Below are 221262 nucleotides of genomic sequence, written 5' to 3' on the forward strand. Positions count from 1 at the left end.
TGATCTGCTCCATCAGCCCGACAATGAGCATGAAGCCGAGCGCGATCAGCGCGAACAACAGGCCGAGCGTCAGGCCGTTGAGGAGATGCGGAAGAAGGTCGAACAAGGTTTTGGCTCTCGCAACTGGCATTGCTCACCCAGGCGTCGATGGCCCGGGCCTGCGGCGCGCGACATGCGCGCCGCTCGTTCCATGACGCGACGCACCGTCTCTAGGAGTCGACGGTCGGCACCTGTTCGTAGGGCGTGAGCTTGCACTTGCCGGGAGCAGCGTCATCGGCTGCCGATTTCGGCTCGGTCCAGCTGATGATCTCGAACAGATCTGTGTTGTCGGCCGGCTTGGCGTTGCGCCGCGCCAGATAGATCGTCTGCTGCATCTGATGCGTCACGGGATCCATGTACGCGTCGAAATGCTGCATGCGGTCGGTCGCCGAGACCTTGAGGTTCTCGATCTCCTTGATGATCTTGACGTTGTTGGTCGACCCTGCCCGCTCGATCGCACGGAGCAATTCGCGCGTCGACATGTAGCCGTTGTAGGAGACGTTGCCCGGCACCGGGATCGGGCCGTCCTTGTTGGCCGCCTGCCATTTCTTGACGAATTCGGCAACGCCGGGCAGTTGCAGCTTGTGATACCAGGTGGTGCCGAACACGCCGAACAGGCTGTCGGGCGCGCCCCACACGTCGGGCCAGTCCTGCTGGTTGTTGATCCAGGCCGGCTTGCCGTCGAGCTTGAGCTGCGCGACCTGCTCGCGCAGTGCCTTGATGTCGTCGCCGCCGATCGCAGTCGCCACCACGTCGGGTTTTGCCTGCTGGATCTTGAGGAGGTAGGCGGTGAAGTCGCGGGTGTTCTGCGGCACCAGCAGATTGTCGATGATCTTGCCGCCGGCAGCCTCGACCTGCGTCTTGGTTGCGGCAGACGTCGTGTGGCCCCAGACGTAGTCGTTGGTCAGCAGCATCCAGTTCTTGCCGATGGAATCGACCGCGTTCTTGACCGATGCCTTGGAAAAATTGGTGCCGTTGCCGTCCCAAACGAATTTCACACGCGAGCAATTCTCCCCGGCCTCGCTCGGCGCGGAGGAATTGGTGTTCATGTAGATCACGCCGTATTTGCTGGCGACCTGCGTGATGGCGTTGGCGACGCCGGAATGCAGCGCGCCGATCAGGATGGTGCAGTCCTCGCGGGTGATGAACCGCTCGGCGACGCGGCTGCCGGTGGCCGGCGTCGTCTCGGTATCCGCGGTGATGAACGAGATCTGGCGCCCGAGCACGCCGCCTTTGGCGTTGAACTCGTCGACCGCCATCTTGATGCCGCGGAAATCATCCTGGCCGCTGTTGCCGTATTGGCCGCTGGCGTCGCAGGTCAGGCCGAGCTTGATCGGCTTCGCGCCTTGCGCCCACGCGTGATTCTCTTTCCACGGCCCGAAGAAGCTGCCGGTGCCGCCGATGACGCTCGCCATCAAGCTGCCCTTCAGAACGCTTCGCCGTGAGATCTGACGCCCTCTCATCGTTTCCTCCCGTTTTCGAAGTCTTTTGCTTTTTTGTGCAATTAGAATATTCATTCCATTTATTATGTAAAGTGGAATATTTGGTCCAAACGGTGAAATGCCGTTAAACAGGCGACCGATCTGGAGACCCGAGACGATGAACAAGGCACAAGGCGCGATGAGCTACGACGAGCTGCGCGGCGCCATTGCGCAGCGGCACCGGGCGCTGTCCGGCCGGCTGCAGCAGATCGCGGAGTTCGTGCTCGATCACCCGACCGATGTCGCGCTCGGCACCGTCGCGGAGGTGGCGCAGCGCTCGGGCGTGCCGCCCTCGGCGATCGTTCGCTTCGCCCATGCGCTCGGCTTCGGCGGCTTCACCGAGATGCAGCAGGTATTCCGCTCACGCCTCGTTGCCGGCGTAGCACCAAGCTACAAGGCGCGGCTCGCCCGCATGAAGAGCGAGGAGAAATCGGTACTCGGCCGCCAGCCGGCCGCGGTGCTGTCCCGCTTCGTCTCGGAGGCGCAATCGTCGCTGGTGACGCTGAGCCAGTCCGTGCATGCGCGCGAGCTCGACGCGGCAACTGCGATCCTTGCGAAAGCGCGCGACATCTATCTGCTCGGCCTCGGCGGCTCGTTTCCGGTTGCGACCCACCTCGCCTACGTGCTGCGCAAGCTCGGACGCCGCGTCGTCCTGCTCGACGGCACGGGCGGCAGCATCCACGAGCAGTCGCATGCCGCAACCACGGAGGACGCGCTGGTCGCGATCAGCTTCCGGAACTACTATCCGGATACGGCGCGGCTGTTTCCCGAACTCGTTGCGCGAGGCGTGCCTACGATTTCCATCACCGACAGCCTCTTGAGCCCGATCGTCGAAGGCGCGAGCGTCGTGTTCGAGATCCAGGACATGCCCGAGCCGGCGCTGCGCACGCTGGTCGCACCGATGTGCCTCGTGCAGGCGATGGCGATCGGGCTCGATCTCGCGGCGGACTAACGTTTCATAACAGGAGAAGATCATGGCTGCACATGACGGGAAAGTATTGTCAGGACAGGTGGCGCTGGTGACCGGCGCGGGACGCGGGCTCGGACGCGCCTTTGCAGAGAAGCTCGCCGCGCTCGGCGCCGATGTCGCCATCCACGGCATGCGCGAGAACGGGCCGGCGGAATATGGCGAGGGCACCACCCTCACCGCGGTCGCCGCAGAGATCGGCCAGCAATTCGGCGTCCGCAGCCAGCGCGTGCTCGGCGATCTCACCAGGGGCGATCACATCGCGCGCGTGATTGCCGAGACGGAAGCAGCCCTCGGCCCGATCGGCATTCTCGTGCACAATGCCGGCGGCGACATCGCAGCCGCCGGCGGAAAGCCGGACCCGAACGACGCGGTGAACATCAAGGAGGCCGATGTGCGCGCGGTGCTGGAGCGCAATCTGCTCTCGACCATTCTGACCTGCCAGGCGGTCGCGAAGGGAATGATGGAGCGGCGCCGCGGCCGCATCGTCACGCTCGGTTCGGTCGCCGCGTTCAAGGGCCGCACCCAGGGCTCGATCTATGCGGTGTCGAAGGCCGGCGTGACCCACTACACGCGATGCCTGGCCGACCAGCTCCGCGCCTACGACATCGCCGTCAACTGCATCGCGCCCGGCGATACCCGCACCGGCCGTTTCCTCGGCACGCGCGCGGTGGATCCCGACAGGATGGTCGAGACCGGCACGCTCGACCGCATCGCGACCGTCGACGAGGTCGCGCGCGTCGTCGAGTTCTTTGCAGGTCCCATGGGCGCCTTCGTCTCCGGCCAGGTGCTCAGGATCGACGGCGGCGGACAATGCTGGCCGGGCTAAATCAGAAAAGAAAAAGGGCCGCTGCAAGCGGCCCTTTGAGATCATCGCGAATTGACTGAGATCACTCGACCCGCGCCAGCACCGCGAGCTTGCGGATGCCCTTGTTACGGTAGGCGTCGAGGAACGCGTAATAGTCCTTGAACGACACGCAGCCGTTGGAATCGCCGTTCGGCCCGAGCATGAAGGTGTGGGCGAGCAGGCCGTCGCGGCCGTAGATCGCGCTCTCGCCGCCGATCGGGGTCAGGCGCAGCGCCGGCACGCCATGGAACAGCGCTTCGCGCGGCTTCAGCGTGTAGATGTGCGGTGGCGTCACGCCGCGCATGCGGACGCGCGAGGAGCGCGGATCGTCGAGATTGGAGCCGAGGCCGGAATGCGCCTCGAGCTTGGTGCCGTCGGGCAGGTAAACCATCTTGGCGGTGATGTCGTAGACCGCCGTGTCGCGCTCATAGGGCGCCGAACCGCCGAGCATGGGGTTCTGCTCCCTCGGCGCGATGGACGCGGTCACGCTGGCATCAGCCGAGGCATAGGCCAGCAGCCCGCCGGACGGCTCGCGCTTGCCCCAGAGCTTCTCGACCATCGACTGGCGCGGACCGGTGATCGACATCACCGCGGCCTTGGCGCGATCGGCAAACGATTTCGGCTTCGCCTCAGGCGCCGGCACGATCTCGGCCGGATCGGCCGAAGCCAGTTGCATCTGCGCATCCGGCGCGCGCTTGGCCTTGTCCGCAGACTTGTCGGCAATCTTGGCCGGTGCCGCCGGCTTCAGCGCGTCCGCGACCTTCGCGATCACGCTCTGCTTGGGTGCGTCTTTGACGACGGCGACCTGGGTTGCGGGCGCGGCGCTCGCCACATTCGACGCCACGCCCTGGGTCGCGGCCGCGGCAAAGCGCTCGTTGAACATCTCGCGCGAGATCGGGGCTGCGACCTGGAGCCGGTCGGGCAGCAGCGCAAAGGTGTCCCTGATGGCCTCGCCGGCCTCACGCAGCGCCACCCTGGGCGCGCGCTTGATCACGGGCTCGTCGTAGCCAATGCTGCCGACGGTCGGATAGACGCTGGCGCCGAGGACGTTGCTGTAGATGGTCCAGCCGGCGCCCATCACGACGCAGCCGATCGCCGCGGCGCCCAGCCAATTGGTGGTGGTCATTTTCCGGGAAGGCTTCCGAAGAGAATTCTTGGACTTCCGTGCCGCGTTACTCTGCGCAGCGATACTCGTACTCATTCGCCTTGCGTCCAGGACGGTGTCACTCAGTCCCCCTTCGAAGTGCCGCTGGTCACGATCCGGGAACAGCATCTCGCAGGAGGTCGGAGCGTCATTAAGGCGACTTTTAGTTAAATGCAGATTAAGTTCGGGCAGATGTGAGGCACCGCGTTAACGCTGTCCCATTTCGAGAAAAAAGTCCGCAGAACTACGGACTTAGCAGCATCTGTTAACTATAATTCTCGGCCGGTTCGGCGCGTTCGACGGACGTCACAGGCCGCCCCTCTAAGGCCATCCAACCAAGTCGTTTTCGTGGTCTTCAATACCCGGACAATAGCGGGGAAGCGTTGCGCGAGGCTGGTGCGCGCTGCCCTCTCCAGCGGGTGTCAGCAGGGTGGCGGCAGAGCCCGTCCCACATCACACATCGCGCACAGAGTGCTCACGCGGCACGGCGCCCTGACTGAAAGTTGATCGCGTCGGACTGGAAAAGACCGCACCGAGGAAATAGGTGCGAGAGCGGCACTTTTCAGCAGCCTCTGCGTGTGATACGGTACCGTATCAACATCGCTTTGAACTGTGCCAAGCACGCAAACGGAGGCTGGCATGAGAGGGATCGCGGGCGCCGGTATTTTCGCTCTGGCGTGGTTGTTTCAGTTGATCGGGTCTGCGAATGCACAGCCGGCTGCCAATGTCGGCTGCACGGCATCGCCATCGGCTGCGGGCACGCAGGTCTGGCGCTGCGACAACGGCATCACCATCGTTGCGGAAAACGGCGCCAGATTTGAACTTAAGGACGCCAACCGCGACGGACATATTGACTCCGTGGAGTTGAGCAGCAAGGCGCTGCTGATCGAGGTGCCCAAGAAGCCCGGCGGCAATCCCTTCAAGGTGCTGACGCCGCAGGCGATCGCCGCAGTGCGCGGGACCAAATGGGCCGTCGATGTCGCTGAGGCCAAGACCGCGGTCTTCGTTGCTGACGGCCGTGTCGGTGTGAGCCGCAGGGCTCGTGGACGCGGCGTTGTGCTCGGACCGGGCCAAGGCGTCGATGTCGAGGCAACGGGCCCGTTGACCGTCAAGACCTGGGGCCAGCCGCGCGTCGACGCGCTGATGGCAAGACTGGGTCAATAAGGCCTGGACAATTAAGGCCCGCGCAGCAACGCCCGGGCGACAAAGAAGATTGCAGTACGTAATGACTAGACGCGTTCAGATCCTGGTGGCACTCGTCCTCACCGCGCTGTGGGGTGCCGGCATCTATGCCGGCCACGCCAACGGTCATCTGCGCTTTCTTGATCGGCTCGAGGCGACGCTGACGGATTGGCGGACCCAGGTCCGCGGCGTGCAGGCTCCGCCCGATCTCGTCACTATCGTTGCGATCGACGACACCGTCGTGAAGCGCGGCGGCAGCTATCCGCTGCCGCGCGCCGATCTCGCGCGCGTCGTCGACACCATCGTGCAGTTCAAGCCGAAGGTCGTCGCGATCGACCTGCTGCTGGTCGACCGCAGCGCTGCGATCGGCGACGCGACGCTGGCCAACACGCTCGCCACCGGTCCCATGGTGCTCGCCGCCGCGGCGATCTTCCCGACCGCCAGCGAGACTGTGGAGCCGGGCACTCAAGGTCCCCTCGCCGCGCTGCCACAGGCCGAGCGGTTCCTGCTGCCGCTGCCCGCCTTCGCCGATCACGCCGAGGTCGGAGTCGTCAACGTCGCGACGGGGCAGTCGGGCTCGCCGCTTTCGGTGCCGATGCTGTTCCGGACCCGCGACAAGGTCGAGCTGTCGTTTCCCTTGCGCGTCGCGACGCGCGCGCTCGACAAGCCGCTGACGATCGCGCCGGATCATCTCATGCTCGGCGATCGCGCGGTGTCGACTGACAGCGATTTCGCGCTGCCGATCACCTATTACGGCCCGCGCCGCACCATCCGCACCGTCAGCGCGCAGAGCATCTTCGACGGTACGCTCAATCGCGCGGCGATCGAGAACCGCATCGTCGTGATCGGCGCCGCGGTCGCCGGCGGCGGCGACTTCTATCCGACACCGTTCGATTCCCTGATGCCCGGCGTCGAGGTGATCTCGACCGCGATCACCCATCTCGTCGCCGGTGACGGCATCGTGCGCGACCGCAAGGTCCACATCGCCGACGCGCTTTTCGCGATCCTTTTGCCGATGCTGCTGGTCGGCCTGCTCGCCTGGCGGCGTAGCGCGCCCGGCATCGTCGCGGCCGCCGCGGTGATGATCGCCTGGGCCGGGCTCAATCTGTTCGCCTTCACGCACGGCGTTTGGCTGAACGCCGCGACGACACTTGCCGCCGCGGTGCCGCCGGTCGCGGTCTTTGCCGGCGTGCAGCTGTGGGCCGGCGGCCGCCGCACGCAATATTTTGCCGCCAAGAGCAGGTCGCTGGCGCAATTCCAGGCGCCCGCCGTGCAGGAATGGCTGACGCGCGATCCGAATTTCCTGTCCAGGCCGGTCCGGCAGGATGCGGCCGTCGTCTTCATCGATCTCTCCGGTTTCACGACGCTCAGCGAACGGATCGATCCGGACGAGCTGCAGCATCTGCTGAGGGCATTTCACGCGCTGATCGACAAGGCCGCGGTCGATTGCGGCGGCCTGATCACCGGCTTTCTCGGCGACGGCGCCATGATCCTGTTCGGACTGCCACACGCGATGCCCGACGACGCGGCGCGCGCGCTGCAATGCTCGATCGACCTGTATCGCAGCGTCGATCGCTGGATCGCTTCGCTGCCGCCTGCCCTTCGCGGCCAGCTCGGTTTCAAGATCGGCGCGCATTTCGGCCCGATCGTCGCCTCCCGCCTCGGCGAAAGCCACCAGCACATCACGGCGACGGGCGACACGGTCAACGTCGCGAACCGCTTGATGGAGGTTGCCGCCCAGAACTGTGCGCGGCTCGCGCTGACCGATACGCTGCTGGATGCGGCCGACTTCCACGGCGCTCCCGACGGCATTCTGTCAGGTCCCCTGCTCACGCAGGTCCGCGGCCGCTCCGGCGTCGTGACCGTCTGGTTCTGGCGCGACCAGAACGGGCCCAGCCAAGCTGCCGCCAGGGCCGAGATGATCGACTGATTTTGGGGCCGCCTACCGCGCTTCCGGCGGCGGCGAGCGGTCGAGCACGTCGCCCTTGGCGCCTTCGAGCAGATCAATGCCGTAGGTCTCGACCACGAGCGGCCCGCGCTTGCGCTGCAATTGCGCAATTTGCGTCACCTTCGCGAAGAGCTCGTCGAGGGTGGGATGGCCGTCCGGGCGCAGCTCGTCGACAGAGATCAGCTTGCCGGCAAGCAGCTTTGGATCGGGCTCGGGCATGTTGACCCAGCGGATGCGCTGGTTCTGCTGCAGCACGCAGGTGCCGCGCGGCAGATAGAAGGCGAGCCAGCCCGTGGTGCCGTAGTCCTGCGCGAGCACGCAGGTCGCGCCACTGCGCGCGCGCACCGCTTCGATCTCGGCGGCGAGCTCGCGCCAGCCGACGCCGACGCTGCGCACCGTCGCGTCGCGGCGATAGCCCGACAGCCAGCCGGTGTTGGCCTGCACGATCAGCGCCGCAAACATCACGATGCCCACGGGCGCGGCCCAGCGCAGGCAGAAATCCACCAAGCGGCGCGCGCGTGGTTGCCACGGCACGAGATTGGCGGCGGCGGCCGCGGCAACGATGAAGGGCGGATAGACCGGCGCGAACCAGTTGGCCTCGACGCGGGCATGCAGCGAATGCCAGACGAAATAGACGACGATGGTCCAGAACAGCGTCTCGATCAGCAAACGCGAGGCCAGCGCGCCGGCCCGACGCCAGGTCAGCGCGTGCAGGCCCATCGCGCCGAGGATGAAGACCAGCGGCGTCGCGAAGGCGATCTGGGTCGGGATCAGCTCGGCGATGAAGACGGGACGGAAGTCCTCGATTTTCGCGCGGCCGAGCTGCTTTACGAACGAGACCCATTGATGATCCGCATTCCACAGGATCACCGGTGAGAACAGCGCGAACGCAACGAGACCGCCGAGATAGGGCCAGGGCGAGAGGAACCAGCGCCGCAGTTTCGGCACGGCCGCAAGCCAGATCAGGATCGCGGCGCCAAAGAACATCGCGGTGTATTTCGACAGCAGCGCCGCGCCGACCGCCGCGCCGACGGCGAGCCACCAGACGCCGCGGCCGGTCTCCAGCACCTTGGCGAGGAAGAACAGCACGAAGCTGGAGGCAACCAGCAGCGGCGCATCCGGCGTGACGATCAGCGTGCCGACCGAGGCCATCATCGTCACGTTGAGCAGGATGGCGCTGGTCGCTGCCACCCGCACGCCGCCGAACAGGATGGCGGCGGAGCGGTAGATCGCATAGCTCATCGGCAGTGCGAGCAGGATCGAGAACACGCGGACGCCGAGCTCGGTGTCGCCGGCGATCATGGTGCCGGCGCGGATCACATAGGCGACCATCGGCGGGTGGTCGTAATACCCCCCGGCGAGGTTCTTCGACCACATCCAGTAATAGGCTTCGTCGAAGGTGATCGGCGTGAACGCGGCCGCAACCAGCCGCAAGCCGACCAGCGCAACGATCACCAGCGCGGTATTGCGGACAATCCGCGCGTCAGCCCCGCCCATGTCGAGCTATTTCTTGCGCCAGACGAACAGTCCGGACATCGCGTAGTTCCACACCACGCCCATCAGCGCGCCGGCCATGCCGGCCAGCCACCAGATCGGCTCCTGGTCGTAGACCGAGAAGGCGACGCCGACATTGGCGAGCAGGCCCACGCTGCACACGATGTAGAAGGCGATCAGGCCGCGCAGCAGCGCAAAGCCCTTCAGCCGCTGGTCGCGGTAGGTGAGGAAGTTGTTGAGGACGAAGTTGCTGGTCATGGCGACGACGGCGCCCGCGGCCTGCGCCTCCGCGAACGGCGCCTTGAATAGCTGAAGGGCGATGAACAGCGTGGTCAGATGCACCACGAGGCCGATGCCGCCGACCATCGCGAACAGGATGAAGCGCAGCGAGACAGCATCGTTGGTGAATTTGGCCAGCACCAGGCCGAGAAAATCCAGCGCGACCATGGAATCGAGCTTGCTCTCGCCGTGCTGGCGCTCGCCGAACGTGTAGGGAATTTCAACGGCTCGCAAGCTACCGTTCGCGCTCGCGACGAGGTCGAGCAGGATCTTGAAGCCGTGCACCGACAGCTTCGGCGCCAACTCCTCGAAACGGTCGCGCCGAACCATGAAGAAGCCGCTCATGGGATCGGCGATCTCGACCCGCAACGCCTTCCTGGCGAGTTCGGTCGCAAGCGCGCTGGCGCCGGCGCGCTGCTTGTTGAAGCCTTCGCTCTTGTAGCCCTCGATGTACCGGCTGCCGACGACGAGATCGGCCTGGTCGCTTGCGAGCAGCAACAGCATCTTCGGCAGTTGCGTCTCGTCGTGCTGGAGGTCGGCATCGATCACGGCCACATAGGGCGCGCTGGAGGCCAGGATGCCCTCGATGCAAGCGCCCGACAGGCCACGGCGGCCGATGCGGCGAACGCAGCGCACGCGGTTGTCGCGCTGCGCCAGCGCGCGCACGACGTCCCAAGTGCCGTCGGGCGAATTATCGTCGACGAACACGACTTCCCAGGCGACGTTGGCGAGCGTCGCCTCCAGCCGCCGGTACAGCACCGTGACGTTGTCGCGCTCGTTGAACGTCGGGACGATGACCGACAGTTCCGGCGCCTCTTGAGCCTGCGGGGGAGTGCCGGAGCCCGGTCTGATCGCTTCATTCATGACGGCAGCGTATATCCGCCGCGTCCTGCGCTGCCAAGACGTTGCGCTGCCAAGATCTACCGAGCTGGGGTCTGTGGGGAAAGGCCCAAAAAGGGCCCAAAAATGCCAACGACCCCGGAACGGCGGACCGCGCGTACATCCGGCGCAAGCCCAAGCTATTCCAAGGTCGTTCCAGCGCCGGAGGTTTCGCTCAACGTCGCCGTTACAGACTAGATAGGAACGGTAAAACCGCTTTGCAAGGGGGCATAGCGGCCCTTTTTCAGACCCTTGCTAGTTCGGGACTTCCTTGATCACCGGCCCACGCGGCACGGGGGCGGCCGGGACAGCGGGTGCTGCGGCCGAAGCCGGCTCGGCCTTTGCCGGCCTGGGCGGCTTGCCGTACTGGCCGATCGGCCCCAATACGACGGCGACCGCAAGCACGACCGCGGCGACGATCGCGCCCAGAATGCCACCCACCGACTCAGACGACATGGAAGCCCATCCCTGTTCCAGATGCCTCCAGTGATACCATGGATGCGCGCGGAGCTGGAAGAGCCCCCCGCGGAGGGGCGAGTAGCGAATGGCTCGTCGCGAATGAAGAGCGCCGGCTTACGTGCCCTCTTCGCGATTGGCCATTCGCCACTGCCCTACTTTGCGGGCGGCCTGTGCTTGACGAAGGCCGTCACGATGTCCTTCTGCGCCGACTCGACCGCCCTGTTCGCGGTGGCGAGATGGGCGCCGGCATCGATGTTCGGATATTGCGCGGTGAGATAGTCGAGCAACGCCACCCGGTAATATTGCCGCTCCGACGGACAGGCGCCCGCGACCGAGCGGCCGAAATCCTGTTCCGACATTCCCTGATTGGAGTCGCGCGAATATTCCCGCGCCAGGCAATGCCAGTAATCGTCTCGGCCCTGCATGGCGAGCTTCTGCGCACCCTTGGCATCGTCGTCATCGTCGGCCATGGCACCAAACGTCATGGCAGCAGATGTCATCATGACGAGCGCCGCTCCCACCATCAGCATCCGCATTCTTGTTCTCCTTTTGCGCGGGTCCCGTTGCGACCTTAGACGGGACGGCGCAACTGGCCAATCACATCTGGTTTGATTAGGATGAGGTCCCTCCCCGTCGATGCGAGACCCTCCCGTGGCCAAAGCAAAAACCGCGTCCAAAAAATCCGGCAACATCTTCATCGGCGTCGGCGGCTGGACCTTCGAGCCCTGGCGCGGCGTGTTCTACCCGGAGAAGCTCACGCAGGCCAAGGAGCTGTCCTATGCCGCCTCGAAGCTGACCTCGATCGAGATCAACGGCACCTATTACGGCTCGCAGAAGCCGGAGAGCTTTCGCAAATGGGCCAGCGAAGTGCCCGATGGTTTCGTGTTCTCGGTGAAGGGACCCCGCTTCGCCACCAACCGCCGCGTGCTCGCCGAGGCCGGCGATTCCATCAAGCGGTTCTATGATTCCGGCGTGCTGGAACTCGGCGACCATCTCGGACCGGTGCTGTGGCAGTTCGCGCCGACGAAAAAGTTCGACGGCGCCGATTTCGGCAAGTTCCTGGAGCTGCTGCCGCGCAAGCTCGATGGGCGCGCGCTGCGCCATGTCGTCGAGGTCCGCCACGACAGTTTTTGCGCGCCGGACTTCGTCGCGCTGATCCGCGAGTTCGAGACGCCTGTCGTGTTCGCCGAGCACGGCAAATATCCGGCGATCGCCGACGTCGCCGGCGACTTCGTCTATGCACGGCTCCAGAAGGGCAATGACGAGATCAAGACCTGCTATCCGCCGAAGCAGCTCGATGCCTGGGCCAAGCGCTTTCAGGACTGGGCCGAGGGGAGTGAACCCGACGATCTACCGAAGGTCGACAAGGCCAAGCCGAAGAAAGAGCCGCGCGACGTGTTCGCCTATGTCATCCACGAGGGCAAGGTGCGCGCACCGGCCGGCGCCATGGAACTGATCGCGCGGGTCAGCTGAGGATGGTTCATGGCAAAGGCGAAAAAGCTCTTCACCATCGGTTATGAACAGACGCCGCCCAAGGCGGTGCTCGACGAGCTGGAAGGGGCCGGCGTCAAGCTCGTGGTCGACGTGCGCGCGGTGACCTCATCGCGCCGGCCCGGCTTTTCGAAGAAGCAGCTTGCCGCGGGCCTCGACGAGCGCGGCATCGCCTATGTCCATCTCGCCGCGCTCGGCACGCCGAAGGAAGGCCGCCTCGCCGCGCGCAGCGGCCAATACGATGTGCTGGAGAGGATCTATTCAAAGCACCTGAAGACGCCGCAGGCCAGGGAAGAGATGGACGAGCTCTCGGCGCTGGTGATGAAGGCCGGCCCGGTCTGCCTGCTCTGCTACGAGCGCGATCACACCCATTGCCACCGCCAGATGATCGCGGAGATCATCGAGGAGCGCGATGGCGTGGCGGTGAGGAATTTGGCCGGACGACAGGTGTAGCCAGCTCCATCCGGGCTACAGATCCCCCGCCAGCCTAAGCGTCCCCTCCATCATCTGCACACAGCTGCCGCCGACATGAGCGGACGTGATCTTACCATCCTGCTTGCGCACGCGCGTCCGGAGGATGCTTGGCCGGCCCATGTCAAAGCCCTGGCCGACGGTGAGCTTCAACTCGCCATCACGCATGGGATCGAGATCGGCAAACAGCGCGGCCGCGGCGACCGTCGCGCTGCCGGTGGCGGGATCCTCGACGAGGCCGCTGGCGCCGCGCATGAACATCCGCGCCTGCCGATCGCAAGGCGCCTCCGCTGGCGGCACGTCGCGCGTGTAGAACCATACCGAGCGGGCGCCGTCCCGCGGCAAGACCTTGCCGTAGGCGGCCGCATCGGGCCGGGCGCGCTTGAGCGCCTCGCGCGAATGCAGCTCCATCACCAGAAACGCGTTTCCAACGCTGACGATCTGCGGCGCGTGGCTGTCGACCTTGATGTCATCCGCACCGAGCGAGACGCAGCTTGCAGCTTCAGCGGCAGACAATTGCGACAGCCGCGCCAAAGGCTGGGGCGCGGTGAGCTCGGTTCTGACCACCCGGCCCTGTTCTCTCACGATCTCGACCGGCACGAGCCCGGCCTTCTCCTCAAACAGCAGGCGCGGTTTCAGCTCTTTTGCCATCGAGGCCAGCACGAAGGCGGTGCCGACATTGGGATGGCCGGCAAAGGCAATCTCCAGCACCGGCGTGAAGATGCGCACCTCGGCGTCATTGGCCCTGTCGCGCGGTGGCAGCACGAAGGTCGTCTCGGAATAGTTGAACTCGGTCGCGATCGCCTGCATCTGCTGCGTCGTGAGCCCGCCGGCATCGAGCACCACGGCGAGCTGGTTGCCGCCGAAGGCGCGGTCGGTGAACACGTCGACGGTGATGTAGCGGCGCTGCATCTTCACTTCCTCATGAAAATCGCGGCCTCAACCGGCCGCATCGCCGGCAGTCTACAGGCCGGCGACATCGCTCGTCATGCCCCAAAATTCGGAGCATTCGGAGCAATCGCGCGAGGAGATCAGGAGGGAGAATCAGAAGCGGAACAGCTGATGCGGCGATGCGAGCACCCGCGCGCGCTCGCTGTCGTCGACGATCAGCGCATCGAGAAACTGCCGGTTTTTCGCGTAAGCCTGCGACGCCTCGAACTGCGTGTGCGGCCAGTCGCTGCCCCACAGCAGGCGGTCGAGGCCGTAAGCCTTGCGCAGCAGCGGATAGGCCTCCTTCGCAAAACTCTCGCCGCTCGCGCCGTTGCGGTACGGCGCCGAGATCTTGACCCAGACATTTCGCGTCGCGCCGAGCTTCAGCACCGACTGGAAGCCGGGATCGGCGACGCCGAGTTTCGGATCCGGCAACGCATAGTGATCGAGCACGACGGTGACACCATGGTCGAGCAGCTGCGGCGCCAGCAGTGCGAGGTCGGACGCGTTGCGCTGGAGCTCGACTTGCCAGCCCATCGATTTCACGTTTCCGAGCAGCGCCTTCCATTCGCCGGCAGCGAGATCGGGCAAGGGCTGACCGACCAGATTGAGGCGGATGCCGACGACGCCGGCGCGATCGAGCGCGCGCAGTTCGTCCGCGGTCACGGAAGGATCGACCACCGCGATACCACGCAGGCGTCCGCCGGAAGTCTTCAGGCTCTCGACCAGATAGGAATTGTCGGCGCCGAGAAAGCTCGGCTGCACCAGCACGCCGTTGCTCATGCCATTGCGGTCGAGCTGCTCCAGATAGAGCGCCAGCGGCGCATCGTAATCTGGGGCATAGCGCCGGCCGGGCGCGAGCTTGAGGCCGCGGTGGAAGACATGGGCATGGGTATCGATTGTCGGCAAGCTCGTCTCACTCTTCGCTCGGCTCGCGACGGCCGTGGCCGACACGAGGGATACAAGGCCTGTGCCGAATTGGCGGCGCGTCAGGCCACGCTCGCGGGATATCATGGTGACTGCTCCCCATCCGGCGTCAGGCGCGCGTCGCCGCGGCTTGTTCGAAAACCTTGCCGCGGGTTTCGGGCAGCAGCACCACCGCGATCAGCACCAGCGAATAGGCGAAGGCCGCATCGATGCCGATCGCCGGTCCGAGCCCGATATGGTCGCTGAGATAGCCCACGAGGAAGGGGAACGCGGCGGAGACGATGCGGCCGAAATTGTAGCAGAAGCCGACACCGGTGCCGCGCACGCCGGCCGGATAGAGCTCGCTGAACAGCGCCGCCATGCTGGCGGGAATGCCGGCCGAGAAGAAGCCGAGCGGAAAGCCGAGCACCAGCATCTCGCCGTTGGTCAGCGGCGCGAAGATGTAGATCAGCACGGTGACGATGCAGGCGCTGGCGAAGAAGGTGACATTGGCCCTGCGGCCGATGCGGTCGCTGATGATGCCGCTCGCGATGCAGCCGCAGAAGAAGGCAACGATGATGACTGCGAGATAGCCGCTGGAGCCCAGCACCGACAGATGCCGCACTTCGCGCAAGTATGTCGGCAGGAACGTAGTCAGGGCCGCGTAACCGCCATGGGCGCCGATGCCAAACAGACCTCCGATCAGCGTCGAGCGCAGCACGTCACGATGGAAGATGCCCGAGAGCGTGGCGAAGAATGGCGTCTTGTCGGCTGCGACCGCGCGCGGCGGCTCCTTCAAGCCGCGGCGGATGAAGATGATGAGGAGCGCGGGCAACAGCCCCAGCGCAAACAGCAGCCGCCAGGCGATGTCGGCGGGTGCATAAGTGAACACGAGGGCCGAGAGCAGCACAGCTGCGCCCCACCCCACGGCCCAGGCGCTCTGCACCGAGCCCAGCGCCTTGCCGCGATGCTCGGGGCGAATGATCTCGGCCATCAGCACCGCGCCGCAAGCCCATTCGGCGCCGAAGCCGAGGCCCTGAATCGCCTTCAGGATCAGGAGCTGGTTGTAAGTCATCGCGAACGCGCAGGCGAAGGTCGCGAGCGCAAAGGTCGCAACGGTAATCTGAAGCGCCTTGACGCGGCCAAAACGGTCGCCGAGCGCGCCGCCGAGCCAGCCGCCGAACGCGCCGAAGAACAGCGTGACCGAGCCGAGCAGGCCCGCATCGGCCTTGCTGATGCCGAAGGCGGCGATCAGCGCGGGAATGGCAAGGCCGAACATCTGGACGTCGAGCGCATCCAGCGCCCAGCCGCCAAAGCTTGCCCAGAACGTGCGCCGCTCCAGCGGCGAGCTTTCGCTGTACCAGTTTGACATTGTTTCTCCCTTGAATTCGTTATTGCTTGATGTCGTTGAAAGGTCGCTCTCACCTGATCTCGGCGTGGTAGCGGAACCGGTCGGCCGGCCCCCTCGACCTGCGCCATTCGATCGGCTGCCGCTCCAGATCGAGCGCGAGGCGCTCGATCACGATCAATGGTGCGTGCGCTTCGAGGCGCAGCAGCCGCGCCTGCATCTCGTTGGCCATTTCGACCGTCAGAATTTCCTCGGCCGACACCACCACCTCCCCGCAACGCTCCTCGTAGAGCGGATAAAGCAGGTCGCCGAATTCGGCGGTGTCGATCTCCAGGATCGGCGCGAAGCGCGATTGCTGGAGCCAGATCTCCTCGGCGAGCAGCGGTACATCGTCGATCAGGCGCAGACGCGACAGGCTGATCACGGGCTCGCCGACAGGGATGCGCAGCGCCGACGCAACCGCCGAATTCGCCAAAACGCTCTTGCGCCGGATGATGCGGCTCTTCGGCACGCGCCGCTCGCCGCTCTCGGACTGGAATCGGAAGAAGCGGAATAGCGAGGAGTTGAAGCGCGCCCGGCGCACGAAGGTGCCGCGGCCCTGCTGGCGCTCCAGCACGGTATCGGCAACGAGCTGATCGATCGCTTTGCGCACGGTGCCGATGGCGACGCCGTAATGCGCCGCGAGCTCGGCCTCCGACGGGATCGGCTCGCCCGGCCGCCATTCATTGCGGTTGATCCGCGCGGCGAGGTCGTCGCGCAGGCGCTGGTAGCGTGGCAGGCGGTCGTCGTGCGGAGCTGCATTCATATAGTCATATAGATGACTAGATGAGATAGGAGTCAAGAACTACCAAGGTACCGCAATTGCGAGGCCGGCGACGCGAGGTCGGGCCGGCGGACGTTGCCAACCCGACCTCGCCTTGCGCGTTAGTTCGCTGCCCTCGGCGTGCAGGGAGGCTGCTTGTAGGGCGCAGAGGCAAACGCGCCCTGTGCCGGAGCCCTTACGCAATCCGCGGCCGCCTGAGGCGAGGCGCGCCGCGGGGCGACGTCGCGGGCGGCTGCGGCCTGGGTTTGATAGACGGCGGCGGCGATCAGGGCGGCCGAGACAAGGGTCAATCGGGTCATGGGTTCTCTCCGCGTGGCAAACGGAAGCCGAGAGGTTTCGGCGTCCTGACAACATGAGCGGAAATCGCCGCGAGATATTTCATCACGCGCCTTCAACGAAACGCGAGCCCCCTCACCCCAGTTGAAACACCGCCACCTTGTGCTCGTAGCCGCGAATCGTGACCTCGCCGAGCGCGACGGCGTCCTCACCGTCGTCGCCGAGCGCCTCGCGGACGGACGCGGAGATCAGCAGGTGCGAGCCGAACTCCTTGTTGAGTGCCTCCAGCCGCGAAGCGAAGTTCACGGTGTCGCCGATCACCGTGTACTCCTTGCGCCGGGGCGAGCCGATATTGCCGGCAACGACCTCGCCGAAATGGATGCCGATGCCGATCCGCAGCGGCCAGCTCGTTTGCGCGTTGATGCGGTCCATCGCGGCCAGCATCTCGCGGCCTGCGGCAACTGCGCGGTGCGCGGCGTCGGAGGCCTCCAGCGGCGCGCCGAACAGGGCGAGGAAGCCATCGCCCAAAAACTTGTTCACGATGCCGCCCTGACGATCGAGGATGTCGACCAGCACGGCGAACGCACCGTCGAGCCGGTCAACCACCTCCTGCGGGGTGCGCAACCGCGCGCTGGCGGTGAAGCCGCGGAAATCGACGAACATCACCGCGACGCGGCGAAGGTCGCCGCCCGCGCTGGGCCCCGCCGCCATCAGCCGTTCCACCACCTGCGGCGAGACGTGCTGGCCGAACAGGTTGGTGACGCGATCACGCGCGGTGGCGGCCGCGATGCTCGCGGCAAATTGCCGCCGCAGCCGCGCGCCGACGGAGCCGGCGAGCACGCCGCAGATCAGGATGATGGTGCTGCGCACAGCGTGAAAGTAGATCAGCGGTTCGCCAGCGTCGCTGGCCGAATTGTAGTACAGCGCGACGGCCAGGAGTTCGGCAGCGGCCACAAATCCCGTGAAGGTGGACAGCCAGAAATCGAGCCGCAGCGTCGAAAGAATGATGAAGATGAAATAGGCCAGTGGCAGCACGAAACCGAGCGCGGGCCCAGCGCCCATGCTGCGAATCTGCAGAATCAGGATGATCGTCGGCAGCGACGTTTCGATGAGAGCGCCGATATAGCGCCTGATCACCGGCAGGTCGCGATCGAGCTTGAGGTTTCGCCTGATCTGGCTGTGGACCCAGACCTCGAAGAGGATGAAGCCCCCCAAGAGCATGTATTCGCGGACCAAGCCCTCCGTCCCGCGCCAGACCCGGTTCACGATGGCAGGGTCGATCAGGTAGGTTGCGGTGAGGAACAGGATCATGACGCAGCCCGTCGTGATCAGCGCCCTCACCCGCAACAGCTCGGTCCGCAGCACTTCTCGCGTCAGCTCGCGCTCGAACTCCTCCGACATCACGGCATGTTGCCGGGTCTTCCTGCTGGCAAACCTGACCATTCCACCCCTCGATTCCGGGGCATTGTGCCTCAATCCAGCGTGCGGCGGAAGCGCGTCACCGCGATGGTCATGGCGACCAGCATCAGGATCGCCAGCGCCAGCGCGTCGAAGTGCAAATTCTGCATGGTCGCGCCCTTCAGCATGATGGCGCGGACGATCCGCAAGTAGTGGGTCAGCGGCAGGCATTCACCGAGATATTGCGCCCAGACCGGCATGCCGGCGAACGGGAACATGAATCCGGAGAGCAGAATGCTCGGCAGGAAGAACATCATCGCCATCTGCATGGCCTGGAGCTGGTTCTGCACCACGGTCGAGATGGTGTAGCCAATCGACAGATTTGTAGCGATGAACAAGGTCGACAGCAGCGCGAGCAGGAACAGATTGCCGAGCAAGGGCACGCCGAACAAGCCGACACCGATGCCGATGATGAGGAAGGCCTGAAGGAAGCCAACCAGCACATAAGGAACGATCTTGCCGAACATCACCTCGACCGGCTTGATCGGCATCGACAGCAGGCTCTCCATGGTACCGCGCTCGACCTCGCGGGTGACCGAGAGCGCGGTGAAGATCAGCATGGTCATGGTGAGGATGGTGCCGACGAGGCCCGGCACGATATTGAGGCTGGACGACGCGGCCGGATTGTAGCGCGCATGCGCGCGGATCTCGAACGGCATCTCGGGCGGATTGCCGATATAGAGATCGTGCGCAAGCGCGGTCTGCACGACCATGCCGAGCGAGCCGAGCGCGGCGCTGGCCGCAACGGGATCGGTGGCGTCGGCCGCAACCAGCAGCGCCGGCCTGTCGCCGCGCCGCACCGCCCGCTCGAAGCCGCGCGGAATCTCGACGCCGAACAGCACCTTGCCCGATTTCAGCAGGTTGTCGAAATCGTCGACGTCGTGGACCTCGTAGATGAAGCGGAAATAGGCGGTGTTCTCCAGCGCCTTCAACACCGAGCGGGCAAGATCCGAATCCTCCTGGAGCAGCACCGCACTCGGCAGATGGTGCGGTGTGGTGTTGATGGCATAGCCGAACAGCAGAAGCTGCATCACCGGCAGCATCACGATCATCGCGAACGACACGCGGTCGCGCTTGAGCTGGATGAACTCCTTGACCAGCATCGCATAGGAGCGCTTCCAGAAGCCGAAGCGCTCGCGGATCTCGTGCGCGGGTGCGGGGTGATCGGCGGCGCTCATTGGAAATTGTCCTTGGAACGGCTCATCAATTCGATGAACACGTCTTCGAGCGAGGGCGATGATTTGTGCCAGTGCAGGCCGCCCTTCTCGCGCCACGGCGCGATGCTGGCCTCGAGCGCGGCGACGTCGCGCCCGGAAACGTGGAGCGAAGTACCGAACGGCGCCACCATGTCCACGCCGGGCTTGCCGGTGAGCGCGGCCGTGAGCCCGTTGAGGTCCTCGCCCGTCACGGTGTAGGTCGTCAGGGCGGACTTCGCGATCACCTCCTCGACCGTGCCGTGCGCCAGCAGATGGCCGTAGGCGATATAGGCGATCTCGTGGCAGCGCTCGGCCTCGTCCATGTAGTGGGTCGAGACCAGGACGGTGAGGCCGTCGGCCGCGAGCGCATGGATCTCGTTCCAGAAATCGCGCCGCGCCTTGGGATCGACGCCGGCGGTGGGCTCGTCCAGCAGCAGCAGTTTCGGACTGGGCAGCGTGCAGGCCCCAAGCGCGAGCCGCTGCTTCCAGCCGCCGGAGAGCTCGCCCGCAAGCTGCTCCTCGCGCCCCGACAGCCCGAGCCGCTTGATCATGTCGCGCGCGGCGCCGCGAGCATCGGCGAGGCCATAGAGCCGCGCGACGAATTCGAGGTTCTCGCGCACCGAGAGGTCCTGGTACAGGCTGAAGCGCTGGGTCATGTAGCCGACCTGGCGCTTGATCTTTTCGGCATCGCGCCGGATGTCGTAGCCGAGGCAGGTGCCCTCGCCGCTGTCGGGCGTGAGCAGGCCGCAGAGGATGCGGATGGTGGTGGTCTTGCCCGAGCCGTTCGGCCCGAGGAAGCCGTAGATCGAGCCGCGCTTCACCTGCATCGACAGATCGTGCACGACCTCGCGGCCGCCAAACGACTTGGTCAGGCCCTTGACGTCGATCGCGATGCCGTTGCCGCCGTTCATCGCTTGTCCGCCACCGGCGTTTTTGGATGGAGATAGACGTCGATCGGCTGTCCGACCCGCAGGGCATCGGGCCGCGAGGGGCGCGCCTGGATCAAATAGACCAGCTTGTTGCGCTCATCGAGGCTGTAGATGACAGGCGGAGTGTATTCGGCCGAGGTCGCGATGAAATAGATCTTTGCAGTGAGATCCGCCGCGCAATTGTCGCAAGAGATGCGCACCGTGTCGCCGATCGCAAGCTTCGGCAACTCGGTCTCGGGCACGAAGAAGCGCAGCTTCATGTTGCCGGGCGGCATGATCGAGAGCACCGGCCGCTGCGCCGCCACCATCTCGCCCTCGCGGAAATAGATCTGCTGGATGGTGCCGGCAACGGGGGCAAAGCCCCTGCGCCGCGCCATTCGCGTCTCCGACGTCGCGACCCGCGCTTCGGCGACACGCAAGGACGACACCGCGGAATCGAGATTGGCCTGCGTACCGGAGCCGGTCTTGTTCAGCGAGGCCGCGCGATCATAGGTCTGCTGCGCATTAGCTAATGTCGCCTTGTTCTGGTTGAGGTCGGCAAGCTGGAGATCGTCGTCGACGGAATAGAGGGCATCGCCGACCTTCACCTCGTCGCCCTCGCGGACATTGAGCTTCGTCACCCGGCCCGCTTCGTCCGGGCTGACGAAGATCATGTCGGCCTCGACCCAACCCTGAAATCCGGGATCGCGCTTGTCCTTGCAGCCGGCAAGGCCGGTTGCAAGCACCAGAACCGCGATCGAACAAAGCCGCGACAGACGCACCGAAAACAGGGTCGTTTGCCGCGGCAGATGCTGCTGTCGACCCCTCACCCTGAGGAGCCGCGAAGCGGCGTCTCGAAGGGCGAGGAGCCACAGCGGAGCCTGCATCCTTCGAGACGCGCGTTCCGCGCTCCTCAGGATGAGGTGAGAGATGCTTCGTGACGACCTCATGTCGTCCTCCGTTCGCCAAAAATCAGATCGAGATGGACGCGCAGCATGTCCTGGGCGTCGAGCGGCGCGTGCCGTGCAAACAGGCTCTGCCAGATCACCGCGATCATCGCGGGTGCGACCAGGATCTGCGGATAGCGCGCGAGGTTCTTCTCGCGGATCTCGCCGCGGGCAATGCCGAGCTCGATCAGCGCGCGCATGCCGGCGATCCCGCGCGAGACGACCTCGCGATAGTAGAAATCGGCGACGGACGGAAAGCGCGGCCCTTCCGCCACGATCAATCGCACGAGATCGCCGCGCCTCGTGCCGATGACCTCCTTGAGGAAGTTACCGGCAAAGGCCTCGACGAGATCGCGCACCGAGCCCGTCGGCGGCGGCAGCGCATTCAGCTTGGCCACCACAGGCACGATCACAGTGCGCACCAGCTCCTCGAACATCGATTCCTTGTCCTTGAAGTGCAGGTAGATCGTGCCCTTGGCCACGCCCGCCCGCTTGGCGATGTCGTCGAGCCGCGTCGCGGCAAAGCCGCGCGCAATGAACTCCTCCATCGCCGCTTCCACGATGGCCGACCGACGCTCGGCCGCACGCGTGGCACGGTTCGAAGTGGGCGCAGCGTCGGCGGGCGCACGGCCCTTCGCATCGGCGCGAGCTGCGGTTGGCGTGGCTGCTTTGGTTGGCTTCTTGGTCATTCCTCATTTATGACTGACCGGTCAGTCATAGTCAAGACAGCGATCCAGCCTTACGCAAACAAACAAATTAGCATTGACTAATGCATTAGCGTTTGCTAATTGAATGCTCATGATCGAAGCCGCTCCAAATCCCGTCACATCCGTGATGCGCGCCCTCGCCGATCCGACCCGTCGTGCCGTGTTCGAGCGCGTGTTCGAGAGCAAGGAGATCAGCGTCGCCGAACTCACCCGCGGCAGCGGCGTGACGCAGGGCGCGATCTCGCAGCATTTGAAGTCGCTGAAGCAGGCCGGCCTCGTCGCCGAGCGCGCCGAGGGCCGCAACGTCTATTACCGAGCCGCGCCGCAAGGACTCGAGCCGCTGGTCACCTGGATGGACCATTACGGCGTGTTCTGGCGCGAGCGCTTCCAGAATCTGCGTGACCTCTTGAAGGAGATCGATTCGTGAGTGCAGCCGAGTTCAGAGCCGAAACAAAAGACATCGTCCAAGACATTGTTTTGGAGGAGGTCTTCCCTCACGCGCCCGAGACGATCTGGAAGACGCTGACCAGCGCCCAGTTGATCGCGCGCTGGCTGATGCAGCCGACCGGCTTCGAAGCCGTCGAAGGCAAGGCCTTCACCTTCCAGACAACGCCGGGCGGCAACTGGGACGGCGTTATCCATTGCCGGGTTCTGGAAGTCGTACCGAACCGGAGCCTCGTCTACGCCTGGAAGGGCGGCGACGAACGCAACACCGGCTACGGCGCGCCGCTCGATACCGTCGTGACGTGGTCCCTCACCCCGGTCGAAGCCGGCACGCGGATCCGCCTGGTGCATGCGGGCTTCGTCATGCCGAGGAACGAGTCCGCCTACACGGTCATGAGCGGCGGCTGGAAGAAGGTCGTGCGTCAGCTCGACGAGATCAGTGGCGAGAAGTGAGTGGGAGATCTTTCGATGACCAGGCCTTTTACCGGCGGCTGCGCCTGCGGCGCGATCCGCTATTCGATTCTGGGTGAGCCGCTGTTCAGCAATCACTGCCAGTGCCGGGACTGCCAGCGCGAAAGCGGCGGCGGCCACGGCTCGTACATGACCTTCGCGCGTGCCGGCGTCACGGTGACGGGCGAGGCGAAGCACTGGGACATGGTCGGCGACAGCGGCAACGTGAAGACGCGCGGTTTCTGCACGCAGTGCGGCTTGCCGGTCTACATGACCTTCGCCGCAATGCCCGACATCTTCACCATCCGCGCCGCAAGCCTCGACGAGCCCGCCCGCTACAAGCCGCAGGTGGTCACTTACGCGGCGCGCGGGTACGATTGGGATCGTCTCGATCCCGACCTGCCGAAATTCGCAGGCATGCCGCCAGCGTGAGGCACTAGAGCCACTTCCGTTCCGATGGAAGTTCCGATGGAATCGGAACGGGGCTCTAGATTCTTGTCTTGACGCGTTTTCCTTACGCGAACCGGTATCCACTTCGCTCGAAAACGCTCTAGCCAAAGTCGAGCACCATGCGGCCGTCGATCTTGCCGGCCTTCATCCGGTCGAAGACGTTATTGATCTCCGCGAGCGGCACCTTGGCTACTTCGGCCTTGACCTTGCCGTCCGCGGCGAATGCGATGGCCTCGTCGAGATCCCTGCGGGTGCCGACGATGGAGCCACGCACGGTGATACGCTTGAGCACGACATCGAAGATCGGCGTCGGGAATTCGCCCGGCGGCAGGCCGACCAAGCTGACGGTGCCCTTGCGACGCACCATCTTCAGCGCCTGCGCGAACGCCGAGGTCGAGACCGCCGTCACCAGCACACCGTGGGCCCCGCCCCCGGTTGCTGCCACAACCTTGTCCACCGCATCGGCCTCCAGCGCGTTGACCGCGAGATCGGCGCCGGTCTCGCGTGCGAGCTTGAGCTTGTCCTCGGCGATGTCGACGGCTGCGACCTTGAACCCCATCGCCTTGGCGTACTGGATCGCGACATGGCCGAGCCCGCCGACGCCGGAAATCGCGACCCACTCGCCGGGCCGAGCGTCGGTCTCCTTCAATCCCTTGTAGGTGGTGACGCCGGCACACAGGATCGGCGCGACGGCGGCGAAATCGATCGTTGCCGGGAGCTTTGCGGCGAAGGCGGCCGAGGCGATGACATATTCGGCAAAGCCGCCGTTCACGCTGTAGCCGGTGTTGTGCTGGTGCTCGCACAGCGTTTCCCAGCCGGTCTCGCAATATTCGCAAGCCATGCACGCGTCGTGCAGCCAGGCGACGCCGACGGCATCGCCGACCTTCAGATTTTTCACACCTGGCCCGAGTGCAGCGACGGTTCCCGCCACCTCATGCCCGGGAATGAAGGGCGGAACCGGCTTCACCGGCCAGTCGCCGGAAGCTGCGTGCAGATCGGTGTGGCAGACGCCGCACGCTTTCACCTTGACCAAAACCTCGCCGGGACCGGGCTGCGGCACCGGCACGTCCTCGATCACCAGCGGCTTGCCGAATTGTTTGACGATGGCGGCTTTCATGGTCGGCATGTGTCTGCTCCATTGCAATACAGAGAGCAGACTAGCGATGCCGGGCGGCGCACCCTTGATTGGAGTCAAAGAACGCAAGTTTATCCGTCGTAGGAACCATCACGACACCGCGAAGACGAGGCTGCTTGAAGTACCGCTAGCTATGGAACTTCAGACCGTCGACGATCTTGTCGATCACCTTGCGCTCGGCGCGCATCGCGATGCCGACGAGATTGAGATCGGTGCGCTCAACCGCCCTCACCGCTTCGCGGTTGGCGGCATCGCGCGTGGTCTTGAACATGTCCTCGGTGTAAAGGGCCGCCGTCACATTGCGCGAGAGCGCACGGTCGAGCGCGCGTGACAGCGCGGCACCATCGGCACCGTAGATCAGGATCGGCTGGCCGATCAGCGCGTGGTACTTCGTGCCCGAACCGTCCTCATAGGGCTCGCCGATACAGTCCGGAAAGGCCGCGGCAATTCCGCTGGTGAGAAACGACGCGACGTTGAGCTTCTGCCAGGCCTGAAGATCGGTGCGGATCACGACCGCGATCTTGGTGTCGAGCTGCATGCATACCTCGAACTGTCATTCCGGGGCGCGCCGAAGGCGCGAGCCCGGAATCCATCGGGCCACAGAGTCGGTGGACGAATGGATTCCCGGTTCGATGCGCATCGCCCCGGAATGACAGCAAGAGAAATTCAACCCTTGGCGTCGCAGGCCCAGGCGCGGATCACGCATTCCTTGCCGCCGTATTTGTAGCATTCGCGCGTGGCGGCGTTGAGCGAGGCGGAGATCTTCGGCTTGACGGCATAGCCATACGCGCCGCACGGGTTGGCCATATCGACCGACATCGCCGCGCAGGCACGCTTCATGGTCACGGTCGTGCAGTCGCCCTTGCACTGCTTCTGTGCCGCTGCACGGGCCTCGCGCTCGGCTCCGTAATCAAAAGCCTGGCCATAGGCCCCGCACTTGCCGACCGCAAACGCACCGGCAGCATGCGCATCCGTGATGTAGCGAGCGCCGGCGACACAAACCGACAGCGCAAAGAAAAACATCGCGCAACGGCGCGCGACGACATTCGAAGCCATGGAAAAGCCCCTCCCCCCAAGGCAGGTGGAGAGGACTCTAGGCGGTGGACGTTTCCAGATGGTGAACGAGGGGTGAAATCGAACGAATGAGAGTGCCGTAGGGTGGGCAAAGGCGCAAAGCGCCGTGCCCACCATCCATCCACACCATCATTCAAAATTGGTGGGCACGCTTCCGCCTTCGCTCTACGAGCTACGGCGGACAAGTCGCTTTGCCCACCCTACGGCACTATCCCCGCCGTGCCGCTTCCAGCGCCTGCGGCGTGTCGATGTCGAGGAAGGCGCTCTCGCCATCCACGGGGACTTCGGCCACCGCTTCGGTGTGCTTGGCGATCAGATGGCGCGCGCCGACGTCGCCGTCGAGCGTCATCAATTCCTTGAAGAAGCGGCGCGACCACAGCACGGGATTGCCGCGACGCCCATCACTGACGGGCACGACGATGAGGTTGCCCCGGTCCGGCGCAAAGCCGTCGATGAGACGGTCGATCAGGCCGGCATCGATCAACGGCATGTCGCCCAAACAGACCACGGCGCCGTCGCAAGCCTCGGGCACGGCCGCGATGCCGGCCTTGACCGAGCTCGCGATGCCGCCGGCGAAATCCGGATTGCGGACGAATTTCACCTTCAAGCCTTGCAGCGCCTGCTCGACCAGCTCGGTCTGATGGCCGGTGACGACGATCACCTCGGAGGCCTTGGAGGCCAGCGCCTGCTCGGTCGCGATCCGCACCAGCTTCTTGCCGTCGAGCTCGGCGAGCAGCTTGTTCGGTCCGCCCATCCGGGTCGAGCGGCCCGCCGCGAGCACGATGGCCGCGACCTGGCTGTTGCCCTCGATCGCGGGTTCTGCGCGCGGCTGCGGCCGCGTGACGATCTCCATCAGGAGGCCGCCGACGCCCATGCCCATCAACTCGGAACGCGTCACCTTGATGCCCGCGAGCAGCCGCATCAGCACCCAGTCAAAACCGTTCTCGACCGGCGAGCGTGCGCAGCCCGGCGCGCCCAGCACCGGCACCCCGCCGGCCCGCGCGATCAGCAGCAAATTGCCGGGATCGACCGGCATGCCGAAATGCTCGATCTCGCCGCCGATCCCGGTGACGGCCGCCGGAATCACGTCGCGGCGGTCGGCGATCGCGGACGCCCCGAACACGATGACGAGCTCCGCACCAAGCCCGAGCAATTCCTTGATCGCGGCCGACAGCGCCAGCTCCTCATGCTGCACGCGCCGCTCGGCAATGATGCTGGCGCCGGCCGGCGCGAGCCGCTCGGCGGTGACGCGCAGCGTCTTGTCGATCACCTTCGACGAGAGGCCCGGCAGCAGCGTCGAGACGACGCCGACGCGCTTGATGACGTAGGGCGCGATCTTCAGCACGTCCCTGCCCGCCGCCTTCACCGCGGCATCGCGCAAATTGCCTTCGACGCCGAACGGGATGATCTTGACGGTGCCGACCATCTCGCCCTCGACCACCGGCTTGTAGGCGGAGAGCGTCGCAAAGGTGATGGCCTCGTCGATATTGTTGATGCGGTCGACCGCGGCGCGGTCGATCACCAGCACGCCCGGGCGCGCGGCGAACAGATTGGCGCGGCCGGTGAAGGCGCGCTCGACATGAATGCCCTCGCCGCCGACGGCCAGCGCGATGCTGGCGGCGGCGACATCCTCGGAGACGTCGCCCTCCTCCATGCGCACCACCACGACGTCCTTGATGCCGGCGCGCGTTAGCGCCTCGACCTCGGCCGGGCCGATCGTCGTGCCTTTCTTCAGCACCAGCGGACCCTGGCGCAGGGTGTGGACTGTCACCCCGCCGATCGCATCCTTGGGGCTCGCCGGTCCGAATTTCATGCCGCTTCTTCTTTTTCTTTGGGAGGCAGGCGCAGCACCGCCGTGATCTCGGCCATGATCGACACCGCGATCTCGGACGGCGAGACAGCGCCGATCGCCAGCCCAATGGGCGCGTGGATGCGCGCGATGTCGCTGTCCTTGGCGCCCTGCGCGCGCAGCCGGTCGCCGCGCTTGGCATGCGTCTTTCGCGAGCCGAGCGCGCCGATATAGAAGCAGTTGCGCTCGAAGGCGTGCAATAACGCGGGATCGTCGATCTTCGGATCGTGCGTCACCGCGACGAAAGCCGTGTAGGCATCGACATTGAGCGGCGGCAGCGCCGTGTCGGGCCATTCGGCGACCAGGGGAATGTCAGGGAAGCGCTCCGCGCTCGCAAACGCCGTGCGGGGATCGACCACGGTGACGTCGTAGCCGAGCGAGCGCGCCAGCGGCGCCAAGGCCTGGCTGATATGGACCGCGCCGACGATGACGAGCTTTGCGGTCGGCGCGTAGACGTTGAGGAACAGCTTTTTGCCGCCGGCTTCGACACTGGCGCTCTTGCCCATGCGAAGCTGCTTGTCCAGTTCGGCACGCAACGGGTCCTTGGCGAAATCCGCGGATTTCACCAGACGCTGCTCGCCGCTCTCGGTGTCGGTCACCAAAATCGCCGGCCGGCGCGCGGCGCGCTCGGCATTGAGTTCGTGCAGGATTGCGAGCTTCACGGCTAACCGACCTTCTCGACGAAGACGCGAATGGTGCCGCCGCAGGACAGCCCGACATTCCAGGCCGTCTCATCGGCAACGCCGAACTCCAGCATCCTGGGCTTGCCGCTCTGGATCACGTCCATGGCCTCGGTGACCACGGCGCCTTCGACGCAGCCGCCGGAGACCGACCCCAGAAACGTGCCCTCATCGTTGATGACGAGGCTCGAGCCCGCCGGGCGCGGCGCCGAGCCCCAGGTCTCGACAACGGTGGCCAGCGCGACGCCCCGGCCGGCCTTCTGCCAATCCTCCGCCGCCTTCAGAATATCCTCGTCGCGATCGAGCATGGCTTAACCTCTCAAGCTGCGGAACGGATCAGGCTGCGGTGATGCGGCGGCAGCGGCCGGGAGAGCGTCGTGATCAGCTCCTGGATCGAACTCAAATTATGTACCGGGCGGAATTCGTCAACGTGCGGGAGCATCATTTTGATGCCCTGGGCCTTGGCCTCGAAGCCGCCGAACCGCAGAAGCGGGTTGAGCCAGATCAGTCGCCGGCAGGACCGGTGCAGCCGGTCCATCTCGAAGGCGAGCCTGGAATCGGCCTCCCGCTCCAGCCCGTCGGAGATCAGCAGCACGATGGCGCCCTGGCTCAGCACCCGCCGCGCCCACAATTTGTTGAAGTTGTGCAGCGAGGCCGAAATCCGGGTGCCGCCGGCCCAGTCCTCGACCGAGGCCGAGCAGCTCGCCAGCGCCTCATCGGGGTCGCGCTGGCGCAGCGCACGGGTGACGTTGGTCAGCCGGGTGCCAAACAGGAACACCGAGACGCGCTTTCGCGCGTCCCCGATGGCATGCAGGAAATGCAGGAACAGGCGAGTGTACTCGCTCATCGAGCCCGAGATATCGAGCAGCGCGACGATCGGCGCCGGCTTCTCGATGCGCCCGAGGCGATGGATGTCGATGATGTCACCGCCGGTGCGCAAGGACGCGCGCAGCGTGCGGCGCAAATCGAGACGAAGCCCGCGGGGATCGGGCCGGTGCCGGCGCGTCAGAAGCTCGGCCTGCGGCAGCCGCATCCGCTCGACGGCGTGGAGCGCTTCGGTGATCTCGGCCGCGCTCATCTGCGCAAAATCCTTCTTCTGAAGGATCTCCTTGTCGGAGACCGACAGGCGCAAATCCCGCTCCTGGTGCTGCGGCGTCTCCGTCATCCGCGGCTGCGACATCGCCTCCTGCACGCGGCGGGCGCCGGCCTGCGGCTTCTTCTTGGCCTGCTCCGGCAACGGCACCGAATCCAGCATGTGCTTCCATTCTTCTGAGGCGCGGAAGAACAGGTTGAAGGCCTGCCTGAAGATCAGCGCATGCTCGTGGCGCTTGACGAAGATCGCCTCCAGCGTGGTGAAGACGTCAGCGCGGTTGCCGATGTCGATCACCTGCAGCGCGCTCATGGCATCGATGACGGCCCCCGGCCCGACCGGCATGCTGGCTGCACGCAACGCGCGGGCGAAGCCGACGATGTTGTCGGCGAACTGCTCGGTCTGGTCGGGCGCAAGGTGGTTGATGGCCATGGTCTCGTATCCATCCCCTCGTCATTCCGGGGCGCGCCGCTTGGCGCGAGCCCGGAATCCATACTCCCGATCGTGGTTATGGATTCCGGGCTCGACGCTGCGCGTCGCCCCGGAATGACCGGAGTACTAGTGGCGCAAGATCAATTCTCGCTCGTCGCTTCCTTCAGGACCTTCTGCAAGGTATCGCCCTGCATCCGGGTGATGTCGTCCTGGTACTTGAGCAGCGCGCCCAGCGTGTCGCCGACCACTTGCGGGGTCAGCGAGCGGGCGTCGAGCTCCGACAGCGCGGTGGCCCAGTCGATGGTCTCGGCGACGCCCGGCGACTTGTAGAAATCCTGATTGCGGAGCGCCTGGACGAAACGCACGACCTGCTGCGACAGCTTTGCGGAGATGCCGGGCACGCGCGTCTTGACGATCGCGAGCTCGCGCTCGGCTCCGGGATAGTCGACCCAGTGATAGAGACAGCGCCGCTTCAGCGCGTCATGGATCTCGCGGGTGCGGTTGGAGGTGATGATGACGATCGGCGGATGCGGCGCCTTCACGGTGCCGAATTCGGGAATGGTCACCTGGAAGTCGCTGAGGATTTCGAGCAGGTATGCCTCGAACGCCTCGTCGGCGCGGTCGAGCTCGTCGATCAGCAGCACCGGCGGTCCCGCAACGTCAGGCTCCAACGCCTGGAGCAGAGGCCGCTTGATCATGTAGCGGTCGGCGAAGATATCGGACGAGAGCTGATCGCGGTCGGTGTCGCCGGCGGCTTCCGCCATCCGGATCGCAATCATCTGTGCGGCGCTGTTCCACTCGTAGACGGCGGACGAGACGTCGAGGCCCTCGTAGCACTGCAGGCGGATCAGCTTCCGCCCCAGCGCCGCCGACAGCACCTTGGCGATCTCGGTCTTGCCGACGCCGGCTTCGCCCTCGAGGAACAGCGGCCGGCCCATGCGCAGCGACAGATAGGTCACCGTCGCCAGCGATCGCTCCGCGAGATAACCGCGCGAAGTCAAGAGTTCGAGCATCGCATCGACCGATGCCGGCAGGGCCGTGAGAGTCATGAAAAAGCCAGTCTCGCTACGCCCTCACCGGGGACAAGTTTGGGCCGAGGCGTGAGGTTCACTCACTCCTTGGCGTTGGCGGCATCGAGGGCACGCCGCGTCAGCACCCCGATGAGATGCGCACGGTATTCGGCGCTGCCGTGGATGTCGCTGTTGAGGCCTTCCGCCGGCACCTCGATGCCGTCGAGCGCCTTCGCGGCGAAGCGCTTCTTCAGGGCTTCCTCGAACGCGGTGACGCGGAACACGCCTTCGGAGCCGGCGCCGGTGACGGCGACGCGCACGTCCGAAGGACGCCGCGCCACGAACACGCCGACCAGCGCATAGCGCGAAGCCTGGTTGCGGAACTTGATGTAGGCCGCCTTCTTCGGCAGCGGGAACATCACCTTGGTGATGATCTCGTCGGCTTCGAGCGCCGTCGTGAACAGGCCCTGGAAATACTCTTCCGCCTTGAGGCGGCGCTTGTTGGTGACGATGGTGGCGCCGAGCGCGAGCACCGCGGCCGGATAGTCCGCGGTCGGATCGTTGTTGGCGAGCGAGCCGCCGATCGTGCCCTTGTGGCGTACGGCCGGGTCGCCGATCTGGCTGGCAAGATTGGCCAGTGCCGGGATCGCCTCACCGACGATCGCGGAGCTTGCGACCTCGGCATGCCTGGCGGTGGCGCCGATCACGAGCGCGCGGCCCTTCATCTCGATCGTGTTGAGCCCCTCGATGTGGGAGAGGTCGACCAGATGCGGGGGGCTGGCGAGGCGCTGCTTCATGACGGGAATCAGCGTGTGGCCGCCGGCGATCACCTTGGCGTCTTCGTTCTTCACCAGGAGGTTGGCCGCCTGGCGAACGGTCCCAGGGCGATGGTATTTGAATTCGTACATCTGAATGTCCTGATCGCAGAATGCGCGCGCGGTTAGGCGAGATCGGATTTCGCCATCGCCTTGGCGCCGGCGGAGATCGAAGCGACGATGTTCTGGTAGCCGGTGCAACGGCAGAGATTGCCTTCCAGCTCCTCGCGGATGGTGTGGTCGTCGAGCTCGTGGCCCTTGCGATGGACGATGTCGATCGCCGTCATGATCATGCCCGGCGTGCAGAAGCCGCACTGCAGGCCATGGTGCTCGCGGAAGGCCTCCTGCATCGGATGCAGCGGAGCGCCGTCGGCGGCCAGTCCCTCGATCGTCTTGACCTCGTGGCCGTCGGCCATCACGGCCAGCGTGGTGCAGGACTTCACGGCCTTGCCGTCGAGATGCACGACACAGGCGCCGCACTGCGAGGTGTCGCAGCCGACATGGGTGCCGGTCAGGCGCAGATTCTCGCGCAGGAACTGCACCAGAAGGGTGCGGGGATCGACGTTGGCCGTGACAGGATTGCCGTTCACGATGAGGGAGATTTTTGCCATAAGCACTCTCTATCAGCGCCTCGACGGGTCCCGTCGAAGCGGTTCTTATAATTATTCCAACCCATCATATGGGCCATTATGCCCGGGGGCAACATCGCCCCGGACGCAAGGCGCCATGCCGAAAGGCGATAGCCTTCAGCCCTGTACCGCTAGCCCTGTACCGCTTTGGCGAAGTTCGCGAAAAATTCGTCGGCCAGTTTCTTGGCGGCGCCGTTGATGAGGCGCTGGCCGAGCTGCGCCAACTTGCCGCCGATCTGCGCCTCGACCTCGTAGGAGAGCAGCGTACCGCCGTCCTTCTCCGCAAGCTTGACCACAGCGCCGCCCTTGGCGAAGCCGGCCACCCCGCCCTCGCCTTCGCCGGAGATCTTGTAGCCGTTCGGCGGGTCGAGATCGGAGAGTGTGACCTTGCCCTTGAAGCGCGCCGACACCGGCCCGACCTTCATTTTCGCCGTCGCGCGAAAGCCGCCGTCGTCGGTCTTCTCCAGCTCCTCGCAGCCGGGGATGCAGGCCTTCAGCACCTCGGGATTGTTGAGCTTCTCCCACACGGCCTCGCGCGGCGCCGCAAGCTGGACTTCGCCGTTCATCGTCATGGCCATGGGGTACCTCCCGGATGCTTCGCTATAATGTGCTCAAGTAACGCACGGAGGCCGCAAAGGAAAGGGCAGCCCCCGGCCACGTGCAATGCATATTCGCAACTGCAAAAAGCTTTCCGCCGATGGTTTGGGATTGGCAGAGCCGGGGCATGGTGATTAGGTCCCGCGCAACATGAGCACAGCCCTCTCCCCCCTGCTCGCGCCGATGCTGTCGAGCGCAGCCATGCGCGCGGTCTGCGACGACCGGTCGACCCTCCAGAACATGCTCGATTTCGAGGCAGCCCTGGCACGCTCCGAGGCCGCCACGGATGTGATTCCCGCATCCGCGGTCGGCCCGATCGAAGCGGCGTGCAAGGCTGATAGCTTTGACATGGCCGCTCTGGGCGAGGCCGCGACGCGATCCGGCAATCTCGCGATTCCCCTGGTCAAGGCGCTCACGGCCAATGTCGGCAAGGCCGATGCGGAGGCCGCGCGCTACGTCCATTGGGGCGCGACGAGCCAGGATGTCATCGACACCGCGACCATGCTCACGCTTCGCGCCGGCATCGATGCACTCGATGCCGATCTCAGCCGCGCCATCAAGGGCTTTGCCGCCCTGGCACGGAGCCATCGCAACACCGCCATGGTGGCACGGACCTGGCTCCAGCACGCTCTGCCGATGCCGTTCGGGCTCAAGGCCGCGGAATACGCATCAAGCCTCGCCCGCGCCCGCTGCCGCCTGCGGCGGCTCTCCCGCGAGGGTCTTGCGCTGCAATTCGGCGGCGCGGCCGGCACGCTCGCGGCCCTCGGCGACAAGGGGCTCGTCGTTGCAGAGCGATTGGCGCAGGAGCTCAACCTGCCGCTGCCGGAAGCGCCCTGGCACACCCATCGCGACCGGATCGCGGAAGCCGCATCAAGCTTTGCGATTCTCGCCGGAAGCTGCGGCAAGATCGCGCGCGACGTCTCGCTGATGATGCAGACCGATGTTGGCGAGGCGTTCGAGCCCGCCGGCGAAGGCCGCGGCGGCTCCTCGACCATGCCGCACAAGCGCAACCCGGTTGCGGCCGCGAGCGCGCTGGGCTGCGCAACCATGGCGCCGCAGCTCGCCGCGACGATCTTTGCAGCCCAGGTGCAGGACCACGAGCGCAGCGCAGGCCCTTGGCACGCGGAATGGCCGACGCTGCCGCAATTGATGCTGGTCGCCTCGGGCGCGCTCGCCGCCATCGTCGATATCGCGGAGGGCCTCGACGTCGATGCCGCGCGCATGCGCAGCAATCTCGATGCGACGCATGGGCTCATCATGGCGGAAGCCGTTACGTTTGCGCTGGCCGACAAGATCGGCAAGAGCGATGCGCATCATCTGATCGAGGCCGCGAGCAAGCGCGCGGTCGCCGAGAAGAAGCATCTGCGCGATGTGCTGTCGGCCGATTCGCAGGTCACGGCGCATCTTTCGCCGGAAAAAATTGCGGCATTGTTCGAGCCGATGGCCTATCAAGGGGCTTCCCAAGCCCTGATCGACCGGCTGCTCGACAGCCTCGAGCGAGATTAATTGTTTGAGCATGATCTTTTTCGGAAAACCGCTCCACACTTTTCCGGATCATGCTCCAGAACGGAGACGCCCAGCATGCCCATGATCGATGCCGACGGTTGCCTGATCAACGTCTCCGTCGAGGGCCGCGACGGCGGGCCGACGCTGATGCTGTCCAATTCGCTCGGCTGCACGCTTCAGATGTGGGAGCCGCAGATGAAGGCGTTGACGCAGGTGTTCCGCGTCATCCGCTACGACCGCCGCGGGCACGGCAAGTCCAACGTTCCGCCCGCCCCCTATACGATGGAGCGCTTCGGCCGCGACGTGCTGGCGATCCTCGACGACCTCAACATCGAGAAGGTGCATTGGTGCGGCCTGTCGATGGGCGGCATGGTCGGGCAGTGGTTAGGGGCCAATGCGCCGGAGCGCTTCGGCAAGCTCATCCTCGCCAACACCTCCTGCTACTACGCCGAGCCGACCAAATGGCTGGAGCGCATCGACGCGGTGAAGAAGGGCGGCATCGCGGCGGTGGCCGATGCCGTCATCGCGGGCTGGCTGACCCAGGATTTCCGCGAGCGCGAGCCGCAGATCACGGCGAAGATGAAGTCGATGCTGCTCGCCTCCCCCGTCGAGGGCTATCTCGCCTGCTGCGAGGCGCTGTCGACGCTCGACCAGCGCGAGATGCTCGCCAAGATCAAGAGCCCGACACTGGTCATCGCCGGCCGCCACGACATGGCGACGCCGATCTCGGCGGGTGAATTGATCCGCTCCAACATTCCCGGCGCCAGCATGACCATCATCGACGCCGCGCACATTTCCAACGTCGAGCAGCCGCACGCGTTCACCGACGCGGTGGTGGGTTTCCTGACGCAGCGCTAGCCGGAGAAAAAAACATGGACGACCAGAAGCGCCGCGATGCCGGCATGAATGTGCGCCGGAAGGTTTTGGGCAATGCCTGGGTCGACAAGTCGATCGCGGGCCGCAACGCCTTCAACACCGACTTCCAGGACATGATCACGCGCTACGCCTGGGGCGAGATCTGGACGCGGCCGCATTTCGACGAGCGTACGCGGCGCGTGCTCGTGATCGGCACCATGGTCGCGCTGGGGCAATGGGACGAATTCCGCCTGCATGTGCGCGCAGCGCTCGCCGAGGGCGGCTTCACCCCCGACGACATCAAGGAAATCCTGCTTCAGCAGGCAATCTATTGCGGCGTGCCCGCGGCGAACCACGCCGTCAAGGAAGCCTCAGCGATTGTGCAGGAGCTCGGCCTGCTCAAGAGCTAGCGGCGCGGCGGTCTCGACGATCTCCCGAACGTTCTTGGGCGCCGGCGCGGGCCGTTCGATCACCACCACGATGGCAGCGCCGAGCAGCAGCAGGAGCTCGGTGGCATGCAGCCGGAGCGCGGCCATCTCGCCGACCTTCGAGGCCATCAACATGCTCGTAAACGAAATGAGGCTGCCGATCGCAAGCGCAATGCCGAGCGCCTCGTCGCTGCCGCCATTCTTGCGGACGCGGGGAATGCACAGAAGCGCGAGATAGATGGCAAAGAACGCCACCACCGTCAGCCGGCCCAGCGCCAGCAGCCAGGCGGCACGCACCGTGCTCATCCCCGCCATCTGAAGATGATCGCTGAGGAACAGCGCCACCGCGACACTCGGCCGCTCGTAGAGGCCGTGCACCGGTGCCACCATGATGTTGAAGGCCACGAGCGTCCAGGCCGGGATGAAATAGGCCGCCAGCAGGGCGCCGTTGACCGAACCGATCCGCCAATTCCTGAACATGCCGCTTCCCGCTTCGCTCGCTGCGCGCCTTCCATGGAAAGGCTTTGCCGGGGAGCTAACTCGCATCAGACCATGGCGGCAATTTAAACCCTTTGTTTACCTTAACCGGCCCGCCGGACGGCGCGCCCAAGGAAAAAGGCCCCGCCTCCCGGCGGGGCCCTCTTCACGTCTAGGCTCCGAAACTACTTGTCCTGACCGTGCTGGCCGCCCTGTTGCTGGCCGGGCTTCTCGCCCTCGCGCTGCGGATCCTGCTGCTGCTGTCCGGGTTTCTGCCCGCCACCCTGCTGCTGCCCGGGTTTCTGAGTCTGCTGGCCCGGATTCTGATCTTGCTGCTTCGACATTTGGGGGAACTCCCTAGTTGGACCTCAGAGGAGAGACAACGGCCGGGATTCAGTTTGGTTGCTTTGCGGAACCCGGTTCCTCGCACCTGCGGAACCGAAATGACATCCGTAGCGAAATGACCTCTGTACAAGCCTTTGTGTCGAGGCATGGCCAGTTGCAGCCACCAGTTCCCTCCTGTTACAAAACGAGAAGAATGCTTAGGGGCTGCCGGGGCCCGAGAAGAAACTCAATCACACTTTCTCTCGAAGAGCTCCCTTTGAGCCGCGTCAGGTTTGGTAACGGCAGCCCATGGATTATTTCGCCCAGCAGCTCATCAACGGTCTCGTTCTGGGCTCGATCTACGGCCTGATCGCCATCGGCTATACGATGGTCTACGGCATCGTCGGCATGATCAATTTCGCCCATGGCGATGTCTTCATGATCGGCGGCTTCATCGCCCTGATCACCTTCCTGATCCTGATCTCACTCGGCTTGACCGCGATCCCGGTGATCCTGCTGGTGGTGCTGCTGGTGTCGATGGCGATCACCGCGCTCTATGGCTGGACCATCGAACGCATCGCCTACCGGCCCCTGCGTCATTCCTTCCGCCTCGCCCCGATGCTGTCGGCGATCGGCATGTCCTTCGTGCTGACCAATTACTCGCAGGTCGCGCAGGGCGCCCGCGTCAAGCCGATCCCGCCCTTCATCACCGGCGGCTATACGCTGCACGAAAGCGCGGACGGCTTTGTGATCCAGCTCTCCAACATCCAGATCATGGTGGTTCTCACCACCATCGTGCTGCTTGGGATCTTCACCTGGCTGGTGTCGCGCACCCGGCTCGGCCGCGACATGCGGGCCTGCGAGCAGGACCAGACCATGGCGGCGCTGCTCGGCGTCAACGTCGACCGCACCATCTCCATGACCTTCGTGATCGGCGCAGCACTCGCCGCAGTCGCGGGCCTGATGTACCTGCTCTATTACGGCCTGGTGGATTTCTTCATGGGCTTCGTCGCCGGCATCAAGGCGTTCACCGCGGCCGTGCTCGGCGGCATCGGCTCGCTGCCTGGCGCCATGCTGGGCGGTCTCGCGATCGGCCTGATCGAGACGTTCTGGTCGGCCTATTTCTCGGTCGAGTACAAGGACGTCGCGGCGTTCTCGATCCTGATCGTCGTGCTGATCTTCATGCCGACCGGCCTGCTTGGCCGTCCCGAAGTCGAAAAAGTCTGACGGTCGCCGCGTGACAGTTCTCTCGAGCAATACGACCAAACCTGCAACGGACATCCCCGCTCTGCTGAAGACGGCCTTCGTCAACGCCCTGATCGCGCTGGTGCTGTTCTCGCTGATGGTCGGCGTCCGCACCGAAGCGGGTTCCGACGGCCAGCTCACCTATTGGACCCGCTTCGGCGAGGTCGCCTCCCTCGTTGCCGCCGTGTTCGGCGGCTCGATCGTGCTCGGGCTGTTGCGACAGTGGATCGGTTCCAGCGGCACCGACAAGCTGGTGCCGCCGGCTGTACGCGGCGGCATGTCGTTTCTGGGCCGCTACCTGGCGCCCGCACTTCTGATCTTCACGGTGCTTGTGCCGGTGATCTTCTATGACCAGCGCTACATCCTCGATCTCGCGATCCTCGTGCTCACCTATGTCATGCTCGGCTGGGGGCTGAACGTCGTGGTCGGGCTCGCCGGCCTGCTCGATCTCGGCTACGTCGCCTTCTACGCGGTGGGCGCCTATTCCTACGCGCTGCTCGCCACCAATTTCGGCTGGTCGTTCTGGGTCTGCCTGCCGCTTGCCGGCATCCTCGCCGCGTTCTGGGGCGTGCTGCTCGGCTTCCCCGTGCTGCGGCTGCGCGGCGACTATCTCGCCATCGTGACGCTCGCCTTCGGCGAGATCATCCGCCTCGTCATCATCAACTGGCAGAGCCTCACCGGCGGCCCCAATGGCGTCTCCAGCATTCCCCGCCCCTCGTTCTTCGGCATCCCGCTGGACAACAGCGACAACGGGCTCGCCGCCAGGCTCGGCATCGAATATTCGCCGACCCAGCGCATCGTCTTCCTGTTCTACCTGATCCTGGCGCTTGCGCTGCTCACCAACTGGGTGACGATCCGGCTGCGTCGCCTGCCGATCGGCCGCGCCTGGGAGGCCTTGCGCGAGGACGAGGTCGCCTGCCGCGCGCTCGGCATCAACACCACGACCACCAAGCTCACGGCGTTCGCGACCGGCGCCATGTTCGGCGGCTTTGCCGGTGCGTTCTTCGCGACGCGCCAGGGCTTCATCAGTCCGGAATCCTTCACCTTCCAGGAATCGGCGCTGGTGCTCGCCATCGTCGTGCTCGGCGGCATGGGCTCGCAGCTCGGCGTCGCGCTCGCTGCGCTCGCCATGATCGGCGGCTTCGAGCTGTTCCGCAGCCTCGAGACCTACCGCATGCTGGTGTTCGGCATGGCCATGGTGCTGATCATGATCTGGCGGCCGCGCGGCCTGATCGGCCATCGCGCGCCGACCGTGTATCTGACCAAGGCGCAGGCGATCTCTTCCGACCTCGTCAAGGAAGGGCACGGATGAGCGCCGACAAGATTAGCGACAAGATTCTTGGCGTCGATCGGCTGACCATGCGCTTCGGTGGCATCGTCGCCGTGCAGGACCTGTCGTTTGCGGCCGAACGGAAGAAGATCACCGCGCTGATCGGACCGAACGGTGCCGGCAAGACCACCGTGTTCAACTGCATCACCGGCTTCTACAAGCCGAGCGGCGGCGCCATTCGCCTCACCCATGACGACGGCAAGGTGATTGCGCTGGAGCGGCTCAACGATTTCCGCATCGCCAAGCAGGCCAAGGTGGCGCGCACCTTCCAGAACATCCGCCTGTTTCCCGGCATGACCGCGCTGGAAAACCTGATGGTGGCACAGCACAACGCGTTGATGCGCGCCTCCGGCTTCACTTTTCTGGGCCTCATCGGCGCGCCCGGCTACCGCGACGCCGAAAAGCGCGCGATCGACCTCGCCACCGACTGGCTGAAGCGGGTCAATTTGCTCGACCGCGCCGACGACGCCGCCGGCAATTTCGCCTATGGCGACCAGCGCCGGCTCGAGATTGCGCGCGCGATGTGCACCGAGCCCGCGCTGCTGTGCCTGGACGAACCCGCCGCGGGTCTCAACGCGCGCGAGAGCGCAGCCTTGAGCGAGCTCCTGCTCTCGATCCGCAACGAGCTCGGCACCTCGATCCTGCTGATCGAGCACGACATGTCGGTCGTGATGGAGATATCCGACCACATCGTGGTGATGGACCATGGCGTCAAGATCGCGGAAGGCTCTCCGCGCGAGATCCGCGACGATCCCAAGGTGATCGCCGCCTATCTCGGCACCGACGAGGAAGAGGCCGTCGCCGTGATGGAGAGCGGGTCGTGACGTCGGCGTCCACTCCCCTGCTCTCGATCCGGGGCCTTCGCGCCGCCTACGGCAAGATCGAGGCGCTGAAGGGCGTCGATGTCGAGATCAGCGCCGGCGAGATCGTCGCGCTGATCGGCGCCAACGGCGCCGGCAAGTCGACGCTGATGATGACGATCTTCGGCAAGCCGCGCGCCCGCGCCGGCCAGATCCTGTACGAAGGCCGTGACATCACCGACGTTCCCACCCATGAGATCGCCCATTTGCGCATCGCGCAATCGCCGGAAGGCCGCCGCATCTTCCCGCGCATGAGCGTGGCGGAAAACCTCCAGATGGGGGCGGACGCCACCGGATGCACCGACGCCGAACGCGAGGCCACGCTGCAACGCGTGTTCACGCTGTTCCCACGGCTGAAGGAGCGCTACGCCCAGCGCGGCGGAACGCTGTCCGGCGGCGAGCAGCAGATGCTGGCAATCGGCCGCGCCCTGATGAGCCGCCCCCGCCTGCTTCTGCTCGACGAGCCCTCGCTCGGGCTGGCGCCGCTGATCGCGCGCCAGATTTTCGATGCGATCCGCACCCTGAACCGCCAGGACGGCCTGACGGTCCTGATCGTCGAGCAGAACGCCAACCATGCGCTGAAGCTCGCCCATCGCGGTTACGTCATGGTCAACGGCCTGATCACGCTGGCCGGGACCGGCGCCGAGTTGTTGCAGCGCCCCGAGATTCGCGCCGCCTACCTGGAGGGCGGCCGGCACGGCTGAGGTTGCCGACGGGGAGCGCGTGCGGCCGAATGTGGCGAGATATCTCCGCCAATGCCCGTATTTTGCCGGTGACTTCTCCCGAGATTCATTCAAGAATGGCGCCGGTTTAGACCGGGCGTACCCGGCAACTTCCACAGTCGACCACCCGCGAGGTATCTCATGAAATCACTGAAGCTCATCGGTCTGGCATTCGGCGCGTCGATCGCGCTATCGAGCGCGGCTTTCGCGCAGGATGTCACCGTCGCAGTCGCAGGCCCGATGACCGGCGGAGAGTCCGCCTTCGGCCGCCAGATGAAGAACGGCGCCGAGATGGCCGTGGCTGACATCAACGCCGCCGGCGGCGTCAACGGCAAGAAGCTCGCGCTCAACGTCGAGGACGACGCCTGCGACCCGAAGCAGGCGCGCTCGATCGCCGAGAAGATCGCCGGCGCGAAAATCCCGTTCGTGGCCGGGCACTATTGCTCGTCGTCGTCGATCCCCGCCTCCGAAGCCTATGCCGACGGCAACGTGCTCCAGATTACCCCCGCCTCGACCAATCCGAAGTTCACCGATAGCGGACTCTGGAACGTGGCGCGCGTCTGCGGCCGTGACGACCAGCAGGGCCTGGTCGCGGCGCAGTACATCGCCAAGAACTACAAGGGCAAGAACATCGCGATCCTCAACGACAAGACCACCTACGGCAAGGGTCTCGCCGACGAGACCAAGAAGGCGCTCAACAAGGCCGGCATCACCGAGAAGATGTACGAGTCCTACAACAAGGGCGACAAGGACTTCAACGCGATCGTCTCGCGCCTGAAGCGCGACAACATCGACCTCGTCTATGTCGGCGGCTATCATCAGGAGAGCGGCCTGATCCTGCGCCAGATGCGTGACCAGGGCCTCAAGACGATCCTGATGGCCGGCGACGCGCTCGCCGACAAGGAGTACGCCTCCATCACCGGTCCGGCCGGCGAAGGCACGCTGTTCACCTTCGGCCCCGATCCGCGCAACAAGCCGACCGCGAAGAAGATCGTCGACGCCTTCAAGGCCAAGAACATCGACCCCGAGGGCTATACGCTCTACACCTACGCGGCGATGCAGGTCTGGTCGCAGGCGGCAAAGAAGGCCGGCACCACGGACGCCAAGAAGGTCATGGCGGCGATCAAGGCCGGCAAGTGGGACACCGTGATCGGCCCGATCGAGTATGACGCCAAGGGCGACATCAAGCAGCTCGACTATGTCGTCTACAAATGGGACGCCAAGGGCGGCTACGCCGAGATCAAGGGCAACGGCACCTAAGACAGGATGCCTGACCTTTTAACCGGATCAATCCAACGCCCCGGTTCGCCGGGGCGTTTTCTTTCGCCGTGCGGTCACACGGCTGCGGAGAGTTCGCCGCCCGCCGCAGCCTGGGCCTTGTGGAGCGCTTGCAGGAGATCGTTCGGCCGAAATGGCTTTTGCAGGCATACCACGTCGGCCAGACCAGGCGCCTCGCCCATGAAATCCAGCGCGGTCATGCCGGAGACCGCGACGATCGGGAACCCGGGAACTCGCTCGCGAATGGCCGCCATGACGTCAACGCCGCTGGTGTCGGCCAGGAAAATATCGACGATCGCGGCATCGAAAGCGCCCTCGCTGAAGGCTTTCAGGCCCGCTGCGCCGCTCTCGGCTTCGACGACGTCAAAGCGGTTGACCCGAAGCACGATCGCGACCATGGCGCGGACCTCCTTCTGGTCGTCGACAACGAGAACACGGCGCATGGGAACAACTCCCGGATACGTATCATTATTTGGTTCAATTCACCGCAAGTGCCCGGCAAGGCAGTATGGGTCTGTCCCGGTAAATCACCTCTTACCAGCGACCTGTTCCAAGTCCCACCCCAAGTTAAATAAGCTGTAACCTTCGGTTGAGTCGCATGCGCTTTCTGTCAGGATGCGCGCCCGGAGCGGGCTACCATGCGGGTAGCGGCTTCCCGGCCGGAAGAGATTGACGTAGGAGGTCATCATGCCGGCTTACGAGAGATCGACGTGCTAGCGCCTAACGACCGAAGCACATTCCTGTCGACCTTGCCGGCTACGCGAAGCGATCGCAGGGCTGCGTTGGCGATCGTCGGCATCTCCGCGATCCTGTTCGCACTGGCGGTACCGTTTGCGGGCTTGCCGCTCGCACAGGTGCCGGCCTTCGTGGCGAGCTACCAGTCGGCGCTCGCGGTCAGCGACATCATCACCGCCGTTTTGCTGCTGTCGCAGTTCGCCGTGCTGCGCAGCCGCGCGCTGCTGCTGCTGTCGATCGGTTATCTGTTCACGGCGGGCGCCGCGGTGACCCACGCCCTCACCTTCCCCGGGCTGTTCGCCCCGGCCGGATTGTTCGGTGCAGGCTCACAGACCACCGTCTGGCTCTACATGATCTGGCACGCCGGTTTCCCGCTGTTCGTGCTGGCCTATGCCTGGCTCAAGGACGGCAACGGCGGCAACAGGGTTGCGGGCGCGACGGCTCCCGCGATCGCACTTTCCGTCGCCGGCGTGGTCGTCGCGTTGACCCTCTTCGCCTGGCTGGTGACTGCGCAGCACGGCCTGCTGCCGGTCCTGCTTAAGGACGGCCACTACACCCCCACCATGATCGGCGTGGTGTCGTTCGTGTGGTCCCTGAGCTTCGCGGCGCTGGTCACGCTGTGGTTTCGCAAGCCGCACACGGTGATCGACATCTGGCTCATGGTCACGATGTGCGCCTGGCTGTTCGACATCGCGCTGTCGGCGATCGTCAACGTCGCGCGTTTCGACCTCGGCTTCTATGCCGGCCGGCTCTACGGCCTCTTTGCGTCGAGTTTCGTGCTCGCGGTGCTGCTCATCGAGAACGTGCGGCTCCAGGCCAACACGGCAGGCATGGTCGGCGCGCTGCAGCGGCAGTCGAGCTCGGAGCGGAACTATTATGCCGAGCGCGAGCGGCTGTTCAGCGCCGTCGTCGAGTCCTCCAACGACGCCATCATCACGAAGTCGCTCGACGGCACCATCACGTCCTGGAACAAGGCGGCAGAGCACGTCTTCGGCTACTCCGCCAGCGAGGCGATCGGCCGCCAGGTCGATATCATCATGCCCGAGGGGCAGCGTGAGGAAGTCGCCGAAATGCTGGCCCGCACCCGCAACGGCGAGGTCATCGACCAGCACGAGACCGTGCGGCTGCACAAGAGTGGCCAGCCGATCGACGTCCTGCTGAGCCAGGTCCCGCTGCGATCGACCGACGGCAAGATCATCGGCGCCTCCAAGGTCGCTCGCGACATCACCGAGCGGAAGCGGGCGGAATCCGCCCTCAACCGCGAGATCGAGGAGCGCCAGCGCATCTTCGAGACCTCGCAGGACCTGATCCTCGTGACGGACGGTTACGGCAATTTCATCCAGATCAGCCCGAGCGTGAAGGACATCCTCGGGTACAAGCCGGAGGACATGATCGGGCACAGCGCCATCGAGTTCATTCACCCCGATGACCTCGACAACACCCGCAGCGAGATGCGCGCGGCGCGGCGTGGCGCGGTCAAGCGCAGCTTCGAGGCGCGCTACTACCACTACGACGGTCACGAGGTGACGCTGAACTGGATGGGCACCTGGTCGGAGCCGGTGAAGCGCCATTTCTTCATCGGCCGCGACCTCACCGAGAAGCAGGCCGCGGAGGCCCAGCTCAGGCAGGTCCAGAAAATGGACTCCATCGGCCAGCTGACCGGCGGCGTCGCCCACGATTTCAACAACGTGCTGACCGTCATCACCGGCACGATCGGCATCCTCGCGGATGCGGTGGCCGACCGTCCCGAGCTCGCCGCCATCACCAAGCTGATCGACGACGCCGCCGAGCGCGGCGCGCAACTGACCAAGCACCTGCTCGCCTTTGCCCGCAAGCAGCCGCTCCAGCCGCGCGAGATCGACGTCAATGCGTTGGCGCTCGAGGCCGCCAAGCTGCTGCACCCGACCCTCGGCGAGCAGATCACCATCATGCCGCAGCTCACCGAGGATGCCTGGCCGGCGCTGGTCGACCCGGGCCAGCTTTCCACCGCGATCCTCAATCTCGCGCTGAACGCGCGCGACGCCATGCCGGACGGCGGCACGCTGGTGCTGGAGACCCGCAACATCTTCCTCGACGACGGCTATGCCAGCATGAATCCCGACGTCGTCGCCGGCAGCTATGTGATGATCGCGGTCAGCGACACCGGCACCGGCATTCCACCGGACCTGATGGAGCGGGTGTTCGACCCGTTCTTCACCACCAAGGAGGTCGGCAAGGGCACCGGGCTCGGGCTCAGCATGGTGTTCGGCTTCGTCAAGCAGTCCGACGGCCACATCAAGATCTACAGCGAGGAAGGCCACGGCACGAGCGTGAAGATCTACCTGCCGCGCTCGAGCGGCGTGCAGGAGAGCGAGTACGAGTCGCTCCAGAACGTGCCCATCGCCGGCGGCGACGAGAAGATCCTGATCGTCGAGGACGACGCGCTGGTACGGCAATATGTCGTGACCCAGATCAAGAGCCTCGGCTATGCCGCGCTCGAGGCCGCCAACGCGGCCGAAGCCCTCACCATCATCGATGCCGACAAGGGCATCGACCTGCTCTTCACCGACATCATCATGCCGGGCCACATGAACGGCCGCCAGCTCGCGGACGAGGCGGTGCGGCGGCGTCCCGACCTGAAGACGCTGTTCACCTCGGGCTACACCGAGAACGCCATCGTCCATCACGGCCGGCTCGATTCCGGCGTGCTGCTGCTGGCCAAGCCCTACCGCAAATCCGAGCTCGCCAAGATGCTCAGGACGGCGCTGGCGAGTTGAGCGCGCGGCATCGGTGCGCTATCGCTGATGCCTGAAGCGCATGGAGTGCCGGCCTTGAATAATCTGCTTACCGATATCGCCGGCGTCCGCGTCGGCCATGCCGAGGATGCGAAAGTCGCCTCCGGCACGACAGCGATCATCTTCGATGCCCCGGCGGTCGCGGCGATCGACGTGCGCGGCGGCGGGCCCGGCACGCGCGAGGATGCGCTGCTCGACCTTGCCAGCACAGTCGAGCGCGTCGATGCGATTGCGCTGTCCGGCGGCTCCGCCTTCGGCATCGAGGCCGGCGGCGGCGTCCAGGCCTGGCTTGCCGAACAGGGCCGCGGCTTCCGGATTCGCGAGGCGGTGATCCCGATCGTGCCGGGCGCCATCGTGTTCGACCTGCTCAACGGCGGTGACAAGGCCTGGGGTCGCTTCGCGCCCTATCGCGATCTCGGTTACGCGGCAGCTGTGGCCGCGGGCCACGATTTCGCGCTGGGCAGCGTCGGCGCGGGCCTCGGCTGCACCACTGCGACCTTCAAGGGCGGGCTCGGCTCGGCTTCAGCGGTCCTGCCCAACGGCATCAAGGTCGCCGCCATCGTGGTCGTCAACGCGGTCGGCAGCGCAACCGTCGGCGAGGGACCGTGGTTCTGGGCGGCGCCGTTCGAGGAGAACGGCGAGTTCGGCGGGCGCGGCCTGCCAGCCAAGTTCACGCCTGACATGCTGGCGATGCGCATCAAGGGCGGCCCCGCCGCGAGCGCGCGCGAGAACACCACGATCGGCGCCGTCGTCACCGATGCCACGCTGACCAAGGCCCAGGCCAAGCGGCTGGCGATGATCGCGCACACCGGATTTGCCCGCGCCATCTATCCCGTGCATGCCCCGACCGACGGCGACGTGCTGTTTGCGGCTGCGACCTGTGAGAAGCCGATCGAGCCGCTGGTCGGCCTCACCGAGCTCGGCACGGTCGCCGCCAACGTGGTCGCGCGCGCGATCGCGCGCGGCGTGTACAGCGCAACTGCGCTGCCGTTTGCGGGAACATTACCGGCGTGGAAGGACTGCTTCGGCGCGTAAGGGGCACGCACCTCTCACCACATATCGCGCGTCATCGCCCGGCGAAGACCGGGCGATCCAGTATTCCAGAGACAGTTGTGATTGAACCGAGAAGCCGCGGCGTACTGGATGCCCCGGTCCCGGCTCCGCCAGGGCTACGCCGGGGCCACAAGGGTGCTCGGCCGCCGAAGCTTTAGCGAAGGCGGCAAGCCGGGGCATGACAGCACGTGGGTGTCAAACGCTCATCGACATCGACGAGCCGGCGGTCGCTGAGGCCCCTTGCCCCTGCCCGCCTTGCCGCTGCATCAACTGCGCGAACAGATCGTAGGCCGAATTGCGAGAGGCGCTGGAGGCGCCCGGGACCGTCGTCGACATCTTGAAGCCGTCGGCATAGGTGACGGTGGTGGTGGTCGAGCCGTCGGCAGCGGTCGTCGTGGTCGAGGTCGATCCGCCGCTCGCCTTCGAGGCGGAATCCGATCCATCGCCGGAGCCGCTGGCACCGTGGGCATGGCCGTGATGGCCGCTCTTCAGCGCCTTCGACATCTCATCCAGGCTGACGCTGCCGTCGGAATTCGTATCCATCTTCGAGAACACGTCGTCGGCCTGCGCGAGGTTGGTGCCGCCGGCCCCGAGCGCGTTCTCGAATTCGGACTTGGTGATCTTGCCGTCGCCGTCCCCGTCGATCTGAGAGAACAGGTCCTTCAGCGCAGCATCCCGACTCGTCGAGGTCGAAGACGTCGAGCTCGAGCTGGCCGCGCTGCCGGTGCTGTCCGTCGACTGGCTTTGCGCGGCGAACAGCGCGTTCATGGTCTCCGGCGAGATTTGCGGAGTTTTGCCGGCATTGACCGGCGAGGTCGCGCCGCTGGTCGTGCTGCTGCCGCTGTCGATCGCGAACGGATTGATCGGCGCGTTCTGCGAAGACCCCGTGTTCTGGGTCGACGAGGACGATTTCGACTTCGTCAGCGACTGGATCGCGTCGAGCGCGCTCGATACGGCACCAAGGGCAAACAACATTGCACAACTCCAACCGATGCGGCACGCCGCAGCCAATGTTCTGGCGGTGATGTCAGCAAGCGTCGTGCCAGCGCAAAAAGCTCAATGAAATCCGCCTTCGCGACGCCTGGCGCGGCTCCGGAACACCGGCAATTCATGCCGGTCGCGGCAGAAATTTCCGCCCACAGGAAGCACGCCACCCCTGCATTGCCCGGCTGAGAGGCCCATGTTAGGCGAGCATCATCTTTCACGGCCGCCACGGGACACCGCGCCATGACCCAAGCCTTCACTCCCCGCCCCCTGGCCATCGCGCCCTCGATCCTGGCCTCGGACTTCTCCAGGCTCGGCGAAGAGGTGCGCGCGGTGGACGCGGCCGGCGCCGATTGGATCCATCTCGACGTGATGGACGGTCATTTCGTTCCCAACATCTCCTACGGCCCCGACGTCATCAAGGCGATGCGCCCGCACACCAAGAAGATCTTCGACGCGCATCTGATGATCTCGCCCTGCGACCCCTATCTCGAGGCCTTCGCCAAAGCCGGCTGTGACCACATCACCGTGCATGCGGAAGCAGGTCCCCATCTGCACCGCTCGCTCCAGGCGATCCGCGCGCTCGGCAAGAAGGCCGGCGTCTCGCTCAACCCGGGCACGCCGATCAGCGTGCTCGAATACGTCATCGACCTCGTCGACCTCGTGCTGGTGATGTCGGTCAATCCCGGCTTCGGCGGCCAGGCCTTCATCCCCTCTGCGATCGGCAAGATCCGCGACATCCGCGCGATGACGGCGGGACGTCCGATCGACATCGAGGTCGATGGCGGCGTCGGTCCCGATGTCGCGGGTCCCCTGGCCGCGGCGGGCGCCAACGCCTTCGTCGCCGGCACCTCCGTGTTCAAGGGCGGCACGCAGGAAGCGTACAAGACCAACATCGCCGCGATCCGTAACGCCGCCGCAGGCGCACGCGGCGAAGCGATCTGAAGCACAAGCAACATATTTGCTGAAAAGCTGCGGGTCTTACGGGCGTTGCGACGCGCAATGCCTAAATTGCACCTTGATCCGTACTCCTCCGGGCTTCCCTGATTCGTGCAAATCACCGCTAGTGATTCTTGCCTGTTTTCGCGGGAGCACATCATGACGACGACCCTGGTTTGGACTGGCGTGGCGTTGTGGCTTGGTTTCAGTGCGTTTGTTGTGTTTGGCCCATCGGCCGGACCGGCGAGGGTGCCGGCACGTTCGGCCCGCATCGTCCGTCGCGACTGGTATCGGGCCTGAGCCCATGCAGATCGCGCTCGTGAAGCGTCAAGCGAAGCGCAGGTGCCGCATCCCGCGGCGCCCGCATCCTGACCTCGACTATTTCTTCGGTCGGCTCGAACGCACCGAAGGCGAGAGGCGCGACGACACCGGGCCCGAGATGGCGGACCCGGATCACCCGCTCCGGTCACCGCGCCGGCATTGAATTCTGTTCTGGACCACGCCCGATGAAACCGCACTGCCCGAACTGCCTGAAGGAAATGACCAAGGCATCCGCGTCGCGTAACCTCTTCAATTGCGAGCCCTGCCGCGAGATCATCCAGTATTTCGGCGGCGGCGCGGATCACGGCGAGCCCGGCCCGCAATTCTGCTGGCCGATCCGCCGCAAGCGCTCCGTCCACGCCGCCCACGCGGCGTGATCTTTCCTAGCCCCACACGACGCCGGCGTCCGGTTTCGCCGCAGCCATCCGCGGCGGCCGCACCACGGTGACGGTGCAGGCCGCCTCCGAGGCCACCTTGGCCGAGACGCTGCCGAGCAGCGTGCGGCGGAACGAGCTCTGCCGTGCGCCGATGATGACGTGGTCGACCTGATTGATCTCGGCGAATTCCAACAGCGCCGCGGCGGGGTCGACGGCCTCCAGCACGTGAACCGACAGCCGGCTCTCGTCCAGCTTGAGCGGCGTCGCCCAATGCCGGAGCGCGACCAGGCGGTCGATATGCTTGTTGGAGCCCTGCTCGTCGAGCGTCCGGTCGATCGCGATGCGGTTGAGCTTGAGCACGTTGACGCAGGCAAGCCGCGCCGACGGCAGCGTCGCGAGAATGCGCTCGGTGGTCACGCGCAGCGCCTCGTTCAGCTCGCCCGCGCCTTCCACCGTGTCGAGCGCGACCGCGAGGATCGGGCTGGAGGCGATTTGCGCGGCGACGTCCGATTTCGCGCGCGGCGCCATGACGCCCAGGTTGAAGCGCCGCCGCCAGGCGACGCTCAAGGGGTCGCGCTTCAGCCGTTCCGAACGCGCGGTGAGCCTGACCTGGTCCGGATGAGCGAGATCGAAGGCGAGCTGGGACGCGGTCGGATAGCGCCGCACCGGCTCGATCTCGAGACAGCGCAGCACCACCTCCTGAAGCCAGGGCGGATAGTCCGCGCGCAATTCGCGCGGCGGATGCGGATCGCGCCACAGCCGGCGACGCATCGCGCGCAGCGTCTCGCCCTCTCCGAAGGGACGCTCGCCGGTGGTGAAGAAATAGAGCAGCACGCCCAGCGAAAACAGATCGCTGCGCGGATCGTCGCGTACCCCCAACAGCCGCTCGGGCGCCATGTAGGGCGCGGTGCCGTAAGGCAGGCGGAATTCTTCCTGCAACAGGTCCGGCAGATGGTTGTGGTGCGACAGGCCGTAATCGATCAGGACCGCCTCGCCGCTATCGCGGAACATGATGCTGCTCGGCTTGATGTCGTGATGAATCACGTTCTGCCGGTGCAGATCGGCCAGCGCGGCGGCGATCTTCGCGACGAGCTGCCGCGCCTCCTCATATGGGAGCGGCAGGTCGGGCAGCCGTTTGTAGAGCGTGGTCCCGGGAATGCGCTCGATCACGGCGTAGGCCTGGTGCGCGAAGTCGCCGGTGCCGAAACCTGAGGGCACGTGCGGCCCGGCGAGCCGCGGCAAGATCATCATCTCCATCTCGAACGAGACGATCGCGGCGGGGTCCTCGCCCTCCGACACGCGCGGAATCTTCATCAGCAGCGGCACGTCGATGCCGGGATGGGTGACGGTCCACAGCGTCGCCATGCCGCCGGCATGGACGCATTCACCGATGGTGTAGCCGTCGATCTCGGCGCCTGATTTGACCAGGGATTGCGGCATCGGCCTCTAGCGTCCCTGCGACAGCCGGTCGGCGAGCCAGGGCGGCAGGCCGTTCTCGCGAATCTTGTTCGCCGCGCTCGCGATGTCATAGGGCGCGCGGCAATAGGTGATCTGGCACGACACGGTGTCGAACAGCACGAAGGCTGCGGATGGATCGCCATCGCGAGGCTGGCCCACCGAGCCGAGCACGGCCAGCCATTGCCGCCCGCGCAGCAGCGGCACGGAAACGTCGGTCTTGGGCACGAGGCTCGTCATCTTCGCCGTCACCGACATCGAATAGAGCGCCGGGCGATGGATGTGGCCGCAGAAGGTGACATGGGCGGGCGTCGATATCAGGCTCTTGGCGGCATCCGCCGTCGAACGGACATAGTGCCAGCGCTGCGGGCTCGAGGCCTCCGAGTGGACGTAAAGGCGCTCCTTCTCATCCACCAGCATCGGCAGCTCGGCGAGGAACCGCCGCTGCGCGACGTCGAGCCGCCCGCGCGTCCATTCGATCGCGATCTGCGCCTCCGCATTCATGGCTTCGGTCGTGGTGTTGACCGCCTCGTCATGATTGCCGCGGACGACGATGGCGCCCTCCCGGACCAGACCCATCACGGTATCCACGACCCATTCCGGATCGGCGCCATAGCCGACGAAGTCGCCGAGCAGGACGAACCGCTCCGCGCCCTTCGCGCGGGCAACCTTCAGGCAGGCCTCGAACGCCTGCCGGTTGCCGTGGATATCCGAGAAGACAGCGAGAAGCACGCACCCTCCACCCCAAAGGCCTTATCGGAAGCCGATAAGGCCAAATTGAGGGACGTCAAGAAGATGCGCCAGTGCGGGTGCGTTTTCCAGCGTGCCCCTGTCGCGATGGTGAAGAGCCTATTGCTCGTCCTTCGGCGGCATCCGGGGCGGCGGAATCGGGGTGAACACCGCGCCTTGCGCGCCGGCGGGTGGTGCCAGGAATTCGCCGGTCGAGGAATCGCCGCCGCTGGTCTCCAGAATGGTCTTGGGCGTCACATATTCCCGGACCATGTCGATGAGGCTGCCATCGCCGCCGCCGAAATCGGCCGCGCGGCCGCCTTGCGGATGTCCCAGCGCGATCTCATTCTCCGCCGCATGGGTCTTGTCGGCCAGCCTGTCATTGTAGGGCACACGAAAGGCGCGCGGGATACCGCTCGGTCGATTGTCCTCATCGAGCTGCTCGACCCAGAGATAGATCGAGCCGGGATCGCCTTCCAGCGAATGCGGCTCGACGATGCGGGCCTTCAGCAGCTTGAAGGTCGCCGGCAGCCGTTCGGAACTGGCCCAGCCCAGCAGCCCGCGCATCTCGGTGAAGCTGACGACATAGAAGGCGCTGGTCACGACCACCGCGACGGCCTTCAACGACCAGTGCAGCCGCGCATAGACCAGCACGACAAGCAACAACGCGCCGATGACGGCGTAGGCGACCGACAGCGTGAGGATGACCGTCTGCAGGCTAGTCACGGCGCACCCTCACGGCGTTCTTGCTCACACCGGTCCTCGGGTCGAGATCGGCGCCGTTGCGCCAACTGCTGCGGAACGTCTCCAGCAGCGATTTCGGCCGCTGGTCCACATTGACGACCTTTCCCTCCGCATCGAGCCGGAACCGCACCGCGGTCTTCTCGTCGCCGGTGTGATCGAGCGTGAACTTGTTGTCGAAGACCACCTGCGCGGTCGGATTGAGCTTCTGCACCTTCACATTGGCCTGGACCGGTTCGCCGGTCGTCGCCACGAAATGCGAGACGTTGACGGTGTATTCGCCGGCGAGGATGCCGCGCACCGTGACGATCTCCTCGCGGATCGGCGAGGCGATCTTCTTGCCGTTGACCATGATGAAGTCGTTGGCCCCGCCCCGGTCGTCGCGATCGAGCGTGAGGAAGCCGGCTTCGCGGTGGCGATACCAGGCGATGTTGCCGGCGGGATCCTGCACGAACAGGTCGAGATCGTCTGGATGGCTGTCCGGCCAGTCCAGCGTGATCATGAACTCGGCCTTGGAATCGATCTTGCCGTCCTTGGCATCGGGCGACACCGCGAGCAGCGCGAGGAAGAACAGGAAGGCGATCACCTGGAGCGCCTTGAACAGCATCACGCCCAGCGGATCGAACGGCTCCTCGCGCGGATAGAGACCAAAGTCATCCATCATGACGCGGTTCCAGCGCCTTTGCGCTCCAGTACCGGCGTCACATAGGTCTCGGTCAGCACCACCGCGTCCGAGAACACCCGCTGGGTCGCGGCATCCAGCATGTAATACTGGATGCGCACCAGGATCGAGCCGACGAGGCCCGCCAGCGTAGTGTACATCGCGACCGCCATGCCGTCGCTCATCAGCCCCATCGAGGAACGCATCGCGACCTTGTCGGCGGCATCCAGCCCCGCGATCGGCGCCAGCATGATGATGAAGCCGATGATGGTGCCGAGCAGGCCGAGCTTCATCAGCGTGTCCGAGACGAAGGCACCGAACCCGTTGGAGCCGCGCAGCCGGTCGGCCAGCGTCCGCAGCAGCAGCGTCTGGTCGACCGCCCGGTAGTCCTGCGCGGACGCTTTCGTCACGAGGCTCTCGATGTGGTCCCGCACCAGCCCGCGTGGCAGCGCGGCCGCGCTGCCGTCGAGCACCTTGCTGCCCCCGGGCGCCGCGAGCACCGCCCGGCACCGCCGCGCCGCCGCGCCTTCACGGGCGATCGCCCGTGTCCGCAGGAAGCAGTGGCCGCAGGTAAGGACATAGAGCAGCGCGATCACGCTGGAAATGTAGGTGCGGTCCGAGGTCAGCATCAGGCGGATCAGGCCGAAGCGCCACAGCAGCACCACGGCGAAAATCGACAACCCGGTGAAGATCATCCAGAACAGCAGCGCGCTGCGCTCGGATGGGTCGGCAGCAGACCCCGCGATCGGTCCAATCGTCATCGAACTCATGCTGCACTGCTCCTGGCTTGCAGGCATTGGCCTGCAACGATTCCACCCCGATTAGATCAAAGCCGCCGCGCGCGGTCCAAAGAGCCATGCCCAATCCGGCTTGGGAAATTTGCCCGAGCTGCAATCCGGCCCAAACCCCGCAATTGGCAAGGCGCGGCGGCGTTGTTAGGCTGACCTTACCAAACGTTGAGGGTGATCGCATGCGCCTCGTGCTTCAGCTTGTCGCCCGTCTGCTTCTCATCGTCGCGCTCTGCCTTGGCGCTGCGACCGTCTGGGCCACGTTCGACGCCTATCGCAGCGTCGACCGGGCGACCGCGGCCTCGGCGCAGCGGGTCGCGCAGGCGCTTCAGGCGCTGTACTGGCACGAGTTCTTGTTGCGCAGCAGCAGAACGCGCGAGCAGCTCTTGCCGGTTCCGGAGTGGCGCACCCTGGAGACGATGAAGCTGATCTCGCCCGGCGTCTGCGTCGAGTTCCAGCCGGCCATCGCATTCGAACGGCCGCTCTGCGGCCAGAGCGTGGGGCTAGGCAAGACGCCGCCGCACTGGTTCACCGCGATCGTACCCATCTTCCTCGGCAGCCACGCCGAAGTGATAAGGCCCGTCAGTCCCCGCGCGGCAGCCGCCGGAACGGTCGTCGCGACGCCGGATGCCGCAGCGGCCATCTCGCTTGCCTGGGAGTATCTCCTCAACGTGGTCGACGTCGCGCTTCTGATGGCGGCGGCGATCGCGCTCTTGGCGTCGCTCGCCATCGCGCACGCGCTGGCGCCGGCGCGCACCATCGTCGCCGCGCTCCAGCGCATGGCGCGGGGCCAGTATCGCACGAAACTGCCGCGCTTCCGCTCCATGGAGCTGGCGATGATCGGCAGCGCCGTCGGCGAGCTCGGCGGCCGGCTCGAGGAAGCCACCGAACAGCGCGCGGCGCTGACAAGGCGGCTGATCGAGATCCGTGACGACGAACGCCGCGCGCTCGCCCGCGAGCTGCACGACGAGTTCGGCCAAAATCTCTCCGCCATCCTCGCCTTCGCCAACACGATCGAGACCGCAAGCGCGAAGGAGAGCAAGGATAACGCAATCGCGCAGGACGCGCGCATGATCTCGCAGGCCACCCATCATCTGATGGCCTCGCTGCGCGATGCGCTCAAACGCCTGCGCAATCCCCTGCCCGAGGAGCTCGGGCTCGAGGCCAGCCTGGTCAATTTGGTGGACAGCTGGCGCTCGCAAAGCGCAGCGCAGCCGACCATCCGGCTCGATCTCAGGGGCGACCTCACCGACATCAGCGGCCCGGCCGCCACCACCGCCTATCGCGTGGCGCAGGAATGCCTGACCAACGCACTGCGCCACAGCTCGGCGCGCGAAATCTCCTTGCGCATCGAGCGGCGCGCCGGTGACGACGACGCGCTGCTGATCCGTGTCGAGGACGACGGCGGCGGCGACGCGGCACGCGTGGCGCAGTCGACCGGCTTCGGTCTCACCGGCATCCGCGAGCGGGTCGCGGCGGCCGGCGGATCGCTGTCGATCCTGCCTGCGCGAGGAGGCCTCAGCGTCGCCGCCACCATCCCGCTCGCAGCGTGAGGCCGACATGAGCGAGGTCGCGGCAACAGGCATCTCCGTGCTGCTGGTCGACGATCATCCGATCGTGCGGCAAGGCTACCGGCGCGTGCTGGAGAGCCAGGGCGATCTCCATGTCGTGGCGGAAGCCGACAACGCGGCCGACGCCTACGGCGCCTTCAAGGCGCACGACCCTGATGTCGTCCTGCTGGATATCTCGATGCCCGGCGCGAGCGGGCTGGAGGCGATCCGCAACATCCGCGCGCGCAGCCCGCGGGCGCGCATCCTCGTCTTCACCATGCACAACGAGGCCGTGCTGGTGAAAGCCGCCTTCAGCGCCGGAGCCAGCGGCTTCGTCACCAAGAGCAGCGAACCCTCCGCGGTCGTCACCGCCATCCGCAGCGTTGCGCGCGGCGAGCGCGCCATGAGCGACGACATCGCACATATCCTGGCCGAGGACAGCCTGTCGGCGGGCTCGGCGCTGGACCAACTGGGTGAGCGCGAGATCGAGATCCTGCGCCAATTCGCCGGCGGCGCGACGACCGAGCAGATTGCTGCGCATCTCAATCTCAGCGTCAAGACGGTGCAGAACTATCATTATTTGATCAAGACCAAGACCGGTGCGCGCACCGATGCACAGCTTGTGCGGTTGGCGGCGAGCTGCGGGCTGACGAGGATCTAGGGCTTCGCGGCTGGACGCCTATCCGGTTCCGGCCGGCCGCTCCAACGAAGGTCTCCAGTCGCTCTCGGATTGTGCTAGGCTCGATCGCAGCCACGGCATCCGGCGCGAGACCGCCGGTGGATGTCTGTTGGGCTCCGATCTTGACGCGAGCCTTTTGGCCCGGCTCTTTCGAAGCCGCCCTCGTTCCCGTTGTATGTTTCGCACGACAACAGGAGACGCTTCCATGAAGATCAGGGACAGTCTTCTTGCCGTACTGATCGCCTTCAACGTTTTCGCGATCGGAACCACCGAGAGCGCAGCAGCCGACGCGAAAGACCAGATCACCATTCTTTATGACGCCTTCGGCACAAATGACGCGATGACAAAGGACTGGGGTTTTTCCGCCCTTGTCGAAGTCGCGGGAAAACGCATCCTGTTCGACACCGGTAACGACCCCGAGATCTTCGCGGCAAACGTGAAGGCCAGGGGCGTCAACCTCTCGGACCTCGACTTTGTTGTTCTTTCGCACCGCCACTCCGATCATATGGCGGGTTTGTCCTACGTCCTGAGCGTCAATCCGACCGTCAAGATCTACGCGCCGAAAGAAGGATTTGGCATCTACGGCTCTTCGCTGCCTTCCGGCTTCTTCCGGAAAGACGAGGCCTTGCCGCCGGAGATGCGGTACTACGGAGGCAAGCCCCCAGCGGTGATGAAGTTCGGCTCGGCATGGGCCACCGCAAACTTCGAACTGATCGATCAGACGACCGAGATTGCTCCTGGGATCACGCTGATTTCGCTGATCTCCGACGCGCCCGGGACAAGAGAGCTCAAGGAGCTGTCTCTGGCCGTCAACACCGCAGAAGGCGTAGTCCTTCTGGTCGGTTGTTCGCACCCCGGGATCGAGCGCATTGTCGAAGCGGCGACCGGGATCAATCCCAGGATTCATCTCATCGTGGGCGGATTTCATCTGGTCGTGGCGCCTGACGATGCAATCGCGAAAGTCGTTACCGCTCTCAAGGACAGGTTCAAGGTCGACGCCGTAGCACCGGGGCATTGCACCGGTGAGCCGACTTTTGCCGCGCTCAAGAAGGCGTTCGGCGACAGCTATCTCTATGCCGGCCTCGGCACGTCGATTCCGGTTGGAACGAGTGGGAATGTCCGACGCGGAGAAGGTCCGACGCTTGACGACCTTGCGACATATCGGAAACTGGCCGGGCGTGAAGACCCGTTCGGCATCTTGCGGTCGCGCGGCCTGCGGTCGGGATCCGCGCTCTAGCGCGCGCAGTTCGCGCCTTTATCCAGCGCGTGAGGCGAGCGGAATGGAACCGACACCGTCGCGCTTTGGTTAGCAGCAGAGTGAAGGAGTTGCGCCATGAGTAAGGCCATGCACCGAACGGTCGTCGATCCTCCGCTCCTCACCGTGGGCGAGCTCATCGACGAACTCTGCCGCTTGCCGGATACGGCCGTCGTCCACTTCCGCTGCCCCGCACTCGATCAGGAGCTTACATTCTACCGCATTCGGAAGCGGTCAAAGGACGCCGTCGAAATCGCGGTGAACACATATCCGGAGAGCCCGCCGGTTGTCCCATCCTCCAACGGAAGGCAATCGACCCGCTCGCCTGCCCTTCGCGAGGAGGCCCTTTTGCACAAGGCGAAAGGCTGAATCGACAGTTACACGCTTTGGCGGGACCGTGTCGGTCTAGGCCGCCTTCAACCCGCGCAGCACCAGCGCCAGGGTCGCATCGACACGAGCGGGCAGATCGGCGTCCTTCCACTCGTCGGCATGTGCCGGGTGGTGGAAGCGGACGGTGGCATCGAAGATGGCGCGGGCGGTGACCTTGACGTCGCCCACCTCGAACACGCCCTGCTTCACGCCGTCGGTCAGGATCGACGCGATCTGGTCGATCATGGTGTCCTTGTGGCACTTGACGGCGGCGCAAGCCTCGCGCGCCAGCGTCAGATAGGTGTCGAACATCTCGGGATCGTCGAGCACACGCGAGCGCTTGGCGGCGAACAGCGTACGCAGCCAGCGGTCGAGTCGCGCCGGCGCCGGCCCCTGCTCCTCTGCGATCGCCAGCAACGGCGCGTCGATGCGATCCAGCCAGCGTTTGGCGACGGCCTCGCGCAGCGAGGCCTTGCTCGGGAAATGGCGATAGACGCTGCCGTGGCTCACATCGAGCGCACGGGCAACGTCAACCACGGTGGCCTTGGCGAGTCCGTAGCGCCGCAGAACGTCCTCGGTGACTTCGAGTATCCGCTCCGGCGTCAAGATCACGGCTTCATTCATGCCAGCACCATGTTCCCGTTGAGGGCTCAGTTACCCGGCGATGGAGCTGCTTCCGAAGCGCCCGTGCCGGTCGTTTCGGAAAGCTCTCGCCTTAATGAGGCAGTTTTGCAGCCTGCGCCGCGATCTGGCGCGCAACCAGTAAATTGAGCCAATGCCCAATCGTTCCGGTGAAGTTGATGATTTCGGTCGTCATTGTCTTAAGTCTCCATTCGTCCGCGGTCCCCACCTCCTTGTGTCCCGCGATCCGCAAGTGTTTCGGACCTGGGCTCCCTGGGCGGGTCACCGCGGGACGCCCAATCGGAGCGTCCGGGAACGGATATACACGTCTCGCTGACAGATTTCAATATCTGTCAGTCAATGATCCGTGATTGACAGTTAATTTTTGCGGGCGGCGTCGCCTCTGCCTGGGCTAGTTCCGGGGGCGGTGGATAGCTCGCCGATCCCCCTCGCCCGGGGTCCAGATCGTTTGTTTCGCCCTGCCCGCTCTGCTAAATCACGGCGTAAAAAGCATTTTGGCCGGTCGCCGCCCCCTTGGGCCGCCCGCTCACCTTCCTGGAGCAGTCTGATGATCCCCCGCTATACCCGCCCGGAAATGGCCTCGATCTGGGAGCCGCAGACCCGGTTCAAGATCTGGTTCGAGATCGAGGCGCACGCGGCGGACGCCCTCGCCGAGCTCGGAACGATCCCCAAGGAAGCCGCCAAGACGGTCTGGGCCAAGGCCAAGGACGCCACTTTCGACGTCGCCCGCATCGATGAGATCGAGCGCGAGACCAAGCACGACGTCATCGCCTTCCTGACCCACCTTGCCGAAATCGTCGGCCCCGAAGCGCGCTTCGTGCACCAGGGCATGACCTCCTCCGACGTGCTCGACACCTGCCTCAACGTCCAGCTCACCCGCGCCGCCGACCTCCTGCTCGCCGATCTCGACAAGGTGCTGGCCGCGCTGAAGAAGCGTGCCTTCGAGCACAAGATGACGCCGACTATCGGCCGCAGCCACGGCATCCACGCCGAGCCTGTGACCTTCGGCCTCAAGCTTGCTTATGCCTATGCCGAATTCTCACGTGCCAAGGAGCGCCTGATCGCGGCGCGCAAGGAAGTCGCGACCTGCGCCATCTCCGGCGCCGTCGGCACCTTCGCGCAGATCGACCCGCGCGTCGAAGAGCACGTCGCCAAGGCGATGGGCCTCGTCCCCGAGCCGATCTCCACGCAGGTCATCCCGCGCGACCGCCACGCGATGTATTTCTCGACGCTTGGCGTGATCGCCTCCTCGGTCGAGCGCATTGCGGTGGAGATCCGCCACATGCAGCGCACCGAGGTGCTGGAGGCCGAAGAGTTCTTCTCCGAAGGGCAGAAGGGCTCGTCCGCGATGCCGCACAAGCGCAACCCGGTGCTGTCGGAAAACCTCACCGGCCTCTCCCGCATGGTCCGCGCCTATGTGACGCCGGCCCTGGAAAACGTCGTGCTCTGGCACGAGCGCGACATCTCGCACTCCTCCGCAGAGCGCATGATGGGCCCGGATGCCACCGTGACGCTCGACTTTGCGCTGGTGCGCCTCGCCGGCCTGATCGACAAGCTGCTGGTGTATCCCGCCAACATGCAGAAGAACCTCGACCGCCTCGGCGGCCTCGTGCATTCGCAGCGCGTGCTGCTGGCGCTGACCCAGAAGGGCGCAAGCCGCGAGGATGCCTACAAGCTGGTGCAGCGCAACGCGATGCCGGTCTGGCGCGGCGAAGGCGACTTCCTCCAGCTCCTGAAGAAGGACACTGAAGTGAAGAAGTATCTCACCGACGCCGAGATCGAGGAGCAGTTCGACCTCGGCTATCACCTCAAGCATGTCGACACGATCTTCAAGCGCGTGTTCGGCGAGAGCTGAGCGCGCGTCCGTAGAAACTGCCGGGTGGTTAGCCGCAGGCATCACCCACCATTCCTCGTGACACGGCGGTGGGTTACGCTACGCTAACCTACCCCACGAACAAGAAACGGATCCCCTCATGCCCATCGTCAACCGCGTTGCCGCCCTCTCCGACGAAATGGCCGCCTGGCGCCATGACTTCCATGAGAACCCGGAGCTGCTCTACGAGGTCCATCGCACCGCCGGCATCGTCGCCGATCGCTTGCGCGAATTCGGCTGCGACGAGGTGGTGACGGGCATCGGCCGGACCGGTGTCGTCGGCGTGATCCGCGGCCGCAAGTCGGCCTCCGGCAAGACCATCGGGCTGCGTGCCGACATGGACGCGCTGCCGATCATGGAGACGTCGGGCGTCGCCTACGCCTCCAAGGTTCCCGGCAAGATGCACGCCTGCGGCCATGACGGCCACACCGCCATGCTGCTCGGTGCCGCCAAATATCTCGCCGAGACGCGCAATTTCGACGGCACCGCGATCATGATCTTCCAGCCTGCGGAGGAAGGCGGCGGCGGCGGCAAGGCGATGGTCGAGGACGGCTTGATGACGCGCTGGAACATCCAGGAGGTCTACGGCATGCACAACATGCCGGGCCTGCCCGAGGGCCATTTCGCGACCACGCCCGGCGCGATGCTGGCCTCCTCCGACAACATCCAGATCACCGTCCACGGCAAGGGCGGCCACGCCGGCGCCGGTCCGCACAAATCCGTCGACAGCGTGCTGATCGGCTCGCAGATCGTCAACGCGCTGCAGTCGATCGTCGCGCGCAACGTCGATCCGCTGAAGTCCGCCGTCATTTCGATCACGCAATTCCACTCCGGCACGGCCTTCAACATCATCCCTGAAGTCGCCGAGCTCGGCGGCACCGTCCGCACGCTCGATCCTGAAGTGCGCGATCTCGTCGAGCGCCGCATCGGCGAGGTCGCCGAAAGCGTCGCCCGCGCCTATGGCGGCTCGGCCGAGACCAAGTACACGCGGATGTATCCGGTGACGATGAACCATGCGCGCGAGGCCGGCCTTGCCGCCGACGTCGCCCGCGACATCGTCGGTGCCGAGCGCGTCAACGACAAGTTCATCCCGATGATGGGCGCCGAGGACTTCTCGTTCATGCTGGAAGCGCGTCCCGGCGCGATGATCCTGGTCGGCATGGGCGACGGCAACGAGTGCCACCACCCGGCCTATGTCTTCAACGACAACATCCTCGGCCACGGCGCCTCCTACTGGGCGCGCCTGGTGGAGACGCGGATGCCGGCGGGCTAGCGTCGCTTCGCGGCAGCCGTGGCCCGGGCGACATTGCCGCCAAAGGGCCACGCAACGCGGAGCCCGTCATCGAGCCGCAGAGCGTTGCCCCGTTGGCTCTTCCGTCTCCAGCGGGCTGGATGCGGTCTCGTCTGAGGCGAGAGGCAGGGTGAACTGAAAGAAGGCGCCCCGCGGCTCGTTTGCGCCGGCCCACATCCGCCCGCCATGCGCCTCGATGATCGAGCGGCAGATGGCGAGACCCATCCCCATGCCTGTGGGCTTGGTGGTGTAGAAGGCTTCGAACAGGCGATCCACGTTCTTCGGATCCAGCCCCGGACCGGAATCCCGCAAGGTGACGTGGACGCCGTCGGATGCATCCCGACCGGTGCTGATCAGCAACTCCCGTCCCCCCTCGCCGACCGCGGCCATCGCCTCGATCGCGTTGACGATCAGGTTGAGCACCACTTGCTGAACTTGAACCCGGTCGGCCTGAATCGGCGGCAAGCCCTCCGCAAATTGCATTCGCACCGAGACGCCGTTCTTGAACGCTTCGCTGCGTGTCAGCGCGATGACCTCAAGCACCGCCGGGTTGATCTCCAGGGTCTCTTTTTGCGGGGGCGCGTTCCTGATGAGCGCCCGGATCCGGCCGATGATGTCGCCGGCTCGCATACCATCACCGGTGATCCAGTCGAGGGTCTGTCGAACCCGCTCCAGGTTTGGCGGTCGCGCCTCCAGCCAATTCAGCCCGGCCTCGGCGTTCGCCACGATCGCGGCGATCGGCTGATTGACTTCATGGGCGATCGAAGCGGTTAGCTGTCCCATCGTGGTGACGCGATTGGCGTGCGCGAGCTCCATCAGCGCTTCACGGTAGCGCCGCTCGTGTTCGCGGCCTTCGGCTTCCGCCCGCTTGAGAGCCGTCAGATCGAGGACGAAGCCGACGCCATGATCCGTACCTTCTCCGAACATGGTCCCACCGATCAGCACCGGAACGCGGCTTCCGTCCTTCCGCACATACTCCTTCTCGAATGGCTGGGCCGTCCCGACCCGCTTCAGTTCCGTCACGGTCTGCAAGTCGCGGTCGCGCCATTCCGGCGGCGTGAGGTCGGTCCGATGCAGGCGCCCTGCGGCGAGATCTTCCCGGTCGTATCCCACGATGCGCAGGAAGGCATCGTTGGCCTCGAGAATGCGCCCCTCGACTTCCCAGATGATGATGCCGATGATGTTGGCATCGAACAGGCGCCTGATCTTGATATCCCGTGCTGCAAGATCACTCTGGAGCTGGATGTTCTCCTCGGTCGCCTCCCGCCGCCGTTTCGCTTCGAGCCGCGCGAGCGCCAGCGCCGCTGCGGCCAGCGCGACGACGAGGACAACGGCGCCGGCGATCAGCCAGGTCCAGCGTTGCTCGAATGCTTCTGCGCGCGCCTCCCGGCCGGCGAGCCGAAAGCGCTCGTGATCCACCATCTGGTCGATTTGCGAGCGGATCTCGTCCATGCTGCGGATCATTGCCAGCGCGGCCAGCCCGGACGTGCCGGCCGTCTTCAGCAGCTCGTCGATCTCGCGCAGCGTGGCTGTAACGGTCAGCGCCAGATGTCCGGCCCGAAGGCCCTGCAACGGATCATCCGCCACCAACATCTGCAGCGCCTGAGCCTCGCGCCGTACGCTTTCGTCAGAGACGCCGTAGGCCTTGAGATAGGCGGGGTCGAGGGTCATGAGATACCCGCGCCTTTCAGTCTCCAGTTCCGCGACGATCGCCCGCAGCCGATCAAGCGTTTCGAGGACCTGGCGGCTATGCTCGATGAAGTGATGAGCTGCTTGCCGCTCCTGCCAATATTGCAGGCCGAGGAAGCTGGTCGCGGCAAACAGGGTCACAAGCACTGCGACCGCAAGGATCAGCGGACGAGCAAACCATCGCAGAGGCAGGGCCCGAACAGGAACGGACATTGGCCGTGGGTCTTCGATGCTCGTGTGACCGCGCGTGTTCTGGTGCCGACGCCAGAGCATGATGGGACAATAGCACGGATAAGGAGGTCGGGAACCCGACATTCATCGGATACGCCAGAGGTCGGGCCGTGATGTCGCAGGACTGCGGCACCGTGCGTGTGCTATGGATGAATGCCCTTGGTTAATTCAAGGAGCATCATCATGGCACAGGGTGAAAACTCATTGAGCCATCCGGCGAGCCGCCGCAGTTTCATCAAGGGACTGGGGGCGGCTGGCGCGGGCCTGACCGCGCTGCCGCGATGGGGCTTTGCCGAGGATTCCGCTGCGGCTAACGCCAACGCCGCGATCGACTGGAAGCAATTTGCGGGACAGACGATCGCACTTTCGGGTGCGATCCATCCGTGGTCGAACGCGATCGCGCCGCTGTTGCCGGAGTTCACCATCCTCACCGGCATCAACGTCACCATCGATTTCCAGCTGGAAACCACCTACCTCGGCGCGCTGCCGATCAGGCTCGCTCGCGGCAGTAGCACGCCCGACGTCTTCATGTTCACGACCTATGGCCAGGGCATCACGAACGGATGGGCGGAGCCACTGAACGGCTATTATTCCATGAAGTCGCTGACCGACCCCGCCTGGTATGACGAGAGCGACCTGCTCAAGACGGCCCGCGCCTTCCCGCTGTGGTCGGACGGCGAACGGTACGCGGTCCCGATTACCTCAGAGGCGACGACCCTGTTCATCAACAGCGATGCGCTGGCAGCCAAGGACCAGCCGGTACCCCAGACTTTCGACGAGCTGCTTGTCACCGCCAAGGCGGTCAAGAGCAACGGGATGTCAGGGATCGCGATGCGGGCCCAGGCGAGCGGCAATTCCTCCCCGCCAGCCATGGGCTTCCTGTTCTCCTACGGTGGGGCCATGGTCGAGCACAACAGGGTCGTTTTCGCGAGCCCGGAGGGGATCGCGGCCGTCGAGATGTACGGACAGTTGCTCGGTCAGGCCGGGCCTGCCGGCGTCGGCAGCTACGAATGGTACCACGTGCTGGACGACTTCCTGCAGGGGCGGACGGCCATGGCGATCGACAGCAGCAACTTCGCGACCGACATTTCCAATCCAGCGAAAAGCCGTGTCGCCAAGCAGGCCGGGTTTGCAACCTTTCCGCATCTCGCCGGTCGCGGCCCCGTCCCCTTCATGTCGCACTGGCAGGCGTGCATCAATTCCAAATCGCGAAACAAGCGCGCGGCTTTCCTGTTCCTGCTCTGGGCGACGAGCAAGGCGACCTCGCTGCAGACTGCTGCAGCAGGGCTGGCGACGACACGCGTGTCGGCCTGGTCGAGCGAGGGCTTCAGGAAGGCGTTCGGTTCGCAGGCCGCCGAGGCGGCGCTGATCAATTTGCAGAATGCCGACGTCGACCGCGCCAAGGCGATTCTTTTCCATCCGCAATCGAGACTGATCCTGGACGCCTTCATGATCGGCGTGAATGAAGTGGTCAACGGGGCGAAATCGGCCAAGGATGCGATGACGGGCGCGGCCGAAAGGGCCAATGCGGCGATCCGCGGGTAACGGCGAGGCGTCGCCCGATCGGAAGAGGTGGCCACGGTGGACAAGTCGCCGACTCCCGCTGCGCGGCGATTACCCCTGATATTGCAGCACGTGCATTCCGGCATTCCAGTCCGACACGAACATCAGCCCGTCAGGCCGGACATAGGAATCGCAGGTCTTGGCTGCGAGCGCGACGTTCGGCCGGGGATCGATCAGCTTCTTCGGTACCGGCGGCACCCAATACGCGATCTCCTTCGGCGCAAACTGATCCCTGACGTCAAACACCCTGACGCCGGCATTGTTGTAGGTCGCGAAAATCGTCTCCTCGCTCTGGAAGGAGCCGGGGCGGTTCTCATGCAGATTATGCGGACCGAAGGTGCCCTTCGCACAGAAGTCGCGATCGCGTGGCGTCGGCAGCGTCGCGATCGGCACCGGATTTTGCGGCGCGCGCACGTCAAGCACGAATGTATGAAACAGGCCCTTGGCGCATTGATCCGCATTGGCTTCATCCGCGACGATGGCGAGCTGACGCTTCGGCAGCGGCAGCGGCGTATGCGTGCCGCCGGCGAAGGGCGGCGACCAGTTGATGTGCGAGAGCAGCTTCGGATTGGCGGGATCGCCGATGTCGTGGATGGTGAAGCCGCCGTCGCGCCAGGCGGCATAGCCGCGATCGCCCGCCGTGATCATGTGATGCAGCGCAAAGCGCTTGCCCTTGGGCGTCGCCGGCTCGCCGGCCGCGCGGTTCATGCCCGGCAGCCACCATTTCGCGACGATCTCCGGCTTGGTGATGGTCTTGAGATCGACCACGCAAAGGATGTGGTCGGTGAAGCCGTCGAAATGCGCCGACACATAGGCATAGCGGCCGCCGGGCCACCACAGCCGGTTGATGCCGAAGCCCGGCATTTCGAGGAACGCGACCTCGCGCATCTCGCCCGGTTTCGAGATGTCGTGGATCGACAGGCCGGAGCGGAATTTCTTGGCCTTGGTGATGCTGTCGGCGAGCGAATTCTCGAAATAGCCGCGCATGCTGTCGTAGGACTGCATCGCGACGATGTTGGCGCCGTTCGCAAGCAGCAGCAGGTCTTCCGCCACCTGCAGATGGTGGGTGCGGGTGTATTGCCCGGCAGTGAAGAAATTGACCGGTTTCAGTGCGCGCGGATCGGACGCGTCCAGGATCGTCACGCCGTCGCTGAACATGTGTCCGACATAGACGTGCTGCCGGTTGAACATCACCTGCACGGTGTCGGGCCGGCCGCCGACGTCGCTGTACGAGATATGCTTGATGCCCTTGCCGATGCCCTCCGGCGGAATGTCCGGCTCTGACGCCCATACCGGCCGTGACAATCCGGACAGCGCAGCGGATCCGAACACGGCCGACAATTGTTGAAGGTGATGGCGGCGAGAGAGTTCAGGCATCGGCTTCCCCCCATTTTTTGAGAGGATGATGCGCGCTCGCGGCGAGGCGCGCAAGCCTCGCGTGCCCTTACCTACGCCTGCACCACCTCGTGCCGCATCACGAACGGATCGAGCAGCGTGTGCACCTCGCCAGCGACGAGTTCGCGCTGGTCTGCCGGCAGGCCCGCGAGCGTCACAGTGGCGATCGAGCCGTGGCTGCCATGCGCGCCGACCTTCACCTTGCAGTCGATGCCGCGCGCGATGATCGGCGACAGCACCTTGGTGAACACCCGCTGCGCGGCGTCCCAGCGCAGCTGCGGCTTGAACACCTTGCCGACGCCCGTGACCGGCATCGGGTCGATCGGAATGACCTGCACTGGAACGGCGGCGCGCTCCGGCGTCCGCTCGCGCACCCACGACTCGAGCTCGCCCGGCTGAATGGTCGCGCCCGGCTTCAGTTGCACGTAACCGACCGGCAGCTCGCCCGCATAGGCGTCGGGCTGGCCAACCACGGCGGCGAAGCCGACGGCGGGATGGCGAAACATGATCTCTTCGATCGGCGCCGGATCGATATTGTGGCCGCCGCGGATCACGAGATCCTTGGCGCGGCCGGTGATCCAGAGGTAGCCGTCGGCATCGAGACGTCCGAGGTCGCCGGAGTTGACCCAGACCTCGTCGACGAACGCGCCCTTGTTGTGCTCGTCGTTGAGATAGCCGCCGAACACGCCGGGCCCGGCCATGATGACGACGCCGATCTCGTCGGCTGCGCAGTCGCGGATCAGGCGACCGTCGGCATCGAGCTGCACGATGCGCACGCGCGCGTAAGGCATGGGAAGACCGACCGAGCCGAGCCGGATCGGCCGGCTGGGATAAGCGAGCGTGTGCACGCTCGAGGTCTCGGTCATGCCGTAGACCTCGACCACCGGCAGCTTCAGCTTCTCCTGGATCGCCGAGCCGACGGCGACGGGAATCGCCGAGCCGCCGCCGGCGGCATATTTCAGGCTGGAGATGTCCGCATTGCCTGGCGGCACCGCAAGCGTCGCCGCCAGCACCGTCGGCACGCTCGACAGCGCCTCGGGCTTGAAGCGCTCCACCAGCCCCCAGATGTTCTTCACCGAATTCGGGTTGCGCCAGCCGCTCGGCGACAGCACGACCAATGAGCCGCCGGCGGACAGCGTCAGCAGCACCTGCGTCAGCGATCCCCCGACATGGAATAGCGGCATGCCGAACAGCATGTTGGCGCCGGGCTTCGACTTCAGCAGCAGATTGAGCGCCCAGGCCTGATAGACCTGATTGGCGTGGGTGTGCCGCACGAGCTTCGGCGTGCCGGTGGTGCCGCCGGTGTGGAAATAGGCCGCGATGTCGCCACCCTGAATCTTGCGCCCGCTGATAAGCCGGTCGGACGGCTGCTGCTTGATCAGGTCGTTGAAGGCGAAGATGCCCTTGTCCGGATCGCCTCCGCCGAACACCTGCACGACCGCCTTGAGGTGTTTCAGCTGCGGACGGATCTGCTCGACCTTTTGCCAGATGTCGGTGCCCGGCATCGGCCCGAGCGCCACCAGGATCTTGGTGTTCGCGGCCTCAAGGATCTCCGCGATCTGGTGCGGCTCGAGCAGCGGATTGACGGGATTGGCGATGCCCGCGGCCTCAGCGCCGAACAGCGTCACGAAGGCATCGGGCACCAGCGGCAGCATGAAGCTGACGACGTCGCCCTTCTCGACGCCGAGCGCGTGAAACATGTTGGCGGCCTGCGTGACGCGCGCGACGAAATCGCGATAGGTGACCATCACAGGCGTATCGGCCGGATCGGCGTTTTGCAGGAACTGGATCGCGGCCCCGTCGGGATTGCGCGCCGCACCGAGCCTGATGGCGTCATAAGTGCTCTCGGCCGCGACGCGATCGGCGTAAGGGACCTGCTCGAACGCCCGGACCTCTGCGTCCGTCGCGAAGTCCGGATAGTCGTTGCCGATGAACCGATCGAGCGCGTGGATGCCCGCCATGGAATTCCGTCCTCCCTCAGATGCATTTCCCCGCCCCCTGTCTTTTGACATTTTGGTCGGCGAGGCCTCGGCCGATGGCCGGTCGAGCGCTGACAGAATGATGGATGATTGAGCGTTCGTCCATGGCCGAACGGCTACGGCCGTAGCACGCGTCTTCGAGGCCATTGAACCTCCCCGCCCGATCCGGGGACCAAGAACATGCATCGGACTCCCCTGCCAGCGTCCTGCCGCAAGACTTGAGGAAATCATGACCACGCCCCCGCGGGATCGCGTCACACGGCTGATTGTCGCGCTCGCCGTGACTTCGGCGATCATGACTTCAGCGATTATGACTTCGGCGATCGTCCTGCCCCGCGCGGCGCGCGCCGAGGACGGCCAGTTCGACAAGATGCGTGCCAGGATCGCCGCCTTCGTCGCCGACAAGATGGAGAAGCTGGGCGGCTCGCGCATCGTCTACAAGGTCGATACCGACGGCTTGCGCGAGAGCGTCGTCACGGATTTGCGCGACGATGTCTACAAGACCCTGCGCGAGGGCAAGATCGCCTTCTCCGGTCTTGCGATCCGCGACGCCGGCGTGGAGGTGAAGATCGCGGATGCCAAGGGCCGCGAACAGCTCGCACGCAAGCTCGCGTCGGCCGCGGAGGGATTGCCATCGCATGCACTCACAGTGACCGACGGCGGCGACGGACTGGTCAGGCTCGCGCCGACCGATGCCGCATCCGCGGCCCGGCTGCGCGATCTCGTCGAAGATTCCATCGCCATGATCGAGCAGCGCCTCAAGGATGCCGGCATCAACCTCGCCAGCGTCCTGCCGGATGGCACGGATCGCATCCGCATTTTCATCCCGGGCATGATGGAGCCCGCCCGCGTGACCGCGGTCTTCGCCAGGAAGGTCAAGGTCAGCTTCCGCCTGATCGACCTCTCGATGCCCGCGGAGCAGGCGCAATCCGGCACGCCGCCCACGGGCACCGAAGTCCTGCCCGGCTTCAAGGACGAGCGCCATTACCTGGTCGCCAGGGACAGCGCACTCGACGGCGACGACATCAGCTATGCCGGCCCGGGATTTGCCAGCGGCACGAAAGACCCGATCGCCTCGTTCCGTTTCAATGGCCGCGGCACGCGGCGCTTTGCCCACGTCACCGAGGAGAACATCGGAAGGCCCTTCGCCATCGTGCTCGACGGCAAGGTGATCTCCGCCCCCGTGATCCGCGAGCCGATCACCGGCGGCTCGGGCCAGATCTCCGGCAATTTCACCCTGGAGGAAGCCAATAGCGTCGCGATGTTGCTGCGCGCCGGTTCGCTGCCGGGGCACCTCGACCTCGTCGAGCAGCAGGTCGTGCAACCCGCCGCCAAGCCGTAAGGGCCGGTCGCGCTCCGCCCCCGCCCCGTCGGGGCGCCACGGCCACGACGCGGAAGCCCGCGCCCCCCGGGGCCCCGAATCACGGGCGCGCCATGGCCATGCGCACAACCAACGGGCAATTGCCGAAACGCCCGATCAGGCTAAAATTTGCCTCTTGCGGCATGGCGGCCGAAGGCTTCATTTCAAGCGGTCGTCATTCGATTTCGGCTATACGTGTCGAGCATACCGACCAGGACTGAAGGCCTTACGCGGGGTTAGTACATGCCGTCCGGCAGCGCAGACATTTCCTCGATCCTCGACCGCATTCTGGATGCGGCGACGGACAACCTCAGGATCGCAAAGATCCTGGTCCAGATGGGCCTCGATCCCAACAACGTCACCTACGACGCGATCTTCAACCGGTTGCTGGAGATCTTTGTCCAAAACATTACGCTGGCCAATCTATTCGCCGCGGTCGGCGCCGGCTTCTTCGTCGCCACCCTCCTGATGCGGACGATGGTGCCGCTGCGCGTCGCCAACATGGTCGGCTGTGCGTTCTTCGCCGTTTTCGGCGCGCTCTCGGCCAACGTCTCGACCTTCCTCCTCTATCTGCTGCTGCTTCCGATCAACGCCCTGCGCCTGCGGCAGATGCTCAAGCTGGTCAAGAAGGCGCGCCATGCGGCCGAAGGCGACATGTCGATCGAGTGGCTCAAGCCGTTCATGACCGAGCGCAGATATCGCAGTGGCGATACGCTCTTCAAACTGGGCGATCCCGCCAAGGAGATGCTCCTCACGGTCACCGGCAAGTTCCTGGTCAAGGAGATCAATGTGGAGATCGGGCCCGGAGCTCTCATGGGAGAGCTCGGCTTCCTCACGCCGGACAACCGGCGCACCGGGACGATCGAATGCGTCGAGGACGGACAGGTGCTGACGATCACCTATGACCGCTTGCTCGAGATCTATTTTCAGGACCCGCAGTTCGGCTATTACTTCCTGGTGCTGACCAGCCAGCGCCTGCTGCAAAACATCGATCGCTTGCAGAAGCAGCTGGCGAGCGAGCGGTCAACGACCACGAACCGGATCGCGTGAACGGCGCCGCGGCTCAGCTCAGCAGCAGCGCCATTCCCGGATCGCCCTTCTCCATCGCGCGCCGGTAGGCCGGGCGGGCACCGACGCGGCCGAGATAGTTCACCACGTTCGGGCAGCGCGACAGGTCATAGGGCTGGAAGTAGCGCATCGTAGTGAGCGAGAAGCCCATCATGATGTCGGCGGTGGTGAAGGTGTCGCCCGCCAGATATTCGGCGTCGCGAACACGCGCATCGACCAGGTCGAAGGCGCGGTCGGTACGCCCTCTGCGCGCGACCAGCATCGGATTGTCCTCGGCAAGCTTGAGCCGGTTCAGGATCATCAGCCGGCCCATGCCGGCCTGCAGCGTGCCGTTGGCGAAGTGAAACCAGTACAGGAACTGCGCGAAATCAGGATGATCAGGGCGGAGCGCAAGGCGCCCATCGCCGAATTTGGCCATGATGTAATCGACGATGGCGCCGGACTCGGCGAGCACGAGATCGCCGTCGGTGATGACGGGCGCACTCCCGATCGGATGCAGCGCCTTGTAGTCGGGCGGCGCCAGCATGGTGACGGAATCGCGCGCGTAGCGCTTCAGTTCGTAGGGAATTCCCAGTTCCTCGCAGAGCCAGACGATGCGCTCGGATTGCGACTTGCCGAGATGGTGGACGGTGAGCATGGCGTCTCCTGCGACCGTGAGTTGGACCTGCCGTGACGCCGCATCTTAACCCGTCATTGCGAGCGCAGCGAAGCAATCCAGACTGCCACCGCGGAAAGACTCTGGATTGCTTCGCTGCGCTCGCAATGACGACGTGGAGGGACCGTCCTACCCCGCCTCGTCCGCCACCATCCGCGCCACGACGCGGTCGCGGCGGATGAAGTGGTGCCAGAGCGCAGCGACCACGTGAATCGCGATCAGCGCCAGCAGCACATAGGCAAAGAGGATGTGGCGGTCCTCATAGGCGCCCGCCGCCGCACGGTCGGGAGAGGTGAATTGCGGCACGTGAAACAGGCCGAAGAAATCGGAATAATCCGGCGTACGCGCCCCGGAATGCGCCCAGCCCAGCATCGCGACCAGGATGACCACGAGATAGAGCGCGCCGTGGCTGACATGGGCCGCGATCTTCTGCCAGCGCGAGGTTTCAGGCGGCATCGCGGGCGTCGGGTTGACGGCGCGCCAGACCAGGCGCAGCACGGTCAGCAGCAGGATCACATAGCCGATATCGGCGTGGATCGAGCGGTAAAAGAAGCGGTCGGGACGCGCCGGGATGTGGTTCATCCACCAGCCGAAGCCGATCATGGCGAGGATGGCCAGCGCCAAAATCCAGTGCAGCCACCGGGAAACGCTGCCCCAGCCGTTACTGGTATTTCTGATCATGTCGGCTCTCCGGAGTTTTGCGGATATGTCCCCGTCCGCAGCGCAGCTGCTGATAGCGGGAACTTGCGGCAACCGTGAAATTGAATCGTTCCAAATTGGTCCCAAGCGGGCCCCGCCGCAAAACCGCCCCAAAAACCGAATGGTAACCATGGTGCCCTTAAGGTAGCGACGTGACCTATTCCCCGACGATCCTGGTGTTCGATTCCGGCCTTGGCGGACTCACGGTGCTCCGCGAGGTCGTAGCTGCGCGCCCGGACGCGCATTTCGTCTATGTCGCCGACGATGCCTTCTTCCCCTATGGCCACCACAGCGAGGACGAGATCATCGCCCGCGTCGTGCCACTGATGGGCGAACTGATTGGCACCCACGATCCTGACCTCGTCGTCATCGCCTGCAACACGGCGTCCACCCTGGTCCTATCTCACTTACGCGCCGCTTATTCCCTGCCCTTCGTCGGCACCGTGCCGGCGATCAAGCCCGCCTGCGCGCAGTCGAAGAGCCGCCGCGTCTCGGTGCTCGGCACCAAGGGCACGGTGAAGCGCGAATACACCAAGGCGCTGATCCGCGATTTCGCGCTGGGTTGCGAGGTGACATTGGTCGGCTCGCCCGAGCTCGCCTCGCTGGCGGAAGCCGCGCTCAGCGGCCATCCGATCAGCGACGGCGACATCCTCGCCGAACTCGCCCCCTGCTTCGTCGGTGATCCCGCGGACGCGACATCGCGCACCGACACCGTGGTGCTCGCCTGCACGCACTATCCGCTGCTGCTCGACCGGATGAAGACGCTCGCGCCCTGGCCGGTCGAATGGATTGACCCCGCGCCCGCCATCGCCCGCCGCGTCTCCGACCTGCTCGGCGCGCAAATCGGCGGCATCGCGCAGTCCGGCGCCGAGATGATCTTCACCTCGAACCGCGTGCACGGGCTTTCGGCCACGCTGACGCCGTTCTTCGGCGGCCGCGCGCTGGCCTGACTTTTCGCAGACACGGCGCGCTGCTAGGCTTCATCGTCGTCACTTTTGCGCAAGGTCATTCCATGTCGGTCCCCGCAGCGCCGCTCAACCGTCTCCGCCAGCTCTGGAGCGAGGGGCGCCCCGCCTTTGGCGCGATCGCGACGATCCCGAGCGTGCAGACCGTACAGATCATGGCGCGCTCGCTCGACTGGATCATCGTCGACCTCGAGCATGGCCCGATTGGCTTGACCGAAGCGCATGCGATGATTGCGGCCACGACAGGCACGCCATGCACGCCCCTGGTGCGGATCGCGGCGAACGAGCCGTGGCTTGCGAAAGCGCCGATGGACATCGGCGCCTTCGGCATCAATTTCCCGATGATCACCAATCGCGCCGAAGCCGAGAAGGCGGTGCGCAGCGTGCGCTATCCGCCGCGCGGCGATCGTCTCTGGGGTCCGTTCCACGCGCCGTTCCGCTGGGGCCAGTCGATGCCGGACTACATGGCCAGCGCCGACGACGAGATGATCTGCATGATCACCATCGAGCATGTCGAGGCCGTCAATCGCATCGACGAGATCATGGCGACGCCGGGCATCGACGTCGCGGTGATCGGCCCCGGCGATCTCGCGACGTCCATCAACAAGCGCGGGCAGATGGACGATCCGGAATTGCTGGAGCTGGTCGCCCGCGCCGAGGCCGGCATCCTCAAAAGCGGCGTGCCGATCGGTGGCGTCGCCCGCACCGCAGACCAGGCCAACGCCTTGGTCGATCGCGGCTATCGCGCGATCGCGCTGGGTTTCGACTGGTCGCTGTTCCAGCGCGGCATCATGGCGGCGTTCGAGGGAATCAAGCGCTGAACGAGCCGATCGCGGCCTTGCCGGGAACTGCGGCGCTGCTAGGGTCGGCGGTTCCAGGGAGGAAGAACCATGCTCAAAAAGACTTTGCTCGCTCTCGCCTTTACCAGCCTTGCCCTCGCAGCCTTCGCCCAGCAGACCGGCATCAAGCGGACCCCACTGCAGAAGGTCGAATTTCCCGACGGCTACAACACCGTCACCGCCATCGCAGAGGTCCCGGCGGGCGGCGCGGCCGGACGCCATACCCATCCTGGGGTCGAAACCGGCTACGTGCTCGAAGGCGAGCTGAATCTCCTCATCGACGGCCAGCCGGAGAAAACCCTGAAAGTCGGGGATTCCTACCAGATCCCGGCAGGCGTCGTGCACGACGCCAAGGCTCATGGCGACAAGGCCATGAAAGTGCTTGGGGTTTACATCGTCGACAAAACCAAGCCGCTGGCCTCGCCGGCGCCCTGATGCGGCAAACCGACCGGCCCCAGGCGGGTTGGTTCGTGCTAGAGCACGCGGCGAGCGGGCCACCCGCTCGCTGCACATACTTTAGTCCGCAGGAACCGAAAGACCCATGCGCGGGACGTCCAAGACCATTTCGCTGCCGCGCCGCCTGATTTGCGACCTCATGCGGGCGTCGATGGACGTGCCATTCGTCTCGCTCTCCCGCCCCCTCAATATCCGCCCCCTGCTGGAGGCGCGTGCCGGAACGATGGCGCCCGCCGGCTGGGCCGCGATGTTCGTCAAAGCCTTTGCCCTGGTCGCCAGGGACGAGCCGGTCCTGCGCACCGTCTACGCCAAATGGCCCTGGCCGTCGCTCTACGAGCTGCCCAATAGCGTGGCGTCGGTGGCGATCGCCCGGGTCCAAGACGGCGAGGAATGCGTGATGCCGCAGCGAATCGCGGCTCCCGAAGCCATGGCGCTGGCCGCGGTGGACGCCGAAATCCGGCGTGCCAAGACGGCCCCGGTCGACGATATCCCGATGTTCCGCAAGATCATGCGGGCCACCCGCCTGCCGCTGCCGCTGCGGCGGCTGTGCTGGGCGGTCGGGCTGAATTTCGGCCGACAGCGCGGCAACTGGTTCGGCAGTTTTGCGGTGAGCTCAGTGGCCGCCTATGGCGGTGGCGAGCTCCATCCCATCACGCCGGGCCCGTTCATCGTCAGCTATGGGGTGGTCGAGCCCGACCAAACCATCCATGTCGTGATCCGCTGGGACCACCGGGTGACCGACGCCGCCCCCATAGCCCGGGTCCTGACCCGGCTGGAACAGGTCCTGAACACTGAAATCGCTGCCGAATTGCGCGCGGCCGGGCCGAAGCCGATCCGGGCGGTCCGGACATGATTTCGGGGCTATTCGCATTGACAGAACGGCCCAAACTCACCTAAAAGCCGCCTGCTCGCGGGCCGATTTCGGCCCGCGAAGCGTTTCGCGACCCGTGGTCCTCTCCCTTAAGCTTTGGGGATCGGACCTGTCAGTGCCGGGCCTAGCCCGTCACACAGGAGGGCGCGTTTCCTCAAACCATGTACCTGAAGAGGACGCGATGACTAAGCGCAGTGAGGCGAAGTACAAACTCGATCGCCGTATGGGCCAGAACATCTGGGGCCGCCCGAAGAGCCCCGTCAACCGCCGCGAGTACGGCCCCGGCCAGCACGGCCAGCGCCGCAAGGGCAAGCTCTCCGACTTCGGCGTGCAGCTGCGCGCCAAGCAGAAGCTGAAGGGCTACTACGCCAACATTTCCGAGCGCCAGTTCCACGGCATCTATGTCGAGGCGAGCCGCCTCAAGGGTGACACCGGCGAGAACCTGATCGGTCTCCTGGAGCGTCGTCTCGACGCGGTCGTGTACCGCGCCAAGTTCGTCTCCACGATCTTCGCCGCGCGCCAGTTCATCAACCACGGCCACATCAAGGTGAACGGCCGCAAGGTCAACATCTCGAGCTACCAGCTCAAGATCGGCGACGTGATCGAGGTCAAGGAAGCCTCCAAGCAGCTCGCCCACGTGCTCGAAGCCAGCCAGCTCCCCGAGCGCGACACCCCCGACTATCTCGAAGTCGACCACGGCAAGATGACCGCCAAGTACGTGCGCATCCCCGGCCTCTCCGACGTGCCGTTCCCGGTGCAGATGGAGCCGCATCTGGTCGTCGAATTCTATTCGCGCTAATAGTTCGGCAGAACGACATTCAAAGGCCCCGGTTCACCGGGGCCTTTTTGTTTGAGCCGGCGATTCCCATGTCTCAGGCCATCTGTGCTATGATTGCACATCGCGGAGTTGAGCATGACTCGTCTTCTGGAAGAGGCCTTCAGCAAAGTTTCCGGCCTGCCCGATTCAGAGCAGGACGAACTGGCGCGGACCCTGCTTGAGCTTGCCGGGGTCGATCAGCCACCAATCCAGCTGACGGCGGCGGAAGAGGCAGATCTCGCCGAGGCCGAAGCCGAAATCGCCCGCGGCGAGCTGGCCAGCGCCGACGAAGTCCGCGCGATGTGGGCGAAGCACGGCCTGTGAAGGTCCGCTATACGAAGCGGGCGCTCGCCCAAATCGACCAAATTCTGACCTACATCGAGGCGCACTCGCCCCAAGGCGCAGGCCACGTGCGCGGCCGCATTGTCGCTCTCATAGCATTGCTAGAGACCTACCCCCACGCAGGGCGAACGACTACGCGTGCATACGTCCGTCGCTTGCCGGTCAACCCTTATCCCTATCTGATCGATTATCGTGTGACCGAGACAGAAATCGTTATTATGCGGTTTCGTCACGCCGCCCGGCGTCCACCCAGAGCTCGCTGACCGCGAGCGAGTGCCATTCCCCTCAGGGAGCAAGTTGATGCTCTATACCCCTCCCCCGATCGATCCCAAGGCGCCGCCGGTGCGCATCAATCTGCTTTCGGACACGCAGACCAAGCCGACGGCTGCGATGCGCGAGGCGATGGCGCGGGCAGAGGTCGGCGACGAGCAGGTCGGCGACGATCCGACCGTGAATGCGCTGTGCGAGCGCGTCGCCACGCTGATGGGCAAGGAAGCCGCGGTCTACATGCCTTCAGGCACGATGTGCAACGTCACCGCGACGCTGGTGCATTGCCGTCCCGGCGACGAGATCCTCGCCCACGAGAGCGCGCACATCATCGCCCGCGAGGGCGGCGCGCATGCCGCGATCGGCGGCTTCCAGGTGACCCAGCTCAAGGGACCCGACGGCCAGTTCACGCCGGAGACCTTTCGCAAGGCACTGCATCCGCGGACGCGCTACCAGCCGCCGCAGACCGTCGTCAGCGTCGAGCAGACCGCCAATATCGGCGGCGGCACGATCTGGAAGAAGGCAGCGCTCGACGAGATCGTCGCGATCGCCAAGCAGCACGGCCTCGTCACCCACATGGACGGTGCGCGCCTGCTCAACGCCACCGTCGCAAGCGGCATCTCCCCGCGCGACATGACGGCGGGGTGGGATTCGGCGTGGATCGATTTCTCCAAAGGCCTGGGCGCGCCGATCGGCGGCGTGCTCGCGGGCACCCGCGCCTTCATCGACGCGGTGTGGCAGTGGAAGCAGCGCCTCGGCGGCTCGATGCGGCAGGCCGGCGTCTGCGCGGCCGCCTGCATCTACGCACTCGATCATCACGTCGATCGCCTCGCCGACGACCACGCCAACGCGCGCGCGCTCGCCCGCGGCCTGTCGCAGATCGCAGGCGTCGAGGTGCAGGAGCCCGAGACCAATCTCGTGTTCTTCAAGCCTGATGGCGCCGGAATTGCCGGCGACAAGATGGTCGCCGCACTGCGCCAGCGCGGCGTGACGCTCGCGATGATGGACGGCCGCATCCGCGCCTGCACCCATCTCGACGTCAATGCGGCCCAGGTCGAGGAAACGATCGGATACGTCAGAGAGATCGTGCGCGGGGCGTAAGTCCGTAGCCCGGATGGAGCGCAGCGAAATCCGGGGTCTTCGCCTCGCGGAAAGATTTTCCCGGATTGCGCGGAGCCTGTCATCGGGCGGCGCTTCGCGCCGACCCGTTGGCTCCATCCGGGCTACGAAGGCGGCTAGCTACCGCCCCATCGCCTGATAGATCAGCGTCTTCAGCGCCAGCTGAATGCGCCCGCGCTGCGAGGGGGTCTGCACCATGAAGATCCCGAACAGATCGTCTTCGGGATCGATGAAGAAGAAGGTGCCGCCGACGCCGTCCCAGCGATATTCGCCAAGCGGCCACGATGTCCCTGATGGCACCGAGGTGCGCACCGCGAAACCGAGGCCGAAGCCGGAGCTTCCGCCCGGATAGTAATTCTGATCGCGCGCGATCTTCGTCGCGGGGCCGATATGATCCGACGCCATCAGCGCGATGGTCTCGGGCTTGAGATAGCGCCGGCCTTCATAGCTGCCGCCGTTGAGCAGCATCTGCGAGAAGCGCGCGTAGTCACCGACCGTACCAACAAGGCCGCCGCCGCCCGACTCCCACCTCAGCGGTTTCCGGGGATCGCGGACCTGTGTCATCGGGCTGATCGCGCGATCCTGCGGCATCGGCTCGGCGATGCGCGGCCACTTGGCAGGATCGGCGACATAGTATGCAGTGTCCGTCATCCCGAGCGGATTGAGCAGCCGCTCCTTCTCGAACTCGAACAGCGATTTCCCCGATATGACCTCGACGATGCGGCCGAGCACGTCCGTGGAGTGGCCATAGTCCCAGTTCGTGCCGGGCTGTTCGGCGAGCGGAAGCGTGGTGATCTTCGCGACGAGTTCGGCGTTGGTCAAAGCCTTGTTGTCGAAGAGACCGGCGTCGGCATAGAGCTTGTTCACCAAGCCCCCGCCATAATAGCCGTAGGGCAGCCCGGCAGTGTGGCGCATCAAATCCTTGATCGTCACGGAGCGACTGAGCGGCTCCAGCGCCAGCGCAACCTTGCCGTCCTCGGCCTTCGTCTCGACACCGACCTTCATCTTGCCAAAGGCCGGAATGTATTTTGCGACGGGATCGTCGAGCGAGAGCTTGCCCTCCTCGACCAGCATCATCGCCATGACTGTCGTGACCGGCTTCGACATCGAATAGAGCCGGAAGATCGTGTCCGCGCTCATCGAGATCTCGGTGGTGACATCGCGGACGCCGAAATTCTCGTAGTAGACCGGCTTGCCGTGCTGCTGGAGCAGCAGGATCGCGCCCGGAAACGTACCGGCTGCGACCTCGCTCCTGATGTAGTCGGAAACCTTTGCCAGACCTTCTGGCGAGAAAGTGTGGGCGCGCCCCTCGGAGCCCGCCTGCGCACCACCTGCACCGAACAAAAGAACGAGCGCCGCGATCAGCGCGCGGCGCCCGAACATGTCACTTCTCCATCGCTTCATAAACCAACTGCTTCAATGTCCGCTGCACGCGCTGGCGCTCGGTCGGGGTCTGTTCCAGCAGCACGAAGAACATGTCCTGCTTGGGGTCGATGACGAAATAGCAACCGGAGGCGCCGTCCCACTTCAATTCCCCGAGATCGCCGGGCGGCGGTGGCTTGGCGTTGCCGGGATCGGTGCGGACCGCAAGGCCGAGGCCGAAGCCGAACCCGTCGCCGGGGAAATAGAAATAGTCGCGACTGACCCCCGAGGTCGGGCCGACCTGGTCGGTCACCATCAGCTTGAACGTCTCGGGCTTGAGGATGGTCTTGCCGTCGAGGCTGCCGCCATTGAGCAGCATCTGCGCAAAGCGCTCATAGTCCGCCATGGTCGTAACCATGCCGCCGCTGGCGAATTGAATTTTTTTGACAACCGTCGGATCATTGATCCGGCCGACACGAAAATCGGCGTCATTCGGCACCGACTGCGCCAGAAGCTTCTGCTTCTCGGGCGCGGTGACGAAGAAGCCGGTGTCGACCATGCCGAGCGGATCGAGCAGCTTCTCCCGCTCGATCTCGAGCAGCGGCTTGCCGGTTGCGACCTCCATGACTCGCGCCAGAATGTCGGTGGAATGGCCGTATTGCCACAGCGCGCCCGGCTGGTTGTGCAGCGGCAGTTTTGCGATGCGCTCGGCGAACTCGGCGAGATCGAAATCGCCGTCGTAGATCTTGGCGTCGCGATAGGCCTTGCGGACCAGGCTGTCGCCGTAGAAGCCATAGGTGACGCCAGACGTGTGCGTCATCAGATCCTTCACCGTCATCGGCCGGCTCAGAGGCACGAGTTCGAGCGACTTGGTGCCGTCGTCGGCCTTCTTCTCGACGCCGACCTTCACATTGGCGAAGGACGGAATGTATTTCGAGACGGGATCGTCGAGCTTGATCTTGCCGTCCTCGATCAACTGCACCGCAACGACGGAGGTGATCGCCTTGCTCATCGAGAACAGGCGGAAGATGGTCTGGTCCGTAATCGGCGCCTTGCTCACCACGTCCTGCACGCCGAAGGCTTCGCGGAAGACGGGCTTGCCGTGCTGCTTGATCAGCACTGTCGCGCCGGCGATCTTGCCGGTCGCGACCTCGTTCTTGAAGAACTCGCTGACCTTGGCGAGCTTGTCCTGATTGAAATGCGCGCCGGCCGGAATCTCGTAGGTGCCTTCGGCGCGCGCGAGCGACATCGCACCCAGCGACACCAGTGCGCCGCAAATCAACGCACGCAGTCCGAAATGTGAATTCATATCCCCTCCCCGGAAGGTGGCCGAGCGGAGTGTACTGACCACGTCATCAGGCACAAGGGCTGCTGTACCGCGCCAGAACGTCCGTGTGGAGCGCGGCGCTTGTCTCCGAGAAACAACAGAATATGACGTGGGTGACCAGCGGCGTAGCCGGCAGGGCTTCAATGGTCGTGTGGACCGCAATCTTCGCGGCCTGGTCGGCCGGAAAGCGATATACCCCGGTCGAGATCGCGGAGAAGGCTAGAGAGTTCAGTCTATTGGCCTGGGAGAGCTCAAGCGCACGGCGATAACAGGAACGCAGCGAATCCGCCTCGCCGCGGCTGCCGCCGTGCCAGACGGGGCCGACTGCGTGGATCACATGTCGCGCGCGCAGACGGTAGCCCTTCGTGATCTTGGCATCGCCGGTCGGACATCCCCCGAGCGTCCGGCACTCGGCCAGAAGCTCGGGACCGGCAGCGTCGTGGATTGCGCCATCAACGCCGCCTCCGCCAAGGAGAGACGAATTTGCGGCGTTGACGATGGCGTCAACGCCGAGTGTCGTGATGTCAGCGACGATAACCTCGAGCTCGGCGCCGCCAATGCGGCGCGTCAGCTGGGTCACGTGTCAGGCCGCGACGGCGACGCCCTTCTCGGAGAGCAGCTGCTGCAGTTCGCCGGCCTGGAACATCTCACGGATGATGTCGCAGCCGCCGACGAACTCGCCCTTCACATAGAGCTGCGGAATGGTCGGCCAGTTCGAATATTCCTTGATGCCGTTACGCAGTTCGGCGGATTCGAGGACGTTGAGGCCCTTATAACCAACGCCGATGTGGTCGAGGATCTGGACGACCTGGCCGGAGAAACCGCACTGCGGAAATTGCGGCGTACCCTTCATAAACAGAACCACGTCGTTCGACTTCACTTCGTTGGCGATGAATTCCTCGATGCTCATATCCATGTCCTTCCGGGGCGGAGCCCTCAACGATTCCCTCGGGCCGGCCCAGCCGATTTAACCCGATACCTGCCTATATATGTAGCCCAAACCGTTGTGCATCCAAAGTAAAATGGCGGCGAACAGCCCCTTGGGGCCGGTCCAGGCCACGCCGGCCCCATTACATGATGCCACGAATATCATCGCCGGGGAGGACTTTCATACCGTAACGGAGCCCCTATCTAGGACGAACCCAGGTTTTGGAACCGGGCAACGCCAACAACGTTCTCTTGTCCTGTCTGGAGAAAAACGTGACGAAACAAGCCTCCGCTACGGCCACCCCGCCGCTTTCGTCACCGTCGGCCGACCCGCGCGGCCTCGCCCAGGGGCTGGAAGAGGCGTTTCTCGCCGTCCGCAACGAGACCGAGCGCCGGGCCGCGCCGCTGTCGCCTGAAGACCAGCAGATTCAATCCATGCCGGATGCGAGCCCCACGAAATGGCATCGGGCCCATACCACCTGGTTCTGGGAGCAATTTCTGCTCGGCGAGCACTGTCCCGGCTACCGGCCCTTCCACCCTGATTTCGCTTTCCTGTTCAATTCTTATTACGTCAGCGCCGGCCCGCGTCATTCCCGCAATCACCGCGGCGACATCACCCGCCCCAGCGCCGATCAGGTCGGCGCTTATCGAACATATGTCGATGCGGCCGTCGTCAAATTCTTCCGCGAGGTCGGCCCGGACAAGCTTCGCGAGATCGCGCCGCTGGTCGAGGTCGGGCTCAATCACGAGCAGCAGCATCAGGAATTGATGTTCACCGACATCCTGCATGCCTTCGCGCAGAACCCGATCCCGCCGGCCTATGATCCGGACTGGCGCTTCCCGGCTTCGACACGCGCGGGGGAGGATTGGCTGACGCTGAACGAGGGTATCCACACCGTCGGTCATGTCGACGACAGTTTTCATTTCGACAACGAGAAGCCGGCACATCGCGCCCTCGTCGGTCCGGTCAGGGTCGCACGCAACCTCGTCACCAACGCCGAGTGGCTCGCCTTCATGCGCGACGGTGGCTACCGGACCGCAACGCTGTGGCTGATGGACGGCTTTGCCACCGTCAACAACGAAGGCTGGGACGCCCCCGGCCATTGGCGCGAGATCGACGGCCAGTGGCACACGATGACGCTCGCCGGCCTCAAGCCGGTCGATCCGGACGCGCCGGTCTGCCACGTCAGCTATTACGAGGCCGATGCGTTTGCGCGCTGGGCCGGAAAGCATCTGCCGACCGAGATGGAATGGGAGGTTGCTGCGCGTGCCGGCCAGCTCAACGACGCCTTCGGCATCGTCTGGCAGTGGACGCGTTCTTCATATTCGCCCTACCCCGGCTACCGCGCCATCGAAGGCGCGCTCGGGGAGTACAACGGCAAGTTCATGATCAACCAACTGGTGCTGCGCGGCTCCTCGCTTGCAACTCCCGAGGGCCACAGCCGTATTACCTATCGCAATTTCTTCTATCCGCACCATCGCTGGCAGTTCACCGGACTGCGGCTCGCCGATTACGTCTAGTTTTCATCCGACGATAAATGCGCGCCGGACAGCGCGTTCAGGAGAGTATCATGAATGTGCACGCCAGCGCTTTGGCCGAAGCCCATCTCCCCGACGAGCAGACCACCGCTTTCGCCCGCGAGGCCATCGAGGACCTCTCGCAGCAGCCGAAAAAGCTGTCGCCGAAATATTTCTACGACGCGACCGGCTCGGAGCTGTTCGAGGCAATCACGCGCCTGCCGGAATATTACCCGACGCGCACCGAGCTTGCGATCCTGAAGGAGCGCGGCAGCGAGATCGCGAAGATCATTCCGCAGCATGCGGCGCTGGTCGAGTTTGGCGCCGGAGCAACCACAAAAGTCCGCCTGCTGCTCGATCACTGCAAGTTCGCGGCCTATGTGCCCGTCGATATCTCCGGCGACTTCCTGAAGGCGCAGGCGAACGGCCTGAAGCGAGACTTCCCGACGCTCGGCATCTATCCGGTGGCGGCCGACTTCACCACGCCGTTCGAGTTGCCCAAGGCAGTCGCATCGATGCCCAAGGTCGGCTTCTTCCCCGGCTCGACCATCGGAAATTTCGAGCCGCATGAGGCGCAGGCCTTCCTGAAGAGCGCCCGCAAGATCCTGGGCAAGGGCGCGCAGATGATCATCGGCGCCGACCTCGAGAAGGAAGAGCGCGTCCTCCACGACGCCTACAACGATGCCGCCGGCGTCACCGCCCGCTTCAACCTCAATGTGCTCGTGCGCATCAACCGCGAGCTCGGCGGCAATTTCGACCTGTCCGCGTTCACCCATCGCGCGATCTACAACCGCGAGCGGCACCGGATCGAGATGCACCTGATCAGCAAGAAGAGCCAGACCGTGCGCCTGCTCGGCACCAGCTTCTCGTTCCGCCCCGGCGAGAGCATCCACACCGAGAACAGCTACAAATACAGCCTCGAGCGTTTTGCTGCGCTGGCGCAGGGCGCGGGCTGGCGGGTGCGCGAAAGCTGGACGGACGCGGCGAAGATGTTTTCGGTGCACGCGCTGGAGGCGGCGGAGTAAGTGCTCCGTTGAATCTGAGAGCGGTTTCCTGCGGCACATCCTTCGAGACGCCCGCCTTCGGCGGGCTCCTCAGGATGAGGACGGAGCGCGCGGCAACAGTTTCAACGGGTGCCTATGCCGATTAGCCTCATCCTGAGGAGACCGCGCAGCGGTCGTCTCGAAGGACGAGGCGCTCGCTCAGACCGCTCCAAATTCAATGCTGCTCTGCCTCCTCCGGCTTCGACCCCAGCGACATCGACTCCCACATTGCGACCACGATCATGATCACGGTCGACGCGACCGACAGCCAGAGCGGCGAGAGATCGGCGGCGAACCACCACAGCACCAGTAGCAGGATGATGCCGATGCCGTGGGAGAGCTGGAGGAAGCCGCGGATCGCGTGCTTGAACAGGATGGTGCCGACCAGGAACACCAGGGGACCACCGACCGTGCTCACGATGATCCTGATATCGGAATGGCCGGTCGGATGCTTCAGCACCAGCTCGTCCGACACCGCGGTCAGGATGATGCCGGCGACGATCGGCATGTGCAGATAGGTGTAGGCGAGCCGCGCCAGCCGGCCGGATTCCGCGGACTTCGAGATGCGCTCGGAGCCGGCCTCGGCGCCCTTGTGGAAATAGACCCACCACATCGCGATGGCCCCGGCCAGCGCTGAGACGAAGGCCAAAATATTATCTGCGGTCCACTCCAGCTCGGCAAAGGTGGCACCGTTGACGACGACGGCCTCACCGAGTGCGATGATGATGAAGCCGGCGCAGCGCTCCGCCATGTGGCCGCCCTCGACGGCCCAGGCCTCGACCGACGAGAAGCCGAGCTTCGGGACCCAGAAACGCACCGCGGGCGAGATGTATTCGATCGCGAGCGCCGCGATCCAGAACCACAGCCGCGCCTCGTCATGGGCGAGACCGCCGAGGATCCAGAAGATCGCGGAGCCGCAGAGCCAGACCAGAATGCGGATCGCGTTGTGCCGGACGGCCGTTCGATGGCGCGGGGTCGCGAACAGCCAGAAGGCGGTGCGTCCGACCTGCATGGTCGCGTAGGCGATCGCAAACCACAGGCCTCGCCCCTCGAACGCGGTCGGGATCGTCGTCGACAGCACGAGGCCGCCCAGCATCATCAGGAAGATCAGGATGCGGACCGGGGTCAGCTCGGGATTGAGCCAGTTGGTGACCCAGGCGGTGTAGACCCACACCCACCACACCGCGAGGAACAGCACCGTGACGTGCACCGCGCCGAGCGGGGTGAAATGGTGCAGCAGCGTGTGCGAGACCTGCGTGACGGCGAAGACGAAGACGAGGTCGAAGAACAGCTCGGCATTGGTGACGCGGCTGTGCTGGTTCGGAGCGATGACGCGAAACATCGCGCCGCGAGGATTGTCCGCAGCCATCGTCATCCCCCCGTCACGCGATCAGATCAGGCCCCGGGTACCCCGGTTTGCAGCGCCAGCGCATGCAGCACGCCGCCCATCTGGCCTTGCAGGGACTGATAGACGATCTGGTGCTGCTGAACGCGGGACTTGCCGCGGAAGGATTCCGAGATCACGGTCGCGGCATAGTGGTCGCCATCGCCGGCGAGGTCACGGATCGTCACCTCGGCATCGGGGATCGCTGCCTTGATCATCGCCTCGATATCGTGGGCGTCCATGGGCATTCGGGTCTTGCTCCTGTCTCGGCTTCGAATCGCTTGCCGGGGTCCCCGGACCGGCAGGGCCAAACTTAGCGTGAACGGCCTTCTACGTCACGCATTCCGGCACTATATCCCTGATCCCATCCGGATAAAGGCACGACAAAGTGCCGCGCGCGCAAGATTGATCGAAAAGGCGTGAAATCATGAAGCTTCCAGGGCCCGACCACCCCATCACCATTACCCAAAATCCCCGACGCGTCCGCGTCACGGCCGGCGACATCGTGATCGCCGAGACCAGCAAGGCACTGATCTTGAAGGAGGCCAAATATCCGGCGGTGCAATATGTGCCGCGGGAGGACGCCAACATGGCGGTGCTGGAGCGCACCGACCGCGTCACCCATTGCCCCTACAAAGGGGACGCGAGCTATTACAGCGTCAAGGCCGACGGCAAGACGCTAGACAACGCGATCTGGACCTATGAGACGCCCTTCCCCGCGATGACGGAGATTTCCGGCCATCTGGCCTTCTATCCGGACAAGGTGAAGATCGAGGAAGTGGGGTAGGCTCGTCGCGCCGGAGGCGATCGCAGGTCGCTTCCTCTCAGTCGACACAAGGCTCAAGATGCCGCGCAAAGCCGCAAGACTGATTGAGGTCTGGTTGCTGGGCGTGGCCGGTATCCTCATCGTGGTGGCCGCCGCCGGACTGGGTTTTCGCGCCTATCGCCAGCATCTTGCTGCCGAAACCCTCGCGATCCGCTCACCAAAGGGCGTGCAGGAGGGAGGGTTCGTCGACATCGGCGGAATCAAGCAATGGATTCAAATCCGCGGCGAGGATCGGGATAACCCGGTCCTCCTGTTCGTCCACGGCGGGCCCGGAGGGTCCAGCTGGCCAATGTCGTCGGGTTGGCGCCCCTGGGAAAAGCACTTCACCATCGTGCAATGGGACCAGCGCGGCACCGGCCGCACGTATGGCGCCGCCGGAGACACGCTGGCGCCAACCATGACACTGGAGCGCATGACGCAGGATGGCGTCGAGCTGGCCGAGCATCTGCGCACGCATCTGCACAAGGACAGGATCGTCCTGGTCGGGCATTCGTGGGGCTCGTTCCTGGGAATTCACATGGTGAAGCAACGCCCGGACCTGTTCTCGGCCTATGTCGGCACGGGCCAGGTGGTTGGCAGGACGACCTTCGAGAAGGCATTCGAGCTCACGATCGCGCGCCTGCAACGGCTTGCGGCATCCGCCAACAATCCCGAAGCCCTGGCGGAATTGGCGCCGATCGCTTCACAGCCGGCCCTCACCCCGGAAAATCGCCTGATTGCGGACAAATGGAGCAACGCGCTGGGTCTGCCGCCCGCCGGTGGCTTCCAGTTCGCCGGCCCCATCCCGCCGCTCTTCATGCCGGATGTCTCGCTGCTCGACTTGTACAACTGGCGCAAGGGCGTCGCCTTCTCGGCCAAATATCTGACCGGACGGAACGGGCCGATGTTTCAGAGCGACATGGCCTCGATGGGATTCAGATCTTCGATCCCCATGTTCTTCATCGAGGGCGACGCGGACGGCGTGACGCCGGGCGAACCCGCCGAGCAATATTTCAAGGAGATCACGGCCCCGCATAAGGAATTTGTGTGGGTTCGCGGCGGCGATCATTTCATTCCGTTCGATCGTCCTGATGAGTTCCTGGCCGAGCTGATGGCCCGCGTCATGCCATTCGCAGGCAATTGAGGGCCGGCCCCCGCGATTCGACCGGCAGCCCGGCTACGCCCTGAAGATCGTGAGCCCCAGTACCAGCAGCACCAGGAAGATCACGACGAATATATAGAACAGGAAGCGAGCGACATCGGCCGAGGCGGCCGAGAGGCCGGTGAAGCCGAGCACGCCGGCCACGATCGAGACCAGGAGAAAGATCAGCGCCCATTTCAGGATCGTCATAACCAACTCCGACTAAAATGCCGCACGTGCGGCCCTCAACCTATTCGCGAACGCTAACTTCGCTGCGCGGAACTGGTTCCTGAGGGCGCTCCGCGGGCAAGGCGCGGCACAAACGGCGCTTGCTGAATCCGGTTCCCGGCGGCACAGTCCGGCCAGGGCAGGAGCGCAATCGGGGCGACCATGATGACGATGTCACATTCCGCGACGATCGGCGCGGAGGCGCACGCCGCGCCGAAAGCCAAGACGCGCAATCTGTCGCTCGATCGGACCCGCACCTTCCTCACGCTGGTGGTGCTGCTGCACCACGCCGTCATTCCCTACACCTATTTCGGTCACACCGACCCGGCGTCCTGGATCGGCTTCGACGTCGTCGTGCTCTGCACCGACAGCTTCTTCATGGCGATGTTCTTCTTCCTGTCGGGACTGTTCACGTGGTCCGGCATCGCGCGCAAGGCGCCACAGGTTTTCCTGCGCGACCGCCTGTTGCGGCTCGGGCTGCCGTTCGTGATCGCGGCCTTCACGGTCATCCCGATCGCCTATTACGCGATCGCGCTGCGGCACGATCCCGAGCTGACCTTCGCTTCGTTCTGGTGGAAGACGATCACCGTCGGGCCGTGGCCGAGCGGGCCGATCTGGTTCGTGTGGGTGCTGCTGGCGTTCGACCTGACCGCGAGCCTGCTCTACCGGGTCTCAGCCCACCTGGTCGATCCGGTCAACCGCGTTTCGCTGCGCGGTTTTGACCAGCCGGCCGTGTTCTGGCTGCTGCTCGCCGTCGTCACTGCCGTCGTCTACGTGCCCGCGCTGGTCCATTTCGGGGCCAACAAATGGTTCGAGTTCGGACCGTTTTCGGTGCAGGCGAGCCGCGTCCTGCTCTACTTCGCCTATTTCTTCATTGGCGTCAGCGTCGGTGCCGCCAACTTCGATCGCGGTATCCTCAGCGCCGAGGGCCAGTTGCCGAAGAACCGATGGATATGGGTGATCGCCACGCTGGTCCCCTACTGCCTGATGTGGTGCATGATCTACATCAAGCGCGCAATCCTCGGGAATCCCAACGTGCTGCCGGACTGGTATCAGGCGATCTACGGCACGTTCGTCGTGCTGTTCTCGGCCGCGATCCTGCTCGCGATCCTCGCCTTCTTCCTGCACCAGAAGTCGCCGGGGCCGAACCTGCTCGACCGCATGCAGGCGGACGCCTACGGCATGTTCCTGGTGCACTACCCGATCGCGCTGTGGATCCAGTATGTGCTGTTCGACTATTCGTGGCCTGCGATCTTCAAGGCCGCGATCGGCTTCGTGCTCACGGTGATGCTGAGCTGGGGACTGACGGCAATGTTGCGGAGGATTCCGGGCGCGTCACACGTTTTGTGAAGCCGAGGTCTCTCCACCCGTCATTGCGAGGAGCTCTTGCGACGAAGCAATCCAGACTGCCTCAACGGTGAGACTCTGGATTGCTTCGCTGCGCTCGCAATGACGGAGTGTGTGGCGGCGCCTTACGCCGCCTTCCCGCTCATATATTCCGGCAGCCAGCGCTCGAACGATTTCCGCAGGCTATCGATCGACACTGGCGCCTCGCCCGCGATCGCGATCGCATCGCCGCCGGTGGTGCCGATGCGCACGCAGGGCACCTCGCAGCCACGCATCTTGGCCAGCACGCGGCCGGCTTCCGTTTCCGGCACGGTGACGAGATAGCGCGCCTGGTCCTCGCCGAACCAATAGGCCTGCGGCACGAGCGCCGCCGGCGCCGCGAGCAGTTTTGCGCCGATGCCGTTCGCCATTGCCATCTCGGCGAGCGCGATCAGGAGGCCACCGTCGGAGAGATCGTGCACCGCGGTCGCGGTGCCGGCATGGATCATGCCGCGCACGCAGTCGCCGTTGCGCTTCTCGGCGGCGAGATCGACCGGCGGCGGCGCGCCCTCCTCGCGACCGCAGATGTCGCGCAGGTAGACCGACTGGCCGAGCCAGCCGTGGGTTTCGCCGACCAGGAGGATCGCCTCGCCCTCGGCCTTGAAGGCCAGTGAAGCGGACTTGGTGAAATCGTCGAGCAGGCCAACGCCGCCGATCGAAGGTGTCGGCAGGATCGCGCGGCCGTTGGTCTCGTTGTAGAGCGAGACGTTGCCGGACACGACCGGGAAGTCCAGCGTGCGGCAGGCTTCCGAGATGCCCTTCAGGCAGCCGACGAACTGGCCCATGATCTCGGGCCGTTCAGGGTTGCCGAAATTGAGATTGTCGGTGATCGCGAGCGGCTTGCCGCCGACCGCGGTGATGTTGCGCCAGGCTTCCGCCACCGCCTGCTTGCCGCCCTCGAGCGGATCGGCCTCGCAATAGCGCGGCGTGACGTCGACGGTCAGCGCCAGCCCCTTTGGTCCGTCCTCAATGCGCACGACGGCGGCGTCGCCGCCGGGACGCTGCAAGGTGTTGCCGAGGATGACGTGGTCGTATTGCTCCCAGACCCAGCGCTTGCTGCACATGTCGGGCGTGCCGATCAGCTTCTCCAGCGCGGCACCGACGCCCATCGGCGCCGGCACCTCGCGCGCGTGCACGACCGGCAGCGCGGCAGAGGGACTATGCGGGCGGTCATAGAGCGGCGCCTCGTCGCCGAGCTCCTTGATCGGCAGATCGGCCATGACGTCGCCGCCATGCTTGACGACAAAGCGCTTGCTCGGCGTGGTGTAGCCGACCACGGCGAAGTCGAGGCCCCACTTCTTGAAGATCGCCTCGGCTTCCTTTTCCTTCTCGGGCTTGAGCACCATGAGCATGCGCTCCTGGCTCTCCGAGAGCATCATCTCGTAGGCGCTCATGCCGGTCTCGCGCGTCGGCACCGCGTCGAGATCGAGGTCGACGCCGAGGTCGCCCTTGGCGCCCATCTCGACCGCCGAGCAGGTCAGGCCCGCCGCGCCCATGTCCTGGATGGCGATGACGCAGCCCTTCTCCATAATCTCGAGGCAGGCCTCGAGCAGCAGTTTTTCGGCGAAGGGATCGCCGACCTGCACGGTCGGGCGCTTCTCCTCGGACTTGTCGTCGAACTCCGCCGAGGCCATCGAGGCACCGTGAATGCCATCGCGGCCGGTCTTGGAGCCGAGATAGACGATCGGCATGTTCACGCCGGAGGCGGCAGCATAGAAAATCTTGTCGGCATCGGCGAGGCCGACCGCCATTGCGTTGACGAGGATGTTGCCGTCATAGCGGGTGTGAAAGCGCACCTGGCCGCCGACCGTCGGCACGCCGAAGGAATTGCCATAGCCGCCGACGCCGGCGACGACGCCGGAGACGAGATGCCGCGTCCTGGCATGCTCGGGCGCGCCGAAGCTCAGCGCATTGAGGCAGGCGATAGGACGCGCGCCCATGGTGAAGACGTCGCGCAGAATGCCGCCGACGCCGGTGGTCGCGCCCTGATAGGGCTCGATGTAGCTCGGGTGGTTGTGGCTCTCCATCTTGAAGACCACGGCCTGGCCGTCGCCGATGTCGATCACGCCGGCATTCTCGCCGGGGCCCTGGATCACCCAGGGCGCCTTGGTCGGCAGGCCGCGCAGATGGATGCGCGAGGATTTGTACGAGCAGTGCTCGTTCCACATCGCCGAGAAGATGCCGAGCTCGGTGAAGGTCGGCTCCCGCCCGATCAGCTTCAGGATGCGCTCGTACTCGTCGGGCTTGAGCCCGTGGGCGGCAACCAGTTCGGGGGTGATCTTGGGTTCGTTCTTCATGGATTCGGGGCTTTCGGCGGCGTTTTGCCGTTCTTAGGAAGATCGGGGGCCTACGAAAAGCCCTTTATGGCGCATTTTCCCACTGTCCCACGTTTTGCGGGCAGGCGGTCGGCGGGAACGGGAATTGCAAGGCGCTGACGGATCGGATTTAAGGACTAAAGACCCGTAATTGAAGGCCCATTTCCTTGCACGAATTGACCAAAGTCCCCTCCACCCGCCGCCCGGACCTGCACGTCGCCACCGATGGCGAGTTCACGGGCTGGCGGACCTGGGTTCGCGACAGTTTTGAGAGCCATATCGGCCCGTTCTGGCACAAAATCGAGGACGACGGCAGCGTCCGCTCGGCGTTCCGGGTCGAGAAAAAGCACCTCAACGGCTCCGGGAACGTCCATGGCGGCTGCTTCATGGCCTTCGCCGACTATTGCCTGTTCGCGATCGCCACCCATGAGCTGGATGGCCCGGCCGTGACGACGAATTTCGCCTGTGATTTCCTCGACGCGGCCCGCGAGGGCGAGCTGGTCGAATGCGTCGGCGAAGTGTCCCGCGCCGGCGGCTCGCTGATCTTCCTGCGGGGCAAGCTGACCTCGGCCGGGCGGCCGCTGTTTACCTTCTCCGGCACGATCAAGCGGGTGAAGCGGAAGCCCGCACTCCAGCCAAACGCATAGCTCGACGCCTTCACTTTTCGCGCCCCCTCGCCCAGACTTGCGACAAGCGCGTTGGCGCGGGGGAGCAGGAACAAGGTGCCGCAGAGCACATCGTCGGGCCGCACGGCGGCCGCCGCATCATCGTCGCCATCCATCATCGCCACCGGTGCGCGCAACTGGCGCGACTATGCGCTGCTGTTCGCGCTCGCCTGCTGCTGGAGCTCGACCTATCCGCTGGCGAAGCTCGCGCTTCCCACGATCCCGCCCATCACCTTCATCTCGGCGCGCTCGCTGATCGCGTTCGCCTTCCTGTTTGCCATCCTGTGGATGCGCGGCCTCAAACTCCCGACGGATGCGAAGGCCTGGAAGCTGTTCGCGACCCAGCAGCTGATCAACTCGACCTTTCCGTTCCTGGTCATCACCTGGTCGCAGCAATATGTCCCGGCCTCGAACACGGTGGTGCTGGCCTCGACGACGCCGATTTTCGCCTTCCTGATCACGTCGCTGATCACACGGCACGAGCCGGCGACACTGCTGAAGTTCGCGGGCGCAATTCTCGGCCTCGCCGGCACCATCGCCATCGTCGGTCTCGACGCGCTACGCGGCTTCGGCAGCGAGATCATTGCCGAGATCGCGATCCTGCTCGCCACCATCTCCTTTGCCTGCGCGACGATCTTTGGCCTGCGGCTCTCCGAATACGATCCGATGGTGGTGGCGACCGGCTCGCTGCTGTTCGGCGGCCTCGTGCTGCTGCCGCCCTCGCTGATCATCGACCAGCCCTGGACGCTGCACCCGACGCCGACGGCGATCGTCGCCACCATCGTCATGGGCATCGTCTCCAGCGCGCTGGGATTGATGCTGTTCTACGTCTGCCTCGGCCGGCTCGGCACGCTGACCACGAACGCACAAGGCTATCTGCGCATTCCGATCGGCGTCGGATTGTCCGTGCTGCTGCTCGGCGAGAGCGTGCCGTCGAACCTCGCGCTGGGACTGCTGCTGGTCATGGCCGGCGTCGCTGCGATGACGGTGCCGGCGGAACGGCTGAAGCTGCGCAAGGCATGATCCGGAAAAGTGCGCAGCAGTTTTCCGATAAGATCATGCTCAAACAATAAGACCGCTCAGGTCGAAATCTGCTTCTCGGCGATCGAGAGCCAATCGGCCTGGGCGTCGCGCAGATATTTGGGCGCGCGCCGCATCTGGATCAGGAGCTCGTTGAAGACCACGCGCGCCTCGGCGCTGCGGCCGACCATCTGGAGCAGCATGCCGTAGCGCACCCGCGCCTCGGCGCCGGGGAAATAGCCGGCGACGGCGTGATATTCCTCCAGCGCCTCGTCGAGCCGGCCGACCTCGGCGAGCGCGCGGGCGTAGAGCAGATGCGCGTCGGCGGAATCGAAGTCCGGCCATTGCTTCTGAAGATCGTCCAGCGTCGCCAGCGCATCGGCCGGACGCTTGGCGGAAAACTCGGCCTGCGCCTTGCCGAAGGCATAAGCGGGGTCGTGGCCCATCGGCAGGCTCAGGATGTGACCGTAATGCTGCTCGGCCTCGCTGAAGCGGCCGACCTTCGCGCATTCCTCGGCCAGCGCCGCACGGTTGGCGATGGTGTCGGTGGCCGCCAGCCGGTCGCACAGCTCGCGATAACGCTTCTCCGGATCGAGCCGATTGGCAACGCGCTGACGCGCCTGTCGCGCACCGGGGCTGGAAAACCATTCGGGGACGAGCTCGACCGCGATGTAGGCGAGCGCGCCGATCAGCGGCACCATCAGGATGATGAAGGCCCAGGGCTGCAACCGCCCGGTTCGCGACGCGTGATAAATCAGTGTGATATCGAGCAGCAGAACGACCAAAGCGACGGGCATGTGACATCCGGGAGCACAACGACAGCGCACGCTTCCTGATATCGCAACTCGCGCGGCGAAACAACTTTGAGTTGCTTCCATCCGCGCGGAAATCAGCGACCCCGGACTCACGCGCCTTGATGGCGACGAGGAGTCAGTCGTCTCAAACGCGATGCAGGTTCATGAGACAGCAAGCCCAAAACCGCTATGGTTTGGGCGGCTGCTACTTGGCGTCGTCGGCCAGCATCTTGCGGTACTTCTCGACGTCGCGCGTCACGAGCTTCTGCAGCACCTCGGGCGTGTGCTCGTCGGGGTCGGGCGCGACGGTCGAGAGCTCGGCAAAACGCTTCTTCACCGCGTCGGTTTCCACGGCGGTGCGCGCGGCTGCATTCAGCTTGGCGATGACGGCCTGCGGCGTGCCCTTGGGTGCGAACAGGCCATTCCAGCCCTGCGCCTCGAAGTCCGGCAGGCCCGCCTCGGCAGACGTCGGCAGATCGGGCAGCGTGGCCAGCCGCACGGTCGAGCCGACCACGAGGCCCCGCACCAGCTTCTCGTTGATCGACTGCGAGACGGAGGCCGCAGCATCGCAGACGCCGTCGATCTGGCTGCCGATCGCATCCGTCAGCGCGGGCGATGCGCCGCGATAGCCGACCAGCGTCGCGTCGATGCCGGCGGCCGTCACGAAGCTCTTGCAAATGAGGTAATTCGACGAGCCGACACCGGCGTGGCCGAGATTGATCTTGCCCGGGTTGGCCTTGGCGTAGGCGATGAACTCTTTCAGGTCCTTCGCCGGGAAATCCTTGCGCAGCGCGATGATGCCGAACGTCTTCGCGACCATGGCGATCGGGACGAAGGATTCAGGCGTGAACGGCAGTTTTGGATAGATCGTGTAGGTCGCGGCGTTGGTGCCGGCGTTGCCGATAGCGATGGTGTAGCCGTCAGGCTCGGCGCGGGAGGCGCGCGCCAGCGCGGTCGAGCCGCCGGCGCCGGCGACGTTCTCGATCACGATGGTCTGGCCGAGCGCGATGCCCATCTGCTCGGCGACCGTGCGCGCGATCACGTCCGACGTGCCGCCGGCCGCGAACGGCACGATCATCGTGATCGGGCGCTTGGGGAAATCCTGCGCGAAGGCTGCGGTCGCGAGTGAAAATGTCGCGAGCGACAGCGCCGCGATCGCGGCGAGAGCCCGCTTCGCCACGAACGAGATCACGCGGCCTTTTCCAGATGGGCAGTGAGACCGGCGAACAGGCCGCGGCCGTCGGTGCAGCCCATGATGTCTTCGACGTGGTTCTCCGGGTGCGGCATCATGCCGAGCACGTTGCCCCTGTCATTGACGATTCCGGCGATGGATTCCGCCGCGCCGTTGATGTTGTGGGCCTCGTCGACCACGCCGTCGGCGGAGCAGTAGCGATAGAGCACCCGCCCCTCGCCTTCGAGCCGCTTGATGGTCTCTTCATCCGCCTCGTAATTGCCCTCACCATGGGCGACGGGCACGCGGATCACCTGGCCGGCATTGTAGCCGCGGGTGAACGGCGTGTCGGAGCGCTCGACGCGCAGATGCACGTCGTGACAGATGAACTTCAGCCGCGCGTTGCGCATCAGGACGCCGGGCAGCAGGCCGGACTCGCAGAGGATCTGAAAACCATTGCAGACGCCGAGCACGAGACCGCCCTTGGCCGCATAGTCGCGCACCGCGTCCATCACCGGCGACCGCGCCGCAATCGCGCCGCAGCGCAGATAGTCGCCGTAGGAGAAGCCGCCGGGCACCACGACGAGGTCGGTGCCCGCGGGCAGCGACGTCTCGGCGTGCCAGACCATCGCGGGCTCGCTGCCGGAGATCAGCCTCAATGCGCGCGCCATGTCGCGCTCGCGGTTGATTCCGGGAAAGACGAGGATGGCGGCTTTCATGGTTCGGGTTCCGACGGTGATGGGAATCGGGCTGGCCAAAGGGCCAATTCGTCAGGAGACATAGCCATTTGACGGGGATTTTACCAGTGCTAGCCTCGCCGGGCGGCCTTGTACACAGGCCATAGCCACGGCACTTTTGCCTGACGATCTTGCCCGGGATTGAAGCCATGAACGTCCCGTCGCTGCCCGCCTCCCTCTCCGAACCGGTGTCCACTCAGGGCGTCATCGCTGCCGGCGCCTATGTCGACGGCCGGCGTGTCGCCAATATCGCCATCAGCGAGGCTTCGAGCTGGCGGGCCAAGCCCGGCCACGTGGTATGGATCGGGCTCCACGAACCTGACATGGCGCTGCTCGGCGCCGTGCAGAAGCAGTTCGACCTGCACGACCTTGCCATCGAGGACGCCAACAACGCCCATCAGCGACCGAAGATCGAGCAATATGGCGAGGCCCTGTTCATCGTGGCGCGGACGGCGCAACTGCTCGAGGGCCGGATCGCCTTCGGCGAGACGCACATCTTCGTCGGCGAAGGCTATCTGGTCTCGGTGCGCCATGGCGCCTCGACGTCCTACACGCCGGTGCGCGAACGCTGCGAAAGCTGCCCACGGGCGCTCGCGCGCGGCGAGGACTACATCCTCTACGCCATCCTCGATTTCATCGTCGACAACTACTCGCCCGTGCTGGAGAGCATCCACGACGAGGTCGAGGGCATCGAGGACGACGTGCTCTCCAAGCCGATCAGCAAGGCGCAGATCGAGCGGCTCTACATGCTGCGCCGCGACCTGTTGCGGCTCAGGACCGCGATCGGCCCGCTGGTGGAAGTCTGCCGCCGCCTTGAGCATGACGAGCTTGCGATGGTGCGCGCGACGATGCAGCCGCTGTTCCGCGACGTCACCGACCACGTCAGGAACATCCAGGAGCGCATCGATTCCATGCGCGAGGTGCTGGCCTTCGCCTTCGAAGCGAGCCTGCTGGTCGGACAGGCGCAGGAGACCGCGGTGTCGAAGAAGCTTGCCTCGTGGCTGGCGATCCTCGCCGTGCCCACCGCAGTCGCAGGCATCTACGGGATGAACTTCAAGTACATCCCCGAGCTGCAATGGGAGTACAGCTATTTCGTCGTCATGGGGATGATGGCGCTCGCCTGCCTCGCATTGTACTGGCGCTTCCACCGCGTCGGATGGCTGTGAAGCGCCGCGCGGGTTAGACGATCTCGACGCGATAGTTCTCGATCACGGTGTTCGCCAAGAGCTTGTCGGCGGCCTCCTTCAGCGCCGCTTCGGCCTTGGCCTTGTCGGCGCCGGCAAGCTCGATGTCGAACACCTTGCCCTGGCGGACGCTGGCGACGCCGTCGACGCCGAGCGACTTCAGCGCGCCTTCGATGGCCTTGCCCTGCGGATCGAGGATGCCCGTTTTCAGGGTAACGGTAACACGTGCCTTCACGTCAAATCCCTCTTAGCTCTTCACCAGCACCGGGCCAGAGCCCTGCGGACGCTCATTCTCCATGAGGATGCCGAGGCGTTTTGCGACTTCGGTGTAGGCCTCGAGCAGGCCGCCGAGGTCCCTGCGGAAACGGTCCTTGTCGAGCTTCTCGTTCGACTTGATGTCCCACAGACGGCAGCTGTCCGGCGAGATCTCGTCGGCGACGATGATCCGCATCATCTCGTTCTCGAACAGCCGGCCGCACTCCATCTTGAAGTCGACGAGGCGGATGCCGATGCCGAGGAAGAGGCCGGTGAGGAAGTCGTTGACACGGATGGCGAGCGCCATGATGTCGTCGATCTCCTGCGGGGTGGCCCAGCCGAACGCGGTAATGTGCTCTTCCGACACCATGGGGTCGTTGAGCTGGTCGTTCTTGTAGTAGAATTCGATGATCGAACGGGGCAGCTGCGTGCCCTCCTCGATGCCGAGGCGCTGCGACAGCGAGCCGGCGGCAACGTTCCGCACCACCACTTCCAGCGGCACGATCTCGACCTCGCGAATCAACTGCTCGCGCATGTTGAGGCGGCGGATGAAATGGGTCGGCACCCCGATGTCGTTGAGGTGCTGAAACAGGTACTCCGAGATCCGGTTGTTGAGGACACCCTTGCCCTCGATCACCTGATGCTTTTTCGCATTGAACGCGGTGGCGTCATCCTTGAAGTGCTGGATCAGGGTACCGGGCTCCGGGCCTTCGTAAAGAACCTTTGCCTTGCCTTCATAAATACGACGCCGACGGCTCATGGGGATGTACCGTGTTTTGTTGAAATCCATGTATTTGGTGTGCTCCGGTTACCAGGTTACGACCCACAGCGGAGCTGCCGTGAACGGCTGGGAACCCGTCTATAACCCCTTGGAAACAGAACGGGAACCAAGCCTTCAGGCAACCTATCCGATTGGCCGTCCCAGCACAATCGATCCGGCCGCCCGGCATCAACTTATACCGTCTTGCCTGCGGCTTAACGGCTCGTTGTTTTGCCGATTCGTGCCCCCTATCTAGGCATGCGCCGGGGCCGTCGCAACGATGGCCACCGGATCCAGTCAGCAGGGAATTGGAAAAAGGCATGAGCAGTTTGGACAAGCGCGAGGAAGGCTTCGAGAAGAAGTTCGCCCTCGACGAGGAGCAGAAATTCAAGGCGGAAGCCCGCCGCAACCGGCTGCTCGGCCTGTGGGCCGCCGAGAAGCTCGGCATCACCGGCGAGGCCGCCACCGCCTACGCCAAGGAAGTGGTCGCGGCCGATTTCGAGGAGGCCGGCGATGCCGACGTCCTGCGCAAGGTCATGGCCGATTTCGCCGCCAAGAACGTCGCCATCACCGAACAGGCGATTCGCGCCAAGATGAGCGAATTGATCGCCGTGGCCGCGGCCGAGGTGAAGGCGGGCAAATAGGCGAATAGGGAGCGGCGAGTAGCGAATGAACCCCATTCGCTACTCGCTCGCCATTCGCGTCCCTCACCCCTCCTTGAAGCCGTATTCCGGCACATTGCCGCTGGCGCCGTAATATTTGTACGGCAGAAACTTGCCGCTCATGGTGATCTTGACGCGGTCGCCCTTCGGGTTGGCAACGCGTTCCATGGCCATGTCGAAGTCGATCGCCGACATGATGCCGTCGCCGAATTCCTCCTCGATCAGCGCCTTCCACGCTGGACCGTTGACCATCACCATCTCGTAGAAGCGATAGATCAGCGGATCGGTCGGTGGCATCGGCGTGCCGGTGCCGCGCATCGGCACCTCGTTGAGCATCGCGGTCTCGGCCTTCGACAGGCCGAACAGCTCGCCGGCATTGGCGGCCTGCGGTTTCGTCAGCTTCATCTGGCCGAGAATCGCACCGACGATCAGCACCTCGGAATAGCCGCCGACCTTGTCGCAGATGTGTTTCCAGCTCCAGCCGTTCTCGCGCTTGATGTCGAGCAGCTTTTCGGTGAGGTCTTCGCGTTTCATGTCGGGGTCTCCCTTCGCCAGGCATCGTGTCACGTCGTTTGTGCCGCTTTGGGAGGCACGAAACGTGCCAATAAATGAGGCTTGAGGCGTCACCGCCTCGACCTCCCCTCACGCGGTAAAGCCTCCGTGAACCGCTTGATCGCCTCGAGCACCGGCTGCTGGTCGCCGGCAAAGAACCAATGGTCATTGCCGTCGAGCTCGACGAATTCCGCACCGGTGATCCGGCTCGCGATGTCGCGCCCGGCCGCGATCCGCACGGCCTTGTCGTCCCGCCGATGCAGCACCAGCGTCGGCACCGCAATCCGCGCCAGAAGGTGTCGCACGTCGGCGTCGCGAAAGGCCTCGAGCACGGCGGAGATTCCGCCCGGACTGGACGCCGCGCGCAACAGCCCGGCCCACCAGGCGCGCGCCTGCGGATCATTGGCCAGGCTCGGCGCGAAGGCTTCGATCCCGACCGGGCCGCCCCATTGCGCAATCAGGTGCTTGCTCCAGGCGTCATACTGGCTGGCGCGCAGCGCGTGCGGATAGTCCTCCGACCAGCAGCCCTTGGCCAGTGCGCCGAACAGGATGAGCCCGGCCACATGGCGGGATTGCTCGACCGCAAATTTGATGCAGGCCGGCCCGCATTCGGATGCGCCGAACAGCACGACGCGGCGCGAGTCCGCCGCCCGTAGCACGGTGCCGATATCTTCCGCGGTGACGTCGATGCCAGGGGCCGATCCCACCCGGTCGGACAGCCCGATGCCACGGCGGTCGAAAACGATCAGCCGCCCAAGCCTCATCAATGAGGCCAGAAACGTCCGGCTCGCAGGGTTCTCCCAGGCGCGCTCCACATGCGACACGAAGCCGGGCATGACCAGGATGTCGAGCGAACCACTGCCATAGGTCTGATAGGCCAGATGCACGCCGGCGCCCTTCACGTAGCGTGTCGCTGGAAGAGCATCGCGCAGCGGCGCGGCCGCGCGGCTCATGAGCGCTTCGGTCTCGGCTTCCGGCGCGACGCCAAGCTCGTCGCGCAGCCGCTGCGCCAGTGCGGCGTGATGCCGTTCCGCCGCGCTTCGGTCGCCGGCCAGCAGCAGGCTGCGGATCAGATGCCGGCCATACACCTCGCTGAGCGGATCGAGCTCGACCAGACGGCCCGCATGCAGTGTCGCCGCGAGATGATCGCCGGCAGAATTCCTGTCCTGCACCAGACGCTCGAGCGCCTGCACGAGCCGCCCACGCAGCGCCTCGCCGCGAAAGAACGACCAATCGTCGAACTCAGGACAGTCGTCCGGAGAAAAGCCCGCCAGGAAGTCTCCGCGATAAATCCGGCAGGCCTTTTCAAAGTCGCCGCGATCGCAGGCGCGCTCGAACTGATGCGAGTCGATCTTCAACTCGACCTCCGGAGACCAACGCAAGCTTGTGCGGTCGGTCTCGAAAACCGCCTGGCCGAGCGTGAGCTCGACGCGGTGAAGCAGACGCCGCAATCGTGCAAGGCCCGTCTCGCGGGAAGTCTCGGGCCACAGCAGCGTGGCAATGACGTCGCGCGCGACGGGGCCTTTGGCTTCCGCGAGATAGACCAGCAGCGCAAGCCCCTTGCGTAAGGCCAGCTTGATCGGGCGGTCGTCGGCATGGACCTCGGGGAACCCGAACGTGACAAGCGAAAAGGCCGTCATGGAGATCCTCCCTCCCCGGTCGGCGCCGCCGGGGGACGCGCAGGGGACGGTCCAGCGATAGCAGTCAGGCCAGATCGAGCCCGCCCGCCAGCGAGCGGTTCAAGCTCCTGAATGCGGCACCGCCGCCATCGGCACAATAGGAAAAACCATGTTCGCGCGCCTCGCAATCCTGCTCTACGCCATCGTGAGCTACGCCGTCTTCACGGCTTCATTCCTCTACGCGCTCGGTTTCGTCGGCAATTATGTCGTGCCCAGGTCAATCGACACGTCGATCGACGTCGGCGCGCCTGCGAATTTGGGTGAGGCCATCGTCGTCAACCTGCTGCTGATGAGCCTGTTTGCCATCCAGCACAGCGTCATGGCACGCCCGGCCTTCAAGCGATGGTGGGCGGGAAGCCTTCCCATCGCCTGCCAGCGCAGCACCTATGTGCTGCTCTCCAGCCTGATCCTCCTGCTGCTGTTCTGGCAGTGGCGTCCGATCCCGACGCCGATCTGGCAGGCCAGCGGAATTACAGCGTGGCTCCTGATCGGCGTACATTGGCTCGGCTGGCTGATCGCGTTCGCCTCGACCTACATGATCGATCATTTCGATCTGTTCGGCCTGCGCCAGGCTCTCGTCGCGTTACGCGGAGCCGAGATATCAGGTCAATCCTTCCGGACGCCGCTGCTCTACAAGATCGTGCGGCATCCGCTCATGCTGGGCTTTCTGCTCGCGTTCTGGGCGACGCCCGAGATGACCGCCGGCCATCTGCTGTTCGCGATCGCGAACACGGCCTACATCCTGGTCGCCCTGCAGTTCGAGGAGCGGGACCTGATCGCCGAGTTCGGCGCGACCTATCAGGACTATCGCCGGCGCGTTCCGATGCTGTTGCCGCGCATTTTCGGAGCGCCCCGATGAAAGCGGTTCTGTGCAATTCGTTCACTGGCCCTGCGGATCTGCGCCTCGGTGAGATCGCTACGCCGCGGCCTGCCGGCGACGAGATCCTCATCGACGTCCATGCGGCGTCCGTGAGCTTCATGGACCAGTTGCTGGTCTCGGGCCTCTACCAGATGCGGCCGCCGACGCCCTTCGTGCCCGGCACGGAAGCTTCCGGCGTCGTCGTCGCGGTCGGCGACAAGGTCACGACATTTGCCCCCGGCGATCGCGTGGCGTGCAGTGCCTGGACCGGAGGCTACGCCGAACGGATGATCGCGAAGGAATCGAAGAGCGTGCGGCTGCCGGATGGCGTCGCGTTCGAAGCCGGGGCGACGGTGCTGCACAATTATGGCACGGCCTATTATGCGCTGGTCGAGCGGGCACGGGCGCAACGCGGGGAAACGCTGTTCGTCACCGGCGCAGCCGGCGGGGTTGGCCTTGCCGCCGTCGACCTCGGCCGTCATCTCGGCCTGCGCGTCGTCGCCGGCGTCGGCTCCGACAACAAGGCCGCCCTGGTGCGGCGTTGCGGGGCGAGCGAAGTCGTCAACTATCGCAGCGAAGATCTGCGCGACCGGATCAAGTCGATCACATCGGGAGAAGGCATCGATGTCGGCCTCGACAACGTCGGCGGCGCGATTTTCGAGCAGATAGCCCGATCGATGAAGTGGGGCGGACGGCTGATGCCGATCGGCTTCACCAGCGGCGAGATTCCACAGATCCCGATGAACCTGCCTCTCCTGAAAAATTACGCCATCATCGGCGTCTTTGTCGGCGCCTGGGCGGAGAAATTCTCCGCGGAGGCCGCGCGCATGAATGACACACTGATGCAATTGCTGGCCGACGGAAAAATCCGCCCGCACATCGATCGCGTCCTCCCTTTGGAGGAGGCCGGCGACGCCATGCGCGCCATAGCCAACCGGACAGTTCAGGGACGCATTGTCCTCAAGATCAGGTAGACTGCGCCCGACGAGGAAGAGAGGACAGAACCGATGACCGAGATCAACATCGACAAACGCTTTTGCGGTCCTCCGAACTCCGGGAACGGCGGCTATGTCTGCGGCCGGCTGGCCCGCCACATTTCCGGCGGCACGGAGGTGACGCTGCGCGCACCGCCTCCCCTGGACACACCGCTCGATGCGATCGCGACCGACGACGGCACATGGGAGCTTCGCGACGGCGCCAAGGTCGTCGCGACCGGGCGCGCGACGAGCGTCGAGCTTGCGCGCGTGGAGACAGCCCGTTTGCAGGAAGCACGCGCAGCCGAATTGCTGGCGCTGTTCAAGCCGCACGAGCATCCGCTGCCGAACTGTTTCGTCTGCGGTCCCTCAAGAGCGAAAGGCGACGGCCTGCGCATCTTCGCCGGCCCGCTCAGCCGTCATGGACAGCTTCCCGTTCTCGCGGCGACCTGGATGCCGGATCAGAACCTGGCCACCGAGGATGACCTCATCGCACCCGAATTCCTCTGGTCCGCGCTCGATTGCCCCACCGGCTTTGCCTGCAATTTTGATCAGCAGAACGGCAGCTTCGAGAAGACCCCGCTCCTGCTCGGACGGATGTCAGCCCGCATCGAGACTCGGCCCCGCCCCGGCGAAGGCTGCATCATCACCGCCTGGCCAACCGGCCGCGACGGCCGCAAGCGCACGGCCGAGGCCGCGCTCCATAATGAATCCGGGAGATTGCTGGCCGTGGCGAGGACGACATGGATCGCAGTCGACCGCAACGTGCAGCTCGGGCGTACTTCGTAGGGTGGATTAGCGGAGCACCACTTTGATGTCCGTACAAACTCGATCTCGTGGGGTGGGCAAAAGGCGCGAAGCGCCGTGCTCATCACTCCAATCTCAGCTCCGTTGAGCGACATGGTGGGCACGCTTCCGCCTCCGCTGTTCGAGCTACGGCGGACAAGTCGCTTTGCCCTCCCTACCTCTAATCACGCAACACATCCGTCGCCGCACCTTCGGCCTGCACCAATCCGCATTCTCCTGCACGCCCGCGGCCGCGCTTGCGACAGTTTACCTTGCGTCAAGCACGCCCGGCAATCGATGGCTGTCTTAAAAGGCTTGTTAGGAGCGGTCATCGTTGTTGGCGCCCGGAATACGGGGACGCTCTGCAATGCAATCGGACGAGGGACTCTACAGTGCGCCACGCTGGCGCCTGACACGCTGGCTCGCCGAGCCGGGGCTAGGTGTTCCCGACGACATCCGCGCCGCGCTCATTGTCCAGCTCTATGGATCGCTGCCGGTTTTTGCTGCCGGCGCCGTCAACACCATTGCCGTCGCCGCCGTGATCGCTGGCCGCAAGCAGACTGCACCATTCATTGTCTGGCTGGTCATGGAGATCGCGATCTGCCTGGCCCGCCTCGCCGTGCTCGTCAGCGCGCATCGCAGGGCGCGTGCCCACCGCCCGACGCCAACCGACCTTCATCTCCTGCTCGCGGTCGCCTGGAGCGCCAGCGTTGGATTTGGCGTCGTTGCCAGCCTGGCCAGCGGGGACTGGGTCGTCGCCATGCTGGCCTCGCTCTCGGCGGCGGCGATGGTCGGCGGCATCTGCTTCCGCAATTTCGGCGCGCCGCGGCTGGCCGGGACCATGATCCTGCTGAGCCTCGGTCCCATCATCCCCGGCGCCGCGTTCGCGGGCGAGCCGCTGTTCTACATCGTCTACCTCCAGGTGCCGATGTATCTGGCCGCGATGACGGCCGCCGCCTTCCGCCTCAATCGGATGCTGATCACCACCATGCGCGCCGAACGCGAGAACAGCCATCGCGCGCATCATGATGCACTCACGGGGCTGCTCAATCGCGCGGGCTTCGTCGAGGCACTCAGCGCCAGACTTGGCGCCCACGCCGAACGACGGTTCGCTGTGATGTTCTTCGATCTCGACGACTTCAAACCGGTCAACGACACGTTCGGACACGCGGCGGGCGACGAGGTGCTGAAAGCGGTGGCCGGGCGCGTGCGCCGGGCGCTGCCGGACGGCGCCGTGGTCGCCCGGATGGGCGGCGACGAGTTCGTCGTGCTCGTCGACGGCGTCACGGCCGAAATGGCCCAGGAGGCGGGATACCGCCTCATCAGCGAGGTTGCCGTCTCCTATGAGCTCGGCGGCGAGGTGCGCGCCGGCGTCGGCGCCAGCGTCGGCATTGCGATGTCGCCGGATCATGGCGCCGAAGTCGAGGAATTGCTCGCGGTCGCCGATGCAGCACTTTACGAGGCGAAGTCAGGCGGCAAATCGCGTTGCTGCCTGGCCTCGGTCGAGACCAACCTCGCCGCGTTACGTCGGCTGCAGCAGAGCGGCGCGAAGGGCCCTGTCGCAAGCGCCGCCTGACGCAGTACGACTGACCCACCCCACAAGCGCGATCCCGTAGGGTGGGCAAAGGCACGTAGCGCCGTGCCCACGACTTCTGTCTCGGCTTTGTCGAGCGACATGTTGAGCACGCTTCCGCCTCCGCTCTTCGAGCTACGGCGGACAAGTCGCTTTGCCCACCCTACGAGACCTATGCGCTTTGCTCGATCATCCCCTGCAACCGCACCAGCTCCGCCTCGAGATCGCGCTCCACGTCCGCTGCCCGGATCTCCAGCACGCGATAGTCGCGCGCCTCCAGCCACGTCCGCCGGCCAGCACGATCAGCCGCGATGGTCTCGCCCTCGCCCGGGTTGACCAGCTCGATCGCGATCCGGTGCGGGAACGAGACGAAATCGGGAATGTGCCGGCCGACCGGGGTCTGGCGCTTGAACCCTCCTGCGAAGCGGCGGTCGCGGGTCAGGGCCTGCCAGAGCAGGCGCTCGGCGTCGGTCGGGTTGCGGCGGAGCAGGCGGGCGAGCCCGCGCACCGTCGAGCCGCTGTCGGGCACGCCGCCGCCCTGGCCGTGCTCGGCCAGCAGCGCGCGCAGGCGCGTGGCCTGCTCGCCGTCGAGCACGCCGCCCTTGGCCGGGCCCTTGCGCCCTTCCGCGATCGCCATCACCACCCCGTGCAGGGTGTGCATGTCCTGCTTGGTCGGCTCCATCCGGCTGAAGATGTTGCGCAGGTTGACCAGCATGGTGTCGCGCTTCTCGGCCGGGCGGAGGAATTCGACCCGGTCGAGCTCGCGGATGAGGTTGTCGAAGAAGGCCTGCATCTGGTGCTGCGAGGCGCGCTCGGAGCGCTCGGGCATGCTGTGCGGCAGCTCGCCTGACGTTGCCCGCTTGAACCATTCATAGCCGACCAGCAGCACGGCCTGGGCGAGGTTGAGCGAGGCAAAGCCCGGATTGACCGGGAAGGTGATGATGCGATTCGAGAGCCCGACCTCCTCGTTGGTCAGCCCCCAGCGCTCGCGGCCGAACAGGATGCCGGCCTTGCCCCCGGTCGCGACGTGACCCGAGATCTCGGCCGCGGCTGCCTCCGGCCCGACCACCGGCTTGGCCTGGTCATGGGGACGCGCGGTGGTGGCGAACAGCAGGTCGAGATCTGCGACCGCCTCGCCGACCGTGTCGAACAATTCGACCTTTTCCAGAATATAGTCGGCGCCGGCCGCGGCGCGCTGGGCGGCGATGTTGGGCCAGCCGTCGCGGGGATTGACGATGCGCAATCGGCTGAGCGCAAAATTGCCCATGGCGCGCGCGGCCATGCCGATGTTTTCGCCAAGCTGCGGCTCGACCAGGATCACGATGGGACCGTCGAGGGAAAGGCCCGCCTTGGTCTTGTCAGTCCCCGACATCTCGCTTCGCTTTCACACTGGTTCTCAAGGCCTTGGCAAGGCGCTCTTCAGGAATTGATTCAAAGCCGGCCTGCCCCGATCCGTTGGGGCCGGCTGCCCGTTCGCCTGTCGTTTGCCTGTCCTGACGAAATTCTCAAGGGAAATAACGGGTTGGATTCGACTTTTGAATCTCTTCTGAAGCCTGAGGCCCGCCCCCGCGGCAGGGCCCGCCCCGCCCCCCATCTGGGCAAGCTGGATGAGCTAAAAGTGCATAATCCCTTGGCTTTCGCCCGCTGCAGTCCGGTGCTAAGAGGCGGCGGATATTCCCGTGGCGCGCCAAAGCGCCGTTCCCAAGAGGCTTCCCCGATCATGGCAAAAATCAAGGTGTCCAACCCCGTCGTCGAACTGGATGGCGACGAGATGACCCGGATCATCTGGCAGTACATCAAGGACAAGCTGATCAACCCGTACCTCGATGTCGAGCTGCTCTATTTCGACCTGGGCATGGAGTACCGCGACGAAACCAACGATCAGGTGACCATCGACGCCGCCGAGGCCATCAAGAAGGTCGGCGTCGGCGTCAAGTGCGCCACCATCACCCCGGACGAGGCCCGGGTGAAGGAGTTCAACCTCAAGCAGATGTGGAAGTCGCCGAACGGCACCATCCGCAACATTCTCGGCGGCGTGATCTTCCGCGAGCCGATCATCTGCAAGAACGTGCCGCGCCTCGTTCCCGGCTGGACCAAGCCGATCATCATCGGCCGCCACGCCTATGGCGACCAGTACCGCGCCACCGACATCAAGTTCCCCGGCAAGGGCACGCTGACGATGAAGTTCGTCGGCGAGGACGGCACCGTCATCGAGAAGGAAGTGTTCAAGACCCCGGGCGCCGGCGTCGCGATGCAGATGTACAATCTCGACGATTCCATCATCGACTTCGCCCGCGCCTCGTTGAACTACGGGCTGCTGCGCAACTACCCGGTCTACCTCTCGACCAAGAACACCATCCTCAAGGTCTATGACGGCCGCTTCAAGGACATCTTCCAGGACATCTACGACCGCGAGTTCAAAAAGGAATTCGAGGCCAAGGGCCTGACCTACGAGCACCGCCTGATCGACGACATGGTGGCCTCGGCGCTGAAATGGTCCGGCGGCTATGTCTGGGCCTGTAAGAACTACGACGGCGACGTGCAGTCCGACACGGTCGCGCAGGGCTACGGCTCGCTCGGCCTGATGACCTCGGTGCTGCTCACCCCCGACGGCAAGACCGTGGAAGCCGAAGCCGCCCACGGCACGGTGACCCGCCACTACCGCGAGCACCAGAAGGGCAAGGAGACCTCGACCAACTCGATCGCGTCGATCTTCGCCTGGACCCGCGGCCTGTCGCATCGCGCCAAGCTCGACAACAATGCCGAGCTCGCCAAGTTCGCGAGCACCCTGGAGAAGGTCTGCGTCGACACCGTCGAGGAAGGCTACATGACCAAGGACCTCGCACTGCTGGTCGGTGCCGACCAGCGCTGGCTCTCGACCACCGGCTTCCTGGACAAGGTCGCGGAGAATCTCACGAAAGCGTTGGCGTAAGCCATCGTCCGCAATTTCGCCCGACTGGGCCAGACATCATCACGGGCCGCGCCAAAGCGCGGCCCGTTTCTTTTTGAGAGCTTTTGCGGAGACCATCATGTTCATCAAGCTTGCTGCCTCCACCCTGCTGCTAGCGGCCCTGATCGGACCGGCCGGAGCTGCGGAGCCCGAATCGACCGAGGCGCCACGCGGACAACTCAAGCTTTACACTCTGCCAGCAGCGATCCTGGCCCTCGGCGAGACCGCCGTGCTCAGCGTCCACGCCGAGGGCGCGCAAGTCTATGAGTGCAAGGCCGCCGCCGACGGCAAGCTCGCCTGGGCCTTCCGCGAACCGGTCGCGACGTTGCTGTCCGAGGGCAAGACCGTCGGCCGTCACTACGCCGGTCCGAACTGGGAGCTGGCCGACAGCAGCGCCGTGGTCGGCAAGGCCATTGGCAACGCGCCGGGCGCAACCGCCGCCGATATCCCCTGGCTCAAGCTGGAAGTCGCCTCCCGCCGCGGCAGCGGCATCCTGACGCCGGTCACCACCGTCCAGCGCATCAACACCCACGGCGGCAAGCTCGAGGGTTCTTGCGACAAGGCCGGCGATTTCAAAAGCGCGCCCTACTCGGCCGACTACATTTTCCTGAAGAAGGGCTGACCGCTTAGGGGGCGGTGTCGTCGCGCTCCGCCTGCGCCAATTCTGCCGCCGCAAGATCGCCGGTCTCCTCGAGCCGTGCCTTCGCGGTCTGGTGGACGTGGGCGGCGAGCGTCGGCATGCGCTCGATCAGCGCGTGAAAATCCTGGGCGTCGAGCACGAGCAGCCGCGTCTTGCGCGTCGCCGTAACCGTGCCGCTGCGCTTGGTCTTATGTAGCAGCGCGATCTCGCCGAAGAAGGTGCCGTCGGTGAGGCGCACCTGCTGGCTCGGCAGCGTGATCTCGACCTCGCCGGCAGTGATGAAATACATCGACGAGGCGGTATCGCCACGGCGCACCAATATCTCGCCCTGCTCGATGGTGCGGGCGCGGAGCAGCCGCATGATGTCGGCGATCTCCGCGGCCGAAAGATGCGAGAACAGTGGCACCCGCGCCAGCATGCCCCAAGTCACCACGAAATCGCGCCGCCTCACCTCCTCGGCGAAGGCGGTCGAGATGATCGCGACCGGCAGCGCGATCATGGCGAAGCCTGAGATGATCGCGAACACCGAGATGAATTTTCCGAGCGGCGTCACCGGCACGACGTCGCCATAGCCGACGGTGCCGAGCGTCACGATTGCCCACCACATCGCGTCCGGAATGGTGCCGAGCTTGCTGGGCTGCACATCACGCTCGATGGCGTAGAGCAGCGAGGCGAAGGTCAGTACCACACCGATCAGGATGACGATGCAGCCGATCAGCGCACGCCGCTCGGCATGGATGGCCGCGAGCAGCGAGCGCATCGCCGGCGAATAACGGATCAGCTTGAAGAACGGCAGCACGCCGAGCCCAGCCAGCGTCGCGTGCCGGCCGGTGGCCAGCACGATCGCGGCCGGCAGGAACGCCATGAGGTCGATGATGCCGAGCGCGGAGAAGGCATAAGAGAGCCGGTCGGACAGCGCGGAGCCGTTGCGCTGGGTGTGCCCCGCCACGGTCCACAGCCGCGCCAGATATTCGAGCGCGAACACGATGACGGCGAGGACGGCGACCGCGCTGAACAGCGTGTCGAACCGCGCGTCGAGCTCCGGCACCGAGGCGAGGATCATCGCGACCACGTCGAGCACGATGACGCTGATGATCACCTGGATGAAGCGCGACCCGATCGAGTAGGCGAGCGGATCGTGCTCCAGCAATTCGTACAGGCGATCCCTTAGGTTGGGATCGGCCGAGCCACGTCCTCGCGGAACGAGGCGCATGGCCGTTTACGCGCCTGCCATCGCTTTTTCGATCGCCGCGAGCGCCTCGGGCGCCTTGGCGCCATCGGGACCGCCAGCCTGCGCCATGTCGGGCCGGCCGCCGCCGCCCTTGCCGCCGAGCGCCTCGGAGGCGACGCGCACCAGGTTCACGGCATTGAAGCGCGCGGTGAGATCGGCGGTGACGCCGACCACGATCCCGGCCTTGCCGTCCTCGGTGACGCCGACGATGGCGACCACGCCGGAGCCGATCTGCTTCTTGCCGTCGTCCGCAAGGCTCTTGAGATCCTTCATCTCGATGCCCTCGACCGCGCGCGCCATCAGCTTGACGTCGCCGACCTCACGCACGCCTGCGGCTGCGCCGTTCCCGACGGATGTACCGCCTCCCATCGCGAGCTTCTTGCGGGCGTCAGAGAGCTCGCGCTCGAGCTTCTTGCGCTCCTCCATCAGGGCTGTGATGCGCGCCGGGACGTCGTCGATCGAGGTGCGCAGCTCGTTGGCCGCGGTCTTCGCCAGCGCCATGGTCTCGTTGGCGTGCCTGCGCGCGTAGTTGCCGGTCAGCGCCTCGATGCGGCGCACGCCGGAGGCGACCGCGCTCTCGCCGGTCAGCGTGATCAGGCCGATGTCGCCGGTGCGCTTCACATGGGTGCCGCCGCAGAGCTCGACGGACCAGCCGAGCGCGTTGGTGCCGCGCTCCCGCGCGGTCCGGCCCATCGAGACGACGCGGACCTCGTCGCCATACTTTTCGCCGAACAGCGCGCGCGCGCCGGCCTCGCGGGCCTCGTCCACGCCCATGACGCGGGTGGTGACCTCGTCGTTCTCCAGCACCACGTCGTTGGCGATGTCCTCGACGCGGGCAAGCTCTTCCGCCGTGATCGGCTTCGGGTGCACGAAGTCGAAGCGCAGGCGGTCGGGCGCGACCATCGAGCCGCGCTGGGCGATGTGGTCGCCGAGCACCTGGCGCAGCGCCTCGTGGATGAGATGCGTCGCCGAATGGTGCGCGCGGATCGAGGAGCGCCTGCCGTGATCGACCTCGAGTTGCAGCGCGGTGCCGAGCTTCAGCTCGCCGCTCTCCACGGTGCCGACGTGGACGAAGAGATCGCCGAGCTTCTTCTGCGTGTCGGTGACGCGGAACTTGATGCCGCCTTCGCCGCTGAGCACGCCGGTGTCGCCGACCTGGCCGCCGGACTCCGCGTAGAACGGCGTCTGGTTGAGCACGATCGCGCCGGTCTCGCCGGCCTTGAGGCTCGCGGTTTCCTGTCCGTCCTTCACCAGCGCGGAGACCACGCCTTCGGCGCTCTCGGTCTCATAGCCCAGGAATTCGGTGGCCCCGAGCTTCTCGCGCAGCGGAAACCAGATCGCTTCGGAAGCCGCCTCGCCCGAACCCTTCCAGGACTCGCGCGCCTTGGCCTTCTGGCGCTCCATCGCGTCGGTGAACGAAGCTTGATCCACGCCGATGCCGCGCGACTTCAGCGCGTCCTGCGTCAGATCCAGCGGGAAGCCGTAGGTGTCGTACAGCGTGAAGGCGACGTCGCCGTCGAACATGTCGCCTTTCTTCAGGGACGCGCTCTTCTCGTCGAGGATGGCAAGGCCGCGCACCAGCGTCTTGCGGAAGCGGGTCTCTTCCAGCCGCAGCGTTTCCTCGATCAGGTTTTCCGCGCGCATCAGGTCGGGATAGGCCTGGCCCATCTCGCGGACCAGCGCCCAGACCAGGCGGTGCATCAGCGGCTCTTTCGCACCCAGCAGCTGCGCATGGCGCATCGCGCGGCGCATGATCCGGCGCAGCACATAGCCGCGGCCCTCGTTCGAGGGCAGCACGCCGTCGGCGACGAGGAAGGCCGAGGAGCGCAGATGGTCGGCGATGACGCGGAACGAGGCGACGGTCTGCTCGTTCGGCCCGCTGCCGAGCGCGGACGCGGTCGCGTCGATCAGATGGCGGAACAGGTCGGTCTCGAACACGCTGTCGACGCCCTGCATGATGCAGGCCATGCGCTCCAGCCCCATGCCGGTGTCGATCGAGGGACGCGGCAGATCCACGCGCTCCTCCTTCGTCACCTGCTCGTATTGCATGAACACGAGATTCCAGAATTCGAGGAAGCGATCGCCGTCCTCTTCCGGCGAGCCCGGAGGTCCGCCCCAGATGTGGTCGCCGCGGTCGATGAAGATCTCCGAGCACGGGCCGCACGGCCCGGTGTCGCCCATCGCCCAGAAATTGTCCGAGGTCGGGATGCGGATGATGCGGTCGTCGGAGAAACCCGCGATCTTCTTCCACAGCCCCGCCGCCTCGTCGTCGGTGTGGTAGACGGTGACGAGCAGCTTGTCTTTCTTGAGCCCGAACTCCCGCGTGATCAGGGTCCAGGCCAGCTCGATCGCGCGCTCCTTGAAATAGTCGCCGAACGAGAAATTGCCGAGCATCTCGAAGAAGGTGAGATGGCGCGCGGTGTAGCCGACATTGTCGAGGTCGTTGTGCTTGCCGCCGGCGCGCACGCATTTCTGCGACGTGGTGGCGCGCTGATAGGGCCGCTTCTCGACGCCGGTGAAGACGTTCTTGAACTGCACCATGCCGGCATTGGTGAACATCAACGTCGGATCGTTGCGCGGCACCAATGGCGAGGAGGACACGATCTCGTGGCCGTTCTCGGCGAAGAAGTTCAGAAAGGTCGACCTGATCTCGTTGACGCCGCTCATGTTCATCCAATCGGGTGTGCTTGGACCCGCGATACGCCATCCAAACCGGGCATTTGGGCTGATATCTGCGGGTCAAAGCGCTTTTAGACAAGGCCAGCTGCGCTGTCCAGAAACTGTGCAAGGAGATCAGTGAGTTGCCGCAGGCGCGCAATCCCGTTTGCAATCCCGTTGAAAGCCGCCAAGTGCGCGTTGACAGGCTTGGCCGGGCTGTGGTCTGTACCCATCTGTATCGTACGGCCACGTCGGGAGAGACCGGCTTTGGTGCCGGCGCCGAAGGAGCAACCGCCCCGGAAACTCTCAGGCAAAAGGACCGCGTGGCTTTGACGACATCTGGAAAGAGGCGCCGACGGGTATAGCCCGGACAGCGTCCGCCGACGGGATAATACTCTCAGGCACAGCGACAGATGGGGCTTCGACTGGTTGCTACCGGGGAATCGTCCCCGGGGAACCGCCGAGGGCCCCGTAATGCTTGCGCGCGACGACCAAGATTCCCTCAAACGTACGCCCCTTCACGGGCTTCATGTCTCCCTCGGCGGCAAGATGGTGCCGTTCGCGGGCTATGACATGCCCGTACAGTACCCCGCGGGCGTCCTGAAAGAGCACCTCCATACCCGTAGCCAGGCCGGCCTGTTCGACGTCTCCCACATGGGCCAGCTCGCGCTTCGGCCGAAGTCGGGCAAGGTCGAGGACGCCGCCCGCGCGCTGGAGCGGCTGGTGCCGCAGGACATCGTGGCGATCGCCCCGGGACGGCAGCGCTATGCCCAGTTCACCAATCCGGACGGCGGCATTCTCGACGATCTGATGGTCGCCAATTTCGGCGATCACCTGTTCCTGGTCGTCAACGCCGCCTGCAAGGAAGCGGACGAGGCGCATCTGCGCGCGCATCTCTCGGGCGACTGCATCATCGATTCGCTTCAAGACCGCGCCCTGATCGCGCTGCAGGGCCCGAAAGCGGAAGCGGTGCTGGCGAAATTGTGTGCAGAGGCGCCCTCCATGAAGTTCATGGACGCCGGTCCGCACAAGGTCGCCGGCCTCGACTGCTTCGTCTCGCGCTCCGGCTACACCGGCGAGGACGGGTTCGAGATTTCGGTCCCCGCGGCCGATGCCGAGCGCCTCGCCAAAACGCTGCTGGACAATCCCGATGTGATGCCGATCGGCTTAGGGGCCCGCGACAGCCTGCGGCTGGAAGCCGGGCTCTGCCTCTACGGCCACGACATCGACACCGCCACCACGCCGGTCGAGGCCGCGCTGGAATGGTCGGTGCAGAAGAGCCGCCGCAGCGGCGGCGCGCGCACCGGCGGCTTTCCCGGCGCCGATGCGATCCTCGCTCATTTCGATAACGGCGCGAGCCGCCGCCGGGTCGGCCTGCGCACGGAAGGCCGCGCGCCGGTGCGCGAGGGCGCGCTGCTGTTTGCGGATGACGCCGGCGGCGAGCCGATCGGAAAGGTCACCTCGGGCGGCTTCGGCCCGAGCCTGAATGCGCCGGTCGCGATGGGCTACGTGCCTACGGCATCGAGCGCGCTCGATACAAAACTCTTCGCCGAGGTGCGCGGCCAGCGGCTGCCGCTCACGGTCGCCGCCATGCCTTTCGTGAAAAACACCTACAAACGCTGAGGACAAGACAATGACCACGACGCTGTACACCTCCGACCACGAATGGCTGGCCATCGACGGCGACGTCGCCACCGTCGGCATCACCGACTACGCGCAGTCGCAGCTCGGCGACGTCGTGTTCGTCGAGCTGCCCAAAGCCGGCCGTGCCCTGAAGAAGGCGGAAGCCGCCGCCGTCGTGGAATCGGTGAAGGCCGCCTCCGACGTCTACGCGCCTGTCACCGGCGAGGTGCTCGAGACCAACGACGCGCTCGCCGCCGAGCCGGCGCTGGTGAACTCGGACGCGCAAGGCAAGGCGTGGTTCTTCAAGATCAAAATTGCCGACAAGAGCGAGCTCGGCGGCCTCATGGATGAAGCCGCCTACAAGGCCCACACGGCGTGAGATGAAGCGAACTCTGACCTCATATTCGGTGTCATCACCCGCCTTGTGCGCACTGCGCACTCGGGCGGGTGATCCAGTACGCCGCGGCTTCTCGGCTCAAGCCGTGACGCCTGCGTTTACTGGATGCCCCGCCTTCACGGGGCATGACGGCGACAGCGAAATCTAAAGCGAGGACCCATGATGACCGCGCACCGCAAATCCAATGGCGACACCGCCGCCACCTTCGTTCGCCGCCACATCGGCCCGTCGGCGCGCGACGTCACCGCAATGCTGGAGGCCGTCGGCGCCAAGAGCGTGGACGCCCTGATGGCGGAGACGCTGCCGGCCTCGATCCGGCAGACCGCTCCGCTCGATCTCGGCAAGCCCTTGAGCGAGACCGAGGCGATCGCGCATATGGCCGAGCTCGCGCGAGAGAACCAGGTCTTCACCTCGCTGATCGGCCAGGGCTATTCCGGCACGATTTTGCCCGCGGTGATCCAGCGCAACATTTTGGAGAACCCGGCCTGGTACACGGCCTACACGCCCTATCAGCCCGAGATCAGCCAGGGCCGGCTGGAGGCGCTGCTCAACTTCCAGACCATGATCTGCGATCTCACCGGTCTCGACGTCGCCAACGCCTCGCTGCTGGATGAAGCGACCGCCGCGGCGGAAGCGATGGCGCTCGCGGAGCGGCACTCACGGGTCGAAGCCAAGGCCTTCTTCGTCGACAAGGACGTCCATCCGCAGACGCTGGCTGTGATGCGCACCCGCGCCGAGCCGCTGGGCTGGACCCTGATCGTCGGCGATCCCCTCGCCGATCTCGACAAATCAGACGTGCTCGGTGCGCTGCTGCAATATCCGGGCTCCTCGGGCGCCGTGCATGACCTCAGGCCCGCGATCGCGACGTTGAAGGCCAAGGGCGCGCTCGCGATCGTTGCCGCCGATCTCTTGGCCCTGACGCTGCTCGCCTCGCCCGGCGAGCTTGGCGCCGACATCGCGATCGGCTCGGCGCAACGTTTTGGCGTGCCGATGGGTTATGGCGGCCCGCACGCGGCCTATATGGCGGTGCGCGATGCGCTGAAGCGCTCGCTGCCCGGCCGCATCGTCGGCCTCTCCGTGGACTCGCGCGGGATGCCGGCCTATCGCCTCGCGCTGCAGACCCGCGAGCAGCACATCCGCCGCGAGAAGGCGACCTCCAACATCTGCACCGCGCAGGTGCTGCTCGCCGTAATCGCCTCGATGTACGCGGTCTATCACGGCCCCGAGGGGCTTGCGCAGATCGCGCGCAACGTGCATCGCCGCGCCGCCGTGCTCGCAGCGGGCTTGCGCAAGCTCGGCTTTGCGCCGCAGTCGGATAGCTTCTTCGACACGCTCAGCGTGGACGCCGGTGCCAAGCGCGCCGAGATCGTCGCGCGCGCTACCGCCGAGAAGATCAACCTCGGCGTTGGCGACACCGCGCTCCGCGTCGCGCTCGATGAGACCACGACCCCGGCGACCGTCGAGGCGGTCTGGCGCGCGTTCGGCGGCACGCTTGTTTACGCCGAGATCGACGCCACCACGCGCGAGGCGCTGCCGGAGTCGCTCAAGCGCACCACCGCCTTCCTCACCCATCCCGTGTTCCACGCGCATCGCTCGGAAACCGAGATGCTGCGCTACATGCGCAAGCTCAGCGATCGCGACCTCGCGCTCGACCGCGCCATGATCCCGCTCGGCTCCTGCACGATGAAGCTGAACGCGACCACCGAGATGATGCCGCTGACCTGGCCGGAGTTCGGGTCCTTGCATCCGTTCGCGCCGCGTGAGCAGGCCAAGGGTTACCACGCGCTGTTCGCGCGGCTGGAAAAGTGGTTGTGCGATATCACCGGCTATGACGCGATCTCGCTGCAGCCGAATTCGGGCGCGCAGGGCGAATACGCCGGACTGCTCGCGATCCGCGGCTATCATGCCGCGCGCGGCGAGGCGCACCGAAAAATCTGCCTGATCCCCTCCTCCGCCCACGGCACCAATCCGGCTTCGGCCGCGATGGTCGGCATGGACGTGGTGGTGGTCGCCTGCGAGAAGAACGGCGACGTCGACGTCAACGATCTCCGCGCCAAGGCCGAGAAGCACTCGAAAGATCTCGCCGCGGTGATGATCACCTATCCCTCGACGCATGGCGTGTTCGAGGAGCACATCCGCGAGATCTGCGACATCGTCCACGGCCATGGCGGCCAGGTCTATCTGGACGGCGCCAACCTCAATGCGCAGGTCGGCCTATCCCGGCCCGGCGATTACGGCGCCGACGTCAGCCATCTCAACCTGCACAAGACCTTCTGCATCCCGCATGGCGGCGGCGGCCCCGGCATGGGCCCGATCGGCGTGAAGGCGCATCTCGCGCCGTTCCTGCCCGGTCACCCGGCGACGCAAGCCGAAGCTCCGGTCGGCCCGGTCTCGGCCGCGCCGTTCGGCTCGGCGTCGATCCTCACCATCTCCTACATCTACATTCTGATGATGGGCGGCGACGGCTTGAAGCGCGCAACCGAAATCGCGATCCTCAACGCCAACTACATTGCCGCGCGCCTCGATGCGCACTTCCCGGTGCTCTACAAGAACGCGAAGGGCCGCGTCGCACATGAGTGCATCGTCGATCCCCGCCCGCTGAAGACGACCTCAGGCGTCACCGTGGACGACATCGCCAAGCGCCTGATCGATTACGGCTTCCATGCCCCCACCATGAGCTTTCCGGTGCCGGGCACGCTGATGATCGAGCCGACCGAATCGGAATCGAAGGCGGAGCTGGATCGGTTCTGCGACGCCATGATCGCGATCCGGAAGGAGATCGCCGAGGTCGAGGCCGGCCGCTTCAAGATCGAGGCTTCGCCTTTGCGCCACGCCCCGCACACCGTGCACGACATCGCGGATGACGACTGGAAGCGCGCCTACACCCGCGCCGAGGGCTGCTTCCCCGCGGGCACCTCGCGCACCGACAAATATTGGTGCCCGGTCGGCCGCGTCGACAACGTCTACGGCGACCGCAACCTGGTGTGCTCGTGCCCGCCGGTGAGCGATTACGCGGAGGCCGCGGAGTAAGGGATCGTAGCTTCGTAGGCTGGGCAAAGCGACTTGTCCGCCGTAGCTCGAAGAGCGAAGGCGGAAGCGTGCCCACCACCTTTGTGCGCGTTGGAATATGGTGGGCACGGCGCTTGCGCGCCTTTGCCCACCCTACGGCCCCGAACGCGTATCTAGGGTGCAAGGAGCGAACGGTTCTTTCGGTCCCACCGCCAAAGCCGTTCGTTGGTGAGAAGCGTACCGCCCCACCAGCGTCTGATCGGGTTTTGACGGCGGAAATCCTCCCGGCCTTCAAGGACCGCTTCCCCAAATTCGGTGAGCGATAGCCGGCTTCGGCGAAAGGCCGCGTTGCGGCCTCGCGCATCGTGCGGGGCCAGCGTCGCGAGTTTCGGATCGAGACCCGTGATCACCGGCATTGGGCCGGACCCAAGCCCTTCGAGCAGCGGGCCCAATTCCCATTGATCGAACACGCGCGTTTGCAGCGGACCGTCCGGTTGAAACAGCTCCTTGGTACGGTTGTGCCCCCGCGCAATCAGGTCGAGAAGCCGCGCTTCCGTCGTACCTAGTCCGGTGATTGGTGATGGCAGTTCTGCCAGCAATTGTTCCATCGCAGGCTTCAGGAAGGGCAGCCTGGGGAAATCCCTGCCGAGCAATCCGAAACAGAGCTCCGGCGTTGGCGCCCGGTAGGCTTCCCAGGCCATGTTGGCGATCTCGAAGTCGCAGTCCGCGACCTCCAATTCCCGCACCATACGATCGCGAAGCTCTGTGCCGTCCGCTCCGCGCAGATCGAAATTGACACGTCGCAATCTCAGACGATCGGTGATCGATGGATGGGACCGCAAATAATCGAGGATCCAGATCAGTTGCAACTGACTATTGGGCTCAGGGTCGAACCACAGCTCGATGAGATCGACGCCATAGGTCTCGCAAAACCAAATCAGGCCTGTCTCCTTGTGCGCGAGACCGGTCTGAGGCAACCGGCCAACAAGATCGGACCAACGCACCTCCGGATCGCCTCTGACATAGCCTCCCGTCAGGTATTGCTCGAGGTGATGCGAGGTAGGCAGTGGCCCCGAAACGAAGCGAAAGATGAACGGGACGACCATGTCGGCGCGATCCGCATGGGCAAGACCAACGCCGGACGAACTGGTCAGGATCACACGCTTCATTGCCGACGCGCCCCACAAAACGAAACGGGCACTGACGACGTCGGCAACTCAACGTCCTCAGCGCCCGCTCCTCGCGAAAGTTCTTCGCGTTAGGCCTTACTCGTCCGCCGGCTCCTCGCCGTCGGCGTCACGCTCCGGTGCACCGGCGAGAATCTGCTCGGCGATCAGGCCGGAGTTCTGGCGGATCGAGGTCTCGATCTTGGCGGTGATGTCGGGGTTGGCTTTCAAAAACGCTTTCGAGTTCTCGCGGCCCTGGCCGAGGCGCTGGCTGTCATAGGAGAACCAGGCGCCGGACTTTTCGACGATGCCGGCCTTGACGCCGAGATCGAGGATCTCGCCCATCTTGGAGACGCCCTCGCCGTACATGATGTCGAATTCGACCTGCTTGAAGGGCGGCGCCAGCTTGTTCTTCACCACCTTGACGCGCGTGGTGTTGCCGACCACTTCGTCGCGCTCCTTGATCGCGCCGATGCGGCGGATGTCGAGACGGACGGAGGCATAGAATTTCAGCGCGTTGCCGCCGGTCGTGGTTTCCGGCGAGCCGTACATCACACCGATCTTCATGCGGATCTGGTTGATGAAGATCACCATGGTGTTGGATTTGTTGATGGAGGCCGTCAGCTTGCGCAGCGCCTGGCTCATCAGACGGGCCTGGAGACCCGGCAGCGCATCGCCCATCTCGCCTTCGAGTTCGGCCTTCGGCACCAGAGCCGCGACCGAATCGACCACCAGCACGTCCACCGCACCCGAGCGCACCAGCGTGTCGCAGATTTCCAGCGCCTGCTCGCCCGTGTCCGGCTGCGAAATCAGGAGCTCGTCGATGTTGACGCCCAGCTTGCGCGCATAGACCGGGTCGAGCGCGTGCTCGGCGTCGATGAAGGCGCAGATTCCGCCCTTCTTCTGCGCTTCCGCCACCGTGTGCAGCGCCAGCGTGGTCTTGCCCGAGGATTCCGGCCCGTAGATTTCCACGACGCGCCCCTTCGGCAGACCGCCGATCCCGAGCGCAATGTCGAGCCCGAGGGAACCCGAGGACACCGCCTCGACATCCATCGACCGGTCGTTCTTGCCGAGCTTCATCACCGAGCCCTTGCCGAACTGGCGCTCGATCTGGGAGAGCGCGGCGGCCAGAGCTTTACTCTTGTCCATGGAAGATCCTTCGACGATACGCAGGGCAGTGTTGGACATTGGGTCGTGCTCCTTATGGCGAGGATTCGCTAGAGGGACAAACGATTGGCGGGGCGGGCCGGCGATAAAAACAATGTACCCTATTTGTTCCAAGTTCGCAATATGTTCTTTCGCGGATTTTGGCGCTGGCCTGTTTCCGAGCGCAGCGGCCTAGTTTGAAAAGTGCAGTGGCCTGATTTGTTCTGGAGCTATTTTAACGTGCATTAGCAAACGGAACACGTCCATTCATATTGATGAACCAGACGTATTGTTCATCTACATGAACAGGGCCTCAGTGGGCGGCCTCTTTCATTCGAAGATGTCTTTCTTCCCGCCGTCGTCCTGATCTTGTTCGGCAAGGATTTCCTTGTCGATCCAGACCCGGAAGAGCGCGCCGCCCTAATCGATCTTTCTCAAATTGCTGATGGGCATCACGGACCACTAGTGCCCTACCCGCTCTGTGTTGGGGCGGTGCATTGTCAGCTATTCAATCCATTTTCCACTCAGTGGTTTTGGTGCGGGATGGAGGGAATCGAACCCTCACGGTTTTTTGGGCCAACGCCCTGGAAAGGGTCTCTCGAGGCCCTTTGGCAAGGCGCCGCGTTTACCAGTTTCGCCACATCCGCAATGCGCTTCCTGCATCAAAACGCGCAAGCTCGCCATTCATAGAATCACGGAAAAGCAGCGCCCTATCCGCCTCTGCGGGTGTGAAACGATCTCGTCTCCTACCCGTATCTATTTGGCTGGGGGATTTCAGTGCCCAGTTCGACGCAGCGCCCCCAAGCATCCATTTGAGCTTGGTCGCGTTGTGCCGTTGAACCTTCTCGTCATCCATTCGGACTGATCAATATCCGGGATTTTGCTGATCCCTCTCGGGGCTGGAACGCCGCCGCCTGCGCTTCATTTCAAGCGGGCGGCGTTTTCATTTGTGTCATGATCTGCCAGATCGGGTGTCCTAATTAGGACAGCACCCGGATTTTGGGCGCTGGTCTGTTTCCGGCCTCAGCGGCCTGATTTGAAAAGGACGGTGGCCCGTTTTATTCCGGGGGTTACGTTTGGTGCATCCGCGAGCGGAACGTCGCCGTCATAAATCCGCAATCCCAGCGAATCTTTTCACGGTGTCCGGCCTGTCTGAGGATGGTGCCGCTGGTAGTTTAGGGAGTCTGGGTGATGACGGAAAACACGCAGCAGCAGGCGGACAGGCGCAATCGGCTGTTGGAAGCCGCCACGCAGGAAATGATCAAATTCGAACAGAAGGAAAATGAGTTCCGCAGGCGCGATCGCCAGGAGCGCGCGGCGGAGCTTCGTCTGCCTTTGGATAAGATCAACGTCCACTGAGCGGCGCCGATAGTTTCACACGACTGTCATGGCACGTTCCTAGCATTGTCATGCGACGGGGGTCCGGCGCGCGGCTCTCCGTCCAACCTCGGCCTAGACCACCAGATGGGCGGAGAGCTCGCCGACCTCCTGAACCATGGCGGCACGCCCGGGTTAGCTCGGCATGTATCGCATCTGGTATTTTTCGCCTTCCTCGCCGTGACCGGGATCGGCTTCGTATTTCTGGTCACGATAACCCGCTTTGTGGGCGGATGAAGTAAGGCCGCCTCAGTAGGCGGCCTGACGGGAACGACTCTCGAACCAAGGGATTGAGATTCCGGTCTGTGGCGCGACACTCTCGCGCCATCCACCCGGAACGGTCCATCGTACAATGCGCGCGTTGGCGATGGGCCGGGTCTCGTGAGGCCGCCTCGGTTGGCGGCCTCTTTCGTTTCGTGAAGTCTTCCTTCCGCCAAGGAAGCCCCTCCGTACCGACTGGTTGATCCCGAATCTTGAGGATGCTGGCCGCCGGATCCATGCCGCGCCCGTTCTTTCTGCTTTGGCGACACCCCAGCTCAATAACATGGCGCTTAGTTGCGGCGGAGCGTGCTGTCCGCATTTGAGCCGTTGTGTCCCAAGTTGAATTCGGCAGTGTCCTAATTCGTAAAAGTTCCGAATGGCGGGACAAATTGAGGACTCGCTAATCCCCTGATCCGAGCGCACACTTTCACCATCACCGCCCGGATCGTGGCTACCATCGGTGACGAGAACGCTCCATCACAGCGCTCCCGCCCCCTCGAACAGGGAGCAGCGCCTTGCAAAGACGGCAACGCATCAGACAATCCGTATCTCTTCAGGACAGGCTGCGGGTCTTCGCTGACGATATCCGCACCCGGGCGGCAGAGCTTTCGCCCGGCGTTCTGAAGGATGAGATGCTGAGGAAAGCCCGGCAGGCTGACACCGCATGTCACCTCGAAGAGTGGGTCAATTCCTCGGGTTTGCAGGCACCGAAGTAAGCTGAGCATCGATGGCTCAGTATTTTTTCGACCTCAGGTCGGATGGCATCTTCTCGCAGGACAAGGATGGCGTCGAACTGCTGGACGCCGAGGCGGCACACGATATGGCGCTCGGCGCACTTGTCGATGCCGCCCGCGATGCGGTCATGGAAGGTTCGACGGGCCAGCATTTCGCGGTGGAAGTTCGTAACGGAACTGGCCGTGTTCTCGAAGTCACCGCCATTTTCAATTCCAGGATTTTCAGCAAGCAATGATAACGCCGCCTCAGTGGCGGCCTCTTTCACTTGAAGACGTCGTCTTCGCAATCAGCCGAAAGCTCGCGTCAAAGGCCGATAATCTGGCTAGACAGGCGAATAGTCCTTCGGCAATCCCGTAACAAGTACTGCCCCCACGACGTTCTTTCTTCGAGACAATACTGATTCTCAGAAATTCGCGGTACGTGGTGGCCCGATCCCCGCTGCGGCGTCCCGCAACGTGACATAAAACCTTGGCACAGGTTGTGCACACTCATCGTCACCGGGGTTTTGCATCCACCTCTCCGGGGCTGGAAAGCCGCCGCCCGCGCGATATTTAAGCGGGCGGCGTTTTTATTGATGTCGCAATCCGACAGTCCCGTTGTCCTAATTAGGACAGCGCTGGGATTTTGGTGCTGGGCCAACCTCCTGGTCCAAAGCGAATTTCGAAGCGGCTTGATTTTGAAAAGTTCACTTTGGAACTGAAGGTGGCTCGTCTGCATATTAAGTTCACTTGAACTCAAACCCTGCGGTTAGGACCCGTAAAGACGAGGTTGTGTCATGAAGCAGCGCCGTCGTTTCACGCAGACCGTGTCACTGGAAGAACGACTTGCCGGAGAAGCGAAACGCCTCCGCGAACAAGCTAAAGCCCTGCCTCACGGTCCTCAACGAGAGGACCTCCTCCGCAAAGCCAGACAGGCTGAGACCGGCTCGCACATGAGCGAGTGGCTGAGATCGCCGGGGCTTCAACCGCCCAAGCCAGCCTAGAAGCAGACGCGCCTGAGGTATCGCGTTGCCGGCACAGATCCGGATTCTGTCCCGGCGTGGTCATTCGCGTTGGCGGCATCAACGCTTGAGGATGAAGGTTTTCCCAATTCCTGCGGCTGGCCCGATGAACCTTGGCACGGGACGTGCAGACAAAACGATATCGGGATTTTACAATTTCCCTCCCGGGGCTGGAAAGCCGCCGTCCGCGCTTCATTTAAGCGGACGGCGTTCTTGCTTCTGAAGCCCAACAAGCAACCTGTCCTGACTTGATGTTCCGAGTGTCCCAATTGGGACAGCACCCGGGTTTGGGCGTGGTCTGTTTCCGACCTCACTGTCCGATTTTGAAACGAGCCGTGGCCGGATTTGAAGTCGTTCAATTGTCGCGAGGTGAGACAGCACGTCGCGGCAGGACGCAGTCACCCTCCACCTGTCACCGAGCGGCCCTTGGCAATCTACCGGTGATTGAAAACGCCATCACGCTCGCGCCTCGCTTCCCTCTTGGAAAGAAGCAACGCGGCAGAGCTTCGCGAAATCCTTCAGGCGCTCCGCAAGAAACTGAACCAACGCCGCCTCGATTGGCCGCCCCGTCTTGATCCGTCACCGCGTTGGCGCGGCTGCTGCGGCGACAGAAACCGAGGGGAACCAGAACACTCTTTCACCAAGGCGGACAAGCGGCCGCTTCGAAACGTCGCGGCCTGCGGGAACAAAGTTCATGCGAATGGACGATGACCGCATCGAGATCGTCTCCCTAGCATTCACGCGCCTCGTTCGCTCGGTTCGATTCAAGATGCTCTGCGAACAGGCTCAAACCGAAGAAGGGTCTGCCACTTCCAGCCACGACCGCTTCGATCAACGAGGTACGATGAATGGATCAATTGTACGCCGAGCGGTTCGATAGCTCCCAGAGTTCGGAACACCGCCCATTCATTTCGGTGGCAATACCCACCTTCCGCCGACCGGAGATGGTGCGCCGCGCGATTGAAAGCGTGCTGCAGCAGGAGCACGCCGACTGGGAAATGGTGATCAGCGACGACGAAGGTCCGGAAGGCGCGACTTGGAGCATCCTGTCCGAGCACGCGCGGAGCGACCCGCGCATTCGCGTTATCGAGAACCACCGCGGCCGCGGCCAGGTTGAGAATACCAACAACGCGATGCTCGCATGTCGCGGCGACTGGATCAAAGTGCTGCACGACGACGACTGGCTCACGCCAGGATCGCTTGCGACTTTTGCGGAATTGGCGAGGACGTACCCCGCCGCTGCGTTCATGACCTCCACATCTCATCTCGTTCAGGACAGCGGCATAAGGTACCGGCGAGGACGCCAAGTTTATCTGTATTCGGGCCAGCAGTGCCTGGCGGATCTCTATCTGGCGGGCAAGACCCGATTGCTTGGGATTGTCCCGTCGACCCTGCTGATCAACGGCAAGGTCATCCGGGCCGGTTGCCTGATGCGAAACTACAAGTCGATCAGTTGGGGCGTGGACCAACTGTTCTTTCTCGATCTCGCCTGCCAGGGCGACATGGTGGCGATCGACGACGGTCTTGTGTTCTACGACACGACCAACCACGCGAGCATCACGGCATTGGGATCGTTCCCTCAGATCGACCAGGAGACCATCGAACTCAAGCACCTCGCCTGGAGCCTTCTGGAGGATAAGCGCGGACTTCCCGATCCTGAAACGATGGTGCGTGCATTGCGGGTTGCCCGGCTGCGCACACGGATCCGTCAGCAGCCCCTGAGCGCAACGATCCGCGATGCGCTTCAAATCTTGCGCCCCTCGGTTTTGAAGGCGGCCAATTTGGCGATCCGAGCCTGGGCGCGCGCACCGGGTGCGATTGCAACCTTACCGGGGATCGCTCATTGCACGGATTTCCTGTGAGCTCATTCGGCAGTCCCGGTGTCAGAGTTGCCACAGGTGCGTTTGAGACACCGAGATAGGTGACCGAAAATCAGTCCCTCCCAAAGCCGCTCCCGTCTCCCGATCCGGAGCGCACCGAGGAAGCCGGACGGGAGTATGCCGCGGCCCATCGGTCGCGGGAATTTTTGGCAATGCGGCGGACTTGACTGCCGCGCGCCCGCATAGACATCGGGCGCAGCTGTTTCGATGATCGCCAGGCCCTTGCGCTCTCGGTCGGACATCATCCAACCGATGCCACCCATCCGAATGAAAAAATCTGCCCTGCGAGGGTGCCGGTCAGGCAATACGCACGTCTCCGTGGTCTGCCAATCCAAGACGATAAGGAAACCGTACCGGCCCTCGATATGCATTTGCGCATGCGAATGCGGGGCAGGAAAATTTGGCAATTATGTGCTGAAACGAACAGAGGCGCGGTGAGGGTCGACTAAACTCGGATTCGCTTGGTCTTTGCCAAGGGCCAAGCATCCCCAAGCGGCCCCGGCCTTCACCCCTATCAAGCCCCACCGGCCGGGGCCGTCTTCAGGGACGAGCCTGTTTCCTGGCGTGGTGGCCTTTGATTTCGGGAGTGACGCGATTTGTGGCGCAGAACACAACCTGACGACGAATAGCTGTGGTAGGATGCGAGGCATTGCAACGCCAAGGGTCGTCAGCGCCCCGCGTGGGAACCGTATTAGGGTTGAGCTGTTGACCTGTTTCATAGATGGGCTCAATTATGATCGACGCTGCTAAATGCGAGGAACTCGCAAATCATTACAAGGTCCTCTCTCAATCGTCCGGGGTTTCGGCGGACAGGGCCTTCCTGTTGAAGAACATCGCCCGGAGCCTCACTGGCGTGGCGAGCCAATTGGACAGGCTTGCCGCCCTGACGAGAGACGAAGCAAGGGTCACGCCGCCACAGATGTAGGCGGACGCAAGGCGGATCGAGACCGTCCGTAAAGACAGCTATGATTGACCTGGTTCAACGGCGCTCGGCGTCCAGGTCTACGATTGCCCAACCTGCAAGCGGCGGTCCTGGCATTCTCGCCGGCCAACGGGACGCCAACCACGCCCGGGGATTGGGACAGTACCCGGATTCCAGCCGCCGAAATAATTAGGAACGGTCCTCCCAAGGCGGGGTTGGCGGCGATACTCTCTCTGAGAGGCGGCGCCATGGTCCGGTACTTTTTCGATATCCGAGACGACACCGGCCTCTATGCCGACGATGAGGGACTGGAGTTTCGAACCCAGCGCGAAGCAGAGATCGAGGCGACGCAGACATTGAGCGGCCTTGCGCGCGACCTGGCGGGACACGAGGATCGAACAGACGTTGCGATCGAAGTCCGCACCGACGCCGGGCGGGTGTTCCAAGCCGCCCTCATCTTCGAGCCGCCGACAACGAAGCAATAGGCCACCACGGCTCGCCACATTGGGCGTGCACGTCGCGACGGACCGAGGCCGCCTAATCGGTCCATTCCGCGGAGCGCTCGCCCCGCCTCATCTGCGATCTACCTCACTTTGCCCCATCTCGGTCCGCCGCGAGGACGGCGGTTCGTCGTCATGCCTCCGATCGAACTTGAATTTAACGCTACAGCGTGTAACGCTAATATAAGTAGCGTTACTCTGTGTACCGTTCTAACAACCTCAGGAGGCACGATGAAGGCAATCCTCAAGATCGCTCTGGCGCTGTCTGTCCTCGCCGGCTCGGTGCCGGCGCAAGCCCAGATATCGAATGCCGCGACGGCATCGGGCGCCCCGAAGGTCGGCGCAAAGGTGACGAGGAAGTCTCAGTTGCACGACGGCTGCCACAGCCGGCACGCCCAGATGATTGGCAAGCCCTGCCGCTAGAGGCCCTGCCGCTAGCGCGGCAACCGATTCAAAGATCAAGTGATTCAAAGATGATGAGAGGCCGCCTCGGTTGGCGGCCTTTTTGATTTTTGCCGATCCTCCGCATTCGTCACCCTTCGACTGAAGATGACGCGCATCAAAGACGCGGCCGCCGTGCGCCGTCATAATTCCGCAATCCTGCGGCATCGAACCTTTTTGCGGTGTCCGGCTTTCTTCGGGATGGAATCGCAACGATGGGGACCTGGAACATGACGGAAGACGCGCACCCCAATGCTGTCGGGCGCACTCACCTCCTGGCGGCGGCGCATGAGGAGATGGTGAAGTTCGAGCGGAAGGAAAACGAGTTTCGCAAGAAGGACCGCGAAGAGCGCGCCGCCGAACTCCGCCTTCCCCTGGGTGAGATCAAGGTCCACTAAGCCTGCGGACGGGCTTCTGATCTGACCAAGGCTGCGCCGCGATGGGCGGGTAGCCGCCGTACCGGCCGTCGGGAATGCGCGTCGCAGGATTGGGCCGGCAGAGGCAGCCCCTGTTCATGTCGAGGATCCGGCATTGCGCTCAGGGTGCGCCCCGGCGCCGTTGCGCGGCGTTGAAGGTATCTAAACACCACAATTAAACTATTGATCGCACAACGAAATCGCCCGACCCCCTACTGTGCATGGGGTTGTTTTCCATGTTTTGAAAGGGCGCGGCAGCGTCCTGGGTGCCCACCCAGGATCGAAGCGCCTGCTTTAGCCCGGTCCGGCCTTGGCTGCCGTCCGCCGGTACGCCTTACAGCAGCGCCAGCAGCACGAGGCCGATCACCAGCACGACGAAGCCAGCCGCAGTCGCGGCGGCGAATGACCGCTCTACGTTATCCATGATGCCACCCCGCTGCCGGCGCACCACGTTTCCCCCATGGCGTCGCCGACGATGCGAAATCTCGCCGAGGGGTGTGGCTCCAGTGGTGCGATCGGGTGGCCAAATTGGGACGCGTGCGGGGCCAGTCTGCGGCCTCCCGACGCGGATTTCGGTGCCGGCCGTCAGGCACCCGTAAGCCTGGTCTCCTAGTCTGGCTGTGCCCGGTGGACCAACACCGGGCCTCCATACACAATCGAGGACCCCGCTCTGCCCCGAGCGGGGTTTTCTGTTTGCAGGCACGGAGGCGCGGCAGGTTGAAAGCCGATCTGCCGGCCCTGTCAGGCTGTCGTAAGCTCAACCGGCTAGGGTCGTCTGGCTACGGTGTTGCAGCCCAGCACCTCAGCCTCCAATAACCTTTCACCCGCTTGGCTCTCCCCAAGCGGGTTTTTTTATGCCTGCCGGCCGCCTCACCGAGCCCTCTCCTCTCGCGTCAGCCGCAGCGAGAAGGCGCGGATCGTAGGCGCCGCGAGCAGCACGATCGGCAGCATCGCGGCCCACGCGATCAGCCACGACACCATCCAGTGCGCGAGGAAGACCGTCGCGCCAGGAGCGGGAAAGCTGGCGATGCCCGCGGCGATCAGCGAGGTCAGGCCGGACTGGATGACACCGAAGACGAAATGAGAGTAGCGGCGGGGAATGCCGAGCATGACGCGCCCATGTTGTTTGCCGTCATGAGGCCAAGCAAGGCATATGCCGCAGCGCGCATGGAGTGGACTTCGACGCACACCGCCGGCGTCGGATCAGTGCCGCGAATCGGACAGCGGCGCGCGCCGCCTCGCTTCAGTGCAATCGGACCGCGACGATAGTCCTTCGAAACGCCAGAACGTGACGACGCTGGTCTCGCCGCACTCTTCGCAGACGAGCTTCTCGTCACCGAGCATGAAACGCGCGCGCTTGAAGCTCGATGAGGACGCGGGATGCCGGCAATGGGGACAGGTCAGCGAGAAATTCCGTGCACCCCAGCGCAGCACAAGATGTCTCAGCCAGCTCACACCTTCCCCTTCGTGGCATCGCGTTCGAACCGTCGTTCACAAGCAGAGCATAGATACATGACACGCAAAAGTGGAAAAGTATCGACCGCACCTGTTCGCTTCGAAGGGCTGCGGCAGCAACGCGCGCCGCTTTGGGTTCCACAAGATGCGGGATGGAATCCGGACCGCGCTTCGCAGCGATGTGTCAAATGCGCGGATCTCGCGTTCCGTGGTTCTCCGACCATGAACAGAGTTCCTCGGCGCGGATGGTTGCACGGCAAGACCGGATGAATTTGCCATGCCTTGCCCGGATTCCGTGCACGGTTTTCGGAACCTGATTTCGTTTGTTTTGGGCCGCGCGCGGTTCCAAAGATTACCGTGAATTATCCAAGGCTTACCGCCAAATTTCGCTTGTCGCAGGAATAGAGTGACGCCCAACATGTTCACGGTGAATGGAGGGTGAATCGTGGAGATGACCATGAATCACAGGGGCGTTGAGTTCACCGTTGCCACGACGGCGCTTCCCGGAGTCTGGCAGTGGCAGTTCCGCATCGGTGACGAGACCAGGACGGGCAAGACCGAGACGAAGATCGATCTGTTGGCGATCCGGCGCGTGCAGCTGCGCATCGATCGGGAGCTGAAGGCGATCGGGCGCAAGACGGCATGAACAAACCACCCGAGCCGGATGCCGGAGCCACGCGCGCCCGCGAGGTCTCGTCCGTAGCGGCCCGGAATTGATCTGTCCCTGGTTTGGGACTGCACTGCGCGCGCCCATGGCCTGGGAGGCGGGACCATCATGTGACCGGTGCCAGCCATGCCGCTCTACTTCTTTCGAATTCGGAACGGCCGCTATTCCGGCTGCGCGGACCAGGCGACGGAATTTGCCGATCGCGATGCGGCCTGGAAGATGATGACCAGCATCTGCGCCGACATGGCCGCCGGCCTCGCGCGCAAGCTCAACGAAAACTCCGAATGGCACATGGAGCTGCTGGACGAGGCCAAGGAGCCCGTGTTCCGGATCCGCATCATCGCCGAATCCTTCGAGGAGACTTGACGTCTAGTCGGCGCTGGGCAGCCGCCGCATGGTGAATTCGATGTCGCCGCCCGGCAGTTCGCGCCAGGTCTCGACCGCGCTCATATAGCCGGCCTTGGGGTAGCGGGCGAAGAAAGCCTCCGCCCTCGCCCGCGCCGCCGGGCGCGGCAGAGTGAAAGTCTCACGCAAGAAGCCGTCGCCGCCGCGCTCGCCCGGCTTGCCGCCCATCTTGCGCCGGCGCGCCATCCGCTCGGCGAGATCCCGCGGACGATCGGCCATGCCGTTCCTCCTCAACGCAATACGCTCTCGGAGATGTAGGAAGCAGGCCGGCCGAAGAGGAGTCCCGGCCGGAGGCATCAGCCGCCTCCGATCGGGGACAAGGTCAATTGGCGGTCGTGCCGGACTTCTTCTTGGGCGCGCTGGTTGCGGCCGATGCCTTCGGCGCAGCCGCCTGCTTCGGCGGGTCGGAACGCATGTTGCCCCAGGGATCGTTGGACGCCTTGGAGTCCGGAATCTTCTTCAGCGTTTCCTTGTAGGCCTTGTCACGCTCGGCTTCCGCGGCCTTTTCCTCGGGGGTCTTGCCTGGACCCTCCTGCAGCAAATTGAGATTGGGCATTTGCGCGTAGGCCGGTCCCGCCAGCACGGCCAGCAGCACCGCCGCCATACGGAAAAGCTTCATCATTGACTCCTTGATCATCCATGAAGGGCGGGTCAACCGCGCCTTGTCGTTCTTGTCAACGGCCCGCCAGGGCCGAATGGCGCGCTAGAGCCGGTCCGATCTGCACGATTTCGGCGCCTGCAGCCAGTCGTCCCAAATCGGGCCGCATCTGGTGCACCCGTCCAGCGCGAGACCTAGCGCTATCAACCCAAACACGAGGACACACCGACGCAACATCGCCCACCCGTTCCCAAGCCCGGTATCATATCGGGCCAAGTCAGGCATTTTCAAGCCGACAGAGCCGACGGAAGACCGGGTGACTTTGCCGCGCCGATGCGCGCAGAATGGCCGAAACATCCAGCAACACAGGGGGACCGACAGCAATGCCATCGCAGCCAGAAGCCGGGTTCGGCATCGCTGAGGCCAGACGCATACTCGGCGAGGTCTTTGCGCCCTGGGTCCAGGATCTCAACCTCGCCGTCGAGCGCCTCGAGCACCTGCCGCCATCGGACGTGGTGGATTGGCAGCCGGGCGCGCTCCTGCGCATGCCATTCTCGGAGCGGCTGTGCCGCAACGGCGGCGTGGTGTGCGGCCAGGCGCTGATGGCGCTTGCCGATACCGCGATGGTGATCGCGAACCTCGCCGCCAATCGCGGCTATCGTCCGATGACGACGGTCGACCAGACCACGCATTTCATGCGCGCAGTCTCCTCCTCCGATGTGCTCGCCGACGCGCGCGTGGTGCGGCTCGGACGCACCATGAGTTTTGGCCGCGTCACGCTGCTCTCGGCCACCGACAACAAACAGGTGGCGATGGTGTCGAGCGCGTTCGCGATGCTGCCGGGCTGAGCATCATCCAAAAAGAAGAGAGCCGCGTGAGCGCGCAAGGCGCTCCGCGGCTCTCCAATCAATTTCGCATCGAAGCGAGGGACTGAAGCGCGATTGCGTCCGCGCTTCGGTCAGCTTCAGGAATTACTTGCCGAGAATTTCGTCAGCCGCGGTGACGACGCTGACGGTCGGATTCTTTCCGCAATAGGCACCGAACTTCTTGGCGTTCTCGATGAACACCTCGGTGTCGATGATCGCGTTATCCTCGTCGCCCTTGTACCAGCCGTCCATCCAGGTCAGCACGACCGCGATGTTGTCTTCGCCGCTCTCGAGGAACTGCTTGCAGGTCATGGTCGAGAGGTCCCACTTGACGGCGTGGGCGGGCATCGACGACAGCGAGAGCGCTGCGGCGAACAGAAGCGAAAGCGTGGTCTTCATCAATATCTCCATCGGCGCGTAACGCCATAAAGGAAGGGCTTGTGAGGGAAGTCGGCGGGAAGTGACTCACCGCTCCAACGTCGTAAACGAAGTCTGAAGCGCTGTGCAAGTAGCGCCAGTATTGAGTTTATTTCAACGTAATTTCTATGCACTACTTCACAATCATCGTTATGGATTAATGCCGATGATCGAGAAACGTGCAGCGCAGCGTTACCGTGTTTTCAAGGGTGGAACGATCACCTTTGAAAGCAGCGGCATCGCGTGCACGGTGCGAAACATGTCGGAAGGCGGCGCGGCGATCGAGCTCGATTCCCCCGTCATATTGCCGAAATCATTCACGCTCTCGATCGCGCGCGACAATTTCGTACGGAATTGCCACACCGTATGGCGCAATGATAGGCGCATCGGCCTCGCTTTCGTACGATAGCACGCACGATGTGAACAACCGTTCGCATCGCATACACAACGCAGCATCATGCTTGCTTTATACGACGTCGACGACGCCAGCGCAGGCTCGCGATGATCAGCAGGATGATCGCGAACACAATTGCTGACGACGACACCCAAAATCGTCCGCCCGGACGATCGATGGTGCGCGACCACAGCGACGGCCCTTCACCCGGCCGCGCCAAGCGAAATGCAACGACGCTGTCGCCGATCGAGGTGCCGACCTCGGAGTGGCCGCCCGCGCCGATCGCGACATATTGCTCGCCCTTCCAGAGATAGGTCATGGGGTTGGCGACGCCGGGCACCGGCAGCCGGCCTTGCCACAACTCCCGGCCGCTTCGCGCATCGAAGGCGCGCAGATAGGCATCCATCGCGCCGGTGAAGACGAGACCGCCTGCGGTGACCGCGAGCCCGTTGACGAGCGGCGCGCCCCACGGCAGCGGCACGCCGAGCGGCGCAAGGTCTTCCGTGGTGCCGACCGTCGAACGCCAGAGGATCTTGCCGGCCTTCAGATCGACTGCGACCATCTCGCCCCAAGGCGGCTTGTTGCAAAGAAGCCCGAGCGGCGACATCACCACCGCGCGCGACATCGCGAACGGCGCGCCCCTCTGCTGGCCGAAATCATGACCGGGCGGCGGATCGAATCCAGCCGCCTCCGCACGCGGGATCAGCTTGATGAGATGAACGGCGCGGGCGGTGTTGGCGTAGAGGATCTGGTTGACCGGGTCGAAGGCTGCGCTACCCCAGTTGACGCCGCCGCCGGTGAAGGGAAACTCCGCCGTGCCTTGCGTCGAGGGTGGGGTGAACAACCCCTCGTTACGTGCCTCCGCGAATTGCCTTTCGCAAGCGGAGCGACCCAGGCCAGGGAGGAGCGAGAGCGCATCCTCAGTCGAGATTCTTTGCGATGTCAGCGGCGGCACATGCGTCGGGAATGGCTGCGTCGGCGACAGTCGTTCACCCTCCGCGCCGCCTTGCGGCACCACGCGCTCTTCCACCGGCCACACCGGCTTGCCGGTATCGCGGTCGAGCACGAAGACGAATCCCTGCTTGGTCGGCTGAATCACGACATCGCGCTGGCCGTCTCCGGTGTCGATACGCGTCAGCGTCGGCTGCGACGCCAGGTCGTAATCCCAGACGTCGTGATGCACGGTCTGGAATGCCCACACGAGCTCGCCGGTCTGGATGCGCAGCGCGACCACCGAATTGGCGTGCTCGTTGTTGCCCGGCCGCTTGCCGCCCCAAAAGTCCGGCGACGGCGAGGATGTCGGCAGGAAAACCAGCCCGCGCGCCGCGTCGACCGACATCGGCGCCCAGACATTGGCATGACCGGCTTCGACACCGTCGCGCTTGAGCGGCTCGAAGGTCCAGCGCGGCTGGCCGCTGCGCGCATCGAACGCGCGCACCACGCCGCTCGGCGCGTCGACGCGGCGGTTGTCGCCGATCGCGGAGCCGATCACGACGACACCGCGGCCGACCGCCGGCGGCGAGGTGATCTGGAATTCGCCGGGCCAGTCCAGCTTCATGCCGATATCGGGCCTGACCTCACCGCCAGTGCCGAAACCGGCGCAGGGAATGCCTGTCTTTGCATCGAGCGCGATCAGGCGGACATCGTTCGTGCCCATGAAGATGCGCGATCGGCAGGCGGCATTCGCGGGCGCCTCATCGTCGATCCAATGGGTCACGCCGCGGCAGACATAGCGGTTGGCGGGCCGCTGATTGGTCGCGATCTTTGGATCGAAGCGCCATTTCTGCGCGCCCGTGCCGGGATCGAGCGCGATCACCTCATTGAAGGGCGAGCAGAAGATCAGGCTGTCCTCGACGAACAACGGTGTCGCCTGGAATTTGGTTCGCCGCATCACCTCGGGCGGCCGCGCCGCGAGATCGCCGGTATGGAATTCGAAGGCCCGAACCAGATTGCCGACATTGTCGGGCGTGACCTCCCGCAAAGGCGAGAAGCGTGAGCCGCCGGGATCGCCACCCCAGCTCTCCCAGGCGATGCCTGGCCACGAGGAAAACAAGAGGAGCACGATGGCGGCGGCCGACTGACACAGACGGCTCGCCAACGCCCCCCTCATTTATTTGGGCTTCTTGGCAGGTTCAGCCGGACGGGCTCCGCCCCACGGGTCGTACTTCTCCTTGGGCTCCGGAATGCGCTCGAGCGCGGCCTTGTAGGCCTTTTCGTCGACCTTGGGCTTATTGTCCGACTTCGCTTCGTTCGGCTGGCCTCTGCTGCGGCCCTGCGCCTGCGCCGACGCAGCCGTTAGTGCGAGCACGGCGGCCGCGATGACCAAAATCCGCATTGATGCAATCCCCCTCGTCTGGGGCACAAATTAGCCTGCAATCCCGTAATAGCAAATGCCGGGGGGTCGGGATTTCAGCAAATCTTGATCGGCCGGGACTTTGCCGGATCGCATTCCTGCCTATCTGTTGGCCCGCAGGGGACCTTCACGGATGTTGCGGATTGTTGCTCATGCGGCGCTGCTGGCCAGCGCCCTCGCACTCGGTTCTTGCGGCTTCGCCGACAGCCGCGCGCCGGTGCCCGAGTTCATGCGCCTGAAGGAAGCCGAGCAGCCGCCCCCCGAAGCGCCCCCTGACGTCAAACGCGTGGTCCGCGAGCAGATCAACGTGGTCTTCCTCAACACGTCCTATCCGCGGGAGGTGCACGTCGCCCCGCCCCATCGGGAGGTGCGGGGACAGGGCTGGACCGCCTGCGTCAGCGCGCAGCTCACCTCCGCGACCGGCTCCACGCTCGGCACCCAGATTTACATCGTGACGATCTCAGGGGGAAAGGTGGTCGATCGCCGCCGCGCGGAAGTCGACGACATCTGCGGGACGGAAACCTACGAGCCGATCTAGGAACAAATCACGCCGAAACGCGCTCCGGTTCCGGGAAAAACCTGTAATTCGACCCGGAACGATCACCGCCTCCCCTTCTTGTTACCCCCGAGGGCAGTTTCGGAGGAGGACACGATGAGGACATTCACGATCGCACTATTGGCTGGCGTCGGCGCCCTCGCTGCGGCGAGCGGCGCGAAGGCCGCGGACATCTACACGACCAGCGAATACGCCAACCCTGAGCTCGTTCAGGAAGTCCGGCTTGTCTGCGATGACGCCGGCAATTGCTATCGCACCCGTGGCGGCTCGCGCGTGATCGTGCGCGACTCCTACAACGCCATGCCGCGCGATCGCTATTACGAGCGTCGCACCTATCGCGACTGGGACGATGGTCCGCGCGGCGGCGTCGGCATTCGGGCGCCCGGCGTCAGTGTCGGCGTCGGTGTCGGCGGCGACCGCTGGTAGTCACTGAAGCTGTAACAGGGCAGGACCGGACGAGATCCACTCGCCCGGTCCTGCCCATGTCAGGTTTCGAGTCAGGTTTCGAGCGGATCGGCCGGCGCGACGAGGCGCGTTGATGACGGGAGCTGCGCGACGAAGCGGGCGAGCACCATGCCGGCAAGCATTGCGGCGACGAAGATGAAAGCGGACGCCGAGCCGAATCCGAGCGCGGTGAGCGCAGGGCCCGGACAAAAGCCTGCGAGCCCCCATCCGATGCCAAAGATGGCGGGACCGGCGATAACTCTCGAATCGATATCCTTTCGCGTCGGAAGGTAAAAGCGGTCTGCGAAAAACGGTCGCGCGAGTTTCAAGACACGGCTGAAGCCGATGAAGGTTACCGCGACAGCACCCGCCATCACGAAGGCGAGGCTCGCATCCCACGTTCCGGCGGGAATGCCGGCGACGTCCAAGAAGTTCAGCACCTTTGCCGGATTCGACATGCCGGAGACGATGAGCCCGATACCGAAGACGAGGCCGATCGCGAATTGAATGAGGATTGCCATCGTCGTCAGCCCCAGTGCCGCATCACGAAGACAGTGGCAATGCCCGCCGACATGAAGGTGATGGTCGCGACCAGCGATCGCAGCGACAGCCGCGACAGGCCACAGACGCCATGGCCGGACGTGCAGCCGCTGCCCCAGACCGCACCGAAGCCCGTGAGCAATCCGGCGACGATCAGCACCGGCGTTCCCGCCGCGATCGTTTGCACCGGCAGGCTTCCGCTGACAATGCGCACCAGGATGGGCGCGGCGACGAGGCCGGCGACGAAAGCGAGCCGGCCGGCGAACTCGCGGTCCTCGTAAGGCGGAAACAGCCGCGCCGCGATGCCGCTGACACCGGCGATCCGTCCCGTCGCCCACATCAGGAGCACGGCGGACAGGCCGATTAACGCGCCACCAAGGAGCGACGCCATCGGCGTGAAAGGTGTGGCGATCATTGTGATCCTCCAGGTCGAGAGCTTCCATCATGGCACGCCGCGGCGGCCCGAATGCTCAATGAGACGTTAATATTACCATTCGAATTGAAGCGGCGTCCCAACGGAATTTTCCAATCTTTGCGCTAAGCATGACCTTCTGAACGGGGAACGACGGGACGTGGTCGATATCGCGCATCAGGCAGCGATCAATCCGGCATCGGCAAGGGCTGCCGCGGCAACGCGCGCGCTCGTCCCCCTCACGTCCATCGATCCCGGCCAATGGCGCGCGCTCGCCCAGCGCGTGATCGAGCCGAACGGCTATTACCTGCCGGGCTGGGAGCTCGCTGTGAGCGAGGCCGCACGCGGCCGCACGGACGCCTCGGCGCTACCCGCATTCGACGGCGCGTCGGCGCGGCTGATCGGGCTGATGCCGGTGGTCTCGCTCTGGCGCGCCTGGAAGATCCCCCTGCCCGCGCTGGTGAGCGCGCATCCCTACGGCACCCTGTGCAGCCCGCTGATCGACCGCGACGCGCCGATCGAAGCGGCCACGCGCCTGTTGCAGCAGGCGCGCGAGGCCGGCGCGCATGCGCTCGTGCTCAACGGCGTTGCGCTCGACGGCGCGGCGATGAGTTCGCTCAATGAGGTTCTCAATCGCGACGGACTGAAGCCACGTGTCCTCTCCTCCTACATCCGCGCCAGCCTCGACGCGACGCAGGATGGTGAAACGCTGTTGCATGAAGCGCTCGGCGCCAAGAAGCTCAAAGAGCTGCGTCGCCAGCGCCATCGCCTCGAAGAGCACGGGCTTGTCGCCTTCGAGGTCGCGCGCAAGCCCGACGAGATCAGGCCGGCACTCGAAACATTCCTGCAACTCGAAGCCAGTGGCTGGAAAGGCAAGCGCGGCACCGCGCTGATCCAGCACGCAGGCGATGCGACTTTCATTCGCTGCGCCGTTCCCGCGCTGGCAGAGACCGCGCAGTGCGAGGTCATCACGCTGCGCGCCGGCACGACGCCGGTGGCAGCCGGCATCGTGCTACGCCACCAAGACCGCGCCTTCTTCTTCAAGCTCGGTATCGACGAACGCTTTGCGAGATATTCGCCAGGCGTGCAGCTCACGCTCGACCTCACGCGGCATCTCTGCGCCGATCCGGCTATCGCCAGCGCGGATTCCACGGCGAGCGCCGACCACCCCATGATCAACCCGATCTGGCGCGGACGCTTCGCCATCGGCGACGTGCTGATTCCGCTGCGGCGTCACGATCCGGTCGTCGCGCTCATTCACACGGCGCTGGTTGGCCTCAACGTCGCGCACGACGGCGCGCGACGCGTGGTGCGTCTGCTCCGCAAATAAGCGAAAGCTACTCCGCCGCCTGCGCGTTGATCTCCGCCGAGACCTCGCGGATGGCGCGGGCGAGCAGGTTCGGATCCTGCGCGCCGGAGACGGCATATTTCTGCGCGAACACGTAGGTCGGTACGCCGGAGATGCCCTTCTCGGCGGCCTCCTGCGCGTCGGCCGACACGCGCGCGACGTCTTCGTCGGTGGCGAGGCGCTTGCGCACGTCGTCGGCATCGAGGCCGACGTCGGCGGCCGCCTGCACCAGCACGTTCACGTCAGTGAGGTCGCCGCCGTCGCGGAAATACAGCTCCATCAGCCGCTGCTTCATCTCGGGCGCCTTGCCTATCGCCTCGGCCCAGAGGATCAGGCGGTGACAGTCGGTGGTGTTGGGCTGGCGCGCGACCAGCTCGGGCTTGTAGACGAGGCCCTCCTCGCTTGCAGCCGCGACGACGCGGCCGGCAATGCCCTTATAGGCCTCGACCGAGCCGAATTTGGTGGTGAGATAGTCCTCGCGGCTGATGCCCTCGCGCGGCACCCAGGGATTGAGGAAAAAGGGATGGAAATTGAGTTTGACGGGAACGTCGGGAACGAGCGCCAGCGCGCTCTCGATCCGGTGCTTGCCGATATAGCACCAGGGGCACACCACGTCGGAGACGACATCGATCTGGAGCGGTTTCAACGTGCTCATAGCGCCTCCTTCGGGCGATGCGGGTTTGCCCCAAGATAAGCAGAACCCGCCCCGAGGCAAGGGCGCTAGGTCATAGCTGCTGCCATCTGCTTGAGCCGCTCGGCGGTGCGCTCGTCCGCCGGGAAGAATGTCTCCAGCGCCAGCTCCGACAGCGTGATGTCCACAGGTGTGCCGAACACCATGGTGGTGGAGAAGAAACTTAGTATCTCTCCGCCATGGCGCAGCTTGAAGGGAATCGCGACATTGTCGCTCGACAGCGGCCCCGAGCGCGCCGGGATGGGGTAGCTCTTGAGGTCGTTATAGAGCTTGATCAGCTCAGGATCGGCCGTCGCCTCGCATTGCCGGTGCAGCCGCTCCAGCAGGTGCCCGCACCACTCCGCAAGATTGACCGTGCGCGGCGCCAGCGCTTCAGGGTGAAACGCGAGCCGCAGCACGTTGAAGGGCTGACCGAGCAGCCGCTGCGGGATGCCTTCGAGCAGCGGCGCCACCATGCGGTTGGCGGAAACCAGATTCCAGTGCCGGTCATAGGCCAGCGCCGGATTGGGCTCATGCGCCCTGAGAACGAGGTCGATCGCCTGGCGAGCTGATTTCAAGGCGGGATCCTCCAGCGGGCGCTGCGGAAACGCCGGCGCATAGCCGGCCGCGACCAGCAGCACGTTGCGTTCGCGCAAGGGTACCTCGAGACGTTCGGCGAGCCTGAGCACCATGTCGCGCGAGGGCGCAGCGCGGCCGGTCTCGACGAAGCTCAAATGCCGCGCGGAAATCTCGGCCTCGCCCGCCAGATCGAGCTGGCTCATGCGGCGGCGTTGCCGCCATTCGCGCAAATGGTCGCCGATATGGACGGGCTGGCTGCGTTCGGCCTGTGCCGTGGATGCATGTGCGTTCATGCTCGAAAACCTAGCATGCGGATTTCAGCCCTTCCATTACCCGCGAGGTAATGAATATTGGCATTTAACCATCTGAAATCGCTTAATCTCTTTTCGCAGACTCTGCTCGACACCAATACCGGACGAGCAAAGTTTGCGAAGAAGGGGGCAACGTCGCCCGCGTCACGTGCGAGCTCGCCGCAGCGCAAGTGACCGCGATGAGGCATGCGCACGCTGGAAGTAAAGATTAGGGACTACCTGCACCGCCAGAGGACCGCCGCCTATGAAACGGCCTTCCCGGAAACCTTGTCGAAAAGGTGCGTTCGCTCCAGATCGATGGCGACATCGATAGGGCGATCCGGCACCGCGGAAACACCGACCTGCATCTGCGCCGTGAATGGAAATGCGCCCACGGTTCCAATCACGAGAGTATGCGGCCCGAGCGGCTCTACGTCTTTCACCATCATGCGGACGGAGGAGCCCACTGGCGCATCTTGCCGCAGCACGTGGTCGGGCCGCACGCCGAGCACAACGGGCTTGCCGATGCTCCCTGCATAAGCCGCCTCTCGGGATTTCGGCAATCTCAACGCCGTACCCGAGGGTTCGGTGAAGATCAGTGCACCGTCGCGAGCGGCAATCTCCCCGTGGATGAAATTCATGCTGGGCGCGCCCATGAAGCCCGCGACGAAGAGATTGCTTGGTTTCTCATAGATCGTGATCGGATCAGCCGCCTGCTCGATGCGGCCGCGATTCATCACCACGACCCGATCGGCCATGGTCATAGCTTCGACCTGATCGTGTGTGACATAAACGATCGTCTTGGCGAGACGGCGATGCAATGCCTTGATCTCGGTCCGCATCTCGATGCGGAGTTTGGCGTCGAGGTTTGACAATGGCTCGTCGAACAGAAACACGTCCGGGCTGCGCACGATGGCACGGCCGATCGCCACGCGCTGACGCTGCCCACCGGAGAGCTGCTTGGGCCGACGGTCCACGTATTGCTCGAGGTCGAGAACCCGCGCCACGTCCTCGACGGCTTTCGCGATATTGGCGCGCGACTCGCCCCGCGCCTTCATGCCGTAGCCGATATTCTCACCAACAGTCATATGCGGATAGAGCGCGTAATTCTGGAACACCATCGCGCAATTACGCAAGCCTGGGCGCAGCTGCGTCACATCGCGATTACCGATACGAATGGTTCCGCTGGTGACCGTCTCCAGTCCCGCTATCATGCGCAACGTCGTGGTCTTGCCGCAGCCGGACGGTCCGACAAGCACGACAAACTCCTCGTCGGCCACACTCAGATTGAGCCCCTCGATGATCTTGTAGGGCCCATATGCCTTGCTGACGTTCTCGATCTCGACGTGCGCCATGGATTCCTTTTTCCGTCCCCTATATCGACGGCCAACAAAACCCGGATGATGCTCACGCATCATCCGGGGCAGTCTCCGCGGGAAGCTAGTTCTTCGGTGAGAGGCCCATCGCCGCGCGATAGGCGGCGAGCTGCTTCGCGCGGCCGAACTCATCGGTCAGGCGATTCCATTCCTTCGCGACCGCGTCCAGCGCGGCCTGCGGCGTGGTCTGGCCGGCCAGCGCCTTGCCAAGCTCAATCTCCACAACCTCGGTGTAGGAGAAATAGCCGGGCAAACGCATGTCGAGCGCAACGTTCTTGCCGTTAATGGAGTCGGCCTGGGCGCCGAGATATTCCTTGGCTTCCGTCGGCGAGAAGATCTTGCTCCACAACTCCAGATTCGTGGTGTGCGACTTGCGGTATGGGTTGACACCCGTGCCACCGGTAATCGCGGCCTTGCCGGAGACTTCGGGGCTTGTCAGCGTCTTGACGAAATCCCAGGCCGCCTGCTGGTTCTTGCCCACCTTTGGCACGGCAATCTGCCAGCCTCCGAACGCCATGAAGGGTGCCGGCAGCACTGCCGGAAACTTGTCCCACTTCTTGGTTTTGGCGTTCCATATCTCGTCAGAGCCGGGCAGCACTGCAGAGCCCACCTTGCCGGAAATCTTCGATTGCTTGGGGTCGGCGGCGATCACGCCGGTGTCGCCCCAACCGATCGACTCGGCCACCTGGCCGCCGGCCACGGCGGCATTGACCTCGCCGAACGAAAAGTTCAGCGCATTGGGCGGGCCAAGCTTGGAAGCGCGAATATATTCCTCCAATCCCTTCACCCAGCCCGGATTGTTGATCTGGGCATCCATCGTTTCGGGGTCGAAGAACATCGCGCCCGGATAGTTCGGGTTGTTGGTATAGGCCGCCGCGTGGCTGAAGAAGAACCAGAACTGCTGGCCACCGCGACGGAAGGCCTCCGCCGTGCCCCAGAGTCCCTTGTCGGGGCGCTGAAAGAACTCCGCTATGTCGAGATATTGCTTCCAGGTCTTTGGCGGCGCCAGGTCGTAGCCGTACTTGGCCTTGAAGGCGTCCTTCTCCTTGGGATCGCTGAACAGGTCGGTGCGATAGGTGTAGGTGTGAACGTCGCCGTCCATCGATTGCGAATAGATCTTGCCTTCCCACACCATCAGGCGCTCACGGTAGGCCGGCTCAACATCGTCCCAATCCTTGCCGGACTGCATCTCTTTCGGCATCTCGCTGAGATAGGTGACGAAGTCGGGCAGCCAGGCCGGCGCAAAGCTGACCAGATCGAACGTCGCGTCCGATCCGGTAAGCGATGTAACGATCTTCGGGTAGAGCTCCGACCAGGGGAACTCGACCACATTGACCTTGCCGCAGGTCTTCTTGGTCCATTCGTCCGCGCCGAGCTTGAGCGCGGAGGCGATATACGGTCCGGTCTGCGACGCCACAGTCAGGGTGACGCCGGAGTAATCCGGGCTACAAGCAGCGTTCGCCTGGCTCGCGGTGCAAGCCATCGCGAGCGAGGTGGTCAGCATCAGAAACGTCCGTCGCAACATCGTCCAGTCCTCCCTACATAGATTTTTGCTATTTGATCGCTCCGAGCAGCAGGCCCGACCGCATCATGCGGCTGAGCAGACCTGCCATGATCATCATCGGAATGATGGCGACGAGCGCCGCGGCCGAGATCGCCCACCATTCGTCGCCGCGCTGGCTGTTCTGTCCCGCCACCAGGATCGGCAGCGTCTGCCATCTGGAATTGGTCAGGAACAGCGCGAACAGGAACTCGTTCCAGACGAAGGCGAGCGTGATCATGAAAGTCGCCAGCAGTCCGTTCATCGACATTGGCACCACGATGCCGAGGAAGATGCGCCAACTTGGCACGTTGTCGACCATCGCGGCTTCTTCGACCTCGATCGGAATGGCCTCGAAAAAGTCGCGCATCAGCCAGACCACGATCGGCAGCGAGAACGCGACGTAGCACAGCGTCAGGCCGACATAGCTGTCGATGAGCTGGAAGCCGAGCCGGCCGATTTCGCTGTAGAGGAGATACAGCGCGAAGGCCGTGACGATCGGCGGAAACATGCGCTGGCTGACGAACCAGAACAGGATGTCTTCATTGCCGAGGATCGGCCCCGGCAGCGGCAGGCGGTTGGACAGGATTGCAGCGGCAAGCGCGATCGGGAACGCCAGCAGCAGCGCCTGCGCGCGGGTGAAGCCGAGCGAATTGTTGAACAGCAGATAGCCGCCGAGCGCGAGCAGGAAGAAGATCAGGCCGGCGCCGAAGCGCACCCTGAATTCGAACCGCACCAGCGCATAGGCCGCCATTGCGCCGACGGCAGTCGCGATCGCCGCCGCCGACAAGCCAACGATTGTCGAGTTCAAAAAGGTCCGGAAGAACTCGCCACGGATCCCCTGATAGAGATCAATGAAGGGCTGCAGGGTCGGCGTGAAATCGACGAACGGAATATAGGTCGGGCCGCCGACCACGCCCGGCGGGGTCTTGAACGCCGTCACGACCACCCAATAGAGCGGAAACGCCGTGATCAGGCACCATGCGAAGACACCGGCCGCGACCAGGCGGCGGCTCCAGCGCGACAGTCCGGTAAGGCCCTGCCCGCTCATCGGCGCTTCTCCAGATGCGGCCGCAGCAGCGCCAGATAAGTGACGCCAATGATCGTGATGGCGATCAGGAACAGGAAGCTGAGCGCCGACGTGTAGCCGAGATTGAACTTTTTGAAACCCTCCTGATAGGCGAACAAGGTCAGGGTCTCGGTGTCCACACCCGGTCCGCCGCCCGTCATCACGAATACGGTGTCCATGATCTTGTAGCTCTCGATCAGGCGGATGAAGACGACCGCGGCGGAGATCGGCAGCATCATCGGAAAGGTGATGCCCCAGAACTGTTGCCAGGCGCTGGCGTTCTCGAGCTCGGCCGCCTCGTAGACATCTTCGGGGAGCGTTTGCAGGCCAGCCAGCATCATCAGGATGATGAACGGGGTCCACTGCCAGATCTCAACAGCGATGATGCAGGCGAGCGCCCAATGACCGTTGGTAAGGAACGGCAGGTTCGCCATGCCGAACATGGACAGGAACTGGTTGAGCGGCCCCATGGTCGGATTGAAGATCATGCGAGCAACAAGCGCGACGGCGACCGGGGCCAGAAGCATGGGCAGCAGCAAGGCCACGCGAAATAGCCGTTCGCCCGGAACGCGCGCGTTCAGCGCGAGCGCAACGCCAAACCCGATCACGTATTGCAACCCGACGGCAATGAACGCGATCAGCGTCGTCGTGAAGATCGCATTCCAGAAGCGCGGCTCTTGCAGGAGCGTAGCATAATTGCCGAACCACACGACCCGCGGCGGGATCGGCGGAACCAGGCGATAGCTGAGGAAGCTCGTGGTCAACGAATAGATCAGCGGAAAGATCGAGATCGCCAGCACGACGAGCACCGCCGGCCAGATGAAGACATGCTTGATCGGATCGTTCCGCATCATGAGCAGATCATCCCTTCAACAGGGCTTCAATCTCAGCGCGCCGCGGCATGGCAGGCGCAGTCCCCGCGCGCGTCACGGAAATCCCCGCCGTAGCGGAACCGAAGCGCGCCGCTTCCAGGGGATCGGCGCCGCCCGCAAGCGCTGCAGCGAAGCCTCCGACGAATGCGTCGCCCGCGCCCGCGGTTTCGACCACCTTGCCGGCGGCGAACGGGGGCACGTGTAGCGAGCGATCTCGCCCGTGAAACAGCGCCCCGCGTTCGCCGAGCGTGATCAGCGCGGTGCCCGCTCCCTTGACCAGCAACGCGTCCCCGGCGCGGCGGGCGCCGGCAAGATCGCTCACCGCGATCCCCGTCAGCGCTTCCGCCTCGGTCTCATTGGGAACGACGTAGTCGCACAAGGCAAACAGGCCATCGTCGAATTTGACCGCAGGCGCCGGGTTGAACACGGTGATGCTGCCCGCAGCGCGCGCGATCTCGAGCCCGCGCTGCGCGGCCGCGACCGGTTGCTCGAGCTGGGTCACAAAGACGCGGCTGGTGCGGATCGCATCCGCCGCCGCATCGACGTCGGTGGGGCTAAGACCGTCGGCCGCTCCGCTCACCACGATGATGGCGTTGTCGCCGCGTGTCTCGTGGACATAGATGAAGGCCGCGCCGGTCGGCGCCTCCGAAGTCCTGGCGACGCGCGGTCGAATGCCCTCGGTTTCCCACGTCTTGATGGCAAGATCACCGAAGGCGTCGCGGCCGATCCGGGAGATGAAGGTCACATCTGCGCCTGCGCGCGCAGCGGCCACGGCCTGGTTCGACCCCTTGCCGCCTGGTCCCATGGCAAATCCCGAGCCGGCGATCGTTTCACCGATCGCGGGCATGTTGCCGGCCCGGAAGGCCAGATCGACGACGAAGATGCCGAGCACTGCGACGCCAGTCTTGCTCATGGTCGTCACTCTCCGTCCGGCGCGATGACGCCCTTGGAAAACAGGAAGCAGCCGTAGAAGCGCCGCTCTCCCGTGGCGATCACGCAGTAGGCCGTCTTGGCCTTTTCATAGAAGGCATGGCGCTCGACCCCGACCAGCGGCCAGGAGCGTCCCTCGGCGCGGTCGATCGCGGCCTGCACCTCGCGCTGCACCGGCGGCACCTCCTGGGGCTGGCCAACAATCTCCATGCGGATTGCGGCATCGTCGACGAACGTATCGAGCGGCAGCACCGAGAGAATGGCTTCGATCGCCTTTGCCGTACTGACGTTGTCGATGCGAAGCAGCTCGCCGAACACGGTCTGGCGCGCAATGGAGTCGGCAGGAAAATTGGTGTCGCACACCACGAGGCGGTCCCCGTGCCCCATTGCGCGCAAGGCATAAAGCACGTCGGCATTGAGCAGTGGATTGATGCCCTTGAGCATGTTGCGTCCCTCCCTTGTCTTCAAAAAATCGCCCGAACTCTGATGGTCCGGATGCCAACCCGTATCACCGCAAGGTGACGTCTTTAGTCCCCATAGGGAATCCAGATGTTCTTCACCTGCACCGCGTGGCGGAGCAGGATCGGACCTTCGCTCGCCACCCGGTCGTACCAATCGAGCGCCAGCCCGTGGTCGACCAGCGTCCGCTTGAGGTTGCCGATCGACAGCCGCTCCGCAGCAGTCGAGGCCTCCTGCGAGCCGAACACCCAGAGCGCATCGACGTCGTCATGCTCGGCAAGGACCCTTGCGAGCGCGTCGCGCTCGCCGGTGACGATATTGACGACGCCTGCCGGCACATCCGACGTCTCCAGCACCTGATAAAAATCGGTCGCTGCAAGCGGATGCCGCTCGCTTGGGACGGCGACGACGCGGTTGCCCATCGCAATCAACGGTGCCACCAGGCTGATGAAGCCCAGCAACGGGGCCTCGTCCGGACAGGCCACCCCGACCACGCCGATCGGCTCGTGCATGGCAAGCGCCGCGCCGCGCAACGGCGGTGAATGGATCGTCCCCTCGTATTTGTCGGCCCAGGCCCCATAGCTGAACAGCCGTTCGATACTCGCCTCGACCTCCGCGCGCGCCTTGGCGGGCGAAACGCCGGTCATATCACCGATGCGCCGGGCGAACTCGTCGCCTCGCGCGGACAGATTCTCGGCAAGGTAGTAGAGGATTTGGGCGCGATTATGCGTCGTCGCCCGCGCCCACCCCTCGGCCGAGCGCGCAGCGGCCACCGCGTTACGGATATCCTTGCGATTGCCCTCGCCGGCTTCGCCGAGGTGCTTCCCCTTCGGCGACAGCACCGCGCGCGAATAATTTCCGTCGGGACGAATCTGCTTGCCGCCGACGAACAGCTTGGCGGTCCGGTCGATCGACGGCGTGCCAAATCCGGCGCCGTCGTTAGAAGCCGCCGGGGATGGCGGCGGCACCTTCGCCCGCGATTTCCGCCCGCTCCAGGCTTTCGGCTTGAGATATTCGTAGAGACCTTCCCGGCCGCCCTCGCGACCGAAGCCGGACTCGCGATAGCCGCCGAAGCCGACGCAGGCATCGAACAAATTGGTCGCATTGACCCAGACAACGCCGGCCTGAAGCTTCGGCGCGATATCGAGCGCCAGCCCGATGGTCTCGCTCCACACGCTGGCGGCAAGGCCATAGCGCGTGTTGTTGGCGAGCATCACCGCCTCGTCCGGCGTGCGGAACGTCATCGCGACCAGCACCGGCCCAAAGATCTCCTCGATCGCCACGGTCGATGACGGATGTACGTTCCAAAGCAAGGTCGGGGGATAGAAGCATCCCTCAGCGGGGATCGGCCCCGGCGCCTGATACTTCTCGGCGCCCTCCTTGACGCCGGTTTCGACCAGCGCCTTGATCCGCTCGAGCTGCACCGGTGCGACCACCGCGCCCATGTCGATCGCCTTGTCGAGCGGCGGACCCACGCGCAGCGTCTCCATGCGGCGGATGAGGCGCTTGCGGAATGTCTCTGCGATCCCTTCCTGCAGCAGAAGCCGCGATCCGGCACAACAGACCTGGCCCTGGTTGAACCAGATCGCATCGACCACGCCTTCCACGGCGCCGTCGATGTCGGCGTCGTCGAACACGATGAACGGCGACTTGCCGCCGAGCTCGAGCGTCAGCGACTTGCCGCTGCCTGCGGTCGACTGACGGATCAACCGCCCGACCTCGGTCGACCCCGTGAAGGCGATCTTGTCGACACCGGGATTTTCGACCAGCAACGCGCCGGTGGCGCCATCACCCGTCACCACATTCAACACGCCGGGCGGCAGGCCGGCTTCCGCCGCGAGCTCGGCGAACAGCAGCGCGGTGAGTGACGTGAACTCTGCCGGTTTCAGCACCACGGTGTTGCCGGTCGCCAGCGCGGGCGCGATCTTCCAGGCCAGCATCAGCAGCGGAAAGTTCCAGGGGATGATCTGGCCGATCACACCGACCGGGACATGGTCGGCGAATTCGCGGTCCTGCAATTGTGCCCAGCCGGCGTGATACAGGAAGTGGCGCGCGGCGAGCGGCACGTCGAGATCGCGGGTTTCCCTGATCGGTTTGCCATTGTCGATCGCTTCCAATACCGCGAACAGACGAGCATGACGTTGCAGCATGCGCGCCAGCGCATAGAGATGACGGGCACGACCGTGACCACCGAGCTTTGCCCATGACGACTGCGCCGATCGCGCGGCGCCGACTGCAGCCTCGACATCCGCTGCGATGCCTTGCGCGATCTTGGCCAGCGTCTTTCCGGTGGCTGGCTCGATCGTCGCCAGATGCTTGCCCGAAGCCGGCGCGACCAATTTACCGGCAATGAAATGCCCAAACGTCGCGTCGTGCCGCTTCAGCCAGGCGCGCGCCTCGCCGTCCGCCTCGGGAGCGGGACCATAATCCATGGTCTCAAAGTAATGTGCGATACTCATGCTCAGCCCACGGGATGACGGTTGAAGGCCGAGTAGCGGCCGGTGACGTGATGCTCGAGCTGGCGCTCGATGTCGGCGAGCAGGCTCGAGGCGCCGACGCGGAACAGATCCGGCTCGAGCCAATCGCGCCCCAACTCCTCCTTCATCAGGAACTGGTAGTTGAGCACATCCTTCGCCGTCGAGATTCCGCCGGCCGGCTTGAAGCCGATCTTGAAGCCGGTCCGCTCCTCATAGACCCTGATCATGCGCAGCATCGCCAGCGTCACCGGCAGCGTGGCATTGACGCCTTCCTTGCCAGTGGAGGTCTTGATGAAATCCGCGCCGGCCATCATGCAGACCATCGACGCCTTGGCGACGTTGCGCAGCGTTTTGAGGTCGCCGGTTGCGAGGATCGTCTTCAGATGCGCATCGCCGCAGGCTGCGCGGAAATCCCGGACCTCGGCGTAGAGAGCGCGCCAATCTCCGGTCAGCACATGCTCACGCGTGATGACGATGTCGATCTCCTGCGCACCGTCCCTGACGGACGCCTCGATCTCCTTGAGTTTCAGATCGTGAGGCACGAGGCCTGCCGGAAATCCAGTCGAAACCGCAGCGACCGGAATGTCATACCCATCGAGCGCTTCGACCGCGGTTGCGACGAAGCGGTGATAGACGCAGATCGCGCCCGTGTGCAGCCGGCGCCCGGCAAAACCGAGTGCCTCGAGGAGGTCACTTCGTATCGGGGCCCTCGCCTTGGCGCAGAGGCGCTTCACCCGCTCCGCCGTATCGTCGCCGTTGAGTGTCGTCAGGTCGATGCAGGTGATCGCCTTGAGCAACCACGCCGCCTGCGCGTCCTTCTTGACGGTGCGCCGGCCCGGCAGGCTCGCAACGCGGCGCTCGGCGGCGGACAGATTGATCCGGATATCATCGACCCAGTCCATCTCGAGCGCGCGGCCGCTGTTGCGCGCGATCGGATGCGGATGATTGTGATCCCGCGCATGGGGCTGCGCCGGCACCGCGGATGGATTTGATATCAAGACGCCCTGCGCCATCGGTACGCCGCGCAATGCTAGCGAATCGGCTGAAACGGCAGATAGACTGAATGTGCCGATTGCAACATGCGATCCTCCCATCCCTTGGCCGCCGGCGCTTCTGCTGCTCCCGTCGCCGACAGCGAAACGCCTTTCGGGCCAAATGTTATTATTGTAACAGATTGACGTTGCCAAACTCACATCATTGTAAGATCATTGTCAACCGGATAAGCAAGCTCGGTGACGAAAATGACTGAAACACCGACCGCACGCCCCAGCGAGACCCGCGTCCAACGGCTGCAACGGCTGCGACGCGCCGTCGAGACGAGCGGCGCACTGCATCTGAAGGACGCCGCAGAGCTGCTGAAGGTGTCGGAGATGACCGTCAGGCGCGACCTTGCCGGGCCCGAGGCGGCGCTCGCCCTGCTCGGCGGCTACGTCGTCAACGCGGCGTCGCCGACCGGGATCAAGTACACATTCGAACAGGAAATCGACCAGCACACACAGGACAAGCGCCTCGCCTGCCGATCCGCAGCCGCCTCGATCAAGGAAGGTGACACCATCTTCATCGACTGCGGCACCACGATGCAGTCGCTGGCGGATTGCCTGCCCGAGGACATGCCTCTCTCGGTGATCTGCTATTCGCTGAATGTCGCCTCGATCGTCACCCACCGGCCAGCGACGCAGGTGATGTTGATGGGCGGGCTCTACCATCCGTCGTCGCAGTCGTTCTCCTCGGATGACGGCCTGTCCTACCTGCGGCGGCTCGGGGTCAACAAGGCTTTCATCTCGGCCGGCGGCCTGCACTGGACCCGCGGCGCCAGCTGCTCGAATTTTCACGAAGTCGCCATCAAGCAGGCCGTCATCGCTACCGCGATGGAGAGCATCCTCGTGGTCGACGCCAGCAAGCTCGGCAGCCTCAAGCCGGCGTTCTTCTCCGACGTCAGCTCATTCTCGCGGATCATCGTCGGTGGCTCCGTGTCGGCAGACACGCGCAAGCACTTCCGCAGCCTTCCCGTCGAATACGTCACCAGCACGGCCTGATCCGGACGGGGGCTGGTTCGCCCGGATCAGGCTTACTGAGCGATGCGCGGTCTCGGTGGATCGCACATCGCTATTTCAGGCTAGTTGCAGGCGGGCTTCGCCTTGTTGCAGGCATCCGTCAGCTCGGCCGGCGGGTCCTTCTTGAATACGGTCTTGTAGGACTCCAGCACATTCGACTGCGTCACCGGCAGCGACTGCACACCGATCCAGCCAGGCGTTTCCTTACCCAGCAGCGCGTTCATCATCGCCATCGCCTCGGCGACGCCCTGGTCGTAGGGACGCTGCGAGCCGGTCGCCTTCAGCGGCCCGCCCTTGGCAATCTCGATCGCCGATTGCAGACCGAGGTCGACCGTCGTCATGGGAATATCGATGCCCTGAGCCCGCATCGAGCTCAGCGTGTCGAGCGCCGGTTGATCCCACACCGCGTACAGTCCCTTGACGTCGGATTGCCTGTCAGGAAGTCGCCCGCGATCTGCGAGACCTTCGGCGGATCGGTGAAGTCAACCTGCTTCATCTTGATGTCGGGCCGGTTTGCTTTCATCCACTCCCGCACGCCCTTGGTGCGCTCGTTGGTGCTGAAATAGTCGACGCCGAAATTGACGAGACCGATGGTGCCGCCCTGCGCCACGCAGGATGCCAGGATCTGTGCCGCGATCTGGCCATTGCCCTGGCTATCGGCCGAGACCATCGTCGCATATTCCTCGGGATGCTTCAGACCAGTCGGGATGCTGTCCATCAGCACGAGCTTGATGCCGGCTTTGGCGATCTTCTTGTAGGTCGGCGCGGTCGCGGTGAAATCGACCGGAATCGAAATGATGCCGTCCGGATGCTGCTGGATCGTGTTCTCGATATCAGCGATCTGCTTGTCCACCTGATATTCGGCAGACGCGACGCCCGTCACCGTCACGCCGTACTTCTTCAGCGTATCGGTGATGCCCTGGATCTGGAGCTGCGACCAGTCGAGGTTGACCGTCTGCATGGAGATGCCGACCTTGAAGTTCTTCTCCTTGATCTTGGCGGCGTCGGCCTCCGACAGCGCGAGCACCTCGGGGGAAGCCGCCTTTTCGCCGTGGGGTCCCTGGCCGACGATCGACTTCGGCCCGAGCTTCGCGAGATCGACACCCTTGACGCAGGTCGCGGGCACTTCGGCGCGAGCCGACGGGATCATCGAGAGGGCGGCAGCGGCCACCAACGCAGTCAAAGGCAAGGTTTGTCGCAAGATTGGTTTCATTGTTTCCTCCATTTTTTGGTCGCCGATTCACCGGAGGGCCAGCGACCTTGCCCCTACTCGCGCAGCGCGATGAACTTGTTGTTCATGCGCCGCGCCTGACGTCGACTAGCGTTTCGTGAAAGCAACCGCGGCCACGATGATCGCGCCCTTGATCACGAGCTGCATCGGCGAGCTCACGCCGAGCAGAACAAGGCCGTTGTTGAGCGTGCCGATGATCAAGCTGCCGAACAGTGTTCCCAGGATGTAGCCGCGCCCGCCGAACAGGCTGCAGCCGCCGAGGATCACCGCGGCGATGACGTCGAGCTCCATGCCCTGCACGACATCTGGCCGCGCGGCATGTGAACGCGCCGACAGCACCAGCGCCGCCAATCCGGCCAGCGTGCCGGTCAGGACAAAGGCCGCAGTCGTGATCCGTTTGGTGTTGATGCCGGAATAGAGCGCCGCGGTCGGGTTGCCGCCGACCGCATAGATGCGCCGGCCGAACACATTATAGTGCAGCAGCAGGATGCCGATAATCATCGCCGCCATAGTCCAGACGATCGGAACCGGTATGCCGAGGAACGTGCCTTCGCCAAAGATCGCGAAATAGGTCTCGTTGGTGATGATCACCGGCTTGGTGTTGGTCACCATCATCGCCAGTCCCCGCGCCATGCTCAGTGAGCCCAGCGTCACCAGGAACGACGGGATCGATAGCTGCGTGGTCAGGATGCCATTGAGCAGCCCGACCAGCGCGCCGGTGCCGAGCCCGGCCACGGCGCCCACGATCCAGCTGTTGTTGATCTGGCTCATCGCGAGAGCAGCCGCCATGCCTGACAGCGCCAGCGTCGAGGCAACCGACAGATCGATCTGACGCGCGATGATAATAAAGGTCATGCCGACTGCGATGATCGACACCAGCGTGGTCTGGCGCCCGATGTTCAGGAAATTGTCGACCGAGAGAAACCAGGGCGAAGACAGGCTGAACACGACCAGCAGGATCACGAAGGCGATGTACAGCATGTACGGCCGCTCGCCCCGCAGCAAATTCTGGAGAATCTTGCGGCGGCGATCAGATGGGGTCGACGAGGCGACCACGTTGGGAGCAGTCAGTTCGGTCATGCGGGAAGCTCTTGCAAGTGGCCCGGCCCGGAGGCCTGGTACATCTGGAGGAGATGATGCAGCTCTTCGGCATCATCGATCTCGCCGCGCGACAGCGTACGAGCTACACGCCCGTTGACGATCACGGAGATGCGGTCGCAGAGCTCGATCAATTCGACGAGATCGGACGAGACGACCAGGACCCCGCTGCCGTCGCGGACGGCATTCCGGATCACGGCATAGATTTCCTCGCGTGCGCCCACGTCGACGCCGACCGTCGGTTCATCCAGGAGCAGCACGCGCGGCCGCGGATCATTCCATTTTCCGAACACGACCTTTTGCTGGTTGCCGCCGGAGAGCGTCCTGACCAGGCTGAACGCGCCTGGCGCTTTCACCGAAAGCCTGGCGACCGCGGTTTCCGCACGCCTGGCGGCGGCGCGTTGCTGCATCCAGCCCCAGCGCGAGAAGTGGGGAATTCGCGGCAAAGTGACGTTTCGCTCGATCGAATGGTCCAGGACCAGACCCTGCACGTGCCGGTCTTCCGGCACCAGCGCGATGCCCTGCTCGATCGCATCGGCAGGCCCTCTCGGCAGCCATCGCCGGCCCTCGATCTCGATTGCGCCGCTCTCGAGCGGCCGGAGGCCAAACACTGTCTCCAAAATCTCCGTGCGGCCGCTGCCGATCAATCCGGCGAGGCCGTGGATCTCGCCCTTCAGCACGGACAGATCGACGGCGCGAAGCCGGTCGTTGGACACGTCGGACAGCGACAGAACCGGCGACGGATCCAATTCACGCTTCGCGACAGGTTCGGTGCGCGGGCCCGTGGGTGCCGATCGATCGGTTCCGACGATCGCGTTCACCAGCCGCTTCATGTCGGTCTCGCCGGTGACAAACGTGCCTGCGTTAGCGCCATCGCGCAGCACCGTGACGCGCTGCGAGATCTCGAACACCTCATTGAGCCGATGGGTCACATAGATCACGCCGACTCCGCGGCGCGTCGCCTTCCCGATCGCATCGAACAGGATCCGGACCTCATCCGATGTCAGCGAGGAGGTCGGCTCGTCGAGGATCAGAAGCCGGACCTCGCCCATCAGCGCCTTGGCGATCTCCGTCATCTGGCGATAGGCGAAAGGCAGCGAGCCGACAGCCGCACTCGCATCCAGGGGAATGCCGAGCGCGTTCAGGAACGCCTCGGCCCTGGCCATCAGCGCGCGCTGCCGGACGAAGCCGAAACGCGCACGCGGCTCACGGCCGAGCAACAGATTGTCCGCAACGCTCAAGGATTCGACGAGGCTGAGATCCTGATAAACGACAGCGATCCCCGCCTCGCGCGACTTCGCCGGGCTGTCGAATTCCACCGGCCTGCCGGCGATCTCGATCGTGCCGCTGTCGAGGGCATGAACACCACTGAGAATCTTGATCAGGGTAGATTTTCCCGCGCCGTTCTCGCCCAGTAGCGCATGGACCTCGCCGGCGCGAACCTCGAGGTTGACGTCACGCAGCGCTCGCACGCCGCCGAAGCGCTTGTTGATGCCACTGACCATCACAAGCGAGGCCGACGACCGAGGTTCTGCTGCAACCGAACCGGACAGTTCCAAACTTTCCTCCCGTCGCCCCGCTAGACGCTGGTACGATGGTGACATATTGTTATTTTTGCAACTTATCCTGTTATAATTCTATCATCTCCGCCGACCTGTCAATGGCGGATCACGTCGCGGGGCCGGATCTAGCCCTGGCCCTATCTCGATTTGTGCGGTTGCGAACGTCAGTACAGACAGCCGGCCTTCCCAGCGCGGATCTGTTCAACATCAGGAACGGACCAAAGCTTCACGACGCGCTCCATTCGGTCCTGGCGGCAAGCACCCGATCATCCAAGCGAGAGGAGGCAGGCCCCGCGATCGATCAGCGCAAGCGTGTGCAGACAGAAAGGTAGATGCATAGGCGACGCGTGACAGCCATGGCGATGAGGCGGCCTTAGCCAAGCACACTAGACCGCGCGCGACACTTCGCTCCAATTCTGTGGATGACAATCCCTGCGATACGTCGTGCTCGTCGCGTCATTCCCGCCGCGCGGGATTACGTTCCTCGCCCTCGATCGTGCCGGCCGACCGCATCGACCGCGACATCTATCTGGTGCTTGAAGACGTCGGCGCGCGCTGGTTGCGCCCGGCGCGAGACCGACGAGCCTGACACCAACCTCGATATCATCCTGCAAAATCTGCGGTCCGGCCAGTACGCCTATCCGGTCCGAATTGTATCCTTCAATCCCGTCCAGGGGTAGTCGCGGGATGCGACTTCCGAGGTCGCCGACGCACTGGCTCGGCGTGCAGCCGACACCGACGCTGAGATCTCGTCGGCACTGCAGGACTTCATCGCCGCTAACGCCACAAAGCGCTTCGGCATGCAGCCAGCGCTGCGCCTTCGACTTCAGACACGTTATAATGCCTTTTGCTGCCTTTCATTCGATAGAAGCACGCTGCGTATGCCAATCCGTCACTGACTGGAAAGCATACCCGGCGCGGGCAAGCGTATCTTCGGACAGATGCGGGCCGACGAGTTGCATGCTGAGCGGCAACCCGTCCGCCGCCATGCCGTTCGGCAGCGTGATGGTCGGGCTGCCCGAGAAGTCGAATACCGCCGTGAAGCGCAGGATGCTGAGCAGCACGTTCGGATCGGCGCCGTATTCGCCCATCTTGGTCAGCGTTGGGATCGGCACGGGCATGGTGGGAATCAGGAGCAGGTCAATGTCGCCGAACAGCGCCGCGAGGCTGCCGCAGAACTTCAACCGCTCATGATGGATCTGAGCGATCTCGACGCCATTCATCGACCTGCCCTGCTCGATCAGCTGCGCCAGATCGGGACCGTATTCCGACTTCCGCGACGGATAGGTCTCGAGATGCGCCTCTGCGGTCTCGATGGAGCACATCGGAATCCACATGCTCACGAGCTTCTCGTAAGCTGGGAACTTGACCTCTCGAATATCGGCGCCGAGGTCCGCAAGCGTACGCTCCGCTTCCAGCAAGGCGGCGACCACCTGCGGATCGATCCCGTCCTGCGTGTAGCTGCGGTCCACGCCAATCCGTAAGCCCCGCACGCCGTCACCGATCCCCGCCAGATAGTTCGGCACCGGCGCCTGAAGGGCGGTCGGATCATTGACGTCTGCGCCCGCGATGACGCCGAGCATGGCCGCGGCATCGGCTGCGGTCCGGCACATCGGCCCGACATGGTCGAGAGAGTCAGCCAGCGGGAAGACGCCGTGGCGGCTCACACGTCCCCAGGTAGGCTTGATCCCGGTCAGCCCACACGTCGCCGACGGAAACCGGATCGAGCCGCCGGTGTCGCTGCCGATCGAGCCAAAGCAAAGTCCCGCCGAAGTGGCCACGCCCGATCCGCTTGAGGAGGAGCCGACCCAGTAGTCGGTCCCCCAGGGATTGAGCGGCGCCTGGTCGTCGGGATGATGGCTCGTATAGGCGCCCTCGGTCATTTTTAGCTTGCCGAGCGTGACGGCGCCGGCGTGTTCGAGCCGGTCCACGATCGTCGCGTTGAAGGAGGGGACGAACCTAGCGTGGATCGCGGTACCTCCAGCGGTCGGCGCGAAAGTGGTGTAGCAGAGATCCTTCAATCCGATCGGCACGCCGTGCAGCGGCCCGCGCCAGATGCCCTTGGCAAGCTCGGCGTCACAGCGCTTCGCCTGCGCCATGGCCCGCTCGGCGAGGACGAGCGCGTAGCCGTGAAACTTCTGATCGAGCTTCGCGATCCGGCCCAGCATCACCTCGGTCACTTTCGAAGGTAGAAGCTCGCCGCGGCGGAACAGCTCGGAGATTTCGATGATCGACTTGTAGTGAATTGGTTCTGCTGACATCTGACTGTCCTGCTGTTGTCGGAAACGGCTTCGCCCACCGGCACCGCAGACGGCCCGGTTTCGTGACTGCGCTACTCAGGGAGCGCCTAGAACTGCACGCCGCGCGTGAGGGCACCGTCGACCACGAGGTTGGTCCCCGTGATGAAACTCGCTGCCTTGCTGGCAAGGAACACCGCACCGTTCGCCATTTCCTGCGGCGTGCCCATGCGGCCGGTCGGATTCAGCGCCAGCGCGGTCTTGTACAGCTCGGGATTGCCGTCCTTGATCTGATTCCAGACACCGCCCTCGAAATAGGTATTGCCCGGCGACACCGAATTGGCGCGGATGCCTTTGCCGGCAAGCTGGAAGGCGAGACCTTGCGTATAGTGGATGATCGCGGCCTTGAACGTGCCGTAGGGGCCGCTCGCGAAGTCAACCTCCCGCCCTGAAACGCTGGAGATGGTCACGATCGCCGCGGCCTTGCTCTTCTCGAGATACGGCATCGCCGCATTGACCAGCCGCACGGTGCCCATCATGTCGGTGGAGAATTCCTTCTCCCAGCTCTCCTCGTCCTGTCCGATCGACAGCGCACTGACATTGGCGACCACGACGTCGATGCCGCCAAGCTTCGAGGCCATGTCCTCGACCCAGGCCTTGAGCGCCGGGCCGTTGGAGACATCGACCGAACTACCAAAGGCAGCGACGCCCTTCGCCTTGATCGCGGCGACTGCGCTATCGACGTCGGCCTGGTTGCGCGCGCAGATGCCGACATCCGCGCCTTCCGCCGCGAATGTGTCGGCGATCGCCCTGCCGATCCCCTTGGTGCTGCCGGTGACGAGAACCTTTGCTCCCTTGAGTCCCAGATCCATGTCCATTCCCTCCCTATTGACGACTTGAAAACATGCCATGCGGCCGTTCAGAGCAGGAGCTGCTCGCGGACATTGTCCTCGTTAACCTCGCCACCCGCCAGCGACTGCGCGATCTTGCCCTTCTCCATGATGTAACAACGCTCGGCGATTGCCAGGATCGTGTCGAGGTTCTGCTCGACGAAGATGATGGTGGTCCCGAGCTCGTTCCGGAACGATCTCAGCGCCTCGCAGATGTGCTGGACGATCGAGGGCTGGATACCCTCGGACGGCTCGTCCAGGATCATCAATGACGGATTGCCGATCAGCGCGCGGCCTATGGCGAGCTGTTGCTGCTCGCCGCCCGACATCGTGCCTGCGGCCTGCCGCCGGCGTTCCTTCAGTCGCGGAAAATACTCATAGACGAGTTCAGGCAGCTTCTTGCCGCCGGGACCGCCGATCAACTCGCCGACCTGCAGGTTTTCCTCGACGGTCATCTGCGGAAAGACATCGCGTCCCTGCGGGATGTAGCCGAAGCCCGCCCTAGCCCGCGCGTCGGCTTCGAGCTTTGATACGTCCTGCTCCATGAAGCTGATCGTGCCACGCCAGGTTTGCAGCAAACCGATCAGGCACCGCATCAGAGTCGACTTGCCGACACCGTTACGGCCGATCACGCCGACAATCTCGCCGCGGGAGACCGACATGGTGACGCCCTGCAGAATCGGCGTCGCACCGTATCCCGCCCATAATTCCGATACGTCCAGAATCCGGTCAGTGGGATTGGGTTTAGTGAGCATGGGTCTTACCGAGATAAATTTCCGCGACTTTCGCGTCCTGCAAAATGCTTTCGAGATCGCCGCGTGCGAAAATCTTGCCGAGATGCAGCACTGTGACGCGCTGGGCGACCTGGCGCACGAAGGCCATATCATGCTCGACGACAAGAACCGTCATGCCCTCTGCATTGAACGACTTGATCAGCTCGCCGGTCCTGAAGGTTTCCTCCGGCGACATGCCGGCAGTCGGCTCGTCCAGCAGCAGGAGCTGCGGCTTCAGCGCCAGCGCCATCCCGATCTCGAGCCATTGCTGCTGGCCATGCGACAGCGCACCCGCGAGCTTATCGCTGTCCGGCCCCAGGTTGAGCAGAGTCAACAGGCGATCCTCCTCGGCGATGCGTTCCGCGCCGGACAGTCGTTCCTGGAGCGCAGTCTGGATGTTTTGCCGAACCGGCAGCTCCTTGAACACGCTCGGAGCCTGCATCTTGATGCTCATGCCTCGCTGCACGCGTGCGTAAGGACGCTCCTTGGTGATGTCGACGGTATCGAACAGGATGCTGCCCTGGCTCGGCGGGTAGAGACCCACGATCAGCTTGAACAATGTGCTCTTGCCGGCGCCATTGGGTCCGATCAGGCAGTGGACCTCGCCGGCGTTGACCGTGAGGTCGACGTCGGAGACTGCGGTCAATCCGCCAAAACGCTTGGATACGCCTTTGACTTCGACCAGCGCCATGATCAGGACTCTTCCGACCGCAAGCGACCAGCCTCCGCCATGACGGGGCTATCATCGCGCCGCCGACGCCCGCTCCACCAGTCGGCAGCAAGCTTGCCGATGCCGAGCACAAAACCCTGCGGCGCCAGCATCACCGTGGCGAGCAGCAGCGCTCCCATCAGCACAAGTGCTGCCTGCTGGCTGTAGACCGTGATGGTCTGAAAGCCGAACAGCAGCAGGAACGATCCAACCAGAGTTGCGGTCAGATCGCTCCGTCCGGAGAAAGCCACCCATACGATGGGCATCGCCGCCGCAGGTAGGCCGATGCTGGACGGCGTGATGAATTGGCCCCAGGACGTGTACAGCGCACCACTCAGCCCTGCGAGGCCGCTGCCGATCACGAAGGTCAGGAGCTGGTATTTCCGGACGTCATAACCCAGCATCTCGGCGCGCTGCGGGTTCTCGCGCGTCGCCACGATGACGTTGCCGATCCCCGAATTCACCAGCATGCGCAACGCGAGATAGACGATCACGATCAGCGCGATCATGACGTAGTAGAGCGCCGATCCCTCGATATAGAAGTCGCCGACGGCGAGCGGGTCCATGCCCTTCATGCCGTTGAATCCATTCAGCCGCGCCGGGCCGATGTGCCATTCCGGCCCCGCCGTCTGGCCGAGGAAGAAGGCAAGCCCCAGCGTCGCAGACAGCGTCACGATCCCGAAGAAGATGCCGTTGATGCCACCCCAAATCATGAAATAGCCGAGGATGCCGGCCGCCACCATCGCAAGGACAACGGACAGCGCAAGCGCGGCGATCGTTGCGGTGCCGCCGCCCATGTTAATCGCGAGCACGCCATAACCGTAACCGGCGATGCCGAAGAACAAGGTCTGGCCGAACGACAGCATCCCGCCATAGCCCCACATCAGGCAGAGGCCGAGCGCCATGAATATCCAGATCAGGAAATAGGCGAAATTCCCCACATCATAGGAGTCGGCGAACAGCGGATATGTCAGTGCGCCCGCGAGCACTGCAAGGAAGCAGGACCAGAAGATCTTGCCACGTCCGAGCGTCTGCGGACCTTCCAGCAGCTTGAACATCACAAATTCCCTTTAGCGCCCACGACGAACCAGAACGCTGGAGAGCCCCTCGGGCAACACCCGAATGATCAAAATGACGGCGACCAGCATGCCAATCTGTCCGATGATCTGGCCGTAGCTCGCGTTCAGCGCCATCCGGATCATCGCCAGGAACACAGCGGCCGGCGCTGTTCCGAGCAGCACGTTTGCCCCTCCAATGACGACCGTAACGAAGCTTTCGACCACGAAGGTCGCCCCCATGGTCGGGATCAGCGTCATCGTTGGCGCGTAGAGCGCCCCGCAAAGTCCTGCAAGGCCGGTGCCGATCCCGAAGCTGATCGAATAGATTCGGCCCGTTCGCGCGCCCAGCGCCTTCGCCATCGCCGCATTCTGCATCGTCGCCCGGGCGATCACACCAAAGCGCGTCTTCATGAAAACGATGTAGAGACCGCCCAGCACGGCCACCGCGCAACCGAACAGAACCAGACGATAGGTCGAAAATGTATAGCCGCCGATTGCGAAGCTTCCTTCCGGCGTTCCGATGCCCCGCACGGCTGAACCGACAATCAGGAGCATCGATTGCGTCACGATGAGGCTGAGCCCCCAAGTGGCGAGCAGAGAATCCAGCGGCCGCTTGTAGAAGCGCCGCACGATCAGGAACTCGACGGCGACACCGATGAGCCCCGCCGTCAGCGCGGCCAGGATCTGGGCAATCGCGAGCGGAACGCCCAGATTCACCAGGCCGACGGTGACATAGGCGCCGCACATGATGAACTCGCCATGCGCCATATTGATGACGCCCATCATGCCGAACACGATAGCGAGACCTGCGGCCGAGAGAATGAGGAACGCGAACACGTCGGCGAACTGATAGAATACCGAGAATACTTCAGCCGACATCTTGGTCCCTTTGCCGATCCCGGCGCCGCATCGTTGCGGCGCCGGCCTTGTCCAAGTGCGCAACTCTCAATACGAGCAAAATCCGTGCCCGTCAGGCGTCACGATTTCTTCGGGAGATGGCTCGGCGTGTATTGGTCCTTGTCGTTCTTCTTGGTGAGATCGCAACCGATTTCGCCGAGCCAGTACGGCTGGATCGTCCCATAGTCCTTCTCGACCTTCACCTCATGCTTCGGCCCGACTGAGATCAGGCGCATGCGGTGCGAGGTGTGCTGGCTCTTCGGATCGATGCACACCTTGCCTTCGGGAGCGTCGATGCATGCATCGCCGGTCGCGATGACCTTGCGCATGTCGTCGAGCTTGATCGACTTCGCCTTCTCGACCAGCGCCTTGTACATGTAGAGCGCATTATAGGCATTGTAGCCCATGTCGTTGATGTAGAGCTCGTCAGGGAATTTCGCGTGCCAGCGCTTCTTGAAGTCGGTAGCCTCTGGCGTGTCGATCTCCTCGAACCAATTCGCAGTCGCATGCATGTTGTTAAGCGCCGGCGGCTTGAACCGCTTGTGCTCGAAGCCGAGCATGACCTTGATCGATGACCCCATCGGCAGATTGAGGTTGGCAGCAGCCGCCTGCTCGAAGAACGAATCCTGGGCAGCGCCGACATTGATCGTAAGCAGCCAATCCGGCTTCGCTTTCTGGATGTTCTGGATCGTCTGCGCGAACTGCGACACGCCGAGGGGAATGAACTCCTCGCCGACGACCTCGCCGCCGAGATCCTTCATGATCTTGCGGTTCCACTCCGCCGAGATCTGACCGAAATTGTAATCGGCCGCGATGACATAGACCTTCTTGCCGAACTTCTCGACCATCCACGGGATCAGCGTCGAGAATTGCTGCTCGGGCACCGCGCCCATGCTGATCATGCTGGCGTCGCAGACACCGCCTTCATACTGGTTGGTGTAGAAATAAGGCGTCGAGGTGCGGTCGACGATGGGACGCAGCGCCTCGCGCGAGGCCGAGGTGATGCCGCCGATCAGCACGTCGACCTTGTCGCGGTTGAGCAGTCGACGGCCGAACTCCTGATAGCGCGCGTTGTCGCCCTGCGGATCGAGGTGAATCAACTCGATCTGCCGACCAAGGATACCGCCGCTCTTGTTGATCTCCTCGACGGCCAACTGAGAGCCGTGCAGCTTCGGCATGCCCATGAAGGCGAGGTCGCCTGACACGTCCTCGAGCAGACCCACCTTCAATGGCGGTTCCGCCGCCCGAGCAACACTCACCCCCGCCGCTGTACCGAGCATAGCGCCGAGCAAGACCATTCCGAGCTTACGCCCCGAATTCATCGTGATATCCCCTGTTTCTGAAAGCGGCTGAATGTCATGGCTTGAGGTAATTCTTCAGGATCGATGCGCCCATCGTGTATTTTGGGTCGACCATGTTGCCGAGGCGCATGCGGCCGGCCTGGCTAAGCAGCATGTAGGCGTCGATCTCGTCGAAGCCGTAATCGGCCGCCATCCACCGCACGAGTTCGCGATAGGCGATACGGGCCGCGTCTTCGAGCGGGCGGGCGCTGCCGATCGTCATGATGAAGTCCTTTGTCTCGAGCCGCGGCCAGGCGAAGCTCCAGTTCTTGATCAGGTCGACCTGCAGCGTGACGGTCGCGCGCTGCTCCAGCGCCACGCCGGAGAGTTCGCCGTCGCCTTGCGTCGCGTGACAGTCGCCGACGTAGAGCATCCCGCCGTCGGTATGCACCGGGAAATAGATGATCGCGCCGGGGGCGACGTCGGGCAGATCCATGTTGCCGCCGTGGTAGTCAGGCTGCAGCGAGGAGATCGCCTCGATCTCCGGCGAGACGCCAATGGTACCGATGAACGGCTCGTAGGGCAGCGTAATCTTGTCGTTCCAGCGCACGCCGTTCCTGTCGACATGCAGCTTCTTCACGCGCTCCGGCAATGGCGGATTGAGCATTGCCGTCGAGCTTGTCCCGACGAGTCCGCCGAACTCAGGAATAATGCAGGTCGTGCCGGCCGGCTGCTCGCCGCGGGTCTCGACGTCGCGGATGTAGATCGCGAGGCAATCGCCCTTCTTGGCGCCCTTAACCGCGATCGGCCCGCATTGCGGGTTCAGATAGGGAAAGTTCAGTTTGGCGGTGGGGCTGTCGCTCTCGCTTGTGAGCACACCGCCGAACGCATCCTCCGTCTCGACAACCACCACTCCGCCGGGGTCGATCGACAGGGTCGGCTTTGCATAGGGACCGTAGACGTAGTGGAAGCCGCCCTGCTCTTCGATCGTCAGGCTATGCGTCGCCCCGGTCGCGCCTTTGGCGACCGCACGCTTGGCCATGATGGAATTCTTCAACCAGTCTTCTGCGAGCATATGATTGGCTCCTCAACTCAGATCCCGGGATGACGCTTGTGCCAGTCGGTAACGCGCTGGAACGCATCGCCCGCGCGAACGAGGCCGGCCTCATCGAAATGACGACCGACGAACTGGAAGCCAACCGGACCGCCATTCGCGGCGAAGCCGCCGGGTAGCGTCACGGTCGGGCTTCCCGTCATGTCAAACGGGCATGTGAAGCGAAGCAAGCCTGCGATCAGCGAGGCGTCCTCGCCGAGCGTCGCCATCTTGGCGAGCGTGGGCGCGGCGAATGCCTGGGCCGGCACTGCGAGGAGATCGACCGATTCGAACAGAAGGCGGACGGCGCCACGAAACGCTTCGCGCCGGAGCACGATCTTCTGATAGTCCATGCCGGACTGCTGCCGACCGAGATCGAGCAGGCCAGCCAGTGCCGGGCCGTACTCGTCCTTGCGCGCGGGATAGGTGTCCTCGTGCGCGACGGCGACCTCGATGCCGCACAGCGGGAACCAGTCGTCGATAACCGCCTTGGGATCGGGGAACGTGATCTCCTTGATCTTCGCGCCGAGATCAGCCGCTACACGCAGACCCTCGGTCAACACCTTGGCGGCATCGCCATCGGTGCCTTCGCTGGTCCAGCGCCGGTCGACGCCGATCGTCACGCCGCGAAGGTCGCCGGACAGACTGGCGAGATAGTCAGGCACGGGCAGCGGAACCGACGTCGTGTCCTCGGGGTCCTGACCCGCGATCACGCCGAGGATGGCGCCGCAATCGACCGCGCTCCTTGCCATCGGGCCGATATGATCCAGCGTCGCCGCAAGCTCGAATGCGCCGTAGCGGCTGACGCGTCCCCAGGTCGGCTTGAGCCCGGTGACGCCGTTAGCCGCGGAGGGAAAGCGGATCGATCCGCCCGTATCGGTGCCGAGCGAGCCGAAGCAGAGGCCCGCCGCGGTGGCGACGCCGGAGCCGCTCGAGGATGCCCCCGGCCAGAGATCCGCGTTCCACGGGTTCTTCGGCGGGTCGATCTTCGGGTGATGATCGGCGTAGGCGCCTTCGGTTTGCTGCAGCTTGCCGAGGATGATGGCGCCGGCATCCTTCAACCGCGCAACTACCGTTGCATCCTCGGTGGGACGGAAATCTCGATGAATGGTCATGCCATGGGCCGCCGGCGCGCCCTTGGCCCAGCAGAGATCCTTGACCGCCACTGGCACACCATGCAGCGGCCCCTTGATCTTTCCGGAAGCGATCTCCTTCTCGGCCGTGGCAGCGTCCGCGAGCGCCGAGTCTGCCATCACATAAGCGAAACTCTTGAGCTTGCCGTCGAGCTTCTCGATCCGCCCGAGCATCGCTTTGGTCGCTTCGACCGGCGACAGCTCCTTCGCCTGGATCTTCCGCCCGACGTCGACGAGTCCGAGATAGTGGAGATCTGTTGCCGCCATCGTTCTTCATCCTCACGCTCGATGTGACGCGCGGTCGTCTCCGCGCATGCGTCACCGTTCTGGCGACGCGGAGGCATCGCCAGCTTCCTTGGCGGCAAACGAAAAAAGCCACCCGTCCCTCCCGAATGAGGCGACGAATGGCTCAAATGCCGCGGCTATGATCTATCGCTTAGGGGCCGCAATCGAACGAAGCACTTAGTGCAAGGAGCTGGACGTCATCGGCCAGATCGGCGCACGCGAGGTTCGACAGGTAGCCCTGTAGGAGAAAAGTCTAAGTAACTGCCCATCGCATTGTCAACGATGCTCTCTGCCTAAATTTCGATAGTGCTGCGCAGCAAAACGGCAAGCCACTTGCACTGTCATCGCCGATGATGATTTCATCTTCGCGTTGCACTACCGAAAGTCGTCAATGACAAAACCGTCTGTTCCCGTTGGCATCATCTGCTCGCAGTCCGGGCCCTATCAGGCCATGGGCCGCGAGATCCTCAAGAGCGCGATGATGGCGGTCGACGAGATCAACAACCAGACGGAGTTCGGCTTCTCGATTGCCCCTCATATCCGCGATCCTCGCGGCATCATCTCCGAATACCATACGGTCTGCGACGATCTCATTCGCAATGTCGGCGTCGAGCACATCATCGGCTGCTACACGTCGGCGTCGCGTAAACAAGTGCTGCCGATCGTGGAACGCACCGATCGCCTGCTCTGGTATCCTGCGCGCTATGAAGGCTTCGAGTGCTCCGACAACGTCATTTATGTCGGCGCCTCGCCCAATCACAACGTCCTGCCGCTCGTCCGGTACGTGCTCGACAATCTGTCACGGGAGATCTTCTGCGTCGGCTCCAACTACGTTTGGACATGGGAGACCAATCGCGTCACCCGGGAGTTGGTCAGCGCGGCAGAGGGCCACATCCTGGCCGAACGGCTGCTCGAACTCGGCGAAAGCGCCGTTGGGCACATCGTCGACGAGATCGTCCGCCGCAAGCCGCCGATCGTCTTCAACACGTTGGTCGGAAGCTCGAGCTACGACTTCATTCGCGCCTTCCACGCCGGCACCAAGGCCGCCGGGCTCGAGATTCCGATGCTGAGCTGCAGCCTGTGCGAACCGGAACTGTCGATCGTCGGACCGGCGTCGGCCGGCTGCATCACGTCATCGGCCTATTTCGAGAGCATCCGCCTGCCGGAGAACCGCGCATTCGTTGCACGCTGGAAGGCGCGCTATGGCGACGACAGCAGCCCCTCGGTCGACGGGCAGTCCGCCTATGTCGCCGTCTATCTGCTGGCGCGCGCGTTGCAGCGCGCTGGCACATCGAACATCGCCGAGGTGCGGCGCGCCGCGGCCGGCCATCGCTACAATTCGCCGCAAGGACCGGTCTGGATCGACGGCGGCAACAATCATTGCGTCCTTACACCGCGGCTTGCCGTTTCCAATCCGCGAGGACAGTTTGATATCTTCTGGGAAGCCGACGCGCCTGTTAAGCCTGATCCTTACCTGACGCAGCTCGACGTTGCCGTCAGCCCTTCGAGGGAGACCTCGGCGGGCGGCGCATTGCCGAATGCGCCGCATTTGCGGGTTGTAAAATGAGCAGACCGTCTTCATTTTCGCTGCGCGGGCGTAAGGCAATCGTCGCCATCAAGGACGAACGCGACGCAACCATCGTGCGACGCCAGTTCGAGCGTCTTGGGGTCGACAGCATCGCGTGGGAGCCGACAGAGGCGATCGACTTCGCGCCGGATCTGGCGTTGATCGATGACGAGTTCCTGCCTTTGACGCAACCGGCACGACGCGCGTTCCTGGGACGCTGCCCGGTCATCGCCCTGCTCGGCACCGAAACGCCAAGCCGGCTGAAGCTAGTGTTCGAGCTCGATCCGGCCTCGTTCCTGGTCAAGCCGTTGCGCTCGGCCGGCATCTACGCGGCGCTCGTCATGGCAATCGAGCGAAGCGAACGCACCAACGAATTGAAGCAGCAGGTGGTCAAGCTCGAGCAGCGTCTTCGGTCGCGTCGCGTCGTGCTCGCCGCCGTTCTCCAGGTGATGCACTCGCACGCGCTCGCAGAACCAGCCGCCTTTGCGCTGATCCGCAAAGCCGCCATGGAACAACGCAAGACGATCGAAGAGCTTTCGGCGGAGATTACCGCCAAGGGCATGCTCCCGCGCGCAACCGGCTAACTCACTTCTTTACGAGTGCAGTCCTCACCGCCTCGGCAAAACCGCGTATCGTCGGACGCGACGGCCGCGCCTCGCAGAAATTTGCCCGAGCGAGAATTAGGAGAGAATTTCACTTCGATTCCATCCTCCGAGGAGGGCGGAAGCCCTACCACCCACAACGCCCCCGAGAAAGACGCCGAGACCCTCCGCAGGGGCGGCTTTAATCGGCCGATCTCCTCTATGTGACTTCCAACGCCAGTAGCAGCGAAAGCCGGCCCTGTGCCGACGCACGAGCTTCTCGGGCGGATGATCGTGAGAACCATCAGGATTGATGGAGAACGGGGCGGCGTCAGGGAGAGCCTGTTTCGGCCGACGGCAGACTGACGATCCGCGGCGCGCCGACATCGCGGGGCAATGGCGCGCCGAGCACAAGTGAGAGCCGATACGAGGCGTCGGTGAGCCGGGACGCCAGCGCCTGGAGGTCGGCCTGACGGATGCGTTCGATTGGGCCGCTCACGGTCATGGCGCCCACCAGCGCTCCGTCGTGGCCGAAAACGGCGGTGGAGAGGGAGGCCGTCACAGCGTCGTAGATTCCGGAACTGACGAAGACCTGCACGCCGCCATCCGTGCGGTCTGCCCAGCGCGCCGTCCGCAGCACTTGTCCCGTCGAGGTCAAATCGAGTGGCGCGAGATTTGTGGGCCGCGCGACGTCGCGCACGAGCTGCGGCGAATCCACCCGAAACAGACAGAGCCGGCTATCGCGTTCACGCACGTGGAACGCACTGCTCTCCAACGTCTCCTGGCTTAGCCGCTGAAGGACCGGCAGCACATGCTGTTCGAGATTGAAATTGGCCCGATAGGTGATGCCGAGCTGGAATGTCTTTGCGCCGAGCGCGTAGCGGCCGTCGCTGAGGCGGACGACGTAGCCGGCTTCATCCAGCGACACCAGCGAGCGCATCACGGTCGGTTTCGCCAAGCCCGTGATCTTGGCGATGTCGGCCAGGCTGCGCGACCCGGCTCCAGCGAAGGTATCCAGGATCGCCAACGCCCGTTGCACGGCGGCGACCCCTTGCGTCTTGGGCATCGAAAATCCCTGTCCTGCCGATTTTCGGTTGACCTCGGCTCGTCACCGTTACACTATGCGTAACGGCGTTCCATTTTCAATGGGGTTGATATGGCCGTAGGGTTCAGGATCCTTTCCCGCAAGCGTGTTGTCGCAGGCGAATGGGTCGAACGGGCTCGCGCCCTTCCGGTCGCCAACATCAGCGATGTGATGTCGCGCATGGCCGCGGGCGGCGCCACGCTCCGGCCGATGCATGCGGCTGGCGGCATGGCCGGTCCCGCTTTGACCGTGAAGACGCGCCCCGGCGACAATCTGATGGTCCACAAAGCGCTCGACATCGCGGTTGCCGGCGACGTCATCGTGGTCGATGCGGGCGGCGACCTCAGCAACGCAATCTTCGGCGAGATGATGCTCGCGCAGGCCGCCCGGCGCGGCGTCGCCGGCATCGTTATCCATGGCGCGATCCGCGATGCCGCTGCGATCCGGGCAAACCCGCTTCCCGTTTTCGCGGCGGGTGTCACCCATCGCGGTCCGTACAAGGACGGTCCGGGCGAGATCAACGGACCGATCGCGATCGGCGGCTTGGTCATCCAGTCCGGCGATTTGGTGCTGGGCGACGACGACGGCGTGCTAGCCGTCGCCATCGACGATTGCCGAGCGGTGATCGAGGCAGCCGAAGCCAAGCAGTCTGCCGAGACGAAGCAAATGGCGGCGATCGAAGCCGGTACCCTCGATCGTAGCTGGGTCGACGCCTCCCTCCGACGTCTCGGCTGCGAGATGCCAGAGGTCTAGCGATGGCCGGGCGTACGATCTCCGAGAAGATCCTCGCTCGAAAATCCGGGCAGGATGCGCACGCCGGGGACCTCGTGGTCTGCGAGGTCGATTGCGCGCTCGGCACCGACGGTTCGGTCCCGATGGCGCTCGACTATTTCAAGGCGATGGGCGGAGAGAACGTGCGCGATGCCGCCCGATTGGTCTTTGCTCTCGACCATTACGTGCCGCCGACAAGCCCGCAGACGATCGAGCTGCACCGCGTGATGCGGGACTTCGCCAGGCGGTTCAGCGTCACGCTGCATGAAGCTGGCGAAGGAATCGGTCACCAGCTCATCGTGGAGACGGGCCGCGCTCTGCCGGGTGGTCTCGTCGTCGGAGCCGACAGCCATGCCGTGACATACGGGGCACTGAATTGCTTTGCGACCGGGATCGGCTCGTCCGATCTCGCCGCGGTCATGCTGTGTGGCCGGATCTGGCTGCGCGTGCCGGATTCGATCCGCGTCGTCCTGACCGGACAACTGCCGAGCGGCGTCTATGCGAAGGATATCGCACTGGCCCTCGCGGGCATGCTCGGCGCTGACGGTGCCGCCTATCAGGCACTCGAATTCGCAGGACCGGGTGTCGCCACCCTCGCGCTGGAGGACCGCCTCGTCCTGAGCAATCTTGCGGTCGAGATGGGCGCGAAGACCGGCATCTTCCCGGCCGATGCTGAAACCGTCGCCTATCTGCAGGGCCGCACCGGCCAGGCTTTCGAACCGGTCGCAGCGGATCCGGATGCGCACTACAGCCGGACCGTGGAGGTCGCGCTCGACGCCCTCACGCCGCAGATCGCGTTGCCGCATCTGGTGGATCAGGTCGTGGCGCTCGAGGATGCGGCCGGCACGCCGGTACAGATGGTCTATCTCGGCACCTGCACGGGCGGCAGGTTACGCGACTTCCATCAGGCTCTCGCGGTGCTCGAGGCGGGTGGAGGCGTTGCACCCGGCGTGCAGCTCGTGGTCACGCCGGCATCGCGCGAGGTCCGCGACGCCATGGCGGCCGATGGCACGCTCGACGCCCTGGTCGGCTTCGGCGCAACCGTGGTCGAGCCGGGCTGCGGCTCCTGCTGCGGAACCTGCGGGGTGATCCCTGGCGATGGGGTTTCGGTGATCTCGACCGCCAACCGCAACTTCAAGGGCCGCATGGGCAACGCCAAGGCATCGATCTACCTCGCCTCCCCGGCAGCTTGCGCAGCCGCCGCGACCCGCGGTGTCGTGACCGATCCTCGCGAGGTGTCGCGATGACAGCCCTGCGAGGACGCGCGCGACTTGTCGGCGACGACGTCAACACCGACTCGATCATCAGCTCGACCCGCAAGCGAGAGAGCCTCGACCCCGCCGTTCTCAGGCAATTCCTGTTCGAGCATGTCGATCCGACCTTTGCAGCTTCTGTGCAACCGGGAGACATCCTGGTGGCGGGCAAGAATTTCGGTTGCGGCTCGGCGATGGAGGTTGCCGTCACAACCGTGCTCGGGGCCGGCATTCCGGCGGTGATGGCGCGAAGCTTCTCGCGCACCTACTACCGCAACGCGATCAACAACGGCCTGCTGCCGCTTGTCTGCGAAACCGGCGGAATTCGTGAGGGCGACATCCTGATCTCCGACGGCACCGGCGCGATCCGCAACGAACGCAGCGGCGAGACGCTCAGCCCGGAGCCGCTGCCGCCGATCATGCTGGCGATCCTGCGCGCGGGCGGCCTCGTTCCCTACATGCGTCAGAACGGTGACTTCAAGCTATGACGATCACAGAGACTCCGAGCGCCATTGCCTCGACGGGATACCGTCTTCGGCTTCCTGGTCCAACCGAAGTGCCCGAGCGGGTGCGGCAGGCGATGGCTCGGGTGATGGTCAACCATCGCGGACCCGAATGCCGGACTGCAATCGGCGAGGCGGAGGAGATGATCCGCCCGATTTTAGGCACGACGAACCGCATCCTGTTCTTTGCGAGCTCCGGAACCGGCGTTATGGAGGCTGCGCTCGTCAACGTGGCCGGACCGGGCCATCGGATCCTCGTAGTCGAGCATGGTCAGTTCGGTGAGCGTTTCACCACGATCGCCAAGGCCATGAACATCACCGTCGACACGGTCGCGATCGAATGGGGCCAGGCGATCGATGTCGCCGCGGTGGAAGCCCGATTGCGTGAGCACGCCTATCGCGCCGTCGTCGTCGTGCACAATGAGAGCTCGACCGGGATCGTGGCCGATCTCGCGGCGCTCGGCGCACTGGTGCGCGACCGGCCAACGCTGCTCATCGCAGACTCCGTCAGCGGTCTCGGCGGCATCGCGATGCGGCAGGACGAATGGGGCGTCGACATCGTTGTCTCGGCCTCGCAAAAGGCCTTGATGTGCCCGCCCGGCCTCGCACTTGCCAGCGTCAGCGCCAAGGCGTGGCGCGTGATCGGGCAGGACGAGCAGCGATCGGCCTTCTATTGGGATTTCCGTCGCGCGCTGAAATCCGCGGAGCAGAACGAGACCGCGTTCACGGCACCGGTGAGCCTCATCTATGGCCTGCGTGAGGCCTTGACGATGATGCACGAGGAAGGCTTCGCCAATGTGCTCGCGCGCCACAAGAAGCTCTCCGCCGCGCTGCGCGCCGGCGGCGCGGCGCTCGGACTCGCAGATTTTTGCCGCGATGAGCCGCGCTCGAACACGGTCGTGGTTTTCAAGGTCCCCGACGGGCTCGAAGGCGGAGCCATCGTGCGGCAGCTCTACCAGGATCACCGCACGGTGATCGCAGGCGCCCGCAACCGTCTCTCCGGCCGTGTCATCCGGTTTGGCACGATGGGTGCTTTGAGCGCCGGGACCATTCTGACCGACCTTCTGCATCTCGAGGACGCACTCACGAAGTTCGGCCTGCCGATCGAACCCGGCGCCGGGCTCAAGGCGGCCACCGAGTACCTCGCCGCAACCGCATGAGCAATCGCTGAACCCACGAGGGCGAACCACGATGAGATCTCCTGCCTCCATCCTCGCCCGAGTCGTGACGCTCGCGGCATCGCTGTTCGCGGCCGAGCTGGCCTCGGCCCAGCAGAACGTCGTGCTCTATTCGGCCAACGACGACACCGTGAACAAGCTTGTCGCCGAAGGCTTCGCCAAGGCGACCGGAATCAAGGTCGACGTGGTCTCGACCGGATCAGGTGTGCTGGTGCGCCGCGTCGCGTCCGAGGCCGCCAATCCGCAGGGCGACGTGATCTGGGGCGTCAGTGCGACGCTGCTGCGGCTGGCGAGCCCGCACCTTCAGGCTTACGCGGCGAAGGGCCGCGAAGCCGTGCCGGCGCAATTTCGCGATCCAAACGACCTTTGGTTGGGCACCAACATCCAGGTCGTTGTGATCGGCCAGAACACCAAGGCGATCGACAAGGCCAGCGGGCCCAAAGCCTGGGCAGACCTCCTCGATCCGAAATGGAAAGGCAAGCTCGCCTTTACCGACCCTGCCAATTCCGGATTCTCATATGCGGCCGCGACCACGCTTCTCTCGCTGTGGGGCGCGGACGACGCAGCCTGGACCAAGATGGACGGGCTGCTTGCGAATGCGAAGGTGCTCAACCGCTCGACCCAGGTCTTCGACGGGATCGGCAGCGGCGAATATCCGCTTGGCATCACGCTCGAATATGCCGGCTTCCTGTGGGCCCATAACGGTGCGCCGGTCAACGTTGCCTATCCGGCCGAGGGCACCTATGCGGGCGTCGAAGGCGCGGCCATCCTGAAAGGCGGACCGAACCCCGAGCCTGCCAAACGGCTGGTCGACTATCTGGCCAGCAAGGAAGTCCAGGAGATGTTGCTGAAGGCGACGTTCCGGCGCCCTGCCCGTCAGGATATCGAGCTCGAGGCAGTCGCACCGGGGATGCTGCCGTTCTCGGCGGTCAAGGTGCTGCCCTATGACGACACCAAATGGGAAGCGGCCCGTCGCGACACCCTCGCGCGGCTGAAGACCACGATCCAGAACACGCGCTGATCCGATGACCGCGATCCGGATTGAAAACCTGACCCGCACCTTCGGCGCGGTGCGGGCCGTGGACGACATCTCGCTCGACATCAAGCATGGCGAGCTGTTCACGCTGCTTGGGCCGTCAGGCTGCGGAAAGACGACGTTGCTGCGCATGATCGCAGGCTTCATCGACGTCGAATCCGGCTCCATTTGCTTCGACGGCCGGCGCATCGATGCTCTGCCCGCGCATCGCCGCGACACCGGCATGGTGTTTCAGAACTACGCGATCTTCCCGAACCACACCGTCGCCGAAAACGTGGCCTACGGGCTGAAGGCCAGGAAGGTTCCGGCTGCCGAGATCGCATCGCGCGTCGACAAGGCGCTCGAGCGGGTGCGCCTTGCAGGTTACGGTCCGCGGTCACCACACCAGCTCTCCGGCGGTCAGCTGCAACGCGTGGCAATCGCCCGCGCGCTCGTGATCGAGCCCGCCGTGCTCCTGTTCGACGAGCCGCTGTCCAACCTCGACGCGCAGTTGCGTACCGAAATGCGGATCGAGGTCCGACAGCTGCAGCAGGCGCTCGGCCTGACTGCGATCTACGTGACGCATGATCAGGAGGAGGCACTCGCCATCTCCGACCGCATCGCCGTCTTGCGTCACGGCAAGATCGAGCAAGTGGACACGCCGGAGCGCATCTATCGGATGCCGCAGACTGCCTTCGTCGCCGAATTCCTCGGCTCGACCAATATGGTGCCGGGCATCGCGGGAGCTTTCGACGGCCGTAACACTCCTGTCGCAGCAGCCGGAACGGAATTCACGGTCAGAGGCGAGGTCGCAGCGCCCGGCGCGCCGGTGTTGCTGTCGGTCAGGCCGGAGGCCCTGCAGCTGCGAGACGGTTCCGGTGGCTCGCTTGTGCATGCGCGTCTGGCGCTGCGTGAATTTCTCGGCCCGGTACAGCGCCTCCACGCAACCCTGCCGGACGGCACCCAGATTCGGATTGCGGCGCTCGGCGGCCAGGCGCTCGATCTCTTGCCCGGCGCGCCGCTCACCCTTGCTTACGACCCTGCCCAGATCACGGCGTATCCGGCGCCATGAAACGCTTCGCCACCATTGTGACGCTGGCGGCGCTGGTGCTGCTCGCGGTGTTTCTGCTCTACCCCTTGGCGCTCGTTCTGGATGCCAGCATACGGATCGACGGCACGGGCGGCCTGACACTTGGGAACTATGCGGCGATTGTGAAGAGCCGCTACTATCTCGGCAGCATCGGGAACAGTCTGCTCTGCGCCGCGCTCGCAACGGCCTTCGCATGCGCGATCGGCATCCCGCTCGCCTTCTGTCTTGCCCGGATCGACATACCGGGCCGCGCGCTGCTGCTGACGCTTGCGTCCTTGCCGCTGGTCCTGCCCTCGTTCGTCAGCGCCTACGCCCTCGTGCTGCTGTTCGGCCATGCTGGTGTCGTCACCACCGCTCTGCGCGGGATCGGAATCCCGATCGGATCGATCTACGGCGTGCCCGGAATCGTCATCGTGTTCACGTTGACGCTCTATCCATACGTCGTCATGCCCGTGCTGGCCGGATTCCAGGCAGTCGACGCCTCGATGGAGGAGGCAGCCCGCAATCTCGGCGGCTCACGGCCCTATGTGATCCGCACCGTGCTGCTGCCCATCGTTATGCCGGCGATCCTTGCCGGCGGACTATTGGTGTTCATTGAGGCACTGGAGAATTTCGGCGTGCCAGCGGTGCTGGCTGAGGACCGGCCGTTCCTGGCCGTCGACATCTTCAAGCTGTTCGCCGGCGAATCTGATGCCAACCCGGCCGCGGCGGGCGCACTCAGCGTGCTCCTGATCGCCTGCACGGCGATCGCGCTGCTCGTTCAGCGGCACTACCTCGGCAAGCGCCGGTTTTCGACCAATGCCCGCAGCGCGCCCGCGAAGCTGCCTCTGACGCCGGGACTGCGGCTCACGGCCACGATCGTGAGTTGGGGCATTGTGATTGCATCGCTGCTGCCGTTCGCGGCCGTGTTGATGATCTCCCTCCTGCGCTTTCGCGGCCCTGTCCTGACCTGGGAGTTCGGATTGGGCAATTACGCCACCCTATTGTCGGGCTCCTATCGGCCGCTGCTCAACACGCTGACGCTCGCCAGCATCGCGGCCGTCGCCACCATGCTGATCGGCGCTCCGATCGGCTATGTTGTGGCCCGGCACCGCTCGCGCCTGTCGGGATTGCTCGATTTCGTCGGCATGGTGCCGTTTGCGGTCTCGGGCACGATCCTGGCGATCGGGCTCATCATCGCGTTCAACAGCGGTCCCTTGATTCTGACCGGCGGCTGGCTGATCCTGGTCATCGCCTATGTCGTCCGCAAGCTCCCCTTCGCGATCCGGTCGTCCTCGGCAATCGTGCACCAGCTCGATCCTTCGCTCGAGGAAGCCTCGATCAATCTCGGGGTCTCGCCAAGCAAAACCTTCGCGACCCTGACCGTGCCGTTGATGACCAGCGGCCTTGTCGGCGGGCTGGTGCTGGTCTGGATCACCGCGGCATCCGAATTGAGCGCGACCATTGTGCTCTATGCGAGCGGCTGGGTCACCACGACCGTCGTGATGTACCATGCCATCGAGGGCACCGGCGCGGGTCTGGCGGCCGCCGCGGCCGCGGTGCTTATCCTCGTCACCGCAATCCCGTTGCTCCTGATCAATCGGCGCATCAACAGGCAGGAATCAACCGTGATATGACGGCAGGACAGGACGGTATGAACGAAGCAGCCCCGACGCTCCCGAATTTCCGCAGCGACAATGTCGCGCCGGTCAGCCCCGAGATTCTGCGAGCGATCGCCGAGGCCAATCGCGGCCCGGCCGCCGCCTATGGCGACGACGATTATTCAAGATCGTTGAATGCGCGCTTCTCGGAGCTGTTCGAGACCGCGGTCACCGTGTTCCCGGTCTCGACCGGTACGGCGGCCAACGCCTTGTCACTCGCGAGCTGCGCGCGGCCCTATGGCGCCATCTATTGTCACGAAGAGGCGCATATCCACACCGCGGAAGGCGGCGCGACCGAAGCCTTCACAGGCGGCGCGAAGCTCGTCGCCATGTCCGGCCGAAACTTTCGGATCGAGCCGTCGAGCCTGCGCCAGGCGCTGGGCCAGGCGGCTTGGGGAGTCCGCAATCGCTCCCAGCCCGATGCGGTGTCGATCACTCAGGCCAGCGAATATGGAACAATCTATCCCCTCGCCGAGATCGCCGAAATCGGAGCAATCGCCCACGACAGGAATCTGTCGCTGCACATGGATGGCGCCCGGTTCGCCAACGCGCTGGCGCGGCTCGATTGCAGCCCGGCCGACATGACATGGCGCGCCGGCGTCGACATCCTGTCCTTCGGGGCGACGAAGAACGGGGCAATGTCGGCGGATGCGATCGTGGTGTTCGACCAGGATCTCGTCGAATCCCTGTCCTATCGGCTTCGCCGCGCCGGCCAGACCTCGTCGAAGATGCGCTTTGCGTCTGCACAGCTGCTCGCCTACGTCGAGGATCGCCTTTATCTGCGGCTCGCGGCGAAGGCCAATGCCGTGGCTGCGCGTCTTGGAGCGGGTCTCGCTGCGCTGCCTGACGTTCAGCTCATTGCGCCGGTGGAAGCCAATCTGGTTTTCATCAACCTGCCCGCTTTGGCCATCAACCGTCTTGCAGCGAGCGGGCTGCAATTCGCGCGACGGGGCCAGGACGTAATCCGGTTTGTGGCTCGCTTTGACAGCACCGAACAGGATGCTGACGAGGTCATCGCGCTCGTCCATCGAGCGATCGCAGGAGGCTGAGAGCGATCATTCCTTAACCGATCATTCTGCAGATAGTTGCCCCGCCCACCGTCACCCACGCGTCTACAGCCTTCCAATTTTCGATTGCAGCTCCTGCGCAACAAGAGCATCGCTTGGCAAGCGGCACACGCTCAACCAACTGCCACGCCCGTTAGGGCGCGTGATGTCTTGCCGGTAGAGCCTGCCGGAACGCTTCTTCAAACAACCGGCCCATCTTTCTAGTAGAGCGATGGTCTCGGGACTGCGCACGGTGACCAGCCTGCGCGCGCCTCGCGAACAGCATCGAACACCTTAGGACTGTCGCGAACGGGCGTATTTTTTACCCGCGAGGTAATCGAATTGGTCCCCGCCACGGCGCATCTTCGGTCGCAACAGGAGATGACCATGATCGCGCTGCTGCTCTACCGGACCATCGCAGACCACCTTGTTCCCTGGGCCGTGACGCTCGCGACCCGCATGCTGGCACGCAGCCTCAACATGCCCGAGCCGCTGGTGCATTCGACCGGCGACTATGTCGTCGCGCAGGTCACAGCCTTCGAGCACGGCGTCGGCAAGAGCCTCTGCCCGTTTCGCATCGCCCGCCTGCTCCGCGCCTGGTGGCGCGGACGGCACTGAATTCACCCCCAAGCCCAACCCAACCATGGAGACCACGATGATCGACGCATCCGCCTTCCTGCGCCGCGCGCTTCTCGCCGACGCCATCTTCAGCGGCGTCGCCGCCCTCGGCTTTACCTTCGGCGCCGGCGCGTTCGCACCGCTGTTCAACCTGCCCGAAGCGCTGCTGCGCGAGACCGGCCTGTTCCTGATCACCTACACCGCGCTGGTCGGCTGGCTTGCCTTGCGTGCCTCCGTGGCGAGGCCGCTCGTGCTGCTGGTCGTGGTCGGCAACGCGGCCTGGACGGTCGGCAGCATCGCGCTGCTGTTCTCGAGCGCGGTGTCGCCGAACATCAGCGGCGAGCTCATGGTCGTCGCGCAGGCGATTGCGACCGGCGTGTTTGCCGAGCTGCAATATGTGGGATTGCGGAAGAGCGGGAATGTGGTGGCGGCGTGAGACCACGTCACTCGCTGTCGTCGCCCGGCTCGACCGGGCGACCCAGTATTCCGAGACAGTAGACGGATGCGGATGGGCTGCTGCGTACTGGATGCCCCGCTTTCGCGGGGCATGACACCGCGGCTAATGGCTAAGCCCGCGCGCGACCGTTCTTCTTGCCAACGGCATGGCCGTTGAGCTTCTTCTTGCCGGCCTTCGCGCCCGCCTTCTTGGCCTTCGCTTCCGTGCGCGTCTTCACCTTGGCGCGTTCGGCGCGGGCCTCAGCGCGCAGCTTCTTGCGCTTGGCCTCGCAGGAAGGACATTTGCAGCCGATCGGCTTCAGATAGGCTTTGAAGTAGTCGGTGCCGTAATCGTAGTTGATCTCGTCGCCCGGCTCGATGTTCCTGATGGCGCGGATGAAGACCTTGCGCTCGCGCGGCCGGACGTCGGACTCGGCGTTGGGGCGGCAGGAATGGTTGATGTAGCGGGCGAGGTTCTTGCGCACCGACCCGTCGATGGTCCAGCGGTTGTTGAGCTCGAACAGGTATTTGTTCTCGATCTCGTCATGCGCGGGAACTCTGGAGTCCAGGATCGGTCCGAAATAACGGATGATCCGGGTCCCCTTCTTGATCGGCATGGTGGCGAAGAGGCCAAGTCCGGTCTTGGAACGGCCGACGCGATAGGATTTGCTGGAAGCGATGGCTGGCATGATCGAATGAGATGTCGCGGACGAAGCGCGGTAAGCGCAGCGGAAGGCGCCCTTCTAGAACGATTCCGCGCCGCTGTCAGGTACATCCCGCCTCTGTTTGAACCTTGCCCACAGTGAAGACGTCTGATGGAGGGAGTTCCCTCTGTATCAAGGCGTCGTCATGAGGCGTATCGCGTTCCTTTGTCTGACCGTGCTGCTGACTTGCCTGAGCGCGGGTCACGTCGCCGCCCAATCCATGGGCAGCACCTATTCCTCCACAGCGCCAAAAGACTGCCGCCAGATCGGCAAGCCCAGCGAGCTTGACGGCAGCACCACGCGGGTCTGCCCGGGAAAAGACGGCCTGATCGTGCTGATCGCCGAGGATGATCTGCGCGAAATCGTCTCGATCGGCCGCAATCGCAAGGCCGCAGCGGAGGAACCGGCGGCAAAGATCTGGTTCGCGCCATTCAATTCATCGGAGGCCACCGTCGAATGGCGTAGCGCGGGCACGAAGTCGTTTGCCATGATCCAGCGCTGGCACATCGCCGATGGCACCGATCCCGACAAGCAGGGACGGCCGAACACCAAGGCCATGCTCGTCGTGACGCGGCTGCCGCCGGGGCCGGTCTGCCACGTCGCCTATGTCGATGCCATCAACCCCACCGCCAATGAGCTCGCTCGCAAGGCGGCGGACGATTTCGCCCGCAGCTTCACTTGCGGCAAGGACGAGGTGAAGATTGTCGGCACGCGTGGACGTGCGGTCGAACTCGCGACGATGCGGTAAGGCCAACTGAATCAGGTCTTCTTTTGGGTAGCACGCTTGAGGTCGCTCAGAGATTTTTCGATTTCCTCAAGCGTTCCCGTCCGGCTTGTATCGCTGCCAAATTTGTCTCGAACCTGGTTTACTGTGCTGACCGCAGCATCTAGAGCCGCAATATAAGCTTTCGCATTTTTTTGCTGTATCCCGAGAAGGATGGCCACGAGGGCTTGATATTGTAGGAACGGCTTTTCCGAACCAACGCGTTGTGCCAGCCAGTCGAGCATCTCGAAATCAAAAAATACTTGCAGCGATGTGATGACCATCAACCGCTTCCCCGGAGACGCAGAGCCAGCAAACTCGTGACGAAGGGGGAAAAAAGCCTGCCCAATCGTACGCATCTTGGAAACCACGACTTCCATAGCGCGCGTCCGATCATTTCCGGGCAGCATAGATGCACGTACGCTCTCGTACTCTGCGGCCAGGGATTCGGCTTTCGCCAGAACTACGCCACTACTTGCGTTGGCCGCCAAATCCTTGACCGTCATCGCTCGTTCGAGTTCGGCCTTGGAAGGCCCCGAGCTCAACTCCGCCTCCGATTTCGTCTGAGCTTCTTTTGCTGATTGCTCTATTTGCTTGTCTATTTTTCGGGATATTTCAACTCCCAACACCTTCACACTTTCCACATTGCCGAGAAAGTCGATCACCTGCCGACGAAAAAGAAGTACGCAAAGAACGGCCGCGGCCGGCCACGCGATCGCATTTAGAAACTCGGTGATGCTCTTTAGAAACTGAAGCCATGTGAGGCCACTATCATGAGGCGCTCCGACGCCCCCGGTGGCCTTAATCAATTCAGTAAGCTTGCTCAGAACTTCGGGGGAAACGTCCGACATGGGAAAGGACCGATGCAGAAACAAATTCTAAGTACAGCGCACCCCCAATACTCCTTCAAATCTATCACAACTTCAAGATGTATTACGTGAATCCGCTAGCCCACATTTCAGCGCTGCGATAGCACGCCGGTAAGCACTCTTCCTGGGCCGAGACGCGCCGTGCCACCGTTGCCGTTTAAGAGCTTGCTGGCCCCGGCCGCTTGATCAGGGACCCGGCAGCTTCGCCGTGATGGGCGCCGTCAGCATCGCCTCGAGCAACTGTTCGGTCGTCGTCCCTTCGGGCAGCCGCCCCAGAATGTCCTCGAGACGGCCGTCGAGCAGCAGCATGGTGAAGCCGTGCACCATCGACCAGGCGCGCGCGATCGCGGCGCCCTGGTTCAGCGTCAGTGCGTCGCCACTGATCTGCTCCTGCCGCATCATGCCGATGGCATTGGCAAGGCCGGCGAAGGAGGCTTCGGCCGCCTCGTGCAGCGAGGGCCTGGAATAGTCCAGCCGCTCGGTGCGGAACATGATGCCGTACATGCCGGGATGGGCCTGCGCATAGGCGACATAGGCCTTCGGCCGCGCCAGCGCGCGCTCCAGTGGCGTGGTGGCGGCGTCGCAGGACGAGGCCATCGCCGCGTTGAACTGGCGGAAGCCGACGGCCGCGAGCTCGCTGAGCAGGCCGGTGAGATCGCCGAAATGATGGGTCGGCGCGGCATGCGAGACGCCCGCCTCCCGCGCCACTGCGCGCAAGGTCAGGCCGGACAGCCCGTCGCGCTCCAGCACCCGTTCGGCGGCCTGGAGCAGCGCCTCGCGCAGGGCGCCGTGATGATACGGCGTCTCCGTCTTCGCTACTGCCGGACGGCGTGCGGAACGCGCCTGCGCGCTCGCGGCCGACGATGTCTTGCTCGGTGTACGCGGCTTGCGCGCTGTTTCGCTCTTGGTGTCGCTTTTGGCCATTTGCAAGCTATATGACGCAATATTGACAGTGTAAAGATTTCACTTGACGAATGCGGCGATCGGCATTATTCGATCTTTACGATGTAAAGATAGGGAGGGATACGCCGTGCAGCACGACGCCGTCACCGAGCGCCGCCATAACCTAGGTCCGATTCCATTCGAAGCCGACGCGCCGTTCCTCAAAATCGTCGGGGAATTGCCGCGCGATCTGAATGGCGTGCTCTATCGCAACGGTCCCAATCCGCAGTTCGATGCGCCCGGTGCGCACTGGTTCGTCGGCGACGGCATGCTGCACGCCTTCCACCTCGAGAACGGCCGTGCCAGCTATCGCAACCGCTGGGTCCGCACGCCGAAATGGCTGGCCGAGCACGATGCAGGCCGCGCACTGTTCGGCGGCTTCGGCCGCAAGCTGCCGGATGCCCCGCAAAACCTCACCGACGGCGGCGTCGCCAACACCAACATCATCTTTCATGCCGGCAAGCTCTTGGCACTGGAAGAAGCGCATCTGCCGACCGAGATCGAGCCGGGCACGCTGGCGACGCGCGGCTATCACAATTATCAGGGTCGCGTCGCCGGCAGCTTCACGGCGCATCCGAAGGTCGACCCGGTCACCGGTGAGCTCGTGTTCTTCGGCTACAACGCCGCGGGTCCGCTGACCCCTGCCCTCTCCTACGGATCGATCGACGTAACAGGCAAGGCCACGCGCTTCGAACGTTTCGAGGCGCCCTACGCCAGCATGGTGCACGACTTCATCGTCACCGAGAACCACGTGCTGTTTCCGATCCTCCCGATCACCGGCAGCATGGAGCGCGCGATGAGCGGACGGCCGCCTTATGCCTGGGAGCCGGACAAGGGCGCCTATGTCGGCGTGATGAAGCGCAACGGTACGGCCAAGGACATCGTCTGGTTCCGCGGTGAAGCCTGCTACGTCTTCCACATCATGAACGCGTGGGAGGACGGCAACCGCATCATCGCCGACGTCATGCAGTTCGAGGAAGCGCCGCTGTTTCCGCATCCCGATGGCCGGCCGACGGATCCGGAGAAATCACGCGCCCGCCATTGCCGCTGGACGTTCGATCTCTCAGGGACGACCGACCGCTTCCAGCAGACGTATCTCGACGATCTCACCGGCGAATTCCCCCGCATCGACGACCGCCGCGCCGGATTGAAAAGCCGTCACGGCTGGTACGCCTGCGCCAATCCGCGGCTGCCGATGTTCGGCGCGCTGTCGGGCGTCGTCCATGTCGACGGCAACGGCAGACGGCTCGGTCATTATCTGCTGCCGGCCGGCGATACCATCTCCGAGCCGGTGTTCGTCGAGCGCGCGACGGATGCAGCGGAAGGCGACGGCTGGCTGCTGGCGGTGGTCTGGCGCGCGCGGGAGAACCGCAGCGACCTCGCCGTGTTCAACGCCACCGATGTCGAAGCCGGTCCCGTTGCGCTGGTGCAGCTCGGCCACCGCGTGCCCGACGGCTTTCACGGCAATTGGGTGGGTGCGCAGTAACTCTCGCCTCGTCATTCCGGGGCGCGACGACGTCGCGAGCCCCGGAATGACATCGCGGATGTCACCAAAGAGGCCTGCACATGCCCTCGATCACCACAGATTGCCTTGCCGTCCTCGCCCTGGCCTGCGCCGCGCTCGCACTCCGGATGATCCGGCTGCGACGGAGCGGCCATCTCATCTTCAACGGCGGTATCTTGCTCTCGGTCGGCCTCCTGCTCGCCGCCGCGCTGCCGATCCTGTCGCGCCTGCCCTGGGCGGAATTCGCCGACGAGGCGTCCGACCAAGCCATTGCAGCACTTCATTTTTTGGAAGTTACCTACGTTATTTTGACACTGTAAAGATTTCGCTTGACCCGGCATCGCTCCTGATTTATTTATCTTTACATCGTAAAGATTGGCCAGACCGAGGCGGCTCATGGCGATTTTCCTGATCCTCGCGCCCTACGGCGCCTACACTTTCCTGATGCTGGTGACGTCGGCCACGATCAGCGTGTTCGCCGCGTCTGCAATCTGCCTCGCCACCATCACGGTCGATGTCGCGCGCGGCCGCTCCGTCAAGATCCTCGCGATGGGCTCGGCGATCGTATTCGCCGCAATCGGCCTCTACCTCGCGCTGATCGACCCGAAGCTCGGCACGCTGGGCGTCAAGCTGTCGGTCGACATCGGCATCTTCGTCATCTCGCTCGGCTCGATGCTGGTCCGCCACCCGTTCACGCTGCAATATGCGGTTGAAACGGTCCCGGCCGAAACGGCGGCGATGCCCGGCTTCCTCACCGCCAATTACGTCATCACCGGCGCCTGGACCGCCGCCGCGCTGTTGATGATGGCCGCCAACATCGCGCTGCTCTACGTCCCCGGCCTGCCGCTCTGGTCGGGCCTTGCGGTCGCCTTCGCCGCCCGCAACAGCGCGATCTACTTCACAAAATGGTATCCCGAGTATCGCCAGATCAAGTACGGTGCGCCGGCCAGCGCAATGCCCAACACTCGCTGAACAGGACAGACGATGAAGGACGTATTCGCCCGCCTCGCCTCCGACTTCCTCTCCGCCATCGTTTTCCTGGTCATCTACCTCATCACCGACAACGTCGTCCTGGCAACGTCGGTGGCGATTGCCGGAGCGATCGCGCAGGTGATCTACGCGCGCGTGAAGGGCCAGCAGCTCAATTACATGACCTATGCGAGCCTCGCGCTCGTCGTCGTGCTGGGCACCGTCACCCTGCTGACCAATGATCCCCGCTTCATGCTGGCAAAGCCCTCGATCGCGCATTTCGCTATCGGCGCCATCATGCTCAAGCGCGGCTGGATGCTGCGCTACATGCCGCCGATCGTCGTCGAGACCGTTCCGGAATATGTGACGGCCGCGGGCTATGCCTGGGCGTTGCTGATGTTCGTGATCGGCGCCGGCATGATCGTGGTCGCCTCCACTGGCGATCTGAAGCTATGGGCGTTCTACATCACGGTGGTCGCAGGCGGCGCCAAGATCCTCGCCTTTGCCGTGCAGTATGTCGTGCTTCGCCTCATTGTCACCAGCCGGCGCCGTGCCGCCGCCCGCGCCTAAATGCCTCCAAGGGAGGGTTAGGCAGCTGCTGCGAGTTGCGCTATACGCTCGGCCAGGGACGGGCCGCGGATCGTCGCTGCCCGCCGGGATTTATGGGAGACACGAATGGCCGTGGACGGCAACTGGACTCTGACCATGACGACGCCCATGGGCGAGCGCAAGGCCACGCTGACCTTGCTGAACTCCGGCGGCACACTGACCGGAACGCAGGGCGCCGACGGCAATTCGGCCGAGATCTTCGACGGCACCATCAGCGGCGACGCCGTCAACTGGAAAGTCTCGATCACCAATCCGATGCCGTTGACGCTCGAGTTCATCGGAACGGTCTCTGGCGACAGCATGAGCGGCGAGATGGGCATCGGCCCGATGGGCAGCTTTCCGTTCACGGGCGCGCGCGCGTAGGCACGTTGCGAACCGTGCGCGTGCTCCGTCTCATCGCGGCAGCGATCCTGTGTGTCGCGACACAATCGGCGCGCGCGGATGACACCGAACCGGCGTGGCGCGCAAGCGCGCTCGCCATGGTGCCGGCGGGCTATGTCGCCGGCACGGCCTACCGGACCGAAGGATCGACCGGCACCCTCGCCGTCTATCCGGCCTCGTCGAACGATCCGAAGACACCGGCAAGCGTGTTCGCTGCACGCCAGGCCCTCGTCGTCACGCTGACACCGGATGTGACGCGCGCGGTCTCGGCCGAATTGAAGCCGCGCAGCGGGCCGGACCCTGATAACGACGACACTGACTTCGCAAAGCTCCACGCCGATCTCGCCGCCAGGCGCTCAACGCTGCCCGATGGCACCGAGTCCTGCGATCTCGGCGCCTGGTCCATCGACAAGGATCCTGATGGTCTCAATGTGCGCGCCGAGCCGTCGGTGAAAGCGCGCGTGCTCGGCACGCTGCCGCCGCCCTATCGTCTGAAGCTCGGCGGCGCCGAGAACACGCCCGAGGGCGGATGGCTCACCGAATTCCGCATCATCGGCTTCAAGGACGGCTGGTTTCTGATCGAAGGCGCCAAGCCGCCAGGCAAGGATTACGAGGACGAGAAGATATATCCGCGCAGCGCGCCAAAACCCTATGCGGGGCGCGGCTGGGTCGCGTCCAACAAGGTCGGCGCGTCCTATGCCAACGGCGCTACGCGCATGGGCGGCCTGTTTCAGGCGCCCTTCGTCGATGCGAAATGGATGCCGGCCCAGCGCGAGCTCGGCGGCCCAATCGACACCGACGGCGGCCCGAAGCGCATCTTTGCCTGTAGCGGGCTCTGGGGCCTCGTCGAGAGCCAGGACGGCGTCCGCGGCTGGTGGCGCTCGCTGTGCTCGAACCAGGTTACGAATTGCAGCTAACGGGCTGCGGTCATTGGCCACGGGGCCAAGGCGCTCAGGTCGTTGACCACAGCCGGCTTCACGAGCAGGATAAACAGTATACAACTAAAGATTTTTATTGATCTCAACACACTTTCAGCAGAGGGGAATTTGCATGGTCTCCCTCCCCGCTCGCAATCGCATCCACCTGTTCCTGACCTCCGCCGTGGCCGCGCTTGCTGGAGCAGCGCCGGTGAGTGCCGACGTGCTCGAGCCGCAGTCACCGGCGTGGCAACTGAGCGAGCCGTTCAAGAAGAGCGCGGATGCCCGCACCAACATCAGTGGAGCGGCGTGCGCGACCACATCCCCGCCCCTCAAATCCTGCCTCGTCGTCAACGACGAAAAGAAATACGCGCAGTTCTTTGCGATCGAAGGCACGACGATCAATCCCGGCAAGGTAATCCGCCTGCTGAGCGATCAGGCCAGCGGCGATCCGGATGCCGAGGGCACCGCTTACGATGACGGTTATTTCTACGTGGTCGGATCGCACGGCCGCAAACGTCATCATCCCGACGACAGCAATCCGACGAGCTATCACCTCTTTCGCTTTCCCGTCGACAAGCTCACTGGAGAGCCTCCCTTCCCGATCTCCGCGGACGAGGTGATCGGCGTCGAAGCATCCGTGACGCGCCTGCGCGGTGCAATCAAGGACGCACTGCCCGTGGACTACGACAAGCCCCTCGGCGACAACGGCGCCAACATCGAGGGCATCGCGGTCAAAGCGGACCTGATGTATCTTGGTTTCCGTGGTCCCTCCAAAGACGGCAATGCTTATATTCTCACGGTCGACGCAAAGGCCGTCTTCACCGAGAACATGCCGCTCAAGGCCAAGCTCATCGACCCTCCGCTGGCGCTTGGCACAACGACCGGTATCAGGGACATCGCCGCCGTGTCAGGCGGCTTGCTTCTCCTGACCGGGCCGGTCAACGAACAGCAGATCGCGCCCGCCGTCGTCTTCTACGATACCAGCAGCGGCAAGCTTGGACCTAGCCACACGCTCGGCGTCGCCGACAGCACCGCCAAGGCAGAGACCCTGCTGGTGCTCAGCGACGTCAGCGGCGAACCATGGCGCGTGCTCGTGATGTTCGATGGGCCCGAAAACGGCGCGCCGACGCAGTATGTGGTGCCGCGCTAAAGCGCACCATCAGCGGCGGACCGCCGTTCAACTGCGCGGAGCGCTAACCCAAGTTCAGCTCCTTGAAGAAGTCATTCCCCTTGTCATCGATGATGATGAAGGCCGGGAAGTCGACGACTTCGATGCGCCAGATCGCTTCCATGCCGAGCTCGGGATATTCGAGCACCTCGACCTTCTTGATGCAGTGCTCGGCGAGGTTCGCAGCCGCACCGCCGATCGAGCCGAGATAGAAGCCGCCATACTTCTTGCAGGCCTCGCGCACGGCAGGGGCCCGGTTGCCCTTCGCCACCATCACCATCGAACCGCCGGCGGCCTGGAACTGGTCGACGAAGGAATCCATGCGGCCCGCGGTGGTCGGGCCGAACGCGCCGGAGGCGTAGCCCTCGGGCGTCTTGGCAGGACCGGCGTAGTAGACCGGATGGTTCTTGAAATAGTCCGGCAGCGGCTCGCCCCTCTCGAGGCGCTCGCGCAGTTTGGCATGCGCGGAGTCACGCGCGACGATCATGGTGCCGGTCATCAAGACCCGCGTCTTGGTCGGGTACTTCGAGAACGTCGCCAGGATGTCCTTCATCGGCTGGTTGAGGTCGATCTTGACGACCTCGCCGCCGAGCGACTGCTCGACCTGCGGCAGATATTGCGCGGGGTTGTGCTCAAGCTCTTCGAGATAGACGCCATCTTTGGTGATCTTGCCGAGCACCTGGCGGTCGGCCGAGCACGACACGCCGAGCCCGATCGGCAGCGAGGCGCCGTGGCGCGGCATGCGGATAACGCGCACGTCGTGGCAGAAATACTTTCCACCGAACTGCGCGCCGACGCCGAGCGACTGCGTCATCTTGTGGATTTCCTGCTCCATCTCGACGTCGCGGAAGGCGTTGCCGTCGGGCGAGCCGTGGGTCGGCAGCGCGTCGAGATAGCGGGCGGAGGCGAGCTTCACCGTCTTCATGCACAGCTCGGCCGAGGTGCCGCCGATCACGATGGCGAGGTGATAGGGCGGGCACGCCGCGGTGCCCAGCGTCAGGATCTTCTCCTTGAGGAAGGCGAGCAGGCGGTCCTTGGTCAGCACCGAGGGCGTGGCCTGGAACAGGAAGCTTTTATTGGCGGAGCCGCCGCCCTTCGCCATGAACATGAACTTGTAGGCGTCGTCGCCCTCGGCGTAGATCTCGCACTGCGCCGGCATGTTGTTGGCGGTGTTCTTCTCCTCGTACATCGACAAGGGCGCGACCTGCGAGTAGCGCAGATTGCGGCGCAGGTAAGCGTCGCGCGCGCCTTCCGACAGCGCCGCCTCGTCGTCACCATCGGTGATGACGTTACAGCCCTTCTTGCCCATGATGATCGCGGTGCCGGTGTCCTGGCACATCGGCAGCACGCCGCCGGCCGCGATGTTGGCGTTCTTCAGGAAGTCGAGCGCGACGAACTTGTCGTTGGGGCTCGCCTCGCCGTCCTCCAGGATTGCGCGGAGCTGCTTCAGATGGCCGGGGCGCAGATAATGATTGATGTCGCCAAAGGCCGCCTCCGACAGCGCCCGCAGCGCCTCGCGCGACACCACCAGCATGTCCTTCCCCAGGACCTTCTCGACCCTGACACCCTCAGCCGTGATCTTCTTGTAGGGCGTCTCGTCCTTGCCCAGCGGGAAGAGCGGGGTGTGCTTATAGGGCGGAACGGGCTTTGCGGGGTCGGGGAAGGCGGTGGGAGCGTTCATGATCTGGTCTCGGATTGGGGCCGCAGGGCGCGCGCCAAAGGCGCCGAAAGATAGAGCCTTTCTAAGCCCTTTTCCCACAAATGGAAGGTTTTCGCCTCCCCACAATTGGGGGGCCCCGCCCCGCACATTCTCCGAGTGTCCCGATGCAGCACCGGAACGCTATCGCCACCTCTGATTTTGCGATTTTATGTCCGCAATCGCGTCGGGGAAAATGGGGAAATCGAGATGTCAGGAATTACCACGCCAGTCGTGAAGTTCAGCGACCAAATCACCGGCTCTGTCATCAAAGGTTGGGAAGCCGGCGGCTATGCGCTCGCCTTGCTGGTCCTTGCGGCAGCGACCTTGGTGATGGCTTGTCTCTTGGCTCTTTCCGGACACGAGCAGCCTGCGATTGCGTTTCTCTTGGTGGGGTCCGCGGTAATCGTGTTTGTGGGGTACAACTTCTATGTGAAGGCCATTGTCCCAGCAAAGAGGGCCACCGAACGTCTCGAACAGAGCGGCCCGATGGTCGACACCGTCCAAGAGGTGGCGATCCTGCTAACCGACATAATCTCCCAACTGAACGACTACGCCCTGTCGAATACAGATGCGATCGTTTCAACGGTCGAAGGCGTGAAAGAACGAATCGCCAGACTGCCGGGCGGCAGCCTTCTGATTGGTTCAAGCTACGTCGCAAAGGGCGAGGATCTGGCAAAGGGCGTCCGCCAGGTCGCGGCAAGTTCGCGCAGCGTCGTCGCGGACGTTCGCGATTCCATCACAAAGGCCGACGTGTCGCGGATTGGTGGACATCTGGAGGATTTGAAGCAGTTGAAGCAAACAATTGAAAAAGAGCTTCTCGGCGCCCGGGGCGTCTAAACGGCACGACCGTTCGCAAACAGGCCTGATCGAAGGTCTTGCATGGCCTCGGAGTACAGGCTTTTATGCGCCCTCCAAGGGGCTTTTTATCATGACATTGAACTCGAACGTCCGCGGCGCGATCCTGGTCGCCGCCGCCATCACCGGCCTTGTGGCTCTTGCATCGCCAGCGCGCGCCGATCGTTGCGACGACAGCGCCAAGGAGCTGTCGAACCAGGTCGAGCGCCTCAAGGTGAATTTCCGGGCCGCCAACATCGTCTACCTCTCGCACCCCGCAGCCAAGGAGCTGTCCGTGGGTTGCCGCGGCGACAAATATTCCATCGAGCTCTATGCCAAGGGCGATCGCAAGCCCACGCCAGAGTTCTTTGCGCTGGTGAGTTCGATGGCGGCAATCGTCTTCACCGTGACGAAGGACGACACTACGACGGGCGCGACACGCTGCCTGAAGCGGATGGGACTGTTGCGCGGCGACAAGGTCGTCATGCGCTACCGCCGCCTCAACATGGAATGCACCCGCACCAAGACGGACGCATCCATCGCGATCACGCGCGGCAAGGACGAATAGACGGGGTACTTTTTCGCGCTCTTTCCACGCACGGGGCGACGCAAGCATCGCGACGCCGCCCGCCACACACTTCGTCATTGCGAGCGCAGCGAAGCAATCCAGTCTGTCTCTGCCGAGGTACTCTGGATTGCTTCGCTGCGCTCGCAATGACGAGGAGAGATTCGGCTTCCCCCACATCGAGCGATACCCGACACGAAAACAGCGCATCCCACCGCACCAACTCCTTCGCATTTTAACGATTGGCTTGACGGAAGCTTCGCTCCTCACAGCGCAAGGTCAATCGTTTCCATGTGTGAGGATTTGTGGATGAGCGTTTCTACCGTTGCGCCGCCGCCGATCGCGATCGTGGTGCCGAGCTACGACACGACCAAGCAGCAGGACGACCAGAAGACCAAGGACAACGACCCGACCTACAAGCCGCCGCCGCCCGCGCCGCTTCCGCCGGGTCAGGGCACGCGGATCGATCAGCTCGCCTGATCAGGCCGGTCAAAGATGAAACGCCCGATCCGGTCGATCGGGCTTTTCGCGTGTCCGGCCGCATCTTCGCCGGATAGCGGGACCAATATCGTGCGCGGCTGACCCGGGACCTGCGCATGATCGCAAAACTGCTGTTGCAGAACACGATCACCACCGCTGGCATGGGCGCGCTGCTGTTCGCTTGCGCCGGGACGATGCATTGGCCTTCGGCCTGGGTGTTCCTCGCCACCTGCGCCCTGCTCGGCCCGCTCTGCGGCTGGTGGCTTTATCGGGTCGATCCGGCGCTGCTCGCCGAACGTCTGCGACCGGTCCTGCAAAAGGACCAGCCTGCCGCCGACAAGGCCTTCATGATCGTCTTCGTCATTGCGATGCTGGCCTGGCTGGCCGCGATGGGGCTCGACCGGCGCACGCAATTCTCCGACATGCCGGTTGCGTTGCAGGCGCTCGGTCTCGTGCTGTTCGTCCTCTCGACGCTGTTCATCCTGTGGGTGTTCCGCGAGAACTCGTTCGCCGCGCCCGTGGTGAAGCTCCAGGCCGACCGCGCACAACGCGTGGTCTCAACGGGGCCTTACGCGCATGTGCGCCATCCCATGTACAGCGGCATGATCCTGTTCTTCGCCGGCGTGCCGCTGCTGCTGGGCTCGTGGTGGGGCCTCGTGATGGCGCCAGTCATCGTCGTTTTGTTTGCTGTCCGCATCGGCATCGAGGAGCGCACGCTGCGCGAGGGCCTGCCGGGCTATTCCAACTATATGACGCGCGTGCGCTATCGCCTGCTGCCCGGCGTGTGGTGAGCCGCTATCCGGACCGGCTAATTGTCCAATTCCTTGTAGCGGCGGAAAATGCCTTGCTCGTTGAAGGGAATGCGGCGCTCACTTTCGAGATAGGCCTTGATGTTCGGCCGCGCGGCGATGCGGTCGTGCAGGCTGACGAGGCCCGGGATATTTCCCTCAAACGCCTTCATGCGCTTGGGAAAGGCGTAGCGCAGCCCATCGACGATCTGGAACAGCGAGAGATCGACGTAAGTCAGCCTGCGACCGGTGACATAGGCACCGCCATTACACGCGAGGAGCTCCTCGAAATAGCCGAGATATTTCGGCACGCGCTCGTCCCAAAACTCGGCCGTGCGCTTCTTCGCCGGCGCCTTCTGATCTTCATAGTACATCGAAGGCCCGAGCGGGTGATGGGTGTCGTGGATCTCGGTCACGAGGTCGGTGATGGTGAGCTGAAGCTGGTGCACCCAAAGCTTGCCCGCTTCCGTCTTCGGCGCGAGCCCATGACGGGCGCCGAGATAGAGCAGGATGTTGGCGGTCTGGCCGATGACGAGCTTGCCCGCTTTCAGGAACGGCGGCGCAAAGGGCGGCGTGCCGCCATGCGCGTCCATCATCTTCATCATGGCGCTGGTGCCGCGCGCCCCCCGCGCGACGTCGATATAAGCCGCCCCCGCCTCCTCCAGCGCCAGCCGCACATATTCGCCGCGGCCCTGGATCTCGGGCCAGTAGTAGAGCTCGTATTTCATGGGAAGGGTCCGTGAGCGTGGAAGCGGTCGGACCAATGTAACATGCGGCCGAAGGTTCCGTGAGAGCGAGACGGAACGGCGGCACCACATACCCCGTCGTTGCGAGCGCAAGCGAAGCAATCCAGCATCTTTCCGCGGAGACAGTCTGGATTGCTTCGCTACGCTCGCGGGGAGAGAGCTGCGCGCCCTAACTCAATTCGCCGCGAAACAAAACAGCAGGCCGTCGCCGCCGGTGCTCTTCAGATCGGCCTGCGAGCAGCCGCCGTCAGGACCGCGCGAGGGGTGAGAGCTGTTCCAGGACTTTGACGGCTCGTCGTCGCGCAGGCCCTTACGATCGGCATGGCCGACGACCGCCGCGCCCTGCGTGCTCGACGTCCAGTTCCTGCAGGTCTTGTCGTCGCCCGCGGCAAAAGCGGTGCCGTCCGGTTGCGATCCCGTGAGGATATCGTGTCGGTTCGGCGTGTCGCCGGCGCCGTTGATGACCTCGCCCTTCTCGCTGAGCGCTGTCTGCTTGGTGAGGTTATTGGCCGCGCCGTGCAGGTCGGCAACGTCCTTGGCAATCACCGCACCCTTGGCATTCTGCCACGGTCCCTTGCCAATGCGGTCCTTGGCATTGACGGCGGGCTTGCCGTCAGCGGCCTGCGTCGAGAGATAGGCGCGCCAGGTCTTGCCGCCGGCGCCGCCGGCCTGCGCCAGCTTCTGGCACTGCGCATCGGCTCCCTCCAGGCCGCCGAGATCGGCTCCCTTGCCCGGCCCGCTCGAAGTCACGAAGAAGGTCATGTCGGCTGACTGCGCCCACACCGATGGACTTGCGAAGACCGCGAACGCAACGCCTGCTGGCACGATGACCCTGGCAAGAATGCTCATCCTATCCTCCCGATTGTTCCTACGATTGCGCCTCGCTGGACGGTCTTTGATCCGCTGACATGAACCCGTCACGACAGACATTATTCCAGCGGCCATCCGCCGCACGCGCATCACCTCGAGCGGCGGCGCACGACCGGTCGCCCCGAGGGCCATGTCGATTAATTGCTTCCCGAGACCGTAGCGCCGGGCGAGCATACCAACGTGGGGCCGATCCTCAAGAGATCGCCCGGGAGAGGACGCGGGAGTCTGCTGTGGGGCCGTTCAGGGCGGCATCCGCGATCACATCGGGGCTGCCGCCGGGCGCGGCGCGAGGGGAGATCGTCATGCACTGGAACACCGTCCGCCCAATCGCGGCAATTGCCGGCTATGCCGCGCTTTGCTGCCTTGCCATCAGTCCGGGCCGCGCCTCGGCCGCGGAATTGCTCAAAGCCCGGCTTGCGCAAAACCTCGGACCGATCTCCGGCCTTGCGATCGTCGCCAAATCGAAGGGGATTTTCGAAAAGAACGGACTGGACATCACCGTCTCGAATTTCACGTCCGGCAAGCAGTGCCTGGACACCGTGATCGGGGGCGGCGCCGACATCGCGACGACGGCGGAGGCGCCGGTCACCGCTTCGGCGATGGCAAACCAGCCCATCGCCTTCGTCGCCGGCATGGAATATTCCGACCTCAAGACGGTCGTCGCGGCCAAGGCTGGCGTCAAGACCAAGGCAGATCTTCGCGGCAAGCGAATCGGATTCACTGCCGGCACCGGCAGCGAGGTCTACACGGCGACTTTGCTGAAGTCGGCGGGATTGACTCCCAAGGATGTCACCCTCGTCAACCTGCGGCCGCAGGAGATGCTACCGGCACTTGCAGCAGGAAGCATCGACGCGATCGACACTTGGGAACCCCACATCGCCAACGCCAAGAAGGCCCTCAGCGAAGCCGTCGCTGAGCTCGATACAACGGGCACTTACTCCGAGACGTTCAACATCGTCGTCACGAGACCCTATCTGGATGCCAACCCTGCGCTGGTTGAGAAGTTCATCGCCTCACTGATCGACGCCGAGGTCTGGATGAAAGCACACCCGGATGAAGCGATCACGGTCGTGGCGGACGCGGTTGGCATGAAGCGCGACGACCTCGCTCCGATCTGGGCCGACTATGTTTACCGGGTGCGTCTCGACGACCGGCTGATCGAGATTCTCAAGACCCACTCCGCATGGCGCCTCGAGAGCGGCAACCATCCTCCGGGAGCGGTGATGCCCGACTTCAGCAAGGTCGTCGTCGCCGAGCCGCTGAAGAAGGTCGACCCCGCACGCGTCACGCTCTCGTGGAAATAGGCACCCGCACAGCCATGCAGGACGGCACTTCAGCAGGACAAGAAATTGCTCTCCGCACCGACGGTCGCGGTCGGCGGCCGGATTCAGCTCGTCTTCGCCGCCTCAATATTCTGATCGGGGCGCTTTCGCTTCCCCTGTTCGTCGGCCTCTGGGAACTGGTCTCTCGTTCCGGGGCCGTCAACATGGTGCTGTTTCCGCCGCCGACGGTGGTAGCTGCGGCGGTCCTTGAGTGGATACGAAGCGGGCAGTTCCTTGGCGATCTGCTGGCCAGCCTCTTTCGCGTCACCACGGGGTTCATCTTAGGCGGCGCGCTCGGCATCCTGCTCGGTATCCTCACCGGCCAATTCCCTGTTGTTTCGAGCTTGCTGTCCCCGCTATTCCACATCCTGCGGCCAATTCCGCCGATTGCTTTCGTGCCGATCGTCATCCTGTGGTTCGGCCTGTCGGAGGCGGGAAAACTATTCCTCGTCGTATGGGGCGTGTTCTTCACGGTTTGGCTTTCGACCCACATCGGCGTGCAGAAGGTCGACCGCGGCCTGATTCGGGCGGCGTTGATGCTCGGCACGCCCCGGCGGCAGATGCTCCAGGAGATCGTGCTGCTGGGCGCGCTTCCCTACATCGTGGTCGGGTTGCGCACCGCCGTCAGCATCTCCTTTTACACGCTTGTCGCGGCCGAACTCGCAGGCGCTTTCGCCGGCATTGTCTACAGGATCGAGATTGCGCAGCAGAATTTGCAAACGGGCCAGGTCATGGGCGGGCTCGCAGCGCTCGGGTTGATTTCGTTCATTGCCGACCGGCTGTTTTCGGCTCTTGCGGAACGTACTGTCTGGTGGCGTTGATGTCGGGAGCTCGATCGATCATGAAACTGGCTCTGGCAAGTGCGCCAGCCTCCGTCGAATCGGCGCGGAAACAACCGGCCATTCAAGTCTCAAACCTGAGCATCGTTTTTGACACCCGCCGCGGGCAGACCATCGCGGTGGATCGCGTTTCCTTCGACGTGGCGCCTAGCGAGTTCGTTTGCATCGTCGGGCCCTCCGGCTGCGGCAAGTCGACGGTGCTCAATACGATCGCCGGACTGGAAGTGCCGTTTGAAGGCGACATCCTGGTAGAGGGCTCGCGCGTCTACAGCCCGCGACCCGATGTCGGCATGGTGTTCCAGCAGCCGCATCTCTTCCCCTGGAAGTCTGTCCGCAGGAACATCGCCCACGGCCCGAGGATGCTTGGGAAGTCCAGGACGGAAGCGAATGCCATCGCCGACGATCTGATCGCGATGGTCGGTCTCAAGCGTTTCGCCGACGCCTATCCGAACACGCTGTCCGGGGGCATGCAACAGCGCGTGGCGATCGCGCGAGCGTTGGCCAATCAGCCTCGCGTGCTGCTGATGGACGAGCCCTTCGGAGCCCTCGATGCGCAGACCCGGGCGGTGATGCAAGACAATCTGCTGGAGCTGCGCGACCGGATCAAGGCGACGATCGTGTTCGTCACGCATGACATAGATGAGGCCATCGTGCTGGCCGACCGTGTTCTCATCATGAGCGCGGGACCCGGCCGCATCCTGCGCGAAGTCGCGGTCAAGCTGCCGCGCCCGCGGTCGAGCTCTGTCATGGTCGAGCCAACCTATCTTTCCCTCAAGAAGGATTGTCTCGACGTCATCCGCGCAGAAGGGTTGCGGGCGTTCAATCAGTCGGACGCGAGCTGATCCCCCAGAACTTGGAAATCGCGAAGCAGCCCGCAGCGCGCTGGCATGGTTCTTGAATAATCGATGCCGGGTCTCACCGTGGAGCCGGCGATGCACAGGGCGAATAGCGCGATAGCGGCAGGCGTGATGCTGGCCGAGTCGGACAATCTCGTCAGGCCGCTGCCCGGCTTGCTGGATGGTCTCAACCGGGCTGATTGCAATCGGCTGCGCGCGATCGGACGCGAGAAGGCCCTGGAAGCCGGCCAACTGGTTTGGTCTCAGGGCGACACACAGGCTGGGATCTACCTGATCAGCGAGGGACGCATACGCAGCTACTATGCGGCGCCGTCGGGGCGCGAGGTCACGCTCGCCTACTGGTTTCCCGGCAACTTCGTCGGCGGCCCCGATATATTCGGAACGGGCCCGCACATGTGGTCATCGGTTGCGGCCGAACCCAGCCTGTTGACGTTCATGCCGGGACTGGCGCTGCGGCGGCTTGCGCTGGAATCGCCGGCGATCGCCGTCGCCCTGCTGGATGCCCTGGCATTCAAGGCGCGATGCTATTCGGCGATGGCCCAGATGCTCGGGACGCGCTCGGTGACCGAGCGGCTGCATAGCCTGTTGATCTTCCTGTCGCACGTCTACGGCGTTAAGCGCGACGGCGAGGTCGTCATCGGGATGCCGTTTACCCACGGCGATCTCGCCAATCTCATCGGATCCACCCGCCAATGGGTGACAGTACAGCTCGCGCGGCTCCAGGAGGAAGGCGTGATCAGGTACGACAGATCCGTGATTTCGATCCTGGATCTTTCGACACTCGAGCAAGAGATGGAATAAATTCCGTCCGTCAACCGCCAGACTTCAATTCGAACGCCGCTCGGCCTGCACTGGCCTCGAACCGCCGCGCCAGTCCGATCAGCGCGCGATCATGCCAGGCCGGCGCCAGAAGGGTCACGCCCATCGGCACGCCGTTCGGCAATGTCGCGTTCGGAACCGCCACGCCGCAGAGATCGAGCAGATTGGCAAAGTACGAGTAGTAGCCGAGGCGATTGTTGAGGGTGATCGGATCGCGATCCATCTCCTCCAGCGTGAACGGCCGCGGTGCGGTCGGGACCACCAGCGCATCGATACCCGCAAAGATCGCCTCGGCGTCGCGGCGAAGCCGGTGCAGCCGGTGAATGGCACCAAATGTGTCGATCGCTGAATAGCCGGCGGCCGAGCCCAGCACGGTCCTCGTGACATCAAGCAGGGAGCCAGAATCGATGTCCATCAGCGAAGCGATGGCCGAGTGCCGCTCCGCGACCCAGGGTCCGCTGAACATCAACTCCCCGGCCTGGCGGAACGGCGCGAAGTCCACCTCGATCGCCGTTCCCCCGATCTGCGTGAAACGCTCGCAGGCGCGCTCATAGAGCTCGCCGCATTCCGGCATGCCGAAGCATTCGAGATCGGCGGCCGCAATGCGGCCGAACCGGAACGATGGCACCGCCCCGCTGGCGAAAGAAAAGGCCCTGGGCAGGCGGCTGTAGGGATCTTCGAAATCGAACCCTTCGATAATTTCGAGGATTGCCTCGCCATCGCTGACGGTATTGCAGAACACCGAAACGCAATCGATCGTCGGGCAATTCGGCACCAGCCCGCGTGATGACACCAGCCCAACGGTCGGCTTGATTCCGACGATGTTGTTGAAGCCGGCAGGTATGCGGCCGGACCCGCCAGTATCGGTGCCGAGCGCGAACGCGACGTGCCCCGCCGCGACGGCGACCGCGGACCCGGAACTGGAGCCGCCCGCAATATAGCGCGCATCGGCAACCGACGCGCAGGGGCCATAGGGCGAACGCGCACCGGACAGGCCTGTGGCGAACTGATCGAGATTGGTCTTTCCGAGGCAAATTGCGCCGGCCGCGGTCAGGCGTTCGACGCTGTGCGCGGAATGCCAGGGCGTGTAGCTGAACGCGGGGCATGCGGCAGTGGTCGGCATTCCCTCGACATCGATATTGTCCTTCACACCAAAGGGAATGCCGAGCAGCGGAAGATTTTCGCCTGTCCGCGCGCGCGCCACGAGCTTCCGGCATGCTTCGAGCGCCTCCTCCCGCGGGCGGAGATAGATCCAGCAATTGCGGTCGCGCTCGGCCTCGATCCGGTCATACGCCGTTTCGATCGCCTCCAGCGGCAGGGACGAATTCCTGGCAATGGTTTCGTGATTTGTCCTGGAGCGCGCGACAGACTGGCTCACCGAATATCTCCCTCTCTAACCGGCAGGCGCGAAATTGCGGGAGCTCTGCGCGGGCAACAAGCAATTAAGTGCTTCGCGCAAAATGGTCGGCCGTATCAGGATATAAGCGGCTCAAAGAAAAAGGGCGCCGTGCCGAAGCACGACGCCCTTGTCTTTAATCTGCGTACGATCAGTTGGTCTGCTGGATCGCCGACAATTCCCAGCCGCTGCCCGGACGGCGGGCAAAGGTCCAGATCTCGGTCGCCTCGCCCGGCTGCTCGCTGCCGGCGACAACCGTACCGCTGTTGCGGTCCAGCGTCTTGTCGGTGAGGGCGAAGCGCAGCGCCACCGTGGCGTATTCGGTCTCGCCTTCGCGCCAGGCCTCCGCGAGGTCGCCCTGCAACAGCTTGACGTTGGTCACCTTGTTGACGACGTTGCGCGCGCGGTTCTGGCCAAGGTCCTGCTCGAAATAGGAGACCATTTCCGGCGTCGCGAGCGTGTGCAGCTTGGCCACGTCCTCGTTCGACCAGGCGGCCTGGACATCGCCGAGCAGGCGCTCGAACGCCTCATAGTCATCCGGCTTGATCTCGAGCGGCGCGTTGTTGGCGCCGCCGAAGCCGAAGCCGCCGAGACCACCGCCAAGTCCACCACCGACGCTACCGCCACCGAGGCCGCTGCGATAGTTCGGCTGCGGTCCCTGACCGCTGCCTGCATCAGCATTGGCATAGGCCGCCTGCTGCGAGTGGCGGCGCTGCCACCAGGACATCGCCAGCCGCACCACCAACACCACGAGCGCGATCTGGATGATCAGGCCAATGATTGACGACAGGCCGCCGAGGCCACCGAACAGGCCGCCGCCGAACAGCATGCCGAGCAGGCCTGCGCCGAGGAAGCCGGCCGCAAGGCCGCCCATGAAGCCACCGGCGCGGCCGAACAGGCCGCCACGCGCGGGTGCGGCGGCAGCCGAATTCATGCCGGCACCCGGCTGGGTATAGGTGCGGTTGAACTGCGAGGTCGAGCCCGGCGCGGTCGTGGTCGACGGCGGCGCCGAATAGGTGCGCGAACCGCGCGAACCCGACGACATGCCACCACCGACGCGGGCGTCGGCGGACGAAATCACCAGCGCAGTCGGCAGCGCAAGCGCCAGCATGACGGCGAGGGTCTTGAAGAGAGTGCGGGAGCGTTGCGAGAAAGTCATGTGCGTTTCCCAAATCCCCGGCATGGGGACGTGCTCCTAAGATGGGCAGACTTCCCGAAAAGTGAAGCCGGTTTCGGAACTTATGGCTGCGGCCCTCAGTCGCGGGGATGTGGCAAAAGCCCATATTTGGCGGGGGTTTGGCCGGGGAGCCGGAGGAACTGCGGTCGCGGGTTACCGGCGGGTTTACGACAGGAATGCCGCTTTTTCCTCGTCATTTCGAGGAACTCTCGCAAATCGACAGTGGTAGTCGCCGTCATCCCGCCTTTGCCATCGTCTCCTTTACGGCCGCCACGAGCTGGCTGAGCGTGAACGGCTTTGGCAGGAAGTCGAATTGCTGGCCTTCGGGCAGGCTCTTCTCGAAGGCATCCTCGGCGTAGCCGGAGACGAAGATGAACTTGATGTCGGGATTCTTCTCGCGCATCGCCTTCAGCAGCGTCGGGCCGTCCATCTCGGGCATCACGACGTCGGAGACGACGAGATCGATCGCACCGCTCTGTTCCTCCAGGACCTCCATGGCCTCGACACCGTTCTCGGCCTCGACCACGGTGTAGCCGCGCGAGCGCAGGCCGCGTGCGTTCAGCGCGCGCAGGCCCTCTTCGTCCTCGACGAGAAGGATGGTGCCCTGTCCGGTGAGATCGGTCCGCGGCTTGGCCTCCGCCGCCGCAGGTGCGGTCTCCTTCGCGGCGCCATTGGCCGCGCCGACCACTGCTGCGGGCTGCTCCTGCACCTCGGGCTCGGCGTGATGGCGCGGCAGGAAGATATGGAACGAAGTCCCCTGCCCCGGTTCCGAGTCCACGTAAATGAAGCCGCCGGTCTGCTTGACGATGCCGTAGACGGTGGAGAGCCCGAGGCCGGTTCCCTTACCCACTTCCTTGGTCGAGAAGAACGGCTCGAAGATCTTGTCGCGGATATCGGCGGGGATGCCGGTGCCGGTGTCGGCGACCTCGATCCGCACATAGTCCGCGGCCGGCATGCCCTTGTAGGCGAGCTTGGCCGCTCCTTCCGCGGTGACGTTGGCGGTGCGGATGATCAGCTTGCCGCCGTCGGGCATGGCGTCGCGCGCGTTCACCGCGAGGTTGACGATCACCTGCTCGAACTGGGAGACGTCGACCTTCACCGGCCAGAGATCGCGGCCGTGGATGGTCTCGTGCTTGACCTTCTCGCCGATCAGCCGGCGCAGCAGCATGGCGAGATCGGACAGCGCATCGCCGAGGTCGAGCACCTGCGGCCGCAGCGTCTGCCGCCGCGAGAACGCCAGCAACTGCCGCACCAGCGTCGCGGCGCGCGTCGCGTTCTGCTTGATCTGCATGATGTCCTGGAACGACGGATCGGTCGGCTTGTGCGCGTTCAGCAGGAAGTCGTTCGCCATCATGATGGCGGAGAGCACGTTGTTGAAGTCGTGGGCGATGCCGCCGGCGAGCTGGCCGACCGTCTCCATCTTCTGCGACTGGTTGATCTGGTTCTCCAGCGCGCGCCGCTCGGTGGTCTCGAGCATGTGCACGATGGCGGCTTCGGCCTCGTTCTCGGCGGCATCCACCGGCGTGACGAAGAACTGCCCCCAGCGCTCCTTGGCTCCCTCTAGCGCCACCTCGACCGGCGCGACGTCGGCCTGGCCCTCCGCGGCCTGGTTGATGGCCGTGATCAAAAGTTGCCGGTCGCGCGAATTGACCGCGCGGAAGATCGACTTGCTGGCGCTGTCGAGCCCGAGCGCCTGCCCGAGCTTGGCGTAGCGCGCGTTGGCGCGCACGACGTTGCCGCCTCGGTCGACGGTCGCGATCGCCATCGGCGTATGGTCGAAGAAGCGCATGAAGCGCACTTCGGCGGCGCGGTCGGGGTCGCTGCGCTCGTCGCGGGCGCGGCTGATGACGAGCGTGCGCGACGGCCCCGGCGCGCCGTCGGCGCCGAAGGCGAGCTTGTGATAGAGCCGCACCGGCATGGTCTTGCCGGTGCGCATGCGCAAGTCGATGTCGAAGACTTCCGTCTTCACCTCGCCCGGCACCGCCACGATCGCGGTGAGCAGCGAGGCGCCGTCGCCGGAGACGATGTCGGTGAGCTTCAGCCCGCCCGAGCCGATCTCGGCGAGATCGTAGTCGAGCCAGTTCGCCAGTGTCGCGTTGACATAGGCGAGCTCGCCTGCCGGATTGACCGAGAAGAAGCCGCAGGGCGCGTGATCGAGATATTCGATCGCGTGCTGGAGTTCCTGGAACACGTCCTCCTGGCGCTCGCGGTCGCGGGTGATGTCGGAGATCGACCACACCGCGTATTTCGCCTCGCGCTTCCCGGTGCCGAGCGGGCGCACCCGCATGCGCAGCCAGCGGCCCTGGCTGCCGTCATGGCCGGAGATGCGCACCTCTTCCTGCTGCCGTTTTCCTTCGCGCGCGGCCTTGAGCAGGCGGAACACGGCTTCGGAGACGTCGGGGTTGCCGATGAAGACGCGCTCGACGGGCCGCACCTCCTGCGGTCCGCTGGCGCCGGTGAGCGTCAGATAGGCGGCGTTGGAATAGACCACGTGGCCGCGGGGATCGGTCACGGCCAGGCCGTCGAAGGCGTGGTCGGCAATGCGCCCCATCACGGGATCATCGAGACTGCGGTCGACGAAACGGATGATGCCGGCGGCGAAGGCGAACAGGTTGAACAGGCCGACCATCGCCAGGACGGCGAGGATGCCGAGGATATAGGGCTGCGCCTGCGCGCGCCCGAGCGTCATCAGCCCGACGGCGACGGCGACGAGGCCGGCGGCCACGAGCAGCACCAGCGCAATGCTGCCCGAGCGCGGCGACGGCTCGTGCGCCGCAACGGGCTCGCGTGTGAGGTCGTGGTCGGTCTCGGCAGTCATTTCAAGCTGGCACAGCCTGTCGGCAGAGAATCAACGCGCTACGGGGCGCGTGGGGTCCTCCCTGCCTGAATCGGACCCGCAGGCGCAAGGGCAGCAAGGGCGAAAGGTACGCTGATTCCCAGATTACGGCCATTTCCGGTACTTTTCGGGCATTTTATCCGCGTCCGGCGCCGAATCCCTGCTTCAGCCGCATGACGTAACCGATGACCTCGGCGACCGCATGGTAGTGCTCGGTCGGGATTTCCTGGTCGATTTCGACGGTGGCGTAGAGCGCGCGGGCGAGCGGCACGTTCTCGACGATCGGGATGTCGTGCTCGCGCGCGATCTCCCGGATCTTGAAAGCGAGGTTGTCGACGCCCTTGGCGACGCAGATCGGCGCGGACATGCCGCGCTCGTAGGACAGCGCGATCGAATAGTGGGTCGGGTTGGTGATGATCACCGAGGCCTTGGGAACCGCCGCCATCATGCGCTTCTTGGAGCGCTGCTGGCGCAATTGCCGGAGCTTGCCCTTGATGTGCGGGTCGCCTTCGGACTGCTTGAACTCTTCCTTGATCTCCTGGAGCGACATCTTCTGCCGCTGGAACCAGCTGCGATACTGGAAGAAATAGTCGCCGATGGCGATGATCGCGAGCGCCGCGACCACTGCGCCGAGCAGATGAATGGTCAGGCTGGTGCTGGCGCCCAGCATGGCGGCCGGATCGAGCCTGACCATCGCCTCCATACGATGGCGCTCCGGCCACAGGACCACGGTCATGACCGCGCCGAGCACGATCAGCTTGCCGAGCCCCTTGAGAAAGTTCGCGGCCGCCTGCTTGCCGAAGATGCGCTTGAGGCCCTCGGCCGGCGACAGCTTGCTGAATTTGGGTTTCAGGGATTCGGCCGACCAGACCAGGCGATGCTGGAGCACGTTGCCGGCAATCGCCGCCAGCACCAGCATCAGCAGGGGCACGCCGATCGCCGCGAGCACGGCGACCTCGATCTGCTGCATCAGCGCGAGCAGAGCCCTGCCGTCGGTCTTGATCATCCAGGAATTGGCAAGCAGGTTGCGCATCGGCGTCACCAGCCCGCTGCCCACCGAGCCCGAGAAGGTGGAGACCACGAGCGTGCCGCCCGCGATCATGAACCAGGTGTTGATCTCCTGGCTCTTGGCGACGTCGCCGCGTTCGAGCGCCTCTTCGAGACGCTTTTGTGTCGGGTCTTCTGTTTGACTGTCGGGATCGTTGTCGTCTGCCATCGATCACCTATTTGAGCGGCATCATCTGGTGCATCACACCGATGAAATAGTCGAGATACGTGCCCATCATCGCGGTGAGCACCACGGCGAGCACCAGGAAGCCCACGAAGATCGACAGCGGCACGCCGACGAAATAGACCTGCATCTGCGGCATCAGCCGCGCCAGCACGCCGAGCCCGATATTGAAGACGAGGCCGAACACCAGAAACGGCCCGGAAAGCTGCAAGCCCAGGCTGAACGCTGCGGCAAAGGCGCGCGTCGCCAGTGAAGCGACGTCGCCGCTCGATACGGTCTCGCCGGGCGCGAAGATCGTGTAGCTGTCGTTCAGAGCGGCGATCACCAGATGATGGCTGTCGGTGGCAAACAGCAGCGTCACCCCGAGCATCGTCAGGAAATTGCCGACCAGCACGCCCTGCTGTCCCTGTGTCGGATCGACCGAAGTGACGAAGCCGAGCCCCATCTGCTGCGCAATCACGGCGCCCGCGACCTGAAGAGCCGACAACGTCACGCGCGCGGTCGCCCCCAGCACGATGCCGATCACGATCTCGTGCAGCATCATGACCAGCAGCGGCGCGATCGAGCCCATGTCGACGTGGTAGGCGTTGCGATGCAGCGGCAGGATGATCAGCGTCAGCAGCAGCGCGATCGCCAGCTTGATCCGCGTCGGAATGTTGGTCTCGCCCAGCCCCGGCAACAGCATCACCATCGCACCGACCCGGGCGAAGGCGAGCATGAAGGAAGCGGCGAGCGCCGGCAGCAGCGAGACGTCGATGCGCATGACGGGCGCATTGTGCCTCAGCCGCCGATGATTCGCGACGAGATCCGCATCATGTGGGAATGGAGTGCGTCGGCCATGAACGGCAGCGCCAGCAGCATCGTGGCGAAGATGGCCAGGATCTTCGGCACGTAGATCAGCGTCTGCTCCTGGATCTGCGTCAGCGCCTGGAACAGCGACACGACGACGCCGACCACGAGGCCGACCACCATCAGCGGCGACGACACGATCACGATGGTCCAGATCGCATCGCGCGCGACGTCGAGGGTTTCAGGTCCGGTCATGTGCAGAATTCCTTGTTCATTTCTCGCCTCCTCACCGCTGTTCCGAGCGAAGCAAAGGCCTATCCCCGTCTTTGCGAGCGCAGCGGAGCAATCCAGACTGCCGCCAGCGGAAAGATTCTGGATTGCTTCGCCGCGCTCGCAAAGACGATTGGGGCGAGCGCGGGCGCCAAAAATCAGATCGGCATCTTCATGATGTCTTCATATGCCGCGATCACGCGGTCGCGGACCGAGACCAGCGTGGACACCGCGACGTCGGTGTCGGCGACCGCCGTCACCACGTCCATCACGTTGGCCTTGCCGGCGGCCATCGCCACCGTCTGGGCGTCGGACTTGCGGCCGGACTCCATGACGCTGCCGACAGCGTCTTTCAGGAGCGAAGCGAAGGACTGCCCGCTCGCTTCGCTGCCCTTGCCGGCGCCGCTGTTCTCCAGCACGCGGGCGAGGTTGGCATAAGCATTGGCTGCGATTGTCGGTGATGCCATGGCTCAAATGTCCTGTTCAGCTCTTGAGGATGTCGAGCGTGCGCTGGATCATCCGGCGCGTCGCACTGATGATGTTGAGGTTGGCCTCGTAGGACCGCTGCGCGTCGCGCATGTCGGTCATCTCGACCACCGAGTTCACGTTGGGATATTTGACGTTCCCGGTCGCATCGGCTGCCGGATTGCTCGGTTCGTATTTGGTGCGGAAGTTCGACTGGTCCGGCTTGATCCTGCCGAGGGTGACGACCTGCGCGTCGAGCGTGCGGTCCAGCGCGGAGGAGAAGGTCGGCACCTTGCGCCGGTAGGGATCGCCACCTGATGTCTGCGAGGTCGAATCCGCGTTCGCGATGTTCTCCGAGATCACCCGCATGCGCCCGGCCTGCGCACGCAGGCCGGAGGTCGCGATCGCCATCGAGCGGGCAAAGTCGCTGCTGTCATTCGCCATGATGCGCTTCCCTTAGCTCTTGAGCATGATCTCCGCGCAAACGCTCCGCGTTTGTCGCGAGGGAAAACCGCCGCACACTTTTCCGGATCATGCCCTAGCCCTTGCCGATCGCGGTCTTGAGCAGATGCAGGCTCTTGGAATAGAGCGAGGTCGCCGCCGCGTAGTCCATCTGGTTGCTGGCGGCCTTCATCATCTCCTCTTCGAGATTGACGGCGTTGCCCGCGGGACGGGTCTCGAAACCCGCATTCCTGTTCTGGTCAAAGCCCGAGGCCGCGCCGGATGGCGCCATGTGGGAGCCGCTGGTGCGGGTCAGCGCCAGGGGGCCCATCGAGCCGGTGACGGCGCCTGATTTGTCGAGCTTCGGCTCGACCAGGTCGCGTGGCCGGAATTTGGGCGTGTCGGAATTGGAGACGTTCTCGGACAGGACGCGCTGGCGTTCCTGGTGCCACTGCATCTTGGTGCGAAGCGCCGACAGCACCGGGAGGTCGTTGATGGACATCGTTGCGGCTCCTTCCGCCTCTCGAACCAAAGGCCCGAAGCTAGGCAGAATTTGCCGCGTGTATGGTTAACAGGTGGTTAAAGATGGCGTCGATGCATGTCCCTTGATGGAACACCACTTTGCGCCCCCCGTGATTCTACGCATCCAAAAGCGGCATTAACCCAACCGTTTGGCGAGCCATGCACAGGCCAAGAAGTCGTTTTGGATCGAGCGATTCATAGGTTATTAAGAGCTGGGGACGGCAAAACTTGCCGTGGGACGTTAAGAAATCGCAGTTTGGGGCATCCCACGCCGATGGTCGGCGCGTCTGACCATGGGCACGAGAAAAGCGCCATTTGTCGGGGACAAGTATGCAAGGCAGCCCAATCACCTTCATCGTGGCGTTCATCGTCGTTCTGGCGTTGATCGGCGTCGCCGCATGGTTGGTTCGCCGATTCGCCACCAGCCGGCTCGGTGCCAACACCCAGCGCGGCCGGATGCCCCGGCTTGCCGTGATCGATGCCGCCGCGGTCGATGGCCGGCGCCGCCTGGTGCTGGTCCGGCGTGACAATGTCGAGCATCTCCTGATGATTGGCGGTCCCACCGACATCGTCGTCGAGCCCAATATCGTGCGCGCAGCGCCCGGCCGCGACCAGCTTCCGCAGCGTTCCAATGCCGCCGAGCCGCCGCGCCTTGCCCCGATGCCCGATACCAGCAGCTGGACCGACGAAGCTCCGCGGCCCGAACTGCTCGATCATCCCGAACCGCAAATGCCCGAGCCGCCGCCGCGGCCGCGCCCGTCCTTCGCCGACGAGGTACGCCGGCCCGCTCCCGCGCTGGCCGAGCGCCGCAACGAACCGCCACTGGCCGGCTTTCCGCCTGAGCCGATCCTGCCGCCGCGCCCCGAGCGCGAGTCACGCCCCGAGCCGGTTCCGCCGCGCATCGCCCGCAACGAGCCTCCGCTGATGCCACGTCCCCCGCGGCAGACCGAGCCGGTGAAAGTGCCCCCGGTGCGCGCCGAGCGCGCGGCCGCGCCACCGCCTCCTCCGCCCGTGCCGCAGGCTCCGCCCGTTCCGCCGCCGGCCCCCGCTCCTGCCGCGCCCTCGAACGCCGAGCAGAATCTCGCCGAGATGGCGCAGCGGCTCGAAGCCGCGCTGCGCCGCCCCGCCGGCGAGACGGTCGCGCCTCCGGTTGCGCCCGAGCCGCCCGCGCCACCACCGCCCCGCGCCGCACGCAGCGAGCCGCCGGCCCCCCCGGCTCCGCCCGCAAAGCCGGCCGCGGAGAAGACCAGCTTTGAAAATCTCGAAGACGAGATGGCCTCGCTACTCGGCCGTCCGAAGCCGTCTTCGTGAGGCTGCCGGCCCTCCCGCGTAGAGTTGTTTTTCTTTCTGTCCTGATCGCCGCGGCTTCGCTCGCGATGCCTGCGCATGCGCAGGACATCAGCATCAATCTCGGCGGTCAGGGGGGCGGCGTCACCGAGCGCGCGATCCAGCTCATCGCGCTGCTCACGGTGCTGTCGATCGCGCCGTCGATCCTGATCATGATGACGTCATTCACGCGCATCGTGGTCGTCTTGTCGCTGCTGCGCACCGCGATGGGCACGGCGACCGCGCCGCCGAACTCGGTGATCATCGCGCTCGCAATGTTCCTCACCTTCTTCGTGATGGGACCTGTCCTGCAGAAGTCCTACGACGAGGGCATCCGCCCGCTCGTCGCCAACCAGCTTGGCGTCGAGGACGCACTCCAGCGCGCTTCCGTCCCCTTGCGCGGCTTCATGCAGAAGAACGTGCGCGAGAAGGACCTCAAGCTGTTCCTGGATCTCTCGGGCGAGCCGCCGCCGGCCACGCCGGATGACCTCGCCCTGCGCATCCTCGTCCCCGCCTTCATGATCTCCGAGCTGAAGCGCGCCTTCGAGATCGGCTTCCTGCTGTTTCTTCCCTTCCTGATCATCGACCTCGTCGTCGCCTCCGTGCTGATGTCGATGGGCATGATGATGCTGCCGCCCGCAACGATCTCGCTGCCGTTCAAGCTGATCTTCTTCGTGCTGGTCGATGGCTGGTCGCTGGTGGCGGGAAGCCTGGTGCAGAGTTACGGGGGTGGATAACTGCGGCTCCATCCGCCGTCATGCCCCGGCTTGCCGCCTTCGCTGAAGCTTCGGCGGCCGGGCGAGCTTGTGGCCCGGCGTAGCCTTGGCGGAGCCGGGACCGGGGCATCCAGTACGCCGCGGCCTTTCGATTTCATCACTGCGGTCTCTGGATTACTGGTGGATCGCCTGATCAAGTCGGGCGATGACACCGAGAACGTGGCGTACAGTGAGACGGCGTCGACAGCGCCCCTACCCCTTCACGTCATACTGCTTGCTGAGGTGATCGCCGATCTGCACCAGCATGGCGACGCTTTCGGGGAAGCCCGGCTTATCCGTCGCGGCCTGGTCGGCATCGGCGCGGAATTCCCAGCTATCGCCGTCGCGGACGATCGAGATGACGAGGTCATCCGGACCATCGGCATGGACCTTCAATTCGGCCCGCGCCATGGCGATGAGTTCGGCTTCGGTCTTGGCAGGCTTGCTCATATCGACGCTCTCCCGGCATGAAGACGCGCAGGTTGCCGCTTCAACAGGCACCTGTCGAGAGGCCTCGTGGTAGCAGGGTTCCTACCGCGTCATCTTGATCTGCCGCACGACGGGGATCGTGGGCAGCGAGCCGGTGTGGTCGGCCTCGTCCTTGGCTTGCGGCGAGGCCGGCGCGCGGGCGGTTGCGTCGGGGAAGCGCTGCTTCATCTCGCGCAGGAAGCCGTCGAGCGTGTCGACGCTGGCAGCGAGCTTGGCGATCTCGGCGAATTCGGCGCTGGAGGACGCTGCCGGCTTGCTCGCAATGTCGAAGGCGACCCGGTCCGCACTCTCGCTCATCAGCGGCGCATATTTCTCGCGGAAGCGCGACAGGCCGATCGAATCGTCGGCGAGCGCATAGCCGACGGCGGCGCGGATGATGTCGCTCTTCTCCACCGCGTTGAGCGGCTTGAAGTCGCGGAAACGATCGCCGTAATAGAGCTCGATCTGCTCGGCGGATTCGCGCCAGCGCCGCGCCGCCCAGAAGATATCGGAGCGCAGGCGGAGCACCTCGCGCCCGGAAACGTTGGAGACGATGTCGAGCGCGAGATCGTGGCGGCCGACGTCGCTTTGCGCGCGCGCCTCCAGCAGCAGCCGCTGCTGCCGCAGCTCGCCAGAGAGATCGCTGATACGGCTCGCGCGCAGCGCCGAGATCGCCATGTCGGGCTTGCGGTTGGCGAGGTAGATCATGGACAGGCGCGCGGCGACCTGGGCGCGGGCTGCGCCTTCGAGCCGATGGTCGACCTGGTACTGTAACAGCTCGGCGGCCTGGTCGAGCAGGTCGATCGAGGCGAGACGGTCGGCAAGGCGGCGGATCAGCTCGTCGCCGCGGCGGCCGATCGGCGTCAACTCGCGGAACTCGTAGAACATCCCGAGCGCCTCGACCGGCGGCAGCTCGTCGCCCTTGGGCCCCAGGAAGATCTGCGTGAACAGGTCGGAGGCGAGGTCCTGCGCCTGACGCGAGGCCTCGGCGTTCGGCTGGAGCCTTGTCGCGGTGCGCGCCGCCCTGAGCGCGTCCCGGTAGCGCCCATTCTCGGCATATATCTGCGACAGCATCTGGAGCGTCTTGACCTCGATCGAGTCGCCCCGCCAGGTCATCGACAGCGTCTCGAGCTCACGCAGCGCGTCTTCCTTGCTGATCTCGTCGCGCTTCTGCCGCAGCGCCACTTCGAGCTGCTTGGCCTCGGCCGCCGCCTGACGATCGTTCGAGGCGACCGCGAATTTGTAGTCGTCGAGCGCATCCCTGTCGTGCCCGAGCGTCTCGGCGAGCCGGCCGCGCAGCACGGCGAAACCGGGCGCCGCCTCTGGCGATATGCCGACCACCTCGATCTCGCTGCGGCGCTTGGAGGCGCCGGCATAATCCTTCACCTCGAGCGAGGCGCGCATCGCCTCCATCGTCACGATGCGCTGGATGTCGATCGGCAGCGAGGCGATGGCGAATTCGACGTTCTTGAACTTCTCGCGCGCATCCGCCCACTTGCCCTGGCGCGCATAGGCGAGCGCCTTCCAGAGTTGGGAATCGTGGCTGTTGCCGATCACGGGATTGGCGAGGTCCTTCAAGCCCTGCGCTGGCCGGCCGATCAAGATGTTCGCGATCGCATGCATGATCAGCGCGCCGCTCTCCTCCTTGTTGAGGGGATCGGCCAGCATCAGGTCGGTCACCGACTTGGCTTCGTGGTACATGGCGCGCGACATGTAGAACTGCGCGAGATCGAGCCGCGGCAGCGAGCGCTGCGCCGGCTCGACGGCCGCGATCGCCGTGATCAGACTGCCCTGGCGCGTCCAGAAATCCTCCGACTGGCCCTTGCGCCAGCCTTCCGGACTGAAGACCGGCCGCACCGCGGTCGGTGCCCGCTCGGCGGAGATATCGACCGGCGACAGCGTCAGTCCGCCCTTCTTGCCGAGAATGACCTTGTCGGATCCGACCTCGACCCCGACCTCGTCGGAGTTCGGCCGGATCGCGATGCCGTGCGCGGATTCCAGCAACGAGAGATCGACGAGATCCTGCCGCTTGATGAAGCCGCGCACCGGCCGCTGCCCGGTGACGACATAGAGCGTGTCGCCGGCGTCGGGATCGGTCAGCTTGTGCAACAGGCCCGGATTGGCGAAGGGGATCGCGATATTGGCGAGCGCGGGATCGGTGATGTTGCGCGACATCATCAGCGGCAGCGGCGTCGCCTGGATCTTGTCGGCGAGCGTCAGGAGCCAATTGGTCTCCTTGCCGACCTCCTCGCTCGTCAGCGAGTAGACCAGCGGCCGGGTGAGACGGATGCGGACCGCCTGCCCCTTGTCGAGCGGCATGCGGCTGACCTCGCCGATCATCGCACCACCCCGGCTGCGGATCGCCTCGACGTCGATCGGCTTCGGTGTATCGAACACCAGCCACACCGTATCGCCGCGGCGGAACGCCGCCGCAGGCGTTGCCACCTGAAGCGGGAAGATCACGCGCAAGCCATCGCTGTCGCGGCGCACATCGACGCTGGCCACGGTGGGCTGCGGCGCGGCCGGCGCCTCGGCAGGTGCGGCCTTGATGCTTTCCTTGACCGGCTCTTTCGCAGCCTCCTTCACGACCTCCTTGGGCGCTTCGGACACCGCGGGCTTGACGGGCGCGACCACAGCTTCCGTTGCCGGCGCCGCGGGCTTCGACACGTCCTTGGGCGGTTCCGCGGCGTGCGGTGCTTCGGCCGCGGGAGCCGGCGCAGGCTTCGGTGCTTCGACCGGCGGCGTCGCCGCCAGAGCTTCCGGCTTCACCTCGGGCTTGGCTTCGATCTTGGCTTCGATCCTGGCTTCGCGCGCGATCGTCTCGGACGTCGGCGGCGCGATCTCGCGATGGACCTCCTTCGGCTTCTCGGCCGCCGGCTTTTCCGGTGCCGGTCCATGGCTTTGGGCCACAGGCTTCGCCTGCGCGATCACCGCCTCAGCCGTCGCGGCGGTCTTGCCCTTGTCGGGTTGGAAGGAGATGTCGACGACGTAATTCTTCTCGTCGCGGAAGGAGTGCACGTCCGAATCGCCGATCAGCGCGATCTCGACACTGGTCTGGTCGATGTCGGACTTCTGCTTGATCGAGGCGACGTTCGGGGGCGCGGCGACGACGGCGTCCGCCAGATCGAAATTGAGGCCGGCATTGAACGCGAGCGTGAGCTTCTGCTCGTTGAGCACGGAGGACACGCCGACGCCGTCGGGCATCTCGAATACGAAGCGCACGAAAGTCGGCTGCACCGAGGCGCGCACGCGGATCTGCGGACGCTTTTTGGTCTCTGCCGCGGCGCGCTGGGCGCGCAAGGCACGTTCGGCGACGCGCGCACGCTCGGCCAGTTCCTTGACCACGTCCATGGGCAGGCTTGGCGGCGGCCCCTTCCAGCCCTCCGGCAAGAGATCGATAAAGGTGCGCTCGCCGGCATTCATGGTGTTGACGGTGACGCGCCGCGCCAGCGACAGGCGGATGGCGCTGCCGTCGGGATCGCGGCGGGCAGAATTGACGTAGTCGGGCGCACCTTCCGGAACGCGATCGACGGGAACGTCGACCGCCCGGTCGAAGCGAATGATGAGAATGGAGCCGGCCGTCGTCACCTCGGAGGGAACGTCCTCGCCGAGCTTGATCACCAGACGGGCAAAGCCGCCACCGGCCGAGAAAGTCGCCTCGCCCCGGACCACATCGGCGGCGCGGGCGGGCGCACCAAGGCCGATAAGCAGGCAGGCCGCCAGCACGGGCGCCTTGCGGACATGGCGCGACAACCCCCGCGCCAAAGCGCGGGCTCGCGACATCAATCCAGCGGCAGCCTTCTGCGCCATTGGCGGCGTTTCTTCCAATTCGGCGGTCCATGCCGGCACTGGCGCCGGCCCGTGCCGTCGACTGTAGGTTTTGCCAATTAAGGACTTGTTAATGCTGTAATGACGAATTCACCCGGCACAGTGCGTCGCGACGCCTGCTTGCGGGCTCGGGCGTTCGTGCTTCGAAATCTGGGGAGCAAGTGGTTAAGGAGGTGTTAACACCCCCTTCGTCCGCACCCGTCAGGAATGCCAATCAAACCCCGCGATTGGCCGGCAAGGCATTCAACTTGCCTCGCGCTTCGCGAATTGACTGCAAGGTCAATCGCTTTTCCGAGATTCGGCTCTCGATGTACTCACGCTCGAGATCGGTCAGCTGTGTGTTCAACAACCGCTGATAGCGACGAATGCTATCGTCGTGAGCTTGAATGAGCGCGAACCTTGCATCCATATTCACCTCCGATTCGTTCCGCCTCACCGAGCCAACTCAGTCGTATTCGACGCCATAACGCGCGAACTCGTCGCCGATGTTCTTCTGAATTGTCCTTGCAGTCGAAATGTCAGATTTTCCGCCGATCGCATCGCCTTGCTTCAGCTTGGCAAGCCCGCGACCAAAAAGCGCGCTCGCCAGTTCGGGGGCGACTCGCAAGGCAGCATTGTAGTCATCGATCGCCGCACCGAACTCACCCATCTTCAGGTGGATCAGCCCACGCGAGTCGTACACGGCAGCGCTGGTCGATCCCGATTGAAGCGCTCTGTCGCAATCCTCCAGCGCTTCTCGCGAGGCGCTGAGAACCGCACGGGTCCAACATCGTCCGCTCCATGCCGCCCGCGAGGCGGGCTGGAGACGGATTGCCTCGTCGTAATCATGCGCCGCGCGCTGGTGGTCGTTTTTCTTCAGGTAGGCTCCGGCGCGGTTGACGAAGGCAGCGCCATAGCCGGGATCGAGCTTGATCGCATCATCAAAGGCTTCGATCGCGAGCTCATATTCACGTCTCCTCAAGTGAGCCACGCCGCGGTTGTTGAAGGCCTTTGCGTATGTCGGATTGAGTGCGATCGACTGATCGAAGTCGCTGATGGCGCTGTCGTAGTCGCCCTTTGCCGTGTAGGCGTTGCCGCGATTGTTATACGCGATTGCCAGAGCTGCCGACGAATCTGGACGCGCCTGTATGAAAGTCGTGCAGGCACCAATCCGGGCATCGAGCGAGGTGGTACCCGTCCCGTTGCACAGTTCGATATTGCTGAGATAGCTGTCCTTCACCCCGGAGTTCTGGGCCGCGACCGGCAAGCCGACCAGCATCAGGACGAAAAGCGCCAGTCCGCCTTCGGCAACGGAGGATCCTGGTTTCATGTCAGGCTCCCGATCTTCTGAGATCTGGCGATTGCACGGGCTCCGACCAATTCTCTAGCAGCCGCGACAGATGTTCAGATTGAGCCTTTGCTCGGCCCTTTGCTCGGGTTGGCGTGGCCCCGCTGCGCCGGGCTTCTTCGTATATTTGTTCTTGCCCTCTTCGATCAGAGTGGAAAACCTGGTGGTTCCGTCGTCCGAGATTTCGACGTGAGGTGTGGTGCCTCGAATGCCCATCGTCGCGACCGGCGTTTCGATCTTCATGTCACCGGTCTTCGCAACCTGGCCGGCAACAAAAACGAACGTACCCTTGGTCAGGTTGAAGGCTGTCGAATTGGACTTTCCACCCGGCTCGTAGACGTATTCGTCCAATGTCATGCGGGCGTTGCTCGACAAGTTGAACGAAGTTCCATCGACGAAATTGATGCCGACCCGACTGTCGGCACCGGTTCGAACCACATCGCCCAAATAGACGGGATCACCGACTTTCGTCTGGATGGATTCGGCCCCGACGTTTGCCTGGACAATGGCGGCGCCCGCATGCTCGATGATGACCGAGCCATCGGCTGTCACAACTTTCCCGATTGGCTTTGACGACGAGTCCAGCACGGCGCGCCGCGGAGAATCGTCCTGCGCCTGAACCGGGCGGGGTGACGAAGCGGCCAGCGCAAGGACGAGACCTGCCACGAGAACAATCGTTGCACGAGTGCCCATGGCTTCCTCCTTTTCGAAGATATGATCCTCGAGCATCCGAACGGCTCCGACAGCGCCGACGAAAGCCATCGGGATAATGGCAGACCAACAACAGCAAACCACGACAGCCAAAATGGTTATTCCGGGGTAATCCGAATGGCTGATCGCCGTGTCCAAAAGAGTCACTATCCGCGCCAGGCAATTTCAAACAGCTTTTAGCGCTGAAAGCGGTACCGTCGGGCGAAACGTCAGCAATTCTGCCGTGATCAGCTTGGGCGGAATTCTCAGAAACGACAAGTTTTTAGCGGGCATAGCTGAGGTTGCCGGCACAAAATTGTTCCCGATCGCGTGACGCGGCAAGCCGGCCAAGACGCGGCGGCATAGGGCGACGCCTGAGGCCGACCGCTAGGGCAATCGAGGTTGAAAAATGGCCGTCACGTCCACTGCAGAGCACGGGGGCGAGCGCGAAGCCGCTGCGGGCCTGCATCGCCGCGTGAAGACGGCGAAGAGCAATCCTCCTGATGTACCCGCTATTCAATCTCATGAGCGAGCCTCTGCCGGCCGTTTCGGGATGCTGTCGCTCACGGCATTGCTCTTCTCGATGATCAAAGAGGTCAGGGCCGCAGACCCGAACGCAACGTTCCTGGACGACGATACGATTACATACAAGGACTTTGCACACGGCACGTTCGAGCTCACGACCAAGGAATCAACCCCGCGGCACATCATCGTCGAGGACCCCGGACAAACGGTCGTGCTGAGCAAGGTCGGCTCCGGGCTTACCGTGAATCAGCTCGACAACAGCGCGACCCGCATGGAGGAGTTGCGGGTGGCCCAGCAGGAGGCGCTCGAAAATTTCTCGAAGGGATTTGGCAAGAACGGGTCCGGCACGCCTCCGTTCGTCGAATCTCTGCCGCTGGAGCCGATCAATTTCATAGCGCCCGCGGCGCCAAGCGCACTGCTGCCGTTGCAGCCGATCATCGTCACGGTGCCCGACATCATCACGCCCGTGCGGACGCCGCCGATCTTGAATGTGCAGGCGGGACCGCTTGAACTCGACACGGTCGCGTTCGACGTCTTCGCCGCAACGAGGGGAACCTTCAGCGCCAGCAGCTCCAGCGCCGCGCTGACTTTCGGCATCAGCGGAGGCGCTACGGGCGCTACCGCGCTGGAGGGAGCGATCTACGACGTATCGAAGACCAGCTCTTATGGCACGCTTTATCTGAACAGCTCGACTGGCGCCTATGCCTTCGTTCCCAACAGTGGCGCGATCAACGCGCTGAAGACGCCGACCACCGATAGCTTTGTGATCACCGTGTCCGACGGGTCGCTTTCGGCTCAACAGGCCTTCACGATCAACATCAACGGAGCCGACGACGCGGCGATCATCTCCGGCACGACGACCGGCTTGTCAATCGAATCCGGCGGCGTCGCCAATGCCGCATCCGGCCCACCTGTCACAACCGGCCCAACTGTCACAACCGGCAAGCTTTCGGATATCGACGTCGACGACCCCGCCAACACTTTCTCGGCCGTCAATTCCCCGACGAAGAGTGCACACGGCTACGGCACTTTCACCATGACCGCCGACGGCGTCTGGAGCTACACGCTCGATCAATCCAACAGCGCAGTGCAGGCTCTGAACGTCGGCAAGACGCTGACCGACACCTTCACGGTGACCAGCATCGGCGGGACCCCGCAGTTGATTACCATCACGATCAACGGCTCCAACGACGCTGCCATCATTTCCGGGACGACGACCGGCACCGTGACGGAAGCCGCATGTTGGAAGCCCGGGACTCCGATCGCGACCGGCAAGCTTGCAGATACGGATGTCGACAATACTCCCGACAGCTTCACGCCGGTGACCTCGCCAAGGGCGAGCGACCACGGTTACGGCTGCTTCCGGATGACGGCTGACGGCGTCTGGACCTACACGCTCGATAACACCAATTGCGTCGTCCAGGCGCTGAACGTCTACGACACCCTGACCGACACCTTCACCGTGACCACCATCGACGGCACCGCGCAGGTGGTGACGATCACCATCCACGGCACGAACGATCCGGCCATCATCCACGGCTGCATCACCGGCTCGGTGACCGAGCCCGATTGCAGGGAACACGGCAAGCCGACGGCGAGCGGCAGACTGACTGACACCGACGTCGACAACACGCCGAACACATTCACGCCGGTCACTTGTGCGACCCGGAGCGCGGGCGGCTACGGCGCTTTCACGATGACCGCCGCCGGTGTGTGGACCTACACGCTCGACACCACCAACTGTGCCGTGCAGGCGCTTCCTTCCTGCGAGACTTTGACCGACACCTTCACGGTCACGACCATCGATGGGACGGAACAGACCATAGCCATCACAATCCACGGCGCCGACGATCGCGACCATTTCGGCCACGCGGCAGCTCTCAATGCCGCCGATCCGCCCCACGCCACCGCGCCCCCTGAAGACAATGCGGCTGCGAGAGCCTTTGCCGCCGGTCCGACGGTGGCTGCGAGCACCCATGACGCGAACACGGATGGCATCGGCGCCTCCGGCGAAAGTCCGGATCATGGCAAGATCGGCACAAACGGCGGTCGCGACACCTCTCAGGACGGGCACGAACAGACCCTTCTTGCCGGCGGCTCCAGAGACGATCATTTCGTCTTTGCCTCGACGTCAAATTCCAGTGCAGCGCGCCCTGATATCATCTCTGGCTTCAAGGCAGACTCTGAGCGGAGCGACCTGATAGCGCTCGGCGCGCTCACCCTCTCCGTTCTGGCACTCGACCCCTCCAGCACGACGGTGCCCGCACATACGATCGCCTGGCTCTACGACAGCTCGGCGAACCAGACCATCGTTTACGTCAATCCGACGGATCAAAGCCTGAGCATCGGCGATTCCAGCCTGGTGGAAGTCCATCTCGATGGCTTCTCCACCGTCCAGACGTCGGATTTCATGCTCGCGCTGGAAACGTCGGGTCATGCGATGGCAGCCGCGCCGGCCAATCTGGAACCGGGCGCGGGCAACGACGCGACCGGTAGCCCGACGACGGCGACCAGCCCCTCATCAGGCGAAACCGTCCATGAGCGAGCCGCCCTGATCGACGGAAACGGGCCCGGGCAAGCTGCGAAGGCGAGCGGGTGCACATTCGATGCCGATTGCGAACGGGTTGTCCGGGTCGGGCACACCCAGTTCGTTCAGCCCGACGATACGAACACGCGATCGGACGCGCCCACCGGCGGGAACGTGGCCTCCGCGGTGAGCCACGTGCAGCCCGTCAACCAGCTTCATCCCACGGCAGTCGCGGAGAATAGGTTCGTATTCGACAAGTTGACACCGTTCGACAACGGCAAGGGGATCGCGCCCGTTTCAGAGAGCGTGGCCGCCAAGGACAGCGGCCCGGTCATACCGTCCACGGTCGACCCAAGCATCGAGTCCGGCCCAGACTCCATCGAGACGTCACACCACGAAAATCACTTGCGCGAGCATCATCATGGGGAGCCGATAGCCGAGAACGGCCTTCCTCGAGTTGCTTCGGTTCACCTCGGGGACTCATTTCATTTCAAGCAGCACGGCTCTGACGGTTCGGGTGACATTGCGCCCGTGCCCTGGCACGCGGCGGTCGGACCCTACGCCATCAAGGATGGCGCTTTGCATGGCCACCATTCAGAGCTCAGCGCAGGATGGGACGATCCTTCGGACCCGTCCGGTCAGCACGAACATGCTGGCGTCGTCCACGGATTCAGGGCGGCGTCGATGCCTGAGCCGTCCCCGCCGCATATTGATCCGGCTCACGGCGCAGGCTCGGCTCACGCCCACGTGCCGCACGATCTGATCGTGTGATGTCCGCAGGGCAACTGGATCTTCAGTGTTGTTTTCCGGTGCCATCCGATGCGGCGGCGCCGTCCCGCTCGGGACAAACATCGTCAGTGTCGCCATCCTCTTCTTGCGGCGGCAATGCATGCTGATGGTCAAGCGCGGATGTCCAGGCCAACGTCATCGCCGCGATGAGCAGCCGATTGACGGCTTCGATTGCGCGTTCTGCTACGGACGAGTAATTCATGGCTTCCGCCCGCGCGGCTGATTGCCGATGGCGGGAGCCTAGGACGAACTCTCCAGCACCAGTGTACTCCAGTTCACAGTTGCACGCGTCAACTCATCGCAGCCTCAGAAGATGCCGCTTGCTTCAGCTGCATCTGCAACGCGAGCCGACGAGCTTCGTGCGGCAAAGACATCAAGCTCGCGATCACCCCACTCCCCGGCGCGTTTGATCTGCGTACTTGGTTGCCGAGTAGGCTCGCACAACCTCAGAGGTGTTGCGGTCCATCAACGACTCTGAATCAAATGTGATCATTGCGATGCGAATGCGATTGGTCAACTTTTTTGGGGGAGCAATCAATGAGCGGAGAAGCCAACTGCATTGTATGTAGCCAGGCAAGAGCGGTCGTAGCCGTCTTTCCAATCGCGCGGGGCTATGCACTAAAGGTATACGAGTGTTCCTGCTGCCACAGCACCCTTCATCTCGTGACTCGCACGACGAAGGCTGCGCTGATCAGGCAGCACTGCGAGACCCTCCTTCCCGTCGAGAAGCCGCTGAGCGCGACGGGTCCCAGGGTTCAACAGCGGTTCGCGCACTAGACACGCAAGGCGTCTAGCCGCGTACAGGCCGAACGACCGCGCGATTGCGCGCAGGCTGCCGCAGCCCGCCGCGCCTCCGGAGCCTTCAATTCGGCTTTTGCGTCGGCTTGCCGTCGATCTTGGGGAGATCGCCGGCCGCGGCCGATTGATCGCCGCCACCATTGGCCCGGCGGGCCATCTCGACCGTCAGCCGCTCGGCGGCCTCCGGCGACATCACGCCCATGATGTCCGACATCTTTCGCGGCGCGATCTGCGAGGCGATCTCGATCAGCACGCCCATCTCGAGCCGGTCGAACACCCGCGCGGCATCCTTGGGCTTCATGCCCTCATACATGGTCACGAGGCCCTTCATGCGCTGGGCTTCAGCGGCCTTCTGCTCGGCCTGGGTCGCGGAGATGCGGGATTCCACCGCCTTCATCTCCTCGACCTTGTTTTCGATGCGCTTCTCGGCCGACTTCAGCAGGCTCTCGCGGATGTCGATCTCGCGCTGGCGGGACTCGATCTCCTGGCGGCGTGCCTGCAAGCGCTCCAGGATCGCGCGCTCGGAGGCCGAGACCTGCGGCTGGGCCTCGTCCATCTTGACCACGGTGCCCTCGGGCTTGGTCTCGGGCGCGGCAGGCTTCGGCGCCTCCTTCGGCGCGCCGTGGGTGGATCCCGTGATATCGGGGTCTTCGCGCCCCGTCGGAAAGTTCAGATTCTCCTGCGCCCAGGATTTTTTGATCTGGGTCGGCTGGTAGTCGAAGACATAGCCGCCATTGATCACGAGGCCCACGACCTTGAGCGTGGCGAGCCCTGCGACGGCGACCAGGACGACTGGAATGACGCGGATGTTACGAAAGGATTTCATACCCTGACTTTATGCCGCAAGGCCGTTGGATCGTCGGCGCTCGGAGAAGGCTTCGGCCGCAGCCGCCACCGCCTTCGCCGATGAGGGCTTGGCCGCGGGCACCGCGGCCGCTTCCGGGCTCGCCGCAGGGCGCGCGGCGATCGCGATCTTGGACAGGCGCCGCACCACATTGTCGGCTTCGCCGAGCTGCTTGTAGAGCTGGTCCGACATCTGCGTCGCCGCCGCCAGCTGGCTGCCGAGGTTCTCGTTGACGTCGCGTACCGCGAGCTTCAGCCCGCCAATCGCGCGCTCGGCGATCTCGGTGGCAGTGATCAGCTCGCCGATGACCGCCTTCAGCGAATGCTCGTCCGCCTTCAGCCGCGTCAGCCGCTTGTTGAGCATGACACAGTAGACGATGGTCAGCATCAGCAGGATAGCCACCAGCGTCTCGATCGCCATTCCCAGGGAGTGGTTCATGGGGCCTCCATCATCTTGTTCTGCTCGTCCACCTTCTCGAACATCGCAAGTGTCGTACTTGGCTTGCGCAGGGGTTTCGTCACCCGTATCGCGACGCGGTCGCCGACCCGACCCATCCGCCCCTCGGTCAGGGTGACGTCGCCGCAACGCACGGTCACGTTGGCATCCGCGCGCATGTCGAGCGGCAGGGTGTCGCCGACCTTGAGCCGCATCAGCTGCTTGAGCGGGATTTCGGCCTCGTAGAGCACGGCATCGACCGCGATCTCGGCCTGGTTGATCTCGGTGGCGAAATGGCCCTCCCAGATCGTGTCGCGGCCGAATTTTTCGCCCATGAACATCTGGAGCAGGACGCCCCGGATCGGCTCGATGGTCGCGTAAGGCAGCAGCAGCTCGATGTTGCCGCCGCGATCTTCCATGTCGATGCGCAGGCGCACCAGGATCGCGGCGTTGGCGGGACGGCTGATCGCGGCGAAACGCGGATTGGTCTCGAGCCGGTCGATCGTGAAGGTGACCGGCGACAGCGGCCGGAACGCCTGCTCGGCGTCGACCAGCACCACCTCGACCAGCCGCTTGACCAGCTCGGTCTCGATCGTGGTGTAGGGCCGGCCCTCGATGCGGAGCTGGCTCGCGCCGCGGCGGCCGCCGAGCAGCACGTCGATCATCGAATAGATCAGGCTGGAATCGACCACCGCCATGCCGAAATTTTCCCACTCCTCGGCCTTGAACACCGAGAGAACGGCCGGCAGCGGGATCGAGTTCATGTAGTCGCCGAAGCGCACCGACGTGATGCGGTCGAGCGAGACTTCGACGTTGTCGGAGGTGAAATTGCGCAAGGAGGTCGTCAGCAACCGCACCAGGCGGTCGAAGACGATTTCGAGCATCGGCAGACGCTCGTAGGAGACCATCGCTGAATCGATGATCGCGCGAATGCCGGAATGGTCGTCGAGCGTGACGTCGCCGACCGCGAAGCCGAGAAGATTGTCGATCTCCTCCTGCGACAGCACCCGCTCGCCGGAATTCTTGCCGGCGCCGAGATCGCGGCTGCCGTCCTCGACCATGGCCGCCCATTGCAGGGCCATGGTCTCGGATAGTTCGTTTGCGGCAGCAGCCTTCGCGGCCTCCGCGGGATCCTCGGAATCAAGCGAGGCCTCCCATTGGGCGGCAATTGCATCCTGGTCTGGTTGGTCGGTGCCTGCCATGATCCCTAGCCCGTCATGCTCACTGGATCACGACTTCCTTGAACAGCACCGCGCTGACCTGGATCGGGGAAACCGCCGCATTGACGCGCTTGGTCAGCTCTTCCTTGAGGCGGAAGACGCCGGCGGAGCCGTTGAGGTCGGAGGAGCGCAGCTCGCGCACATAGGTCTGGAAGATGTCGGTGATGCGCGGCATCGTCGGCTTGATCGCCTCGATCTGCTTCTCTTCCTTCAGCTCCAGCACGATCTTGAGCTTGAGATATTGCACGCGTTCACCGGGCGCGCCGGCGAGGTTCACCATGATGTCGGGCACGTCGACGAAGGCCGGTGGCTTCGGCGGCGGCGCCGCCTCGGCGTGATGCTCGTCGTCGCCATGACGGAAGAAGAAGAACCAGGTCGCGGCACCGCCGCCGAGGACGGCGAGCAGACCGACGGCCATGATGATGAGCTTGAGCTTGTTCTTCGGCGGAGCGGCTTCCGCGCCTTCGGCGGCTGCGCCGCCTTCCGCTTCATTGTCTGCCATGGTCGATAGGCTCGCTCATCTCATAAAGGGTCGAAAGAGCGAAGCCTCCTGGCAGACAGTGACGCGATACAAATGCCCCAGCGCAGTGCGCTCCTCTTACACGCAAACGCTACGGTAATAATGGTTAACGGAATCTTTCGATTGGGCCCCCACTAGGAAAAATCTGCCGGGCAAACATGGCTAACAGAACCTTTCTGCCGCCTTCCCGCACCTCTCAAAAATAGACAAGATATTGAAATTACACCATTTTTGGAGTTGGCACGGCTTTCGCTAAGAAAGGACCGAGGCCGGAGGGTTTGGGAGAACCCGGCGGTCTTGTTCACGGGTCGGCCAAGGCGCTTGGGAGAGCGAGGTGGCGGGCTCACTCAGGGGAGATTTCCGATGCAGAACGCGCTTCTGATCGGCTTGTCACGGCAGATGACGTTGGAACGGCAGATGGATGTCATCGCCAACAACGTCGCCAATGCCAACACCAACGGCTTCAAGGCCGACCATTCGCTGTTCGAGGAGTTTCTCAACTCGAACGCGCGTGAGGACAATTTCATCGCGTCCGACCGCCGGGTCTCCTATGTGCAGGACCGCGGCACCTTCCGCGACGTCGGCCAGGGGCCGATGGAGCCGACCAACAACCCGCTCGACATGGCGATCGACGGCAACGCGTTCTTCGCGGTGCAGGCCAATGGCGGCGAACGCTACACCCGCGACGGCAAATTCTCGCTCAACAGCACCGGCCAGCTCGTCACCTCCGACGGCAACCTCGTGCTCGGCACCGGCGGCCCGATCACCTTCCAGCCGACCGACCACG

Annotated in this window: 225 protein-coding genes, 1 tRNA gene, 1 pseudogene and 1 riboswitch (2 of these 228 running past the window's edge); of the genes and pseudogenes, 105 read left to right on the plus strand and 122 right to left on the minus strand. The window is 64.3% G+C overall.

Features of this window, described 5'->3' with window-relative positions; translation table 11 throughout:
* Together ABIB95_RS08955 and ABIB95_RS08960 are read right to left on the minus strand one after the other, a co-directional pair.
* A protein-coding gene (locus ABIB95_RS08955) for a branched-chain amino acid ABC transporter permease (RefSeq protein WP_354238796.1) crosses the window boundary here: on the minus strand, positions 1–106 show its beginning. The gene continues 815 nt to the left of window position 1, outside the view; the window shows 106 of its 921 coding nt (coding positions 1–106); the start codon lies at positions 104–106; its stop codon lies off the left edge, out of view.
* A gap of 103 nt (positions 107–209) precedes the next feature.
* A complete protein-coding gene (locus tag ABIB95_RS08960) occupies positions 210–1502 on the minus strand; it encodes an ABC transporter substrate-binding protein (RefSeq protein WP_354238798.1) in 1293 nt (430 codons plus the stop codon).
* A gap of 136 nt (positions 1503–1638) precedes the next feature.
* On the opposite strand from ABIB95_RS08960, the gene ABIB95_RS08965 reads away from it, so the two are divergent.
* The gene (locus ABIB95_RS08965) at positions 1639–2472 is read left to right on the plus strand and encodes a MurR/RpiR family transcriptional regulator (RefSeq protein WP_071912511.1); all 834 of its coding nucleotides are present in this window, start codon (positions 1639–1641) and stop codon (positions 2470–2472) included.
* 22 nt (positions 2473–2494) lie between these two features.
* Positions 2495–3316: an SDR family NAD(P)-dependent oxidoreductase gene (locus ABIB95_RS08970; RefSeq protein ID WP_135215466.1), complete on the plus strand. Its 822-nt coding sequence runs from the start codon at positions 2495–2497 to the stop codon at positions 3314–3316.
* Between the two features lie 61 nt (positions 3317–3377).
* Here the strand turns inward: ABIB95_RS08970 and ABIB95_RS08975 are convergent, their stop codons facing one another.
* A complete protein-coding gene (locus tag ABIB95_RS08975) occupies positions 3378–4460 on the minus strand; it encodes a DUF2778 domain-containing protein (RefSeq protein ID WP_354076339.1) in 1083 nt (360 codons plus the stop codon).
* A 657-nt stretch (positions 4461–5117) separates the two neighbouring features.
* On the opposite strand from ABIB95_RS08975, the gene ABIB95_RS08980 reads away from it, so the two are divergent.
* Both ABIB95_RS08980 and ABIB95_RS08985 read left to right on the plus strand, forming a co-directional pair.
* Complete coding sequence (locus tag ABIB95_RS08980) at positions 5118–5642, plus strand: FecR domain-containing protein (protein ID WP_354238801.1); 525 nt, start codon at positions 5118–5120, stop codon at positions 5640–5642.
* Between the two features lie 61 nt (positions 5643–5703).
* Entirely contained in the window at positions 5704–7590 is a 1887-nt protein-coding gene (locus ABIB95_RS08985; protein ID WP_063982427.1) for a CHASE2 domain-containing protein, read from the plus strand.
* A 12-nt stretch (positions 7591–7602) separates the two neighbouring features.
* Here the strand turns inward: ABIB95_RS08985 and ABIB95_RS08990 are convergent, their stop codons facing one another.
* From ABIB95_RS08990 to ABIB95_RS09005, 4 genes are all read right to left on the minus strand, one after another.
* On the minus strand, positions 7603–9105 hold the full coding sequence (locus tag ABIB95_RS08990) for a glycosyltransferase family 39 protein (protein WP_354238803.1): 1503 nt from the start codon (positions 9103–9105) through the stop codon (positions 7603–7605).
* Between the two features lie 6 nt (positions 9106–9111).
* The gene (locus ABIB95_RS08995) at positions 9112–10245 is read right to left on the minus strand and encodes a glycosyltransferase family 2 protein (RefSeq protein WP_166091576.1); all 1134 of its coding nucleotides are present in this window, start codon (positions 10243–10245) and stop codon (positions 9112–9114) included.
* A gap of 270 nt (positions 10246–10515) precedes the next feature.
* On the minus strand, positions 10516–10716 hold the full coding sequence (locus ABIB95_RS09000; RefSeq protein WP_231142260.1) for a hypothetical protein: 201 nt from the start codon (positions 10714–10716) through the stop codon (positions 10516–10518).
* A 155-nt stretch (positions 10717–10871) separates the two neighbouring features.
* Positions 10872–11255 carry a hypothetical protein gene (locus ABIB95_RS09005; RefSeq protein ID WP_354238806.1) on the minus strand — a complete coding sequence of 128 codons (384 nt, stop codon included), beginning with the start codon at positions 11253–11255 and terminating at the stop codon, positions 10872–10874.
* A gap of 100 nt (positions 11256–11355) precedes the next feature.
* Between ABIB95_RS09005 and ABIB95_RS09010 the strand changes: the two genes are divergently transcribed.
* Both ABIB95_RS09010 and ABIB95_RS09015 read left to right on the plus strand, forming a co-directional pair.
* A complete protein-coding gene (locus tag ABIB95_RS09010) occupies positions 11356–12192 on the plus strand; it encodes a DUF72 domain-containing protein (protein ID WP_354238808.1) in 837 nt (278 codons plus the stop codon).
* 9 nt (positions 12193–12201) lie between these two features.
* Positions 12202–12663: a DUF488 domain-containing protein gene (locus ABIB95_RS09015; RefSeq protein WP_166091546.1), complete on the plus strand. Its 462-nt coding sequence runs from the start codon at positions 12202–12204 to the stop codon at positions 12661–12663.
* 15 nt (positions 12664–12678) lie between these two features.
* Here ABIB95_RS09015 and ABIB95_RS09020 read toward each other — a convergent pair whose 3' ends face one another.
* The 10 genes from ABIB95_RS09020 to ABIB95_RS09065 all read right to left on the minus strand — a co-directional run bounded on the left by ABIB95_RS09020 (position 12679) and on the right by ABIB95_RS09065 (position 22162).
* Positions 12679–13593, minus strand: coding sequence for a PhzF family phenazine biosynthesis protein (locus ABIB95_RS09020; protein WP_354238810.1), 915 nt, complete (start codon positions 13591–13593; stop codon positions 12679–12681).
* A 132-nt stretch (positions 13594–13725) separates the two neighbouring features.
* Positions 13726–14625, minus strand: coding sequence for an amidohydrolase family protein (locus ABIB95_RS09025; RefSeq protein ID WP_354238812.1), 900 nt, complete (start codon positions 14623–14625; stop codon positions 13726–13728).
* A gap of 22 nt (positions 14626–14647) precedes the next feature.
* Positions 14648–15889: an MFS transporter gene (locus ABIB95_RS09030; RefSeq protein WP_085404342.1), complete on the minus strand. Its 1242-nt coding sequence runs from the start codon at positions 15887–15889 to the stop codon at positions 14648–14650.
* Between the two features lie 49 nt (positions 15890–15938).
* Positions 15939–16670 carry a GntR family transcriptional regulator gene (locus tag ABIB95_RS09035; RefSeq protein WP_354238814.1) on the minus strand — a complete coding sequence of 244 codons (732 nt, stop codon included), beginning with the start codon at positions 16668–16670 and terminating at the stop codon, positions 15939–15941.
* 119 nt (positions 16671–16789) lie between these two features.
* Positions 16790–16987 carry a hypothetical protein gene (locus ABIB95_RS09040; RefSeq protein WP_085404340.1) on the minus strand — a complete coding sequence of 66 codons (198 nt, stop codon included), beginning with the start codon at positions 16985–16987 and terminating at the stop codon, positions 16790–16792.
* 112 nt (positions 16988–17099) lie between these two features.
* Entirely contained in the window at positions 17100–18407 is a 1308-nt protein-coding gene (locus ABIB95_RS09045) for an adenylate/guanylate cyclase domain-containing protein (RefSeq protein WP_354238816.1), read from the minus strand.
* Positions 18408–18436: 29 nt separating this feature from the next.
* Positions 18437–19600, minus strand: coding sequence for an ABC transporter permease (locus ABIB95_RS09050; protein WP_354238818.1), 1164 nt, complete (start codon positions 19598–19600; stop codon positions 18437–18439).
* On the minus strand, positions 19597–20529 hold the full coding sequence (locus ABIB95_RS09055) for an ABC transporter ATP-binding protein (protein ID WP_166342470.1): 933 nt from the start codon (positions 20527–20529) through the stop codon (positions 19597–19599). The genes ABIB95_RS09050 and ABIB95_RS09055 overlap by 4 nt, the downstream gene beginning before the upstream one ends.
* A complete protein-coding gene (locus ABIB95_RS09060) occupies positions 20526–21476 on the minus strand; it encodes an HlyD family secretion protein (protein ID WP_502917804.1) in 951 nt (316 codons plus the stop codon). Before ABIB95_RS09060 ends, ABIB95_RS09055 begins: the two co-directional genes overlap by 4 nt.
* Positions 21473–22162 carry a TetR/AcrR family transcriptional regulator gene (locus tag ABIB95_RS09065; protein ID WP_354238820.1) on the minus strand — a complete coding sequence of 230 codons (690 nt, stop codon included), beginning with the start codon at positions 22160–22162 and terminating at the stop codon, positions 21473–21475. Before ABIB95_RS09065 ends, ABIB95_RS09060 begins: the two co-directional genes overlap by 4 nt.
* Before the next feature lie 109 nt (positions 22163–22271).
* Between ABIB95_RS09065 and ABIB95_RS09070 the strand changes: the two genes are divergently transcribed.
* From ABIB95_RS09070 to ABIB95_RS09080, 3 genes are read left to right on the plus strand one after another with little or no spacing between them, the layout of a single operon-like run.
* The gene (locus tag ABIB95_RS09070; protein WP_354238822.1) at positions 22272–22607 is read left to right on the plus strand and encodes an ArsR/SmtB family transcription factor; all 336 of its coding nucleotides are present in this window, start codon (positions 22272–22274) and stop codon (positions 22605–22607) included.
* Positions 22604–23077: an SRPBCC family protein gene (locus ABIB95_RS09075; protein ID WP_354238824.1), complete on the plus strand. Its 474-nt coding sequence runs from the start codon at positions 22604–22606 to the stop codon at positions 23075–23077. Before ABIB95_RS09070 ends, ABIB95_RS09075 begins: the two co-directional genes overlap by 4 nt.
* 15 nt (positions 23078–23092) lie before the next feature.
* The gene (locus ABIB95_RS09080) at positions 23093–23506 is read left to right on the plus strand and encodes a GFA family protein (RefSeq protein WP_354238826.1); all 414 of its coding nucleotides are present in this window, start codon (positions 23093–23095) and stop codon (positions 23504–23506) included.
* Positions 23507–23624: 118 nt separating this feature from the next.
* On the opposite strand, the gene adhP is transcribed toward ABIB95_RS09080, so the two are convergent.
* The 11 genes from adhP to ABIB95_RS09135 all read right to left on the minus strand — a co-directional run bounded on the left by adhP (position 23625) and on the right by ABIB95_RS09135 (position 32816).
* On the minus strand, positions 23625–24650 hold the full coding sequence (gene adhP, locus ABIB95_RS09085; protein WP_354238828.1) for an alcohol dehydrogenase AdhP: 1026 nt from the start codon (positions 24648–24650) through the stop codon (positions 23625–23627).
* A 136-nt stretch (positions 24651–24786) separates the two neighbouring features.
* Complete coding sequence (locus ABIB95_RS09090) at positions 24787–25197, minus strand: DUF2000 family protein (protein ID WP_354238830.1); 411 nt, start codon at positions 25195–25197, stop codon at positions 24787–24789.
* Between the two features lie 128 nt (positions 25198–25325).
* Positions 25326–25715: a DUF4189 domain-containing protein gene (locus tag ABIB95_RS09095; RefSeq protein ID WP_028158473.1), complete on the minus strand. Its 390-nt coding sequence runs from the start codon at positions 25713–25715 to the stop codon at positions 25326–25328.
* Between the two features lie 226 nt (positions 25716–25941).
* Positions 25942–27546 (minus strand): NTP transferase domain-containing protein, encoded by a 1605-nt coding sequence (locus ABIB95_RS09100; RefSeq protein WP_354238832.1) that lies wholly within the window; start codon positions 27544–27546, stop codon positions 25942–25944.
* Positions 27543–28244 carry an XdhC family protein gene (locus ABIB95_RS09105; protein WP_354076312.1) on the minus strand — a complete coding sequence of 234 codons (702 nt, stop codon included), beginning with the start codon at positions 28242–28244 and terminating at the stop codon, positions 27543–27545. Before ABIB95_RS09105 ends, ABIB95_RS09100 begins: the two co-directional genes overlap by 4 nt.
* A gap of 2 nt (positions 28245–28246) precedes the next feature.
* A complete protein-coding gene (locus ABIB95_RS09110; RefSeq protein WP_007602422.1) occupies positions 28247–28570 on the minus strand; it encodes an XdhC family protein in 324 nt (107 codons plus the stop codon).
* Positions 28571–28581: 11 nt separating this feature from the next.
* The gene (locus ABIB95_RS09115) at positions 28582–29784 is read right to left on the minus strand and encodes a vWA domain-containing protein (RefSeq protein WP_354238834.1); all 1203 of its coding nucleotides are present in this window, start codon (positions 29782–29784) and stop codon (positions 28582–28584) included.
* Positions 29785–29924: 140 nt separating this feature from the next.
* Positions 29925–30833, minus strand: coding sequence for an AAA family ATPase (locus ABIB95_RS09120; RefSeq protein WP_354238836.1), 909 nt, complete (start codon positions 30831–30833; stop codon positions 29925–29927).
* Between the two features lie 62 nt (positions 30834–30895).
* On the minus strand, positions 30896–31702 hold the full coding sequence (locus tag ABIB95_RS09125; RefSeq protein ID WP_014494195.1) for an FAD binding domain-containing protein: 807 nt from the start codon (positions 31700–31702) through the stop codon (positions 30896–30898).
* Between the two features lie 32 nt (positions 31703–31734).
* Complete coding sequence (locus ABIB95_RS09130; RefSeq protein ID WP_014494194.1) at positions 31735–32220, minus strand: (2Fe-2S)-binding protein; 486 nt, start codon at positions 32218–32220, stop codon at positions 31735–31737.
* 149 nt (positions 32221–32369) lie between these two features.
* Positions 32370–32816, minus strand: a complete 447-nt coding sequence (locus ABIB95_RS09135; protein ID WP_063982407.1) for an SRPBCC family protein — start codon at positions 32814–32816, stop codon at positions 32370–32372.
* Positions 32817–32985: 169 nt separating this feature from the next.
* Between ABIB95_RS09135 and ABIB95_RS09140 the strand changes: the two genes are divergently transcribed.
* The 3 genes from ABIB95_RS09140 to ABIB95_RS09150 all read left to right on the plus strand — a co-directional run bounded on the left by ABIB95_RS09140 (position 32986) and on the right by ABIB95_RS09150 (position 35606).
* Positions 32986–34341, plus strand: coding sequence for a 3-carboxy-cis,cis-muconate cycloisomerase (locus tag ABIB95_RS09140; protein ID WP_354238839.1), 1356 nt, complete (start codon positions 32986–32988; stop codon positions 34339–34341).
* A 75-nt stretch (positions 34342–34416) separates the two neighbouring features.
* On the plus strand, positions 34417–35199 hold the full coding sequence (pcaD, locus tag ABIB95_RS09145; protein WP_166091455.1) for a 3-oxoadipate enol-lactonase: 783 nt from the start codon (positions 34417–34419) through the stop codon (positions 35197–35199).
* Positions 35200–35213: 14 nt separating this feature from the next.
* Positions 35214–35606: a carboxymuconolactone decarboxylase family protein gene (locus ABIB95_RS09150; protein ID WP_039152041.1), complete on the plus strand. Its 393-nt coding sequence runs from the start codon at positions 35214–35216 to the stop codon at positions 35604–35606.
* On the opposite strand, the gene ABIB95_RS09155 is transcribed toward ABIB95_RS09150, so the two are convergent.
* Both ABIB95_RS09155 and ABIB95_RS09160 read right to left on the minus strand, forming a co-directional pair.
* On the minus strand, positions 35568–36104 hold the full coding sequence (locus tag ABIB95_RS09155; RefSeq protein WP_354238841.1) for a hypothetical protein: 537 nt from the start codon (positions 36102–36104) through the stop codon (positions 35568–35570). The genes ABIB95_RS09150 and ABIB95_RS09155 overlap by 39 nt on opposite strands.
* A 182-nt stretch (positions 36105–36286) precedes the next feature.
* Entirely contained in the window at positions 36287–36445 is a 159-nt protein-coding gene (locus ABIB95_RS09160) for a hypothetical protein (RefSeq protein ID WP_354238843.1), read from the minus strand.
* Positions 36446–36734: 289 nt separating this feature from the next.
* Here ABIB95_RS09160 and ABIB95_RS09165 point away from each other — a divergent pair, with 289 nt between their 5' ends.
* The 5 genes from ABIB95_RS09165 to ABIB95_RS09185 all read left to right on the plus strand — a co-directional run bounded on the left by ABIB95_RS09165 (position 36735) and on the right by ABIB95_RS09185 (position 41842).
* Positions 36735–37652, plus strand: coding sequence for an ABC transporter permease subunit (locus tag ABIB95_RS09165; protein ID WP_028147449.1), 918 nt, complete (start codon positions 36735–36737; stop codon positions 37650–37652).
* 10 nt (positions 37653–37662) lie between these two features.
* Entirely contained in the window at positions 37663–38982 is a 1320-nt protein-coding gene (gene livM / locus ABIB95_RS09170) for a high-affinity branched-chain amino acid ABC transporter permease LivM (protein WP_354238845.1), read from the plus strand.
* Positions 38979–39824 carry an ABC transporter ATP-binding protein gene (locus ABIB95_RS09175; RefSeq protein WP_208072043.1) on the plus strand — a complete coding sequence of 282 codons (846 nt, stop codon included), beginning with the start codon at positions 38979–38981 and terminating at the stop codon, positions 39822–39824. The genes livM and ABIB95_RS09175 overlap by 4 nt, the downstream gene beginning before the upstream one ends.
* Positions 39821–40564 (plus strand): ABC transporter ATP-binding protein, encoded by a 744-nt coding sequence (locus ABIB95_RS09180; RefSeq protein WP_247309389.1) that lies wholly within the window; start codon positions 39821–39823, stop codon positions 40562–40564. Before ABIB95_RS09175 ends, ABIB95_RS09180 begins: the two co-directional genes overlap by 4 nt.
* A 159-nt stretch (positions 40565–40723) precedes the next feature.
* Positions 40724–41842 carry a branched-chain amino acid ABC transporter substrate-binding protein gene (locus ABIB95_RS09185; RefSeq protein WP_028147453.1) on the plus strand — a complete coding sequence of 373 codons (1119 nt, stop codon included), beginning with the start codon at positions 40724–40726 and terminating at the stop codon, positions 41840–41842.
* Positions 41843–41916: 74 nt separating this feature from the next.
* Here ABIB95_RS09185 and ABIB95_RS09190 read toward each other — a convergent pair whose 3' ends face one another.
* Entirely contained in the window at positions 41917–42303 is a 387-nt protein-coding gene (locus ABIB95_RS09190; protein WP_071912455.1) for a response regulator, read from the minus strand.
* 195 nt (positions 42304–42498) lie between these two features.
* Here ABIB95_RS09190 and ABIB95_RS09195 point away from each other — a divergent pair, with 195 nt between their 5' ends.
* A complete protein-coding gene (locus ABIB95_RS09195; protein ID WP_354238847.1) occupies positions 42499–45351 on the plus strand; it encodes a PAS domain S-box protein in 2853 nt (950 codons plus the stop codon).
* Between the two features lie 54 nt (positions 45352–45405).
* Positions 45406–46404: a P1 family peptidase gene (locus tag ABIB95_RS09200; protein WP_354238849.1), complete on the plus strand. Its 999-nt coding sequence runs from the start codon at positions 45406–45408 to the stop codon at positions 46402–46404.
* Between the two features lie 213 nt (positions 46405–46617).
* On the opposite strand, the gene ABIB95_RS09205 is transcribed toward ABIB95_RS09200, so the two are convergent.
* Positions 46618–47355: an EF-hand domain-containing protein gene (locus ABIB95_RS09205; RefSeq protein ID WP_354239098.1), complete on the minus strand. Its 738-nt coding sequence runs from the start codon at positions 47353–47355 to the stop codon at positions 46618–46620.
* On the opposite strand from ABIB95_RS09205, the gene ABIB95_RS09210 reads away from it, so the two are divergent.
* The 4 genes from ABIB95_RS09210 to ABIB95_RS09225 all read left to right on the plus strand — a co-directional run bounded on the left by ABIB95_RS09210 (position 47246) and on the right by ABIB95_RS09225 (position 49043).
* Positions 47246–47485 (plus strand): hypothetical protein, encoded by a 240-nt coding sequence (locus ABIB95_RS09210; RefSeq protein ID WP_224580999.1) that lies wholly within the window; start codon positions 47246–47248, stop codon positions 47483–47485. The two genes, ABIB95_RS09205 and ABIB95_RS09210, sit on opposite strands and share 110 nt — an antisense overlap.
* A 164-nt stretch (positions 47486–47649) precedes the next feature.
* Positions 47650–48351 carry a ribulose-phosphate 3-epimerase gene (gene rpe, locus ABIB95_RS09215; protein WP_028158459.1) on the plus strand — a complete coding sequence of 234 codons (702 nt, stop codon included), beginning with the start codon at positions 47650–47652 and terminating at the stop codon, positions 48349–48351.
* A 298-nt stretch (positions 48352–48649) separates the two neighbouring features.
* Positions 48650–48829, plus strand: coding sequence for a hypothetical protein (locus ABIB95_RS09220; protein ID WP_028147458.1), 180 nt, complete (start codon positions 48650–48652; stop codon positions 48827–48829).
* Positions 48830–48851: 22 nt separating this feature from the next.
* Entirely contained in the window at positions 48852–49043 is a 192-nt protein-coding gene (locus ABIB95_RS09225) for a hypothetical protein (protein WP_014494175.1), read from the plus strand.
* A gap of 6 nt (positions 49044–49049) precedes the next feature.
* Here the strand turns inward: ABIB95_RS09225 and ABIB95_RS09230 are convergent, their stop codons facing one another.
* From ABIB95_RS09230 to ABIB95_RS09250, 5 genes are all read right to left on the minus strand, one after another.
* Positions 49050–50483 (minus strand): serine/threonine protein kinase, encoded by a 1434-nt coding sequence (locus ABIB95_RS09230; protein WP_354238852.1) that lies wholly within the window; start codon positions 50481–50483, stop codon positions 49050–49052.
* 6 nt (positions 50484–50489) lie between these two features.
* Positions 50490–51230, minus strand: a complete 741-nt coding sequence (locus tag ABIB95_RS09235) for a metallophosphoesterase family protein (RefSeq protein WP_354238854.1) — start codon at positions 51228–51230, stop codon at positions 50490–50492.
* A 117-nt stretch (positions 51231–51347) separates the two neighbouring features.
* Positions 51348–51953 carry a hypothetical protein gene (locus ABIB95_RS09240; protein ID WP_166091382.1) on the minus strand — a complete coding sequence of 202 codons (606 nt, stop codon included), beginning with the start codon at positions 51951–51953 and terminating at the stop codon, positions 51348–51350.
* Entirely contained in the window at positions 51946–52632 is a 687-nt protein-coding gene (locus tag ABIB95_RS09245) for a DUF2135 domain-containing protein (protein ID WP_028147462.1), read from the minus strand. Before ABIB95_RS09245 ends, ABIB95_RS09240 begins: the two co-directional genes overlap by 8 nt.
* Positions 52629–53399, minus strand: coding sequence for a MotA/TolQ/ExbB proton channel family protein (locus tag ABIB95_RS09250; protein WP_028147463.1), 771 nt, complete (start codon positions 53397–53399; stop codon positions 52629–52631). The genes ABIB95_RS09245 and ABIB95_RS09250 overlap by 4 nt, the downstream gene beginning before the upstream one ends.
* A 200-nt stretch (positions 53400–53599) precedes the next feature.
* On the opposite strand from ABIB95_RS09250, the gene ABIB95_RS09255 reads away from it, so the two are divergent.
* The 4 genes from ABIB95_RS09255 to ABIB95_RS09270 all read left to right on the plus strand — a co-directional run bounded on the left by ABIB95_RS09255 (position 53600) and on the right by ABIB95_RS09270 (position 57270).
* Positions 53600–54970 (plus strand): sensor histidine kinase, encoded by a 1371-nt coding sequence (locus tag ABIB95_RS09255; RefSeq protein ID WP_247309368.1) that lies wholly within the window; start codon positions 53600–53602, stop codon positions 54968–54970.
* A 7-nt stretch (positions 54971–54977) separates the two neighbouring features.
* On the plus strand, positions 54978–55628 hold the full coding sequence (locus tag ABIB95_RS09260) for a response regulator (RefSeq protein ID WP_028158452.1): 651 nt from the start codon (positions 54978–54980) through the stop codon (positions 55626–55628).
* Between the two features lie 223 nt (positions 55629–55851).
* Positions 55852–56883 carry an MBL fold metallo-hydrolase gene (locus ABIB95_RS09265; RefSeq protein ID WP_354239100.1) on the plus strand — a complete coding sequence of 344 codons (1032 nt, stop codon included), beginning with the start codon at positions 55852–55854 and terminating at the stop codon, positions 56881–56883.
* Between the two features lie 96 nt (positions 56884–56979).
* Positions 56980–57270 carry a hypothetical protein gene (locus ABIB95_RS09270; RefSeq protein WP_354096174.1) on the plus strand — a complete coding sequence of 97 codons (291 nt, stop codon included), beginning with the start codon at positions 56980–56982 and terminating at the stop codon, positions 57268–57270.
* Between the two features lie 36 nt (positions 57271–57306).
* Here ABIB95_RS09270 and ABIB95_RS09275 read toward each other — a convergent pair whose 3' ends face one another.
* Positions 57307–57894, minus strand: coding sequence for a TetR/AcrR family transcriptional regulator (locus ABIB95_RS09275; protein WP_247309366.1), 588 nt, complete (start codon positions 57892–57894; stop codon positions 57307–57309).
* A 565-nt stretch (positions 57895–58459) separates the two neighbouring features.
* Here ABIB95_RS09275 and purB point away from each other — a divergent pair.
* Positions 58460–59767, plus strand: coding sequence for an adenylosuccinate lyase (gene purB, locus ABIB95_RS09280; RefSeq protein ID WP_014494164.1), 1308 nt, complete (start codon positions 58460–58462; stop codon positions 59765–59767).
* A gap of 118 nt (positions 59768–59885) precedes the next feature.
* The gene (locus tag ABIB95_RS09285; protein ID WP_085404318.1) at positions 59886–61058 is read left to right on the plus strand and encodes a M20 aminoacylase family protein; all 1173 of its coding nucleotides are present in this window, start codon (positions 59886–59888) and stop codon (positions 61056–61058) included.
* A 66-nt stretch (positions 61059–61124) separates the two neighbouring features.
* Here ABIB95_RS09285 and ABIB95_RS09290 read toward each other — a convergent pair whose 3' ends face one another.
* Positions 61125–62978, minus strand: a complete 1854-nt coding sequence (locus tag ABIB95_RS09290) for an ATP-binding protein (protein ID WP_166353247.1) — start codon at positions 62976–62978, stop codon at positions 61125–61127.
* A 201-nt stretch (positions 62979–63179) separates the two neighbouring features.
* On the opposite strand from ABIB95_RS09290, the gene ABIB95_RS09295 reads away from it, so the two are divergent.
* Positions 63180–64541: an ABC transporter substrate-binding protein gene (locus ABIB95_RS09295; RefSeq protein WP_354238857.1), complete on the plus strand. Its 1362-nt coding sequence runs from the start codon at positions 63180–63182 to the stop codon at positions 64539–64541.
* A 69-nt stretch (positions 64542–64610) separates the two neighbouring features.
* On the opposite strand, the gene ABIB95_RS09300 is transcribed toward ABIB95_RS09295, so the two are convergent.
* The gene (locus ABIB95_RS09300) at positions 64611–65936 is read right to left on the minus strand and encodes an LVIVD repeat-containing protein (protein ID WP_354124515.1); all 1326 of its coding nucleotides are present in this window, start codon (positions 65934–65936) and stop codon (positions 64611–64613) included.
* A gap of 71 nt (positions 65937–66007) precedes the next feature.
* Positions 66008–67915 carry an acyl-CoA synthetase gene (locus ABIB95_RS09305; protein WP_354238859.1) on the minus strand — a complete coding sequence of 636 codons (1908 nt, stop codon included), beginning with the start codon at positions 67913–67915 and terminating at the stop codon, positions 66008–66010.
* A 247-nt stretch (positions 67916–68162) separates the two neighbouring features.
* Here ABIB95_RS09305 and ABIB95_RS09310 point away from each other — a divergent pair, with 247 nt between their 5' ends.
* Positions 68163–69275 carry a SecDF P1 head subdomain-containing protein gene (locus ABIB95_RS09310; protein ID WP_354238861.1) on the plus strand — a complete coding sequence of 371 codons (1113 nt, stop codon included), beginning with the start codon at positions 68163–68165 and terminating at the stop codon, positions 69273–69275.
* A 261-nt stretch (positions 69276–69536) separates the two neighbouring features.
* Positions 69537–70343, plus strand: coding sequence for a Crp/Fnr family transcriptional regulator (locus ABIB95_RS09315; protein WP_071912420.1), 807 nt, complete (start codon positions 69537–69539; stop codon positions 70341–70343).
* A gap of 13 nt (positions 70344–70356) precedes the next feature.
* On the opposite strand, the gene ABIB95_RS09320 is transcribed toward ABIB95_RS09315, so the two are convergent.
* The gene (locus ABIB95_RS09320) at positions 70357–70998 is read right to left on the minus strand and encodes a glutathione S-transferase family protein (protein WP_354238863.1); all 642 of its coding nucleotides are present in this window, start codon (positions 70996–70998) and stop codon (positions 70357–70359) included.
* Between the two features lie 147 nt (positions 70999–71145).
* Entirely contained in the window at positions 71146–71697 is a 552-nt protein-coding gene (locus ABIB95_RS09325; RefSeq protein WP_354238865.1) for a cytochrome b, read from the minus strand.
* A 170-nt stretch (positions 71698–71867) separates the two neighbouring features.
* Between ABIB95_RS09325 and murI the strand changes: the two genes are divergently transcribed.
* The 8 genes from murI to ABIB95_RS09365 all read left to right on the plus strand — a co-directional run bounded on the left by murI (position 71868) and on the right by ABIB95_RS09365 (position 77373).
* A complete protein-coding gene (murI, locus tag ABIB95_RS09330; protein WP_354076265.1) occupies positions 71868–72665 on the plus strand; it encodes a glutamate racemase in 798 nt (265 codons plus the stop codon).
* Positions 72666–72727: 62 nt separating this feature from the next.
* Positions 72728–73501, plus strand: coding sequence for an HpcH/HpaI aldolase family protein (locus ABIB95_RS09335; RefSeq protein ID WP_247309353.1), 774 nt, complete (start codon positions 72728–72730; stop codon positions 73499–73501).
* Between the two features lie 69 nt (positions 73502–73570).
* On the plus strand, positions 73571–73954 hold the full coding sequence (locus ABIB95_RS09340; RefSeq protein ID WP_354238868.1) for a cupin domain-containing protein: 384 nt from the start codon (positions 73571–73573) through the stop codon (positions 73952–73954).
* 106 nt (positions 73955–74060) lie between these two features.
* Complete coding sequence (locus tag ABIB95_RS09345) at positions 74061–74828, plus strand: acyltransferase (protein WP_354238870.1); 768 nt, start codon at positions 74061–74063, stop codon at positions 74826–74828.
* A gap of 199 nt (positions 74829–75027) precedes the next feature.
* A complete protein-coding gene (rpsD, locus tag ABIB95_RS09350) occupies positions 75028–75645 on the plus strand; it encodes a 30S ribosomal protein S4 (RefSeq protein WP_028147479.1) in 618 nt (205 codons plus the stop codon).
* Positions 75646–75759: 114 nt separating this feature from the next.
* The gene (locus tag ABIB95_RS09355) at positions 75760–75987 is read left to right on the plus strand and encodes a hypothetical protein (RefSeq protein WP_028147480.1); all 228 of its coding nucleotides are present in this window, start codon (positions 75760–75762) and stop codon (positions 75985–75987) included.
* A complete protein-coding gene (locus tag ABIB95_RS09360; protein WP_080669598.1) occupies positions 75984–76268 on the plus strand; it encodes a type II toxin-antitoxin system RelE/ParE family toxin in 285 nt (94 codons plus the stop codon). Before ABIB95_RS09355 ends, ABIB95_RS09360 begins: the two co-directional genes overlap by 4 nt.
* A 37-nt stretch (positions 76269–76305) precedes the next feature.
* Positions 76306–77373, plus strand: a complete 1068-nt coding sequence (locus ABIB95_RS09365; RefSeq protein ID WP_166091264.1) for a threonine aldolase family protein — start codon at positions 76306–76308, stop codon at positions 77371–77373.
* Between the two features lie 138 nt (positions 77374–77511).
* Here the strand turns inward: ABIB95_RS09365 and ABIB95_RS09370 are convergent, their stop codons facing one another.
* From ABIB95_RS09370 to grxD, 4 genes are read right to left on the minus strand one after another with little or no spacing between them, the layout of a single operon-like run.
* A complete protein-coding gene (locus ABIB95_RS09370; RefSeq protein ID WP_354238872.1) occupies positions 77512–78774 on the minus strand; it encodes a serine hydrolase domain-containing protein in 1263 nt (420 codons plus the stop codon).
* Position 78775: 1 nt separating this feature from the next.
* Positions 78776–80062 (minus strand): serine hydrolase domain-containing protein, encoded by a 1287-nt coding sequence (locus ABIB95_RS09375; RefSeq protein WP_354238874.1) that lies wholly within the window; start codon positions 80060–80062, stop codon positions 78776–78778.
* A gap of 46 nt (positions 80063–80108) precedes the next feature.
* The gene (locus ABIB95_RS09380; RefSeq protein ID WP_208072079.1) at positions 80109–80660 is read right to left on the minus strand and encodes an O-acetyl-ADP-ribose deacetylase; all 552 of its coding nucleotides are present in this window, start codon (positions 80658–80660) and stop codon (positions 80109–80111) included.
* Between the two features lie 3 nt (positions 80661–80663).
* Entirely contained in the window at positions 80664–80990 is a 327-nt protein-coding gene (gene grxD / locus ABIB95_RS09385; protein WP_175618047.1) for a Grx4 family monothiol glutaredoxin, read from the minus strand.
* 239 nt (positions 80991–81229) lie between these two features.
* Between grxD and egtB the strand changes: the two genes are divergently transcribed.
* Positions 81230–82528 (plus strand): ergothioneine biosynthesis protein EgtB, encoded by a 1299-nt coding sequence (egtB, locus tag ABIB95_RS09390; protein WP_354238877.1) that lies wholly within the window; start codon positions 81230–81232, stop codon positions 82526–82528.
* Positions 82529–82578: 50 nt separating this feature from the next.
* Positions 82579–83550: an L-histidine N(alpha)-methyltransferase gene (egtD, locus tag ABIB95_RS09395; protein ID WP_166091232.1), complete on the plus strand. Its 972-nt coding sequence runs from the start codon at positions 82579–82581 to the stop codon at positions 83548–83550.
* Positions 83551–83743: 193 nt separating this feature from the next.
* Here the strand turns inward: egtD and ABIB95_RS09400 are convergent, their stop codons facing one another.
* Positions 83744–84937 (minus strand): low temperature requirement protein A, encoded by a 1194-nt coding sequence (locus tag ABIB95_RS09400; protein WP_354238879.1) that lies wholly within the window; start codon positions 84935–84937, stop codon positions 83744–83746.
* Positions 84938–84963: 26 nt separating this feature from the next.
* Positions 84964–85200, minus strand: coding sequence for a BolA/IbaG family iron-sulfur metabolism protein (locus ABIB95_RS09405; protein ID WP_028147489.1), 237 nt, complete (start codon positions 85198–85200; stop codon positions 84964–84966).
* Between the two features lie 179 nt (positions 85201–85379).
* Here ABIB95_RS09405 and ABIB95_RS09410 point away from each other — a divergent pair, with 179 nt between their 5' ends.
* Both ABIB95_RS09410 and ABIB95_RS09415 read left to right on the plus strand, forming a co-directional pair.
* Positions 85380–85739 carry a DUF427 domain-containing protein gene (locus ABIB95_RS09410; RefSeq protein ID WP_085404300.1) on the plus strand — a complete coding sequence of 120 codons (360 nt, stop codon included), beginning with the start codon at positions 85380–85382 and terminating at the stop codon, positions 85737–85739.
* A 58-nt stretch (positions 85740–85797) separates the two neighbouring features.
* On the plus strand, positions 85798–86901 hold the full coding sequence (locus ABIB95_RS09415) for an alpha/beta fold hydrolase (protein ID WP_354238881.1): 1104 nt from the start codon (positions 85798–85800) through the stop codon (positions 86899–86901).
* A 33-nt stretch (positions 86902–86934) separates the two neighbouring features.
* On the opposite strand, the gene ABIB95_RS09420 is transcribed toward ABIB95_RS09415, so the two are convergent.
* A complete protein-coding gene (locus tag ABIB95_RS09420; protein ID WP_212487347.1) occupies positions 86935–87108 on the minus strand; it encodes a DUF1328 domain-containing protein in 174 nt (57 codons plus the stop codon).
* 180 nt (positions 87109–87288) lie between these two features.
* On the opposite strand from ABIB95_RS09420, the gene ABIB95_RS09425 reads away from it, so the two are divergent.
* Positions 87289–88476, plus strand: a complete 1188-nt coding sequence (locus ABIB95_RS09425) for an acyltransferase family protein (RefSeq protein WP_354238884.1) — start codon at positions 87289–87291, stop codon at positions 88474–88476.
* A 122-nt stretch (positions 88477–88598) separates the two neighbouring features.
* Here the strand turns inward: ABIB95_RS09425 and purL are convergent, their stop codons facing one another.
* Entirely contained in the window at positions 88599–90809 is a 2211-nt protein-coding gene (gene purL, locus ABIB95_RS09430) for a phosphoribosylformylglycinamidine synthase subunit PurL (RefSeq protein ID WP_354238886.1), read from the minus strand.
* 185 nt (positions 90810–90994) lie between these two features.
* Between purL and ABIB95_RS09435 the strand changes: the two genes are divergently transcribed.
* Both ABIB95_RS09435 and ABIB95_RS09440 read left to right on the plus strand, forming a co-directional pair.
* On the plus strand, positions 90995–91474 hold the full coding sequence (locus tag ABIB95_RS09435; protein ID WP_063982364.1) for a PaaI family thioesterase: 480 nt from the start codon (positions 90995–90997) through the stop codon (positions 91472–91474).
* Positions 91475–91549: 75 nt separating this feature from the next.
* Positions 91550–92515 (plus strand): DMT family transporter, encoded by a 966-nt coding sequence (locus ABIB95_RS09440; RefSeq protein ID WP_354238888.1) that lies wholly within the window; start codon positions 91550–91552, stop codon positions 92513–92515.
* Positions 92516–92571: 56 nt separating this feature from the next.
* On the opposite strand, the gene ABIB95_RS09445 is transcribed toward ABIB95_RS09440, so the two are convergent.
* The 3 genes from ABIB95_RS09445 to purQ form a co-directional block, all read right to left on the minus strand.
* Complete coding sequence (locus ABIB95_RS09445; protein ID WP_063982362.1) at positions 92572–93309, minus strand: tetratricopeptide repeat protein; 738 nt, start codon at positions 93307–93309, stop codon at positions 92572–92574.
* Positions 93310–93511: 202 nt separating this feature from the next.
* Complete coding sequence (locus ABIB95_RS09450; RefSeq protein WP_354238891.1) at positions 93512–94498, minus strand: tripartite tricarboxylate transporter substrate binding protein BugD; 987 nt, start codon at positions 94496–94498, stop codon at positions 93512–93514.
* Complete coding sequence (purQ, locus tag ABIB95_RS09455) at positions 94495–95196, minus strand: phosphoribosylformylglycinamidine synthase subunit PurQ (protein ID WP_166342514.1); 702 nt, start codon at positions 95194–95196, stop codon at positions 94495–94497. Before purQ ends, ABIB95_RS09450 begins: the two co-directional genes overlap by 4 nt.
* A gap of 167 nt (positions 95197–95363) precedes the next feature.
* Between purQ and ABIB95_RS09460 the strand changes: the two genes are divergently transcribed.
* Positions 95364–96380 (plus strand): magnesium and cobalt transport protein CorA, encoded by a 1017-nt coding sequence (locus ABIB95_RS09460; RefSeq protein ID WP_354238893.1) that lies wholly within the window; start codon positions 95364–95366, stop codon positions 96378–96380.
* A 13-nt stretch (positions 96381–96393) separates the two neighbouring features.
* Here ABIB95_RS09460 and purS read toward each other — a convergent pair whose 3' ends face one another.
* Together purS and purC are read right to left on the minus strand one after the other, a co-directional pair.
* Positions 96394–96633, minus strand: coding sequence for a phosphoribosylformylglycinamidine synthase subunit PurS (gene purS, locus ABIB95_RS09465; protein ID WP_014494125.1), 240 nt, complete (start codon positions 96631–96633; stop codon positions 96394–96396).
* Positions 96634–96645: 12 nt separating this feature from the next.
* Positions 96646–97413 (minus strand): phosphoribosylaminoimidazolesuccinocarboxamide synthase, encoded by a 768-nt coding sequence (purC, locus tag ABIB95_RS09470; protein WP_173015815.1) that lies wholly within the window; start codon positions 97411–97413, stop codon positions 96646–96648.
* A gap of 320 nt (positions 97414–97733) precedes the next feature.
* Here purC and ABIB95_RS09475 point away from each other — a divergent pair, with 320 nt between their 5' ends.
* The gene (locus tag ABIB95_RS09475; protein ID WP_014494124.1) at positions 97734–98057 is read left to right on the plus strand and encodes a DUF1476 domain-containing protein; all 324 of its coding nucleotides are present in this window, start codon (positions 97734–97736) and stop codon (positions 98055–98057) included.
* Between the two features lie 63 nt (positions 98058–98120).
* On the opposite strand, the gene cynS is transcribed toward ABIB95_RS09475, so the two are convergent.
* A complete protein-coding gene (cynS, locus tag ABIB95_RS09480; RefSeq protein WP_014494123.1) occupies positions 98121–98609 on the minus strand; it encodes a cyanase in 489 nt (162 codons plus the stop codon).
* A gap of 89 nt (positions 98610–98698) precedes the next feature.
* Entirely contained in the window at positions 98699–100267 is a 1569-nt protein-coding gene (locus tag ABIB95_RS09485; protein ID WP_354238896.1) for a bifunctional AfsR/SARP family transcriptional regulator/alpha/beta hydrolase, read from the minus strand.
* A gap of 148 nt (positions 100268–100415) precedes the next feature.
* On the opposite strand from ABIB95_RS09485, the gene mddA reads away from it, so the two are divergent.
* From mddA to ABIB95_RS09505, 4 genes are all read left to right on the plus strand, one after another.
* Positions 100416–101165 carry a methanethiol S-methyltransferase gene (gene mddA, locus ABIB95_RS09490; protein WP_354238898.1) on the plus strand — a complete coding sequence of 250 codons (750 nt, stop codon included), beginning with the start codon at positions 100416–100418 and terminating at the stop codon, positions 101163–101165.
* On the plus strand, positions 101162–102139 hold the full coding sequence (locus ABIB95_RS09495; protein ID WP_354238900.1) for an NADPH:quinone oxidoreductase family protein: 978 nt from the start codon (positions 101162–101164) through the stop codon (positions 102137–102139). The genes mddA and ABIB95_RS09495 overlap by 4 nt, the downstream gene beginning before the upstream one ends.
* Before the next feature lie 33 nt (positions 102140–102172).
* Positions 102173–102928, plus strand: a complete 756-nt coding sequence (locus ABIB95_RS09500; protein WP_354238902.1) for a hotdog family protein — start codon at positions 102173–102175, stop codon at positions 102926–102928.
* A gap of 364 nt (positions 102929–103292) precedes the next feature.
* On the plus strand, positions 103293–104501 hold the full coding sequence (locus tag ABIB95_RS09505) for a diguanylate cyclase domain-containing protein (protein ID WP_354238904.1): 1209 nt from the start codon (positions 103293–103295) through the stop codon (positions 104499–104501).
* 169 nt (positions 104502–104670) lie between these two features.
* Here ABIB95_RS09505 and ABIB95_RS09510 read toward each other — a convergent pair whose 3' ends face one another.
* Positions 104671–105870, minus strand: coding sequence for a TrmJ/YjtD family RNA methyltransferase (locus ABIB95_RS09510; protein ID WP_354238906.1), 1200 nt, complete (start codon positions 105868–105870; stop codon positions 104671–104673).
* A gap of 348 nt (positions 105871–106218) precedes the next feature.
* On the opposite strand from ABIB95_RS09510, the gene ABIB95_RS09515 reads away from it, so the two are divergent.
* Both ABIB95_RS09515 and ABIB95_RS09520 read left to right on the plus strand, forming a co-directional pair.
* A complete protein-coding gene (locus tag ABIB95_RS09515) occupies positions 106219–107430 on the plus strand; it encodes an NADP-dependent isocitrate dehydrogenase (protein WP_166342521.1) in 1212 nt (403 codons plus the stop codon).
* 97 nt (positions 107431–107527) lie between these two features.
* Complete coding sequence (locus ABIB95_RS09520) at positions 107528–108070, plus strand: DUF3455 domain-containing protein (RefSeq protein WP_166342522.1); 543 nt, start codon at positions 107528–107530, stop codon at positions 108068–108070.
* A gap of 4 nt (positions 108071–108074) precedes the next feature.
* Here the strand turns inward: ABIB95_RS09520 and ABIB95_RS09525 are convergent, their stop codons facing one another.
* Both ABIB95_RS09525 and alaS read right to left on the minus strand, forming a co-directional pair.
* On the minus strand, positions 108075–109301 hold the full coding sequence (locus ABIB95_RS09525) for a cyclic nucleotide-gated ion channel (protein ID WP_354238908.1): 1227 nt from the start codon (positions 109299–109301) through the stop codon (positions 108075–108077).
* 6 nt (positions 109302–109307) lie between these two features.
* Positions 109308–111986, minus strand: coding sequence for an alanine--tRNA ligase (alaS, locus tag ABIB95_RS09530; RefSeq protein WP_354238910.1), 2679 nt, complete (start codon positions 111984–111986; stop codon positions 109308–109310).
* Between the two features lie 233 nt (positions 111987–112219).
* A riboswitch (glycine riboswitch) is annotated at positions 112220–112308 on the plus strand.
* A 143-nt stretch (positions 112309–112451) separates the two neighbouring features.
* Here alaS and gcvT point away from each other — a divergent pair.
* The 3 genes from gcvT (at position 112452) to gcvP (ending at position 117027) form a co-directional block, all read left to right on the plus strand.
* Entirely contained in the window at positions 112452–113600 is a 1149-nt protein-coding gene (gene gcvT / locus ABIB95_RS09535; protein WP_354238912.1) for a glycine cleavage system aminomethyltransferase GcvT, read from the plus strand.
* A 10-nt stretch (positions 113601–113610) separates the two neighbouring features.
* The gene (gene gcvH / locus ABIB95_RS09540) at positions 113611–113979 is read left to right on the plus strand and encodes a glycine cleavage system protein GcvH (RefSeq protein ID WP_247309315.1); all 369 of its coding nucleotides are present in this window, start codon (positions 113611–113613) and stop codon (positions 113977–113979) included.
* A 180-nt stretch (positions 113980–114159) separates the two neighbouring features.
* Positions 114160–117027, plus strand: coding sequence for an aminomethyl-transferring glycine dehydrogenase (gcvP, locus tag ABIB95_RS09545; RefSeq protein WP_354239102.1), 2868 nt, complete (start codon positions 114160–114162; stop codon positions 117025–117027).
* Positions 117028–117179: 152 nt separating this feature from the next.
* Here the strand turns inward: gcvP and ABIB95_RS09550 are convergent, their stop codons facing one another.
* The 3 genes from ABIB95_RS09550 to ABIB95_RS09560 form a co-directional block, all read right to left on the minus strand.
* Positions 117180–118175: a hypothetical protein gene (locus ABIB95_RS09550; RefSeq protein ID WP_354120614.1), complete on the minus strand. Its 996-nt coding sequence runs from the start codon at positions 118173–118175 to the stop codon at positions 117180–117182.
* A gap of 96 nt (positions 118176–118271) precedes the next feature.
* Complete coding sequence (recA, locus tag ABIB95_RS09555) at positions 118272–119360, minus strand: recombinase RecA (RefSeq protein ID WP_085404279.1); 1089 nt, start codon at positions 119358–119360, stop codon at positions 118272–118274.
* A gap of 492 nt (positions 119361–119852) precedes the next feature.
* A tRNA-Gly gene (locus tag ABIB95_RS09560) sits at positions 119853–119965 on the minus strand.
* A 544-nt stretch (positions 119966–120509) separates the two neighbouring features.
* Between ABIB95_RS09560 and ABIB95_RS09565 the strand changes: the two genes are divergently transcribed.
* Positions 120510–120677 (plus strand): hypothetical protein, encoded by a 168-nt coding sequence (locus ABIB95_RS09565; RefSeq protein WP_085965495.1) that lies wholly within the window; start codon positions 120510–120512, stop codon positions 120675–120677.
* A gap of 105 nt (positions 120678–120782) precedes the next feature.
* On the plus strand, positions 120783–120932 hold the full coding sequence (locus ABIB95_RS09570) for a hypothetical protein (protein WP_166091055.1): 150 nt from the start codon (positions 120783–120785) through the stop codon (positions 120930–120932).
* Positions 120933–121623: 691 nt separating this feature from the next.
* Here ABIB95_RS09570 and ABIB95_RS09575 read toward each other — a convergent pair.
* Entirely contained in the window at positions 121624–121956 is a 333-nt protein-coding gene (locus tag ABIB95_RS09575) for a hypothetical protein (RefSeq protein ID WP_354238916.1), read from the minus strand.
* Positions 121957–123539: 1583 nt separating this feature from the next.
* On the opposite strand from ABIB95_RS09575, the gene ABIB95_RS09585 reads away from it, so the two are divergent.
* The 4 genes from ABIB95_RS09585 (at position 123540) to ABIB95_RS09600 (ending at position 126832) form a co-directional block, all read left to right on the plus strand.
* Complete coding sequence (locus ABIB95_RS09585; RefSeq protein WP_063982345.1) at positions 123540–124553, plus strand: glycosyltransferase family 2 protein; 1014 nt, start codon at positions 123540–123542, stop codon at positions 124551–124553.
* Positions 124554–125741: 1188 nt separating this feature from the next.
* Entirely contained in the window at positions 125742–125978 is a 237-nt protein-coding gene (locus ABIB95_RS09590; RefSeq protein ID WP_063986255.1) for a DUF6894 family protein, read from the plus strand.
* A 246-nt stretch (positions 125979–126224) separates the two neighbouring features.
* Positions 126225–126416: a hypothetical protein gene (locus ABIB95_RS09595; protein ID WP_085404274.1), complete on the plus strand. Its 192-nt coding sequence runs from the start codon at positions 126225–126227 to the stop codon at positions 126414–126416.
* Between the two features lie 248 nt (positions 126417–126664).
* Positions 126665–126832 (plus strand): hypothetical protein, encoded by a 168-nt coding sequence (locus ABIB95_RS09600; protein ID WP_247309306.1) that lies wholly within the window; start codon positions 126665–126667, stop codon positions 126830–126832.
* A gap of 888 nt (positions 126833–127720) precedes the next feature.
* Here the strand turns inward: ABIB95_RS09600 and ABIB95_RS09605 are convergent.
* Positions 127721–127960 carry a DUF2798 domain-containing protein gene (locus ABIB95_RS09605; protein ID WP_354238918.1) on the minus strand — a complete coding sequence of 80 codons (240 nt, stop codon included), beginning with the start codon at positions 127958–127960 and terminating at the stop codon, positions 127721–127723.
* Between the two features lie 802 nt (positions 127961–128762).
* Between ABIB95_RS09605 and ABIB95_RS09610 the strand changes: the two genes are divergently transcribed.
* Both ABIB95_RS09610 and ABIB95_RS09615 read left to right on the plus strand, forming a co-directional pair.
* On the plus strand, positions 128763–128951 hold the full coding sequence (locus ABIB95_RS09610) for a hypothetical protein (protein ID WP_354238920.1): 189 nt from the start codon (positions 128763–128765) through the stop codon (positions 128949–128951).
* A gap of 147 nt (positions 128952–129098) precedes the next feature.
* Positions 129099–129338, plus strand: coding sequence for a DUF6894 family protein (locus tag ABIB95_RS09615; RefSeq protein WP_028152656.1), 240 nt, complete (start codon positions 129099–129101; stop codon positions 129336–129338).
* A 3-nt stretch (positions 129339–129341) separates the two neighbouring features.
* On the opposite strand, the gene ABIB95_RS09620 is transcribed toward ABIB95_RS09615, so the two are convergent.
* Together ABIB95_RS09620 and ABIB95_RS09625 are read right to left on the minus strand one after the other, a co-directional pair.
* Positions 129342–129596: a hypothetical protein gene (locus ABIB95_RS09620; RefSeq protein ID WP_085404272.1), complete on the minus strand. Its 255-nt coding sequence runs from the start codon at positions 129594–129596 to the stop codon at positions 129342–129344.
* 103 nt (positions 129597–129699) lie between these two features.
* Positions 129700–129996, minus strand: coding sequence for a hypothetical protein (locus ABIB95_RS09625; RefSeq protein ID WP_081369444.1), 297 nt, complete (start codon positions 129994–129996; stop codon positions 129700–129702).
* 362 nt (positions 129997–130358) lie between these two features.
* On the opposite strand from ABIB95_RS09625, the gene ABIB95_RS09630 reads away from it, so the two are divergent.
* A complete protein-coding gene (locus ABIB95_RS09630; protein ID WP_354076208.1) occupies positions 130359–130823 on the plus strand; it encodes a PaaI family thioesterase in 465 nt (154 codons plus the stop codon).
* 123 nt (positions 130824–130946) lie between these two features.
* On the opposite strand, the gene ABIB95_RS09635 is transcribed toward ABIB95_RS09630, so the two are convergent.
* Positions 130947–131240 carry an HdeA family protein gene (locus tag ABIB95_RS09635; protein ID WP_014494092.1) on the minus strand — a complete coding sequence of 98 codons (294 nt, stop codon included), beginning with the start codon at positions 131238–131240 and terminating at the stop codon, positions 130947–130949.
* 178 nt (positions 131241–131418) lie between these two features.
* Between ABIB95_RS09635 and ABIB95_RS09640 the strand changes: the two genes are divergently transcribed.
* Positions 131419–131667, plus strand: coding sequence for a PilZ domain-containing protein (locus ABIB95_RS09640; RefSeq protein ID WP_225005279.1), 249 nt, complete (start codon positions 131419–131421; stop codon positions 131665–131667).
* A 46-nt stretch (positions 131668–131713) separates the two neighbouring features.
* Here ABIB95_RS09640 and ABIB95_RS09645 read toward each other — a convergent pair whose 3' ends face one another.
* On the minus strand, positions 131714–133762 hold the full coding sequence (locus ABIB95_RS09645; protein WP_354238923.1) for a pyrroloquinoline quinone-dependent dehydrogenase: 2049 nt from the start codon (positions 133760–133762) through the stop codon (positions 131714–131716).
* Positions 133763–133987: a hypothetical protein gene (locus tag ABIB95_RS09650; RefSeq protein WP_085404269.1), complete on the minus strand. Its 225-nt coding sequence runs from the start codon at positions 133985–133987 to the stop codon at positions 133763–133765.
* Positions 133988–134138: 151 nt separating this feature from the next.
* On the opposite strand from ABIB95_RS09650, the gene ABIB95_RS09655 reads away from it, so the two are divergent.
* Together ABIB95_RS09655 and ABIB95_RS09660 are read left to right on the plus strand one after the other, a co-directional pair.
* Positions 134139–134543: a hypothetical protein gene (locus ABIB95_RS09655; protein ID WP_354238925.1), complete on the plus strand. Its 405-nt coding sequence runs from the start codon at positions 134139–134141 to the stop codon at positions 134541–134543.
* Positions 134544–134657: 114 nt separating this feature from the next.
* Entirely contained in the window at positions 134658–134987 is a 330-nt protein-coding gene (locus ABIB95_RS09660) for a hypothetical protein (RefSeq protein WP_028152664.1), read from the plus strand.
* 71 nt (positions 134988–135058) lie between these two features.
* Here the strand turns inward: ABIB95_RS09660 and ABIB95_RS09665 are convergent, their stop codons facing one another.
* Positions 135059–135526, minus strand: a complete 468-nt coding sequence (locus tag ABIB95_RS09665) for a DUF6691 family protein (protein ID WP_354238927.1) — start codon at positions 135524–135526, stop codon at positions 135059–135061.
* Between the two features lie 5 nt (positions 135527–135531).
* Positions 135532–135960: a YeeE/YedE family protein gene (locus ABIB95_RS09670; RefSeq protein ID WP_028158390.1), complete on the minus strand. Its 429-nt coding sequence runs from the start codon at positions 135958–135960 to the stop codon at positions 135532–135534.
* Between the two features lie 157 nt (positions 135961–136117).
* On the opposite strand from ABIB95_RS09670, the gene ABIB95_RS09675 reads away from it, so the two are divergent.
* Entirely contained in the window at positions 136118–137287 is a 1170-nt protein-coding gene (locus ABIB95_RS09675) for a GNAT family N-acetyltransferase (protein ID WP_354238929.1), read from the plus strand.
* A 7-nt stretch (positions 137288–137294) separates the two neighbouring features.
* Here ABIB95_RS09675 and ABIB95_RS09680 read toward each other — a convergent pair whose 3' ends face one another.
* From ABIB95_RS09680 to deoC, 10 genes are all read right to left on the minus strand, one after another.
* Positions 137295–137960 (minus strand): DsbA family oxidoreductase, encoded by a 666-nt coding sequence (locus ABIB95_RS09680; protein ID WP_354238931.1) that lies wholly within the window; start codon positions 137958–137960, stop codon positions 137295–137297.
* A 65-nt stretch (positions 137961–138025) separates the two neighbouring features.
* A complete protein-coding gene (locus tag ABIB95_RS09685) occupies positions 138026–138847 on the minus strand; it encodes a helix-turn-helix domain-containing protein (RefSeq protein WP_085404264.1) in 822 nt (273 codons plus the stop codon).
* A 260-nt stretch (positions 138848–139107) separates the two neighbouring features.
* Complete coding sequence (locus tag ABIB95_RS09690) at positions 139108–140199, minus strand: ABC transporter ATP-binding protein (protein WP_354238933.1); 1092 nt, start codon at positions 140197–140199, stop codon at positions 139108–139110.
* Positions 140200–140284: 85 nt separating this feature from the next.
* Positions 140285–141724 (minus strand): extracellular solute-binding protein, encoded by a 1440-nt coding sequence (locus tag ABIB95_RS09695; RefSeq protein ID WP_306326732.1) that lies wholly within the window; start codon positions 141722–141724, stop codon positions 140285–140287.
* Between the two features lie 49 nt (positions 141725–141773).
* On the minus strand, positions 141774–142811 hold the full coding sequence (locus ABIB95_RS09700; RefSeq protein ID WP_354238935.1) for a carbohydrate ABC transporter permease: 1038 nt from the start codon (positions 142809–142811) through the stop codon (positions 141774–141776).
* Positions 142808–143683 (minus strand): carbohydrate ABC transporter permease, encoded by an 876-nt coding sequence (locus tag ABIB95_RS09705; protein ID WP_354238937.1) that lies wholly within the window; start codon positions 143681–143683, stop codon positions 142808–142810. The genes ABIB95_RS09700 and ABIB95_RS09705 overlap by 4 nt, the downstream gene beginning before the upstream one ends.
* Positions 143684–143690: 7 nt before the next feature.
* Positions 143691–144614, minus strand: coding sequence for a ribokinase (gene rbsK / locus ABIB95_RS09710; protein WP_354238939.1), 924 nt, complete (start codon positions 144612–144614; stop codon positions 143691–143693).
* A 5-nt stretch (positions 144615–144619) separates the two neighbouring features.
* The gene (locus tag ABIB95_RS09715) at positions 144620–145075 is read right to left on the minus strand and encodes an RbsD/FucU family protein (RefSeq protein WP_014494077.1); all 456 of its coding nucleotides are present in this window, start codon (positions 145073–145075) and stop codon (positions 144620–144622) included.
* Between the two features lie 83 nt (positions 145076–145158).
* Positions 145159–147549, minus strand: a complete 2391-nt coding sequence (locus ABIB95_RS09720) for an aldehyde dehydrogenase family protein (RefSeq protein ID WP_354238941.1) — start codon at positions 147547–147549, stop codon at positions 145159–145161.
* Positions 147550–147551: 2 nt separating this feature from the next.
* Complete coding sequence (gene deoC, locus ABIB95_RS09725; protein WP_245344240.1) at positions 147552–148469, minus strand: deoxyribose-phosphate aldolase; 918 nt, start codon at positions 148467–148469, stop codon at positions 147552–147554.
* Between the two features lie 339 nt (positions 148470–148808).
* Here deoC and ABIB95_RS09730 point away from each other — a divergent pair, with 339 nt between their 5' ends.
* Complete coding sequence (locus ABIB95_RS09730) at positions 148809–149603, plus strand: DeoR/GlpR family DNA-binding transcription regulator (RefSeq protein ID WP_085404259.1); 795 nt, start codon at positions 148809–148811, stop codon at positions 149601–149603.
* A gap of 80 nt (positions 149604–149683) precedes the next feature.
* Here the strand turns inward: ABIB95_RS09730 and ABIB95_RS09735 are convergent, their stop codons facing one another.
* The 4 genes from ABIB95_RS09735 to ABIB95_RS09750 all read right to left on the minus strand — a co-directional run bounded on the left by ABIB95_RS09735 (position 149684) and on the right by ABIB95_RS09750 (position 153509).
* Complete coding sequence (locus ABIB95_RS09735) at positions 149684–150025, minus strand: type 1 periplasmic-binding domain-containing protein (protein WP_354238943.1); 342 nt, start codon at positions 150023–150025, stop codon at positions 149684–149686.
* Positions 149995–150834, minus strand: a complete 840-nt coding sequence (locus ABIB95_RS09740) for a substrate-binding domain-containing protein (protein ID WP_354238945.1) — start codon at positions 150832–150834, stop codon at positions 149995–149997. Before ABIB95_RS09740 ends, ABIB95_RS09735 begins: the two co-directional genes overlap by 31 nt.
* A 105-nt stretch (positions 150835–150939) precedes the next feature.
* Entirely contained in the window at positions 150940–151932 is a 993-nt protein-coding gene (locus ABIB95_RS09745) for an ABC transporter permease (protein ID WP_354238947.1), read from the minus strand.
* Complete coding sequence (locus ABIB95_RS09750) at positions 151929–153509, minus strand: sugar ABC transporter ATP-binding protein (protein WP_354238949.1); 1581 nt, start codon at positions 153507–153509, stop codon at positions 151929–151931. The genes ABIB95_RS09745 and ABIB95_RS09750 overlap by 4 nt, the downstream gene beginning before the upstream one ends.
* A gap of 421 nt (positions 153510–153930) precedes the next feature.
* Between ABIB95_RS09750 and ABIB95_RS09755 the strand changes: the two are divergent.
* Positions 153931–154336 (plus strand): annotated as a pseudogene (locus tag ABIB95_RS09755) (hypothetical protein); the annotation flags it as partial.
* A gap of 33 nt (positions 154337–154369) precedes the next feature.
* Here ABIB95_RS09755 and ABIB95_RS09760 read toward each other — a convergent pair.
* The 9 genes from ABIB95_RS09760 to ABIB95_RS09800 form a co-directional block, all read right to left on the minus strand.
* Complete coding sequence (locus ABIB95_RS09760; RefSeq protein ID WP_354238951.1) at positions 154370–155773, minus strand: amidase; 1404 nt, start codon at positions 155771–155773, stop codon at positions 154370–154372.
* An 86-nt stretch (positions 155774–155859) separates the two neighbouring features.
* Entirely contained in the window at positions 155860–156621 is a 762-nt protein-coding gene (locus ABIB95_RS09765) for an SDR family NAD(P)-dependent oxidoreductase (RefSeq protein WP_212482439.1), read from the minus strand.
* Positions 156622–156668: 47 nt separating this feature from the next.
* Entirely contained in the window at positions 156669–157394 is a 726-nt protein-coding gene (locus tag ABIB95_RS09770) for an ABC transporter ATP-binding protein (protein WP_354238954.1), read from the minus strand.
* Positions 157384–158103 (minus strand): ABC transporter ATP-binding protein, encoded by a 720-nt coding sequence (locus tag ABIB95_RS09775; protein ID WP_354238956.1) that lies wholly within the window; start codon positions 158101–158103, stop codon positions 157384–157386. Before ABIB95_RS09775 ends, ABIB95_RS09770 begins: the two co-directional genes overlap by 11 nt.
* Before the next feature lie 2 nt (positions 158104–158105).
* Positions 158106–159179 carry a branched-chain amino acid ABC transporter permease gene (locus tag ABIB95_RS09780; RefSeq protein ID WP_354238958.1) on the minus strand — a complete coding sequence of 358 codons (1074 nt, stop codon included), beginning with the start codon at positions 159177–159179 and terminating at the stop codon, positions 158106–158108.
* 12 nt (positions 159180–159191) lie between these two features.
* A complete protein-coding gene (locus ABIB95_RS09785; RefSeq protein WP_028151201.1) occupies positions 159192–160058 on the minus strand; it encodes an ABC transporter permease subunit in 867 nt (288 codons plus the stop codon).
* A 98-nt stretch (positions 160059–160156) separates the two neighbouring features.
* On the minus strand, positions 160157–161374 hold the full coding sequence (locus tag ABIB95_RS09790; RefSeq protein WP_283018898.1) for an urea ABC transporter substrate-binding protein: 1218 nt from the start codon (positions 161372–161374) through the stop codon (positions 160157–160159).
* Positions 161375–161432: 58 nt separating this feature from the next.
* Positions 161433–162431, minus strand: a complete 999-nt coding sequence (locus tag ABIB95_RS09795; protein WP_354238960.1) for an acetamidase/formamidase family protein — start codon at positions 162429–162431, stop codon at positions 161433–161435.
* Positions 162432–162448: 17 nt separating this feature from the next.
* A complete protein-coding gene (locus tag ABIB95_RS09800; RefSeq protein ID WP_354238962.1) occupies positions 162449–163849 on the minus strand; it encodes an amidase in 1401 nt (466 codons plus the stop codon).
* Positions 163850–164258: 409 nt separating this feature from the next.
* On the opposite strand from ABIB95_RS09800, the gene ABIB95_RS09805 reads away from it, so the two are divergent.
* Together ABIB95_RS09805 and ABIB95_RS09810 are read left to right on the plus strand one after the other, a co-directional pair.
* Positions 164259–165434 carry a transporter substrate-binding domain-containing protein gene (locus ABIB95_RS09805; RefSeq protein ID WP_354238964.1) on the plus strand — a complete coding sequence of 392 codons (1176 nt, stop codon included), beginning with the start codon at positions 164259–164261 and terminating at the stop codon, positions 165432–165434.
* Positions 165431–166018, plus strand: coding sequence for an ANTAR domain-containing response regulator (locus ABIB95_RS09810; RefSeq protein WP_028151206.1), 588 nt, complete (start codon positions 165431–165433; stop codon positions 166016–166018). Before ABIB95_RS09805 ends, ABIB95_RS09810 begins: the two co-directional genes overlap by 4 nt.
* Before the next feature lie 328 nt (positions 166019–166346).
* Here ABIB95_RS09810 and ABIB95_RS09815 read toward each other — a convergent pair whose 3' ends face one another.
* Positions 166347–167081: an IclR family transcriptional regulator gene (locus ABIB95_RS09815; protein WP_354097419.1), complete on the minus strand. Its 735-nt coding sequence runs from the start codon at positions 167079–167081 to the stop codon at positions 166347–166349.
* 90 nt (positions 167082–167171) lie between these two features.
* On the opposite strand from ABIB95_RS09815, the gene ABIB95_RS09820 reads away from it, so the two are divergent.
* The 10 genes from ABIB95_RS09820 (at position 167172) to ABIB95_RS09865 (ending at position 176649) form a co-directional block, all read left to right on the plus strand.
* Entirely contained in the window at positions 167172–167852 is a 681-nt protein-coding gene (locus tag ABIB95_RS09820; protein WP_354097418.1) for an RraA family protein, read from the plus strand.
* 2 nt (positions 167853–167854) lie between these two features.
* Positions 167855–169117, plus strand: a complete 1263-nt coding sequence (locus tag ABIB95_RS09825; RefSeq protein ID WP_354238967.1) for a 3-isopropylmalate dehydratase large subunit — start codon at positions 167855–167857, stop codon at positions 169115–169117.
* On the plus strand, positions 169114–169611 hold the full coding sequence (locus ABIB95_RS09830) for a LeuD/DmdB family oxidoreductase small subunit (protein ID WP_085404246.1): 498 nt from the start codon (positions 169114–169116) through the stop codon (positions 169609–169611). The genes ABIB95_RS09825 and ABIB95_RS09830 overlap by 4 nt, the downstream gene beginning before the upstream one ends.
* Before the next feature lie 92 nt (positions 169612–169703).
* Complete coding sequence (locus tag ABIB95_RS09835; protein ID WP_157791113.1) at positions 169704–170786, plus strand: pyridoxal-phosphate-dependent aminotransferase family protein; 1083 nt, start codon at positions 169704–169706, stop codon at positions 170784–170786.
* A 31-nt stretch (positions 170787–170817) separates the two neighbouring features.
* Positions 170818–171825, plus strand: coding sequence for an extracellular solute-binding protein (locus ABIB95_RS09840; protein WP_354238969.1), 1008 nt, complete (start codon positions 170818–170820; stop codon positions 171823–171825).
* Between the two features lie 4 nt (positions 171826–171829).
* Positions 171830–172891: an ABC transporter ATP-binding protein gene (locus ABIB95_RS09845; RefSeq protein WP_063982310.1), complete on the plus strand. Its 1062-nt coding sequence runs from the start codon at positions 171830–171832 to the stop codon at positions 172889–172891.
* Positions 172888–174525 carry an ABC transporter permease gene (locus tag ABIB95_RS09850; RefSeq protein ID WP_354238971.1) on the plus strand — a complete coding sequence of 546 codons (1638 nt, stop codon included), beginning with the start codon at positions 172888–172890 and terminating at the stop codon, positions 174523–174525. The genes ABIB95_RS09845 and ABIB95_RS09850 overlap by 4 nt, the downstream gene beginning before the upstream one ends.
* Before the next feature lie 17 nt (positions 174526–174542).
* The gene (locus ABIB95_RS09855) at positions 174543–175598 is read left to right on the plus strand and encodes a threonine aldolase family protein (protein WP_354238973.1); all 1056 of its coding nucleotides are present in this window, start codon (positions 174543–174545) and stop codon (positions 175596–175598) included.
* A 384-nt stretch (positions 175599–175982) separates the two neighbouring features.
* Positions 175983–176213: a hypothetical protein gene (locus tag ABIB95_RS09860; protein ID WP_354238975.1), complete on the plus strand. Its 231-nt coding sequence runs from the start codon at positions 175983–175985 to the stop codon at positions 176211–176213.
* A gap of 37 nt (positions 176214–176250) precedes the next feature.
* On the plus strand, positions 176251–176649 hold the full coding sequence (locus ABIB95_RS09865) for a hypothetical protein (protein WP_354238977.1): 399 nt from the start codon (positions 176251–176253) through the stop codon (positions 176647–176649).
* A 130-nt stretch (positions 176650–176779) separates the two neighbouring features.
* Here the strand turns inward: ABIB95_RS09865 and ABIB95_RS09870 are convergent, their stop codons facing one another.
* Entirely contained in the window at positions 176780–177337 is a 558-nt protein-coding gene (locus tag ABIB95_RS09870; protein ID WP_354238979.1) for an SET domain-containing protein, read from the minus strand.
* Between the two features lie 160 nt (positions 177338–177497).
* On the opposite strand from ABIB95_RS09870, the gene ABIB95_RS09875 reads away from it, so the two are divergent.
* On the plus strand, positions 177498–178100 hold the full coding sequence (locus ABIB95_RS09875; RefSeq protein WP_354238981.1) for a hypothetical protein: 603 nt from the start codon (positions 177498–177500) through the stop codon (positions 178098–178100).
* An 11-nt stretch (positions 178101–178111) separates the two neighbouring features.
* Here ABIB95_RS09875 and ABIB95_RS09880 read toward each other — a convergent pair whose 3' ends face one another.
* Both ABIB95_RS09880 and ABIB95_RS09885 read right to left on the minus strand, forming a co-directional pair.
* A complete protein-coding gene (locus ABIB95_RS09880; protein WP_354238983.1) occupies positions 178112–178966 on the minus strand; it encodes a hypothetical protein in 855 nt (284 codons plus the stop codon).
* Between the two features lie 204 nt (positions 178967–179170).
* A complete protein-coding gene (locus tag ABIB95_RS09885; RefSeq protein WP_354238985.1) occupies positions 179171–179908 on the minus strand; it encodes a TetR/AcrR family transcriptional regulator in 738 nt (245 codons plus the stop codon).
* Positions 179909–180014: 106 nt separating this feature from the next.
* On the opposite strand from ABIB95_RS09885, the gene ABIB95_RS09890 reads away from it, so the two are divergent.
* From ABIB95_RS09890 to ABIB95_RS09920, 7 genes are all read left to right on the plus strand, one after another.
* The gene (locus ABIB95_RS09890; protein ID WP_354238987.1) at positions 180015–181412 is read left to right on the plus strand and encodes a carotenoid oxygenase family protein; all 1398 of its coding nucleotides are present in this window, start codon (positions 180015–180017) and stop codon (positions 181410–181412) included.
* Between the two features lie 74 nt (positions 181413–181486).
* Positions 181487–181750, plus strand: coding sequence for a hypothetical protein (locus ABIB95_RS09895; RefSeq protein ID WP_354239105.1), 264 nt, complete (start codon positions 181487–181489; stop codon positions 181748–181750).
* A gap of 76 nt (positions 181751–181826) precedes the next feature.
* Complete coding sequence (locus tag ABIB95_RS09900) at positions 181827–182402, plus strand: hypothetical protein (protein ID WP_071912261.1); 576 nt, start codon at positions 181827–181829, stop codon at positions 182400–182402.
* A gap of 12 nt (positions 182403–182414) precedes the next feature.
* The gene (locus ABIB95_RS09905) at positions 182415–182969 is read left to right on the plus strand and encodes an inner membrane-spanning protein YciB (protein ID WP_038933863.1); all 555 of its coding nucleotides are present in this window, start codon (positions 182415–182417) and stop codon (positions 182967–182969) included.
* Positions 182970–183074: 105 nt separating this feature from the next.
* The gene (locus ABIB95_RS09910; protein ID WP_071912259.1) at positions 183075–183371 is read left to right on the plus strand and encodes a hypothetical protein; all 297 of its coding nucleotides are present in this window, start codon (positions 183075–183077) and stop codon (positions 183369–183371) included.
* A 14-nt stretch (positions 183372–183385) separates the two neighbouring features.
* Complete coding sequence (locus tag ABIB95_RS09915) at positions 183386–184306, plus strand: SH3 domain-containing protein (protein ID WP_354238990.1); 921 nt, start codon at positions 183386–183388, stop codon at positions 184304–184306.
* 133 nt (positions 184307–184439) lie between these two features.
* Positions 184440–185459, plus strand: coding sequence for a DUF3616 domain-containing protein (locus ABIB95_RS09920; protein WP_354238992.1), 1020 nt, complete (start codon positions 184440–184442; stop codon positions 185457–185459).
* 43 nt (positions 185460–185502) lie between these two features.
* Here the strand turns inward: ABIB95_RS09920 and ABIB95_RS09925 are convergent, their stop codons facing one another.
* Positions 185503–187158 carry a fumarate hydratase gene (locus ABIB95_RS09925; RefSeq protein WP_354238994.1) on the minus strand — a complete coding sequence of 552 codons (1656 nt, stop codon included), beginning with the start codon at positions 187156–187158 and terminating at the stop codon, positions 185503–185505.
* Positions 187159–187383: 225 nt separating this feature from the next.
* On the opposite strand from ABIB95_RS09925, the gene ABIB95_RS09930 reads away from it, so the two are divergent.
* The 4 genes from ABIB95_RS09930 (at position 187384) to ABIB95_RS09945 (ending at position 189846) form a co-directional block, all read left to right on the plus strand.
* Complete coding sequence (locus ABIB95_RS09930) at positions 187384–188013, plus strand: hypothetical protein (RefSeq protein ID WP_354238996.1); 630 nt, start codon at positions 187384–187386, stop codon at positions 188011–188013.
* A gap of 91 nt (positions 188014–188104) precedes the next feature.
* Positions 188105–188578, plus strand: a complete 474-nt coding sequence (locus ABIB95_RS09935) for a hypothetical protein (protein WP_354131402.1) — start codon at positions 188105–188107, stop codon at positions 188576–188578.
* Between the two features lie 306 nt (positions 188579–188884).
* Positions 188885–189055, plus strand: coding sequence for a hypothetical protein (locus ABIB95_RS09940; RefSeq protein WP_014494035.1), 171 nt, complete (start codon positions 188885–188887; stop codon positions 189053–189055).
* Positions 189056–189171: 116 nt separating this feature from the next.
* Positions 189172–189846 carry a methyltransferase family protein gene (locus tag ABIB95_RS09945; protein ID WP_354238999.1) on the plus strand — a complete coding sequence of 225 codons (675 nt, stop codon included), beginning with the start codon at positions 189172–189174 and terminating at the stop codon, positions 189844–189846.
* Positions 189847–189863: 17 nt separating this feature from the next.
* Here ABIB95_RS09945 and ABIB95_RS09950 read toward each other — a convergent pair whose 3' ends face one another.
* The gene (locus tag ABIB95_RS09950; RefSeq protein WP_354239001.1) at positions 189864–190571 is read right to left on the minus strand and encodes a glutathione S-transferase; all 708 of its coding nucleotides are present in this window, start codon (positions 190569–190571) and stop codon (positions 189864–189866) included.
* Between the two features lie 192 nt (positions 190572–190763).
* Complete coding sequence (locus ABIB95_RS09955; RefSeq protein ID WP_063982296.1) at positions 190764–191438, minus strand: lectin; 675 nt, start codon at positions 191436–191438, stop codon at positions 190764–190766.
* Between the two features lie 323 nt (positions 191439–191761).
* Here ABIB95_RS09955 and ABIB95_RS09960 point away from each other — a divergent pair, with 323 nt between their 5' ends.
* From ABIB95_RS09960 to ABIB95_RS09975, 4 genes are all read left to right on the plus strand, one after another.
* Entirely contained in the window at positions 191762–192763 is a 1002-nt protein-coding gene (locus ABIB95_RS09960) for an NrtA/SsuA/CpmA family ABC transporter substrate-binding protein (RefSeq protein ID WP_354076124.1), read from the plus strand.
* 14 nt (positions 192764–192777) lie between these two features.
* A complete protein-coding gene (locus ABIB95_RS09965; RefSeq protein WP_354239003.1) occupies positions 192778–193602 on the plus strand; it encodes an ABC transporter permease in 825 nt (274 codons plus the stop codon).
* Between the two features lie 20 nt (positions 193603–193622).
* A complete protein-coding gene (locus tag ABIB95_RS09970; RefSeq protein WP_354239107.1) occupies positions 193623–194462 on the plus strand; it encodes an ABC transporter ATP-binding protein in 840 nt (279 codons plus the stop codon).
* Positions 194463–194552: 90 nt separating this feature from the next.
* Positions 194553–195278 (plus strand): Crp/Fnr family transcriptional regulator, encoded by a 726-nt coding sequence (locus ABIB95_RS09975; RefSeq protein WP_063986244.1) that lies wholly within the window; start codon positions 194553–194555, stop codon positions 195276–195278.
* 10 nt (positions 195279–195288) lie between these two features.
* Here the strand turns inward: ABIB95_RS09975 and atzF are convergent, their stop codons facing one another.
* The 9 genes from atzF to flgB form a co-directional block, all read right to left on the minus strand.
* Positions 195289–196674: an allophanate hydrolase gene (atzF, locus tag ABIB95_RS09980; RefSeq protein ID WP_354239005.1), complete on the minus strand. Its 1386-nt coding sequence runs from the start codon at positions 196672–196674 to the stop codon at positions 195289–195291.
* A gap of 169 nt (positions 196675–196843) precedes the next feature.
* Positions 196844–197875 carry a Tim44 domain-containing protein gene (locus ABIB95_RS09985; protein WP_085404226.1) on the minus strand — a complete coding sequence of 344 codons (1032 nt, stop codon included), beginning with the start codon at positions 197873–197875 and terminating at the stop codon, positions 196844–196846.
* Positions 197876–198104: 229 nt separating this feature from the next.
* Positions 198105–200687, minus strand: coding sequence for a cell cycle histidine kinase CckA (gene cckA / locus ABIB95_RS09990; RefSeq protein WP_354239008.1), 2583 nt, complete (start codon positions 200685–200687; stop codon positions 198105–198107).
* Between the two features lie 154 nt (positions 200688–200841).
* The gene (gene flhB / locus ABIB95_RS09995; protein ID WP_063982289.1) at positions 200842–201921 is read right to left on the minus strand and encodes a flagellar biosynthesis protein FlhB; all 1080 of its coding nucleotides are present in this window, start codon (positions 201919–201921) and stop codon (positions 200842–200844) included.
* A 7-nt stretch (positions 201922–201928) separates the two neighbouring features.
* On the minus strand, positions 201929–202699 hold the full coding sequence (gene fliR / locus ABIB95_RS10000; protein WP_028148497.1) for a flagellar biosynthetic protein FliR: 771 nt from the start codon (positions 202697–202699) through the stop codon (positions 201929–201931).
* Between the two features lie 17 nt (positions 202700–202716).
* Positions 202717–202980 carry a flagellar biosynthesis protein FliQ gene (gene fliQ / locus ABIB95_RS10005; protein WP_014494021.1) on the minus strand — a complete coding sequence of 88 codons (264 nt, stop codon included), beginning with the start codon at positions 202978–202980 and terminating at the stop codon, positions 202717–202719.
* A 173-nt stretch (positions 202981–203153) separates the two neighbouring features.
* Complete coding sequence (gene fliE, locus ABIB95_RS10010; protein WP_008142413.1) at positions 203154–203462, minus strand: flagellar hook-basal body complex protein FliE; 309 nt, start codon at positions 203460–203462, stop codon at positions 203154–203156.
* Positions 203463–203478: 16 nt separating this feature from the next.
* Complete coding sequence (gene flgC / locus ABIB95_RS10015) at positions 203479–203904, minus strand: flagellar basal body rod protein FlgC (protein ID WP_028148498.1); 426 nt, start codon at positions 203902–203904, stop codon at positions 203479–203481.
* A 94-nt stretch (positions 203905–203998) separates the two neighbouring features.
* On the minus strand, positions 203999–204403 hold the full coding sequence (flgB, locus tag ABIB95_RS10020) for a flagellar basal body rod protein FlgB (protein WP_208070577.1): 405 nt from the start codon (positions 204401–204403) through the stop codon (positions 203999–204001).
* Between the two features lie 350 nt (positions 204404–204753).
* On the opposite strand from flgB, the gene ABIB95_RS10025 reads away from it, so the two are divergent.
* Complete coding sequence (locus ABIB95_RS10025; protein WP_354239010.1) at positions 204754–205734, plus strand: flagellar biosynthetic protein FliO; 981 nt, start codon at positions 204754–204756, stop codon at positions 205732–205734.
* Positions 205731–206486 carry a flagellar type III secretion system pore protein FliP gene (gene fliP / locus ABIB95_RS10030; RefSeq protein WP_063982286.1) on the plus strand — a complete coding sequence of 252 codons (756 nt, stop codon included), beginning with the start codon at positions 205731–205733 and terminating at the stop codon, positions 206484–206486. Before ABIB95_RS10025 ends, fliP begins: the two co-directional genes overlap by 4 nt.
* Positions 206487–206717: 231 nt before the next feature.
* Here the strand turns inward: fliP and ABIB95_RS10035 are convergent, their stop codons facing one another.
* From ABIB95_RS10035 to ABIB95_RS10055, 5 genes are all read right to left on the minus strand, one after another.
* Positions 206718–206954 (minus strand): hypothetical protein, encoded by a 237-nt coding sequence (locus ABIB95_RS10035; RefSeq protein WP_028148501.1) that lies wholly within the window; start codon positions 206952–206954, stop codon positions 206718–206720.
* A gap of 81 nt (positions 206955–207035) precedes the next feature.
* A complete protein-coding gene (locus ABIB95_RS10040; protein WP_354239012.1) occupies positions 207036–210782 on the minus strand; it encodes a tetratricopeptide repeat protein in 3747 nt (1248 codons plus the stop codon).
* 232 nt (positions 210783–211014) lie between these two features.
* Positions 211015–211209 (minus strand): hypothetical protein, encoded by a 195-nt coding sequence (locus tag ABIB95_RS10045; protein WP_135214595.1) that lies wholly within the window; start codon positions 211207–211209, stop codon positions 211015–211017.
* 36 nt (positions 211210–211245) lie between these two features.
* Positions 211246–212058 (minus strand): tetratricopeptide repeat protein, encoded by an 813-nt coding sequence (locus ABIB95_RS10050; RefSeq protein ID WP_354239014.1) that lies wholly within the window; start codon positions 212056–212058, stop codon positions 211246–211248.
* Between the two features lie 105 nt (positions 212059–212163).
* Entirely contained in the window at positions 212164–212976 is an 813-nt protein-coding gene (locus tag ABIB95_RS10055) for a FecR family protein (RefSeq protein ID WP_354239016.1), read from the minus strand.
* Positions 212977–213226: 250 nt separating this feature from the next.
* Here ABIB95_RS10055 and ABIB95_RS10060 point away from each other — a divergent pair, with 250 nt between their 5' ends.
* Positions 213227–216640 carry a VCBS domain-containing protein gene (locus ABIB95_RS10060; protein WP_354239018.1) on the plus strand — a complete coding sequence of 1138 codons (3414 nt, stop codon included), beginning with the start codon at positions 213227–213229 and terminating at the stop codon, positions 216638–216640.
* Between the two features lie 22 nt (positions 216641–216662).
* Here the strand turns inward: ABIB95_RS10060 and ABIB95_RS10065 are convergent, their stop codons facing one another.
* The 5 genes from ABIB95_RS10065 to fliL form a co-directional block, all read right to left on the minus strand.
* Positions 216663–216860, minus strand: coding sequence for a hypothetical protein (locus tag ABIB95_RS10065; RefSeq protein WP_354239020.1), 198 nt, complete (start codon positions 216858–216860; stop codon positions 216663–216665).
* A gap of 660 nt (positions 216861–217520) precedes the next feature.
* The gene (locus ABIB95_RS10070; RefSeq protein WP_354239022.1) at positions 217521–218282 is read right to left on the minus strand and encodes a MotE family protein; all 762 of its coding nucleotides are present in this window, start codon (positions 218280–218282) and stop codon (positions 217521–217523) included.
* 9 nt (positions 218283–218291) lie between these two features.
* Positions 218292–218738 carry a DUF6468 domain-containing protein gene (locus ABIB95_RS10075; protein WP_063982280.1) on the minus strand — a complete coding sequence of 149 codons (447 nt, stop codon included), beginning with the start codon at positions 218736–218738 and terminating at the stop codon, positions 218292–218294.
* Positions 218735–219937: a flagellar motor switch protein FliM gene (fliM, locus tag ABIB95_RS10080; RefSeq protein ID WP_063982279.1), complete on the minus strand. Its 1203-nt coding sequence runs from the start codon at positions 219935–219937 to the stop codon at positions 218735–218737. The genes ABIB95_RS10075 and fliM overlap by 4 nt, the downstream gene beginning before the upstream one ends.
* Positions 219938–219956: 19 nt before the next feature.
* Positions 219957–220457: a flagellar basal body-associated protein FliL gene (gene fliL / locus ABIB95_RS10085; RefSeq protein ID WP_085405903.1), complete on the minus strand. Its 501-nt coding sequence runs from the start codon at positions 220455–220457 to the stop codon at positions 219957–219959.
* A gap of 381 nt (positions 220458–220838) precedes the next feature.
* On the opposite strand from fliL, the gene flgF reads away from it, so the two are divergent.
* On the plus strand, positions 220839–221262 hold the 5' portion of the coding sequence (gene flgF / locus ABIB95_RS10090) for a flagellar basal-body rod protein FlgF (protein WP_071912210.1). It continues 338 nt past the right edge of the window; 424 of the gene's 762 nt are visible here — the first part of the coding sequence; the start codon lies at positions 220839–220841; its stop codon lies beyond the right edge, outside the window.

Source organism: Bradyrhizobium sp. LA2.1, from assembly GCF_040547725.1.
GTDB classification, from domain to species: Bacteria; Pseudomonadota; Alphaproteobacteria; order Rhizobiales; family Xanthobacteraceae; genus Bradyrhizobium; species Bradyrhizobium barranii.

Excerpts from the sequence above, each read along its gene's own strand:
- alaS (WP_354238910.1), bottom strand. The coding sequence starts at position 111,986 with ATGAGCGGCGTCAACGAGATCAGGTCGACCTTTCTGAACTTCTTCGCC.
- ABIB95_RS09140 (WP_354238839.1), top strand. The coding sequence starts at position 32,986 with ATGAGCACAGCCCTCTCCCCCCTGCTCGCGCCGATGCTGTCGAGCGCA.
- ABIB95_RS09415 (WP_354238881.1), top strand. The coding sequence starts at position 85,798 with ATGCCGCGCAAAGCCGCAAGACTGATTGAGGTCTGGTTGCTGGGCGTG.
- gcvP (WP_354239102.1), top strand. The coding sequence starts at position 114,160 with ATGACCGCGCACCGCAAATCCAATGGCGACACCGCCGCCACCTTCGTT.
- ABIB95_RS10045 (WP_135214595.1), bottom strand. The coding sequence starts at position 211,209 with ATGGATGCAAGGTTCGCGCTCATTCAAGCTCACGACGATAGCATTCGT.
- ABIB95_RS09485 (WP_354238896.1), bottom strand. The coding sequence starts at position 100,267 with ATGACGGCCTTTTCGCTTGTCACGTTCGGGTTCCCCGAGGTCCATGCC.
- ABIB95_RS09955 (WP_063982296.1), bottom strand. The coding sequence starts at position 191,438 with ATGAGCATTCTTGCCAGGGTCATCGTGCCAGCAGGCGTTGCGTTCGCG.
- ABIB95_RS09505 (WP_354238904.1), top strand. The coding sequence starts at position 103,293 with ATGCAATCGGACGAGGGACTCTACAGTGCGCCACGCTGGCGCCTGACA.
- ABIB95_RS09770 (WP_354238954.1), bottom strand. The coding sequence starts at position 157,394 with ATGCTCACTAAACCCAATCCCACTGACCGGATTCTGGACGTATCGGAA.
- ABIB95_RS09420 (WP_212487347.1), bottom strand. The coding sequence starts at position 87,108 with ATGACGATCCTGAAATGGGCGCTGATCTTTCTCCTGGTCTCGATCGTG.
- ABIB95_RS09660 (WP_028152664.1), top strand. The coding sequence starts at position 134,658 with ATGAGGACATTCACGATCGCACTATTGGCTGGCGTCGGCGCCCTCGCT.
- ABIB95_RS09020 (WP_354238810.1), bottom strand. The coding sequence starts at position 13,593 with ATGCAGCGCCGCTACATCACCGTCGACGTGTTCACCGACCGCGCCTTC.
- ABIB95_RS09005 (WP_354238806.1), bottom strand. The coding sequence starts at position 11,255 with ATGCGGATGCTGATGGTGGGAGCGGCGCTCGTCATGATGACATCTGCT.
- ABIB95_RS09000 (WP_231142260.1), bottom strand. The coding sequence starts at position 10,716 with ATGTCGTCTGAGTCGGTGGGTGGCATTCTGGGCGCGATCGTCGCCGCG.
- ABIB95_RS09860 (WP_354238975.1), top strand. The coding sequence starts at position 175,983 with ATGATCGCGCTGCTGCTCTACCGGACCATCGCAGACCACCTTGTTCCC.
- ABIB95_RS09570 (WP_166091055.1), top strand. The coding sequence starts at position 120,783 with ATGGGCGGAGAGCTCGCCGACCTCCTGAACCATGGCGGCACGCCCGGG.
- ABIB95_RS09975 (WP_063986244.1), top strand. The coding sequence starts at position 194,553 with ATGCACAGGGCGAATAGCGCGATAGCGGCAGGCGTGATGCTGGCCGAG.
- ABIB95_RS09065 (WP_354238820.1), bottom strand. The coding sequence starts at position 22,162 with ATGACCAAGAAGCCAACCAAAGCAGCCACGCCAACCGCAGCTCGCGCC.
- ABIB95_RS09265 (WP_354239100.1), top strand. The coding sequence starts at position 55,852 with ATGAAGATCAGGGACAGTCTTCTTGCCGTACTGATCGCCTTCAACGTT.
- ABIB95_RS09275 (WP_247309366.1), bottom strand. The coding sequence starts at position 57,894 with ATGAATGAAGCCGTGATCTTGACGCCGGAGCGGATACTCGAAGTCACC.
- ABIB95_RS09665 (WP_354238927.1), bottom strand. The coding sequence starts at position 135,526 with ATGGCAATCCTCATTCAATTCGCGATCGGCCTCGTCTTCGGTATCGGG.
- ABIB95_RS09845 (WP_063982310.1), top strand. The coding sequence starts at position 171,830 with ATGACCGCGATCCGGATTGAAAACCTGACCCGCACCTTCGGCGCGGTG.
- ABIB95_RS08960 (WP_354238798.1), bottom strand. The coding sequence starts at position 1,502 with ATGAGAGGGCGTCAGATCTCACGGCGAAGCGTTCTGAAGGGCAGCTTG.
- ABIB95_RS09270 (WP_354096174.1), top strand. The coding sequence starts at position 56,980 with ATGAGTAAGGCCATGCACCGAACGGTCGTCGATCCTCCGCTCCTCACC.
- ABIB95_RS09425 (WP_354238884.1), top strand. The coding sequence starts at position 87,289 with ATGATGACGATGTCACATTCCGCGACGATCGGCGCGGAGGCGCACGCC.
- fliM (WP_063982279.1), bottom strand. The coding sequence starts at position 219,937 with ATGGCAGGCACCGACCAACCAGACCAGGATGCAATTGCCGCCCAATGG.
- ABIB95_RS09615 (WP_028152656.1), top strand. The coding sequence starts at position 129,099 with ATGCCGCTCTACTTCTTTCGAATTCGGAACGGCCGCTATTCCGGCTGC.
- ABIB95_RS09595 (WP_085404274.1), top strand. The coding sequence starts at position 126,225 with ATGAAGGCAATCCTCAAGATCGCTCTGGCGCTGTCTGTCCTCGCCGGC.
- ABIB95_RS09900 (WP_071912261.1), top strand. The coding sequence starts at position 181,827 with ATGGCGATTTTCCTGATCCTCGCGCCCTACGGCGCCTACACTTTCCTG.
- ABIB95_RS09100 (WP_354238832.1), bottom strand. The coding sequence starts at position 27,546 with ATGAAATTCGGACCGGCGAGCCCCAAGGATGCGATCGGCGGGGTGACA.
- ABIB95_RS09110 (WP_007602422.1), bottom strand. The coding sequence starts at position 28,570 with ATGCTCGATCGCGACGAGGATATTCTGAAGGCGGCGGAGGATTGGCAG.
- ABIB95_RS09815 (WP_354097419.1), bottom strand. The coding sequence starts at position 167,081 with ATGCCCAAGACGCAAGGGGTCGCCGCCGTGCAACGGGCGTTGGCGATC.
- flgC (WP_028148498.1), bottom strand. The coding sequence starts at position 203,904 with ATGGCGAATGACAGCAGCGACTTTGCCCGCTCGATGGCGATCGCGACC.
- ABIB95_RS09610 (WP_354238920.1), top strand. The coding sequence starts at position 128,763 with ATGAATCACAGGGGCGTTGAGTTCACCGTTGCCACGACGGCGCTTCCC.
- ABIB95_RS09080 (WP_354238826.1), top strand. The coding sequence starts at position 23,093 with ATGACCAGGCCTTTTACCGGCGGCTGCGCCTGCGGCGCGATCCGCTAT.
- ABIB95_RS09865 (WP_354238977.1), top strand. The coding sequence starts at position 176,251 with ATGATCGACGCATCCGCCTTCCTGCGCCGCGCGCTTCTCGCCGACGCC.
- ABIB95_RS09600 (WP_247309306.1), top strand. The coding sequence starts at position 126,665 with ATGACGGAAGACGCGCACCCCAATGCTGTCGGGCGCACTCACCTCCTG.
- ABIB95_RS09635 (WP_014494092.1), bottom strand. The coding sequence starts at position 131,240 with ATGAAGACCACGCTTTCGCTTCTGTTCGCCGCAGCGCTCTCGCTGTCG.
- fliL (WP_085405903.1), bottom strand. The coding sequence starts at position 220,457 with ATGGCAGACAATGAAGCGGAAGGCGGCGCAGCCGCCGAAGGCGCGGAA.
- ABIB95_RS08965 (WP_071912511.1), top strand. The coding sequence starts at position 1,639 with ATGAACAAGGCACAAGGCGCGATGAGCTACGACGAGCTGCGCGGCGCC.
- ABIB95_RS09790 (WP_283018898.1), bottom strand. The coding sequence starts at position 161,374 with ATGGTCTTGCTCGGCGCTATGCTCGGTACAGCGGCGGGGGTGAGTGTT.
- ABIB95_RS09315 (WP_071912420.1), top strand. The coding sequence starts at position 69,537 with ATGCCGTCCGGCAGCGCAGACATTTCCTCGATCCTCGACCGCATTCTG.
- ABIB95_RS09335 (WP_247309353.1), top strand. The coding sequence starts at position 72,728 with ATGTCGGTCCCCGCAGCGCCGCTCAACCGTCTCCGCCAGCTCTGGAGC.
- ABIB95_RS09475 (WP_014494124.1), top strand. The coding sequence starts at position 97,734 with ATGAGCAGTTTGGACAAGCGCGAGGAAGGCTTCGAGAAGAAGTTCGCC.
- ABIB95_RS09625 (WP_081369444.1), bottom strand. The coding sequence starts at position 129,996 with ATGAAGCTTTTCCGTATGGCGGCGGTGCTGCTGGCCGTGCTGGCGGGA.
- ABIB95_RS09920 (WP_354238992.1), top strand. The coding sequence starts at position 184,440 with ATGGTCTCCCTCCCCGCTCGCAATCGCATCCACCTGTTCCTGACCTCC.
- ABIB95_RS09645 (WP_354238923.1), bottom strand. The coding sequence starts at position 133,762 with ATGAGGGGGGCGTTGGCGAGCCGTCTGTGTCAGTCGGCCGCCGCCATC.
- ABIB95_RS09055 (WP_166342470.1), bottom strand. The coding sequence starts at position 20,529 with ATGAACGGCGGCAACGGCATCGCGATCGACGTCAAGGGCCTGACCAAG.
- ABIB95_RS09255 (WP_247309368.1), top strand. The coding sequence starts at position 53,600 with ATGCGCCTCGTGCTTCAGCTTGTCGCCCGTCTGCTTCTCATCGTCGCG.
- ABIB95_RS09095 (WP_028158473.1), bottom strand. The coding sequence starts at position 25,715 with ATGGCTTCGAATGTCGTCGCGCGCCGTTGCGCGATGTTTTTCTTTGCG.
- ABIB95_RS09155 (WP_354238841.1), bottom strand. The coding sequence starts at position 36,104 with ATGTTCAGGAATTGGCGGATCGGTTCGGTCAACGGCGCCCTGCTGGCG.
- ABIB95_RS09500 (WP_354238902.1), top strand. The coding sequence starts at position 102,173 with ATGACCGAGATCAACATCGACAAACGCTTTTGCGGTCCTCCGAACTCC.
- ABIB95_RS09605 (WP_354238918.1), bottom strand. The coding sequence starts at position 127,960 with ATGCTCGGCATTCCCCGCCGCTACTCTCATTTCGTCTTCGGTGTCATC.
- ABIB95_RS09670 (WP_028158390.1), bottom strand. The coding sequence starts at position 135,960 with ATGATCGCCACACCTTTCACGCCGATGGCGTCGCTCCTTGGTGGCGCG.
- mddA (WP_354238898.1), top strand. The coding sequence starts at position 100,416 with ATGTTCGCGCGCCTCGCAATCCTGCTCTACGCCATCGTGAGCTACGCC.
- ABIB95_RS09165 (WP_028147449.1), top strand. The coding sequence starts at position 36,735 with ATGGATTATTTCGCCCAGCAGCTCATCAACGGTCTCGTTCTGGGCTCG.
- ABIB95_RS09715 (WP_014494077.1), bottom strand. The coding sequence starts at position 145,075 with ATGCTCAAGGGCATCAATCCACTGCTCAATGCCGACGTGCTTTATGCC.
- ABIB95_RS09220 (WP_028147458.1), top strand. The coding sequence starts at position 48,650 with ATGCAGATCGCGCTCGTGAAGCGTCAAGCGAAGCGCAGGTGCCGCATC.
- ABIB95_RS09680 (WP_354238931.1), bottom strand. The coding sequence starts at position 137,960 with ATGAGCACGTTGAAACCGCTCCAGATCGATGTCGTCTCCGACGTGGTG.
- ABIB95_RS09840 (WP_354238969.1), top strand. The coding sequence starts at position 170,818 with ATGAGATCTCCTGCCTCCATCCTCGCCCGAGTCGTGACGCTCGCGGCA.
- ABIB95_RS09125 (WP_014494195.1), bottom strand. The coding sequence starts at position 31,702 with ATGTACGAATTCAAATACCATCGCCCTGGGACCGTTCGCCAGGCGGCC.
- ABIB95_RS09550 (WP_354120614.1), bottom strand. The coding sequence starts at position 118,175 with ATGAAGCGTGTGATCCTGACCAGTTCGTCCGGCGTTGGTCTTGCCCAT.
- cckA (WP_354239008.1), bottom strand. The coding sequence starts at position 200,687 with ATGACTGCCGAGACCGACCACGACCTCACACGCGAGCCCGTTGCGGCG.
- ABIB95_RS09585 (WP_063982345.1), top strand. The coding sequence starts at position 123,540 with ATGGATCAATTGTACGCCGAGCGGTTCGATAGCTCCCAGAGTTCGGAA.
- ABIB95_RS09880 (WP_354238983.1), bottom strand. The coding sequence starts at position 178,966 with ATGTCGGACGTTTCCCCCGAAGTTCTGAGCAAGCTTACTGAATTGATT.
- ABIB95_RS09945 (WP_354238999.1), top strand. The coding sequence starts at position 189,172 with ATGATCGCAAAACTGCTGTTGCAGAACACGATCACCACCGCTGGCATG.
- ABIB95_RS09910 (WP_071912259.1), top strand. The coding sequence starts at position 183,075 with ATGGCCGTGGACGGCAACTGGACTCTGACCATGACGACGCCCATGGGC.
- ABIB95_RS09620 (WP_085404272.1), bottom strand. The coding sequence starts at position 129,596 with ATGGCCGATCGTCCGCGGGATCTCGCCGAGCGGATGGCGCGCCGGCGC.
- ABIB95_RS09965 (WP_354239003.1), top strand. The coding sequence starts at position 192,778 with ATGCAGGACGGCACTTCAGCAGGACAAGAAATTGCTCTCCGCACCGAC.
- ABIB95_RS09705 (WP_354238937.1), bottom strand. The coding sequence starts at position 143,683 with ATGATGCGGAACGATCCGATCAAGCATGTCTTCATCTGGCCGGCGGTG.
- ABIB95_RS09820 (WP_354097418.1), top strand. The coding sequence starts at position 167,172 with ATGGCCGTAGGGTTCAGGATCCTTTCCCGCAAGCGTGTTGTCGCAGGC.
- ABIB95_RS09190 (WP_071912455.1), bottom strand. The coding sequence starts at position 42,303 with ATGCGCCGTGTTCTCGTTGTCGACGACCAGAAGGAGGTCCGCGCCATG.
- ABIB95_RS10025 (WP_354239010.1), top strand. The coding sequence starts at position 204,754 with ATGCAAGGCAGCCCAATCACCTTCATCGTGGCGTTCATCGTCGTTCTG.
- rpe (WP_028158459.1), top strand. The coding sequence starts at position 47,650 with ATGACCCAAGCCTTCACTCCCCGCCCCCTGGCCATCGCGCCCTCGATC.
- ABIB95_RS09325 (WP_354238865.1), bottom strand. The coding sequence starts at position 71,697 with ATGATCAGAAATACCAGTAACGGCTGGGGCAGCGTTTCCCGGTGGCTG.
- ABIB95_RS09040 (WP_085404340.1), bottom strand. The coding sequence starts at position 16,987 with ATGACCCGATTGACCCTTGTCTCGGCCGCCCTGATCGCCGCCGCCGTC.
- gcvT (WP_354238912.1), top strand. The coding sequence starts at position 112,452 with ATGCTTGCGCGCGACGACCAAGATTCCCTCAAACGTACGCCCCTTCAC.
- ABIB95_RS09185 (WP_028147453.1), top strand. The coding sequence starts at position 40,724 with ATGAAATCACTGAAGCTCATCGGTCTGGCATTCGGCGCGTCGATCGCG.
- purC (WP_173015815.1), bottom strand. The coding sequence starts at position 97,413 with ATGAGCCGTCGGCGTCGTATTTATGAAGGCAAGGCAAAGGTTCTTTAC.
- ABIB95_RS09785 (WP_028151201.1), bottom strand. The coding sequence starts at position 160,058 with ATGTCGGCTGAAGTATTCTCGGTATTCTATCAGTTCGCCGACGTGTTC.
- ABIB95_RS09290 (WP_166353247.1), bottom strand. The coding sequence starts at position 62,978 with ATGTCCGTTCCTGTTCGGGCCCTGCCTCTGCGATGGTTTGCTCGTCCG.
- ABIB95_RS10065 (WP_354239020.1), bottom strand. The coding sequence starts at position 216,860 with ATGAATTACTCGTCCGTAGCAGAACGCGCAATCGAAGCCGTCAATCGG.
- ABIB95_RS09115 (WP_354238834.1), bottom strand. The coding sequence starts at position 29,784 with ATGGCCATCAACCACCTTGCGCCCGACCAGACCGAGCAGTTCGCCGAC.
- grxD (WP_175618047.1), bottom strand. The coding sequence starts at position 80,990 with ATGAGCATCGAGGAATTCATCGCCAACGAAGTGAAGTCGAACGACGTG.
- ABIB95_RS09045 (WP_354238816.1), bottom strand. The coding sequence starts at position 18,407 with ATGGTCAGGTTTGCCAGCAGGAAGACCCGGCAACATGCCGTGATGTCG.
- ABIB95_RS09305 (WP_354238859.1), bottom strand. The coding sequence starts at position 67,915 with ATGGCGGGCATCCACGCGCTCGATCGGTTCATCGGCAACGACTATCCG.
- ABIB95_RS10075 (WP_063982280.1), bottom strand. The coding sequence starts at position 218,738 with ATGAACCACTCCCTGGGAATGGCGATCGAGACGCTGGTGGCTATCCTG.
- ABIB95_RS09295 (WP_354238857.1), top strand. The coding sequence starts at position 63,180 with ATGGCACAGGGTGAAAACTCATTGAGCCATCCGGCGAGCCGCCGCAGT.
- ABIB95_RS09690 (WP_354238933.1), bottom strand. The coding sequence starts at position 140,199 with ATGGCGCACGTCGAGATCGAGAACGTCAGCAAGGCATATGGGCCCTAC.
- adhP (WP_354238828.1), bottom strand. The coding sequence starts at position 24,650 with ATGCCGACCATGAAAGCCGCCATCGTCAAACAATTCGGCAAGCCGCTG.
- ABIB95_RS09925 (WP_354238994.1), bottom strand. The coding sequence starts at position 187,158 with ATGAACGCTCCCACCGCCTTCCCCGACCCCGCAAAGCCCGTTCCGCCC.
- ABIB95_RS09445 (WP_063982362.1), bottom strand. The coding sequence starts at position 93,309 with ATGCCCGTCGCTTTGGTCGTTCTGCTGCTCGATATCACACTGATTTAT.
- ABIB95_RS09905 (WP_038933863.1), top strand. The coding sequence starts at position 182,415 with ATGAAGGACGTATTCGCCCGCCTCGCCTCCGACTTCCTCTCCGCCATC.
- ABIB95_RS09885 (WP_354238985.1), bottom strand. The coding sequence starts at position 179,908 with ATGGCCAAAAGCGACACCAAGAGCGAAACAGCGCGCAAGCCGCGTACA.
- ABIB95_RS09135 (WP_063982407.1), bottom strand. The coding sequence starts at position 32,816 with ATGGCCATGACGATGAACGGCGAAGTCCAGCTTGCGGCGCCGCGCGAG.
- ABIB95_RS09830 (WP_085404246.1), top strand. The coding sequence starts at position 169,114 with ATGACAGCCCTGCGAGGACGCGCGCGACTTGTCGGCGACGACGTCAAC.
- purL (WP_354238886.1), bottom strand. The coding sequence starts at position 90,809 with ATGAAGAACGAACCCAAGATCACCCCCGAACTGGTTGCCGCCCACGGG.
- ABIB95_RS08995 (WP_166091576.1), bottom strand. The coding sequence starts at position 10,245 with ATGAATGAAGCGATCAGACCGGGCTCCGGCACTCCCCCGCAGGCTCAA.
- rbsK (WP_354238939.1), bottom strand. The coding sequence starts at position 144,614 with ATGAGCAAGACTGGCGTCGCAGTGCTCGGCATCTTCGTCGTCGATCTG.
- ABIB95_RS09150 (WP_039152041.1), top strand. The coding sequence starts at position 35,214 with ATGGACGACCAGAAGCGCCGCGATGCCGGCATGAATGTGCGCCGGAAG.
- ABIB95_RS09495 (WP_354238900.1), top strand. The coding sequence starts at position 101,162 with ATGAAAGCGGTTCTGTGCAATTCGTTCACTGGCCCTGCGGATCTGCGC.
- ABIB95_RS09630 (WP_354076208.1), top strand. The coding sequence starts at position 130,359 with ATGCCATCGCAGCCAGAAGCCGGGTTCGGCATCGCTGAGGCCAGACGC.
- ABIB95_RS09835 (WP_157791113.1), top strand. The coding sequence starts at position 169,704 with ATGGCTCGGGTGATGGTCAACCATCGCGGACCCGAATGCCGGACTGCA.
- ABIB95_RS09640 (WP_225005279.1), top strand. The coding sequence starts at position 131,419 with ATGCCGATGATCGAGAAACGTGCAGCGCAGCGTTACCGTGTTTTCAAG.
- ABIB95_RS09375 (WP_354238874.1), bottom strand. The coding sequence starts at position 80,062 with ATGAATTCACATTTCGGACTGCGTGCGTTGATTTGCGGCGCACTGGTG.
- ABIB95_RS09795 (WP_354238960.1), bottom strand. The coding sequence starts at position 162,431 with ATGCTCGCAGAAGACTGGTTGAAGAATTCCATCATGGCCAAGCGTGCG.
- ABIB95_RS09515 (WP_166342521.1), top strand. The coding sequence starts at position 106,219 with ATGGCAAAAATCAAGGTGTCCAACCCCGTCGTCGAACTGGATGGCGAC.
- ABIB95_RS09590 (WP_063986255.1), top strand. The coding sequence starts at position 125,742 with ATGGTCCGGTACTTTTTCGATATCCGAGACGACACCGGCCTCTATGCC.
- ABIB95_RS09940 (WP_014494035.1), top strand. The coding sequence starts at position 188,885 with ATGAGCGTTTCTACCGTTGCGCCGCCGCCGATCGCGATCGTGGTGCCG.
- ABIB95_RS09800 (WP_354238962.1), bottom strand. The coding sequence starts at position 163,849 with ATGGCGGCAACAGATCTCCACTATCTCGGACTCGTCGACGTCGGGCGG.
- ABIB95_RS09520 (WP_166342522.1), top strand. The coding sequence starts at position 107,528 with ATGTTCATCAAGCTTGCTGCCTCCACCCTGCTGCTAGCGGCCCTGATC.
- pcaD (WP_166091455.1), top strand. The coding sequence starts at position 34,417 with ATGCCCATGATCGATGCCGACGGTTGCCTGATCAACGTCTCCGTCGAG.
- ABIB95_RS09935 (WP_354131402.1), top strand. The coding sequence starts at position 188,105 with ATGACATTGAACTCGAACGTCCGCGGCGCGATCCTGGTCGCCGCCGCC.
- ABIB95_RS10050 (WP_354239014.1), bottom strand. The coding sequence starts at position 212,058 with ATGCTGGTCGGCTTGCCGGTCGCGGCCCAGAACTCCGGGGTGAAGGAC.
- ABIB95_RS09195 (WP_354238847.1), top strand. The coding sequence starts at position 42,499 with ATGCGGGTAGCGGCTTCCCGGCCGGAAGAGATTGACGTAGGAGGTCAT.
- ABIB95_RS09525 (WP_354238908.1), bottom strand. The coding sequence starts at position 109,301 with ATGCGCCTCGTTCCGCGAGGACGTGGCTCGGCCGATCCCAACCTAAGG.
- ABIB95_RS09060 (WP_502917804.1), bottom strand. The coding sequence starts at position 21,476 with ATGAGGTCGTCACGAAGCATCTCTCACCTCATCCTGAGGAGCGCGGAA.
- egtD (WP_166091232.1), top strand. The coding sequence starts at position 82,579 with ATGAATGTGCACGCCAGCGCTTTGGCCGAAGCCCATCTCCCCGACGAG.
- ABIB95_RS09510 (WP_354238906.1), bottom strand. The coding sequence starts at position 105,870 with ATGTCGGGGACTGACAAGACCAAGGCGGGCCTTTCCCTCGACGGTCCC.
- ABIB95_RS10070 (WP_354239022.1), bottom strand. The coding sequence starts at position 218,282 with ATGAAATCCTTTCGTAACATCCGCGTCATTCCAGTCGTCCTGGTCGCC.
- ABIB95_RS09970 (WP_354239107.1), top strand. The coding sequence starts at position 193,623 with ATGAAACTGGCTCTGGCAAGTGCGCCAGCCTCCGTCGAATCGGCGCGG.
- flgB (WP_208070577.1), bottom strand. The coding sequence starts at position 204,403 with ATGTCCATCAACGACCTCCCGGTGCTGTCGGCGCTTCGCACCAAGATG.
- ABIB95_RS08990 (WP_354238803.1), bottom strand. The coding sequence starts at position 9,105 with ATGGGCGGGGCTGACGCGCGGATTGTCCGCAATACCGCGCTGGTGATC.
- ABIB95_RS09365 (WP_166091264.1), top strand. The coding sequence starts at position 76,306 with ATGCTCTATACCCCTCCCCCGATCGATCCCAAGGCGCCGCCGGTGCGC.
- ABIB95_RS10060 (WP_354239018.1), top strand. The coding sequence starts at position 213,227 with ATGGCCGTCACGTCCACTGCAGAGCACGGGGGCGAGCGCGAAGCCGCT.
- ABIB95_RS09745 (WP_354238947.1), bottom strand. The coding sequence starts at position 151,932 with ATGACCGAACTGACTGCTCCCAACGTGGTCGCCTCGTCGACCCCATCT.
- ABIB95_RS09775 (WP_354238956.1), bottom strand. The coding sequence starts at position 158,103 with ATGGCGCTGGTCGAAGTCAAAGGCGTATCCAAGCGTTTTGGCGGATTG.
- ABIB95_RS09950 (WP_354239001.1), bottom strand. The coding sequence starts at position 190,571 with ATGAAATACGAGCTCTACTACTGGCCCGAGATCCAGGGCCGCGGCGAA.
- ABIB95_RS09245 (WP_028147462.1), bottom strand. The coding sequence starts at position 52,632 with ATGATGGATGACTTTGGTCTCTATCCGCGCGAGGAGCCGTTCGATCCG.
- ABIB95_RS09035 (WP_354238814.1), bottom strand. The coding sequence starts at position 16,670 with ATGAATGCAGCTCCGCACGACGACCGCCTGCCACGCTACCAGCGCCTG.
- ABIB95_RS09015 (WP_166091546.1), top strand. The coding sequence starts at position 12,202 with ATGGCAAAGGCGAAAAAGCTCTTCACCATCGGTTATGAACAGACGCCG.
- ABIB95_RS09870 (WP_354238979.1), bottom strand. The coding sequence starts at position 177,337 with ATGCCAGCCATCGCTTCCAGCAAATCCTATCGCGTCGGCCGTTCCAAG.
- ABIB95_RS09760 (WP_354238951.1), bottom strand. The coding sequence starts at position 155,773 with ATGTCAGCAGAACCAATTCACTACAAGTCGATCATCGAAATCTCCGAG.
- ABIB95_RS09685 (WP_085404264.1), bottom strand. The coding sequence starts at position 138,847 with ATGAACGCACATGCATCCACGGCACAGGCCGAACGCAGCCAGCCCGTC.
- ABIB95_RS09565 (WP_085965495.1), top strand. The coding sequence starts at position 120,510 with ATGACGGAAAACACGCAGCAGCAGGCGGACAGGCGCAATCGGCTGTTG.
- ABIB95_RS09310 (WP_354238861.1), top strand. The coding sequence starts at position 68,163 with ATGACCACGCCCCCGCGGGATCGCGTCACACGGCTGATTGTCGCGCTC.
- deoC (WP_245344240.1), bottom strand. The coding sequence starts at position 148,469 with ATGGACTGGGTCGATGATATCCGGATCAATCTGTCCGCCGCCGAGCGC.
- ABIB95_RS09730 (WP_085404259.1), top strand. The coding sequence starts at position 148,809 with ATGACTGAAACACCGACCGCACGCCCCAGCGAGACCCGCGTCCAACGG.
- ABIB95_RS09405 (WP_028147489.1), bottom strand. The coding sequence starts at position 85,200 with ATGCCCATGGACGCCCACGATATCGAGGCGATGATCAAGGCAGCGATC.
- cynS (WP_014494123.1), bottom strand. The coding sequence starts at position 98,609 with ATGAAACGCGAAGACCTCACCGAAAAGCTGCTCGACATCAAGCGCGAG.
- ABIB95_RS09855 (WP_354238973.1), top strand. The coding sequence starts at position 174,543 with ATGAACGAAGCAGCCCCGACGCTCCCGAATTTCCGCAGCGACAATGTC.
- ABIB95_RS09720 (WP_354238941.1), bottom strand. The coding sequence starts at position 147,549 with ATGAGTATCGCACATTACTTTGAGACCATGGATTATGGTCCCGCTCCC.
- ABIB95_RS09070 (WP_354238822.1), top strand. The coding sequence starts at position 22,272 with ATGATCGAAGCCGCTCCAAATCCCGTCACATCCGTGATGCGCGCCCTC.
- ABIB95_RS09780 (WP_354238958.1), bottom strand. The coding sequence starts at position 159,179 with ATGTTCAAGCTGCTGGAAGGTCCGCAGACGCTCGGACGTGGCAAGATC.
- fliE (WP_008142413.1), bottom strand. The coding sequence starts at position 203,462 with ATGGCATCACCGACAATCGCAGCCAATGCTTATGCCAACCTCGCCCGC.
- ABIB95_RS09370 (WP_354238872.1), bottom strand. The coding sequence starts at position 78,774 with ATGTTCGGGCGCCGCGCGCTGATCGCGGCGCTCGTTCTTTTGTTCGGT.
- ABIB95_RS08985 (WP_063982427.1), top strand. The coding sequence starts at position 5,704 with ATGACTAGACGCGTTCAGATCCTGGTGGCACTCGTCCTCACCGCGCTG.
- ABIB95_RS09875 (WP_354238981.1), top strand. The coding sequence starts at position 177,498 with ATGAGGCGTATCGCGTTCCTTTGTCTGACCGTGCTGCTGACTTGCCTG.
- ABIB95_RS09960 (WP_354076124.1), top strand. The coding sequence starts at position 191,762 with ATGCACTGGAACACCGTCCGCCCAATCGCGGCAATTGCCGGCTATGCC.
- ABIB95_RS09225 (WP_014494175.1), top strand. The coding sequence starts at position 48,852 with ATGAAACCGCACTGCCCGAACTGCCTGAAGGAAATGACCAAGGCATCC.
- ABIB95_RS09650 (WP_085404269.1), bottom strand. The coding sequence starts at position 133,987 with ATGCGGATTTTGGTCATCGCGGCCGCCGTGCTCGCACTAACGGCTGCG.
- ABIB95_RS08970 (WP_135215466.1), top strand. The coding sequence starts at position 2,495 with ATGGCTGCACATGACGGGAAAGTATTGTCAGGACAGGTGGCGCTGGTG.
- ABIB95_RS09655 (WP_354238925.1), top strand. The coding sequence starts at position 134,139 with ATGTTGCGGATTGTTGCTCATGCGGCGCTGCTGGCCAGCGCCCTCGCA.
- ABIB95_RS09160 (WP_354238843.1), bottom strand. The coding sequence starts at position 36,445 with ATGTCGAAGCAGCAAGATCAGAATCCGGGCCAGCAGACTCAGAAACCC.
- ABIB95_RS09355 (WP_028147480.1), top strand. The coding sequence starts at position 75,760 with ATGACTCGTCTTCTGGAAGAGGCCTTCAGCAAAGTTTCCGGCCTGCCC.
- ABIB95_RS10040 (WP_354239012.1), bottom strand. The coding sequence starts at position 210,782 with ATGGCGCAGAAGGCTGCCGCTGGATTGATGTCGCGAGCCCGCGCTTTG.
- ABIB95_RS09740 (WP_354238945.1), bottom strand. The coding sequence starts at position 150,834 with ATGAAACCAATCTTGCGACAAACCTTGCCTTTGACTGCGTTGGTGGCC.
- purB (WP_014494164.1), top strand. The coding sequence starts at position 58,460 with ATGATCCCCCGCTATACCCGCCCGGAAATGGCCTCGATCTGGGAGCCG.
- ABIB95_RS09090 (WP_354238830.1), bottom strand. The coding sequence starts at position 25,197 with ATGCAGCTCGACACCAAGATCGCGGTCGTGATCCGCACCGATCTTCAG.
- fliQ (WP_014494021.1), bottom strand. The coding sequence starts at position 202,980 with ATGACCGGACCTGAAACCCTCGACGTCGCGCGCGATGCGATCTGGACC.
- ABIB95_RS09695 (WP_306326732.1), bottom strand. The coding sequence starts at position 141,724 with ATGCTGACCACCTCGCTCGCGATGGCTTGCACCGCGAGCCAGGCGAAC.
- gcvH (WP_247309315.1), top strand. The coding sequence starts at position 113,611 with ATGACCACGACGCTGTACACCTCCGACCACGAATGGCTGGCCATCGAC.
- flhB (WP_063982289.1), bottom strand. The coding sequence starts at position 201,921 with ATGGCAGACGACAACGATCCCGACAGTCAAACAGAAGACCCGACACAA.
- ABIB95_RS09250 (WP_028147463.1), bottom strand. The coding sequence starts at position 53,399 with ATGAGTTCGATGACGATTGGACCGATCGCGGGGTCTGCTGCCGACCCA.
- recA (WP_085404279.1), bottom strand. The coding sequence starts at position 119,360 with ATGTCCAACACTGCCCTGCGTATCGTCGAAGGATCTTCCATGGACAAG.
- ABIB95_RS09010 (WP_354238808.1), top strand. The coding sequence starts at position 11,356 with ATGCGAGACCCTCCCGTGGCCAAAGCAAAAACCGCGTCCAAAAAATCC.
- ABIB95_RS09025 (WP_354238812.1), bottom strand. The coding sequence starts at position 14,625 with ATGATATCCCGCGAGCGTGGCCTGACGCGCCGCCAATTCGGCACAGGC.
- ABIB95_RS09230 (WP_354238852.1), bottom strand. The coding sequence starts at position 50,483 with ATGCCGCAATCCCTGGTCAAATCAGGCGCCGAGATCGACGGCTACACC.
- ABIB95_RS09260 (WP_028158452.1), top strand. The coding sequence starts at position 54,978 with ATGAGCGAGGTCGCGGCAACAGGCATCTCCGTGCTGCTGGTCGACGAT.
- fliR (WP_028148497.1), bottom strand. The coding sequence starts at position 202,699 with ATGCGCATCGACGTCTCGCTGCTGCCGGCGCTCGCCGCTTCCTTCATG.
- ABIB95_RS09805 (WP_354238964.1), top strand. The coding sequence starts at position 164,259 with ATGACAAAACCGTCTGTTCCCGTTGGCATCATCTGCTCGCAGTCCGGG.
- ABIB95_RS09320 (WP_354238863.1), bottom strand. The coding sequence starts at position 70,998 with ATGCTCACCGTCCACCATCTCGGCAAGTCGCAATCCGAGCGCATCGTC.
- rpsD (WP_028147479.1), top strand. The coding sequence starts at position 75,028 with ATGACTAAGCGCAGTGAGGCGAAGTACAAACTCGATCGCCGTATGGGC.
- ABIB95_RS09700 (WP_354238935.1), bottom strand. The coding sequence starts at position 142,811 with ATGAGCGGGCAGGGCCTTACCGGACTGTCGCGCTGGAGCCGCCGCCTG.
- ABIB95_RS09340 (WP_354238868.1), top strand. The coding sequence starts at position 73,571 with ATGCTCAAAAAGACTTTGCTCGCTCTCGCCTTTACCAGCCTTGCCCTC.
- ABIB95_RS09985 (WP_085404226.1), bottom strand. The coding sequence starts at position 197,875 with ATGCCGGGGATTTGGGAAACGCACATGACTTTCTCGCAACGCTCCCGC.
- ABIB95_RS09460 (WP_354238893.1), top strand. The coding sequence starts at position 95,364 with ATGAACGTCCCGTCGCTGCCCGCCTCCCTCTCCGAACCGGTGTCCACT.
- ABIB95_RS08975 (WP_354076339.1), bottom strand. The coding sequence starts at position 4,460 with ATGACCACCACCAATTGGCTGGGCGCCGCGGCGATCGGCTGCGTCGTG.
- ABIB95_RS09050 (WP_354238818.1), bottom strand. The coding sequence starts at position 19,600 with ATGAGCGCCGCCGATCACCCCGCACCCGCGCACGAGATCCGCGAGCGC.
- ABIB95_RS09345 (WP_354238870.1), top strand. The coding sequence starts at position 74,061 with ATGCGCGGGACGTCCAAGACCATTTCGCTGCCGCGCCGCCTGATTTGC.
- ABIB95_RS09810 (WP_028151206.1), top strand. The coding sequence starts at position 165,431 with ATGAGCAGACCGTCTTCATTTTCGCTGCGCGGGCGTAAGGCAATCGTC.
- ABIB95_RS09030 (WP_085404342.1), bottom strand. The coding sequence starts at position 15,889 with ATGTCAAACTGGTACAGCGAAAGCTCGCCGCTGGAGCGGCGCACGTTC.
- ABIB95_RS09400 (WP_354238879.1), bottom strand. The coding sequence starts at position 84,937 with ATGGCTGCGGACAATCCTCGCGGCGCGATGTTTCGCGTCATCGCTCCG.
- ABIB95_RS09850 (WP_354238971.1), top strand. The coding sequence starts at position 172,888 with ATGAAACGCTTCGCCACCATTGTGACGCTGGCGGCGCTGGTGCTGCTC.
- ABIB95_RS09175 (WP_208072043.1), top strand. The coding sequence starts at position 38,979 with ATGAGCGCCGACAAGATTAGCGACAAGATTCTTGGCGTCGATCGGCTG.
- ABIB95_RS10035 (WP_028148501.1), bottom strand. The coding sequence starts at position 206,954 with ATGAGCAAGCCTGCCAAGACCGAAGCCGAACTCATCGCCATGGCGCGG.
- ABIB95_RS09285 (WP_085404318.1), top strand. The coding sequence starts at position 59,886 with ATGCCCATCGTCAACCGCGTTGCCGCCCTCTCCGACGAAATGGCCGCC.
- ABIB95_RS09300 (WP_354124515.1), bottom strand. The coding sequence starts at position 65,936 with ATGCCTGAACTCTCTCGCCGCCATCACCTTCAACAATTGTCGGCCGTG.
- ABIB95_RS09765 (WP_212482439.1), bottom strand. The coding sequence starts at position 156,621 with ATGGATCTGGGACTCAAGGGAGCAAAGGTTCTCGTCACCGGCAGCACC.
- ABIB95_RS09930 (WP_354238996.1), top strand. The coding sequence starts at position 187,384 with ATGTCAGGAATTACCACGCCAGTCGTGAAGTTCAGCGACCAAATCACC.
- ABIB95_RS09130 (WP_014494194.1), bottom strand. The coding sequence starts at position 32,220 with ATGGCAAAAATCTCCCTCATCGTGAACGGCAATCCTGTCACGGCCAAC.
- ABIB95_RS09825 (WP_354238967.1), top strand. The coding sequence starts at position 167,855 with ATGGCCGGGCGTACGATCTCCGAGAAGATCCTCGCTCGAAAATCCGGG.
- ABIB95_RS09120 (WP_354238836.1), bottom strand. The coding sequence starts at position 30,833 with ATGACTCTCACGGCCCTGCCGGCATCGGTCGATGCGATGCTCGAACTC.
- ABIB95_RS09410 (WP_085404300.1), top strand. The coding sequence starts at position 85,380 with ATGAAGCTTCCAGGGCCCGACCACCCCATCACCATTACCCAAAATCCC.
- purQ (WP_166342514.1), bottom strand. The coding sequence starts at position 95,196 with ATGAAAGCCGCCATCCTCGTCTTTCCCGGAATCAACCGCGAGCGCGAC.
- ABIB95_RS08980 (WP_354238801.1), top strand. The coding sequence starts at position 5,118 with ATGAGAGGGATCGCGGGCGCCGGTATTTTCGCTCTGGCGTGGTTGTTT.